The sequence below is a fragment of the Herbiconiux liangxiaofengii genome (assembly GCF_041927335.1).
Classification (GTDB): domain Bacteria; phylum Actinomycetota; class Actinomycetes; order Actinomycetales; family Microbacteriaceae; genus Herbiconiux; species Herbiconiux liangxiaofengii.
Genome location: NZ_JBHFHD010000009.1, coordinates 1 through 228,826, shown reverse-complemented (window position 1 = coordinate 228,826; position 228,826 = coordinate 1). Strand labels below are relative to the sequence as shown.

General features: G+C 70.0%; 206 protein-coding genes, 8 tRNA genes and 1 other RNA gene (1 of these 215 cut by a window edge). 67 read left to right on the top strand and 148 right to left on the bottom strand.

Annotated elements, in window-relative coordinates:
- The 15 genes from ACEXOR_RS09920 to ACEXOR_RS09850 all read right to left on the bottom strand — a co-directional run.
- Positions 1-1,390, bottom strand: the 5' portion of a protein-coding gene (locus ACEXOR_RS09920) for a RelA/SpoT family protein (protein ID WP_374849453.1). The gene continues 869 nt to the left of window position 1, outside the view; the window shows 1,390 of its 2,259 coding nt (coding positions 1-1,390); its start codon is at positions 1,388-1,390; its stop codon lies off the left edge, out of view.
- 100 nt (positions 1,391-1,490) lie between these two features.
- Positions 1,491-2,504 (bottom strand): protein translocase subunit SecF, encoded by a 1,014-nt coding sequence (secF, locus tag ACEXOR_RS09915; RefSeq protein ID WP_374849451.1) that lies wholly within the window; start codon positions 2,502-2,504, stop codon positions 1,491-1,493.
- A complete protein-coding gene (gene secD, locus ACEXOR_RS09910; RefSeq protein WP_374849450.1) occupies positions 2,504-4,231 on the bottom strand; it encodes a protein translocase subunit SecD in 1,728 nt (575 codons plus the stop codon). The genes secF and secD overlap by 1 nt, the downstream gene beginning before the upstream one ends.
- Before the next feature lie 70 nt (positions 4,232-4,301).
- The gene (gene yajC / locus ACEXOR_RS09905) at positions 4,302-4,697 is read right to left on the bottom strand and encodes a preprotein translocase subunit YajC (RefSeq protein WP_374849448.1); all 396 of its coding nucleotides are present in this window, start codon (positions 4,695-4,697) and stop codon (positions 4,302-4,304) included.
- A 116-nt stretch (positions 4,698-4,813) separates the two neighbouring features.
- A complete protein-coding gene (gene ruvB / locus ACEXOR_RS09900) occupies positions 4,814-5,851 on the bottom strand; it encodes a Holliday junction branch migration DNA helicase RuvB (protein ID WP_374849447.1) in 1,038 nt (345 codons plus the stop codon).
- Positions 5,848-6,474, bottom strand: a complete 627-nt coding sequence (gene ruvA / locus ACEXOR_RS09895; RefSeq protein ID WP_374849446.1) for a Holliday junction branch migration protein RuvA — start codon at positions 6,472-6,474, stop codon at positions 5,848-5,850. The genes ruvB and ruvA overlap by 4 nt, the downstream gene beginning before the upstream one ends.
- Positions 6,474-7,100, bottom strand: coding sequence for a crossover junction endodeoxyribonuclease RuvC (gene ruvC / locus ACEXOR_RS09890; RefSeq protein WP_374849444.1), 627 nt, complete (start codon positions 7,098-7,100; stop codon positions 6,474-6,476). Before ruvC ends, ruvA begins: the two co-directional genes overlap by 1 nt.
- An 18-nt stretch (positions 7,101-7,118) precedes the next feature.
- On the bottom strand, positions 7,119-7,877 hold the full coding sequence (locus ACEXOR_RS09885; RefSeq protein WP_374849443.1) for a YebC/PmpR family DNA-binding transcriptional regulator: 759 nt from the start codon (positions 7,875-7,877) through the stop codon (positions 7,119-7,121).
- A gap of 48 nt (positions 7,878-7,925) precedes the next feature.
- Positions 7,926-8,519 carry an HIT family protein gene (locus ACEXOR_RS09880; protein WP_374849442.1) on the bottom strand — a complete coding sequence of 198 codons (594 nt, stop codon included), beginning with the start codon at positions 8,517-8,519 and terminating at the stop codon, positions 7,926-7,928.
- Positions 8,519-10,498: a threonine--tRNA ligase gene (thrS, locus tag ACEXOR_RS09875; protein WP_374849441.1), complete on the bottom strand. Its 1,980-nt coding sequence runs from the start codon at positions 10,496-10,498 to the stop codon at positions 8,519-8,521. Before thrS ends, ACEXOR_RS09880 begins: the two co-directional genes overlap by 1 nt.
- 60 nt (positions 10,499-10,558) lie before the next feature.
- Positions 10,559-10,924: a PGPGW domain-containing protein gene (locus ACEXOR_RS09870; RefSeq protein ID WP_374849440.1), complete on the bottom strand. Its 366-nt coding sequence runs from the start codon at positions 10,922-10,924 to the stop codon at positions 10,559-10,561.
- Positions 10,925-10,971: 47 nt separating this feature from the next.
- Entirely contained in the window at positions 10,972-11,541 is a 570-nt protein-coding gene (locus ACEXOR_RS09865; protein ID WP_374849439.1) for an alpha/beta fold hydrolase, read from the bottom strand.
- 72 nt (positions 11,542-11,613) lie between these two features.
- Positions 11,614-11,685: transfer RNA gene (locus tag ACEXOR_RS09860), tRNA-Val, on the bottom strand.
- A gap of 29 nt (positions 11,686-11,714) precedes the next feature.
- Positions 11,715-11,788 (bottom strand) — tRNA-Cys (locus ACEXOR_RS09855).
- A gap of 57 nt (positions 11,789-11,845) precedes the next feature.
- Positions 11,846-11,917, bottom strand: a tRNA-Gly gene (locus ACEXOR_RS09850).
- A gap of 141 nt (positions 11,918-12,058) precedes the next feature.
- Here ACEXOR_RS09850 and ACEXOR_RS09845 point away from each other — a divergent pair.
- Positions 12,059-12,134: transfer RNA gene (locus tag ACEXOR_RS09845), tRNA-Val, on the top strand.
- 56 nt (positions 12,135-12,190) lie between these two features.
- Positions 12,191-12,955, top strand: coding sequence for an EI24 domain-containing protein (locus tag ACEXOR_RS09840; protein ID WP_374849438.1), 765 nt, complete (start codon positions 12,191-12,193; stop codon positions 12,953-12,955).
- Positions 12,956-13,040: 85 nt separating this feature from the next.
- On the opposite strand, the gene ACEXOR_RS09835 is transcribed toward ACEXOR_RS09840, so the two are convergent.
- Both ACEXOR_RS09835 and zapE read right to left on the bottom strand, forming a co-directional pair.
- Positions 13,041-14,282 (bottom strand): ammonium transporter, encoded by a 1,242-nt coding sequence (locus ACEXOR_RS09835; protein WP_374849437.1) that lies wholly within the window; start codon positions 14,280-14,282, stop codon positions 13,041-13,043.
- A gap of 202 nt (positions 14,283-14,484) precedes the next feature.
- Positions 14,485-15,519, bottom strand: coding sequence for a cell division protein ZapE (gene zapE / locus ACEXOR_RS09830; RefSeq protein WP_374849436.1), 1,035 nt, complete (start codon positions 15,517-15,519; stop codon positions 14,485-14,487).
- 106 nt (positions 15,520-15,625) lie between these two features.
- On the opposite strand from zapE, the gene ACEXOR_RS09825 reads away from it, so the two are divergent.
- Together ACEXOR_RS09825 and ACEXOR_RS09820 are read left to right on the top strand one after the other, a co-directional pair.
- Positions 15,626-16,525, top strand: coding sequence for a sulfurtransferase (locus tag ACEXOR_RS09825; protein WP_374849435.1), 900 nt, complete (start codon positions 15,626-15,628; stop codon positions 16,523-16,525).
- 42 nt (positions 16,526-16,567) lie between these two features.
- On the top strand, positions 16,568-17,005 hold the full coding sequence (locus tag ACEXOR_RS09820) for a SufE family protein (protein ID WP_374849433.1): 438 nt from the start codon (positions 16,568-16,570) through the stop codon (positions 17,003-17,005).
- A gap of 51 nt (positions 17,006-17,056) precedes the next feature.
- Here the strand turns inward: ACEXOR_RS09820 and ACEXOR_RS09815 are convergent, their stop codons facing one another.
- Positions 17,057-18,238, bottom strand: a complete 1,182-nt coding sequence (locus ACEXOR_RS09815) for an alpha/beta hydrolase family protein (RefSeq protein ID WP_374849432.1) — start codon at positions 18,236-18,238, stop codon at positions 17,057-17,059.
- Between the two features lie 123 nt (positions 18,239-18,361).
- Between ACEXOR_RS09815 and ACEXOR_RS09810 the strand changes: the two genes are divergently transcribed.
- The 6 genes from ACEXOR_RS09810 to ACEXOR_RS09785 all read left to right on the top strand — a co-directional run bounded on the left by ACEXOR_RS09810 (position 18,362) and on the right by ACEXOR_RS09785 (position 24,799).
- Positions 18,362-18,958, top strand: a complete 597-nt coding sequence (locus ACEXOR_RS09810; RefSeq protein ID WP_374849431.1) for a DUF3000 domain-containing protein — start codon at positions 18,362-18,364, stop codon at positions 18,956-18,958.
- A 61-nt stretch (positions 18,959-19,019) separates the two neighbouring features.
- Positions 19,020-20,222, top strand: coding sequence for a ribonuclease D (locus ACEXOR_RS09805; protein WP_374849613.1), 1,203 nt, complete (start codon positions 19,020-19,022; stop codon positions 20,220-20,222).
- Between the two features lie 72 nt (positions 20,223-20,294).
- Complete coding sequence (locus ACEXOR_RS09800; RefSeq protein ID WP_374849430.1) at positions 20,295-21,506, top strand: thiolase family protein; 1,212 nt, start codon at positions 20,295-20,297, stop codon at positions 21,504-21,506.
- A complete protein-coding gene (locus ACEXOR_RS09795) occupies positions 21,503-23,650 on the top strand; it encodes a 3-hydroxyacyl-CoA dehydrogenase NAD-binding domain-containing protein (protein ID WP_374849428.1) in 2,148 nt (715 codons plus the stop codon). Before ACEXOR_RS09800 ends, ACEXOR_RS09795 begins: the two co-directional genes overlap by 4 nt.
- Positions 23,651-23,784: 134 nt before the next feature.
- Complete coding sequence (locus ACEXOR_RS09790; RefSeq protein WP_374849427.1) at positions 23,785-24,111, top strand: hypothetical protein; 327 nt, start codon at positions 23,785-23,787, stop codon at positions 24,109-24,111.
- Between the two features lie 154 nt (positions 24,112-24,265).
- The gene (locus ACEXOR_RS09785) at positions 24,266-24,799 is read left to right on the top strand and encodes a dihydrofolate reductase family protein (protein WP_374849426.1); all 534 of its coding nucleotides are present in this window, start codon (positions 24,266-24,268) and stop codon (positions 24,797-24,799) included.
- Positions 24,800-24,820: 21 nt separating this feature from the next.
- On the opposite strand, the gene dxs is transcribed toward ACEXOR_RS09785, so the two are convergent.
- The 6 genes from dxs to dut form a co-directional block, all read right to left on the bottom strand.
- Positions 24,821-26,812 carry a 1-deoxy-D-xylulose-5-phosphate synthase gene (gene dxs, locus ACEXOR_RS09780; RefSeq protein WP_374849424.1) on the bottom strand — a complete coding sequence of 664 codons (1,992 nt, stop codon included), beginning with the start codon at positions 26,810-26,812 and terminating at the stop codon, positions 24,821-24,823.
- A gap of 101 nt (positions 26,813-26,913) precedes the next feature.
- Complete coding sequence (gene acnA / locus ACEXOR_RS09775; protein WP_374849422.1) at positions 26,914-29,730, bottom strand: aconitate hydratase AcnA; 2,817 nt, start codon at positions 29,728-29,730, stop codon at positions 26,914-26,916.
- Positions 29,731-29,883: 153 nt separating this feature from the next.
- The gene (locus ACEXOR_RS09770; protein WP_374849421.1) at positions 29,884-32,286 is read right to left on the bottom strand and encodes an HAD-IC family P-type ATPase; all 2,403 of its coding nucleotides are present in this window, start codon (positions 32,284-32,286) and stop codon (positions 29,884-29,886) included.
- A complete protein-coding gene (locus ACEXOR_RS09765; RefSeq protein ID WP_374849419.1) occupies positions 32,286-33,008 on the bottom strand; it encodes a DUF3159 domain-containing protein in 723 nt (240 codons plus the stop codon). Before ACEXOR_RS09765 ends, ACEXOR_RS09770 begins: the two co-directional genes overlap by 1 nt.
- Positions 33,009-33,015: 7 nt before the next feature.
- Positions 33,016-33,693, bottom strand: a complete 678-nt coding sequence (locus tag ACEXOR_RS09760) for a DUF3710 domain-containing protein (RefSeq protein WP_374849418.1) — start codon at positions 33,691-33,693, stop codon at positions 33,016-33,018.
- Complete coding sequence (dut, locus tag ACEXOR_RS09755; protein ID WP_374849416.1) at positions 33,690-34,148, bottom strand: dUTP diphosphatase; 459 nt, start codon at positions 34,146-34,148, stop codon at positions 33,690-33,692. The genes ACEXOR_RS09760 and dut overlap by 4 nt, the downstream gene beginning before the upstream one ends.
- Positions 34,149-34,215: 67 nt before the next feature.
- Here dut and ACEXOR_RS09750 point away from each other — a divergent pair, with 67 nt between their 5' ends.
- A complete protein-coding gene (locus tag ACEXOR_RS09750; protein WP_374849415.1) occupies positions 34,216-34,662 on the top strand; it encodes a DUF3093 domain-containing protein in 447 nt (148 codons plus the stop codon).
- Positions 34,663-34,683: 21 nt separating this feature from the next.
- Here ACEXOR_RS09750 and ACEXOR_RS09745 read toward each other — a convergent pair whose 3' ends face one another.
- Positions 34,684-34,977 (bottom strand): DUF4193 domain-containing protein, encoded by a 294-nt coding sequence (locus ACEXOR_RS09745; RefSeq protein ID WP_066038695.1) that lies wholly within the window; start codon positions 34,975-34,977, stop codon positions 34,684-34,686.
- A 201-nt stretch (positions 34,978-35,178) separates the two neighbouring features.
- On the opposite strand from ACEXOR_RS09745, the gene sepH reads away from it, so the two are divergent.
- Positions 35,179-36,378, top strand: coding sequence for a septation protein SepH (gene sepH / locus ACEXOR_RS09740; RefSeq protein WP_374849413.1), 1,200 nt, complete (start codon positions 35,179-35,181; stop codon positions 36,376-36,378).
- Between the two features lie 69 nt (positions 36,379-36,447).
- On the opposite strand, the gene ACEXOR_RS09735 is transcribed toward sepH, so the two are convergent.
- Positions 36,448-37,605 (bottom strand): alkaline phosphatase family protein, encoded by a 1,158-nt coding sequence (locus tag ACEXOR_RS09735; protein ID WP_374849412.1) that lies wholly within the window; start codon positions 37,603-37,605, stop codon positions 36,448-36,450.
- A 77-nt stretch (positions 37,606-37,682) separates the two neighbouring features.
- Here ACEXOR_RS09735 and ACEXOR_RS09730 point away from each other — a divergent pair, with 77 nt between their 5' ends.
- Complete coding sequence (locus ACEXOR_RS09730; RefSeq protein ID WP_374849411.1) at positions 37,683-40,163, top strand: DNA gyrase/topoisomerase IV subunit A; 2,481 nt, start codon at positions 37,683-37,685, stop codon at positions 40,161-40,163.
- 15 nt (positions 40,164-40,178) lie between these two features.
- On the opposite strand, the gene ACEXOR_RS09725 is transcribed toward ACEXOR_RS09730, so the two are convergent.
- Positions 40,179-40,406: a DUF7455 domain-containing protein gene (locus ACEXOR_RS09725; protein ID WP_374849409.1), complete on the bottom strand. Its 228-nt coding sequence runs from the start codon at positions 40,404-40,406 to the stop codon at positions 40,179-40,181.
- 222 nt (positions 40,407-40,628) lie between these two features.
- Between ACEXOR_RS09725 and ACEXOR_RS09720 the strand changes: the two genes are divergently transcribed.
- Entirely contained in the window at positions 40,629-42,716 is a 2,088-nt protein-coding gene (locus ACEXOR_RS09720; RefSeq protein ID WP_374849408.1) for a DNA gyrase/topoisomerase IV subunit B, read from the top strand.
- Between the two features lie 74 nt (positions 42,717-42,790).
- Here ACEXOR_RS09720 and ACEXOR_RS09715 read toward each other — a convergent pair whose 3' ends face one another.
- From ACEXOR_RS09715 to ACEXOR_RS09695, 5 genes are all read right to left on the bottom strand, one after another.
- A complete protein-coding gene (locus tag ACEXOR_RS09715) occupies positions 42,791-43,555 on the bottom strand; it encodes a type 1 glutamine amidotransferase (RefSeq protein WP_374849407.1) in 765 nt (254 codons plus the stop codon).
- 2 nt (positions 43,556-43,557) lie between these two features.
- Positions 43,558-44,895 (bottom strand): MurT ligase domain-containing protein, encoded by a 1,338-nt coding sequence (locus ACEXOR_RS09710; protein ID WP_374849406.1) that lies wholly within the window; start codon positions 44,893-44,895, stop codon positions 43,558-43,560.
- Between the two features lie 4 nt (positions 44,896-44,899).
- A complete protein-coding gene (locus ACEXOR_RS09705; protein ID WP_374849404.1) occupies positions 44,900-46,201 on the bottom strand; it encodes an RNA polymerase sigma factor in 1,302 nt (433 codons plus the stop codon).
- Between the two features lie 199 nt (positions 46,202-46,400).
- Positions 46,401-47,732, bottom strand: coding sequence for an MFS transporter (locus ACEXOR_RS09700; protein WP_374849403.1), 1,332 nt, complete (start codon positions 47,730-47,732; stop codon positions 46,401-46,403).
- Positions 47,733-47,797: 65 nt separating this feature from the next.
- A complete protein-coding gene (locus ACEXOR_RS09695) occupies positions 47,798-48,730 on the bottom strand; it encodes a proteasome assembly chaperone family protein (RefSeq protein WP_374849402.1) in 933 nt (310 codons plus the stop codon).
- 104 nt (positions 48,731-48,834) lie between these two features.
- On the opposite strand from ACEXOR_RS09695, the gene ACEXOR_RS09690 reads away from it, so the two are divergent.
- The 3 genes from ACEXOR_RS09690 to sucB all read left to right on the top strand — a co-directional run bounded on the left by ACEXOR_RS09690 (position 48,835) and on the right by sucB (position 53,430).
- Positions 48,835-50,355 carry a leucyl aminopeptidase gene (locus tag ACEXOR_RS09690; RefSeq protein WP_374849401.1) on the top strand — a complete coding sequence of 507 codons (1,521 nt, stop codon included), beginning with the start codon at positions 48,835-48,837 and terminating at the stop codon, positions 50,353-50,355.
- Positions 50,356-50,446: 91 nt separating this feature from the next.
- On the top strand, positions 50,447-51,820 hold the full coding sequence (gene lpdA / locus ACEXOR_RS09685; protein WP_374849399.1) for a dihydrolipoyl dehydrogenase: 1,374 nt from the start codon (positions 50,447-50,449) through the stop codon (positions 51,818-51,820).
- A gap of 110 nt (positions 51,821-51,930) precedes the next feature.
- The gene (sucB, locus tag ACEXOR_RS09680) at positions 51,931-53,430 is read left to right on the top strand and encodes a 2-oxoglutarate dehydrogenase, E2 component, dihydrolipoamide succinyltransferase (protein ID WP_374849397.1); all 1,500 of its coding nucleotides are present in this window, start codon (positions 51,931-51,933) and stop codon (positions 53,428-53,430) included.
- Between the two features lie 51 nt (positions 53,431-53,481).
- Here the strand turns inward: sucB and ACEXOR_RS09675 are convergent, their stop codons facing one another.
- Complete coding sequence (locus ACEXOR_RS09675; RefSeq protein ID WP_374849396.1) at positions 53,482-54,882, bottom strand: serine/threonine-protein kinase; 1,401 nt, start codon at positions 54,880-54,882, stop codon at positions 53,482-53,484.
- Positions 54,883-55,029: 147 nt separating this feature from the next.
- Here ACEXOR_RS09675 and ACEXOR_RS09670 point away from each other — a divergent pair, with 147 nt between their 5' ends.
- Positions 55,030-55,743: a DUF4191 domain-containing protein gene (locus ACEXOR_RS09670; protein WP_374849395.1), complete on the top strand. Its 714-nt coding sequence runs from the start codon at positions 55,030-55,032 to the stop codon at positions 55,741-55,743.
- A gap of 82 nt (positions 55,744-55,825) precedes the next feature.
- Here ACEXOR_RS09670 and ACEXOR_RS09665 read toward each other — a convergent pair whose 3' ends face one another.
- Positions 55,826-56,242, bottom strand: a complete 417-nt coding sequence (locus tag ACEXOR_RS09665) for an RDD family protein (RefSeq protein WP_374849394.1) — start codon at positions 56,240-56,242, stop codon at positions 55,826-55,828.
- Positions 56,243-56,412: 170 nt separating this feature from the next.
- On the opposite strand from ACEXOR_RS09665, the gene glnA reads away from it, so the two are divergent.
- Positions 56,413-57,837 carry a type I glutamate--ammonia ligase gene (glnA, locus tag ACEXOR_RS09660; RefSeq protein ID WP_374849393.1) on the top strand — a complete coding sequence of 475 codons (1,425 nt, stop codon included), beginning with the start codon at positions 56,413-56,415 and terminating at the stop codon, positions 57,835-57,837.
- A gap of 135 nt (positions 57,838-57,972) precedes the next feature.
- Here glnA and ACEXOR_RS09655 read toward each other — a convergent pair whose 3' ends face one another.
- The 4 genes from ACEXOR_RS09655 to ACEXOR_RS09640 form a co-directional block, all read right to left on the bottom strand.
- A complete protein-coding gene (locus tag ACEXOR_RS09655; protein WP_374849391.1) occupies positions 57,973-59,898 on the bottom strand; it encodes a cell wall-binding repeat-containing protein in 1,926 nt (641 codons plus the stop codon).
- 144 nt (positions 59,899-60,042) lie between these two features.
- On the bottom strand, positions 60,043-60,315 hold the full coding sequence (locus tag ACEXOR_RS09650) for a hypothetical protein (RefSeq protein WP_374849390.1): 273 nt from the start codon (positions 60,313-60,315) through the stop codon (positions 60,043-60,045).
- Between the two features lie 69 nt (positions 60,316-60,384).
- Entirely contained in the window at positions 60,385-63,372 is a 2,988-nt protein-coding gene (locus tag ACEXOR_RS09645; protein ID WP_374849388.1) for a bifunctional [glutamine synthetase] adenylyltransferase/[glutamine synthetase]-adenylyl-L-tyrosine phosphorylase, read from the bottom strand.
- Between the two features lie 67 nt (positions 63,373-63,439).
- Positions 63,440-64,777, bottom strand: coding sequence for a glutamine synthetase family protein (locus ACEXOR_RS09640; RefSeq protein ID WP_374849386.1), 1,338 nt, complete (start codon positions 64,775-64,777; stop codon positions 63,440-63,442).
- A 56-nt stretch (positions 64,778-64,833) separates the two neighbouring features.
- Here ACEXOR_RS09640 and ACEXOR_RS09635 point away from each other — a divergent pair, with 56 nt between their 5' ends.
- The gene (locus ACEXOR_RS09635) at positions 64,834-66,570 is read left to right on the top strand and encodes an NAD+ synthase (protein WP_374849385.1); all 1,737 of its coding nucleotides are present in this window, start codon (positions 64,834-64,836) and stop codon (positions 66,568-66,570) included.
- A gap of 13 nt (positions 66,571-66,583) precedes the next feature.
- Here the strand turns inward: ACEXOR_RS09635 and ACEXOR_RS09630 are convergent, their stop codons facing one another.
- Positions 66,584-68,515 (bottom strand): alpha/beta hydrolase, encoded by a 1,932-nt coding sequence (locus ACEXOR_RS09630; RefSeq protein ID WP_374849384.1) that lies wholly within the window; start codon positions 68,513-68,515, stop codon positions 66,584-66,586.
- 88 nt (positions 68,516-68,603) lie between these two features.
- Between ACEXOR_RS09630 and panB the strand changes: the two genes are divergently transcribed.
- The 4 genes from panB (at position 68,604) to rnpB (ending at position 70,867) form a co-directional block, all read left to right on the top strand.
- A complete protein-coding gene (gene panB / locus ACEXOR_RS09625) occupies positions 68,604-69,437 on the top strand; it encodes a 3-methyl-2-oxobutanoate hydroxymethyltransferase (RefSeq protein WP_374849383.1) in 834 nt (277 codons plus the stop codon).
- Positions 69,438-69,510: 73 nt separating this feature from the next.
- Positions 69,511-69,699, top strand: coding sequence for an SPOR domain-containing protein (locus ACEXOR_RS09620; RefSeq protein WP_374849381.1), 189 nt, complete (start codon positions 69,511-69,513; stop codon positions 69,697-69,699).
- On the top strand, positions 69,696-70,475 hold the full coding sequence (gene ppgK, locus ACEXOR_RS09615) for a polyphosphate--glucose phosphotransferase (protein ID WP_374849380.1): 780 nt from the start codon (positions 69,696-69,698) through the stop codon (positions 70,473-70,475). Before ACEXOR_RS09620 ends, ppgK begins: the two co-directional genes overlap by 4 nt.
- A gap of 26 nt (positions 70,476-70,501) precedes the next feature.
- Positions 70,502-70,867, top strand: an RNA gene (rnpB, locus tag ACEXOR_RS09610) — RNase P RNA component class A.
- 11 nt (positions 70,868-70,878) lie between these two features.
- Here the strand turns inward: rnpB and ACEXOR_RS09605 are convergent.
- From ACEXOR_RS09605 to ACEXOR_RS09585, 5 genes are all read right to left on the bottom strand, one after another.
- Entirely contained in the window at positions 70,879-71,613 is a 735-nt protein-coding gene (locus ACEXOR_RS09605) for a zinc ribbon domain-containing protein (protein ID WP_374849379.1), read from the bottom strand.
- A 46-nt stretch (positions 71,614-71,659) separates the two neighbouring features.
- Positions 71,660-72,478 (bottom strand): Nif3-like dinuclear metal center hexameric protein, encoded by an 819-nt coding sequence (locus tag ACEXOR_RS09600; RefSeq protein ID WP_374849377.1) that lies wholly within the window; start codon positions 72,476-72,478, stop codon positions 71,660-71,662.
- A 9-nt stretch (positions 72,479-72,487) separates the two neighbouring features.
- On the bottom strand, positions 72,488-73,336 hold the full coding sequence (locus ACEXOR_RS09595; protein ID WP_374849376.1) for an SDR family NAD(P)-dependent oxidoreductase: 849 nt from the start codon (positions 73,334-73,336) through the stop codon (positions 72,488-72,490).
- Positions 73,337-73,398: 62 nt separating this feature from the next.
- Positions 73,399-74,115, bottom strand: coding sequence for an alpha/beta fold hydrolase (locus ACEXOR_RS09590; protein WP_374849375.1), 717 nt, complete (start codon positions 74,113-74,115; stop codon positions 73,399-73,401).
- Between the two features lie 74 nt (positions 74,116-74,189).
- On the bottom strand, positions 74,190-74,702 hold the full coding sequence (locus ACEXOR_RS09585; protein WP_374849374.1) for a MaoC family dehydratase: 513 nt from the start codon (positions 74,700-74,702) through the stop codon (positions 74,190-74,192).
- A gap of 196 nt (positions 74,703-74,898) precedes the next feature.
- On the opposite strand from ACEXOR_RS09585, the gene ACEXOR_RS09580 reads away from it, so the two are divergent.
- Both ACEXOR_RS09580 and ACEXOR_RS09575 read left to right on the top strand, forming a co-directional pair.
- Entirely contained in the window at positions 74,899-75,801 is a 903-nt protein-coding gene (locus ACEXOR_RS09580) for a helix-turn-helix domain-containing protein (RefSeq protein WP_374849373.1), read from the top strand.
- On the top strand, positions 75,798-76,325 hold the full coding sequence (locus ACEXOR_RS09575; protein ID WP_374849372.1) for a hypothetical protein: 528 nt from the start codon (positions 75,798-75,800) through the stop codon (positions 76,323-76,325). Before ACEXOR_RS09580 ends, ACEXOR_RS09575 begins: the two co-directional genes overlap by 4 nt.
- A 31-nt stretch (positions 76,326-76,356) precedes the next feature.
- Here ACEXOR_RS09575 and ACEXOR_RS09570 read toward each other — a convergent pair whose 3' ends face one another.
- From ACEXOR_RS09570 to ACEXOR_RS09550, 5 genes are all read right to left on the bottom strand, one after another.
- On the bottom strand, positions 76,357-77,646 hold the full coding sequence (locus ACEXOR_RS09570; RefSeq protein ID WP_374849371.1) for an HNH endonuclease signature motif containing protein: 1,290 nt from the start codon (positions 77,644-77,646) through the stop codon (positions 76,357-76,359).
- Positions 77,647-77,941: 295 nt separating this feature from the next.
- Positions 77,942-78,017 (bottom strand) — tRNA-Val (locus ACEXOR_RS09565).
- Between the two features lie 88 nt (positions 78,018-78,105).
- Positions 78,106-79,002 (bottom strand): hypothetical protein, encoded by an 897-nt coding sequence (locus ACEXOR_RS09560; protein WP_374849370.1) that lies wholly within the window; start codon positions 79,000-79,002, stop codon positions 78,106-78,108.
- Positions 78,999-79,631 carry a SatD family protein gene (locus tag ACEXOR_RS09555; protein WP_374849369.1) on the bottom strand — a complete coding sequence of 211 codons (633 nt, stop codon included), beginning with the start codon at positions 79,629-79,631 and terminating at the stop codon, positions 78,999-79,001. Before ACEXOR_RS09555 ends, ACEXOR_RS09560 begins: the two co-directional genes overlap by 4 nt.
- Positions 79,632-79,680: 49 nt before the next feature.
- On the bottom strand, positions 79,681-80,154 hold the full coding sequence (locus tag ACEXOR_RS09550) for a peroxiredoxin (RefSeq protein ID WP_374849368.1): 474 nt from the start codon (positions 80,152-80,154) through the stop codon (positions 79,681-79,683).
- Positions 80,155-80,374: 220 nt separating this feature from the next.
- Here ACEXOR_RS09550 and aceE point away from each other — a divergent pair, with 220 nt between their 5' ends.
- The 6 genes from aceE (at position 80,375) to ACEXOR_RS09520 (ending at position 88,170) form a co-directional block, all read left to right on the top strand.
- Positions 80,375-83,101 (top strand): pyruvate dehydrogenase (acetyl-transferring), homodimeric type, encoded by a 2,727-nt coding sequence (aceE, locus tag ACEXOR_RS09545; protein WP_374849367.1) that lies wholly within the window; start codon positions 80,375-80,377, stop codon positions 83,099-83,101.
- A 61-nt stretch (positions 83,102-83,162) separates the two neighbouring features.
- Complete coding sequence (locus ACEXOR_RS09540; protein ID WP_374849366.1) at positions 83,163-84,404, top strand: PucR family transcriptional regulator; 1,242 nt, start codon at positions 83,163-83,165, stop codon at positions 84,402-84,404.
- A gap of 114 nt (positions 84,405-84,518) precedes the next feature.
- Positions 84,519-85,439: an ACP S-malonyltransferase gene (locus tag ACEXOR_RS09535; protein WP_374849365.1), complete on the top strand. Its 921-nt coding sequence runs from the start codon at positions 84,519-84,521 to the stop codon at positions 85,437-85,439.
- A 37-nt stretch (positions 85,440-85,476) separates the two neighbouring features.
- Positions 85,477-86,481, top strand: coding sequence for a beta-ketoacyl-ACP synthase III (locus ACEXOR_RS09530; RefSeq protein WP_374849364.1), 1,005 nt, complete (start codon positions 85,477-85,479; stop codon positions 86,479-86,481).
- A 92-nt stretch (positions 86,482-86,573) separates the two neighbouring features.
- On the top strand, positions 86,574-86,822 hold the full coding sequence (locus ACEXOR_RS09525; protein WP_066038612.1) for an acyl carrier protein: 249 nt from the start codon (positions 86,574-86,576) through the stop codon (positions 86,820-86,822).
- A 109-nt stretch (positions 86,823-86,931) separates the two neighbouring features.
- On the top strand, positions 86,932-88,170 hold the full coding sequence (locus tag ACEXOR_RS09520) for a beta-ketoacyl-[acyl-carrier-protein] synthase family protein (protein WP_374849363.1): 1,239 nt from the start codon (positions 86,932-86,934) through the stop codon (positions 88,168-88,170).
- A 38-nt stretch (positions 88,171-88,208) separates the two neighbouring features.
- Here the strand turns inward: ACEXOR_RS09520 and ACEXOR_RS09515 are convergent, their stop codons facing one another.
- Positions 88,209-88,715 carry a DUF3145 domain-containing protein gene (locus ACEXOR_RS09515; RefSeq protein ID WP_374849362.1) on the bottom strand — a complete coding sequence of 169 codons (507 nt, stop codon included), beginning with the start codon at positions 88,713-88,715 and terminating at the stop codon, positions 88,209-88,211.
- 246 nt (positions 88,716-88,961) lie between these two features.
- Between ACEXOR_RS09515 and ACEXOR_RS09510 the strand changes: the two genes are divergently transcribed.
- Positions 88,962-89,522: a PadR family transcriptional regulator gene (locus tag ACEXOR_RS09510; RefSeq protein ID WP_374849361.1), complete on the top strand. Its 561-nt coding sequence runs from the start codon at positions 88,962-88,964 to the stop codon at positions 89,520-89,522.
- Here the strand turns inward: ACEXOR_RS09510 and ACEXOR_RS09505 are convergent.
- From ACEXOR_RS09505 to ACEXOR_RS09480, 6 genes are all read right to left on the bottom strand, one after another.
- A complete protein-coding gene (locus ACEXOR_RS09505; RefSeq protein ID WP_374849360.1) occupies positions 89,463-91,907 on the bottom strand; it encodes a transglutaminase TgpA family protein in 2,445 nt (814 codons plus the stop codon). The genes ACEXOR_RS09510 and ACEXOR_RS09505 overlap by 60 nt on opposite strands.
- Entirely contained in the window at positions 91,904-93,217 is a 1,314-nt protein-coding gene (locus tag ACEXOR_RS09500) for a DUF58 domain-containing protein (protein ID WP_374849359.1), read from the bottom strand. Before ACEXOR_RS09500 ends, ACEXOR_RS09505 begins: the two co-directional genes overlap by 4 nt.
- 19 nt (positions 93,218-93,236) lie before the next feature.
- Positions 93,237-94,256, bottom strand: a complete 1,020-nt coding sequence (locus tag ACEXOR_RS09495; RefSeq protein ID WP_374849612.1) for an AAA family ATPase — start codon at positions 94,254-94,256, stop codon at positions 93,237-93,239.
- Between the two features lie 153 nt (positions 94,257-94,409).
- Positions 94,410-94,483, bottom strand: a tRNA-Ile gene (locus ACEXOR_RS09490).
- Positions 94,484-94,547: 64 nt separating this feature from the next.
- Positions 94,548-95,843 carry a glycosyltransferase gene (locus ACEXOR_RS09485; RefSeq protein WP_374849358.1) on the bottom strand — a complete coding sequence of 432 codons (1,296 nt, stop codon included), beginning with the start codon at positions 95,841-95,843 and terminating at the stop codon, positions 94,548-94,550.
- A gap of 62 nt (positions 95,844-95,905) precedes the next feature.
- A complete protein-coding gene (locus ACEXOR_RS09480) occupies positions 95,906-96,820 on the bottom strand; it encodes a DMT family transporter (protein WP_374849357.1) in 915 nt (304 codons plus the stop codon).
- 42 nt (positions 96,821-96,862) lie between these two features.
- Here ACEXOR_RS09480 and def point away from each other — a divergent pair, with 42 nt between their 5' ends.
- The gene (def, locus tag ACEXOR_RS09475) at positions 96,863-97,444 is read left to right on the top strand and encodes a peptide deformylase (RefSeq protein ID WP_374849356.1); all 582 of its coding nucleotides are present in this window, start codon (positions 96,863-96,865) and stop codon (positions 97,442-97,444) included.
- Between the two features lie 42 nt (positions 97,445-97,486).
- On the opposite strand, the gene ACEXOR_RS09470 is transcribed toward def, so the two are convergent.
- Together ACEXOR_RS09470 and ACEXOR_RS09465 are read right to left on the bottom strand one after the other, a co-directional pair.
- Positions 97,487-97,792, bottom strand: a complete 306-nt coding sequence (locus ACEXOR_RS09470; RefSeq protein WP_374849355.1) for an AzlD domain-containing protein — start codon at positions 97,790-97,792, stop codon at positions 97,487-97,489.
- Positions 97,789-98,496 (bottom strand): AzlC family ABC transporter permease, encoded by a 708-nt coding sequence (locus ACEXOR_RS09465; RefSeq protein WP_374849354.1) that lies wholly within the window; start codon positions 98,494-98,496, stop codon positions 97,789-97,791. The genes ACEXOR_RS09470 and ACEXOR_RS09465 overlap by 4 nt, the downstream gene beginning before the upstream one ends.
- 118 nt (positions 98,497-98,614) lie before the next feature.
- Here ACEXOR_RS09465 and ACEXOR_RS09460 point away from each other — a divergent pair, with 118 nt between their 5' ends.
- Positions 98,615-98,869 carry a hypothetical protein gene (locus ACEXOR_RS09460; protein ID WP_374849352.1) on the top strand — a complete coding sequence of 85 codons (255 nt, stop codon included), beginning with the start codon at positions 98,615-98,617 and terminating at the stop codon, positions 98,867-98,869.
- A gap of 104 nt (positions 98,870-98,973) precedes the next feature.
- On the opposite strand, the gene ACEXOR_RS09455 is transcribed toward ACEXOR_RS09460, so the two are convergent.
- The 6 genes from ACEXOR_RS09455 to dusB all read right to left on the bottom strand — a co-directional run bounded on the left by ACEXOR_RS09455 (position 98,974) and on the right by dusB (position 105,667).
- A tRNA-Asn gene (locus tag ACEXOR_RS09455) sits at positions 98,974-99,046 on the bottom strand.
- Between the two features lie 65 nt (positions 99,047-99,111).
- A complete protein-coding gene (locus ACEXOR_RS09450; protein ID WP_374849351.1) occupies positions 99,112-100,116 on the bottom strand; it encodes a D-isomer specific 2-hydroxyacid dehydrogenase family protein in 1,005 nt (334 codons plus the stop codon).
- Positions 100,113-101,054: an ATP-binding cassette domain-containing protein gene (locus tag ACEXOR_RS09445; protein ID WP_374849350.1), complete on the bottom strand. Its 942-nt coding sequence runs from the start codon at positions 101,052-101,054 to the stop codon at positions 100,113-100,115. The genes ACEXOR_RS09450 and ACEXOR_RS09445 overlap by 4 nt, the downstream gene beginning before the upstream one ends.
- A gap of 64 nt (positions 101,055-101,118) precedes the next feature.
- Positions 101,119-103,125 carry a DNA primase gene (gene dnaG / locus ACEXOR_RS09440; protein ID WP_374849349.1) on the bottom strand — a complete coding sequence of 669 codons (2,007 nt, stop codon included), beginning with the start codon at positions 103,123-103,125 and terminating at the stop codon, positions 101,119-101,121.
- Between the two features lie 21 nt (positions 103,126-103,146).
- Complete coding sequence (locus ACEXOR_RS09435; protein WP_374849348.1) at positions 103,147-104,490, bottom strand: deoxyguanosinetriphosphate triphosphohydrolase; 1,344 nt, start codon at positions 104,488-104,490, stop codon at positions 103,147-103,149.
- Entirely contained in the window at positions 104,483-105,667 is a 1,185-nt protein-coding gene (gene dusB, locus ACEXOR_RS09430; protein ID WP_374849347.1) for a tRNA dihydrouridine synthase DusB, read from the bottom strand. The genes ACEXOR_RS09435 and dusB overlap by 8 nt, the downstream gene beginning before the upstream one ends.
- Positions 105,668-105,746: 79 nt before the next feature.
- Here dusB and ACEXOR_RS09425 point away from each other — a divergent pair, with 79 nt between their 5' ends.
- Positions 105,747-106,238 carry an aminoacyl-tRNA deacylase gene (locus ACEXOR_RS09425; RefSeq protein ID WP_374849346.1) on the top strand — a complete coding sequence of 164 codons (492 nt, stop codon included), beginning with the start codon at positions 105,747-105,749 and terminating at the stop codon, positions 106,236-106,238.
- Between the two features lie 29 nt (positions 106,239-106,267).
- Here the strand turns inward: ACEXOR_RS09425 and ACEXOR_RS09420 are convergent, their stop codons facing one another.
- The 5 genes from ACEXOR_RS09420 to leuA all read right to left on the bottom strand — a co-directional run bounded on the left by ACEXOR_RS09420 (position 106,268) and on the right by leuA (position 110,521).
- Complete coding sequence (locus tag ACEXOR_RS09420; protein ID WP_374849345.1) at positions 106,268-106,390, bottom strand: hypothetical protein; 123 nt, start codon at positions 106,388-106,390, stop codon at positions 106,268-106,270.
- Positions 106,387-107,058 (bottom strand): DsbA family oxidoreductase, encoded by a 672-nt coding sequence (locus ACEXOR_RS09415; protein ID WP_374849344.1) that lies wholly within the window; start codon positions 107,056-107,058, stop codon positions 106,387-106,389. Before ACEXOR_RS09415 ends, ACEXOR_RS09420 begins: the two co-directional genes overlap by 4 nt.
- A 28-nt stretch (positions 107,059-107,086) precedes the next feature.
- The gene (locus ACEXOR_RS09410; protein WP_374849343.1) at positions 107,087-107,911 is read right to left on the bottom strand and encodes an isoprenyl transferase; all 825 of its coding nucleotides are present in this window, start codon (positions 107,909-107,911) and stop codon (positions 107,087-107,089) included.
- Positions 107,908-108,657 (bottom strand): DNA repair protein RecO, encoded by a 750-nt coding sequence (recO, locus tag ACEXOR_RS09405; protein ID WP_374849341.1) that lies wholly within the window; start codon positions 108,655-108,657, stop codon positions 107,908-107,910. The genes ACEXOR_RS09410 and recO overlap by 4 nt, the downstream gene beginning before the upstream one ends.
- A gap of 103 nt (positions 108,658-108,760) precedes the next feature.
- Positions 108,761-110,521 carry a 2-isopropylmalate synthase gene (leuA, locus tag ACEXOR_RS09400; protein ID WP_374849340.1) on the bottom strand — a complete coding sequence of 587 codons (1,761 nt, stop codon included), beginning with the start codon at positions 110,519-110,521 and terminating at the stop codon, positions 108,761-108,763.
- Positions 110,522-110,749: 228 nt separating this feature from the next.
- Between leuA and ACEXOR_RS09395 the strand changes: the two genes are divergently transcribed.
- From ACEXOR_RS09395 to ACEXOR_RS09385, 3 genes are read left to right on the top strand one after another with little or no spacing between them, the layout of a single operon-like run.
- Positions 110,750-111,157, top strand: coding sequence for a TlpA family protein disulfide reductase (locus ACEXOR_RS09395; protein WP_374849338.1), 408 nt, complete (start codon positions 110,750-110,752; stop codon positions 111,155-111,157).
- Entirely contained in the window at positions 111,154-111,627 is a 474-nt protein-coding gene (locus ACEXOR_RS09390) for a DUF4395 domain-containing protein (protein WP_374849336.1), read from the top strand. The genes ACEXOR_RS09395 and ACEXOR_RS09390 overlap by 4 nt, the downstream gene beginning before the upstream one ends.
- A 24-nt stretch (positions 111,628-111,651) precedes the next feature.
- Entirely contained in the window at positions 111,652-112,542 is an 891-nt protein-coding gene (locus ACEXOR_RS09385) for a TIGR01777 family oxidoreductase (RefSeq protein WP_374849335.1), read from the top strand.
- Between the two features lie 34 nt (positions 112,543-112,576).
- Here ACEXOR_RS09385 and ACEXOR_RS09380 read toward each other — a convergent pair whose 3' ends face one another.
- The 9 genes from ACEXOR_RS09380 to ACEXOR_RS09340 form a co-directional block, all read right to left on the bottom strand.
- A complete protein-coding gene (locus ACEXOR_RS09380; protein WP_374849333.1) occupies positions 112,577-113,029 on the bottom strand; it encodes a hypothetical protein in 453 nt (150 codons plus the stop codon).
- On the bottom strand, positions 113,026-113,871 hold the full coding sequence (gene dapB, locus ACEXOR_RS09375; protein WP_374849332.1) for a 4-hydroxy-tetrahydrodipicolinate reductase: 846 nt from the start codon (positions 113,869-113,871) through the stop codon (positions 113,026-113,028). Before dapB ends, ACEXOR_RS09380 begins: the two co-directional genes overlap by 4 nt.
- Before the next feature lie 104 nt (positions 113,872-113,975).
- Positions 113,976-114,578, bottom strand: a complete 603-nt coding sequence (locus tag ACEXOR_RS09370; RefSeq protein ID WP_374849330.1) for a histidine phosphatase family protein — start codon at positions 114,576-114,578, stop codon at positions 113,976-113,978.
- Positions 114,578-115,936 (bottom strand): M16 family metallopeptidase, encoded by a 1,359-nt coding sequence (locus ACEXOR_RS09365; RefSeq protein WP_374849329.1) that lies wholly within the window; start codon positions 115,934-115,936, stop codon positions 114,578-114,580. Before ACEXOR_RS09365 ends, ACEXOR_RS09370 begins: the two co-directional genes overlap by 1 nt.
- A gap of 121 nt (positions 115,937-116,057) precedes the next feature.
- Positions 116,058-118,328: a polyribonucleotide nucleotidyltransferase gene (locus ACEXOR_RS09360; RefSeq protein WP_374849328.1), complete on the bottom strand. Its 2,271-nt coding sequence runs from the start codon at positions 118,326-118,328 to the stop codon at positions 116,058-116,060.
- 300 nt (positions 118,329-118,628) lie between these two features.
- Positions 118,629-119,207 carry a hypothetical protein gene (locus ACEXOR_RS09355; protein ID WP_374849327.1) on the bottom strand — a complete coding sequence of 193 codons (579 nt, stop codon included), beginning with the start codon at positions 119,205-119,207 and terminating at the stop codon, positions 118,629-118,631.
- 4 nt (positions 119,208-119,211) lie between these two features.
- On the bottom strand, positions 119,212-119,967 hold the full coding sequence (locus ACEXOR_RS09350; RefSeq protein ID WP_374849326.1) for a methyltransferase domain-containing protein: 756 nt from the start codon (positions 119,965-119,967) through the stop codon (positions 119,212-119,214).
- On the bottom strand, positions 119,967-121,094 hold the full coding sequence (locus ACEXOR_RS09345; RefSeq protein WP_374849325.1) for a type III polyketide synthase: 1,128 nt from the start codon (positions 121,092-121,094) through the stop codon (positions 119,967-119,969). The genes ACEXOR_RS09350 and ACEXOR_RS09345 overlap by 1 nt, the downstream gene beginning before the upstream one ends.
- Positions 121,095-121,146: 52 nt before the next feature.
- Positions 121,147-121,779: an FMN reductase gene (locus ACEXOR_RS09340; protein ID WP_374849324.1), complete on the bottom strand. Its 633-nt coding sequence runs from the start codon at positions 121,777-121,779 to the stop codon at positions 121,147-121,149.
- Positions 121,780-121,880: 101 nt separating this feature from the next.
- Between ACEXOR_RS09340 and ACEXOR_RS09335 the strand changes: the two genes are divergently transcribed.
- Positions 121,881-122,240 (top strand): hypothetical protein, encoded by a 360-nt coding sequence (locus ACEXOR_RS09335; RefSeq protein ID WP_374849323.1) that lies wholly within the window; start codon positions 121,881-121,883, stop codon positions 122,238-122,240.
- Positions 122,241-122,292: 52 nt separating this feature from the next.
- Here the strand turns inward: ACEXOR_RS09335 and rpsO are convergent, their stop codons facing one another.
- Positions 122,293-122,562, bottom strand: coding sequence for a 30S ribosomal protein S15 (gene rpsO / locus ACEXOR_RS09330; protein ID WP_290801048.1), 270 nt, complete (start codon positions 122,560-122,562; stop codon positions 122,293-122,295).
- A gap of 196 nt (positions 122,563-122,758) precedes the next feature.
- On the opposite strand from rpsO, the gene ACEXOR_RS09325 reads away from it, so the two are divergent.
- Together ACEXOR_RS09325 and ACEXOR_RS09320 are read left to right on the top strand one after the other, a co-directional pair.
- A complete protein-coding gene (locus ACEXOR_RS09325) occupies positions 122,759-123,817 on the top strand; it encodes an isopenicillin N synthase family dioxygenase (protein ID WP_374849322.1) in 1,059 nt (352 codons plus the stop codon).
- Positions 123,814-125,166, top strand: a complete 1,353-nt coding sequence (locus ACEXOR_RS09320; RefSeq protein ID WP_374849320.1) for an MFS transporter — start codon at positions 123,814-123,816, stop codon at positions 125,164-125,166. Before ACEXOR_RS09325 ends, ACEXOR_RS09320 begins: the two co-directional genes overlap by 4 nt.
- Positions 125,167-125,202: 36 nt before the next feature.
- On the opposite strand, the gene ACEXOR_RS09315 is transcribed toward ACEXOR_RS09320, so the two are convergent.
- The 6 genes from ACEXOR_RS09315 to ACEXOR_RS09290 all read right to left on the bottom strand — a co-directional run bounded on the left by ACEXOR_RS09315 (position 125,203) and on the right by ACEXOR_RS09290 (position 133,733).
- A complete protein-coding gene (locus tag ACEXOR_RS09315; protein ID WP_374849319.1) occupies positions 125,203-127,440 on the bottom strand; it encodes a HelD family protein in 2,238 nt (745 codons plus the stop codon).
- Positions 127,441-127,527: 87 nt separating this feature from the next.
- Entirely contained in the window at positions 127,528-127,902 is a 375-nt protein-coding gene (locus ACEXOR_RS09310) for an FKBP-type peptidyl-prolyl cis-trans isomerase (protein ID WP_374849317.1), read from the bottom strand.
- Between the two features lie 90 nt (positions 127,903-127,992).
- Positions 127,993-129,264, bottom strand: a complete 1,272-nt coding sequence (locus ACEXOR_RS09305) for a PrsW family intramembrane metalloprotease (RefSeq protein WP_374849316.1) — start codon at positions 129,262-129,264, stop codon at positions 127,993-127,995.
- Between the two features lie 77 nt (positions 129,265-129,341).
- Positions 129,342-130,781, bottom strand: a complete 1,440-nt coding sequence (locus ACEXOR_RS09300) for an FAD-binding oxidoreductase (RefSeq protein WP_374849315.1) — start codon at positions 130,779-130,781, stop codon at positions 129,342-129,344.
- Complete coding sequence (locus ACEXOR_RS09295) at positions 130,778-132,256, bottom strand: aspartate ammonia-lyase (RefSeq protein ID WP_374849314.1); 1,479 nt, start codon at positions 132,254-132,256, stop codon at positions 130,778-130,780. The genes ACEXOR_RS09300 and ACEXOR_RS09295 overlap by 4 nt, the downstream gene beginning before the upstream one ends.
- 73 nt (positions 132,257-132,329) lie before the next feature.
- Positions 132,330-133,733 (bottom strand): aldehyde dehydrogenase family protein, encoded by a 1,404-nt coding sequence (locus tag ACEXOR_RS09290; RefSeq protein ID WP_374849313.1) that lies wholly within the window; start codon positions 133,731-133,733, stop codon positions 132,330-132,332.
- 166 nt (positions 133,734-133,899) lie between these two features.
- Here ACEXOR_RS09290 and ACEXOR_RS09285 point away from each other — a divergent pair, with 166 nt between their 5' ends.
- Positions 133,900-136,014, top strand: coding sequence for a S9 family peptidase (locus ACEXOR_RS09285; protein WP_374849312.1), 2,115 nt, complete (start codon positions 133,900-133,902; stop codon positions 136,012-136,014).
- An 11-nt stretch (positions 136,015-136,025) separates the two neighbouring features.
- On the opposite strand, the gene ACEXOR_RS09280 is transcribed toward ACEXOR_RS09285, so the two are convergent.
- Together ACEXOR_RS09280 and ACEXOR_RS09275 are read right to left on the bottom strand one after the other, a co-directional pair.
- A complete protein-coding gene (locus ACEXOR_RS09280) occupies positions 136,026-138,140 on the bottom strand; it encodes a DEAD/DEAH box helicase (protein WP_374849311.1) in 2,115 nt (704 codons plus the stop codon).
- A 102-nt stretch (positions 138,141-138,242) separates the two neighbouring features.
- Positions 138,243-138,581: a DUF6804 family protein gene (locus ACEXOR_RS09275; RefSeq protein WP_374849310.1), complete on the bottom strand. Its 339-nt coding sequence runs from the start codon at positions 138,579-138,581 to the stop codon at positions 138,243-138,245.
- 39 nt (positions 138,582-138,620) lie between these two features.
- Here ACEXOR_RS09275 and ACEXOR_RS09270 point away from each other — a divergent pair, with 39 nt between their 5' ends.
- Genes ACEXOR_RS09270 through ACEXOR_RS09255 form a run of 4 tightly spaced genes read left to right on the top strand, consistent with a single transcriptional unit; the run spans position 138,621 to position 142,387 of the window.
- The gene (locus ACEXOR_RS09270; RefSeq protein WP_374849308.1) at positions 138,621-139,019 is read left to right on the top strand and encodes a hypothetical protein; all 399 of its coding nucleotides are present in this window, start codon (positions 138,621-138,623) and stop codon (positions 139,017-139,019) included.
- Positions 139,019-139,978: a pseudouridine-5'-phosphate glycosidase gene (locus ACEXOR_RS09265; protein ID WP_374849307.1), complete on the top strand. Its 960-nt coding sequence runs from the start codon at positions 139,019-139,021 to the stop codon at positions 139,976-139,978. The genes ACEXOR_RS09270 and ACEXOR_RS09265 overlap by 1 nt, the downstream gene beginning before the upstream one ends.
- A 5-nt stretch (positions 139,979-139,983) precedes the next feature.
- On the top strand, positions 139,984-141,048 hold the full coding sequence (locus ACEXOR_RS09260) for a carbohydrate kinase family protein (RefSeq protein WP_374849306.1): 1,065 nt from the start codon (positions 139,984-139,986) through the stop codon (positions 141,046-141,048).
- Between the two features lie 7 nt (positions 141,049-141,055).
- Positions 141,056-142,387, top strand: coding sequence for a M20/M25/M40 family metallo-hydrolase (locus tag ACEXOR_RS09255; protein WP_374849305.1), 1,332 nt, complete (start codon positions 141,056-141,058; stop codon positions 142,385-142,387).
- A gap of 6 nt (positions 142,388-142,393) precedes the next feature.
- Here ACEXOR_RS09255 and ACEXOR_RS09250 read toward each other — a convergent pair whose 3' ends face one another.
- The 11 genes from ACEXOR_RS09250 to ACEXOR_RS09200 form a co-directional block, all read right to left on the bottom strand.
- A complete protein-coding gene (locus tag ACEXOR_RS09250; protein ID WP_374849304.1) occupies positions 142,394-142,972 on the bottom strand; it encodes a GDSL-type esterase/lipase family protein in 579 nt (192 codons plus the stop codon).
- A 30-nt stretch (positions 142,973-143,002) separates the two neighbouring features.
- Positions 143,003-144,481 carry an SDR family oxidoreductase gene (locus ACEXOR_RS09245; RefSeq protein ID WP_374849303.1) on the bottom strand — a complete coding sequence of 493 codons (1,479 nt, stop codon included), beginning with the start codon at positions 144,479-144,481 and terminating at the stop codon, positions 143,003-143,005.
- 88 nt (positions 144,482-144,569) lie between these two features.
- A complete protein-coding gene (locus tag ACEXOR_RS09240) occupies positions 144,570-145,433 on the bottom strand; it encodes an aldehyde dehydrogenase family protein (protein WP_374849302.1) in 864 nt (287 codons plus the stop codon).
- Positions 145,430-146,872 (bottom strand): aldehyde dehydrogenase family protein, encoded by a 1,443-nt coding sequence (locus ACEXOR_RS09235; RefSeq protein ID WP_374849301.1) that lies wholly within the window; start codon positions 146,870-146,872, stop codon positions 145,430-145,432. Before ACEXOR_RS09235 ends, ACEXOR_RS09240 begins: the two co-directional genes overlap by 4 nt.
- 8 nt (positions 146,873-146,880) lie before the next feature.
- Positions 146,881-147,903, bottom strand: coding sequence for a deoxyribose-phosphate aldolase (deoC, locus tag ACEXOR_RS09230; RefSeq protein ID WP_374849300.1), 1,023 nt, complete (start codon positions 147,901-147,903; stop codon positions 146,881-146,883).
- A 61-nt stretch (positions 147,904-147,964) separates the two neighbouring features.
- Positions 147,965-149,260 (bottom strand): MFS transporter, encoded by a 1,296-nt coding sequence (locus ACEXOR_RS09225; protein ID WP_374849298.1) that lies wholly within the window; start codon positions 149,258-149,260, stop codon positions 147,965-147,967.
- Positions 149,261-149,264: 4 nt separating this feature from the next.
- Positions 149,265-150,203 carry a bifunctional riboflavin kinase/FAD synthetase gene (locus ACEXOR_RS09220; protein ID WP_374849297.1) on the bottom strand — a complete coding sequence of 313 codons (939 nt, stop codon included), beginning with the start codon at positions 150,201-150,203 and terminating at the stop codon, positions 149,265-149,267.
- The gene (locus ACEXOR_RS09215) at positions 150,200-150,613 is read right to left on the bottom strand and encodes a hypothetical protein (protein ID WP_374849296.1); all 414 of its coding nucleotides are present in this window, start codon (positions 150,611-150,613) and stop codon (positions 150,200-150,202) included. Before ACEXOR_RS09215 ends, ACEXOR_RS09220 begins: the two co-directional genes overlap by 4 nt.
- Positions 150,614-150,638: 25 nt before the next feature.
- Entirely contained in the window at positions 150,639-151,007 is a 369-nt protein-coding gene (locus tag ACEXOR_RS09210) for a hypothetical protein (RefSeq protein WP_374849295.1), read from the bottom strand.
- Positions 151,004-151,963 carry a tRNA pseudouridine(55) synthase TruB gene (gene truB, locus ACEXOR_RS09205; protein ID WP_374849294.1) on the bottom strand — a complete coding sequence of 320 codons (960 nt, stop codon included), beginning with the start codon at positions 151,961-151,963 and terminating at the stop codon, positions 151,004-151,006. The genes ACEXOR_RS09210 and truB overlap by 4 nt, the downstream gene beginning before the upstream one ends.
- A gap of 83 nt (positions 151,964-152,046) precedes the next feature.
- The gene (locus ACEXOR_RS09200) at positions 152,047-152,661 is read right to left on the bottom strand and encodes a nucleoside/nucleotide kinase family protein (protein ID WP_374849293.1); all 615 of its coding nucleotides are present in this window, start codon (positions 152,659-152,661) and stop codon (positions 152,047-152,049) included.
- A 78-nt stretch (positions 152,662-152,739) separates the two neighbouring features.
- On the opposite strand from ACEXOR_RS09200, the gene ACEXOR_RS09195 reads away from it, so the two are divergent.
- Positions 152,740-153,618: an iron-sulfur binding domain-containing protein gene (locus ACEXOR_RS09195; protein ID WP_374849291.1), complete on the top strand. Its 879-nt coding sequence runs from the start codon at positions 152,740-152,742 to the stop codon at positions 153,616-153,618.
- Between the two features lie 98 nt (positions 153,619-153,716).
- Here ACEXOR_RS09195 and ACEXOR_RS09190 read toward each other — a convergent pair whose 3' ends face one another.
- From ACEXOR_RS09190 to ACEXOR_RS09165, 6 genes are all read right to left on the bottom strand, one after another.
- Positions 153,717-154,292, bottom strand: a complete 576-nt coding sequence (locus ACEXOR_RS09190; RefSeq protein WP_374849290.1) for an NADPH-dependent F420 reductase — start codon at positions 154,290-154,292, stop codon at positions 153,717-153,719.
- Positions 154,293-154,414: 122 nt separating this feature from the next.
- Positions 154,415-155,020 carry a response regulator transcription factor gene (locus ACEXOR_RS09185; protein WP_374849289.1) on the bottom strand — a complete coding sequence of 202 codons (606 nt, stop codon included), beginning with the start codon at positions 155,018-155,020 and terminating at the stop codon, positions 154,415-154,417.
- On the bottom strand, positions 155,017-156,231 hold the full coding sequence (locus ACEXOR_RS09180; RefSeq protein WP_374849288.1) for a sensor histidine kinase: 1,215 nt from the start codon (positions 156,229-156,231) through the stop codon (positions 155,017-155,019). Before ACEXOR_RS09180 ends, ACEXOR_RS09185 begins: the two co-directional genes overlap by 4 nt.
- Positions 156,232-156,293: 62 nt before the next feature.
- Positions 156,294-157,118, bottom strand: a complete 825-nt coding sequence (locus ACEXOR_RS09175; protein ID WP_374849287.1) for an ABC transporter permease — start codon at positions 157,116-157,118, stop codon at positions 156,294-156,296.
- A complete protein-coding gene (locus tag ACEXOR_RS09170; protein ID WP_374849286.1) occupies positions 157,115-158,017 on the bottom strand; it encodes an ABC transporter ATP-binding protein in 903 nt (300 codons plus the stop codon). Before ACEXOR_RS09170 ends, ACEXOR_RS09175 begins: the two co-directional genes overlap by 4 nt.
- Before the next feature lie 82 nt (positions 158,018-158,099).
- On the bottom strand, positions 158,100-159,785 hold the full coding sequence (locus ACEXOR_RS09165) for a 2-isopropylmalate synthase (RefSeq protein WP_374849611.1): 1,686 nt from the start codon (positions 159,783-159,785) through the stop codon (positions 158,100-158,102).
- A 138-nt stretch (positions 159,786-159,923) separates the two neighbouring features.
- Here ACEXOR_RS09165 and ACEXOR_RS09160 point away from each other — a divergent pair, with 138 nt between their 5' ends.
- A complete protein-coding gene (locus tag ACEXOR_RS09160) occupies positions 159,924-160,610 on the top strand; it encodes a FadR/GntR family transcriptional regulator (protein ID WP_374849285.1) in 687 nt (228 codons plus the stop codon).
- An 11-nt stretch (positions 160,611-160,621) separates the two neighbouring features.
- Here the strand turns inward: ACEXOR_RS09160 and ACEXOR_RS09155 are convergent, their stop codons facing one another.
- From ACEXOR_RS09155 to ACEXOR_RS09125, 7 genes are all read right to left on the bottom strand, one after another.
- Positions 160,622-162,865 (bottom strand): transglutaminase domain-containing protein, encoded by a 2,244-nt coding sequence (locus ACEXOR_RS09155; protein ID WP_374849284.1) that lies wholly within the window; start codon positions 162,863-162,865, stop codon positions 160,622-160,624.
- Positions 162,866-162,930: 65 nt separating this feature from the next.
- Positions 162,931-164,058 (bottom strand): NAD(P)-binding domain-containing protein, encoded by a 1,128-nt coding sequence (locus ACEXOR_RS09150; RefSeq protein ID WP_374849283.1) that lies wholly within the window; start codon positions 164,056-164,058, stop codon positions 162,931-162,933.
- 37 nt (positions 164,059-164,095) lie between these two features.
- Positions 164,096-164,539, bottom strand: coding sequence for a 30S ribosome-binding factor RbfA (gene rbfA / locus ACEXOR_RS09145; RefSeq protein ID WP_374849282.1), 444 nt, complete (start codon positions 164,537-164,539; stop codon positions 164,096-164,098).
- 96 nt (positions 164,540-164,635) lie between these two features.
- Positions 164,636-167,497, bottom strand: coding sequence for a translation initiation factor IF-2 (gene infB, locus ACEXOR_RS09140; RefSeq protein WP_374849281.1), 2,862 nt, complete (start codon positions 167,495-167,497; stop codon positions 164,636-164,638).
- A gap of 82 nt (positions 167,498-167,579) precedes the next feature.
- Positions 167,580-167,870 carry a YlxR family protein gene (locus ACEXOR_RS09135; RefSeq protein WP_374849279.1) on the bottom strand — a complete coding sequence of 97 codons (291 nt, stop codon included), beginning with the start codon at positions 167,868-167,870 and terminating at the stop codon, positions 167,580-167,582.
- A 52-nt stretch (positions 167,871-167,922) separates the two neighbouring features.
- Positions 167,923-168,921 carry a transcription termination factor NusA gene (gene nusA / locus ACEXOR_RS09130; protein WP_374849278.1) on the bottom strand — a complete coding sequence of 333 codons (999 nt, stop codon included), beginning with the start codon at positions 168,919-168,921 and terminating at the stop codon, positions 167,923-167,925.
- 59 nt (positions 168,922-168,980) lie between these two features.
- Positions 168,981-170,744 carry a proline--tRNA ligase gene (locus ACEXOR_RS09125; RefSeq protein WP_374849277.1) on the bottom strand — a complete coding sequence of 588 codons (1,764 nt, stop codon included), beginning with the start codon at positions 170,742-170,744 and terminating at the stop codon, positions 168,981-168,983.
- 172 nt (positions 170,745-170,916) lie between these two features.
- Between ACEXOR_RS09125 and ACEXOR_RS09120 the strand changes: the two genes are divergently transcribed.
- Positions 170,917-171,435 carry a methylated-DNA--[protein]-cysteine S-methyltransferase gene (locus ACEXOR_RS09120; protein WP_374849276.1) on the top strand — a complete coding sequence of 173 codons (519 nt, stop codon included), beginning with the start codon at positions 170,917-170,919 and terminating at the stop codon, positions 171,433-171,435.
- Positions 171,436-171,472: 37 nt separating this feature from the next.
- Here the strand turns inward: ACEXOR_RS09120 and ACEXOR_RS09115 are convergent, their stop codons facing one another.
- From ACEXOR_RS09115 to ACEXOR_RS09005, 23 genes are all read right to left on the bottom strand, one after another.
- Positions 171,473-172,222 (bottom strand): YaaA family protein, encoded by a 750-nt coding sequence (locus ACEXOR_RS09115; RefSeq protein WP_374849275.1) that lies wholly within the window; start codon positions 172,220-172,222, stop codon positions 171,473-171,475.
- A gap of 88 nt (positions 172,223-172,310) precedes the next feature.
- A complete protein-coding gene (locus ACEXOR_RS09110; RefSeq protein WP_374849274.1) occupies positions 172,311-172,577 on the bottom strand; it encodes a F0F1 ATP synthase subunit epsilon in 267 nt (88 codons plus the stop codon).
- 2 nt (positions 172,578-172,579) lie between these two features.
- Entirely contained in the window at positions 172,580-174,043 is a 1,464-nt protein-coding gene (gene atpD / locus ACEXOR_RS09105) for a F0F1 ATP synthase subunit beta (RefSeq protein WP_374849272.1), read from the bottom strand.
- 42 nt (positions 174,044-174,085) lie between these two features.
- Positions 174,086-174,988: a F0F1 ATP synthase subunit gamma gene (locus ACEXOR_RS09100; protein WP_374849271.1), complete on the bottom strand. Its 903-nt coding sequence runs from the start codon at positions 174,986-174,988 to the stop codon at positions 174,086-174,088.
- Between the two features lie 2 nt (positions 174,989-174,990).
- A complete protein-coding gene (atpA, locus tag ACEXOR_RS09095; protein ID WP_374849269.1) occupies positions 174,991-176,628 on the bottom strand; it encodes a F0F1 ATP synthase subunit alpha in 1,638 nt (545 codons plus the stop codon).
- Positions 176,629-176,679: 51 nt separating this feature from the next.
- Positions 176,680-177,477 carry a F0F1 ATP synthase subunit delta gene (locus tag ACEXOR_RS09090; RefSeq protein WP_374849268.1) on the bottom strand — a complete coding sequence of 266 codons (798 nt, stop codon included), beginning with the start codon at positions 177,475-177,477 and terminating at the stop codon, positions 176,680-176,682.
- 4 nt (positions 177,478-177,481) lie between these two features.
- A complete protein-coding gene (locus ACEXOR_RS09085; protein WP_374849266.1) occupies positions 177,482-178,027 on the bottom strand; it encodes a F0F1 ATP synthase subunit B in 546 nt (181 codons plus the stop codon).
- Positions 178,028-178,058: 31 nt separating this feature from the next.
- Entirely contained in the window at positions 178,059-178,247 is a 189-nt protein-coding gene (atpE, locus tag ACEXOR_RS09080) for an ATP synthase F0 subunit C (RefSeq protein ID WP_173181709.1), read from the bottom strand.
- A gap of 94 nt (positions 178,248-178,341) precedes the next feature.
- Positions 178,342-179,133, bottom strand: coding sequence for a F0F1 ATP synthase subunit A (gene atpB / locus ACEXOR_RS09075; protein ID WP_374849265.1), 792 nt, complete (start codon positions 179,131-179,133; stop codon positions 178,342-178,344).
- A 229-nt stretch (positions 179,134-179,362) separates the two neighbouring features.
- Positions 179,363-179,839 carry a Cg1360 family ATP-synthase-associated protein gene (locus tag ACEXOR_RS09070; RefSeq protein WP_374849264.1) on the bottom strand — a complete coding sequence of 159 codons (477 nt, stop codon included), beginning with the start codon at positions 179,837-179,839 and terminating at the stop codon, positions 179,363-179,365.
- Positions 179,836-181,035 (bottom strand): MraY family glycosyltransferase, encoded by a 1,200-nt coding sequence (locus tag ACEXOR_RS09065; protein WP_374849263.1) that lies wholly within the window; start codon positions 181,033-181,035, stop codon positions 179,836-179,838. Before ACEXOR_RS09065 ends, ACEXOR_RS09070 begins: the two co-directional genes overlap by 4 nt.
- A 1-nt stretch (position 181,036) precedes the next feature.
- Positions 181,037-181,699, bottom strand: a complete 663-nt coding sequence (locus ACEXOR_RS09060; protein WP_374849262.1) for an L-threonylcarbamoyladenylate synthase — start codon at positions 181,697-181,699, stop codon at positions 181,037-181,039.
- Positions 181,700-181,747: 48 nt separating this feature from the next.
- Positions 181,748-181,939 carry a PLDc N-terminal domain-containing protein gene (locus tag ACEXOR_RS09055; RefSeq protein ID WP_374849261.1) on the bottom strand — a complete coding sequence of 64 codons (192 nt, stop codon included), beginning with the start codon at positions 181,937-181,939 and terminating at the stop codon, positions 181,748-181,750.
- Between the two features lie 20 nt (positions 181,940-181,959).
- A complete protein-coding gene (prmC, locus tag ACEXOR_RS09050; protein ID WP_374849610.1) occupies positions 181,960-182,838 on the bottom strand; it encodes a peptide chain release factor N(5)-glutamine methyltransferase in 879 nt (292 codons plus the stop codon).
- Positions 182,839-182,863: 25 nt separating this feature from the next.
- Positions 182,864-183,943: a peptide chain release factor 1 gene (gene prfA, locus ACEXOR_RS09045; protein ID WP_374849260.1), complete on the bottom strand. Its 1,080-nt coding sequence runs from the start codon at positions 183,941-183,943 to the stop codon at positions 182,864-182,866.
- Entirely contained in the window at positions 183,943-186,279 is a 2,337-nt protein-coding gene (rho, locus tag ACEXOR_RS09040; protein ID WP_374849259.1) for a transcription termination factor Rho, read from the bottom strand. The genes prfA and rho overlap by 1 nt, the downstream gene beginning before the upstream one ends.
- Positions 186,280-186,476: 197 nt before the next feature.
- Positions 186,477-187,430 carry a homoserine kinase gene (gene thrB / locus ACEXOR_RS09035; protein ID WP_374849258.1) on the bottom strand — a complete coding sequence of 318 codons (954 nt, stop codon included), beginning with the start codon at positions 187,428-187,430 and terminating at the stop codon, positions 186,477-186,479.
- Positions 187,427-188,548 (bottom strand): threonine synthase, encoded by a 1,122-nt coding sequence (thrC, locus tag ACEXOR_RS09030; RefSeq protein ID WP_374849257.1) that lies wholly within the window; start codon positions 188,546-188,548, stop codon positions 187,427-187,429. The genes thrB and thrC overlap by 4 nt, the downstream gene beginning before the upstream one ends.
- Entirely contained in the window at positions 188,548-189,885 is a 1,338-nt protein-coding gene (locus ACEXOR_RS09025; protein ID WP_374849256.1) for a homoserine dehydrogenase, read from the bottom strand. The genes thrC and ACEXOR_RS09025 overlap by 1 nt, the downstream gene beginning before the upstream one ends.
- Complete coding sequence (gene lysA / locus ACEXOR_RS09020) at positions 189,882-191,315, bottom strand: diaminopimelate decarboxylase (RefSeq protein ID WP_374849255.1); 1,434 nt, start codon at positions 191,313-191,315, stop codon at positions 189,882-189,884. The genes ACEXOR_RS09025 and lysA overlap by 4 nt, the downstream gene beginning before the upstream one ends.
- A 199-nt stretch (positions 191,316-191,514) precedes the next feature.
- Positions 191,515-192,282: an LmeA family phospholipid-binding protein gene (locus ACEXOR_RS09015; RefSeq protein ID WP_374849254.1), complete on the bottom strand. Its 768-nt coding sequence runs from the start codon at positions 192,280-192,282 to the stop codon at positions 191,515-191,517.
- A gap of 36 nt (positions 192,283-192,318) precedes the next feature.
- Positions 192,319-193,974 carry an arginine--tRNA ligase gene (gene argS / locus ACEXOR_RS09010; protein ID WP_374849253.1) on the bottom strand — a complete coding sequence of 552 codons (1,656 nt, stop codon included), beginning with the start codon at positions 193,972-193,974 and terminating at the stop codon, positions 192,319-192,321.
- Between the two features lie 69 nt (positions 193,975-194,043).
- On the bottom strand, positions 194,044-194,838 hold the full coding sequence (locus ACEXOR_RS09005; protein WP_374849252.1) for a transglutaminase-like domain-containing protein: 795 nt from the start codon (positions 194,836-194,838) through the stop codon (positions 194,044-194,046).
- A gap of 76 nt (positions 194,839-194,914) precedes the next feature.
- On the opposite strand from ACEXOR_RS09005, the gene ACEXOR_RS09000 reads away from it, so the two are divergent.
- A tRNA-Arg gene (locus ACEXOR_RS09000) sits at positions 194,915-194,987 on the top strand.
- Between the two features lie 229 nt (positions 194,988-195,216).
- Positions 195,217-195,417 carry a hypothetical protein gene (locus ACEXOR_RS08995; RefSeq protein WP_374849251.1) on the top strand — a complete coding sequence of 67 codons (201 nt, stop codon included), beginning with the start codon at positions 195,217-195,219 and terminating at the stop codon, positions 195,415-195,417.
- Between the two features lie 18 nt (positions 195,418-195,435).
- Here the strand turns inward: ACEXOR_RS08995 and ACEXOR_RS08990 are convergent, their stop codons facing one another.
- Together ACEXOR_RS08990 and ACEXOR_RS08985 are read right to left on the bottom strand one after the other, a co-directional pair.
- On the bottom strand, positions 195,436-196,755 hold the full coding sequence (locus tag ACEXOR_RS08990) for a C40 family peptidase (protein WP_374849250.1): 1,320 nt from the start codon (positions 196,753-196,755) through the stop codon (positions 195,436-195,438).
- 199 nt (positions 196,756-196,954) lie between these two features.
- Positions 196,955-197,704 carry a gamma-glutamyl-gamma-aminobutyrate hydrolase family protein gene (locus ACEXOR_RS08985; protein ID WP_374849249.1) on the bottom strand — a complete coding sequence of 250 codons (750 nt, stop codon included), beginning with the start codon at positions 197,702-197,704 and terminating at the stop codon, positions 196,955-196,957.
- 159 nt (positions 197,705-197,863) lie between these two features.
- Here ACEXOR_RS08985 and ACEXOR_RS08980 point away from each other — a divergent pair, with 159 nt between their 5' ends.
- The 5 genes from ACEXOR_RS08980 to ACEXOR_RS08960 all read left to right on the top strand — a co-directional run bounded on the left by ACEXOR_RS08980 (position 197,864) and on the right by ACEXOR_RS08960 (position 203,611).
- A complete protein-coding gene (locus tag ACEXOR_RS08980) occupies positions 197,864-199,960 on the top strand; it encodes a TPM domain-containing protein (protein WP_374849248.1) in 2,097 nt (698 codons plus the stop codon).
- Positions 199,961-200,036: 76 nt separating this feature from the next.
- Positions 200,037-200,783 (top strand): PspA/IM30 family protein, encoded by a 747-nt coding sequence (locus ACEXOR_RS08975; RefSeq protein WP_374849247.1) that lies wholly within the window; start codon positions 200,037-200,039, stop codon positions 200,781-200,783.
- 14 nt (positions 200,784-200,797) lie between these two features.
- Complete coding sequence (locus ACEXOR_RS08970; RefSeq protein ID WP_374849246.1) at positions 200,798-201,637, top strand: arginase family protein; 840 nt, start codon at positions 200,798-200,800, stop codon at positions 201,635-201,637.
- A gap of 91 nt (positions 201,638-201,728) precedes the next feature.
- Positions 201,729-203,174, top strand: a complete 1,446-nt coding sequence (locus ACEXOR_RS08965) for a dihydrolipoyl dehydrogenase family protein (protein ID WP_374849245.1) — start codon at positions 201,729-201,731, stop codon at positions 203,172-203,174.
- Complete coding sequence (locus ACEXOR_RS08960; RefSeq protein WP_374849244.1) at positions 203,171-203,611, top strand: Fe-S oxidoreductase; 441 nt, start codon at positions 203,171-203,173, stop codon at positions 203,609-203,611. Before ACEXOR_RS08965 ends, ACEXOR_RS08960 begins: the two co-directional genes overlap by 4 nt.
- Here the strand turns inward: ACEXOR_RS08960 and ACEXOR_RS08955 are convergent.
- The 6 genes from ACEXOR_RS08955 to ACEXOR_RS08930 form a co-directional block, all read right to left on the bottom strand.
- Complete coding sequence (locus ACEXOR_RS08955) at positions 203,608-203,994, bottom strand: SIP domain-containing protein (protein WP_374849243.1); 387 nt, start codon at positions 203,992-203,994, stop codon at positions 203,608-203,610. The two genes, ACEXOR_RS08960 and ACEXOR_RS08955, sit on opposite strands and share 4 nt — an antisense overlap.
- 91 nt (positions 203,995-204,085) lie before the next feature.
- Positions 204,086-205,513, bottom strand: coding sequence for an amidase (locus ACEXOR_RS08950; protein WP_374849242.1), 1,428 nt, complete (start codon positions 205,511-205,513; stop codon positions 204,086-204,088).
- Between the two features lie 4 nt (positions 205,514-205,517).
- Complete coding sequence (locus tag ACEXOR_RS08945) at positions 205,518-206,108, bottom strand: GNAT family N-acetyltransferase (protein ID WP_374849241.1); 591 nt, start codon at positions 206,106-206,108, stop codon at positions 205,518-205,520.
- A gap of 24 nt (positions 206,109-206,132) precedes the next feature.
- The gene (locus ACEXOR_RS08940) at positions 206,133-206,846 is read right to left on the bottom strand and encodes a uracil-DNA glycosylase (RefSeq protein ID WP_374849240.1); all 714 of its coding nucleotides are present in this window, start codon (positions 206,844-206,846) and stop codon (positions 206,133-206,135) included.
- A complete protein-coding gene (locus ACEXOR_RS08935) occupies positions 206,843-207,574 on the bottom strand; it encodes a type 1 glutamine amidotransferase family protein (protein ID WP_374849239.1) in 732 nt (243 codons plus the stop codon). The genes ACEXOR_RS08940 and ACEXOR_RS08935 overlap by 4 nt, the downstream gene beginning before the upstream one ends.
- Complete coding sequence (locus ACEXOR_RS08930) at positions 207,571-208,125, bottom strand: phosphoribosyltransferase (protein ID WP_374849238.1); 555 nt, start codon at positions 208,123-208,125, stop codon at positions 207,571-207,573. The genes ACEXOR_RS08935 and ACEXOR_RS08930 overlap by 4 nt, the downstream gene beginning before the upstream one ends.
- A 57-nt stretch (positions 208,126-208,182) precedes the next feature.
- Between ACEXOR_RS08930 and ACEXOR_RS08925 the strand changes: the two genes are divergently transcribed.
- On the top strand, positions 208,183-209,664 hold the full coding sequence (locus ACEXOR_RS08925) for an MFS transporter (protein WP_374849237.1): 1,482 nt from the start codon (positions 208,183-208,185) through the stop codon (positions 209,662-209,664).
- Here the strand turns inward: ACEXOR_RS08925 and ACEXOR_RS08920 are convergent.
- Positions 209,654-210,424 carry an SDR family oxidoreductase gene (locus ACEXOR_RS08920; protein WP_374849235.1) on the bottom strand — a complete coding sequence of 257 codons (771 nt, stop codon included), beginning with the start codon at positions 210,422-210,424 and terminating at the stop codon, positions 209,654-209,656. The genes ACEXOR_RS08925 and ACEXOR_RS08920 overlap by 11 nt on opposite strands.
- Before the next feature lie 65 nt (positions 210,425-210,489).
- On the opposite strand from ACEXOR_RS08920, the gene ACEXOR_RS08915 reads away from it, so the two are divergent.
- The 6 genes from ACEXOR_RS08915 to ACEXOR_RS08890 all read left to right on the top strand — a co-directional run bounded on the left by ACEXOR_RS08915 (position 210,490) and on the right by ACEXOR_RS08890 (position 217,617).
- Complete coding sequence (locus tag ACEXOR_RS08915; protein WP_374849234.1) at positions 210,490-211,560, top strand: acyltransferase family protein; 1,071 nt, start codon at positions 210,490-210,492, stop codon at positions 211,558-211,560.
- A 69-nt stretch (positions 211,561-211,629) separates the two neighbouring features.
- Entirely contained in the window at positions 211,630-212,955 is a 1,326-nt protein-coding gene (locus ACEXOR_RS08910; protein ID WP_374849233.1) for a bifunctional o-acetylhomoserine/o-acetylserine sulfhydrylase, read from the top strand.
- Positions 212,956-212,993: 38 nt separating this feature from the next.
- Positions 212,994-214,211, top strand: a complete 1,218-nt coding sequence (gene metX, locus ACEXOR_RS08905; RefSeq protein ID WP_374849232.1) for a homoserine O-acetyltransferase MetX — start codon at positions 212,994-212,996, stop codon at positions 214,209-214,211.
- Between the two features lie 193 nt (positions 214,212-214,404).
- Positions 214,405-215,568 (top strand): sensor histidine kinase, encoded by a 1,164-nt coding sequence (locus ACEXOR_RS08900; protein WP_374849231.1) that lies wholly within the window; start codon positions 214,405-214,407, stop codon positions 215,566-215,568.
- Positions 215,565-216,887 carry a hypothetical protein gene (locus tag ACEXOR_RS08895; RefSeq protein ID WP_374849230.1) on the top strand — a complete coding sequence of 441 codons (1,323 nt, stop codon included), beginning with the start codon at positions 215,565-215,567 and terminating at the stop codon, positions 216,885-216,887. Before ACEXOR_RS08900 ends, ACEXOR_RS08895 begins: the two co-directional genes overlap by 4 nt.
- A gap of 22 nt (positions 216,888-216,909) precedes the next feature.
- On the top strand, positions 216,910-217,617 hold the full coding sequence (locus ACEXOR_RS08890) for a response regulator (RefSeq protein ID WP_374849229.1): 708 nt from the start codon (positions 216,910-216,912) through the stop codon (positions 217,615-217,617).
- Positions 217,618-217,635: 18 nt separating this feature from the next.
- Here the strand turns inward: ACEXOR_RS08890 and ACEXOR_RS08885 are convergent, their stop codons facing one another.
- Entirely contained in the window at positions 217,636-217,965 is a 330-nt protein-coding gene (locus ACEXOR_RS08885; RefSeq protein ID WP_374849228.1) for a thiamine-binding protein, read from the bottom strand.
- Complete coding sequence (locus ACEXOR_RS08880; RefSeq protein ID WP_374849227.1) at positions 217,913-219,208, bottom strand: glycosyltransferase 87 family protein; 1,296 nt, start codon at positions 219,206-219,208, stop codon at positions 217,913-217,915. The genes ACEXOR_RS08885 and ACEXOR_RS08880 overlap by 53 nt, the downstream gene beginning before the upstream one ends.
- A gap of 112 nt (positions 219,209-219,320) precedes the next feature.
- Between ACEXOR_RS08880 and ACEXOR_RS08875 the strand changes: the two genes are divergently transcribed.
- On the top strand, positions 219,321-220,010 hold the full coding sequence (locus tag ACEXOR_RS08875) for a YceI family protein (RefSeq protein ID WP_374849226.1): 690 nt from the start codon (positions 219,321-219,323) through the stop codon (positions 220,008-220,010).
- A 30-nt stretch (positions 220,011-220,040) separates the two neighbouring features.
- On the opposite strand, the gene ACEXOR_RS08870 is transcribed toward ACEXOR_RS08875, so the two are convergent.
- Entirely contained in the window at positions 220,041-220,934 is an 894-nt protein-coding gene (locus tag ACEXOR_RS08870; RefSeq protein WP_374849225.1) for an ADP-dependent NAD(P)H-hydrate dehydratase, read from the bottom strand.
- A gap of 160 nt (positions 220,935-221,094) precedes the next feature.
- Here ACEXOR_RS08870 and ACEXOR_RS08865 point away from each other — a divergent pair, with 160 nt between their 5' ends.
- A complete protein-coding gene (locus ACEXOR_RS08865; protein WP_374849224.1) occupies positions 221,095-222,201 on the top strand; it encodes an NADH:flavin oxidoreductase/NADH oxidase in 1,107 nt (368 codons plus the stop codon).
- A gap of 13 nt (positions 222,202-222,214) precedes the next feature.
- On the opposite strand, the gene ACEXOR_RS08860 is transcribed toward ACEXOR_RS08865, so the two are convergent.
- On the bottom strand, positions 222,215-223,255 hold the full coding sequence (locus ACEXOR_RS08860; protein WP_374849223.1) for a hemolysin family protein: 1,041 nt from the start codon (positions 223,253-223,255) through the stop codon (positions 222,215-222,217).
- Positions 223,248-224,615 carry a hemolysin family protein gene (locus tag ACEXOR_RS08855; RefSeq protein ID WP_374849222.1) on the bottom strand — a complete coding sequence of 456 codons (1,368 nt, stop codon included), beginning with the start codon at positions 224,613-224,615 and terminating at the stop codon, positions 223,248-223,250. The genes ACEXOR_RS08860 and ACEXOR_RS08855 overlap by 8 nt, the downstream gene beginning before the upstream one ends.
- A 200-nt stretch (positions 224,616-224,815) precedes the next feature.
- On the opposite strand from ACEXOR_RS08855, the gene ACEXOR_RS08850 reads away from it, so the two are divergent.
- Positions 224,816-228,667 carry a multifunctional oxoglutarate decarboxylase/oxoglutarate dehydrogenase thiamine pyrophosphate-binding subunit/dihydrolipoyllysine-residue succinyltransferase subunit gene (locus ACEXOR_RS08850; RefSeq protein ID WP_374849221.1) on the top strand — a complete coding sequence of 1,284 codons (3,852 nt, stop codon included), beginning with the start codon at positions 224,816-224,818 and terminating at the stop codon, positions 228,665-228,667.
- Positions 228,668-228,826 lie beyond the last annotated feature (159 nt).

The following is a 228,826-nucleotide window of genomic DNA, read 5'->3' as shown; positions in this document are numbered from 1 at the left end:
CCAGCGGCACGAGTCGCCCGTTGACCTTGGCTCCCATGGTGCGATGCCCCACCTCGGTGTGCACGGCGTAGGCGAAGTCGACCGGGGTCGCCCCAGCCGGAAGGCCGATCACCTTGCCCTTCGGGGTGAAGACGTACACCTCCTTCGCACCGATCTCGAACCGCAGGGAATCGAGGAACTCCCCCGGATCGACCGTCTCGGCCTGCCAGTCGGAGATGCGGGCGAGCCACGCCATGTCGGTGTCGGGCATCCCCGCCGGAGCCGTCTGCGACGACTTGCTGCCGTTCACGCGCTCCTTGTACTTCCAGTGCGCGGCCACACCGTACTCAGCACGCTGATGCATCTCGTTCGTGCGGATCTGGATCTCGACCGGGCGCCCGCCCGGGCCGATCACCGTCGTATGCAGCGACTGATAGAGGTTGAACTTCGGGGTCGCGATGTAGTCCTTGAAGCGGCCGGGGATCGGATTCCAGCGGGCGTGGATCGACCCGAGCACGGCGTAGCAGTCGCGCACCGTGTTCACCAGCACCCGGATGCCCACCAGGTCGTAGATCTCGTCGAACTCGCGGCCGCGCACGATCATCTTCTGATAGATCGAGTAGTACTGCTTCGGGCGGCCAACCACCTTGCCGCGGATACGGCCGGTCTTGAGGTCGTCGCCCACCGCGTCGATCACCTGCTGCACGTACTCCTCGCGCTGCGGGGTGCGCTGGCGAACCAGATTCTCGATCTCCACGTAGAGCTTGGGGTACAGCACGGCGAACGAGAGGTCTTCGAGCTCCCACTTGATCGACTGGATGCCGAGCCGGTGCGCGAGCGGCGCGTAGATCTCCAGCGTCTCCTTGGCCTTCCGTGCGGCCGACTCGGCCGGCACGAAGCCCCAGGTGCGCGCGTTGTGAAGCCGGTCGCTGAGCTTGATGATGAGCACCCGGATGTCGCGCGACATCGCCACGATCATCTTGCGCACCGTCTCGGCCTGTGCGCTGTCGCCGTACTTCACCTTGTCGAGCTTGGTGACGCCGTCGACCAGCATCGCCACCTCGTCACCGAAGTCGTGCCGCAGCATGTCCAGCGAGTAGTCGGTGTCCTCCACCGTGTCGTGCAGCAGCGCGGCCGCCACCGCCTTCGATCCGAGCCCGAGCTCGGCGAGGATCTGGGCCACGGCGATCGGATGCGTGATGTACGGCTCGCCGCTCCGGCGCTTCTGGCCGTCATGGGCGCGTTCCGCCGTCGCGTACGCACGCTCCAGGATGGTGAGGTCGGCTTTGGGGTGGTTGGCCCGCACCGTGCGCAGGAGCTCGTCGACCGCGCCGGCGGGCTGAGCCCGCGAGAACAGCCGGGGCACCAGGCGGCGCAGCGCTGCGGTCGAGGTGGTGCTCGTCTCGGTCATGTCAGGCCTCCACCTCGATTATCCCTCAGCGCGCGGGGCCCGACGCACGCTCGCCCCCGGCGCGATTGCGCCGAGGGCGAGCAGACGAACTGAGAAGCGATCAGGCGGAAGCCTCCGTGGTCACCGCGTTCTTCGCGGAGCGCTCCCGATCGGCCGCCACGCGGGCGTCGTACTTGCGGATCTTCGCCTCGTTGCTGCGGAACTGCACGTACAGCGGAGCCGCCACGAAGATCGTCGAGTACGTACCCACGATGATGCCGATCAGCAGAGCCAGCGAGATGTCGCGCAGCGTCGAGGCGCCGAGCACGAACGAACCGATCACGAGGATCGAGGCCACCGGCAGGGCCGCGACGATCGAGGTGTTGATCGATCGCACCAGCGTCTGGTTGATGGCCAGGTTCACCAGGTCGGGGAAGGACTGCGTGCCCCGCTCCCCCATCTGCGCCGTGTTCTCACGGATCTTGTCGAACACCACCACCGTGTCGTAGAGCGAGTAGCCCAGGATCGTCAGGAAGCCGATCACCGCCGCGGGGGTGATCTCGAGGCCGGTGAGCCCGTAGACGCCGGCCGTGATCACGAGGTCGTGCAGCAGTGCGATCAGGGCGGCGGCCGCCATCTTCCAGGTGCGGAAGTAGATGGCCATGAACACCGCCACCAGCACGAGGAAGATCACCAGCCCGCGTACCGCCTGGGTGGTGATGTCAGCCCCCCAGGTGGCGCCGATGAACGACGTGGTCACGTCTTCGGTGGGCACACCGAAGGCGGTGGCGAGAGCCTCCTGCACCTGGGCGCTCTGCGACTTGTCGAGCTCGTCGGTCTGCACGCGCACCGAATCCTGACCGAGGGTGCTCACCCGCGGGTTGGAACCGGCGACGGTGTCGTTCACCGTGTCGCTGGCGAGGTTCTGGTCGAGCGTCTCCACCTGCGAGACGGTGAACTCGGAACCGCCGCGGAACTCGATTCCGAACTCGAAGCCGCCACGCAGCCAAGGGCCCACCAGGGCGATCAGCACGAGGATCGCGGAGACCACGTACCAGACCCGGCGGCGGCCGACGAAGTCGATCGAGCGCTTGCCCGAGTAGAGGTCGTTTCCGAATTGGGAGAAGCTGGCCATCAGGAGTTCTTCCCCTCGTCGGACGGGCGTTTCGAGTCGGTTGACTTAGGCGCGGCGGTGCCGGCGAGCTCGGCGGCCTTTCGCTCGGCGATGGTCTGCCGTTTCACGGCCTCACGGCTCGAGGAGTTCTTCTTCGACGCGGGCACCGACGCCGACGGCGCCCGGAACTGCGCCCGGCCGCGGTACACGGCACCGAGGGCGCGCGGGTCAAGACCCGAGAGCTTGTGGCCGTCGCGGAAGAAGGGCAGCTCGGCCAGCAGGGTCATCAACGGGTGCGTGAACAGCATCACCACGACGATGTCGACGATGGTCGTGAGCCCCAGGGTGAACGCGAAGCCGCGCACGTTGCCGACCGCGAGGATGTACAGCACCGCCGCGGCCAGGAAGTTCACCGCGTCGGAGGCCGTGATCGTGCGGATGGCCCGCTTCCAGCCGGCCTGCACCGAGGAGTTCAGGGCTCGACCGTCGCGCAGCTCGTCACGTATTCGTTCGAAGTACACGATGAAGGAGTCGGCGGTGATACCGATGGCCACGATCAGTCCCGCCACGCCGGCGAGCGAGAGACGGAAGTCGATGCGCCACGACATCAACGTGACGAGCAGGTAGGTCAGCGCTGCGGCCACCACCAGCGAGGCGATGGTGACGGTGCCGAGCAGCCGGTACTGCAGCAGCGAGTAGATGACCACCAGGATGAGCCCGATGGCGCCGGCGATCAGCCCCGAGAGCAGCTGCGTCGACCCGAGTGTGGCCGAGATGGCCTCGGACGACTGCGTGGTGAAACCGATCGGCAGAGCGCCGAACTTGAGCTGGTCGGCCAGGGCCTGTGCCGAGTCCTGGGTGAAGGAGCCCGAGATCTGAGCCTTGCCGTCGGTGAAGGCGCCTCCCGTGGTGGGGGCGGTGATCACCTTCCCGTCGAGCACGATCGCGAACTGGTTCTGCACTCCGGTCAGCCCGAAGAGGCGGGTCGTGACATCGGCGAACTTCTGCGTTCCGGCGTCGTTGAACGAGATGTCGACCACCCACTGGCCGGTAGACGCCCCCTGCTGCGTGGTCGCCACGCCCGCGGAGGCGTCGGCGATGTCGGCGCCCTCGATCTCCACCGGGCCGAGCAGGTACTTCACCCCGTTGTCGTCACAGGTCACGAGAGGCTGGTCGGCGGGTGCCTGGCCCGCGTCTTCCGCCGCGTCGGAGCTGCAGTCGAAACTGTCGTACTGCGCCTGCAGCGCCGGGGTCACGTAGGCCAGGTCGCTGCCGTTGGTCGGCGTCGCCGTCGGTGTGGTCGACAGGCTCGGATCGGGGCTGGCGCTCGGCGAGGTGGAGGCCGACGGCGAGGACACGCCGGCCAGCAGCACGGCGCGGAAGTCGAGCTTGGCCGACGCCTCGATGCGGTTCAGCGTCGCCTCGTCCGGCTGGCCGGGGATCGACACGATGACGTTCTGGCCACCCTGCGTCGTCACCTCGGCCTCGGAGACGCCGCTCGCGTCGACGCGCTGCCGGATGATCGACACCGCCTGGTCGAGCTGTTCGGCCGAGACGTCCTGGCCCGACTCCAGCTTCGGAGTCAGGATGATCTGGGTGCCGCCCTCGAGGTCGAGGGCCAGCTTGGGGGTCCACGTCGCCGTGCTCCAGAGCACGCCTCCGGCGATCGTTCCGATCAGGACTGCGAAGATCACTCCGAGCCAGATCAGCGTTTTCCACGCCTTCTTGACGGCGGTCGATTGTGCCACCTGTGTACTCAGCTTTCTATGCCGCTCGAGCGCCGGGGCGTCGAGCGTGAGTCAGAGAACGGACGAGTTGTTACTCGTCGCCCTTCTTGTCGGTCTTGTCCGCGGAGTCGGGGGCATCCGTGTCGAGGGGTCGGACGGTGGAAGCGGCGGTCGAGTCGTCGAGACGCTCGCCGAACTCGGGGTCGCCGGTCTTCACGGCGAGCTCGTCGTCGGTGGCCGTGAGGGGCGAGGGGGTCACGACGCGCGTGACGGTCTGGCGGTGCACCTTGAGCACCGTGCCCGGAGTGGTCTCCAGCAGGACCTGGTTCTCTTCGTCGTCCATCTCGAGGATGGTGCCGAAGAGACCGAAGTTCGTCATCACCTCGGCGCCGACGGCGACCTTGCTCTGCAGGTCCTGGGTCTCGCGCTGGCGCTTGCGGCTGTTGCGGAACATGAAGATCACCAGAACGGCCAGAACGACCAGCATGACGATTGTCAACGCATCGAATTGCATGAAAAGGGGGGCCTTCCGGAGGTGGAGCGTGTGGGGGTTGTGCTGCGGGCAGCCCTTATCTTATAGAGGCGCACCTGGAGACTCGTTGATTATAGGTCATCCCCGAAAAGGGCATCCGAATCGCGGGCGAGGCCGAAGTGCGCCCAGCCCGCCTTGGTGGCCACGCGCCCGCGCGGGGTGCGCGAGATGAGGCCGATGCGCACGAGGAAGGGCTCGACCACGGCTTCGATGGTCTCCGCCTCCTCGCCCACCGACACGGCGAGCGTATTCAGGCCCACCGGGCCGCCGTCGAAGCGCTTCAGGATGATGCTCATCACCGCGCGGTCGAGCCGGTCGAGGCCGAGTTCGTCGACGTCGTAGAGCTCCAGCGCCGCCCGCACCGCCGACAGGGTCGCGTCGGTGCGCGCCACCAGGGCGAAGTCGCGCACCCGGCGCAGCAGCCGGTTCGCGATCCTGGGCGTTCCTCGCGAACGGGAGGCGATCTCGCGCAGCGACTCCTCGTCGATCTCGACGCCGAGGAGCGCGGCCGCCCGGTGCAGCACGCGCACCAGCTCCTCGGTCTCGTAGAACTCCAAGTGGGCGGTGAAACCGAACCGGTCGCGCAGCGGGTTCGGCAGGAGCCCGGCTCGGGTGGTCGCGCCCACCAGCGTGAACGGGGCGAGGTCCAGCGGAATGGACGTAGCGCCCGCGCCCTTGCCCACCATGATGTCGATGCGGAAGTCCTCCATCGCGAGGTACAGCATCTCCTCGGCCGAGCGGGCCATGCGGTGGATCTCGTCGATGAACAGCACCTCACCCGGTACGAGCGACGACAGCACCGCGGCCAGGTCGCCGGCGTGCTGGATGGCGGGGCCACTGGTCATCCGCAGCGGCCGGCTGCTCTCGTGCGCCACGATCATGGCCAGCGTGGTCTTACCGAGCCCGGGCGGGCCCGCCAGCAGGATGTGGTCGGGCGTGCGCGACTGGATGGCGGCTGCGTCCAACAACAGCTGCAGCTGGCCGCGCACCTTCCGCTGCCCCACGAACTCGTCGAGCGACTTCGGCCGGAGCGCGCCCTCGAACGCGATCTCGGCCTCGGACTCGATCTGCGGGTTCACCACGTCGTCGCCCTCGAACGCGGGCGTCACCGTGGTCCCCCGGTGCTCTTGGCCGGGCCGAGCACGGCCAGGGCCAGGCGCAGCAGGGTCTGCACGTTACCGGCGTCGGCCGCCGTGGCCTGCTCGAGCACCTCGTCGAGCGCGGCAGCGGCGCTGCGTTCGGGGTAGCCGAGGCCCACCAGAGCCCGCTCGACGTTGCCGCGGATCACGGGCGACGCAGCGGCGGCGTCCTCCACCGGCACATCGGCCGGGCGCAGGGCCAGCTTCCCGGCGAGCGACACCACGATGAGCTTGGCCGTCTTCGGGCCGATGCCCGACACCTTGCGGAACACGGCGTCGTCCTCCCGGGCGACCGCACCCGCGACATCCGACGGCGTCAACTCGGCGAGCACCCCGAGCGCCGACTTGGGCCCAACCCCGGTCACGCCCACCAGGGCCGAGAAGATCTCCAGCGAGTCCTGATCGGGGAAACCGAACAGCGACAGGCTGTCCTCCCGCACGATCAGGGTGGTGAGGAGGGTCACCTCGGAGCCGGTTCGAAGCGAGAGGGCATGGCGCGGCGTGACGCTCACGGAGAATCCCACGCCGTTCACGTCGACGACGACGGTGCCGCCCGAGAGGGAGAGCACGGTGCCGCGCAAGGCTGAGATCATCAGACCAGCCTACGGGCGGCCACCCTCGACCTCGTGCCTTGCTCGGCGGCGCGCCACGCCTGCTGCGCCGGGGTGAGCCCCGAACCTCCGGCAGCGGCTCCGGATGCGCCAGCGCCGCCCGCAACCGCGGCCCCGCGGAGCGGCAGCCGCCAGGCGTGGCAGATCGCGAGGGCCAGCGCATCCGCCGCATCGGCGGGCTTGGGCACCTCGGCCAGCCGGAGCACCTTCGCCACCATCGCGCCGACCTGCTTCTTGTCGGCCTGGCCGTACCCGGTGATGGCGGCCTTGACCTCGGAGGGCGTGTGCAGCCCCACCGGCAACGAACGGCGGGCCGCGGCGAGCAGAGCGATACCGGCCACCTGAGCGGTGCCCATCACCGTGCGCACGTTGTGCTGCGCGAAGACGCGCTCCACCGCGAGGCTGTGCGGGCGGTGCTCGTCGAGCACGGCGTCGATGCCGGCGGCGACCGCCATCAGCCTCAGCTCGAGCGGCATGTCAGGCGGCGTCTGCACCACCGAGACGTGCACGAGGGTGGCCGTGCGTGTCGGCGACACGTCGACGACACCGATCCCGCACCGGGTGAGACCGGGGTCGATTCCGAGCACCCGCAGGTGGCTGGCGCTCATCCTGCGGCCTCGGCCGGCTCAGTCGTTCTCGAGTTCGGCCTGGACCTCGGCCGAGATGTCGAGGTTGGTGTAGACGTTCTGCACGTCGTCGGAGTCTTCGAGGGCGTCGATGAGCCGGAACACCTTGCGGGCCGTCTCGGCGTCTGCCTCGACCTGGAGGCTCGCCACGAACTCCACGTCGGCGGAGTCGTAGTCGATCCCCGCCTCCTGCAGGGCCGTGCGCGCGGCGACCATCTGCGACGGCTCGGTGAGCACCTCGAACGTCTCGCCGCGGTCGGTGACCTCTTCGGCTCCGGCGTCGAGCACGGCCATCAGCACGTCGTCTTCGGTGACGCCGTCGGCGTGACCGACGGTGATGACGCCGCGGCGGGCGAAGTTGTAGGCGACGCTGCCCGGGTCGGCCATCGTTCCGCCGTTGCGGGTCATCGCGGTGCGCACATCAGCGGCCGCGCGGTTCTTGTTGTCGGTGAGGCACTCCACCAGCAAGGCGATGCCGTTCGGGCCGTAGGCCTCGTACATGATCGTCTGGTAGTCGACCGAGTCACCGGTGAGACCGGCACCGCGCTTGATGGCGCGGTCGATGTTGTCGTTGGGAACCGAGGTCTTCTTGGCCTTCTGCACCGCGTCGACGAGGGTCGGGTTGCCGGCCATGTCGGCGCCGCCCATCTTCGCGGCGACCTCGATGTTCTTGATCAGCTTGGCGAACGACTTTGCACGGCGCGAGTCGATGATCGCCTTCTTGTGCTTGGTCGTGGCCCATTTAGAGTGTCCGGACACGGCAGTTCTCCTTCAGCAAGTCAGATTCGATTGTACGCGAGGCGGCCGTCAGCGGCCGGAAGGCCAGGCCGCGGCGATCTCGGCTCGCACGTCGCCGAGCAGCTGCGGCAGCGCTTTGGTGCGCGCGATGATCGGGAAGAAGTTCGCGTCCGACATCCAGCGCGGCACGATGTGCTGGTGCAGATGGCCTGCCACGCCCGCGCCGGCCACCCGGCCCTGGTTCATGCCGATGTTGAAGCCGTCGCAGTGCGAGACCTCGGTGAGCACGCGCATCGCCGTCTGGGTGAGGCTCGCGATCTCCGCCACCTCTTCCTCGGTGGCGAGGTCGTAGGTGGCCACGTGGCGGTACGGGCATACCAGCAGATGGCCCGAGTTGTACGGGAAGAGGTTCAGCAGCACATAGGCATGCGTGCCCCGCGCCACGATCAGGCCCTCCTCGTCGGAGAGGGAGGGCGCCCGGCAGAAGGGGCACTCGTCGATGTGCGGCTGTTCCCCACCCTGGATGTACACCATGCGGTGCGGCGTCCAGAGGCGCTGGAACGAGTCGGGGATGCCCGCGAACTCATCGGAGCCCTGAACCAGCACCTCGGGCGACTCCGACGACGTCGACGCGTCGCCGGAGCCGTCCCGGGCATCCGTCATCAGAGCTGGCCCGCGGTGGTCACCTGGCTGTGCGCCGCCACCGCCGCCACGATGCGGTCGATCGCCTCGTCGACGGCCACGCCGTTCTCCTGCGAGCCGTCGCGGAAGCGGAAGCTCACCGAACCGCCCGCCACGTCGTCGCCGCCCGCGATCAGCAGCACCGGCACTTTGTCTTTGGTGTGGGTGCGGATCTTCTTCTGCATGCGCTCGGCCGAGTCGTCGAGCTGCACCCGGATGCCGCGCTTCTTCAACCGCCGGAGCACCTCGCCCAGGTAGTCGGCGTGGTCGTCGGCGATCGGGATGCCCACCACCTGGACCGGCGCGAGCCACACCGGGAACGCCCCCGCGTAGTGCTCGAGCAGGATGGCGAAGAACCGCTCGATCGAGCCCAGCAGGGCACGGTGGATCATCACCGGCTGCTGGCGCGTGCCATCCGGAGCGGTGTATTCGAGTTCGAACAGCTCGGGCTGGTTGAAGTCGAGCTGGATGGTGGAGAGCTGCCACGTGCGGCCGATGGCGTCGCGCGCTTGCACGGAGATCTTGGGGCCGTAGAACGCCGCTCCCCCGGGATCGGGCACGAGCTCGAGGCCGGAGGCGAGCGCGACGTCGCGCAGCGTCTCGGTGGCGGTCTCCCACATCTCGTCGGTGCCCACCGACTTCTCGGGGTCGCGGGTGGACAGCTCGAGGTAGAAGTCGTCGAGACCGTAGCCACGGAGCACGTCGAGCATGAAGTCGATCTGCCGGGTGAGCTCCTCGCGCACCTCGCCGGGCGCCACGTAGATGTGGGCGTCATCCTGGGTCAGGCCGCGCACCCGGGTGAGGCCGGAGAGGGTGCCGCTCTTCTCGTAGCGGTACACGGTGCCGAACTCGGCCAGCCGCAACGGCAGCTCGCGGTAGCTGCGGCCGCGCGAGCGGAAGACGAGGTTGTGCATCGGGCAGTTCATGGGCTTGAGGTAGTAGTCCTGGCCCTGGCGGGTGATGTTGCCCTCGGCGTCCTGCTCCTCGTCGAGGTGCATGGCCGGGAACATGCCGTCTTTGTACCAGTGCAGGTGCTGGCTGGTCTCGAACAGGTGCGCCTTGGTGATGTGAGGCGTGTTCACCAGCTCGTAGTCGTTCGCGATCAGCTGCTGGCGCAGGTAGTTCTCGATCTCCGACCGGATGATGCCGCCCTTGGGGTGGAAGACCGCGAGGCCCGACCCGATCTCGTCGGGGAAGGAGAACAGGTCGAGCTCGGCGCCGAGCTTGCGGTGATCGCGCTTGGCGGCCTCCTCGATGCGGCTCTGGTAGGCGCGCAGCTCGTCCTTCGAGGGCCAGGCGGTGCCGTAGACGCGCTGGAGCTGCTTGTTCTTCTCCGAGCCGCGCCAGTAGGCGGCGGCGAGGCGGGTGAGCGCGAAGCCGTTGCCGATCAGGCGGGTGCTCGGCAGGTGCGGGCCGCGGCAGAGGTCTTTCCAGACCGTCTCGCCGGTCTTGGGGTCGACGTTGTCGTAGATGGTGAGTTCGGCGCCACCGACCTCGACCGACTCGTTGTCGGAGTTCAGCTCGGCGTCGCCGGCACTGCCGCCTTTCAGACCGATCAGCTCGAGCTTGTAGGGCTCGTCGGCCAGCTCGGCGCGGGCCTCGTCTTCGGTGACCACGCGGCGCACGAAGCGCTGGCCGGCGCGCACGATGCGCTCCATGCCCTTCTCGATGGCCTTGAGGTCGTCCGGGGTGAAGGGCTCTTCGACGTCGAAGTCGTAGTAGAAGCCGTCGGTCACGGGCGGGCCGATGCCGAGCTTCGCCTTCGGGTTGATGGCCTGCACGGCCTGCGCGGCCACGTGGGCCGCCGAGTGGCGCAGGATGGCCAGGCCGTCGGGGCTGTCGATGGTGACCGGCTCGACCGTGTCGTCGTCGGTCACGGTCGTGGCCAGGTCTTTCAGCTCTCCGTTGACGCGCATGGCCACGACGGCCCTGTCGGTGAAGAGTTCGAATCCTGTGGCCACGCGGTACCGCTCCCTAGCTCGTGCTGCTGAACAGAACGATCCTACCGGCGCGAGAACCCGTCACCGGGGCGAGGCGGCGGCATCCTTCTTCGCCCTGCGGGCGGCGCGCACGTCTTTGGCCTTGGCATAGCCCTTCTTCACGGCGGCGTTGGCTTTCGTGCTGGCCTTCTTCGCGCCCTCGAACTCGGTGCCGAGCAGGGCCAGCCCGCCGACGGCCACGAGCGCACCCGGCCCAGGCAGCGGGATCATCACGATGCCGAGCGCCACGGTGCCTCCACCGACGATGCCCACACCGGTGCGGTACACCCGGTCGACGCGGGGGTCACGGCGGATGACGGCGCGAGCCTTGCCGGCCGCGGCCCGGACCGGGCCCGTCGAGCCACGAGAAGAGGTCGAGCCGGATGCGGCGGTCGATTCAGCGTCCATCCCCAGACGCTAGAGCACGGTGCTGGGAGAACCGGGGTGCCGGGAGCTCAGTCCCAGTCGAGGTAGTCCTCGATGGCCCAGGAGGTGGCGCCCACGTGGGTCGCGGGGAAGCGGTGGCCGCCGCCCTCGATCGGCACCACGCTCACGAGGCCGGGTGCGGCGAGCCGCAGAGCCTCGCCGTTGGCCGGCGGCGTCACGTCGTCGGCGTCACCCTGGACGACGAGCACGGGGATGCCGTCGGCCGGTGCCGGCAGGTCGTCGCCGGCCTCGACTCCGAACAGCAGCACACCGTCGACGTGGTCGTGGCGGCGGTGCGCGATGTGGCGGGCGACGGAACCTCCGAAACCGTGACCGCCGACCCAGGCGGCGGGGAGCTCGAGGTGGTCGAGCAGGTCTTCGACGTCCTGAGCGGCATCGAGCACAGACAGCGCGGAGCCGTCGGTCCGATGTCCGACGAGGACGATCCGGAAGTCCTCCTCGACCAGGGAGTGCGCCAGCGGAGCCAGGTAGTCGACGCTCTCGCCTTGTTCGGTCACGATCACGACGGCCGGGCCGGCGCCCTCGTCGGTGAACGGGATCGATCGGCCCTCGGCCTCGAAGATCTGGACGTCGGCCATGGCGGTGATCCTTTCGGGGTCTGTACCGGCTTGCAGAACCAGAAAAACCCCTGGGCGACCAGGGGTTTCGAGTGGGCGATACTGGGATCGAACCAGTGACCTCTTCCGTGTCAGGGAAGCGCGCTACCGCTGCGCCAATCGCCCAGTGGAGTCGGAACTCCGCGGTGTTCGAGTGGAGGTGGCGACGGGATTTGAACCCGTGTGGACGGCTTTGCAGGCCGCTGCCTCGCCTCTCGGCCACGCCACCCAGTTCGTGCATTGCGATGAACCAAGGCGGTTCCCCACAATTGAGTAACTTCACTCGAGCGGATGACGAGATTCGAACTCGCGACCCTCACCTTGGCAAGGTGATGCGCTACCACTGCGCCACATCCGCATTTCGTTCAGCATTGCTGCGAACGGATTAGACACTAGCCGACTCTTTCGACGATTGCCAAATCGTCACCGGAACAGCGTGTCGGCACCCTCGGTGTTCACGAGCACCCCTCCGCATCCGCTACTATCGATAAGTCCACACGGGCGATTGGCGCAGTTGGTAGCGCGCTTCCTTCACACGGAAGAGGTCATCGGTTCGAGTCCGGTATCGCCCACCAGAACACCCAGCACCACCAGAACACCTGAAGTCCGCCGGTCGTCATACGATCTGGGCATGATCAGCTCCTTCTTCTCCGGCGTCGGCCTCCTCGGTCGCGGCTTCGGCACCTGGGTGCGCCGCCCCGGCCTGATGCTGCTCGGCGCCCTGCCGGCCTTCATCGTCGGCCTCGTCTACGCCACCGGCATCGTGCTGCTGATCGTGTACTCCCCCGCCATCGCCGACTGGGCCACCCCCTTCGCCGACCGCTGGGACGAGCCCTGGCGCGACATCGCCCGCGCAGCCGCCTCCGTGGCCCTGGTGGGCCTCGGCGTGCTCGCGGTGGTCTTCACCTACACCGCCATCACGCTGGCGGTCGGAGATCCGTTCTACGAGCGCATCTGGCGCAGCACCGAAGAGCGTCTCGGCGATGCCCCCGGAGAGCCGCCTGGAGGCTTCTGGGCGCAGCTGGGACGCGGCGTGGTCACCGCACTGCGGCTGCTCGCCCTCACCCTCGCCATCGGCCTGCTGCTGTTCGTGGTGGGGCTCATTCCCCTGGTCGGCCAGGTGGCGGCCCCGGTGCTCGGCGCCCTGTTCGGCGGCTGGGTGCTCGCGCTCGAGCTCACCGGCTTCGCGTTCGAGGCCCGCGGCATCCCTCTGCGAGAACGGCGACGGATGCTCGGTGCGAACCGCGCACAGACGCTGGGCTTCGGTGTCGCCACCTACCTGCTGTTCCTCCTCCCGCTCGGCGCCGTGGTGGCCATGCCCGCGGCGGTGGCCGGAGCCACGCACCTGGCCCGCGCCGCGACCGGCCCGCGGCCTCAACCCCAGCGCCAGGCGTGACCGCAGCCGCCGGCGTGACCGCGCGACGACGCAGAAGCGGGGCGCCACCCGGAGAGGTGACGCCCCGCGACGGGGATGCTGTCGATCAGACGGTTTCGAGCACGTAGCCCTCTTCGCCGTGCACGGTGGTGTCCACGCCGGCGACCTCGTCCTCGTTGTTGATCCGGAAGCCCATGGTCTTCTGGATGATCCAGCCGATGATGAACGCCATCACGAAGGAGTAGATGGCCACGACCGCGGCGGCAGCGAACTGCTTCCACAGCTGCTCGGGCGAGCCGCCCCCGGTGAACCAGCCGATGCCGGCGCCGAAGAGGCCGATGTAGAGCGTTCCGATGAAGCCGCCGACGAGGTGGATGCCCACGACGTCGAGCGAGTCGTCGAAGCCGAGCTTGAACTTCAGCTCGATGGCCAGGGCGCAGACGGCTCCGGCGATGACGCCGAGGAGGATCGCCCAGCCGGGGGTCAGGATGTTACAGGCCGGGGTGATGGCGACGAGACCCGCGACGGCACCGGAGGCGGCACCGATCGAGGTGGGCTTGCCGTCCTTGATCTTCTCCACGATCAGCCAGCCGATGATGGCGGCGGCGGGAGCGGCGAGGGTGTTGATCCACGCGATGGCGGCGACGCCGTCGACGGCGGCCTCGGAACCTGCGTTGAAGCCGAACCAGCCGAACCACAGCAGCGACGCACCCAGCAGGGTCAGCGGCACGTTGTGGGGCTTCTGGATGCCCTTCTGGAAGCCGACACGCTTGCCCAGAACCAGGGCGAGGGCGAGAGCTGCCGCACCGGCGTTGATGTGCACCGCGGTGCCACCGGCGAAGTCGTTGACGCCCCAGACCGGAGCCCAGCCCTCAGCGAGGTTGAAGACCATGAACGCGACGGGGAAGTAGACGACGGTCACCCACACGCCGGCGAAGACCATCCACGCGCCGAACTTGGCCCGGTCGGCGATCGCGCCCGAGATCAGGGCGACGGTGATGATGGCGAACGTGGCCTGGAAGCCGGCGAAGGCGAGGCCTGCGAGGTCGGGGTTCATGGCGCCGGTCTCGTCGACGCCGATCAGGGTGCCGAGTCCGATCGAGCCGTCGAACGGGTTTCCGAGGATGCCCGGGATGAGCGGGGTGCCGAAGGCCATGCCGTAGCCGTAGACGACCCACAGCACGCCGACGAGGCCCATCGCGCCGAAGCTCATCATCATCATCGAGATGACGGACTTCGCCTTGACCATGCCGCCGTAGAAGAACGCGACACCGGGAGTCATGAGCAGCACGAGTGCTGCTGCAACGAGCAACCACAGCGAGTTCAGGTTGCTGGTTACTTCTTCCATATGAATGGTTACCTCTCTATAACGTGCTGGGCGGGTACAACTGGAACTGCTGTGATGCCGACGGCGAGCACGACTCCGCGGGCGCAATTGCAGGCAAGGGAAGTCTGTCGACCGCAGGTTTCGCCCGCAGACGTAGTTTGTGTACGTCGTGTTACACGGGCACGCCGAATGTTAAGACTGTGTTTCGGCGGGCCGGAAAGCGTCAGAGAGTGGCGGACGCGATGAGCCGCGAGGTGGCGCGCAGGTACTTCTTGCGGTATCCGCCGTCGAGCATGTCGCCCGCGAACACCTCGTCGAGCGGGGTGCCCGAGGCGAGGATGCGGATCTGGGCGTCGTAGACCCGGTCGACGAAGGCCACCAGTCGCAGCGCATCCGTCTGGTTCAGAAGCGGCACGACGCCCTGCAGCCCGATCGCGTCGATGCCCTCGATCAGCTTGATGTAACGCGAGGGGTGGATGCTGCCGAGATGCTCGACGAGGTCGGTGAACGAATCGAGGGTGATCGGCTCCCCCGCGGCGGCGCGGCGCTCCACGGCCTCGAGCAGGGCGTCGTCGCTGGTGAAGGCGACCGCGTGCCCCTCGAGGTCGCGGCGACGGTAGTCGAGCCCGTCGATGCGCACGATCTCGAAACGGTCGGCGATGGCCTGGATCTCGCGCAGGAAGTCCGCGGCGGCGAACCGGCCCTCGCCGAGCGCGTTCGGCGGGGTGTTCGAGGTGGCCGCGAGCCGGGTTCCCCCCGCGGCGAGCTCGCCGAGGAACCTCGTCATCAGCATGGTGTCGCCCGGGTCGTCGAGCTCGAACTCGTCGATGGCGATGAACTTCGAGCCGCGGAAGAGCTTCACGGCCTCGGCGTAGCCGAGGGCGCCGATCAGCGCCGTGTACTCGATGAACGTGCCGAAGTACTTGGGCCCGGGAGCCGCGTGCCAGAGGGCGGCGAGCAGGTGGGTCTTGCCCACGCCGAAGCCGCCGTCGAGGTAGATGCCGGGCTTCACATCGGCTGTCTTCTTCGACCGGCCGAAGAACCCGCCGCCCTTGACCGGCTTCCAGCCGTCCGCGAAAGCGGTGATCCGCCCGAGTGCCTCGCTCTGCGACGGGTAGTCGGGGTCGGGACGGTAGCTCTCGAACGAGGCGGTGTCGAACTGGCGCGGCGGCACCAGGGTGGCGGCGAGTTCGACGGCCGACATGGAGGGGGTGCGCTCGGTGAGGCGCGGGGCGACCGCCTGCCGCTCGTTCGTCATTCGCTGGCGTCCTGTGTGTCGAAGTTTGACCCGGCGGGTACGGCGGGCAGTCGGGAAGACATAGATTCGTCTGGGGGTTGTACCTACCCTAACTGGAGGTTGTGAAATGACAGTCGAGACCGATCCCGCCGAGAAGTTCGCCGGCTACGCCCACCCCGAACGACTCGTGTCGACCGAGTGGCTCGAGGCCCATCTCGGCGAACCCGGACTCGTGGTGGTGGAGTCGGACGAGGACGTGCTGCTCTACGAGACCGGCCACATCCCCGGCGCCGTGAAGATCGACTGGCACACCGACCTGAACGACCCGGTGCTGCGCGACTACATCGACGGCGAGCAGTTCGCCGCCCTCGTGGGCGGCAAGGGCATCTCCCGCGACAGCACCGTGGTGATCTACGGCGACAAGAACAACTGGTGGGCGGCGTACGCGCTGTGGGTCTTCTCCCTGTTCGGGCACGACGACGTGCGTCTGCTCGACGGCGGGCGCGACAAGTGGCTCGCCGAGGGGCGCCCGGTCACCACCGAGCGCACGATTCCGGATGCGGCCGACTACCCGGTCGTCGAGCGCCGCGACGCCGAGATCCGCGCCTTCAAAGACGACGTGCTCGCCCACCTCGGCCACCCGCTGATCGACGTGCGCTCTCCCGAGGAGTACAGCGGGGAGCGCACGACCGCCCCCGCCTACCCGGAAGAGGGAGCCCTGCGGGCCGGGCACATCCCCAGCGCGGCCAACGTGCCGTGGGCGAAGGCCGCGGCCGACGACGGCACCTTCAAGCCCGTCGTGGAGCTCGACGCCATCTACCGCGACGGTGCCGGCCTCGCCGAAGGCGAGCCGGTGATCGCCTACTGTCGCATCGGCGAGCGGTCGAGCCACACCTGGTTCGTGCTGACGCACCTGCTCGGTTTCGAGAACGTGCGCAACTACGACGGATCGTGGACCGAGTGGGGCAGCACCGTGCGGGTGCCGATCGTGAAGGGCTCGGAACCCGGCGAGGTGCCGGCGCGCTGAGTGCCGGACGACCGGGCCTCGGCCTGGCGCATAATTGGACGGATGACCGACTCCACGCTTCCCACCACGCTCGCCGAGATCCGAGACGACTTCCTGGCCCTCGAGCAGCGCGACCGGCTCGAGCTGCTGCTGGAGTTCGCGAACGAGCTTCCCGAACTCCCTGAGCGATACAGCGAGCATCCGGATCTGCTCGAGCGGGTGGAGGAGTGCCAGTCGCCGGTGTTCATCTTCGTGGAGGTCGACGGCGGTGTCGTGCACCTCTACGCCACCGCTCCCCGGGAGGCTCCCACCACCCGGGGGTTCGCCTCGATCCTGGTGCAGGGCATCGACGGGTTGTCGGTCGACGAGGTGCTGGGTGTCCCCGACGACTTCCCGAACACGATCGGACTGACCGAAGCGGTGTCACCGCTTCGCATCCGGGGCATGACCGCGATGCTCGGGCGCACCAAGCGGCAGCTGCGGGAGCGGATCGGCGCCTGACGCCGGGCGTTTCACGGTCGGCGTTCGACGGTGGGCCGCCGGATCTCCCCGTCAGAGCCCGTTGGCGGTGAGCCACCCCGAGACGGCCCGGTTCCACTTCACCCGGTCGTAGTTCCACAGCTTGGTGTGGCGGGCGATCGAGAACGGCACGAAGGTGACCAGATCGGGCCGCGCCTCGGCCAGGCGGTGCGAGGCGCCGGAGGGCACGTAGCCGTCGTCGTCGCTGTGCATGATCAGCAGGGGCACGTCGACCTCGTCGGAGCGCTTGACGAAATCGAGCCGGTCGAGATCGAGGGGCTGCTGCTGGCCGGTGACGACGCGGCCGGGGGCGTGCGTGATGGTGGCGAAGGCGGCGTCGCCCAGGATCTCGGGCACCCCGCGGGCCCGGCCGTGGTAGCGCAGGATCTCGCGCCAGTCGACCGCGGGCGAATCGAGCGCGATGGCCCGGATGCGATCGCGGTGCACCGCCCGGCCCATGGCCTGCAGCGCGATGGCGCCGCCCATCGACCAGCCCATGAGCACCACGTCCTCGGCCCCGTGCTCGACCGCCCAGGTGATCGCGGCATCGAGGTCCTGCCACTCGGTGTCGCCGAGGGCGTAGCGGCCGTCGGCCGAGCGGGGTGCCTCGCCGTCGTTGCGGTAGGAGATGTGCAGCACGTGGTAGCCGTGCTCGTGGAACACCGGCAGCGCGCGGATCGTCTCGCCGCGCCGCACCCCGCGGCCGTGCACCTGGATGACCCACTTCGTCGACGTGACCTCGGCGGCCGGGATGTACCAGGCGGGCGCCGGCCCCACCGTGGTCGACACCTCCACCTCCTCCACCGGAACGCCGAGCTCGCGGGGGTGGATGTAGTACCAGCCGCTGATCCGGCCGCGACGGGCCGCGTCGAGGTCGCCGTAGTCCACGGCCAGCACCGAGCGCCGCACGACGCCGTCGGACACCGACAGCACCTCCCCCACCCGCGCGTGGCCCGTGTCGCCGGAGAAACGCAGGCTGTACAGCCCCGGGAGGATGGAGTCGGGCGTGACCTCCAGCGACACCACCCGGGCCACCGGGTCGTAGTGCACGATGCGCACGTCGTCGACCGGCAGGGACGGCGTCACGATGGCACGCGAGGTGACGGCGGCGACGACCGCGCCGGCAGCCGCCGTGAGGCTGGCGAGCGAGCCGGCCGCGATCGCGACGATCGCCCAGGCAGGAACCCGCGGGGGCCGGGAGGGATTCGGACTCACGGAGAACTCCCTTCGAACACGGCGCGGCCGCCTCGGACGGTGCGCCGGGGCCGGCGTGCGGCCTTCGAGCGGCATCCGGCGTGCCTCCGCCTGGCAGAACGTAAAGAACTCTAGTCTGCAGACGTGCCCGATTCCCCCTTCAGCCCGGACGTTCCGGCAGCGTTCAGCGCAGCATTGGATTCGCTCCGCCGGGCCGACACCCGCGACGAACTCGTCGTGCACGAGATACCGGCCCCGGCGAACCTGGCCCCGAACGCGATCGCGCTGGCGGCAGACGTGACTCCGGCCAGGCACGACGCCGACTCCGAGCTCGGTACCGGTCGGTTCATCCTGCTGCACGACGAGGAGCGGCCCGAGGCCTGGGGCGGCGAGTTCCGGGTGGTCTGCTTCGCTCAGGCGCCCCTCGAGACGGAGATCGGGCTCGACCCGTTCCTCGCCGACGTGGCCTGGTCGTGGCTCGTCGACGCGCTCGACGCGCGGGGCGCCAACTACGTCAACGCCTCAGGCACCGCCACCAAGATCATCTCGACCGGATTCGGCGAGTTGCAGAGCCAGGGTGACGGGGCGCAGATCGAACTGCGCGCATCCTGGACCCCCACCGACCACGACCTGCAGGCCCATGTCGAGGGCTGGGGCGAGCTGCTGTGCATGCTCGCCGGGCTGCCGCCCGTGGCCGACGGCGTGACCATGCTGCAGACCCGACGGGCGCGACGTGACTGACGGCCCCACCGTGAACAGCGGCCCCGCGCCGGACAAGGGCCGTGACCTCCAGGTCGCTCCCATCGAGACCCCGGTGCGCACCGTCATCGCCACCGTGGACGAGTTCCACGACGCGGTGGAGGCGCTCGCCCAGGGCGAGGGGCCGGTGGCCGTCGACGCCGAGCGCGCCAGCGGATTCCGCTACTCCCAGCGCGCGTACCTCATCCAGCTCTACCGGCGCGGGTCGGGCACCTTCCTGATCGACCCGCCGGCCATCGAGGAGTTCGCTCCCCTGCAGTCGGTGATCGGCGACGTGGAGTGGGTGCTGCACGCTGCGAGCCAAGACCTGCCGTGCCTGCGCGAGGTGGGCCTGGAACCGAGAACCGTGTTCGACACGGAGCTCGCCGCCCGGCTGCTCGGCATCCCGCGGGTGGGCCTTGGCACGGTCGTGGAGCAGTTGCTCGGCATCCATCTGGCGAAGGAGCACTCGGCGGCGGACTGGTCGACCCGCCCGCTGCCCGCATCCTGGCTGGAGTACGCGGCGCTCGACGTGGAGCTGCTGATCGACCTGCGCGACTCGATGGCGGTGCTGCTGAAGGAGCAGGGCAAGCTCGAGATCGCCGCCCAGGAGTTCGCGGCCGTGGTGGCCAAGGAGGACAAGCCACCGCTGGCGGAGCCGTGGCGCCGCCTCACCGGCATCTCGGCGCTGCGCCCCGACCGTCACCTCGCCGCCGCCCGGGAACTGTGGCTCGCCCGCGACGAGCTCGCCCGCGCCACCGACACGGCACCCGGCCGGCTGGTGCCCGACGCCTCGCTGATGGTGGCCGCCCGCGCGCTGCCCACGTCGCGTCGCGAACTCGCGGGGCTCAAGCAGTTCTCGGGTCGGGCCAGCCGCAGCGAGATCGACCGCTGGTGGGCTGCGATCGAGCGCGCCCTGACGACGGATGAGCTGCCGGTGCAACGGCGGGCCACCGACACCCTGCCGCCTCCGCGCAGCTGGTCGGACAAGAACCCCGACGCGGATGCGCGCCTGAAGACCGCGCGCGCCGCCCTCACCGCGCTCTCGGCCGAGCACGCCATCCCGCTGGAGAACCTCCTCACCCCCGAGTTCCTGCGCCGGGTCTCCTGGAACCCGCCTGAGCCGCTCACCCTGGAGAGCCTCTCCGACGCGCTCGCCGAGCTCGGTGCGCGGCCCTGGCAGATTGACCTGACTGCACAGCCGATCCTGGAAGCCTTTGTCGAACCCCACCAAACGGCCGAGACGGGCCAGATCGCCGATTCGTAGAAAGAATCAAACGATGCCGGGCCCACAGGCGCCCCCTCTACGATCGAAGTCGATCCAATCTCAGGAGGCATTGTGGCCGAAAGATCCGAAGTCGTTTTCGTCGATGGAATGCGCACCCCGTTCGGGCGTGCGGGCGAGAAGGGCATGTACTGGCAGACCCGCGCTGACGACCTCGCGGTCAAAGCGATCACGGGAGTGCTGGAGCGCAATCCGCAGCTTCCGAAAGACCTCATCGACGACGTGGCCATCGCGGCCACCACCCAGCAGGGCGACCAGGGGCTCACGCTCGGCCGCACCACCGCCATCCTGGCCGGCCTGCCGCTGTCGGTTCCCGGCTACGCCATCGACCGCATGTGCGCGGGAGCGATGACGAGCGTCACCACCGTGGCCGGAGCCATCGCCTTCGGCGCCTACGACTTCGCCATCGCCGGTGGGGTCGAGCACATGGGCCGGCACCCGATGGGCTTCAACGCCGACCCGAACCCGCGCTTCCTCGCGGAGCGTCTGGTGAGCGGCGAGGCCCTCAACATGGGCAACACCGCCGAGCGCATCCACGACCGCTTCCCGCAGCTCACCAAGGAGCGCTCCGACCGCTACGCCATGCGCAGCCAGGAGAAGGTGGCCGCCGCCTATGCCGCGGGCAAGATCCAGCCCGACCTCGTACCGGTCGCCATCCGGAGCGGTGAGGGCTGGGGGCTCGCCACGCGCGACGAGGCGCCCCGCCCCGAGACCACCATGGAGGGCCTCGCCGCTCTCCGAACCCCCTTCCGGCCGCACGGCCGTGTGACCGCGGGCAACTCCTCGGGGCTGAACGACGGCGCGACCGCCTCGCTCATCGCGAGCGAGACCGCGGCCCGCGAGCTCGGGCTGCCGGTGCGGATGCGCCTGGTGTCGTTCGCCTTCGCCGGCGTCGAACCCGAGATCATGGGCATCGGGCCGGTTCCCTCGACCGAGAAGGCGCTGCGGAAGGCCGGCCTGTCGATCGACGACATCGGCCTGTTCGAACTGAACGAGGCCTTCGCCGTTCAGGTGCTGTCGTTCCTGGACCACTTCGGGGTCGACGACGACGACCCGCGCGTGAACGAGTACGGGGGCGCCATCGCGCTCGGACACCCGCTGGCCTCGTCGGGCGTGCGCCTGATGATCCAGCTCGCCCGCCAGTTCGAGGAGCACCCCGAGGTGCGCTACGGCCTCACCGCCATGTGCGTGGGCCTCGGCCAGGGCGGCACCGTCATCTGGGAGAACCCGAACTGGAACAAGAAGGCGAAGAAGGCAGCACGATGACCGACTACTCCACCATCGACTTCTCCGACCTCGAGGCCTTCTCGGCCGACGAGGTGGTCACCCACTCCTACGTGCGCGACGTGCCTCTGAAGAGCGGCAAGACGCTCGCGCTGATCACGCTCGACAACGGACGCGACCACACCCGGCCCAACACGCTCGGCCCCGTCGGTCTGCTGGAGTACCTGCACACGCTGCAGGGCCTCAAGACGCGTGCGGCGGCCAAGGAGATCGACGCCGTCGCGGTGACGGGCAAACCGTACATCCTCGCCGCGGGGGCCGACCTGAGCAAGGTCGGCGACATCCCGAGCAAGGATGCCGCGCGCAAGATGGCCCAGCTCGGCCACTACGCGTTCGGCGAGATGAAGAAGATCGGCGTGCCCACGTTCGCATTCGTGAACGGTCTGGCGCTCGGCGGCGGCGTGGAGGTGGCGCTGGCCGCCGACTACCGCACCATCGACTCCTCGACGCCGGCGCTCGCACTGCCCGAGGTGTTCCTGGGCATCATCCCCGGGTGGGGCGGGGCGTACATCCTGCCCAACCTCATCGGCATCGAGAACGCGCTCAAGGTGATCATCGAGAACCCGCTGAAGAACAACCGCACCCTCAAGGGCCAGGAAGCCTTCGACCTCGGCATCGCCGACGCCATCTTCGGCCCCGGCAACTACCTCGAGGACTCGCTGAACTGGGCCGACGGTGTCATCACCGGTGCCGTGAAGGTGAAGCGGGCCAACGAGCCCGGCAAGGTCGAGCGGCTGGTGAAGTGGGATGCGGCGGTCGGCATCGCGCGCAAGATGCTCGAGTCGCGCATCGGCACCGTCGCGAAGTCTCCCTACAAGGCACTCGACCTGCTGAAGGCCGCCAAGTCGGGCACGCCGGAGGAGGGCTTCGAGCGGGAGGACGAGGCGCTCGCCGAACTCATCGCCGGAGACCAGTTCCGCGCCAGCATCTACGCCTTCAACCTCGTGCAGAAGCGGGCCAAGAAGCCGGCCGGCGCGCCCGACAAGGCGCTCGCCAAGCCGGTGACGAAGGTCGGCATCATCGGCGCCGGCCTGATGGCCTCCCAGTTCGCGCTGCTGTTCGTGCGCCGGCTGCAGGTGCCCGTGGTCATCACCGACCTCGATCAGGCACGGGTCGACAAGGGCCTGGAGTACATCCGGGGCGAGATCGCCGCCCTGCTGTCGAAGGGCCGCATCTCGGGTGACGAGTCGAACCGGCTCAACGCCCTCGTCTCGGGCACCACCGACAAGGCGGAGTTCAGCGACGCCGACTGGGTGATCGAGGCGGTGTTCGAAGAGCTCGGCGTGAAGCAGGACGTGTTCGCGGAGATCGAGAAGCACGTCTCCGAGACGGCCGTGCTCGCCACGAACACGTCGTCGCTCTCGGTGGAGCAGATCGGGGCGAAGCTCGCGCATCCGGAGCGTCTCGTGGGCTTCCACTTCTTCAACCCGGTGGCCGTGATGCCGCTGATCGAGGTCGTGAACGCCCCGGCCACCGACGAGGTGACCCTGGCGACCGCCATGGCCACGGCGGCGAAGCTCAAGAAGACGGCCGTGATCACCCGCGACACCCCCGGATTCGTGGTGAACCGCATCCTGGCGAAGGTGCTCGGCGAAGCCATGCACGCGGTCGACACCGGTACCTCGTTCGAGGTGATGAACCGCGCGCTCGACCGCTTCGGACTGCCCATGACGCCGTTCGAGCTGCTCGAGCTCGTGGGGCTCAAGGTGGGAGCACACGTGCTCGATACCCACCATGCCGCGTTCCCCGACCGGTTCTTCGAGAGTGCGAACCTGCACCGCCTGGCCGAGCACGGGAAGATCTTCGACCGCGACGACAAGGGCAAGATCAAGGGCTTCGACAAGACGGCCGTGAAGATCGTCACCCCCGCGAAGGGCTCCCCCGTCGAGCCGATGACGGAGGACGAGATCGCCCGACGCGTCGAGGACGGCCTGGCCGACGAGGTGCACCGGATGCTCGAGGACGACGTCGTGCACGCCGCCGAGGACATCGACCTGTGCCTCATCCTGGGCGCCGGCTACCCCTTCCAGATGGGCGGCCTCACGCCGTACCTCGACCGCGTCGGAGCCTCGGAGCGCGTGTTCGGCGACACCTTCCACCACCCCCGCATCGAGGGCGTCGCCTAGCCCCTGCGGAGTCGATCGAACGTGGCACGGACCGCGGCCCTCACGGGCCCGGTTCGCGCCACGTTCGTCGTTGTCAGCAGATGTGCGCAGCGCACCGACAGGCTTGATGATGTTACCTCACGTATTATGGGTCGATGTCGGTCATCGACTTCGCGTTGCGGGCCGTGCCCGACATCGTTCCCTGGCCCACCGAGTCATCCAATCTGCTGGACGAAGATACCGGCCAGCCTGTCCAGTACCAGGTCGCCCGGCTCTGGGAGGACCTGGTCGAGCTCGTGGGCAGACTGAAAGGCGCGCCGACGGCCTGCCACGTGGATACCGCGTATCTCGTCCGTGGCCCCGCCATCACTGTGACACCCACGGCAGCACACGAACTGACGATCTCGACGACCTCGTCCGGGTGTACGAAGACCACGGCGGTGAGCTCGACGGAGTTCACCCGCATCATCGCCGCCTTCTGACGTGGCAGCGCGTTCCGGGCGTGCAGATCGATGCGCGCGCAGCCGCGGATCACCAAGTGGCACGCAGAAGGTGGTCTGCAGCGATACTCGCGTCGCTGCAGTGAACGACCCCGCGGCATCCTGGGCTGTCGGTGGCCGTCGCTAACTTCGAGGCATGACCAAGACGCAGTACTATGTGGCCGCCTCGCTCGACGGATTCATCGCCGACCGGCACGGGGGTCTCGACTGGCTGCTGCAGTTCGGGTTCGAAGAGTTCCAGGGCGACTACGACGCGTTCCTCGCCGAGGTCGGCGTCGTGGTGATGGGGTCGAGCACCTACGAGTTCGTCCTGAACGAGGGTGGTGCGTGGGGATTCCCCGACCAGGTCGCGTGGGTTCTCAGCTCACGGCGGCTGCCGGTCGCCGAGGGAGGCGACGTGCGATTCGCGCGAGGTGATGTGACGGCTCTGCATCGCGAGTGGGCGGCCGCGGCCTCGGGGCGCAACATCTGGGTGGTCGGCGGCGGCTCGGTGGCGGCCCAGGTGGCCTACGCGGGGCTGCTCGACGAGATCCTGCTCACCACCGTGCCCGTCGTTCTCGGCGCGGGTACTCCCCTGCTTCCGCTGTCGGCCGCATCCGGGGTGCTGCGGCTCGACAGCACCCACGCGCATCCGAGTGGAGCGATCACCTCTGGCTACACGCTGCGCTGACCGTGGCCGAGCGCGGCATGCTCAGCGCGAGGCGGGGTGGAGGGGCGTCGACCCGGTGTCGGTGACCGGGCCGTCGGAGGTGGGGCCGCTCGAAGCCGGACGGGAGTCGACCGGGCGGGCGATCGGGATCTTGTTGCCGCGCACCTGGGCCACGAGGTCGTCGGCGATCTGCGGCGCCGTGAGGCCCACGCGCTCGAGGATCTCGTCGCGGGTCGCGTGCTCGAGGAACTCGTCGGGCAGGCCGAGCTCGGTAACCGCGGTGTCGACGCCGGCCTCGCGCAGGTCCTGCCGGATGCGCGTTCCGATGCCGCCCACGCGCACGCCGTCTTCGATGCTCACCACGATGCGGTGCGCATCCGAGAGCTCGATCACGCTCCACGGCACGGGCACCACCCAGCGCGGGTCGACCACGGTGCAGCCGATGCCCTGCTCGGCCAGCAGGGCGGCCACGTCGAGCGCGAGGGTGGCCATGGTGCCCACCGCCACGATCAGGACGTCCTTCGACGAGTCCTCCCGCAGCACGTCGACACCGTCGCCCGTGCGACGGAGCGCGGGGATCTCGGCCCCCACGGAGCCCTTCGGGAAACGGATGACCGTCGGCGCGTCCGTCACCCGCACCGCCTCGGCGAGTTCCTCACGCAGACGCTCGGCATCACGCGGGGCGGCGATGTGGATGCGGGGAACGACCTGCAGGATCGCGAGGTCCCACATCCCGTGGTGGCTGGCACCATCCGGGCCGGTGACCCCGGCGCGGTCGAGCACGAAGGTGACGCCGGCCTCGTGCAGCCCGACATCCATCAGGATCTGATCGAACGCCCGGTTCACGAAGGTGGCGTACAGCGCCACGACCGGGTGCAACCCGCCGAATGCCATACCTGCGGCGGAGGTGACGGCGTGCTGCTCGGCGATCCCCACGTCGAACACCCGGGTGGGGAAGCGCTCGGCGAAACGGTGCAGCCCCGTGGGTCGCAGCATGGCGGCGGTGATGCCCACGATCGAGGGATCGCGCTCGGCCTGGACGACCACCTCGTCGGCGAACACGCTCGTCCACGACGGCGCCCCCGACCCCGAGGAGATCGGCTCCCCCGTCTCCGGGTCGATCTGGCCGACGGCGTGGAACTGGTCGGCGACATCGGCCAGGGCCGGCTCGTAGCCACGCCCCTTCTCGGTGATGGCGTGCACGATCACCGGTGCCGCGTAGTCTTTCGCCTGCCGGAGCGCCTCCTCCATCGCCTTGAGGTCGTGGCCGTCGACGGGGCCCACGTACTTGATGTCGAGGTTGGCGTAGAGGGCGGCGTTGTTGGTCATGCGGCTGAGGAAGCCGTGCAGCCCGCCCCGCACCCCGCGGTAGATGGCGCGGCCCACTGCACCCCCGAAGCGGTCGAAGGCCTGGCGACTGGTCTGGTGCAGCTGGCGGTACTTGGTGGCCGTGCGCACCCCGTTGAGGTAACGGGCCATGCCGCCGATGGTGGGCGCGTAGGAGCGGCCGTTGTCGTTGACCACGATCACCAGGTTGCGCGAGTTGTCGTCGCTGATGTTGTTCAGCGCCTCCCACGTCATTCCTCCGGTGAGGGCGCCGTCGCCCACCACAGCCACGACATGCCGATCGGTCTGGCCGGTCATCTCGAAGGCCCGGGAGATGCCGTCGGCCCAGGAGAGCGAGCTGGAGGCGTGCGAGGACTCCACGACGTCGTGCGGGCTCTCGGAGCGCTGCGGGTAGCCGGCGAGGCCACCCTTCTGGCGCAGGCGCGAGAAGTCCTGTCGACCGGTGAGCATCTTGTGCACGTACGACTGGTGCCCGGTGTCGAACACCACCGCGTCGCGCGGCGAGTCGAACACGCGGTGGATGGCGATCGTGGTCTCGACCACGCCGAGGTTCGGGCCCAGATGCCCGCCCGTCTTCGACACCTCCGCCACGAGGAAGAGGCGGATCTCCGCCGCCAAGGCTTCGAGCTCCTCCGGAGTCAAGCGGTCGAGGTCACGCGGACCCCGGATCTGTTCGAGCAGGCTCATACCTCCACCTTCCCACTCCCGGCTGAAATCGCAGTCTACGCCGCACGACGAACGAAGCGGCGGAGAGCAGATCCGCTCCCCACCGCTTCGGACGACACGGCTCAGACCAGGCTGCGCAGCACGTACTGCAGGATGCCGCCGTTGCGGTAGTAGTCGGCCTCACCGGGCGTGTCGATGCGCACCACGGCATCGAACTCGACGGTCTCCTTGCCGGGAGCCGACGACTCGCTCGGAGCCGCGGTGACCCGCACCGTCTTCGGGGTGACGCCCTCGTTCAGCTTCTCGATGCCCTCAATGGTCACCACCTCGGTGCCGTCGAGACCGAGCGACGCCCAGCTCTCCCCCGCGGGGAACTGCAGCGGAACCACGCCCATCCCGATCAGGTTCGACCGGTGGATGCGCTCGAAGCTCTCCACGATCACGGCCTTCACGCCGAGCAGCGACGTGCCCTTGGCCGCCCAGTCGCGCGACGAGCCGGAGCCGTACTCCTTGCCGCCGAAGATCACGAGCGGAGTGCCCGCGGCCTGGTAGTTCTGCGACGCGTCGTAGATGAACGACTGCGGGCCGCCCTCCTGGGTGAAGTCGCGGGTGTAGCCGCCCTCCACGCCGTCCAGCAGCTGGTTCTTCAGGCGGATGTTCGCGAACGTGCCGCGGATCATCACCTCGTGGTTGCCGCGGCGCGAGCCGTAGGAGTTGTAGTCCTTGCGGTCGACACCGTGCTCGTCGAGGTAGCGGCCCGCGGGGCTGTCGGCCTTGATGTTGCCGGCCGGGCTGATGTGGTCGGTGGTGACCGAGTCGCCGAGCTTGGCCAGCACACGGGCGCCGCGGATGTCGGTGACCGGCGTGGTCTCGATGGTCATGCCGTCGAAGTACGGGGGCTTCCGCACGTAGGTCGACTCGGCATCCCACTCGAAGGTGGGGCCGGTCGGCGTCGGCAGCGAACGCCAGCGCTCATCGCCCTCGAACACGCTCGCGTACTCGTGGGTGAACATCTCGGTGTCGATCGACGAGTCGATCGTGGCCTGCACCTCGGCCGCGTCGGGCCAGATGTCGCGCAGGAACACGTCGTTGCCCTCGGAGTCCTGACCGAGCGCGTCGACCTCGAAGTCGAAGTTCATCGACCCGGCCAGCGCGTACGCGATGACCAGCGGCGGCGACGCCAGGTAGTTCATCTTCACGTCGGGCGAGATGCGGCCCTCGAAGTTGCGGTTGCCCGAGAGCACGGCGGTGACGGCGAGGTCGTTGTCGTTGATGGCGGCGCTCACCTCGTCGATCAGCGGACCGGTGTTGCCGATGCACACCGTGCATCCGTAGCCCACCGTGTAGAAGCCGAGGGCCTCGAGGTCGTCGGTGAGACCGGCCTTGGCGTAGTAGTCGGTCACCACCTTCGAGCCCGGAGCGAGCGTGGTCTTCACCCACGGCTTCGACTTCAGGCCCAGCTTGTTGGCGTTGCGGGCCAGCAGACCGGCCGCGAGCATCACGCTCGGGTTCGACGTGTTGGTGCAGGAGGTGATGGCGGCCACAGCCACGGCTCCGTGGTCGAGCAGGTAGTTGTCACCGGATGCGGTGGTCACCGCGGTGGGCTTGGAGAGATCGCCGGGCGCGTGGCTCACGTGGGAGTGCGAGACCTCGTGCGCGGTGTCCTCGTCCTGCGGGGTGAAGCCGATCGGGTCGGAGGCCGGGAAGGTATCCTCCACCGCGGCGTCGACGCGCGAGAGGTCCTGGGTGGCGTAGTCGGCCAGGTCGCGCACGAAGGTGCTCTTGGCGACCGACAGCTCCACCCGGTCCTGCGGACGCTTCGGGCCCGAGATCGAGGGCACCACGGTGCTGAGGTCGAGCTCGAGGTACTCGCTGAAGGTGGGCTCGACCGAGGGGTCGTGCCAGAGCTTCTGCAGCTTCGAGTAGGCCTCGACGAGCGCGATCTGCTCCTCGCTGCGGCCGGTGAGCCGCAGGTAGTCGAGCGTGACGTCGTCGATGGGGAACATGGCGGCGGTGGAGCCGAACTCGGGGCTCATGTTGCCGATGGTGGCGCGGTTCGCGAGCGGCACCTGGCCGACGCCCTCGCCGTAGAACTCCACGAACTTGCCCACGACCCCGTGCTTGCGCACCATCTCGGTGATGGTGAGCACCACGTCGGTGGCGGTGACGCCGGCGGGGATGGAGCCCGAGAGCTTGAAGCCCACCACCTTCGGGATGAGCATGGAGACCGGCTGGCCGAGCATGGCCGCCTCGGCCTCGATGCCGCCCACGCCCCAGCCCAGCACGCCCAGGCCGTTGACCATCGTGGTGTGCGAGTCGGTGCCGACACAGGTGTCGGGGTAGGCGCGGAGGACTCCGCCCACCTCTCGGGTGTACGTGATGCGCGCCAGGTACTCGATGTTCACCTGGTGCACGATGCCGGTTCCGGGCGGCACGACCTTGAAGTCGTCGAAGGCCGTCTGACCCCAGCGCAGGAACTGGTACCGCTCGCCGTTGCGCTCGTACTCGATCTCGACGTTGCGCTCGAGGGCGTTCTCGGAGCCGAAGAGGTCGGCGATGACCGAGTGGTCGATGACCAGCTCGGCGGGAGCCAGCGGGTTGATCTTCGACGGGTCTCCGCCGAGGCTGCTGACGGCCTCGCGCATGGTGGCGAGGTCGACGATGCAGGGCACGCCGGTGAAGTCCTGCATCACCACGCGCGAGGGCGTGAACTGGATCTCGGTGTCGGGCTCCGCCGTGGGAACCCAGCCGCCGAGGGCGTTGATGTGCTCCGCCGTGATGTTCGCACCGTCTTCGGTGCGGAGGAGGTTCTCCAGCAGCACCTTGAGGCTGAACGGGAGCTTCTCGTGGCCCGGCACCTGGTCGATGCGGAACACCTCGTAGGAGGTGTCACCGACCTTCAGGGTGTCTTTCGAACCGAAACTGTTGACTGCCGACACGTCGACCTCACCTTCGCTGACTCACGCACAATCTTCGTGCCCGAGAGGGGTGCTGGCTAGCAAGGGGAACCTAACCGCAGCAGGCCCCGGATGCTCGTTCACACCTGATTGATTTATCTTGACGTCAAGATAAATATAGCACCCCGGGCGGCGTCATTCCCGGTCGGACACGAGGCCCTTGGAGCGCGCGAACCGGTACCAGAGCTCGATGCCCAGTGCGCCGGCGGCCCCGACCCCCACGGCGACACCGAGGCCCGGCAGCCCCGGCACCTCGAGGGCGAAGAAGTCGCGGGCGAGCGGCACCACGAACGCCAGCGCGAAGGCGAGCGTCACCGAGCCGATCAGCACCAACCGGGCCCGGGAGAACGGGCGGGCCAGCACGCTCAGCACCCAGAGCGACACGATGAACAGCGTCACGGTCACGAGACTGCGCGCCTCAGCGAGCGGCAGCCAGTCGCTGAGCCAGGCGAACGAGGCCACCACGGCCGCCGAGGCGATGAGTCCCGCCGGCACGGAGAAGCTCAGGATGCGCCTGAGCACCCCCGGCCGGTAGCGCCGGCGGTTCGGCGCCAGCGCGAGGAAGAACGACGGGATGCCGATGGCCAGCGTCGACACCAGCGTCATCTGCCGGGGCAGGAACGGGAAGCGCCAGAGCAGCACCGCCACCACGAGGGCGAGCACGATGCCGTACACCGTCTTGGTGAGGAAGAGGTTCGACACCCGCTCCACGTTCGCGATCACCCGGCGCGCGTAGTCGAGCACGGTCGGCAGCCGGTCGAACCGGCCCTCCAGCAGCACGATGCGGGAGACCGCTCGGGTGGCGGGGGTGGCGTTGCCCATGGCGATGCCCAGATCGGCGTCCTTCACCGCCATGGCGTCGTTCACCCCGTCACCCGTCATGGCCACCGTGTGACCCTCGGCCTGCAGCTGATGCACCACCCGACGCTTCTGCTCCGGTGCCACCCTGCCGAACACCCGCGTGGTCGCCAGGGCCGAGGCGAGCTGCTCGTCGGCCACCAGGGTCGTCGCGTCGAGGGCCTCGCCCGGCAGGCCGAGCTCGCCCGCGATCGCCCCCACGGTCACGGGGTTGTCGCCCGAGAGCACCACTACGCGCACACCCTGCTCGTCGAAGTAATCCAGGGTGGGGCGGGCATCCGCGCGCACCGACTCGTGGAACACCGCGATGGCGGCCGGCTGGAATCCCGGCCCGGGAGTGGCGCGATCGGAGTAGTCGCCGGCCAGGCCGTCACCACGACCGAGGGCGAGTGCCCGGCGACCACCGGAGGCGATCTCCTGAGCAGACGCAAGCGCATCCGGAAACCCGTCGAGCAGGCGTTCGGGCGCGCCGAGCAGCCAGGTCTCTGGCCCCGCGCCGCGGTCGAGCGTCACGGCGCTGAAGGCGCGGCGGGAGTTGAAGGGCAGCCGCTCGAGCACCGCGCTGCCGTCGTCGGCGAAGTGCGTGCGCAGGGCGAGGGCCGTCTGGTTCGCGGCCACGTCGTGGGCGATCAGGCCGAGCACGGTGTCGATCTCGCCGTCGCCGATGGGCGGCGCTCCAGCGGCCGGCTCGATGCTCACCAGGCGCTCGAAGCCGATCTCCCCGGTGGTGAGGGTGCCGGTCTTGTCGAGGCAGAGCACGTCGACCCGCGCCAGCACCTCCACGGCAGCGAGCTCCTGCACAAGCACCTTCTGCCGGCCGAGCTGGATGACGGCCACCCCGAAGGCGAGGCTGGTGAGCAGCACCAGACCCTCCGGGATCATGCCCACCACGGCCGCCACGGTGTCGATACCGGCCTGCCGGTAGTCCTCGAGGGTGGTGCCGTCGCCGCTGTAGGCGATGACGCGCCCGATCACCACCACGGCGATCACCGGCAGCAACAGCCAGGTGAGGTACACCAGGATGCGCGTGGTGGCGGCCCGCAGCTCGGAGTACACCACCGAGTGCCGCTTGATCTCACGCGTGAGCGTGTTGGCGTAGGAATCGGCCCCCACCGCGGTGACGGTGGCGTCGGCCGTGCCGGAGACCACGAGCGACCCGGAGAGCACCGGGTCGCCCTCGTGCTTGGCCACGGGCTCCGACTCCCCTGTGAGCATCGACTCGTCGACCAGCAGGTCGCTCGCGCTGCCCAGGGTGGCGTCGGCCGTGATCTGGTCGCCGGGGCGCAGCAGCATCAGGTCGTCGAGCACGATCTGCTCGGGCCGGATCACCACGACCTCGCCGGAGCGCCGCACCGCCGTCTCGGGGGCCGACAGCAGCGCCAGCTTCTCGAGACTCCGTTTGGCGCGCAGCTCCTGAACGATGCCGATCAGCGAGTTCACCACCACGATGCCGAAGAACAGCCCGTCGCCGAGGTCGCCGAGCAGCAGCACGGCCACGAAGCACACGGTGAGGATGCCGTTGAAGAACGTGAGCACGTTCTCCCTCAGGATGCTGCCCACCGAACGCGACAGCGAGGAGTCCTGCACGTTCACCTGGCCGCGGGCGACGCGCTCGGCGACCTCCTCGGCGCTCAGTCCCGACGCGACCCCCCGCGTCGTCGGCTCCCCCGGCGCCGCCACTAGGGCACGGTCGGTTCTGCGGCAGGAGCCTCGCCGGCGGGCTTGGCGTAGGCCGCCCGGACGAGCAGCCAGGTCACCCAGAGCAGGCCCGCGTACAACGGAACGCCCATGATGAGCTTTACCGAACCGAGCCAGGTGGTCTCGCCCGCGAAGTAGAGGGGCAGCTCGAACAGCAAGCGGGCGGCGAACAGCCCCACCCAGCACCAGGTGGCCACCAGCACCACCCGGCCCTTGGCCGGGTCGGTGCGGTAGCCGGCAGGGTCGTTCGCGAGCAGGCCGACGATCACGCCGATGAGGGGCCTCCGCACGATCAGCGACACCAGCAGCACCACGAGACACACGCTGTTGATCAGGATGCCCACCAGGAAGTTGTCCTCAGCCCGCCCGGTGAACAGGGCCAGCGCCGCCGAGATCCCCACGCCGAGCAGGCCCGCGATGGCGGGCATCGGTGCGCTCCGGCTCACCAGCCGGACGATCACGAACAGCACCGACACGGCCACCGGCGCCACCACGGCGAGCACCAGGTCTTTGGTGAAGGTGTAGAGCACCAGGAAGGCCAGCCCGGGCAGGATCGACTCGATCAGACCGCGCACGCCGCCGATGGCGCGCAACAGCGACGACCCGGACGGCGTCTCACCGGGCTTCACCTGGCCGATCCCCGCGTTGCGGGCGGCCTGCGCGAAGGCCTCGTGGAAGGTGGGCGGCCGCTCGTCGTTCGTCATCGGCGGTTCAGCCGGCGGCGGGGGCGGCCCCGCCCGAGGCCGCGGTCTTCGGGATGCTGAGCGGGATGAGGTCGCGCGGCGGCATCGGCTGGTTGCCCCGCACCACGACGACGCTGCGGAACAGTTCCTCGATCGCCGCCTTCGCGGTGGCGTTCTGCACCGCCTCGCCGGCGATCACACCGCGCAGCAGCCAGCGCGGACCGTCGACCCCGATGAACCGGGCGATCCGCATTCCCTGCGTGCCGTCGGGCGCCGTGGCCGGCACCCCGGCGACGAGCTCGGGCCCGAACGGGCCGACCTGCGCCGTGCTCTTGCCGCCCTGCTTGAGGATCTGGTCTTCGATCTGCTCGCGGATCTCGTGCCAGAGCCCGGTGGATCGCGGAGCGGCGAACGCCTGCACCTGCAGGGTCGATCCGGCGTAGTCGAGGCCCACCGCGACGACGCGGTTGGTGCCCTCCTCCACCTCGAGGCGGAGGTGCAGGCCCTCGCGCGGCAGGATCTTGAGCCCGCCCAGGTCGACGTAGGGGCGGGCGGGGTTCGCTTCGGCGGCGTCGAAGGGGCCCTCGGTGGCCCGATCGACCGGGCCGGACTTGGCGTCGCGGTCGACCACCTCGGCCGCGTCGTCGGCCGTGGTCTCCAGCTCGCCGTCGGTCTGGTCTTCTGGCACGAGTTCGTTGTCGGTCATGACTGGTTTCCGTTCGTGGGCGACGAGTATCCGGTCGATCCGAAGCCGCCCTGGCCCCGATCGCTCCCGGGGAGCGTCTCGACGGGCACGAACACGGCTCGAGTCACCGGCATCACGATCAGTTGCGCGATTCTGTCGCCGACGGCGATATCGTACGGCACTGCGCTGTCGGTGTTCAGAAGCGCCACCTTGATCTCGCCGCGGTAGCCCGCATCCACGGTTCCGGGTGAATTGACGATGGTGATGCCGTGCTTGGCCGCGAGGCCCGACCGCGGCACCACGAAGGCCGCGAAGCCGTCGGGCAGTGCGATCGACACCCCGGTGCCCACCAGGCGGCGCTCACCCGGAGCCAGCGTGAACGCCTCGGCGGAATGGAGGTCGGCCCCGGCGTCGCCCGGGTGCGCGTACTCGGGAGGCCGTTCGGCGGTGATCAGGATCTCGACGGTGGAAGTCACGAGTCGAGGCTAGGGCATGGGGGGCGCCGTGTCGGAGCGGCCGGGCAAAGAATGATCGAATAGGAGCATGTCGCTCTATCGGGAACGCCTCACCCCGTCGCCCTGGGTCTTCGTGGTCACGGCGCTCGTCATCCCCGCCAGCATCCTCGTGTTCGCACCGATCACCGCGGTGCCGGGCATCCTCGTGGGAATCCTGGTGGGCGTAGTGCTCTACGCCGGCGTGCTGGGGGTGCTCTTCGCCACGTCACCCGTGATCGAGGTGTCCGGCGGGCGCCTGCGGGTCGGCCGGGCCACGATCGACCTCGATCTTCTCAGCGGATGCACGGCTCACGAGGGCGACGACGCCACGGCCGAGCGCGGTCCGCGGCTGGATGCCAGGGCCTACCTCTGCATCCGTGGCTGGGTGGGGCCGGTGGTTAAAATGCGAATCGCCGATCCGCTGGATCCGACACCGTACTGGCTGGTGTCGACCCGGCGTCCCGGCGATCTCATCGATGCGGTGACGGTGCGCTGAGCGCGTCGCGTCGAGGGCCTCTTAGGAGGCGCACTCCACGCAGATCGCGCCCAGCTTCTCCTCGTGATCGATCTGCGAGCGGTGCTTCACCAGGAAGCAGCTCACGCAGGTGAACTCGTCGGCCTGCGGAGGCAGGACGACGACATCCAGATCGAGGTCGGAGAGGTCTGCGCCCGGCAGCTCGAAGCCACCAGGATTGTCGGCGTCATCGACATCTACGACGCCGGACATCTTGTCCGGAACTCGCTCCTTCAGCGCTTCGATCGAGTCGGAATCGTCGTCGGTCTTGCGCGGTGCGTCGTAATCAGTCGCCATGCCCATCCACTTCTTGAATACAGCCGTTTAACCAAATCGGCGGCGTTAGTTTGCATCATTGATGCTCGAATAGCAAACCGTCGAGTGAGCAGTGAATACTCACGCCGCCATCAACTTCCGGCGCGCCCGGAACATTCCCCGGTCCAGGGCTTTGGCCGTGGCATCCTGTCAGCGAACAGTGACCTCTGGAGGCCTTTCGTTATGCAGGATCTGACGGTAATCGGAGTCGAGAACGGGGCGTTGATCGTCTCGAGCGACGGCGGCGAGCGTTTCCGCATCGTCATCGACGACGTGCTGCAATCCCGGCTGCGGCAGAGCATCGCGTCCGCCCAGAGCGGAAAGAAGGTCTCGCCGCGCGAGATCCAGACCCACATCCGGGCGGGCCTGTCGGCCATCGAGGTCGCCGAGCTCACCGGCGCCGACGTCGAGTACGTGGAGCGCTTCGAGGGCCCCGTGCTCGCCGAACGCCAGTTCATGGTCGAGCAGGCGCTGCGCGTACCCGTGCAGCCCACCTCCCCCGCCGACCCGCTCGGCGAGGAGCCGCTCACCACGTTCGGCGACGCCCTGCAGGAGCGTCTGGACGGCCTCGACGCCCGCGACGTGCGCTGGGCCAGCTGGAAGGACGAGTCGGGCTGGATCGTGAAGCTCACCTTCACCTCCCGCGAGATCGAGCACGACGCCCGCTGGCAGTTCGACCCCAAGCGCCATGTGCTCACTCCTTTGAACAACGAGGCCACCACCCTCTCCCGCCACGGCGAACTCACCGAGGGCCTCATCCCGAGGCTCCGCGCCGTGTCGGCCACCGGCGAGAGCGACCGCTTCGACAGCGGCGCCTTCGCGACGATCGACCCCGCCACCGATACCACCGAGACGACGGATGCGGGCGAGTCATCGACTCCCCCGGCCGCGCCCGAGACGCCGACCACGGTGGTCGGCGCGAGCCGCCTGCTCCGCGACCCGTCGCGTGACGCCTCCGGCCGCGCGGACAACCGGCCCTTCGACGCCTTCGCGGTCAAGCGATCCGACGACTCGGAGTCGGGCGATCACAACCAGACGGCCGACCTGCTGGAGGCCCTCCGGCGACGCCGGGGCGAACGCGAGGCGGCGGCCTTCGAGCCGCAGGCGACCGAGGAGCACCCCGTCTTCGGCGGACCGCGCCCGATCAGCACCGAGCCGGCGTCGATCGAGCCGTTCGGACTGGAGAGCCCCGACACCCCTCTCGAGGGCCTGGACGCCGAGTTCGGCGGTGCGGCGGGCTCCCGCGACGGCCACGGCTCGGGGAGCCAAGGCTCCGGCGGTCACGGTTCCGGCAGCAGCGCGAAGACGAAGCGTCAGCGCGCGGCGATGCCGAGCTGGGACGAGATCGTGTTCGGCGCCCGCAGCGACGACGACCCGGCCTGACGTTCGAACGGCCCGACCGGTGCGGCCGGAACACCGGAACAGCCCCACTGAGACCCGGCGACCGCCGGCTCAGCGGGCGTAGGCCCCGGCTCTGAGCAGCGGCACCATCGTCTCCTCGTCGGTGATCGAGCCGTGCTGGCCGATCATCGACTGCCCGGTCGTGTCGCCGTCACGGCCGTCGTAGTACGCGACCCGCTTGCGGGCGGCCACGAGCACGTCGCCGATGCGCGGCAGCACCACGGGGTCGACCTCGGCCCCGAACCAGCCGGCTTCCACCGCCTCGTCGCGCGTGGCTATCCAGGCCCGTGAGCCCTCAGCGGCCCGCCAGGCCTCCGCGAGGCGATCGGCGGCCGCCGGGCCGCCCGCCGTGAGTCCGGGCTCCAGGTACAGCTGCAGGCAGCGCGGATCGCCTCCGACATGGGCGACACCGTCGACGAGGTCGGGGACTCCACCGAAGATCACGTGGTCGGCCGCCGGTACGTCGATCACCCCGTGGTCGGCGGTGAGCAGCATCCCTTCGCCGGGTCGGAGGCCCGCCACGAACCCGGCGTACGCCGCATCCAGCGTCTCGAGGGTCGCGAGCCAGCGATCGGACTCCCAGCCGCGCGCGTGGGCCAGTTGATCGAGTTCGGGTACGTACAGGTACACCAGCCGGGAACCGCCCTGGTCGAACAGGCGCCGTGCCGCGTCGAAGCGATCGTCGATCGTCGCCCCGGTCACGTACTCGGCCCCCCGGAGGATGGCCTGGGTGAGGCCGGAGTCGCTGTACTTGGCGGGCCCGACGACGTTGGACGGGATGCCGCCTCGCCGGAGCTTCTCGAACACGGTGTCGCGCCGCTGCCACACCGTGGGCGGCATCAGGTCCGACCAGCCCGAGAGCTGGTTCACCACGCCGCCGGCCGCCGGTACGAGCGCCGTGTAGCCGACGATCCCGTGTTGACCGGGCCGGCTGCCGGTGGTGAGGGAGGTGAGAGCGGCCGCGGTCGTGGTGGGAAAGCCGCTCACGATGCTCGACCGCTTGGTGAGCGTGGCGACCAGCGCACGGGCGTGACCGGCCCGGGCCCGGAGCGACGAGGTGCCCAGCCCGTCGACCAGCACGACGAGAACCCGGGAGGCCGGCGGCAGATCGAGGCGGTTCGGGCGGCCGGAGAGCGACTCGGCGCAACTGGGCAACACGTCGGCCAGCGTCAGCTCCGAGGCCGCACGCGTCGGTAGCATGGTCACCATTCGGCCAATTCTGGCACACGACCCCGCTCGCACCCTCGCACCAGGGCACCCCGCGCAGCACCTCGAGAAACCACTCAATGACAGCAGCGAAGAACGATCCCACCGACACGGGCGTAGAGAAGATCCTCGACGTCGACGTCTCGACGGAGATGCAGGACTCGTTCCTGGAGTACGCGTACTCCGTCATCTACTCCCGCGCCCTGCCGGATGCGCGCGACGGCCTGAAGCCCGTGCAGCGCCGCATCCTGTACATGATGAGCGACATGGGCCTGCGCCCCGACCGCGGCCATGTGAAGAGCGCCCGCGTGGTGGGCGAGGTGATGGGCAAGCTGCACCCGCACGGCGACACCGCCATCTACGACGCGCTGGTGCGGCTCGCCCAGTCGTGGACGATGCGCGTTCCGCTCATCGACGGTCACGGCAACTTCGGCTCGCTCGACGACGGGCCCGCCGCCTCCCGGTACACCGAGGCCCGGCTCGACTCGTCGGCCATGGCCATGGTGGAGGGCCTCGACGAAGACGTCGTCGACTTCGTGCCGAACTACGACAATCAGCTCACCCAGCCCGATGTACTGCCCTCGGCCATCCCGAATCTGCTCGTCAACGGAACCACCGGCATCGCCGTGGGCATGGCCACCAACATGGCCCCGCACAACCTGATCGAAGTGGTGGCCGGCGCGCGGTACCTGCTCGAGCATCCCGAGGCGACGCTGGACGAACTGATGTCGTTCATCCCCGGGCCCGATCTGCCGGGCGGGGGCACCATCGTGGGGCTCGCCGGCATCCGGGACGCCTACGAGACGGGGCGCGGCGCCTTCAAGACCAGGGCCAAGGTCTCGGTCGAGAACCTCACGGCGCGCAAGGTGGGCCTCGTGGTCACCGAGCTGCCGTACCTGGTGGGGCCCGAGAAGGTGATCGCCAAGATCAAAGACGGCGTGACCGCCAAGAAGATCCAGGGCATCAGCGACGTCACCGACCTCACCGACCGCACGCACGGCCTGCGCCTCGTGATCGGCATCAAGACCGGCTTCGACCCCGAGGCGGTGCTGGAGCAGCTCTACAAGCTCACGCCGCTGGAAGACGGCTTCAACATCAACAACGTGGCGCTGGTCGACGGTGGGCCGCTGACCCTCGGCCTCCGCGACCTGCTGATCGTCTACATCAACCACCGCATCGACGTGGTGACCAGGCGCACCCGGTTCCGCCTCGACCGCCGGCGCGAGCGCCTGCATCTGGTCGAGGGCCTCCTGATCGCCATCCTCGACATCGACGAGGTCATCCAGGTCATCCGCACCAGCGACGACGGAGAGGAGGCACGGGGCCGCCTGATCGAGGTGTTCGAGCTCAGCCTGCTGCAGGCCGAGTACATCCTCGAGCTGCGGCTGCGCCGCCTCACCAAGTTCTCACGCATCGAGCTCGAGGCCGAACGCGACCGGCTGCGCCAGGAGATCGCCGAGCTCGAAGCGCTGCTGGCCGACCCGGCCCTCATCCGCCGGGCCGTGTCCACCGAGCTCGACGAGGTGGCCGAGAAGTTCGGCACCCCGCGCCGCACCCTCCTCACCGAGGCCCGGCCCCAGGCCGCCGGCAGCGGCCGCCGGGCCCAGCCCGTGCTCGAGGTGGCCGACGCACCCTGCGTGGTCTACCTCAGCACCACCGGCCGCGTGCTGCGGGTCGACCGCGACGAGAGCGTCGAGGGCGATGGCCCCGCCGTGTCGCCGCCCGCCGTGGCTCAGCGCCGCAGCAAGCACGACGCCATCCGCAGCGAGGTCGAGACCACGCGCCGCTCCGAGGTGGGGGCGATCACCGACACCGGCCGCCTGATCCGGATGCCTGTGCTCGACCTCCCCTCGGTGCCGGTCAGCTCCGTGCAGCTCGGTGCAGGCGTGCGGGTGAACGACTACCTCGGCATCGACGCCAAGCGGGAGAGGATCGTAGGCCTGGTGTCGCTCACCTCCGCGGTGCCGATCGCCCTCGGCACCGCCCAGGGCGTCGTCAAGCGCGTGACCGCGGGCGGCTACCCCGCCAAACCCGACTTCGAGGTCATCGCGCTCAAGCCCGGCGACCGGGTGGTGGGCATCGCCCAGCACTCCGAGGACGACGAGCTCGTCTTCATCACCTCGGATGCGCAGCTGCTGCGCTTCTTCCAGGCGAGCGTGCGGCCGCAGGGAGTCTCCGCCGGCGGCATGGCGGGCATCAACCTCGGTTCAGGGGCCAGTGTGATCTGGTTCGGCTCGGTGCCCGACACGGGCGACGCCGTGGTCGTCACGATCGCCGGCAGCACCGGAACGCTCGCGGGCACCGATCCCGGCACGGGCAAGGTGTCGGACTTCGCCGAGTTCCCGCCCAAGGGCCGGGCCACCGGCGGAGTGCGCGCCCACCGCTTCCTGAAGGGCAAAGACGTGCTCACTGTGGCCTGGGCCGGGCCGGCGCCTGCGCTCGCCGTGGCGAACGACGGCGCCGCCCGGACCCTCCCCGAGGTCGGGGCCCGACGCGATGCGTCGGGAGTGGGTCTGGGCGGCGTCGTGGGATCGATCGGATCGGCACGCTCAGCCGGCTAGCGGCCGGCCGGGCGGCTACTCGGAGAGCAGCTTCGCCGACTCGTCGTGCCATCCGGTCGCGACCTGGGAGAGCTTCTCCTGGTACTTGCGGCCGTGGTGGGCGCAGAAGAGCAGCTCACCGCCCGACGGCATGTCGACTCGGATGTAGGCCTGGGCGCCACAGCTGTCACAACGGTCGGCCGTCGTGAGCTGGTACGCGTTCTCGAGATCGGAAACAGCGCCGGTGTCTGCAACTGACTGCATCTTCTGCTCCTTCTAACGGCTCGAACGTTCTCTGGGTGGTGTTGCAATCAAAGCACTGTTCCGGGAGGTGACGACGCGAATCGGGTGTGTTTCGCTGTGCGCGTACGGCGAATGGACAGGCTGTCCCGAGGCCGGGTGTGGCGCGGCGGCGGGCCCGGTGCGAGCCGTTAGCCTTGAAAAAGGAGCCGTTCGACTGCTCCGCCCGAACGCGAAGGAGAACCGGTGGCCGCACCGTCCGACTACTCAGCCCGGCACCTGTCGGTGCTCGAAGGACTCGAGGCCGTTCGCAAACGCCCCGGAATGTACATCGGCTCCACCGACTCGCGCGGGCTCATGCACTGCCTCTGGGAGATCATCGACAACGCGGTCGACGAGGCGCTCGGAGGGCACGGCACGTCGATCGACATCGTGTTGCGTGCCGACGGCAGCGTCGAGGTGCGCGACACGGCCCGCGGCATCCCGGTCGACATCGAGCCCAAGACAGGGCTGAGCGGTGTCGAGGTGGTGTTCACGAAGCTGCACGCCGGCGGCAAGTTCGGCTCGGGGTCGTATGCGGCATCCGGCGGTCTGCACGGCGTGGGGGCGTCGGTGGTGAACGCCCTCTCTGAGCGCCTCGACGTGGAGGTCGACCGCGACGGCAAGACCTGGGCGATGTCGTTCCACCGGGGCGAGCCCGGCATCTTCGACGACCGCGGCGGTGAGCCGAGCCCGGATGCGCCGTTCACGCCGTTCGAGAAGCAGAGCGAACTGCGCGTGGTGGGCAAGGTGAAGAAGGGCGTCACCGGCACCCGGGTGCGCTACTGGGCCGACCGGCAGATCTTCACGAAGGGCGCCGAGTTCCAGACCGACGACCTCGTGGTGCGGGCCCGGCAGACCGCGTTCCTCGTTCCCGGCCTCGGCATCGAGATCGACGACGAGCGCGGCGAGGAACCCCGCCGCGAGTCGTTCCGCTTCGACGGGGGCATCTCCGAGTTCGTGGAGCACCTCGCCGCCGATGCCCCGGTCACGGAGACCTGGCGCATCCAGGGCACCGGCGGCTTCACCGAGACCGTGCCGGTGCTGTCGGAATCGGGTGCCATGCTGCCCACCGAGCTCCGGCGCGAGGTCGAGGTGGACCTCGCCCTGCGCTGGGGAATCGGCTATGACACCGAGTTCCGCAGCTTCGTGAACATCATCTCCACGCCGAAGGGCGGCACGCACCAGGCCGGCTTCGAGACCGGGCTGCTGAAGTTCCTGCGGCAGACGGTGGAGGCGAACGCCCGCCGGCTCAAGGTGGGCAACGACAAGCTCGAGAAGGACGACGTGCTCGCCGGCCTCACCGCCGTGCTCACCGTGCGGCTGCCCGAGCCGCAGTTCGAGGGCCAGACCAAGGAAGTGCTCGGCACCCCGGCCGTGCGCGCCATCGTGTCGCAGGTCGTGACGAAGGGTCTCGCCGAACGCTTCTCGTCGACCAAGCGCGACGACAAGACACAGGCTTCGCTCGTGCTCGACAAGGTCGTGGCCGAGATGAAGTCGCGCATCTCGGCCCGCGCCCACAAGGAGACCCAGCGCCGCAAGAACGCGCTGGAGTCCTCAACCCTGCCCGCGAAACTGGTCGACTGCCGGTCATCGGACGTCACCAACAGCGAGCTCTTCATCGTGGAGGGCGATTCGGCGCTCGGCACCGCGAAACTCGCGCGCAACAGCGAGTTCCAGGCGCTGCTGCCCATCCGCGGAAAGATCCTGAACGTGCAGAAGGCGTCCATCGCCGACATGCTCTCCAACGCGGAGTGCGCGTCGATCATCCAGGTGATCGGTGCTGGTTCAGGCCGCTCGTTCGACCTGCCGGCGGCCCGCTACGGCAAGATCATCCTGATGAGCGACGCCGACGTCGACGGCGCGCACATCCGCACGCTGCTGCTCACCCTGTTCTTCCGCTACATGCGACCGCTGATCGAAGACGGCCGGGTCTACGCGGCCGTTCCCCCGCTGCACCGCGTCGTGGCGATCAACCCCGGTTCCAAACCGAACGAGACCATCTACACCTACTCCGAGGCCGAGCTGAACGGCGTGCTGGCGCAGTTGAAGAAGTCGAACCGCCGCTACCAAGACCCGATCCAGCGCTACAAGGGCCTCGGCGAGATGGATGCCGACCAGCTGGCGTCGACCACGATGGACAAGCGGTACCGCACCCTGCGGCGGGTGAACGTCTCCGACGCCGCGGCCGCCGAGCGGATGTTCGAACTGCTGATGGGCGACGAGGTGCCGCCGCGCAAGGAGTTCATCATCCAGGGCTCCGACCGCCTCTCACGCGACCGCATCGACGTCTGACCTCTCGTCGAGTTGCGTCGAATCGCCCCTTTAGGCTCCGCCAGAGGGCGATTCGGCGCAACTCGACGAGTGCTCTACTCGCTGAGCGGGCCCGCGGCGATCGTGGCACGCGCGTTGCGGGCGCGCTCGTCGATGAGGCGAAGCGACTCCGGTGTGGGATCGGTGTAGTCCAGGCCCCGGCGAAGGCGCGCGGTGTCGAGCAGCGAGTCGGCGAGGGCCGGGTTGTTGGCGAGCACCGGGCCGTGCATGTGGGTGCCGAGCAGGTTGTCCTCCCAGAACCCCTCCTCGCCCGGTGTCTCGGTGTTGCCACGGCCGTACACCACGCGACCCAGAGTGCCGTGCGGGCCGACGTCGACGAACGAGCCGCGGTTCTCGAACCCCACGACGGGGCCGATGCGCGGCGACTCCAGCACGAAGTCGCCCACCACGCGTGTGCCGCCGTGCCGGGTGGCCACGGGGAACACGCCGGCGCCCTCGAGCACCTCCCCCGACTCGAGCGCGATGGTCTGCCCGAGCAGCTGGAAGCCGGCGCCCACGGCCAGGAAGGGCCGGCCGTCGTCGGCCAACGCCTGAAGCCGCTCGGCGATCGCGAGAACGAGCGGATGCGCGAGCAGCTGCGCCGAGACCGGCCCGCTGCCGATGAACACCAGATCCGCATCCTCGAACCGGCCCACCACCGCGCTGTCGACGTCGCCGTCGTAGGTGACGACCTCCACCGGCAGCCCTCTCGCCTCGGCCCTCAGCCGCAGGATCTCCACGTTGCCGCTCTCGCCGTTCAGGCCGAGCAGGCGCGGGAACAGGTGCAGGATGCGAAGTCGCGCGCTGGGCGCTGCCGCCACGTTCACGCCGCTCCCCCGCCCTCGAGCTCTTTGAAGCCCAGGATCTTGCGGATGCCCATCATCTGTTCGTAGTTCAGGATCATCACCTTGTGTCCGCTGGCGGGCTTGGGCAGGGCGAGGAACGCCTTGAGAGCGGCCCGCACGTCGAGATCGACCGATCCCACGGGAATGCCGAGGTACCCGAAGCGCACGGCGAACTGCCACGCCTTCGATCCGGTGATGCCGTCGACGTGGTCGAGGGCCGAGAAGTCGATGTCGTAGATCCACGACGGGTCGGGCGTACCCTCGTCGACGGCGAGGAACACCTGCTCCGGCGCGGCCTCGAGCGAGTCGAGGTTCAGCTGCAGGCTCGCCGGGTTCTTCATCATGATGATCTCGATCTGCTCCCCGTCGACCACGAGCAGCTCGCCCCGGCCGTACACGGTGGCCAGCGAGTCCAGCGCCTGGCTCACGAGCTCGGGGCGGAAGCGGTCGCCCAGCACGCTCAACGCCGTCGCCGTGGCTCCGGCCGCATCGAGCGCGTAGTGCAGGCCGCGCGACGGGAGCTTGACCTCGATCTCGGTGCGCACCGCATCGGCGGCTCCGGCATCCGGAGCGGTGTTCGAGCGGGTCACGTCGATGGCCAGCGTGGCGCGGTTGCCCGTGAGGGAGATCACCTCGACCGCGGCGGGACGCGAACCGGGCAGTGCCGCCGCGTCACCGAAGCGATCGGCGGAGGCCACCCCGTGACTGGCGGGTTCGACCAGGGCCGGGATGCCGCCGAAGAACGACACGGCTCGGCCTGGGTTCGCGGGAATGCGGGTGTCGAGATCGACCAGGAAGTTGTCCTCCCGGTTGAGGATGAGCCCCTCGGTGGAGGCGGCCGCGACCCGGCCGAGCATCGCGGCGACGCGGTCGGGCTCGTGGTAGCGGTTGAGCTGGTCGATCTGGATGTTCAGCAGCAGAACCGTCTTGGGCTTGAGCAGCTCGGCCAACCGGGTGCCGTAGCCCTCGTCGACCTCGAGGATCGCGATGTCGGCGTCGAGCTTTCCGTTCGCCGTCACCTCCGAGAGCAACGCCGAGGCGATGCCCTGGGGAAGGTTGCCGCCCGACGGGTTCGTGAACACCTTCAGGCCGTGCGCCCGGATGATGGCCGCCAGCATGTTCGTGGTGGTCGACTTGCCGTTCGAGCCCGAGACCGCCACGACACCGTCGGGGATCGATGCGATGGTGCGCTCGAGGAAGTCGGGATCGATGCGCAGCGCGATGTTGCCCGGGATGGCGGAACCGCCGCCGCGCAGGCGCGCGGCGACCCGGACGGCGCGGCCGACGAGAACGGCCGCCGTCGTTCGGAGGGTCACCGGTTTACTCGAGGTAGTCGCGGAGCGACTGCGATCGCGACGGGTGGCGCAGCTTCGCCATCGTCTTCGACTCGATCTGGCGGATGCGCTCGCGCGTGACGCCGAAGGTGTCGCCGATCTGGTCGAGGGTCTTCGGCATGCCGTCGCCGAGTCCGAAGCGCATCCGGATGACGCCGGCCTCGCGCTCGGAGAGCGAGTCGAGCAGCGACTCCAGCTGCTTCTGCAGCATCGTGAAGCCCACGGCGTCGGCCGGGACGACCGCTTCGGTGTCTTCGATCAGGTCGCCGAACTCGCTGTCGCCGTCTTCACCGAGGGGCGTGTGCAGCGAGATGGGCTCGCGACCGTACTTCTGCACCTCGACGACCTTCTCGGGCGTCATGTCGAGCTCGCGGCTGAGCTCCTCGGGCGTGGGTTCGCGACCCAGATCCTGCAGCATCTGGCGCTGCACGCGGGCCAGCTTGTTGATGACCTCCACCATGTGAACCGGGATGCGGATGGTGCGCGCCTGGTCGGCCATCGCACGCGTGATCGCCTGACGGATCCACCAGGTGGCGTAGGTGGAGAACTTGAAGCCCTTGGTGTAGTCGAACTTCTCGACCGCACGGATGAGGCCGAGGTTGCCCTCCTGGATCAGGTCGAGGAACTGCATCCCGCGACCCGTGTACCGCTTCGCGAGCGAGACCACGAGGCGCAGGTTCGCGCCGAGCAGGTGGCTCTTGGCACGCTGGCCGTCTTTCGCCACCCACTGCAGCTCGCGCTTGAGCTGCGGGGTCATGTTCTCGGTGTTCGCCAGCTTGTCTTCGGCGAACAGGCCCGCCTCGATGCGCATGGCGAGCTCGACCTCTTCGGCCGCGTTCAGGAGCGCGACCTTGCCGATCTGCTTAAGGTAGTCCTTCACCGGGTCGGCGGTGGCGCCCGTGATGGTGGAGGAGTAGACCGGCACCTCGTCCTCGTCGTCGACGAGGGAGAGCACGAGGGCACCTGTGGGCAGCGCCTCTTCGGCGGCAGCGGGCTTGGCCGTCTTGTCGTCGTCGCCCTCGGCCGTCTCGGTGTCGTCGTCGACGACCACCACCTCGGTCTCGTCGACCTCCTCGACCTCGGCCTCGTCGTCGGGCCCGGCCTCCTCGGCCTGGTCGTCGTCGGAGGCCTTGGCCTTCGTGGCGCGCTTGGGAGCTGCCTTGGCAGCGGTCTTCGGCTTGGCGGCGGCCTTCTTGGCGGCGGGCCGCTTGGCCGCGGTGGCGACCTTCTTCTCCTCGTCGGGCGTCGTCGCCTTCTCGAGGGTGTCTGCGGACTTCGGGGTGGCCATTAGTTCACCTTTCACGCCACACGGAGGGCCGATCGAGCTCGTGGCTCCCGGCAAGAGGCCACCGTGTGAAGATGTTTTTGGACATTACTAAGACCCATGTCAAGTGCCGGTAGTTCGCAGCCGTGAGGGGCGCTGCGACCGTGCACAGGAACGGGTCTTCATTATCAAGTATTGCACGGAAACGGAAGACCGATCACCGTCACGCCCCCCGGCGGGGCCCGGCTCGGCGCTTCCACGCTCGGTACAGTGCAACCCAGATGGGGCCCACGGATATTCCCTCGTCCTCCTCGAGCTTCTGCCTCGTGCGGCGCCGTGCGCGCAGCAGCATCACCACCCCGAAACCGATGATCGGGTACTGCACCGCGAACGCCAGCCGGAAGGCGTCGAGGTCGTAGAGCGTCGGGCTCCAGCCCGCGTCGAACTGCGCATCCAGGATGACGCCGATCACGAACATGGTGACGAAGCTGGCCGTGAACCCGCCCACGTTGACGATGCCGTTCGCCGAACCCAGCGACCGGATCGGGTTGAACGACCGGGCGAAGTCGAACCCGATCAGGGAGCCCGGCCCGCCCACCCCCATCGTGATCACGAGCAGCACGATCAGCCAGAACGGTGGGATGCCGGGCCAGAGCAGCACGGCCGCCCACACTGTTGCGAGCGCGGCGGTGATGCCCAGCACGAGATTCGACCGCCGCAGCGGGAAGCGGGCGGTGAGGATGCCGAGGATCGGCCCCGCCACGAGTCCGGTGAGCACGATCACCACCAGGAGCACGGAGGCCGTCGACTCGGCGATCCCCATCGCCGACACCATGAAGGGGAAGCCCCAGAACAGGGAGAACACCGTGCCGGAGGACTGCGTGACGTAGTGCGACCAGAAGCCCAGCTGGGTGCCCGGCCGGCGGAGGGTCTGGCCGAGGCCGCGCACCGCATCCGGAATCGAGGCGGCCTTCGGCTGCTCGGGCACGCCGCCGGGCCGGTCTGCCAGGAACGCGACCCCCAGCACGAAGGCCGCGAACGAGAGCGAGGCCGCCGCGACGAAGGCGGGCGTCCAGCCCTGCTCGTGCAGGATCCACGCGAACGGGAGCGCCGAGAGGATCTGGCCGATGGCGCCGACGTTGCCCGTCCACTGCGACAGCAGCGGCACGCTCCGGCCCTGGAACCAGGAGTTGATCAGCCGGATCAACGAGATGAACACGGCCGCATCTCCCGCTCCCACCAGGATGCGGCCGGCGATGGCGATGCCGATGTTCGGGGCGAACGCGAGCACCAGTTGGCCGGCGACCATCACGGCCGACCCTGTGGTGATGAGCAGTTTCGGGCCCACCCGGTCGATCAGCAGACCGATGGGGATCTGCAGGCCCGCGTACACGATCAGCTGCACCACCGCGAGGCCCGAGAGCAGCGCCGCCGTGGTGTCGAAGCGGTCGGCCGCGGAGACGCCGGCGACCCCGAGGGTGGAGCGTTGCAGCACCGCCGCCATGTAGGCGAACACGCCGACCCCGAACACGATCCAGGAGCGACGGGAGTTCACCGGCTCAAATGTACTCGCCCGCTGGGCGGAGCCCGTCTCCTCGCCCGGTCGGCGCTACCGCCCGGTCAGCGCGCGTCGCCACCGGGGAAGTCGTCGCCCTGCCGGTTGCCGGCCAGGAACCGCTCCAGCTCGTCGGCGATCTCGTCGGCCGAGGGCAGCTCACCGTCGATGTCGGTGAGCGGAGAGCGCACGCTCGTGCCCTCCATATAGGTGTCGTGACGCTGCTCCAGCGTGGCCACCAGGCGCGCCAGCTCGGTGTTCGATTCGACCTGCTCGTCGATCTTGGCGCTGAACACGCGACCCTCCTCGCGGAGCCGGTCGGTGGGGAAGATGAGGCTCGTCGCCGCGCTCACGCTCTCGACCGCCACGAGCGCCGCTGTGGGGTACTCGGTGTCGGCCAGGTAGTGGGGCACGAGCAGCACGAAGCCGGCCACCGGATGGCCCAGCTCGCCGAGTCGGTACTCCACGAGATGCAGGGCGTTCGCCGGGGCCTGGGTGGTGGGCTTCCACACCGAGAGGGCCTCGATCAGCTCGGCCCGGTTGCCGCTCACGGTCACGCGCACCGGACGGGTGTGGGGCACGGGCATCGGGATGGCGTGCACCCAGGTGGTGGTGCTGACGGCGAAACGCCCCACCAGCTCGATCACCGCCGCGGTGAACCGCTCCCACTGGAAGTCGGGCTCGAAGCCGTTCAGGAAGAGGAAGCGCTGGCCCAGCTCATCCGTCATCAGGTAGAGGCGCAGCGTCTGCGGCTGGAAGTCGCTCACGTGGTCTTGGTCGAACGTGATGATGGGCCGGCGGGCGCGGTAGTCGAGCAGGATGTCGGGGTCGAACTCCGCCACGATCGTGGAGTCGAGGGTGTCGAGCAGGTACTCGCCGAACTGAGAGACAGCTCCGCCCGCATCGGTGAAGCCGGTGAGGGCGGCCACGAGCTGCAGCCCGTCGGGCACGAGGCCCGGATCGGCCACGACGTCATAGAGACCGCTCGGATTTTCCATGTTCCAACTCTAAAGGCCGAGGGTGGCCGAGCTCCGGCGGGGGTCGCATGCCGAGAGCGAACACCGATCGGGAATAGGTCATCCGGCGCGGATAGCATGGCGTGATGACTTCGGCATCGCTCTCGCTCCGCTCCCCCGACCAGACCCTCACCGACGACGAACTGCTCGTCGTGGCCGCCTCGAAGACCGGGGAGGAGATCTCGGTGCGCGGTTCGCTCGGCGCCTCGTTCGGCACCGATTTCGAAGCCGCCGTCGAGGCCTGGCTCGAGGCCGTGGCGTTCGCCGGCAAGAAGGACGAGTTCGTGCGGTTGCCCGCTCCGGCCGGAGCATCGGCCAAAGCCGTGGCCGTGGTGGGACTCGGAACCGCGGAGCCGGATGTCGCCGCGCTGCGCTACGCCGCCGGGGTCGCCGGACGGCGGGCGACCGGCACCGGCCGGGTGGTGATCGACTTCGGCGTCGAGACCGCCGCGCAGCTCGAGGCGGTGCTCGAGGGTGCCGGCCTCGGCTCCTACGACTACACCGACTACCGGGGTGCGGGCACCACGACGGTGGAGCCCGTCGGTCTCCGCGAGCTCGCAGTGGTGTTCGGGTCGCTCACCGGCGACGAGTCGGAGACGGCCCTGGAGCGGGCCCGCGCATCCGTCGACGCCGTCAATCTCGTGCGCGATCTCGTGAACGTGCCGGCACTGGACCTCTACCCCTCGGTGTACGCCGACCGCGTGCACGAGCTCGTGGAGGGCCTGCCGGTGGAGGTCGCCGTGTGGGACGAGGAGCAGCTCGTGGCCCAGGGCTTCGGCGGCATCGCCGGCGTCGGCCAGGGCTCGACCCGGCCGCCCCGCCTGGTGAAGGTCTCGTACCACCCGTCGGCCGCATCCAAGCACCTCGCCCTCGTGGGCAAGGGCATCACTTTCGACACCGGCGGACTCTCGCTGAAGCCCCCGGTGTCGATGATCGGCATGAAGTACGACATGGCCGGCTCGGCCACGGTGCTCGCCGCCGTGATCGCCGCCGCCCGCCTGCAGCTCCCCGTGCGCCTCACCGCCTGGCTCTGCCTCGCCGAGAACATGCCCTCGGGCGTTGCCATCCGGCCCGGTGACGTGCTCACCATTCGCGGCGGCCGCACCGTGGAGGTGCTGAACACCGATGCCGAGGGCCGGCTCGTGATGGCCGACGGACTCGTGGCGGCGAGCGAGGAGAAGCCCGACGCCATCATCGACGTGGCCACCCTGACGGGCGCGGCCGTGGTGGCCCTCGGCAACCGCTACACGGCTGCCATGGGCGACGAGAAGCTGGTGGACCAGGTGCTGATCGCCGCGGACGCCGCCGGCGAACCGGTGTGGCCGATGCCGCTGCCGGAGGAGATGCGCTCGATGCTGGCCTCCGACATCGCCGACATCGCGAACGTGAAACCGGGCAACACGGCGGGCGGGATGCTCGTGGCCGGTGCGTTCCTGAAGGACTTCGTGGGCACCGACGAGGCCGGCGAGACGATCCCGTGGGCGCACCTGGACATCGCCGGCCCTGCCCAGAACAAGGACGGCGGCTACGGATTCACCGTCAAGGGCCCCACCGGCGTCACGGTGCGCACGCTGTTGCGCCTTGCCGAGGCGTTCTCCCGCGCGTAGTAAGGTCGTAAGGGCGAAAAAAACATCGCCCTTCTTCCACGTCCGCCCATCTGAACGGGCCTGGAACACGATGCACGAGGGAGTTGCTTAGGTGTCGGAACAGAATTTTGACATTGTCGTTCTCGGCGGAGGCAGCGGCGGCTACGCGGCCGCGCTGCGTGCCAGCCAGCTGGGCTTCACGGTCGCGATGATCGAGAAGGACAAGGTCGGCGGTACCTGCCTGCACCGCGGCTGCATCCCCACCAAGGCGCTGCTGCACTCGGCCGAGGTCGCCGACGTCTCGCGTGAATCCGCGAAGTACGGCGTGAACACCACCTTCGGCGGCATCGACATCGCCGCGGTCACCGCCTACCGCGAGGGCATCGTCTCCTCGAAGTACAAGGGCCTCGAGGGCCTGGTCAAGGCCCGCGGCATCACCACCATCGCCGGCGAGGGCCGCCTCACCTCCCCCACCACCGTGCAGGTGGGCGACCAGACCATCACCGGCTCGAAGATCGTGCTGGCCACCGGGTCGTACTCGCGCACCCTCCCCGGCCTCGAGATCGGCGGCCGGGTGATCACCTCGGAGCACGCCCTCGCGCTCGACTTCATCCCGAACAAGGTCGTCATCCTGGGCGGCGGCGTCATCGGCGTCGAGTTCGCGAGTGTCTGGAAGTCGTTCGGCGTCGATGTCACGATCATCGAAGCACTCCCCCACCTGGTTCCCAACGAAGACGAGGCCATCTCGAAGCAGTTCGAGCGGGCCTTCCGCAAGCGCGGCATCGCGTTCAACCTCGGCACCCGGTTCTCGGGAGTCACGCAGAACGACGACGGCGTGGTCGTCACGCTCGAAGACGGCAAGACCTTCGAGGCCGACCTGATGCTCGTCGCCGTGGGCCGTGGCCCCGCGACGGCCGGACTGGGCTTCGAGGAAGTCGGCATCACCGTCGACCGCGGCTTCGTCATCACCGACCACCGACTGCAAACGAACGTGCCCGGCGTCTACGCCGTGGGCGACATCGTTCCAGGCCTGCAGCTCGCGCACCGCGGGTTCCAGCAGGGCATCTTCGTGGCCGAGGAGATCGCGGGCCTGAACCCGCAGGTGGTCGAGGATGTCAACATCCCCAAGGTCACCTACTCCGACCCCGAGGTCGCGTCGGTGGGCCTCACCGAGTCCAAGGCCAAAGAGAAGTACGGCGACGACAAGATCTCGTCGTACGACTACAACCTGGCGGGCAACGGCAAGAGCCATATCATCGGCACCAGCGGCTCGGTCAAGGTCGTGCGCGTCGTCGACGGCCCCGTGATCGGCATCCACATGATCGGAGCGCGAGTCGGCGAACTGATCGGCGAAGGACAGCTGATCGTGAACTGGGAGGCCTACCCCGAAGACGTGGCCTCGCTCGTGCACGCCCACCCCACCCAGAACGAAGCCCTCGGCGAGGCGCATCTCGCACTGGCCGGAAAGCCTTTGCACGCCATCTGATCTCAGGCCCGCGGATGCCTCGGCTCTGCGGGCCCGACCTCAGGGGCCGTGCCCCATACCACCTGGCCTACTAGGCTGAATACGAACGGTTCCATAAGGAGACAAAGGTCATGAGCGAATCCGTCAACCTTCCCGCACTCGGTGAGAGTGTCACCGAAGGAACGGTCACCCGGTGGCTCAAGAACGTCGGCGATCGTGTCGAGGTCGACGAGCCCCTTCTCGAGGTGTCGACCGACAAGGTCGACACCGAGATCCCCTCGCCCGTCGCGGGGGTGATCGAAGAGATCCTCGTGCAGGAGGACGAGACCGTCGAGGTGGGCACCGCGCTGGTGCGCATCGGCGATGGGTCCGGCGCGGGAGAGTCCGCTCCGGCCGAGCCGGCACCTGCCGCGGCTGAGCCCGCTCCCGCCGAGCCGGCACCCGCCGCCCCTGCGGAGGAGAAGCCCGAAGAGGTCGTCGTGTCGTCGGTCGACAGCCCGGCACCCGCCGAGCAGCCCGCCGCCTCGGAGCCCGCTCCCGTTCAGGAGGCGCCCGCGCCTGCTGCCGCTCCTGCCCCGGTCGCGGCCGTGCCGGCTCCCGTCGCCGCCGCCCCGGCCCCCGTCGCCGCTGCTCCGGCCGCTGCTGCTCCGGCCGCGGCCGCTCCGGCTCCTGCCGCCCCGGCTGCCGACTCCGCTCCCGCCGCGTCGGGCCCCAACGCCGGCTACGTGACGCCTCTCGTGCGCAAGCTCGCCCACGACCAGGGCATCGACCTCTCGACCGTGACCGGTTCGGGAGTGGGCGGCCGCATCCGCAAGGAAGACGTGCTCGCCGCCGCCGAGGCCGCCAAGGCTCCGGCCGCACCGGCTCCGTCGGCCACGCCCGCAGCGTCCAAGCGCGTTCCGCTGGAGACGTCGCCGCTCCGCGGCACCACCCAGCCCATGTCGCGACTGCGCAAGGTCGTCGCGGAGCGCGCGGTGGCCTCGATGCAGGCTTCGGCCCAGCTCACCACGGTGGTCGAGGTCGACGTCACCAAGGTCGCCGCCTTCCGCGACTCGGTGAAGGCGTCGTTCCTGGAGAAGACCGGCCAGAAGCTGTCCTTCCTCCCGTTCTTCGCCCTCGCGGCGACCGAGGCCCTCAAGGCCTACCCGGTCATCAACGCGACGGTCGACGGCGACAGCATCGTCTACCCCGATCACGAGAGCATCAGCATCGCGGTCGACACCGAGCGCGGGCTGCTCACGCCGGTCGTGAAGAACGCCGGTGATCTCGACATCGCCGGCTTCGCCGCCCAGATCGCCGACCTCGCTGCGCGCACGCGCGACAACAAGCTCAAGCCCGACGAGCTCGCCGGTGGCACCTTCACTCTCACCAACACGGGTTCGCGCGGTGCGCTGTTCGACACCCCGCTGGTGTTCCTGCCGCAGGTGGCCATCCTGGGCACCGGCGCGGTCGTGAAGAAGCCCGCCATCGTGAAGGTCGACGGCGCCGACGCGATCGCCGTACGCTCCATGGTGTACCTGGCGCTCAGCTACGACCACCGCATCGTCGACGGCGCGGACGCAGCCCGGTTCCTGACCGCGGTCAAGAGCCGCCTCGAAGACGGCGACTTCCAGGCCGAGCTCGGCATCTGACCCTCGCGGGTCGGGCGGTCGCGGGTGCAGCTCCGGTCGGACGTCTTCTGATCAGTCGCTGACCTCGTACGAACGAAGTCTCCAGCCGGTCTCGCTCCTCACGACGAGGAGCGAGACCGGCTTCGTCGTTCCCGGGGTGTCTGCCTCGACGGCGCCCGTGAGCAGCACCATGCCACCGAACTGCTGCGCGACGGTCAGACCGACGACCTCGTGCCCGAGTGGATCAGGCGGCCCGTTCTCCCGCGCGAGCTCCTGGTCGGCGAGATAGGCGGGCGAGTTCCACTGATCCGCTCCGCCGAGACACTCTCCCCCGCCGCCCGCCACACAGCGCCAGCGCGCGTCGAGCAGCGCCGCCACCGCCGCCGGCACATCCTGCGGATCGGCCGGCGGCGGCGGCCCGTCGGCCGGCGGCGGAGCAGGCGTCGGGGCGGACGAGTCCGACGCGGTGACCCCGGGGGTGCCGACAGCGGTTCCGGCACCGCCGGAAGACGACGGTGTCGCGTCGTTCATCGTGCCGGTCGGGGAAGTCGCCCCTTCAAGCCCACGCGCTCCACTCGGTGCCGACGCGGTGGGCGGGCTGGGCAGCAGCACCGCGGCCACGACGACACCGAGCACGATCGCGCTCGCAGCGCCGACCGCGACACGGCGGTGGCTTCCCCTCAAGACGTGCTGCCGTCGATGCCGCAGCAACCGCCGTACCGCCCGCCAGCTCTCGTGGAGGGCCGACACCGCGGGTTCCAGAGTCTCGATGAAGTGCACCTCCGCCGCGGCGGCGGGTTCCCTCTCCTGCCACGCCCACGGATCATCGGCCTGCCCCGCCATGTCTCCAGGCGCCGGATGAGCGGGGCCCGCGCGGGTCAGCGCCAGGAGCACCCGGAGATCGTGGGCTCGGGCCCGCTCGAAGACCACCCGGTGCGGTTCGGGAGGTTTCGTGCCGGCGCCACCGTCGGGGAGGTCGGGCGGGGTGTCCAGCATCACCGCGTGACCGAATGAGATGAGCACGGGTGCGCCTGACGAATCGATGAGGATCGACTCCCGCGAGAGCGCGCCGTGAGCGATGCCCATCGCGTGCAGCGACGTGATCAGGGCCACCAGCGCCGGCACGCACGGTGGAGGCCACTCGCGCGGCGGCCGGCCCTCGCAGAGCGTCATGACCGTGACCGGGTCGTCATGCACGGTGCGCAGGCACGCCACCAGAGACGGCATCGCGGCGACGGGGTGACGAGCGAGCACCTCGCACTCGGCCCGGCAGGCGGCCCGCGCATCCGGGAACCACACTTTCACGATGACCGGATGCCCGGGTTTCGCTGTGGCGACCGCTCGGAAGACGTTGGCCCGCGGGCCGACCGACACCAACTCGGTCAGCACGTAGCCGGGCACCAGTGCCGACAGGCCGCGCGGCGGCGCAGGCCCCGCAGTGGACCCAGGCACGGTCGATGAGGTAACGGTCATGCGACGAGTGTGCGCGCGCGAACGGCCCGCCGGGCGAGCTGGAGCAGAACAGTGCACGGATCCAGCCCGGAACCGCCTGTGCAGGAGCAGTCACGCCCTCCGAGAACGTGGCGACGCGATCGGGCGCCAGCACGTATCCTTGGAGTCATGGCACGCAACACCGAGAAAGCACCCAAGAAGCCCAAAGAACCGGGCCGTCTGAAGCAGATGTGGCAGGTCTTCAAGATGACCCGCCGCTACGACGACAAAGCGGTGCTCATCATGGCGGTCGGCTTCGCCGTGCCCGTCCTCCTCGGAGTGGTGGCCGCGCTGGTGCTGTCGGCCGGCAACGTGTTCGGCATCGTCATGTGGATCCTGGCGGGCGTTCTCGCCGGCCTGCTCGCCGCCCTCATCATCCTCGGTCGTCGCGCCGAACGTGCCGCCTACAAGCAGATCGAGGGCCAGCCCGGTGCCGTGGGTGCCGTGCTCCGCAGCTCCCTCCGCCGCAGCTGGACGGGCAGCGAGATGCCGGTGGCCGTCAACGGCAAGACCCAGGATGCGATCTACCGTGCCGTGGGCCGCGGCGGCGTCGTGCTGATCGGCGAGGGTTCACGCTCCCGCACCACCAAGATGCTCGAAGACGAGCGTCGCAAGATCCTGCGCATCCTGCCGAACGTCCCGGTCACCTTCGTGTCGGTCGGCCCCGACCCCGACGCGGTGCCGCTGCACCGCATTCCCCGCACGCTCGCACGCATCAAGCCCACGCTCACCAAGCCCGAGGTGCTCGCCGTGTCGAACCGGCTCACCTCGCTGTCGTCCTCCCCCCTGCCGATCCCGAAGGGCATCGACCCGATGCGGATGCGCCCGCAGCGAGGCCGCTGACTTCTTCGCCGAGTCGCGCAGGCGCACCCGCGAAGCACAAGAAGGGCCCCGTCACATCTGTGACGGGGCCCTTCTCATCCGTTCACCGCTTGATGAGCATCGTGCCGGAGAACACGTCGTGCAGGCCCCGCTGATCGGAGTCCCAGATGACGGCAGGAATGACGAGCACCAGCAGCACCGTGCGCAGGATGGGCCGCCACCAGCCTGCCCAGCCCCCGTCGAGCCGCACGAGCCGCAGGCCCAGCAGCAGGTGCCCGATTCCTCCGCCGAGGAGGATCAGGAGCACGATCTGCTCGACCATGAAGATGACGAGGCTGGCCCAGTCGCTGTAGAGGAAGAACGCGTAGTAGATCACATAGCAGAAGGCGAAATCGATCAGCAGCGCGGCGATGCGGCGGCCCGGCCGGGCCATCGACCCGTGCCCCTCGCGTCGGAGGCCGAGGCGCTCCCCCGGCCAATCACTGGGCGCGGCCCCACCGGGCGCGGGTGCTGAACTCATCACCGACCAAGCCTAAGCGCTGGCCGGTCGGCGGATGCTCGGGGCGGATTCCAAGAACCCGTAACATGCCGGAAACAATGGCGACACAGTCGGGCAACGGCCTGCCCCTATCCTGACGAGTGGCTGCATCTGCAGCTTTTTCTGTACCAAGCCATTTGGAGATCTCTCACATGTTCAGTGATTCTTCCGAGGTGCTCAAGTTCATCAAGGACACGGATGTCAAGTTCCTCGACATCCGCTTCACGGACCTTCCCGGGGTCCAGCAGCACTTCAACATCCCCGCCTCCACCGTCGACGAGGAATTCTTCGCGGTCGGTCAGCTCTTCGATGGCTCGTCGATCCGCGGCTTCGCGTCGATCCACGAGTCGGACATGCAGCTCATCCCTGATGTCTCCACGGCTTACGTCGACCCCTTCCGGGCCGAGCGGACCCTCATCATCGTCTTCGACATCTACAACCCGCGGAACGGCGAGATCTACTCGCGCGACCCGCGTCAGGTGGCCAAGAAGGCCGAGAAGTACCTCGCGTCGACCGGCATCGCCGACACCGCGTTCTTCGCCCCCGAGGCCGAGTTCTACATCTTCGACGACGTGCGCTACGAGGTCTCGCAGAACAAGAGCTTCTACGCCGTCGACTCCTCCGAGGCCGCCTGGAACACGGGCCGCGAGGAAGAGGGCGGAAACCTCGCCAACAAGACGCCCTACAAGGGCGGCTACTTCCCCGTCTCGCCGGTCGACCAGCACGCCGACCTGCGCGACGACATCTCGCTGAAGCTGATCGACGCCGGTCTCATCCTCGAGCGCGCCCACCACGAAGTGGGCACCGCCGGTCAGGGCGAGATCAACTACCGCTTCGACACCATGGTGCACGCGGCCGACGACATCCTGAAGTTCAAGTACATCGTGAAGAACACGGCGAACCTCTGGGGCAAGACGGCCACGTTCATGCCCAAGCCCCTCTTCGGCGACAACGGATCGGGTATGCACACCCACCAGTCGCTGTGGAACGGCAGCGAGCCGCTCTTCTACGACGAGGCCGGCTACGGCGGACTCAGCGACCTCGCCCGCTGGTACATCGGCGGTCTGCTGAAGCACGCTCCGGCTGTGCTCGCGTTCACCAACCCCACGGTGAACTCGTACCACCGCCTGGTGCCCGGCTTCGAGGCCCCCGTGAACCTGGTCTACTCGGCCGGTAACCGCTCGGCGTCGATCCGCATCCCGATCACGGGCACGAACCCCAAGGCCAAGCGCATCGAGTTCCGCGCGCCGGATGCCTCGGGCAACCCGTACCTCGCGTTCGCCGCGCAGCTGATGGCGGGCCTGGACGGCATCCAGAACCGCATCGAGCCGCACGAGCCCGTCGACAAGGACCTGTACGAGCTTCCTCCCGAGGAGGCCAAGAACATCCCCCAGGTTCCCGCGACGCTCGACGCGGCGCTCGACGCGCTCGAGGCCGACCACGAGTTCCTCACGAAGGGCAACGTGTTCACCCCCGACCTGATCGAGACCTGGATCACGTACAAGCGTGAGAACGAGATCAAGCCGATCGCGCAGCGCCCGCACCCGTTCGAGTTCGAGCTCTACTACGGCGTGTGATCTGAGCCGTTGACGACGAGAAGGGCCGCATCCCCAGGGGTGCGGCCCATCTTCATGCCTTCGGTCGACGACACCGGTGTGGGTCGCACACGAGGCGGGCGGCCCTTCAGGGGTGACGCCCATCCGACCGCTGGGTCAGCCGCACTGGCGCAGGGTCGCGACGGCGTCGGTGAGGGATGCCGGGCCGCCGATCAGCGTGACCTTGGTGACGCCCCAGCGCTGGAGCGCGTCGAGAGTGGATGCCGGCACGCAGTCTCCGCGCACGACGAGGAGCGGCGCGGAGTGCGTGGCCGCGAGTACCCCGCCGGCCAGGGCGTCGGGGAAGTTGCTGCCCGTCGCCACGTAGACCTCGCTCGACGACTCGAAGTAGCGGGTGTTGATGGCGGTCGAGGCCTCGAATCGGTCGGCTCCGCCCAGTCGGATGACGTGATCCGACCCGAGCACCGACTTCAGCTGGGCCTCGATGGCCGGGGACACCGAATTCGGTCCGCCGGTGATGGTGACGTCGGTGACTCCGAGCGACGAGAGCAGCTGCAGGGTCGGCGCATCGATCGAGGCATTGCCGCCCGGCACCAGGAGCACCGGCGCATCCTGTCCCGCGGCCGCGCTCGTGGCGCTCAGCGCATCGGGGAAGTTGGCGCCGGTGGCGATGAACGCGGTGGTCGCCTCGGTGAACTGGCCGGCGACGATGTTCCGGGATGCCTCGTACCGGTCGGCCCCACCCTGACGGATGACGGTCGGCGCCAGAGTCTGCAGCTCGGTGAACACCGCGGGCGAGACCGAGTTCGGCCCGCCGACCACCACGATCTTCGAGGGTGCCAACGACGTGATCTCGGTCTTCACGCTCGCCGGGAGCGCGCCCGGGCTGGTGAGGAGCAGCGGGCCGCCGGCCGAAGCCGCTGCCGCACCCGCACCGAGCGCATCCGGGTAGTTCAGACCGGTGGCCACGTAGACCACCGGGGCGCCGTTCGGGAAGGCCTCTTTCGCGATCTCGACCGAGTTCGAGAACCGGTCGGGCGCGGAGATGCGCTCCGTGGTGGCGACGGTGAGCGGGTCGTTCAGCAGCAGGTAGCTGATGACCTTCGCTCCGGCCCAGATGCGATAGGAACCAGGAGCGGTGGCCGCGGGCAGCTTCACCTGGCCCGACACCGAACCGCTCGCGTCGGCCTTCAGGGTGGCGAGCTTCACGGCCGGAGCACTGTCGGAGTGCAGCGCGACGACGACGGTCTCCCCCGCGACGAAGCCACCGGCAGCGATCGACACGGTGCCGCCCGCCACCGCGGCGCCCGGCGCCGACAGCGCCAGGTTCGGCTCACCGCTGATGGGCTCACCGCCGTCGGAGGCGAGGAGGTAGCGGTCGATCATTCCCGACACCACCACGTTCAGCTCGTCGGTGCTGGTCCAGCCGGCCGGAAGCGTGAGCTCGGCGGTGACGGCTCCCTCGCCGTCGGCCACGACCTCGACCGGGGTCGCCGACGCGGCGGCGAGATCGCCGCCACCGGTGCCGTAGAACCTCGTCGAGTTCACGATCGAGACAGTCGCCCCCTCGCCGGGGTGGAACCCGAGCGCGTTGACCCGCACCGCCGCGCCGCCCGTGACAGCGCCCTTCGTGTACCAGGTCCAGGCCGTCGAGGCATGGTACGTCGAGGCGGGCTCGGTGGAGCTGACGGTGAGCGGCAGGGAGAACGTGCTGCTCGCACCCCCGCCGTCGGCCGAGCAGGTGACCTCGAGGCGGCCCCGGTCGGCACCGGAGGTTCCTATGGGCAGAGGTGCATCCGCAGCATCACGGAAGACGAATGCGCGCTCCAGCCAGAAACTCTCGCCGAACGCCTGACTGGCGAGCGGGGTCGAGCCCGTGGAGCCGACGAACACGGCCGACGTCACCCGGTCGCAGCCGCTGTCTCCCACGAAGGCAACCCACGCGCGCCCGCCCGGCTCGACTCGAGGCGTGGTGAGATACACGCCGTCGGGCACGGGCGCCGTGGAGGGGTCCGCGTTCGCCGGCGCTGCCGCGACGAATCCGGTGGCGGCCGCGAGCATCGCGGCCAGAATCACCGTCATCGACTTCTTCGCCCGCGTCGTCGCACCGAACATCGTTCCCCCGTCATGCCCCACCGCACGGCGAGTCCCGCTCACCAATATTTCAGACCCGCTCGCTCCCGGGCATCCCCCAGTCAGGGGTCACGAGGCGCTACGCGACGAGTTCTACCGGATCGACGACCGCAGCGGCACCGAGAGCAGCTCGTACTCGAGCTCGGTCTCGAACCGCTGCCGACGCCGGAGGGCCGTCAGCCGGCGGTCGATCCCCGCACCGACCAGGGCAGCGCCCACCACGACACCCGCCATGGGGCCCGACGGCGTGGTGGTGAGCAACCACAGCCCGCCCATCGACGCCACCGCTCCCGCGGACAGGAGCACGGTGCCGGCACGGTGCAGACGCTGGATGCCGAGCAGTCGCTCGGTCGGAGTGGTGATCACTCCTTCAACGCTACGCCCGACCGCCGACGGTGGCTCGCCCCCGGACAAGAAAGGCCCGGGAGAGCCTCATCACGTGCCGTAGAACAACCGCTCGAACACGGTCCGCGCCCGCCTCGTGACGCCGAGGTAGTCCTCCTCGAGCTGCGAGGCCGAGCCTGGCGGATACTCCAGAAGCCGCGCCACGCCCTCGAGCGACCGCCGGTCGGAGGGCAGCACGTCGGAGGTCTTGTTGGTCCACAGCGTCATCGCCGAACGGGCGCGGGAGGCGAAGAGCCAGGCCTCCCGGAGCTTCCGGGCGTCGTCGTGGTTGATCAGCCCCGCCTTCTCCTCGGCCGCCAGCGCCCGGAGCGTCGACGTCGTGCGCAGCGACGGGATCGGCGACGCGTTCTGCAACTGCAGCAGCTGCACGTACCACTCGACGTCGCTCAACGACCCGCGGCCGAGCTTGAGGTGCCGGGCCGGGTCGGCACCCTGCGGCAGCCGCTCCTTCTCCACCCTGGCCTTGATGCGCTTCACCTCGCGCGCCTCGGTCTCCGACAGCGACGCCGGGTAGCGCACCGTGTCGGCGAGGGCGTGGAAGTCCTCGATCAGGTTCCGGTCGCCCGCCACGCCGTTGGCCCTCAGCAGGGCCTGCGCCTCCCAGGTCAGCGACCAGCGTTCGTAATAGGACGTGTACGAGGTGAACGACCGCACGGCCGGGCCGTTCTTGCCCTCCGGCCGCAGGTCGATGTCGAGGTCCAACGGCAGGCGCGCATCCTCGGTGAGCCGAACCAGCTCGTTCACGATGAACTGCGCCACCGACTGCCCCGTCGCCTGATCGACCCGAACCGGGCGGAACACGTACAGCACGTCGGCATCCGAGCCGAAACCGAGCTCGCCGCCGCCGTAGCGCCCCATGCCGATGATCGCGAACTCGATGCCGTCACCCGATGCCGGCGCCGCCGACTGACGGATGACGGCGAGGGTTCCCTCCAGCATCACCGTCGTGATCACGGTGAGCCCCGTGCCGAGCTCCTCGACCGTGCACATGCCGAGGATGGACGAGATGGCCAGGCGCAGCACCTCGCGACGCCGAGCCGTGCGCAGGGCCATCGCCGCGGCATCCGGAGTGTCATGGCGCGCCACGATCGAGCGCATCTCGTCTTCGAGCACCGCCCGCGGGCGAGGTCGGAGCTCCTCGTCGTTCTCGAGCCAGGCGGCCGCCTCGGGGATGCGCTCGAGCAGCTCGCCGACGAACCGCGAGCCCGAGAGCACCTGCGTGAGCCGTGCCGCGGCGCCCGACGAGTCCCGGAGCATGCGGAGGAACCAGTAGGTCTCCCCCAGCGTGTCCGAGAGCCGACGGAACGCGAGCAGCCCGTAGTCGGGGTCGGCCCCGTTGGCGAACCACTGCAGCATCACCGGCAGCAGCGTGCGCTGGATCTGCGCCCGGCGGGACACGCCCGATGTCATCGCCCGGATGTGGCCGAGCGCTCCACCCGGGTTGAGGAAGCCGATCGCCGCCAGCCGCGCCTCGGCCTGGGCGCTGGTGAGCGCCTGCTCGTCGGGCGAGAGCGCCGCCACCGCGGCGAGCAGCGGCCGGTAGAACAGCCGCTCGTGCAGGCTGCGCACCCGCACCTTGATGGCCGTCCACCGGATGACGAGCTCGTCGGCGCTGCCGGCGAGCCCGCTGCCCCTGGCCAGCACGCGCTGCTCCGTCTCCTCGCGCGGCATCAGGTGCGTGCGGCTGAGCTGGCGCAGCTGGAGCCGGTGCTCGAGCAGGCGCAGGATGCGGTAGTCCTGGCCGAACTCCACCGCCTCCACCCGGCCGATGTAGCCGGCGTCGGCGAGGGCCTCGAGGGCGGGCAGCGTACCGCGCTGACGAACCGACTCGTCGGACTGGCCGTGCACGAGCTGCAGCAGCTGCACGGTGAACTCGATGTCACGCAGGCCCCCCGGCCCGAGCTTCAGCTGGTACTCCACGTCGTCGCCTTTGATGTGCTCGGTCACCCGCTCGCGCATCCGCTGAACCGACTCCACGAAGTTCTCGCGCGACGCGCTCGCCCACACCTTCGGCGCCACGAGTCGGGTGTAATCCCCACCCAGCTCGAGGTCGCCGGCGAGCGGACGGGCCTTCAGCAGGGCCTGGAACTCCCAGTTCTTGGCCCAGCGATCGTAGTAGGCGGCGTGCGACTCGAGCGAACGCACCAACGCCCCCGCCTTGCCCTCCGGCCGCAGGTTGGGGTCGACCTCCCAGAGGCCGGGTTCGAGACCGGATTCGCCGATGCCGCGCATGGTCACCATGGCCAGGCGGGTCGCGATCTCGATCGCGCTCGATGTGGCGAGCGACCCCGACCCCTCCGCCACGAAGATCACGTCGACGTCGCTGACGTAGTTGAGCTCCCCGGCTCCTGCCTTGCCCATGCCGATGATGGCCAGGCGGGTGGCCCTCACGTCGTCGGCGGGGAAATGCCAGAGCCCGTTGCCCTTGTTGCTGATCTGCGTGCGCGCCACGGCCAGGGCGGCTTCGAGCGCTCCCGCGGCCAGATCGGCCAGCGCGGCCCCCACGTCGGGCAGGCCGGCCACCGGGTTGCGCTGCTCGAGGTCGTAGGCGGTGACGAGTGCGAGCAGCACCCGGTAACGCACCCGCAGGGCCGTCCAGGCGTCTTCGCCGACGATGGCCGAGAACCCGTCGACGGCTCCCACCGACGCGAGCAGTTCGCGGCGGGCGGTCTCGGCATCCGGGAGCCGGATCTCCGGGGTTCCGAGCGCCGCCAGCTCATGCGAGTGCCGCGTGAAGAACTCCGTGAGCCCCGCCGACGCCCCGAACACCCGGATGACGCGGGTGCGCAGGAGCTCGTCGGCGAAGGAGGTGCGCAGCACGTCGGGCGACCGCTGGCCGAGCCGCAGCACGCCCTCGAGCGCCTGGTCGGGATCGGCCGCCGTCTGGAACGACGGGAGCAGCTCCTCCACCGGCACCCCGGTGCTCTCGGCCAGGGCGCGCAACTCGTCGGCCGCCCAGCTCAGGCGGGCGAAGCCCACCCGCGCGAGATCGGTGAGAGCGGTCTTCGAACGGGGCATGGAGTGCAACTCGGATCGTCAGCGGCGAGAAGTCGGGGCGGCCCGGCCGCTCGGGCCGGGCCCTCGATCAGAGGATCTCGAGGTTCGACTTCAGCTCGTACGGGGTGACCTGGGCGCGGTAGGCCTTCCACTCCTGGCGCTTGTTCAACAGCACGTAGTTGAACACCTGCTCGCCGAGGGTCTCGGCCACGAGCTCGGAGTCCTCCATGAGGCTGATCGCGCGGTCGAGCGAGGCCGGCAGCGCGTCGTACCCCAGCGCACGACGCTCGGCGTCGGTGAGGCTCCACACGTTGTCCTCCGCCTCGGGCGGCAGCTCGTAGTTCTCCTCGATGCCCTTGAGGCCGGCGGCCAGCAGCAGCGAGTACGACAGGTAGGGGTTCGCTGCCGAGTCGATGGCGCGGTACTCGATGCGCGACGACTGGCCCTTGTTGGGCTTGTACAGCGGAACCCGCACGAGCGCCGACCGGTTGTTGTGGCCCCAGCAGACGAAGCTGGGAGCCTCGTCGCCGCCCCAGAGCCGCTTGTAGGAGTTCACGAACTGGTTCGTGACCGCCGTGATCTCGGGAGCATGCCTGAGCAGACCGGCGATGAAGTTGCGGCCGATCTTCGACAGCTGGTACTCGGCACCCTGCTCGTAGAACGCGTTCGAGTCACCCTCGAACAGCGACAGGTGAGTGTGCATGCCCGATCCCGGATGCCCGCTGAGCGGCTTCGGCATGAACGTCGCGTAGACGCCCTGCTCGATCGCCACCTCTTTGATGACGGTGCGGAAGGTCATGATGTTGTCCGCGGTGGTCAGCGCATCCGCGTACCGCAGGTCGATCTCGTTCTGACCGGGGCCGGCCTCGTGGTGGCTGAACTCCACCGAGATGCCGAGGTCTTCGAGCATGCGCACCGAGCGGCGACGGAAATCGTGCGCCGTGCCACCGGGCACGTTGTCGAAGTACCCGGCCGAGTCGACCGGTTCGGGGCCGTCGGGCCCGTACTGCGACGACTTCAGCAGATAGAACTCGATCTCCGGATGCGTGTAGAACGTGAACCCGCGATCGGCCGCCTTCGCGAGGGTGCGCTTCAGGACGTTGCGCGGATCGGCGACCGCGGGCTGACCGTCGGGCGTCGTGATGTCGCAGAACATGCGGGCGGTGGGGTCGATCTCACCCCGCCACGGAAGGATCTGGAAGGTGGTGGGGTCGGGATGCGCGAGCACGTCGGCCTCGAACGACCGGGTCAGGCCCTCGATGGCAGAACCGTCGAAACCGAGCCCCTCGGCGAACGCGCCCTCCACCTCGGCGGGCGCGATGGCGACGGATTTCAGGGTGCCCACGACGTCTGTGAACCAGAGCCGAACGAACTTGATGCCCCGCTCCTCGATCGTACGAAGAACGAAGTCCCGCTGCTTATCCATCTGGCGAACAGACCCTCTCTCCGGCACAGTCCCATGCCCCTATTAGGCTAGTGGCTATGCCGAGACTTCGCTTAGCGCTGGCCCAGACCAACCCCGTTCTGGGAGATCTCGAGGGCAACTCCCGAGAGATCGTGCGGGTGGCGAGAGAGGCGGCGGCGGCCGGTGCCGACCTGGTCGCGTTCGGCGAGATGGCCATCTCCGGCTACCCGATCGAAGACCTCGCGATGCGGCCGAGTTTCCTCGGCGCGGCTCACGAACGCGTGCGGCACCTCGCCAAAGAGCTTGAGGCCGCGGGTCTCGGCGACCTGCCCGTGATCGTCGGCCACCCCGACGGCCCGTTCGAGCCCCGCCTCCTCGGCACGAGCAACGCCCCCACCGCCATCGCGCAGAACGCCGCGAGCGTGCTGCAGGGCGGCCGAGTGGTGGCCCGGTACGCGAAGCACCACCTCCCCAACTACTCCGTGTTCGACGAGTACCGCATCTTCATCCCGGGTGACGAGCTGCTCGTCATCCGCATGAAGGGCGTCGATGTGGCGCTGCTCATCTGCGAAGACCTCTGGCGCGACGGTGGCCCGGTGAGCCGGGTGCTGCACGCGGATGCGGGGCTCCTCGTGGTGATCAACGGCTCGCCCTACGAGCGCGACAAAGACGAGGTTCGGCTGCCGCTGGTCACTCGTCGGGCCACCGAGACCGACACCATCGTGGCCTACGTGAACCTGGTGGGCGGCCAGGACGACCTGGTCTTCGACGGCGACAGCGTGGTGGTCGACCGGGACGGCGCCATCCTGGCCCGCGCCCCGCAGTTCCGCGAGCACCTGCTGGTGGTCGACCTGGAGCCCGAGGCCGCCACGCACGCCCAGCTGCCCGACGACGTGCGTCGAATCGAGCTCTCCCCCGGCACCGATGAGGCCGAGAAGCGGCCCATCCCCGCCGACATCGCCGAGCTGCCCGACGACCGTGAGCAGATCTGGAACGCGCTGGCGCTCTCCTTGAGGGACTACGTGGAGAAGAACCGGTTCCCCTCGGTCATCCTGGGGCTCTCGGGCGGCATCGATTCAGCCGTCTGCGCGGCCATCGCCGCCGACGCCATCGGCGCCGACCGCGTGTTCGGTGTGTCGATGCCCTCGCGTTACTCCTCCGACCACTCCCGCTCAGACGCCGACGACCTCGCCGAACGCATCGGGCTGCACTTCCGCACCGAGGCGATCGCCGACCTGGTCATCCCGTTCGAGACCCAGCTCGGCCTCACGGATGTCGCCGCCGAGAACCTGCAGGCCCGTGCGCGGGGCGTCATCCTGATGGGCCTGTCGAACCAGGAAGGCCACCTGGTGCTCACCACCGGCAACAAGAGCGAGTTGGCGGTGGGGTACTCCACCATCTACGGCGACTCGGTTGGCGGGTTCGGGCCTCTGAAAGACGTGCCGAAGATGCTCGTCTGGGAACTGGCGCGCTGGCGCAACGCCTTCGCCGAGAGTCGCGGCGAGACCCCGCCGATTCCCGAGAACTCCATCTCGAAGCCGCCGTCGGCGGAGCTTCGACCCGATCAGACCGATCAGGACTCGCTGCCCGACTACGACGTGCTCGATGCCATCCTCGAGGCCTACATCAACGGCGGCCTGAGCATCGATGACATCGTGGCGCTGGGCTTCGAGCACGCCACCGTGGCGCGCATCACCCAACTCGTCGACCGCGCCGAGTGGAAGCGCCGGCAGAGCGCCATCGGCCCGAAGATCTCGCGCACGGCGTTCGGTCGCGACCGCCGGCTGCCGATCACGTACCGACCGAGCCTCTAGCCCGTCGCCGGGCTCAGCTCGGCAGCACCGCGACCCAGACGTACCAGACGATCATCGCCAGCCACACGAGGGTGGCGGCGGCGGCGAGCGTCGACGTCGCCCGCCCGCCGAGGCGCCAGACCGGGATGATGGCAAGGAACCCCACGCCGAGCAGAATGCCCAGCCACGGCGTGATCGACGGCACACCCAGCAGGGTGAACGCCGGATTCGTGGCCAGGGCCGAACTCACGGTCACCCACACGGAGGCGAGGAAGGCGACCCCCGTCACCGGCGCGATCCCGCTGGCGATGAGGAGCGCGAGCGGCTCGCGGCGGATGCCCTGCACGAGCACGGCGATGAGCCAGCCCAGCAGCCACAATCCGGCGAACCCGGCGAAGATGAGCGGGATGGTGAGTGGGAACCACTCACGCAGCTCGACCGCCGTCACCACCGAGTCGAACCTCGTGGTGGGATGCACCTCGTCACCCGGGATGGCGGGGTACTCGGCGGCGAGGTCGGTGCAGGTGGTCTCGACGGGCGTGCCGGGGGCAGCCAGCCAGGTCGCGAGCTGATCCATGCCGCACGGATCAGCGGTGACGCCGGCGCGTCCGGCACCCTGCAGCGTCACCACCTGGCTGTTCGGGAACGACACGGTTCCGCTCTGAACCACCGGCAGGGGCACCAGCGAGTCGGTGTCGCTGCCGAAGATCAGCGCGGGCTGGCCGAGCGGGGTCACGGTTCGCGTCTCGGGTGAGGCCGGGGGCAGCCCCGCGGCGGCACAGACCTGATCGGTCGCGGTGAAATAGGTGAGCACCGGCAGTGGTGTCGGCTCGGCGCCCGAACCCTCGGCGGCCGGGGTCGTGGGGTCGGGCGACCAGAAGGGCTGCTCGTCGCGGCACGCCTCGAGCCAGTACTGGCCGAGGCTGGTCTCCGACATCTGCTGCAGCACCGGATCGATGAAGGGGCTGAGTGCGTCGGTGTCGCCGTCGGCGAGCCGCTCCAGCAGGTAGGGCACCGCCGAGGCGGTGGCCGGGTCGTACAGCGCCTGCTGCACGAGGGTCACCACGTCGGAGCCCGTGAGGGAGTAATAGCGCTGTCGGCCCGTGAACGGGTTGGTCAGCAGGCCGTGCACGGGGTCGTCGCTGAACACGGCCGCGGCCTCGGTGAGCTTCGCGTTGAGGTCGGTGTACCGCCCGTCGCTGTGCGAGGCCACGGCGTCGAGCGAGGCGGTGACCGCGGCGTACGCGTCGCCCTTGATGTCGCGGTCGATCGGCGAGAAGCCGTTCAGCACCACAGCGTCGACCCCGGGCTGATCGACGGCCGCGACGGTCTGCATCACCTTGGCCGACCAGGTGTCGCCGAGCAGCGTCCACGTCGGGTAGGCCAGCACGTTGCGCAGGTCGACGACGTCGGCGGCCGTGTCGGCCTTCGTGTACGCCGCGGGGTTGCCTCCGGCATCGGTGAACGCCTTCAGGCACTCCTTGAGCTTCGCGCTCACATCCACCATCTCGCCGGCGGGTGAGGTGTCCTCGGTGAACGTGTCGATGAACGCCGACGACGCCGCCGGGCAGTCCAGGGATGCGCTGGAGTCGACACTGCCGCGCTGGGTCAGCGAGATCACGTCGCGCGTCGAGCCGATCCGCGGATCGGCCGCCAGGGCCTCGGCGAGCTCGGTGGAGCTGCGGCCGGGCCCGCCCGCCATGGTGACCACGGGCGTGCCGGTTGCCGGCTGGGTGGACGCGGGGATGACCACGTACGGCAGATCGATCGTGCGGCTCTGCTCGGCGCCGCGTGTCTCGGGAACCTGGAGGGTGCCGCACACTGCCCGGTCGGGCAGCCCGTCCTCGCAGCTGCGCTCGGCGAGGGTGGCGGCGTTCGCGGGGGTAGCCCCCGCGAGAAGACCGGAGGTGAGGAGAGCGGCGATGATCGCTCCCGCCGCGATCGGCACACTGATTCGACGGCCCACGTCTCCCTCTCGACCAGGTACAAAATCACGCATTCGGGTTACGTGACCCTCAACCTAACGCATGGGTGCCCCGAACTAGACTGATGACATGCCAGAGCAGACGACGCCGTCAGACAGGCCCGTGTCGAAGCGGGTGCGCACCCGTCACTTCCAGAACGCGAAGGACTCGGGCATCCGCATCACCGGTCTCACCAGCTACGACATGCTCTCGGCGCAGATCTTCGACGAGGCGGGCATCGACTTCCTCCTCGTGGGCGACTCGGCCGGCAACAACGTGCTCGGCTACGACACCACCGTCCCGGTGACGGTCGACGAACTCATCCCGTTGGCGCGGGGCGTGGCGGGTGCCGTCACCCGTGCGTTCGTGGTGGCCGACATGCCGTTCGGCTCCTATGAGAACAGCGCCGAAGAGGCCCTGCACACCGCGGTGCGGTTCATGAAGGAGTCCCGGGCGCACGCCGTGAAGCTGGAGGGCGGAGTGCGCAGCGCAGACAAGATCCGCCGCATCGTCGACGCCGGCATCCCCGTGATGGCGCACATCGGCTTCACCCCGCAGAGCGAGCACCAGCTGGGCGGGCACATCATCCAGGGGCGAGGCGAGGGCGAGGCGGCCCTCATCGCCGACGCGCTCGCCGTCGAGGAGGCCGGAGCCTTCGCAGTGGTGCTCGAGATGGTTCCGGCCGAGGCGGCTCGCCACGTGACCGAGCGGCTGCGCATCCCCACCATCGGGGTGGGCGCCGGGCCGCACGTCGACGGCCAGCTCCTCGTGTGGACCGATTTCGCCGGGTTCTCGACCGGGCGCATCCCGAAGTTCGTCAAGCAGTACGCGGATCTCCGCGGCGCGCTGACGGATGCCGTCACCGCGTTCCGCGGCGACGTGGCCGAGGGCAGCTACCCTGGGCCCGAGCACAGCTACGACTAGCGCCCCCACATCTCGACCGACCACACCCCCACGACGGCCGTACACAACCGGCCCCACACCACGGAGGACATCGATGAGCGACGACCCGTCGACGCAGTACTGGTACAACATGAAGACCGGCGAGGTCGAGAAGGGCTACGTCTCGTCGGTGGTCGACCGCGTGGGGCCGTTCGCCACCCACGAAGAGGCCGAGCACGCGCTCGAGACCCTGCGGGCGAACAGCGCCAAGTGGGCCGAAGACGACGCGAACGACAACCGGTGACGGCCAACACTCCCGACACCGTCGCCGTCGGCATCGACATCGGCGGCACGGGCATCAAGGGCGCCATCGTGAACGTCACGACCGGTGAGCTGCTCACGGATCGCAAGAAGCTCGCAACCCCCGAGGGCGGCAAGCCCGACGACATCGCCAAGACCGTCACCGATCTGATGGAGTCTCTCGGCGACATCCCGGCCACCGCGAATGTGGGCATCTGCTTCCCGGCGGTCGTGCGGCACGGGGTGACCATGTCGGCGGCGAACGTGTCGAAGAAGTGGATCGGCTTCGAGGCCGAGAAGCTCTTCGAATCGACCCTCGGGCGCGACATCACGTTCGTGAACGACGCGGATGCGGCCGGTTTCGCCGAGGTGCGCTACGGCGCAGCCAAGGGCAAGTCGGGACTGATCATCCTCACCACCCTCGGCACGGGCATCGGCACGGCGCTCATCTACAACGGCGTGCTCACCCCCAATGCCGAGCTCGGTCACCTCGAGATCGGCGGCGTCGACTACGAGACGAAGGCCGCCTACTCCGCCAAGGAGCGCGAAGACCTCAGCTGGAAGAAGTGGGCCGAGCGCCTGCAGGTGTACTACGACCGCCTCGAGGCGCTCTTCTCACCCGACCTGTTCATCGTGGGCGGCGGTGTGTCGAAGCATCACGAGGAGTTCCTGCCCCTGCTCTCGCTCGACACCCCCATCGTGCCGGCGACCCTGCGGAACAACGCGGGCATCCTGGGTGCGGCGTGCCTGTCGACGATGAAGACGACCTTCCTCGAGTAGCGGGTGAACTAGACTTCCTCAGGTGAATGGGCCGGCAGACGGTCGCGTCGTCGGGCTCCGGCCCGGCGCCGAGGAACGTCCGGGCTCCACAGAGCAGGGCGGTGGGTAACACCCACCCGGGGCAACCCGCGAGACAGTGCCACAGAGAACAGACCGCCACGGGCTCCGGCCCGCGGTAAGGGTGAAACGGTGGTGTAAGAGACCACCAGAGGCTGCGGTGACGCAGTCGGCTCGGTAAACCTCGCCCGGAGCAAGGTCAGACAGGAAGCGTTGAGGCTGCTCGCGGAGCTTCCGGGTAGACCGCTCGAGGGCTGCGGTGACGCAGCTCCTAGATAGATGGCCGTCAGGGAGCGTGCTCCCTACAGAACCCGGCGTATCGCCGGCCCATTCACCCACCGGATCGTTACAGCCCAGACTCCTCGGTGCGCACCAGGATGCAGGTGCTCTCGGGGTCGAGCACGACGTCGTCCTCCGCGGCGGCCCGGATGACGGCGAGGTCGGTGCCGGTGAGTTCGACGTTGCTGCCCAGCGACACGCGGCGCTGCAGCAGGGCCGCACCGACGCCGTAGCGGGCGCGCAGCTTGTCGTAGAGCGCGAGCAGTTCGGGCACGATCCCGTCGGCGATGGCCGAGCGCTCCGAGACGGCGATCTCGAGCTGCGTGGTGATGCGCTGCTTCTGCTCGTCGCGCGAGGCGGCCAGCAGTCGCTCCTCGGTGGCGATGTCGTCGCGGCGGGCCGTGATGGCGGCGAGCCGGTGCTCGATCTCCTCGACGCGCTCCATCACCTCGAGCTCGGTGTCTTCGAGCGTGAGCCGGCGCACCCGGAGCGATTCGAGCTCGCGTTCCAGGCCCTGGATGTCTTTCGTGGAGGCGGTCGCCTGCAGGCGCTCGTTGTCGCGCTTCTCGCGGGCGGCCACCGTGTGGATGTCGCCCTCGACCCGCGCGATCTCGGTCTTCGCGTCGTCGAGCTCGCCCATGACGCCGGCGTACTCCTTGCGAGCGGCGGCGGAGTCGCGCTGCAACTCGGCGAGCCGCGCCTCCTGCGGCAGCGTGCGCAGCGAGTGCTGCAGCTGGGCCACCCGGTCGTCGGCGGCCTTGAGGTCGAGGAGCTTGCGCTGTTCGGGTGCCGGAGCCTTCATCGGGAGTCCTTCATGATCGGTCGGAGGGGAACGGCGGTGGCAGCGATCACTGCGTCACCACGAATTCCCACGGGTCTGTGCGGAGTTCGCTCACAGCGAACTCGACGCCGGGAAGAGCGTCGGAGAGCTGGGCGGCGGCCGTCTCGAGCCAGAGCCACTCGCTGGCCCAGTGCGAGACGTCGACGAGGGCCGGGCCCTGGCCGAGCAACGACTGCTCGCGCGATTCCGAAGCGGGGTGGTGCCGCAGATCGGAGGTGATGTAGACGTCGGATGCCCGCACGAGCGGGTTCGCGAGCAGCGAGTCACCCGCGCCGCCGCAGAGGGACACGGTCGACACCTGCTGGTCGTACTCCCCCGCGACCCGAATGCCCGAGGCCGTGGCCGGCAGGATCTCACCGAGCGCCAGGGCCAGTCGGCCCAGGGTGGTGGGTTCGGGAAGCCGTCCCACCCGGCCGAGCCCCGTGCCCTCGCGGACGCCGGGCTCGAGGGGCCGAAGGTCGACGAGGCCGAGTTTCGCGGCGATCACCGCCGAGGTGCCGTCGTCGACGATGTCGGCGTTCGTGTGCGCGGCGATCAAGGCGCATCGGGCGCGGATGAGCCGCGCGAGCAGCCCACCCTTGTACCCGGTCTCGGCCACCGAGGTCACGCCGCGCAGGAGCAGCGGGTGGTGCACGAGCAGGGCGTCGGATGCGGAGTCGATCGCCTCGTCGACGGTCACACCCACCGCATCGACCGCGAGCAGCACTCGGGAGATCTCATCCTGCGGTGCACCGCTGATCACGCCGGGAGCATCCCAGCCCTCGGCGAACTCCGTGGGCCACAGCCGCTCGACGGCGGCGTTCAGATCGGCAAGCGTTGTCGGCACCCCACCAGACTACTGGGCGGGTAGCCCGGTCATCTCGGCCGACCGCCGCCAGAGCTCGGCGGCGAGTGCAGCGTCATCCGCCTGGCCTGCGGTGCGGCCGCCCGCGCGGAGGCCGTCGAAGTACGTTCCGTTGGGTGCCGGCACCGGCCCGCCCGAGGCGAGCGCGAACAGCGGCGCCGCTCCGGCGTCGGGCGTGGTGCCCCAGCGCCCGCCGGTGAGGGCGGTACCGAGCCGGATCAGAGCGGATCCGGAACCGAACGAGGTGACGACGGCGCCCGGATGCACGCTGAACGACCCGATACCGTGGTCGCCCTCGCGCCGTGCGAGTTCGCGCGCGGTCAGCACCACGGCGAGCTTGGCCGTGCCGTAGGCCCGCCAGCCACCGAGCCACGGGCGCCGGCGCCCCTCGAGGTCGTCGAGCCGGATGCGCCCCCAACGGTTCGCCGCGCTCGCCGTCGCCACCACGGTCGCCACCCCGTTCTGCGTCGCAGCGGCCCGGAGTGACGGAGTCAGCAGACGCATCAGCAGGTACGGCGCGAGCTGGTTGACCTGGAACGACAGGTCGTGCCCGTCGACTGTGGTGCCGCGACGGGAGACCAACCCGCCCGCGTTCGAGAGCAGCACGTCGATCGTCGGGTGGTTCACGCTCAGGGTCTCCGCGAGCTCGCGCACCTCGTCGAGCCGCGCGAAGTCGGCCACGTACGGCTCGCCGCCGATGCGCCGAGCGACATCCTCGGTACGCCGGATGTCGCGGCCGACCGCCACGACGTGGTCGCCCTGCTCGGCGAGGGATGCCGCGACGACGGCTCCGATGCCGGAACTGGCGCCGGTCACGACCACGACTCGCTGGTCACCCATGCCGTCAGCCTGCCACGGAGTGCGAGGGGGCCGCCGCCGCGGCCCCCTCATCCGTCGCCGGGTCAGCCGAGTTCGTCGATGGCGTCGGTGATGAACCGGGCGACCTCGGCCGGGTTGGTCTGCATCACCAGGTGCGGCGCGTCGAGCTCGACGACCTTGCGGGCGCCGGCGCGCTTGTAACCGAAGCGCTCGACATCGGGGTTGATGGTGTGATCGGCGCTGGAGACGATGCCCCAGGAGGGCTTGGTCTTCCAGGCCGCCACGGGCGCCGTCTCCGAGAACGCGACGGCCGCGAGCGGACGCTGCCCTACCGCCAGCACCCGGGCGGTGTCGCTCGGGACGCCGGCGGCGAAGACCTCTTCGAAGGCATCGATCTTGACCGAGACATCCGTTCCCGGGTCGGCGCCCTCGATGGGGTACGGCGAGTACACGAGGTTGGCGGCGAGCAGCGAGTCGGGGAACCCGCCCTGCAGCTGGCCGAGGCTCTCGCCCTCATCCAGCGCATATCCCGACACGTAGACGAGGCCGATCACGTTCGACGCGACACCGGCGACGGTGATGACCGCACCACCGTAGGAGTGACCGGCGAGGATGACCGGCCCGTCGATCTGCTCGACGAACGATTTGATGTACGCGGAATCCCCGATGAGGCTGCGGTTGAACACCGGCGGCACGTGCACGGTGTAGCCACGGTTCAGCAGTTCGAGGGTGACGGGCGCCCAGCTGGCGGCGTCGGCGAAGGCGCCGTGGACGAGCACGATGGTGGGTTGGGTCGACATGATGGTCTTCTTTCGGGGGTTGGGCACGCGATGTGCGGGGCGGGAACTATCGGTCGATGACGGTCTGGAGTCGGTCAGGAATCAGTGGGCGTCCGGCGAAGCAGATAGGTGTGCTCGCCCTCGAGCACGATCTCGGAGCGCTGGTTGTGCACCGTCGCCGAGGCGGTGACGATGCCGTTCGGGCCATCCGTCGTGAGCGCGGTGATCTGCAGCTGCGAGTAGAGGGTGTCGCCGGCGTGGACTTCGCCGAGGAACGACGCGGAGAGCCCCGTGAAGGCGATGAACACCTCGCCGATCACATGGGGGAACAACGTGGCGCCCGGGGCAGTGAAGGCGAGCACCTGCAGGCCGTGCACCACGGGGGCGCTGTGGCCGTGCGCCTTGGCCCACACGGCGTCGTAATGCACGGGGTGGTTGTCGGCCGACACCGCCTGGAAGGCCGACGCGTGGGCGTCGGTGAGGGTGCGGCTCGGCGCCCGGAACACCTCGCCCACCTCGAGCTGCTCGAAGGTGCGGGGCGGCACGATCGCGAAGTCGAGCGGATCGAAGGCGGGTGGTGCGGATGCGGCGGTCGGGTCAGTGGACATGGCGGGTTCCTCTCGGCGGGAGTCAGTACCGGTGACGATCAGTACTGTGCGGCACACGGAGCCCCCAGCGGCGCCGATTGCGCGCCATTGGCGCAACGCTGCAGAAATGGCCGATTTGTCGACAAAGCGAGGAAGAGCCCCCACGTGCGCGACCTAATCTGGAACGACCGATCCAGAACGATAGAGGAGGCGTCGGGTGCTGCTCCCCTCGAACCCCCGATGCGTGCTCGTGCAGATGAACGCGACGACGCTCGAGGATGCCCCGGCCTATCGCCGCATGTCCCGCCACGACTTCGGTGGTCTCGCGATGGCGCGCATCGCCTCGGTTCCGCAGTCCGTCACCGCGGTGCTCGACGACGTGCCGGCGGACGCCGCGGAGAGCGCGCAGGTGCAGTTCGTGCACTCCGGCCGCCTCATCCTCGACCAGGGCGACCGCCAGACCGCCGTGGGCGCCGGCTCGCTCGTGGTCTACGACGTGAGCCGGCCGTTCGAGTTCGTCTATCCCGAGGAGTTCAGAACCACGATCCTGCAACTGCCGATCGCCGCGATCGGAGCGACGGCCGGTGTGCTGAACTCGCTGTCAGCACGCGCGATCTCACCGCACTCGGTCTACTCGCCCGCGCTGTCCGACCTGCTCAGAACAGCGGATGCGCACCACGACGAGCTGACACCGGCCGGCCGGCGAGCGGTGTCGCGTTCGATCGTGGAACTCGTCCGGCTTCTGGCGGCCGAGCAGGCGGGCGCTCTCGGAGCGAACGACACCGGCCGGATCGGTCTGGCGCGCGAAGCCGAAGCGGCAGTGATGGCACGCATCTCCGATCCTGGGCTGAGCGCTGCTGTGGTCGCGGCCGAGCTGCATGTCTCGGTGCGCACCCTGCACGCGGCGTTCGAGGACCGGCGAGAGACGCTCGGCCAGCTGATCCGACGCCTCCGCCTTGACCGCGCCCGCGCTCTGCTCACCTCGACGGAGCTGCCGGTGCAGGGCGTGGCCGAGAGGGTCGGCTACCTGGACGCCACCCATTTCATCCGCTCGTTCAAGGCTGCCGAGGGCGCGACTCCTTCGCAGTGGCGGCGGAGGCAGTACGGGCGCGCGACGTGACGGTGTCGGCACCCGCGCGCGCCACGTCGCCTACGCTCTCGCTCTCGCTCGACGGCAACCTGCTCGTCCTTTCCGGCGCGAGTTCGCCTGATCTCGCAGTCGATGTTCCCGAACTCGCCGCCCTCACCGCCGCTGAGCGTCGGGTGCTGAGCGCGCGATCGGTTCCGACGACCACCGGTCTGGGCGCCGTCATCACCCCCCTGCTGCGACATCTGGCCCAGATCGGCCCGAGTCGCGACGACCTCCCCGAGCGGCGACGGATGGCGCAGGTTCTGAGAGGCCTGCTGTCGGCGCTCGCCGCCGAGCGGGTAGAGGGCGGAGTCGACGGCGTCCCAGCGACGAACAGCGACCGGGTGGCGGTGCTCGCCATGCAGATCGTCTACGAGCGGCTCGACGACCCCCGGCTGACGAGTTCAGAGATCGCATCGGTACTCGGCGTCTCGGTGCGCACCGTGCAGACCGCCTTCCGCGCGTCCGGTACCTCGGTGAGGGACGTCATCGCCACACTTCGCTCCGAGCGGTGACTCCTGCCACGGGGCGCTCCCAGATGTCCGTCTAGAACGGCGGATGCTCTGGGAGCGGTCGCGCGGGTCTCGGGATGCGCGCGGGTGGGTGTTCGGGTGGCGTGGTGGTGTGTCGGGCGCCCGAGGGCGACGTCCAGTGCAACGCGCGGCCCTCCCCGCCGGTGACTTGCCAGTCGGTTTGGTGTTTCAACGTGTGATGCCTTCGACACAGTGCGGCGAGGTTGTCCAAACTGGTGTGACCACCGTTGGCCCAATCGACGGTGTGATCCAGATCGCACCGGGCGGCGTCTCGGGTGCAACCGGGGAACCGGCAGGTCTGGTCATCCATGATCACCGCCGCACGAAGGTCGGCCGGGACTTTGTAGCGTTCTCGGCCGACCGTGAGTCGTGTGCCGGTGGCCGGGTCGGTCAGGATCCGCAGAACCGACGGCGCCCCCGCGACCAGACGGCGGGCCGTGTCGGTGTCGATCGGCCCATACCCCGCCAACTCCCCCGCCTCAACGCCGTGACCCAGCAGCGTCATCACGGGAACGGTGACGGCGATGTTCGCCGTGATCCCCCGGGCTCGGGTGGCGGTGTCGCCATCCCGGTCCAGAAGCAGATCGGTGAGACAGTCGGCGCGGAGCTGCGCGTGAGTGCGGGCTTCGTCGGGTGCCCGCAACCCGCGGGCGAGCTGGTCAAGGGTGTCATCGATCGCGAGTGCTGACACGGCGGGCAGGTGACACACCAGCGTGGCCATCCCGTCGAGTTCCTTCTCCACCCACACGCCCCGCTCGTCCCGGGCCTCGCGGTGGCGGGCATCGATCGAGTCCGGGTGCATCCGCTCCCGAACGTTCCGGGCATGCGTGGACAGTTGTGTGGGGGTCTGCGACTCCGCGTTCACGAGTGCGATCGTTTCGAACTCGGCGCGGACCTTCTCGGGGAGGGTTCGGGCCTGCCGCACCACCGCCTGCGCATGCCGGTAGGTGATGTCACCCCGCCCCAACGCTTCGAGGGTGGCGGGGAGGAAGTCGCACAGCATCTCCGCGTCATCGATCCGCTGCCCGGCAGTGCGTTCCGGAATGCGCAGCGTGGTTGCGACCTCCGCGACCAACGACCGACGCGCATGCTGCAACGACCCACCCGGCAGCCCGGCGACCCAGTTCGCCTTCCGCGCTGCCGCCGCCAACCGAACCACCGCCCGCCCGTCCAACATCGCCTGCTCACGTTGGATCACCGCCACCTCGTCCGCATCCACCCCGATGCCGCGCAGCATCGACTCCCGAGTCCCACCAGTGGTGGGATCGGACGAAGCGGCGGTGAAAGCAACAGACTGTTTCATGAGCGTGCCTCAATTATATCGCGGCAGCACCCGAGAATCAATCAAAACACCAGATCAGACATCGATTCTCCGTCTTTCCCGCGCTACCACAACCGACCGACATCCACCCGACCCAGCCACGGTCATCGAGGGCAAGCGCGAAGCGCGCGGCAGCACCCCACACCCGGAACACAAAGCTCCCGAGACCCGACCGGGACTGCCGCGCGCGCCGCGCTTGCCCGAGATGGATATGGTTGCGTTCCAGAGATCCGCGCAGCCTGACGAGACAGCCTCGATGGCCTTCGAGATGCAGAAATGGTGGGCCCTACCGGGCTCGAACCGATGACATCCACGGTGTAAACGTGGCGCTCTACCAACTGAGCTAAAGGCCCCTGCGCTGACGCGGGTGCAGACAGCTTATCGGGGAGGGAAGGTGGGTGTCGCACGAGACATAAGACAGAGGCTTATCTTCGTTTAATATTAGTGCTGTGCTGATATCCAGAGCGTGCCCGCGGCCAGCAAGGCCAGCGCCCAGCTGACAAGGCTGCCCACGAGGAAGTACTCGGCCTTGGAGCCACGTGCCCGGTCGTTCGAGATCTCCGGGAAACGCACGATGCCCTTCGCCGCGAGGAGCCCAGCCACGATCGGCAGCGCACCGGCGAGCGACAGCGCCACGATCAGCAGGCGCTCCAGCGGGCCGATCAGCCGTCCACCGCGGAGATCCTGCACAGCTGGAGGGTCCGCCGACGCGGCGCCATCCCGCACCACGACGCGCGTGCGCGAACCGAGCAGTCCTGTGGTCTCCACCTCGACACGGCCGTCGCCGTCGCCCGCGGCCACGATGTCGACCATCGCATCCTGAGGCTCGATGGCCGGCCGCAGGGCAGCGCGCACCACGATGTTCGCACTCTCGACCAAGAACAGGGCCAGCCCGACAGCGAGCATCACCGTCTCGACCGGTAGTGCGGCGAGCGGGCGAACCGGCGCCTGGGCGAGCCCGTCGACCAGGTAGCCGTGCAGGCCCCCGCCGACCGGGTTCCAGAAGAACGACGCCCCGATCACGAGAATCACCACGACGGCCGGCAGGATGCGCAGCCGAGGATGACGCGACGGCGTCACAGCCGGCGAGCCCGGCGGCCGGGCCCCCGCATCCCTCGCCGTGGTCACCAACCAGCCGACGGCCAGCACCAGCAGCAACCCGAGCCAGGCAACCGGCACTCCGAGCCCCGTCGCGGCCAGCACGCTCACAAGGGCCCACCCCGCACCTACCACCGCGAACACCCCGAGAGCAGCAGCTCGCGAGGAATGCGGCGCCAGAGCGGCGCGGGCGATGTCGGCGCTCCCGATGAGCACGAGCAGCAGGCCGGCGACGATCACAGTGCGGCCCTCAACGACTGCGTGGCCGTCAGCACGCTCACCGCCCCCGAGCGCCGGAGCGACTGCGACACCGCGCCCTGGGAGATGCCTTCCTCCGCCGCGAGTTCGCTCTGCAGCCGGCCCGACAGAGCGCCGAGGGTGAGACGACGCGCCCGCGCACTCATCGCGGTCACCAGATGATCGCGGGTGAGCAGGTAGGCATTCACCACAGCCGCGAGCGATGCGTCGTCACCGACGAACCACCCCCGGAGACTCGGGGTGCGGGTGTCTTCGCGAAGGTGGGCCTCCTCGATGGCTTCGCGCGCCCGCCACCAGGCCGAGCCGTCCTGTACCGGGCCGAGCACGCCGCGGCCCACCTCGCGCACCTCACCCCACCCGATTCCGAATCGGCAGTCGATGCCTTCCGGCAGGGCCAGGCGCGCGGCGAGCGTGGCCTCCAGCGCGATCCCGACCGAGGGATACACCGCCTGGAACTCGTCTCCCACGGTAGCCACGAAGGGCGAACCGGCGCCGAGGTACTCGTCGACGCCCGCGAAGGCCGTCAGGATGGCCGCTTGCGTGTGCCGCCGGTCGTCGAGGGCCTTCGAGCCGACGATGTCGACGATCACAGCGGCGTGCTGGAGATCCATTACATCAGTCTAGCGCTTATAACCGTTCGATATAAGCCCCAGGCTCATATCAGACGGCGACAGGCAGAAGCTCTTCCAGGGCGGCGCGGTAAGCCCCGATCGAGCGCGCCTCGCCGGGAGCGGTGATGAACGAAGCTCGGATGATGCGGTTCGTGTCGATCAGGAAGGTCGCACGGTTCGCGAAGCCCTTCTCATCCAGAAACACGCCGTAATCCTTCGCCACGTCACCGTGCGGCCAGAAGTCGGCCACGAGCGTGAAGTCGTACCCCTCCTTCTCGGCCCAGGCCCGGAGCGTCGCCTTCGAGTCGACCGAGATGCCGATGAGCTCGACGTTCGCGTCTTTGAACAGCGCGAGATTGTCTTCGAGGGTGCAGAGCTCACTCGTGCAGACGCCCGAGAAGGCAAGCGGGAAGAACACCAGCGCCACCGGCTTCTTGCCCTGGAACTGGCTGAGGCGGATGCGCTCCCCGTACTGGTTGGGGAGGTCGAAATCGGGAGCGAGGGTGTCGTTCTCCAAAGCCATGATCGGCTGCCTTTCCGATGCCGGGAGTCTCTCGGCAAACGCGCACACGATTCTAGACCCGTTCGGGGGATATCCCAAGCACTGTGCGCTCGGCGAACAGAAACGAACGGAGCGGTTTCACCGGTTTAACTCAGTAGGCTTGCTCCTGGCGTTCCGACCCCCATCCTGGCAAGGGCGCCCGACGAAAACAGATCTGTAAACAACAGAAGAGAGGTCGCCGGTGACTGTCAACGACCAGGACCCGTACTCCTCGGGGCACATCGACTCCGATCCCGACGAGACCGCTGAGTGGAACGAATCGCTCGACGCCCTCGTGCAGGCCCGCGGCCACGGCCGGGCACGAGACATCATGCTCAGCCTGCTCAAGCGCTCCAAAGAGCTCCACCTCGGTGTTCCGATGGTTCCGACGACGGACTACATCAACACCATCGCCTCCGAGAACGAGCCGGAGTTCCCCGGCGACGAGGCGCTCGAGCGCAAGTACCGCGCCTGGATCCGCTGGAACGCGGCCATGACGGTGCACCGCGCCCAGCGCCCCGGCATCGCGGTGGGCGGCCACATCTCCACCTACGCCTCCAGTGCAGCGCTGTACGAGGTGGGCTTCAACCACTTCTTCCGCGGCCAGGACCACCCGGGCGGCGGCGACCAGATCTTCATCCAGGGCCACGCCTCCCCCGGCACCTACGCCCGCGCCTACCTCGAGGGCCGGCTCGACGAGAACCAGCTCGACGGGTTCCGTCAGGAGAAGTCGCACGCCGGTGGCGGCCTGAGCTCCTACCCGCACCCGCGGCTGATGCCCGAGTTCTGGCAGTTCCCCACCGTGTCGATGGGCCTCGGCCCGATCAACGCGATCTACCAGGCCCAGCTCAACAAATACATCACCAACCGCGGCATCAAGGATGCGTCGGACCAGCAGGTCTGGGCCTTCCTCGGCGACGGCGAGATGGACGAGGTGGAGAGCCGCGGCCAGCTGCAGGTCGCCGCCAACGACGGCCTCGACAACCTCAACTTCGTGATCAACTGCAACCTGCAGCGTCTCGACGGCCCGGTGCGCGGCAACGGCAAGATCATCCAGGAGCTCGAGAGCTTCTTCCGCGGTGCCGGCTGGAACGTCATCAAGGTGATCTGGGGCCGCGAGTGGGACGACCTGCTCGCCCGCGACACCGAGGGCGCCCTGCTGAACCTCATGAACACGGTTCCGGATGGCGACTTCCAGACGTACAAGGCCGAGTCCGGCGCGTACGTGCGCGAGAACTTCTTCGGCCGCGACCCGCGCGCCCTGAAGCTCATCGAGGGTTACTCCGACGACCAGGTCTGGAACCTCAAGCGCGGCGGCCATGACTACCGCAAGGTGTACGCCGCCTTCAAGGCCGCCAGCGAGCACAAGGGCCAGCCCACCGTCATCCTGGCGCACACGATCAAGGGCTACGGCCTCGGGCCGTCGTTCGAGGGCCGCAACGCGACCCACCAGATGAAGAAGATGACGCTGGACAACCTCAAGATGTTCCGCGACGAGATGCACATCCCCATCTCCGACGCGCAGCTCGAGGAGAACCCGTACCTGCCGCCGTACTACAAGCCGGGCGAGGACGACGAGGCCATCCAGTACCTGCACGAGCGCCGACGCGCGCTCGGCGGCTACGTGCCCGAGCGTCGAACCAAGCACACCGCCATCACGCTGCCCGACGACTCCAGCTACCAGACCCTGAAGAAGGGCTCCGGCACCCAGGAGATCGCCACGACGATGGCCTTCGTGCGACTGCTGAAAGACCTGACCCGCTCGAAGGACTTCGGCAACCGCGTGGTGCCGATCATCCCCGACGAGGCTCGCACGTTCGGCATGGACGCGTTCTTCCCGTCGAACAAGATCTACAACCCCAAGGGCCAGACCTACACCTCCGTCGACCGGGAGCTCCTCCTGGCCTACAAGGAGAGCCCTCAGGGCCAGATCATCCACGTGGGCATCAACGAGGCGGGCGCCGCTGCGGCGTTCACCGCGGTGGGCACGAGCTACTCCACCCACGGTGAGCCGCTCATCCCGATCTACGTGTTCTACTCGATGTTCGGCTTCCAGCGCACGGGCGACGCGATGTGGGCGGCGGGCGACCAGATGGCACGCGGCTTCATCATCGGAGCCACCGCCGGCCGCACCACCCTCACGGGTGAGGGCCTGCAGCACGCCGACGGCCACTCGCTGCTCCTCGCCTCCACGAACCCCGCGGTGGTGAGCTACGACCCGGCGTACGGCTACGAGCTGAACCACATCGTGCGGTCCGGTCTCGAGCGCATGTACGGCGGCGAGCACGACGACCCGAACGTCATGTATTACCTGACGGTCTACAACGAGCCGCACGTGCAGCCGGCCGAGCCCGAGGGTCTCGACGTCGACGGCGTGGTGCGCGGCATCTACCGCCTGAAGTCGGGCTCGATCGAAGGCCCCAAGGCCCAGATCCTCTCGTCGGGTGTGGCGGTTCCGTGGGCCCTCGAGGCGCAGGAGCTGCTCGCGAACGACTGGGGCGTCTCGGCTGACGTCTGGTCGGTCACGTCGTGGACGGAGTTGCGCCGCGACGGCCTCAAGGCCGAGGAGCACAACTTCCTGCACCCCAACGAGGAGCGGCGGAAGGCCTACGTCACCGAGAAGCTGCAGGAGGCGCCCGGTCCGTTCGTGGCCGTCACCGACTACATGCACGCGGTGCCCGACCAGATCCGCCAGTTCGTGCCCGGAGAGTTCGCCACCCTCGGTGCCGACGACTTCGGTTTCTCGGACACCCGTCCGGCAGCGCGCCGGTTCTTCAAGATCGACGGCCCCTCGGTGGTGGTGCGCGTGCTCGAGCAGCTCGCCGCCCGCGGCGAGGTCGACCAGAACGCCCCCTCCTGGGCCATCGAGAAGTACCGTCTCTACGACGTCACGGCCGGCACCTCCGGCTCGGCAGGCGGCGAGAGCTGACGCGGCGACGCATGAGTGAACGATCGATCGCGGTCGAGGGCGCTGTGGCCCCGGGAGTGCGATGACCAGGCCCAAGGCGCAGACCTTGGCATGGTTGCGCACCATCTCGGGCGAGCTCTCGACCGCGACGATCAAGAAGCTCGACGCCACGCTGCCCTGGTACGGCGACATGCCGCCGGGGCGGCGTTCGGCCGTGGGTCTGGTGGCCCAGCAGGGAATCAAGTCGTTCATCCAGTGGTACGACGACCCGTCGACCACCACCTGGATCGCCGCCGACGTGTTCGGCTCCGCTCCCCGTGAGCTGCTCCGATCGGTGAGCCTGCAGCAGACGCTGCAGCTCATCCGTGTGGTGGTTGAGGTCGTCGAGGAGCGGGTTCGCGGAACCGACGCCTCCCTGCGCGAGGCCATCCTGCTCTACTCGCGCGAGATCGCGTTCGCCGCCGCTGACGTGTACGCCCGGGCTGCCGAAGCCCGCGGCCTCTGGGACGCCCGACTCGAAGCCCTCGTGGTCGACAGCATCCTGAGCGGCGAGTACGACGACGAGCTGCCCTCCCGCATCGCGGCCCTCGGCTGGCACGGGCACGGTGAGGTGAGCGTGCTGGTGGGCACCACTCCGCGCCAGCTCGACGTCGACCAGCTGCGGCGCACGGCCAGGCATCTCAACGCCGATCTGCTGATCGGTGTGCAGGGCGGCCGCCTGGTGCTCGTGATCGGGCGGGCGCAGCCGGCGAACCTGGGGCCCCTCGACACGACTCCGGATGTCTCGGCCGCCGGGTCGGCCGAGGAGACGTCGGCCGCTGCCGCTGCACCCGCGCTGTCGTTCCTCGACATCGCCACCCAGCTCGAACCCGGGTTCGGACCGGGATACCTCGTACTCGGTCACGAGGTGCCCAGCCTCGTCGACGCTTCCCGCAGCGCCAAGGCGGCCCTGGCCGGCTTCGCGGTGGCCAAGGCCTGGCGGAACGCTCCTCGCCCGATGCTCGCCGACGATCTGCTGCCCGAGCGTGCGCTGGCCGGAGACCCGCTGGCCCGCTCGACCCTGGTCAACCGCGTCTACCGCCCTCTGCAGGACCAGTCGCCCGAGCTGATGACGACGCTCTGGTGCTACCTCGACAACGGCCGCTCGCTCGAGGCGACCGCGCGCGAGCTGTTCGTTCACCCGAACACCGTGCGCTACCGCCTCAAGCGGGTCACCCAGGTGATCGGTTGGGACGCGACGGGAGCCAGGGAGGCGCTGATCCTGCAGTCAGCGCTCATCCTCGGGTCGATGAACGACCACGACTCGCCGGGGCACCGTCGTTGACGCGCCGCGGGTCTCGCTAGGGTCGTCTTCGCTGTATGTGTTCGACAATGAATGGCGGAGAGCGTTGGCTTCGGTCGACACGGCCTCCGACCGAACTCCTGGGAGACTGAACCAATGATCGTCGTCGTATGTCCCGGCCAGGGGTCGCAGACCCCCGGTTTCCTCGACCCGTGGATCGCCGAGTCCTCGTTCCGCAGCACGCTCGCCGAGCTGGGCGAAGCCGCCGGCAGCGACCTGGTGGCCCACGGCACGGTGAGTGACGCCGACACCATCCGCGACACCGCGGTGGCCCAGCCCCTCATCGTGGCGGCCGGCATCCTCACCCTCCGCGCCCTCTTCGCCGACGGGCGGCGTGAGCGCGTCGGCGGCATCGCCGGCCACTCGGTGGGCGAGATCACGGCGGCCGCGGGTGCCGGCATCCTCTCCGACGTCGATGCCATGCGCTTCGTGGGTGAGCGCGGCCGCGCCATGGCCGATGCCGCGGCTCTCACCTCCACCGGAATGAGCGCCGTCGTGGGCGGCGACCAGACCGAGCTGCTCGCCCTCTTCGACGAGGTGGGCGCGCTGCCGGCGAACTACAACGGCGGCGGTCAGATCGTGGTGGCGGGTACTCCGGATGCGCTGGCCGCTCTCGCGGAGCGCGCCCCGCGCGGCGTGCGCGTCATCCCGCTGCAGGTGGCCGGCGCCTTCCACACCCGGTACATGGCCCCCGCGGTCGAACGGCTCGCGGCCGTGGCCGCCACCCTCGAGCCCGCCGACCCCACCCTCCCCATCTGGACCAACCGCGACGGCTCCGCCGTCACCAGCGGCAGCCGGTTCGTCGAACTCCTCGTCGGCCAGGTGTCGTCGCCCGTGCGCTGGGACCTCTGCATGGAGTCCTTCGCCGCCGCGGGCGTCACCGGCCTCATCGAGGTGGCACCGGCGGGCGCCCTGACCGGACTCGCCAAGCGCGGGCTCAAGGGCGTGCCGGCCGTCGCCGTCAAGACCCCAGACGACCTCCCGCAGGCCATCGAACTCATCGACCAGGCCGCCTGAGCGACCCCCTCTCCACAGAAGGCAGCACAGAACCCGCATGACCACCCCCAGCCTGAAGCAGTCCACCGGCCCGCAGTTCACCCGCATCTACGCCATCGGCGCCGCCCGCGGTGACCTCACGGTGCCCAACGACGACCTGGTCGGCCCGATCGACTCCTCCGACGAGTGGATCCGCCAGCGCACCGGCATCATCGAGCGCAAGCGCGCCTCGCACGACGTTCTCGCGGTCGACCTCGCGCAGAGCGCCGCCCTCGAGGCCATCGAGGGCGCGGGGATCGTGCCCTCGCAGATCGGCGCCATCCTCGTGTCGACCATCTCGAACCCTGTCATCACCCCCTCGCTCGCCACCCAGGTGGCCGAGCGCATCGGCGCACCGCTGGCCGCCGCGTACGACATCAGCGCGGCCTGCGCGGGCTATGCCTACGGCGTCGGCCAGGCCGACTCGCTCATCCGGGCAGGCCTCGCCGAGTACGTGCTGGTGATCGGCGCCGAGAAGCTCTCGGAGTTCGTCGACCCCACCGACCGCTCCATCTCGTTCCTGCTGGGCGACGGCGCGGGAGCGGCCGTGATCGGCCCGAGCGACGCCGTGGGCATCGGCCCCACCATCTGGGGTTCCGACGCCACGAAGCGCGACGAGATCTACATGACCGGAACCAACATCGGCTTCCGCGACCAGGAGTCGGAGTGGCCGACCCTCCGCCAGAACGGCCAGGCGGTCTTCCGCTGGGCGGTCTGGGAGATGGTGAAGGTGGCGAACCAGGCCATCGAAGCCGCCGGAATCACGGCCGACGACCTGGCGGCATTCATCCCGCACCAGGCCAACATGCGCATCATCGACGAGTTCGCCAAGCAGCTGAAGCTGCCGGAGACCGTCGCCATCGGGCGTGACATCGCGACCACCGGCAACACGTCGGCCGCCTCGATCCCGCTCGCCACCCACCGGCTGCTCACCGAGCATCCCGAGCTCTCGGGCGGCCTCGCCCTGCAGATCGGCTTCGGCGCCGGCCTGGTGTACGGGGCCCAGGTCGTGGTGCTGCCGTAACGGTTGTCCACCCCCGTCGTCGTGCACGGCCGCGCGCTCGACGCCCGACTACACTGAATCTCGGTCAAACCCCACCCTCAAGGAGAAGAACAATGGCATTGTCCACCGAAGAAGTACTGGCCGGCCTGGCCGAGCTCATCAACGACGAGACCGGCATCGCGACCGACACTGTGGAGCTGGACAAGTCCTTCACCGACGACCTCGACATCGACTCCATCTCGATGATGACCATCGTCGTGAACGCCGAAGAGAAGTTCGACGTGAAGATCCCCGACGAAGAGGTCAAGAACCTCAAGACCGTCGGCGACGCCGTCACCTTCATCGTCGCCGCACAGGGCTGAGCCCACTCACGCACCCCGGCCGGCAGGATCGCGGCCTCTCGCCCCATCCTGCCGGCCGCCTTGCGCCACCCCGGCGCGCCTGGACTGACCACCCACAGAAAGTTTCACCATGAGCACGAAGAAGATCGTCGTCACCGGTATCGGCACGACCTCCCCGCTCGGCGGCACCGCGGCCGAGAGCTGGAAGAACCTCCTCGCCGGCCAGTCGGGCGCCACCACCCTCGAGCAGGAGTGGGTCGCCAAGAACGAACTGCCGGTGACCTTCGCCGCTCAGGCCCGCGTGCCCGCCGCCGAGGTGCTGGAGCGGATCGAGACGAAGCGGCTCGACCCGTCGAGCCAGTTCGCCCTCATCGCCGCGCGTGAGGCGTGGGCGGATGCCGGCTCCCCCGAGGTCGTCCCGGAGCGCTTCGGCGTCGACTGGGCCACCGGCATCGGCGGCGTGTGGACGCTGCTGGATGCGTGGGACACCCTGCGCGAGAAGGGGCCGCGACGGGTTCTGCCCATGACCGTGCCGATGCTCATGCCGAACGGCCCGGCAGCGGCCATCGAGATGTCGCTCGGCGCCCGGGCCGGCGCCCGCACGGTCGTCTCGGCCTGTGCCTCCAGCACCGAGTCGGTCGTCAACGCCTACGACCACCTGCAGGCCGGCTTCGCCGACATCATCATCGCCGGCGGCTCGGAGGCGGCCATCCACCCGCTGCCGATCGCGGCGTTCGCCTCGATGCAGGCGCTCTCCAAGCGCAACGACGACCCGGCGTCGGCATCGCGCCCCTACGACCTCACCCGCGACGGCTTCGTGCTCGGCGAGGGCGGTGCAGCCCTGGTGCTCGAGACCGAGGAGCACGCCCTGGCCCGCGGCGCGAAGATCTACGCCGAGGTGCTCGGCGGCGCCGTCACGAGCGACGCGTACCACATCACCGCCCCCGACCCCGACGGGTCGGCGGCGGCGCGAGCGATGATCGCGGCCGTGGAGAACGCCGGCTTCTCGCTCGATGACGTGGCCCACATCAACGCTCACGCCACCTCCACCCCGGTGGGCGACATCGCGGAGTACAAGGCACTCCGGCACGTGTTCGGCGATCGTCTCGACGGTATCCCCGTGTCGGCCACCAAGGCGTCGACCGGTCACCTCCTCGGCGGTGCCGGCGGCATCGAGGCCATCTTCACGGTGCTGGCCCTGCACGAGCGCACGGCTCCCCCCACCATCAACCTCAGCGAGCAGGACCCTGACATCCCGCTCGACGTCGTGCGCACCCCACGGGAGCTGCCGACCGGAGACCTTCTGGCCATCAGCAACTCGTTCGGCTTCGGTGGCCACAACGCCGTCGTGGCCTTCAAGACGGCCTGATCAGGCCGCTGCTCCTTCGGCTGACCAGCCGATCCGGTTCAGCCGAAGGAGCGGTGCAGCCAGACCACGGGCGACATGTCGCTGGCGTAGCGGAAGGGCTCGAGCTCGTCGTCCCAGGCCTGGCCGAGGGCGAGGCGCAGCTCGCGGTGGAGTTCCAGGGCGTTGGTGCCCGCCGTCTCCATGGCGTCGCGGATGCGGTCCTCCGGGATGACCGTGTTGCCGGCGCTGTCGACCTGGGCGTAGAAGATTCCGAGGTCGGGCGTGTGCATCCAGCGGCCGCCGTCGGTGCCCTCGCTCGCGTCCTCGGTGACCTCGTAGCGGAGGTGCTCCCAGCCTCGGAGAGCCGAGGCGATGGCGGCGCCGGTGCCAGGCGCACCCTCCCAGTAGAAGTCGGCCCGCTGGGAGCCGCGCAGCACGGGCTGCTCGATCCAGTCGAAGTTCACTGCACGACCGATGGCGCGACCTGCGGCCCACTCGACGTGGGGGCAGAGCGCGCGGGGCGCGGAGTGGACATAGACCACTCCGCGAGCAACGATTGCCGCCATAATCTTCTCCATTCGTGAGGTACGTCTTCCCCAACGACCTGTGAACGGATGAATGCGGCGGTGCTGTGCAGTTATGCTGCCATTCTGCCAGTGCGAACGGGCGAATCACAACCGTGTCATCCGCGGGTCGCCCATCCGGTGGCCGAACCGCGACCTAGACTCGCTGACATCGACTCCGAGTACGTTCGCTCTGAGTACATCCGCTCCGAGTACCGTTCGCTCCGAGTACCGTTCGCGAGGAGGGCCATGTCGATCCGGTCGGGCATCCTCGCGGTGCTCAGCGTCACGGAGGCCTACGGGCTGCAGTTGCACGGCGAGCTCGAGGAGCGCACCGACCGGGTGGGCCGGGTCAACGTGGGCCAGATCTACTCCACGCTCGATCGGCTCGTGAGCGCGGGCCTGGTGCGGATGTCGGGCGCCACCGACGACGGCCTGCCGCTCTACGGCCTCACCGACGACGGCACGGCCGCCGCGGAGGCCTGGCTCCGCCAGCCGTCGCTCGACGTGGCCGACCCGTGGGGCGACATGACCTTCAAGGTGCTGCTCGCCACCAGCCTCGGGCACCCCGGGGTCGTCGACCTCATCGACGGCTACTCCGCCGAGTGGCGCGAGATGTCGGCCGCGGCGACGGCCACGCAGCCGCCTCGGCCGGCGGGTCTTGCGCAGCGCCGCCTCGCGCAGGCCGCCCTCGAGTGGCTCGACGATCTGCGGGCGCTGCCCGGCGGGCCGGTATCGCTCGCGCGGCCGCTACGGAACGAGCGTCCCCGTCGTGGACGTCGACCGGCGACGGCGCCGGCGCACCAGTGACACCGGAAGCAGACGGGCCAGGGTGCGTTCGCGGGTCTCTGCCCGCGCATCCAGCCCACTGATCACCGCCTCGAGGTCGCCCGCGATACGGCGTCGGGTCTCGTCTCCGGCGCTGCCGGGGGGCGCATACTGCTCGAACTCGACGACGAGCCTCAGCCGCTCGATCGCATCGGCCGGCACCATGTTCTCCGCGGTCAGTCGGCGCTCGACATCGGACATCGTGTCTCCCGCCGATCGTTGCAGGCGGTGGTCGTCGAGCGTGTCCTCGAGTTCGAGCCAGGCCAGGGTGCCGGGCAGGGGGTCGGTTGCCAGTCGACGGATGCGTCGCCGTCGAACGAATCGGCGGGCCAGGAACGGCGCCAGCACCACGACGGCCGCCACCACCAGGATGCCGGCGAAGATCGACCAACCGCGCACCTGCGCGAGGACCTGCTGCTCGGCCGACGCCGACGCACCCACATCACCGCGTTCCGGCCCGGCCGAGTTCGTGGCCGTCGACGTGGAGCTCGGAGCGGGGGCGGCGCTGCCGGTCGCGCTCTGCTGGGCGTAGTCGGGCAGGCTGTAGTCGGGCGGCGTGATGTTGAGGCCGGGGGTGGGCTCGAACGGCAGCCATCCGATGCCCTCGAAGTAGAGCTCCGGCCAGGCGTGCAGCTGGTCGGTGTACACCTCGTACACGGGCTCGCCGTCGGCGGTGCTGTCGGCCGTCTGCCCGGGGGCGTACCCCACGGCGATGCGCGACGGGATGCCCAGGGTGCGCGCCATCACCGCCATCGCCGCGGAGAAGTGCACGCAGTAGCCCTCCTTCTGGTCGAGGAAGGCGGCGATCATATCGGCGTTGCTGCCGTCATACCCGTCGGATGCGGGCGCCGAGAGCGAATACCGGAACTCGCCCGAGCGGAAGTACTCCTGCAGCGAGACCGCCCGGTCGTAATTCGTGACCGCTCCGGCCGTGACGGTGGCGGCCAGCTCGGCGATCACCGGCGGCAGGCCGGCGGGCAGCCCGAGGTATCCCGAGAGCGAGTCGGGCACGGTCTCTCCCGCCGCCGCAAGTTGCTCCGCCGTGGGTGCCACCGCGAGGCTCGTGGCCGTGTAGTTGATGCCCTGCGTGTCGCTCTGCAGGTCGGTGACGGTGAAGGTCTCCGGGGTGAGCAGCCAGTCGCCCGGCAGGTCGTCGACCTGCTGCGTGGGGTAGGGCAGCGGCAGCCAGTCGCTGCGCAGACCCGCGATCGACACCGAGGTGGTGACGTCGGTGACGGGGACGTCGGCCGCCAGGCCCGGCGGGGGCCCGAAGGCACCGCCGTCGTAGCCGTCGCCCTCGTACGGGCTCTCGGGCTGCCACTCCCCCTGCGTGAAGTCGCTGAGGTTCACCATCTTGAGGTAGAGGCCGTCCTCAGAGGTGGTCGTGTAGGTGAGCGAGAGCACCGGGTCGCTCCGGCGCAGGTCGCGGCCGAGCTGGATGGTCGGATCGACGCCGGTGGCGTACACCGAGGCGAACGGCGAACGGTCGGCCTGATCGGTGAGATCTCGGGCGGTGAGCCCGGGCGTCACGGTGGGCAGCACCACCAGGGCGGCGACCGCGGCAGCGGCGATCCCCACGGCCAGGCCGGGGTTGCGTCCGCCGGCGGTGGGGCGGATGCTCCCGAGCCCCGCAGATCGTCGGTCACCGCGCGAGACCCCGATCCGTGATCCCGTCCAGAGCACCAGCAGGAAGGCGACGGCCGTCAAGGCGTACACCGTCACCTGGGGTTCGTCGCGCCGCACCAGCGGGGTGATCGAGAGAACGGCGAGCGGACCGACCCCGCTGAGGGCCGGCACCCGGAGGCCGGTGGCGAGCTCGTCGCTCACCAGCGCGATCAGACCGATCGACATCACCAGCAGCTGCGTGATCTCGGGCACCGCCAACGCCGGCACCTCCTGCACCGCGATCGACTCGCGGGCCACCGCGAGATCGCCCGCGATGTCGTTCACCGTGTCGAGGGTGGGCAGCACGAGCCAGGTCGAGTCGGGGGCGTAGAGCAGCACCACGAGCGCGAGCCAGAGCAGTGCGGCGAGTGCGATCACCACGACTTCTGGCAGGCCGCGCGAGCGCAGCAGCGCCGAGAATGTGAGCAGTACGGCCACCATGGCCGCGGTCGCCACCCACCAGCCGAGCCCCTGCAGGAGGGGTGCGAGGCCGAACAGGGCGATCACGATGGTGAGGCCCACAGCCGCCGTGGTCTTCCACGAGCCCGAACGCTCCCGACGACGTGCCGCGGCCGCTGCGTTCCGGCTGCGGGGCGGGCTCGACGGTGATCCGGGGGCGGACGTGGGGCCTCGCCGGCGGCCTCGAGGGTCGTCGGGGAAGCCGGGGTCGGGTGCGGCCGGGGGTCTCAGCGTGGTGCTCATGCGAGCCCCCTCGCTTCCCCGAGGGAGTGCCAGACGGCCGGGAGATGATCGTCGGGCCCGCAGGGCACGACCGTCCACCCCGACGACCGCAGCTCGGCTGCGACGGGCGAGGCGACGGCTGCGGCGGCCGCATCCGGATGCCGACGGCCGCGTGCAGCCCGGCCGGTGCTCGGGGCATCGTCTCCGTCGGACACGACGAAGGCGACCGCGTGCGACGACATCGAGGCGAGGCCCCGGATGCGATCGGCCGCCCCCGGCTCGTCGGAGACGAGGGCGAACAGGGGTGGTGCATCCGGCGAGGTGAGCGCCGCGTCGTCGACCACCTGACGGAACTCGTCGGCGTCGTGCACCGCGTCGGGGCCGGTTCGGGCCAGCGCCCGCATCGCCCGCGCGGCTCCGAACGGGGCCACCAGCACCTCGTCGTCGCCGCCGGCCACATGGCCCACGAGACGCACGCCATAGCCCTCGTTCATGAGGTGCACCGCCACCGAGGCCATCGTGCTGACGGCCCATTCGAAACCGGGGCCGGTGGCGAAGGAGTGGGCGTCGAGCACGATCACCGCATCCTGATCGTTGCGCTGGTCGTCTTGGCGCACCATCAGTTCGCCGTGCTTGGCGGTGGCCGGCCAGTGCACGCGGCGGATGGAGTCGCCCGGCAGGTACTTGCGGGCGATGACGTCCTGTTCACCGGCGCCGACGAGCCGGCGCGACACCTGCTCGGCCCCGTCGCCGGTCGACAGGCGCAGATCGATGCGCGCCAGCTCGTAGACGGTGGGGGTGATCAGCACCGTGTCGGTGCCGCCGAAGCCGAGCCGGCGGGTGGCGCAGCCGAACGGGTCGGTGACGGTGAGCTCGAGCGGGCCGATCGGATGCTCACCGCGGAACCGCGTGTCGAGCCGGTAGTCGAGCCGCACCGGTACGGGTTCGTCGAGGGTCGACGACGAGTAGCGATCGAGAGACGGAAAGGGTGCCGGCGGAGCCGGTTCGAGCGGCGCTGCGGTGCGCTCGCGCCAGACGGCGGCCGGGGTGCGCAGGCCGCCCCAGTTGCGGAGGAACATCGTCGCCGTCACCACGTCGCCCACGGTGCCCGACTCCGGCGTGAACGTGCGGCGCACGGTGAGTGCCACGCGGCGGAGGGCAACCCACGCGAGTGCGAGCAGCGGCACGGCGAGGAGGAAGCAGGCGAGGTAGGCGAGCTCCTGCCGGCGGAGCACCTGGGTGAGCACGAAAGCCGCGACGGCCGCGACCACGAGGCCCCAGCCTCGAACGGTGAGGCGGGGCAGTGAACGTTCCGGGCGCGGTGCGGCCATCGGAGCTCGGCGGCCTGCCTCAGGCCGGCCGTGACCGGTTCAGCGGAACCGGGGTGGAGGAGACGATGGCGCGCAGAGCCGTGGCGATGGCCTCGGTGCCGCCGCCGCGGGTGTCGCTCGCCGCGCGGCGGGTGGCCACGATGCGGTGCGCGAGGATGGGGACGACGAGTTCGTTCACGTCGTCGGGCACCACGAACTCGCGGCCACGGAGAGCGGCCAGCACCTTGGCGGCACGCACCAGGTGCAGGGTGCCGCGGGGGCTCGCTCCGAGGCGGAACTCGGGATGCGTGCGGGTGGCCTGAACGATCGAGACGACGTACGACTCCACAGCGCGGCTGACGTAGATGGCCCGGGCCGTGTCGATCAGTTCGGCCAGCTGGCGCTTGTCGACCACGGCGGAGAGCTGCTCGAGCGGGCTCGACGACTCGCGGTGGTGCAGCATCGAGAGCTCGGCGGCGGCATCGGGATAGCCCATCGAGATGCGCGCCATGAACCGGTCGCGCTGGGCCTCGGGCAGGGCGTAGGTGCCCTCCATCTCGATGGGGTTCTGGGTGGCCACCACGATGAACGGGGGTTCGAGCTTGTGCGTGGTGCCGTCGACCGAGACCTGCGTCTCCTCCATGCACTCCAGCAGCGCGGACTGGGTCTTGGGCGAGGCGCGGTTGATCTCGTCGGCGATGACGATGTTGGCGAACACGGCGCCGGGCTTGAACTCGAAGGCGTGGTCGACCTGGTTGTAGATGGACACGCCCGTCACATCGGAGGGCAGCAGGTCGGGAGTGAACTGGATGCGGCTCACCGAGCATCCGACGCTCCGGGCGAGCGCCTTGGCCAGGGTGGTCTTGCCCACGCCCGGCACGTCCTCGACGAGCAGGTGGCCCTCGGCGATCAACACGATCAGGGCGAGGGTGGCCGCTTCGGTCTTGCCGTCGATCACCCGCTCGAGGTTGTCGAGGATGGCGCCCGTGTGGTGGCCGAACTCGGCGAGGGTGAGAGGGGCTCCGGGCGCGGCGGCGGTGCCGGCGGGAGCCGTGGTCATGGCTTCGGAACTCACCGCCGGGCCTCCGGGGAGACGGCCGTCAGTGGTCGGGCGGGGCTCAACACGCGCATGACCCCACGATAAGCGCACCGGCTGACAATTACGACCGTCTCATAGCGGGTGCATAGAGAGCGCACGGGATCGGCCTGCTCGTAGGGCGGACGGGACTTGAACCCGTGACCGACGGATTATGAGTCCGCTGCTCTAACCAGCTGAGCTACCGCCCCGGACACCGCCGCGCGGGCGCGGCGTGACCGAGACAACGATACCCGGTCGGGCCGGGCTGCCCGCTCAGGCCTCGGTGGCCGGTTCGCGGCTGTTCTGCTCGCGAGCGGGGTGCTCGCGGGGTGCCGGCGGAAGCGCCTCCGGCACCGGCTCGCCGCGGTAGAGGTGCTCGAAGATGGTGAGCGTGCGATTGATGTCGTGCGCCGCCACGATGGAGAGCGACTCGCGCTTGAAGCGATCGAGCTCCTCCTGCGGCATCCGGAGCACCTTCTCGAGGCGGTCGGCCAGCTGCTCGGCGCTGCCGGGCTCGAAGAGGTAGCCATTCTCACCGTCGTGCACCAGGTGCGGCAGCGCCATCGCGTCGGCCGCGACCACGGGCAGACCGCTCGCCATGGCCTCCATCGTGGCGATGCTCTGCAGCTCCGCGATCGAAGGCATCGCGAACACCGTGGCGCGCGTGTAGAGGCGCTGCTTCTCCTCCTCGGTGACGTACCCGGTGAAGGTGACGCGGTCGCCGATGCCGAGCTGCTGGGCCATCGACTGCAGGTTCTTGAGCTGGTCGCCGCCGCCCACCACGTCGAGCTTGACGTCGAGGTCGGCCGGAAGCAGCTTGATCGCCTCGAGGAGCACGTCGAGGTGCTTCTCCCCCGTCACCCGGCCCACGAAGATGACGCGATTCTCGGTGCGCGGGGTGAAGTCGGGCACGAAGAGGTCGGCGTCGATGCCGCAGGAGATGGCGTACACGTCGCGCAGCCCGGTCTCCTTCTCGAAGTAGTCGGCGGCGCGCCGGGTGGGCGCGGTGACGGCGTCGGCTCGGATGAACGACCGTCGGGCGGCGGCCCAGGCGAGCCCGATGGCCCAGTTCTGCAGGCCCTTCGGGATGCCGGTGAAGGCGAGCATGTTCTCGGGCATGAAGTGGTTGGTGCCCACGATGCGGATGCCGCGCTTCTGCGCCTCGGTCGAGAGCCCGCGGCCCACGATGATGTGCGACTGGAAGTGCACCACGTCGGGCTTCACCTCGTCGATGATGCGAGCGCTGTTCTGGCGGATGCGCCACGGCAGGGCGAAGCGCAGCCAGTCGTGCGGGTACCAGCGCCAGCTGTACAGCCGGTGCGCGGTGATGATGTGGCCGTCGTAGATCTCTTTCCAGGTGCCGTTGCGGCGACCGGCCGAGGGCGCGACCACGTGCACGTCATGACCGCGGGATGCGAGGCCCGAGGCGAGGTGCTCGGAGAAACGGGCTGAACCGTTCACGTCGGGCGAGAAGGTGTCGGCGCCGATCAGGATGCGCAGCGGCCGGTCGGTCGTGCCGGGAGCCGGCTGGCCGGTCGGTTCGGTCGCCGGAGCTGAGGAGTCTGTCAAACCGTCGTCTTCCTGAAGTGTGAGCCGGGGTGCCCGAGCTCGTGGGATGTGAAGAATTTACCCTAGTGCTGGGTCTGAGGGTGGTATCGGGCGAGCCCGAACACACCGAGGATGGCGACCAGACCGGCCGCGAGGAACGCGAAGATCGCCCAGAGCGGCGCCTGCGATGCTTCGCCGAGCACCAGGATGCCGATGCCCACCGCCACGAGCGGATCGATCACGGTGAGGCCCGCGATCACGAGGTCGGGCGGGCCGGAGGAGTAGGCGTTCTGCACGAAGTAGCCGCCGAGTGCGGCCGCCGCGAGGAGGCCCGCGATGGCGAGCACGGTGAGCCACTCGAAGTCGGCCTGCAGGATGCGGCTGATCACCACCTTCGCGAGGGTGGCGACGAAACCGTAGAGCACCCCGGCGCCCACGATGTAGGCGATGGCCTTGAACCGCCGCCGCAGGAAGGCGAAGCCGACCGCGAACAGCGCCAGCACCACGGCGAGGATGATCAGGATGACGATGAGTTCGCGGGTGCGCACCGGCTTGTCCACCGCGGTGAAGGCGGCGACCAGCACGAACAGCCCGACGCCCCCCACACAGAGCATGATCGAGATGACCGAGCTCCGGTTGAGCTTCACCCGGCTCACCCGGGAGTTCAGGATCGCCGTGATCACGAGCGCGACGGCCCCGAGGGGCTGCACCACGATGATGGGCGAGAAGCCGAGGCTGGTGAGCTGGAAGACGATGGCGAGACCCAGCATCAGAGTGCCGAGCACCCACGACGGCCGGCCGAGCAGCGCCATCATCTGGCGCACGTTCAGGCCTTTGTCGGCCTGGTTGGTGTTCGCCTCGACCTTGGTGACCCCGCGATGCTGGAACTGCGCACCGAGGCTGAGGAACACCGCACCGACGAGGGCGATCGGGATGCCGATGAACTGCTTCGGGTCGAGGCCGATCGGCTCGGTCAGCTGAAGCATGTCGAGAGGCACCTGACGACAGTACCCCGCAGGGCCCCTGGATAGGCTTAGCGAATGGCTCTTCTTCCGATTCTGATCTCCGGCGACCCGGTTCTGCACACCCCCGCCGCTCCGGTGACCGTCGTCGACGACGAGCTGCGCATCCTGGTGTCGGACATGTTCGAGACCATGGACGCCGCGCCGGGCGTGGGCCTCGCGGGGCCGCAGGTGGGGGTGCCGCTGCGCCTGTTCGTGTTCGGCTGGACCGACGACGAGACCGACGACGGCGAGCCCGTGGAGTACCGGGGCGTGGCCATCAACCCCGAGCTGTTCATCACTCCCCCCTCGGTGGAACCGGCCGACCCCGACACCGAGTCGGAGGGCTGCCTGTCGTTCCCGGGCGAGCGCTTCCCGCTCGTGCGCGGGGAGAGTGCCATCCTGCGCGCCACCGACCTCGAGGGCCGGCGCTACGAGATCGAGGCCTCGGGCTGGCTCGCACGCATCTTCCAGCACGAGTACGACCACCTCGACGGTCTGCTCTACGTCGACCGCATCGACCCCGTGTACGCCAAGGTGGCCCGCAAGATCGAGCGCAAGAAGGGCTGGGGCGTGCCCGGAAACGCCTGGGTGCCCGGGGTCGACAGCGTCGAGGCCTGAACGAGGGACCGTCGCGCCGCTACGGTGACTCCGGCCCCGCGGTCAGGTGAGCATCCGGATGCCGGCGGCCACGACCGCCGCCGCGATCACGACCACCACGAACGGCACCCGTAGCGCGAACAGCACGGCCGCCACGAGCACCGCGGGCACCCGCGCATCCACCTGCACGGCCTGGCCGGCGCCGAGGGTCTGCACGGCGATCAGCGCAGCCAACAGCGCCACGGTCATCAACTCGGCGGTTCGGGCGACCGTCGGATGCTCGAACATGCGGGCCGGGATGAGGTAGCCGGCGGCCTTCAGCGCCAGGCAGATCACCGAGGCGAGGATGACCACGTTCCAGGCGCTCATGCCGGGCCCGCCTTCGCGGGGCGGGCGAAGAGGTTGAAGCCGCCCACCACCACGGCGACTCCGGCGGCCACGAGGACCGGCAGCCCCGGCACGAGCACGGGGGTCAACACGGCAGCGACCACGGCGGCGGCCACGGCGACCGCCCGGGTCTGCAGCGCCTTGAGCCGGGGCCAGAGCAGCCCGAGGAACGCGGCTGCCGCGGCCGCGTCGAGTCCGTAGGCGCTCACGTCGCCCATCAGGTCGCCGATCAGGGCGCCGATGAGGGTGGTGAGGTTCCAGCCGAGGTAGATGACGACACCGGTGACCCAGAAACCCATCCGCTGGGCGGCCGGGGTGCGCTGCGCCGTCGAGACGGCGACGGACTCGTCGATGGTGAGGTGCGCGGCCGCGGTGCGCTTCCAGAAGCCGGGGCCGACCACGGGCGACATCCGGACGGAGTAGAACACGTTGCGGGTGCCGAGGAGGGCGGCGCTCGTGATCGCCGACGGGCCGGCCGCGAGCCCGCCCGAGGCCAGCACGCCGATCAGGGCGAACTGCGAGCCGCCGGTGAACATGACGAGGCTGAGGAAGCAGGTCTGCCAGAGGTCGAGCCCGGACAGCGTGGCGAGCGCACCGAAGGAGACGCCGTAGACGGCGGTGGCGAGGCCCACGGCGAGCGAGGCTCTGACGGCCGCGCGCTCCTCCGGGGTGCGGCGCGAGGTCATTCTCCGACTATGCCAGATCGCCGACCATGCCAGATCGCTGCAAATCCCTGTTCGCCGTCGGAGGCCGGGCGTAGTGTGCGAACGACGCACTGGATTCGGCGGGAACGGACGATCGACGATGATTGAACATGAATACGGGCGCGTGATCCACCACGGCGGACGCACGTTCTTCGCCACCGAGACGATGGGCGAGATCTTCGCCGCTGCCGCCTCCGACGTGGTCTCGCGCGGTGACACCGAGCTGGTGCCGCTGCTGCATCGCGGCGGGGTGGATCTGCTCCTGGTGGGCCCGGGCATCCCCCTGGCGGTCACCACCATCGACGTGGGCCGACCCACCGTGGTGGCCGAGCCCCACACCCGCGAGGCGGGCTGAGATCTCACCTGCCCGGCCGGACACCCGACCCTTCTGGAGAGCGTCCGCCGCAGGCGGAGCCAGAAAATAAGAAAGACCCCGCGGGTGGAGCCGCGAGGCCTTCGCTCCCCGACTTGGACTCGAACCAAGAACCTGCCGGTTAACAGCCGGCTGCTCTGCCAATTGAGCTATCGAGGATTATCGCTGCCTGAACAGCGATCAATACGATACCACCTCTTTCGCGGGGTATCGGACACCGTCGGTCAGTACCCGGCCTCCGGGTCGACGAGCCCGGCGAACTCACCGGTCTGAAGGAACGCGTGCACGTTGTGACGGATGCGCGCGGCGAGCAGCGGGGCGATCATCTCGGGCGTGTCCGCCGAGTGCGGGGTGACGATGGCGTTGTCGAGGCTGTACAGCGGGTGCCCGTCGGGCAGCGGTTCGGGATCGGTGACGTCGACTCCAGCCCCGGCGATCGACCCCGACGTGAGTGCGTCGACGAGGGCGTCGGTGTCGACGAGTCCGCCCCGGGCGATGTTCACGAGGTAGGCCGTGTCGGGCATGAGGTCGAGTTCGGCCCGGCCGATCAGCTTGTCGGTGCCCGCCGTGAAAGCCGCAGCCACGATCACCAGATCGGCATCCGGGAGCACCTCGTGCAGCTCGTCGCCGGTCACGGTGCGTTCGGCGCCCGGCACGGGAACCGCCGAACGACGCACGACGGTGACATGCACGCCGAAGGGTTCCAGCAGACGCAGCAGTTCGAGGCCGATGCCGCCCGCCCCGATCAGCACCACGTTGAGGCCGTAGAGCGACGAGCCGATCTTCGGCCCCCAGCTGGTGGCCCGGATGCGCGTGGGCAGTTCGCGCAGCAGCGCCAGCGCGAGCGTGAGGGCGTGCTCGGCCACGGGCTGGGCGTAGGCTCCCTTGGCGCTGGTCCAGACGAGCCCGGGGCGGGCGTGGGCCCGCAGCGAGTCGGCGAAGGCGTCGACACCCGCCCAGGGCAGTTGCACCCAGCCGATCGACGGATGCGCGGAGAGCACCTCGTCGAACTCCTCTGGGCGGTCGTGCGCGAGCCACACCACGGCCCGGGTCTCGTCGCTGAGGGGCGCGACGGTGCCGCCGGCGCTCTGGACGGCCTCGACGAACGCGTCGGTGGCCTCGGGAAGCACGGCGATCGGGCCGGGCTCGGGGCGCTGATCGGCGGGCAGGGCGTCGGTGGCGACGGCCAGCACCTCGCGGTGGCGGCCGTCGAAGCTGCGGGGGGTCATCGGGGTTCTCCAGGAGGGGTGGTCGCCGACTCGGCGGGGTTCTCGGCTTCGGGGTCGTCGGTGTAGGTGTCGTCGGTGTCGTCGTAATCGGGGTCGTCGCCCGGCACGTCGTCGCCCTCGGCCCCGTCACCCTGGGCGCCCAGCTCCTCGGCCAGGCGGGCCACGTAGGGGTGCCGCGGGTCGGCGAGCACCTCGTCGATCGGGCCGAGCCCCACCACCATGCCCTCGTGGATGACGGCCACCCGGTCGGCGCTGTGGCGCAGCGTGTCGAGGTCGTGGCTCACGATCAGGGCGCTGGCACCGCGGGAGCGCTGCAGTCCGGCGATCACGTCGATCACCGCGCTGCGCACCGAGACGTCGACGCCCGCGGTCGGTTCGTCGGCGATCAGCAGCACAGGGTCGAGGATGAGCCCGCGCGCCACCGCGACCCGCTGGCGCTGGCCGCTGGAGAGCTCGTGCGGGAGCTTCATCATCGAGCCCACCGGGAGCAGCAGCGCATCCACCAGGGTCGCGGCACGCAGCCCGGCCTCCTTGCGGCTGAAGCGCTTGTCGCGCAGCAGCAGGGGCTCGGCCACCAACTCGGCCACCGTCATGTTCGAGGTGAGCTTCGAGCCGGCATCCTGGGCCACGTAGCCGACCCCGAGGGTGAGCTTGCCGAGCCGGCCGCGACGGATGCCGCGCAGCTCGAAACCCAGCACCTCGAGGCTGCCGCCCACGATGCGGGGCGACGCCTCCTTCGAGGCCCGGAGGGCCGCCTGGCCGGAGGCGACCTGCGCGAGTGTGGACTTGCCGGAGCCGCTCGACCCGACCAGACCCACGATCTCGCCCGGCCGCACCGCCAGCGTGAAGCCCTTCACGGCGGTGAACGCCGAGCTCACACTGTGCGCGGGGTACTCGATCGTCACATCGGAAGCGGAGAGCACATTACGTTCGACCATCGGCATGAGCCTAAGCGCTCCTCGTCGTCTCGGCCGGAAGGCACGGCGACCACGCAGAAGCCGGTCACTCCTCCACGAAGGCCCGCCGCTCGGCCTCGAGCTGCACCAGCTGCACCTGGATCTCGCGGTACACGGCCGGCTCGGCCACCGCATCCGTTCGCTGAAGCCGGGAGACCACCTCGTCTTTGCGGCGCCGGAGGTCGCGTTCGACGAGGGCTCGCGTGATGCCCCGCAGGTAGTTCTCGGGGGCCCGTTCGGGGCGTTCGGGCAGCGGGGCGACGGCCAGCTGCTCGACCAGGGAGCGGTACTCCGGCGGCACGTCGGCCTGAACGGTCTGCACGAAGTCGGCCTTCTCGAACGCGTCGACGTTGCGGCCGATCGAGTCGCGCACCGCGGCCAGTGCCGCGTTGGAGAAGCCGCAGCCGGATGCGCGGGCGAGCAGGTCGCGCCCGATCACCGTCGGCGACTGCAGCATGGCCATCAGCGCGTCGCGCTCGGTGCGGCCGGCCGTGGTGGAGGGCAGGTCGCGAAGCGTGACCGACGCCCGCTCGACCGGAGCCGCATCGAGTACCGTCACCGAGGCCACCCCCGGGTCGGCCGCCGGGTTACGGGGGGCGTTCCCCGGAGGGGTTCCGTACCCGCCGCTACGCTCGCGGCCGTCGCCCGGCGCCGCGATGGCCGACCCCTGACCGGCACGGCCCGCCGAGCCACCCGGCGACCCCGAGCCCGCCCCTCCGGCAGCGGAACCGCCGCTGCGCACGGCACGTTCGACGGCCTGACGCACCACGTCGAGGTCGGTGCCGAGCATCTTGGCGAGCTGCCTCGTGTAGGCGGGCCGCAGGGCCGAGTCGCGGATGTCGGCGACGATCGGAGCGGCATCACGCAGGGCGGCCACCCGGCCCTCCACCGTCTCGAGGTCGTAGGCCGAGAGCTTCTGGCGGATGACGAACTCGAACATGGGCTTCTTGCCCTTGATGAGCCGGCGCACCGCGTCGTCACCCTTGGCCAGCCGCAGATCGCACGGATCGAGGCCGTCGGGCGCCACCGCCACGTACGTCTGCGCGGCGAAGCGCTGCTCCTCGCTGAACGCGCGGAGCGCGGCCTTCTGGCCCGCAGCGTCGGGGTCGAACGTGAAGATCACCTCGCCGAGGCCCGCCGAGTCGTCGGAGAGCACCCGGCGCATGATCTTGATGTGATCGACGCCGAAGGAGGTTCCGCACGTGGCCACGGCCGTCGTGACGCCGGCGAGGTGAGCGGCCATCACGTCGGTGTAGCCCTCCACCACCACCACCTGGCGGCTGCGGGCGATGTCGCGCTTGGCCAGGTCGAGCCCATAGAGCACCTGAGCCTTGTGGTACACGATCGTCTCGGGGGTGTTGAGATACTTCGGGCCCTTGTCGTCGTCGAAGAGGCGACGCGCGCCGAAGCCCACGGTCTGACCGGTCTGATCGCGGATGGGCCAGATGAGCCGCCCGCGGAACCGGTCGTAGGTGCCGCGATCGCCCTGACTGAGCAGCCCCGCCGCGGTGAGCTCCTGCTCGGTGAAGCCCCGGCCGCGGAGGTGCTTGCCCAGGTTGTCCCACCCCTGCGGGGCGTAGCCCACTCCGAAGCGCGCTGCCGCCGCGGCGTCGAAGCCGCGCTGGCCGAGGAACGCGCGGCCGGCCTCGGCGCCGGGGGTGGTGAGCTGCTCGGTGAAGTACTCCCGGGCCGCCTCGTTCGCGGCGAGCAAGCGGGCACGGTTGCCCTGGTCGGCGGCGGCTCCCCCGTCTTCGTAGTGCAGCTGGAAGCCGATCTTGGCGGCGAGCCGCTCGACGGCCTCGGAGAAGGTGACGTGGTCCATCTTCTGCAGGAAGGTGAACACGTCGCCGCCCTCACCGCAGCCGAAGCAGTGGTAGTAGCCCACCTGGGGCCGCACATGGAAACTCGGCGACCGCTCGTCGTGGAAAGGGCACAGCCCCTTCATCGACCCCACCCCGGCGCTCTTCAGCGTGACGTAGTCGCCCACCACATCGGCGATGTTGATGCGCGAACGCACCTCGTCGATGTCGTTGCGGCGAATCAGTCCTGCCATGAAACCGCGCCTGCCATTCTTCTAGAGTACGACGCGACGGGCGCCCTCTGTCGCGAGCAACTGCTCACCCGGGAGGCCGCCTTCGCCACCCGGGGTGCAGAGCCGCTGATACCAGGCCAGTGCGGTCTGGTCGGTGAGGCTGGCCACCTGATCGACCACCACGCGGCGTGCCGCCCGCTCGTCGGCCGCCTCGCGCCAGTCGGCTGCGAAGGCCGGGTCGAGCGACTGGCCGTCGGACTCCCAGAGCCGGTCGGCCAGCTCGCCGAGCAGGCTCCGCTGCTGCTGGTACAGCGGCTGACGCGCGTCGTTCGACATCACGAACACCGACACGATGCCCTTCAGCGTGGCGATCTCGGCGGCCACCCAGTCGGGTACCACCACGTCGGCCCCGTAGCGCGTGATGCTGGGCGTGGGGAACGACTCCCGGGTCGCCCGGGTGGCCGCACCCGCGAAGCGCCCGATCAGCTGGCTGGTGAGGTTCTTCAGCTTCGCGTGGGCGCGGCGCGAGTCGTCCCACTCCGACAGCCACACCTGCAGCGAGTCGAGCCGGTCGAAGGCCTCGGTGAGCTCGTCGAGCGTGAACCCGCCGCCGGCGCGGGCATGGATGCTGCGCACCAGGTCGGCGTGGTCGACGCGCGCCCCGAGCACCCGCACGTCGATGTAGCCGTTCAGCACGGCGTCTTCGAAGTCGTGCACCGAGTAGGCGATGTCGTCGGAGAGGTCCATCACCTGGGCCTCGACGCAGAGGGTGCGCTCAGGAGCGCCCTGGCGGAACCACTCGAACACCGGGGCGTCGTCGTCGTAGACGCCGTACTTGAGCCGGCCGCTCGGGTCGGCCACCGGGGTCTGGGCCGTCCACGGGTATTTGCAGCTGGCATCGAGGCTCGCCCGGGTGAGGTTGAGACCGTAGCCGTGACCGGCGTCGTCGAACACCTTCGCCTCGAGCCGGCTGAGGATGCGCAGGCTCTGGGCGTTGCCCTCGAACCCGCCGATGCTCTCCGCCCACTGGTTGAGCGCCTTCTCGCCGTTGTGCCCGAACGGCGGATGCCCGAGGTCGTGCGCGAGACAGGCCGAGTCCACGACATCCGGATCGAGGTCGAGGCTCGAGGCGAGCTCGCGGCCCACCTGGGCCACCTCGAGCGAGTGGGTGAGCCGGTTGCGGGCGAAGTCGGCCACCACCGTCGGGCTCAGCACCTGGGTCTTCGCGGCCAGCCGGCGCAGCGACGAGGAGTGCAGGATGCGCGCCCGGTCGCGCTGGAAGTCGCTGCGCCGGGTGTAGTGCTCCTCGGGCAGCAGGCGCTCGGCATCGCGGTCGGAATAGCCCTTCGTGGGGGCGAAGGTCTCCAGGTCGAGGGCGTCAGCCACCGCTGTGTTCCAGTTCTGCCGCGGCGAGGTCGGCCCGGCCGGCGTTCTCGAGCGAACGCGACTCCAGCCAGCGATCGGGCAGCGAGGGCCGCTTGGGGCTGCCGGCACGCCCGCGCGGGCCCTCGGCGTCGACTCCGGGGTAGGGCATCGACCAGTCGAGCTCGGCCAGGATCTCATCCATCTGCTCGAGGTTCTGAACCGTGCTGAGCGCCGCCCGCACCTCGTGGCCGGCGGGGTAGCCCTTCAGGTACCAGGCCACGTGCTTCCGGATGTCGCGGCAGGCGCGCCCTTCGTCGCCGAAGAACTCCACCAGCAGCTCGGCGTGCCGGCGAAGCGTCTGCGCCACCTGACCGAGCGACGGGGCCGCACGGAGCACGGCGGCCTCCTCGGCGGTGAGTTCGCCCGACCGCACGCGGAAGGCGGCGGCGAGGTCGCCGAACAACCACGGCCGCCCGAGGCAGCCTCGGCCGACCACCACGCCGTCGCAGCCCGTCTCGTCGACCATTCGGATGGCATCTTCACCCGACCAGATGTCTCCGTTGCCGAGCACCGGGATGGAGGTGATGGTTTCTTTCAGGGTGGCGATCGCCGACCAGTCGGCGTGGCCGCTGTAGAAGTCGGCCGCCGTGCGGGCGTGCAGCGCGATGGCCGCGGCCCCGGCTCCCTCGGCGGCGCGAGCGGCCTCGAGGTAGGTGAGGTGATCGGTGTCGATGCCCTTGCGCATCTTGACGGTGACCGGCACGTCTCCGGCCGCCTCGACCACCTGCTCGACGATCTCGCGGAAGAGATCGATCTTCCAGGGCAGGGCCGCTCCCCCGCCCTTGCGGGTGACCTTGGGCACCGGGCAGCCGAAGTTCATGTCGATGTGGTCGGTGCGGTCTTCTTCGACCAGGATTCGCGCGGCCGCGGCCATGGTGGCCGGATCGACGCCGTAGAGCTGGATGGAACGCGGGGTCTCGGTGGGGTGGTGCGTGATGAGACGCATGGTGGCCTCGTTGCGCTCGACCAGCGCGCGGCTCGTGATCATCTCGCTCACGTACAGCCCGGCACCGAACTCGCGGCACAGGCGCCGGAACGCCGTGTTGGTGATACCCGCCATGGGCGCGAGCACGACCGGCACATCGAGCTCGATCGGCCCGATCGCGAGTCGGTCAGGGGCAAGGGTTGAAGTGGACATCGGTTCGATTCTTCCAGACGGATGCGCGGGCGGGGTCGCGCACGGGAATCCTGGGGACGGATCCGGAGTTGAGCGCACTGTGAACAACTCTCCTGGCACCGACCGCGTGCTCGAGCACGCCGCGCGACTCGGACTCGACGTCGAGGTGGTGGAACGCCCCGAAGCCGGATCCCTCGGCGAGGCCGCCACCCTCCTCGGGCTCGAACCGGCCGACATCATGAAGAGCCTCGTGGTGAAGCGGCACGACGGCGGTTTCCTCTTCGCCCTCGTGCCGGGCGACCGCCAGATCAGCTGGCCGAAGCTCCGGGCGCTGGTGGGGGTGAACAAGCTCTCGATGCCCCACCAGGACGTCGCCCTCGAGGCCACCGGCTACGAGCGCGGCACCATCACGCCGCTCGGCAGCACGACGGCGTGGCCGGTGTATCTGGATTCCTCGTTCGTGGGCCGGCGCGTGGGCATGGGCGCGGGAGCCCACGGTCACAGCGCCTTCGTCGACGCCGACGCTCTGGCCGCAGCCCTCGACGCCACCGTCGCCGACATCAGCGACCCCCTGCCGGACCGCACGGCCTGACAGCCGGCGCCCGCCCGAGGGAGCACCGGCTAGAACGAGCAGCTGTCGCCCTCGCAGGTGACTCCGGCCGGGGCGAGCAACGTCAGCGGCATCACGGTCGGAGCAGGGGGCGTCTCGACGGCCGGGGCCTCGGCACCGGCATCCGGAGTCATGACCCCACCTCGGTGCGCTCGCCGGCCACCTGGGCCAGCACCTGCGCGAAGGTCGCCGGGTCCTGCGCGCCCGAGACACCGTACTTTCCGTCGATCACGAAGAACGGAACTCCCTGGATGCCGAGCTCCTGCGCCTGACGCTGGTCGGCCCGCACGTCGTCTAGGTATTCGTCGGCATCGAGTGAGCGCACCACGTCGTCGCGGTCGAGACCGATCTCCGCGGCCAGGTCGGCCAGATCGGCCACTCGGCCCACGTGCCGGCCCTCGACGAAGTACGCCTTCAGCAGGCGCTCCTTGGCCTGGAGCTGGAGGCCGTGCGCCTTCGCGTAGTGGATGAGCTGGTGCGCCTTGACGGTGTTGGTGTGCTTGAGCGCCTCGTAGTCGTAGTCGAGGCCCACCTCGGAGGCGATGCCCGTCACGCGGTCGAGCATCGGGCCCACCTGCTCGCGCGGGATGTGCTTGTGGCCGGCGAGGAAGTCGGTCTCACTGCCGTCGAAGTCGACGGGGGTGTCGGGAGCGAGTTCGAACGAGTGGTACTCGATCTCCACGGGCGCGGCGCCCTCGGTCGAGGAGTACTCGTCGATGCCGAACTCGAGCTTGCGCTTGCCGATGTAGCACCACGGGCAGGCGATGTCGGACCAGATGTCGATCTTGATGGCGTCAGTCACACCGAGGTGAACGCCGAAGCGGCCCGACTCATTCCGCCGAGTCGGAATCCTCTGCGGTCGGTGCGTCGACCGCCCCGCCGAAACGCCGGTTTCGCCCCGCGTAGTGCTCGATCGCCTGCCACAGGTCGACCCGGGTGAAGTCGGGCCAGAGCCGGTCGAGGAACACCATCTCGGCGTACGCGGACTGCCAGGGCAGGAAGTTCGAGGTGCGCTGCTCCCCCGAACTCCGCACGAACAGGTCGACGTCGGGCAGGTCGGGCACGTAGAGGTGGCGCTGGATGAGCTTCTCCGACACGGCGGAGGGGCGGATGCGGCCGGCCGCGACGTCGTCGGCGATGGCACGCACCGCATCCGTGATCTCGTTGCGGCCCCCGTAGTTCACACACATCGTGAGGGTGAGGGTGGAGTTGTGGGCGGTGAGCCGCTCGGCGAACTGCAGTTCTTTGATCACGCTCGCCCACAGCCTCGGCCGTCGGCCGGCCCAGCGGATGCGCACACCCCACTCGTTCAGCTGGTCGCGCCGGCGGTGCAGCACGTCGCGGTTGAAGCCCATCAGGAAGCGCACCTCGTCGGGCGAGCGCTTCCAGTTCTCGGTCGAGAACGCGTAGACACTGAGGTGCTGCACGCCGATCTGCACCGCGCCCGCCACCACGTCGAGCAAGGAGGCCTCGCCGGCACGATGCCCCTCCACCCGGGTGAGGCCGCGCTGGTTCGCCCAGCGTCCGTTGCCGTCCATCACGATGGCGACGTGCTTCGGCACGGCCGAGACGGGGATGGCCGGCGGCTGAAGTCCCGTCCAGTCGAGGGGGCGGAACGGCTCGGCCTTGGGCGAGGTGAACGGAACGGGACTCAAATCGACTGCGCCTTCTTCTCCTGCGACCGTTCGACATGCTCCAGCGAGCGGAGGCCGCGCTCCAGGTGCCACTGGGTGTACGCCGCCACGATACCGCTCGCGCGCGAGCGGACCCGCTCCTCCGCGGCGTCGGCCGTCGACCAGTCGCCCGTGAGCAGGGCGGCCAGGAGCTCCAGGGTGCTCGGGTCGAGCCGCGGGGTGCCGGGGGGCGCGACGTGCTCGGCCACCACACCGCCGAGTTGCACCACGAAGGCCGAGTGCGGGCCGGCCTCGCCCGTCACGGCGCAGTCGTAGAAACTCGGGGCCCAGCCGGCCATCGACAGGGCCCGCAGCAGATACGAGTCGAGGGTGGCCGTGGGGCCGTGCTCGCCGCGGGCGAGCGAACGCAGGGCGCCCACCAGCAGCAGGTACTGCTGCAGCGAGGGCTCCGTCTCGGTGAGCTTGTCGGCCGTCTCGACCATGGCGCTGGCGGCCGTGTAGCTGGCGTAGTCGGCCGTGATCTCGGCCCCGTACGAGCCGATCGTCACAGCCTGCGTGATGGTGTCGAGGGTGCGGCCCTCGTAGAACTGCACGTCGGCCACCATGAAGGGCTCCAGCCGGGCACCGAACTTCGAGGCCGTGCGCCGCACACCGCGGGCCACGGCGCGCACCTTGCCGTGATGCCGTGTCAGCAGCGTGACGATGCGGTCGGCCTCACCCAGCTTGTGGGTGCGGAGCACCACGGCGTCATCACGGTAAACGGGCACACCCCAGTATCCCCTGCCGGCCCGTGCCTCCGCCGAGTTGCGCCGAATCGCCCCCTCGCGCGTCGCGAAGGGGCGATTCGGCGAAACTCGACGAGCCGGCGGGTCAGCTCAGGACGAGTTCGCGGTCGGCGTCGCGCACCCGGATGGCGCGGTTCACCGCGGACACCACGGCCTTCAGCGACGCCGTCGAGATGTCGCCGTCGATGCCCACGCCCCAGAGGCGGTTGCCGTCGACCTGCAGCTCCACGTAGGCGGCGGCCTGCGCGTCGCCCGAGGCGCTCAGCGTGTGCTCCACGTAGTCGTAGAGCTTGATGTCGACGCCCTGCTCGCTCATCACGTTCAGGAACGCCGCGATCGGGCCGTTGCCGGTGGCCGAGGTCTCGATCACCTCGTCGCCCACGCGCAGTCGCACGTCCAGCGCCACCGAGCCGTCGAGGTCGCTCGCCGTGCGCGTGCGGTGCAGCTCGAACCGGCCCCACTTGTCTTCGGCCGCGGTCGAGGGCAGGTACTCGTCGTTGAAGATCGACCAGATCTGGTCGCTCGTCACCTCGCCGCCCTCCGCATCCGTCTTCGCCTGCACGACGCCCGAGAACTCGATCTGCAGCTTGCGCGGCAGATCCAGCGCGTGGTCGGTCTTCAGCAGGTAGGCCACGCCACCCTTGCCCGACTGCGAGTTCACCCGGATGACCGCCTCGTACGATCGGCCCAGGTCTTTCGGGTCGACCGGCAGGTAGGGAACGGCCCAGAGCAGCTCGTCGACGGGCTTGCCCTGCACGGCGGCGTCGGCGGCCATGGCCTCGAAGCCCTTCTTGATCGCATCCTGGTGCGACCCGCTGAACGCGGTGTACACCAGGTCGCCTGCCCAGGGGCTCCGCTCGTGCACCTTCAGCTGGTTGCAGTACTCGGCGGTGCGGCGCACCTCGTCGAGGTCGCTGAAGTCGATCTGCGGGTCGATGCCCTGCGTGAACAGGTTGATGCCGAGCGCCACCAGGTCGACGTTGCCGGTGCGTTCCCCGTTTCCGAACAGGCACCCCTCGATGCGGTCGGCGCCGGCCAGGTAGCCGAGCTCGGCGGCCGCCACGGCGGTGCCCCGGTCGTTGTGCGGGTGCAGCGAGATGATCACGTTCTCGCGGTTCCGGATGTGGCGGCCCATCCACTCGATCGAGTCGGCGTAGATGTTCGGCGTGGCCATCTCGACGGTGGAGGGCAGGTTGACGATGACCTTGCGCTCGGGCGTGGGCTCGAACACCTCGAGCACCTGATTCACGATGTCGACCGCGAACTCGAGCTCGGTGCCGGTGTAGCTCTCCGGTGAGTACTCGTAGTAGACGTCCACCTCGGGGATGGTCTTCTCGGCCTCGCGGCACAACCGCGCACCCTCGAGCGCGATGTCGATGATGCCCTGCCTGTCGGTGCGGAACACCACGTCGCGCTGCAGGATGCTCGTGGAGTTGTAGAGGTGCACGATCGCCTGCTTGGCACCGGCGATCGACTCGTAGGTGCGCCGGATCAGGTGCTCGCGCGCCTGGGTGAGCACCTGGATGGTCACGTCATCCGGAATCGCGCCCTCCTCGATGAGGGAGCGCACGAAGTCGAAGTCGGTCTGCGAGGCGCTCGGGAAGCCGACCTCGATCTCCTTGTAGCCCATGCGCACCAGCAGGTCGAACATGATGCGCTTGCGCTCGGGGCTCATCGGGTCGATGAGAGCCTGGTTGCCGTCGCGCAGGTCGACGGCGCACCAGCGGGGCGCCTGGGTGATGTGCTTCGCGGGCCAGGTGCGGTCGGGCAGGTCGACGGCGATCTGCTCGTGATAGGGCCGGTACTTGTGGATCGGCATGGCCGAAGCGGCCTGATTGTTCTTCATAGTGCGTTCCTTCGTCGAAAAGTGGTGGTCAGCCAACGCGAACTCCGCGACGAGGGAGGCCTGGAACTAGGACTCGTCGCGGCAGCTAAGAAGGAGCAGACCGAACAGCACGAAGTCAGGTTAGCACGCAGCCCCAGCGGCTCACCGCCCCGTTCGACGGCCGCCGACGACGTCATAAACGTCACAGTCCGGATGCGCGGCCCCGGCCCGGCCTACTCTGCGACCACTATGAATCCCCTCCTGGCCATCGCCGTGCTGTTGTCACTCGTCGCGGCGACCACCCTCGTCGGCCTGCTCTGGCGGTCGCGGCAGGGCGCCGCTCGTGCCGTGGCGACCCGCCCGGCGGCGCTCGACCTCGCCTCGCCGGGCGCCCGTGCCACCCTGGTGCAGTTCTCCACCGAGTTCTGCTCCGGATGCCCCGGCACCCGCCGGGTGCTGCAGGAGCTGGCGTCGCGTCTGGACGGCGTCGCCCACCTCGACGTCGACGTGACCCACCGGGCCGACCTCGTGCGCCGGTTCTCCATCCTGCAGACCCCCACCACTCTCATCCTCGATCGCGACGGAATCGTGCGCACCCGCATCGGCGGGGTCGTGCGCCGCGGCGTGATCGAACGGCGACTGGAGGAGCTCGCATGATCGACCCCCGTTCTCCCCGATTCGGTGCCGCGATCACGGCGGTGCTCCTGGCCGTGGTGGTGGTGCTCGGGCTCAGCGCACCGGCGGGGTCGCGCGACCTCGTCGCGCGGGTCACCGATCCCGCGACCGTGCTGCTCGGTGCGATCAGCCTGCTGTTCCTCTGGGGTGCGGTCGCCGGGGTGCGGCGGCATCCTTATGGCCTGCTGTTCAAGGCGGTCGTGCGGCCCCGCCTCGGACCGCCCGCCGAGCTCGAGGACCCGAAGCCCCCGACCTTCGCGCAGGGAGTCGGTTTCGCGGTGACCGGCGCGGGGCTGCTGCTCGCCCTGGCCGGGGTGCCGTTCGCCGTACCGGTCGCGGCAGCACTCGCCTTCGTGGCGGCGTTCCTGAACGCCGTGTTCGGCTACTGCCTCGGTTGCCAGCTGTACCTGGCGATCGTCCGGCTGCGCCCCAGCAGGCCGGAGGTAGGGTGAAACCACCGACAGGGAGGGTCATCCATGGCTTCACGCACCGTGCTCATCGCCGGCGGCTCGGGCTTCATCGGCACCGAGCTCGCCCGCCAGCTGCGCGCTGACGGCCACACGGCGCTCATCCTCGTGCGCCGGCCGGCCAGAACCACCACCGAACGGGCGTGGGACCCGGAGGCGCGCTGGATCCCCTCGGCCGTGATCGAGGGCGTCGACGCGGTGGTCAACCTCTCGGGCGCCTCGATCTCCCGCCTGCCCTGGACGCTGCAGTACAAGCGCGAGATCCTGCAGTCGCGCGTACTCGCCACCAGCACGCTGAGCGACGCCATCCTGCGTGCCGACAACCCGCCCGAGGTGTTCCTGTCCGGTTCGGCGGTCGGTTTCTACGGAGACCGGCCGGGCGAGGTGCTCACCGAGACCTCGCCGCTGGGCACCGGGTTCCTCGCGAAGGTGACGGATGCCTGGGAGCGCGCCGCAGCCCCTGCCGCCGCCCGCACCCGGGTGGTCACCGCCCGCACCGGCCTCGTGGTGGGCAAGGGCGGCGGCGCATTGAAGCCCCTCAACCTGCTGGCCAAGCTCGGACTCGCCGGCCCCATCGGCAGCGGCGAGCAGATCTGGCCCTGGATCAGCCTGCACGACGAGGCGGCCGCGCTGCGCCACCTGCTGTTCTCCGAGCTCGACGGGCCCGTGAACCTCGCCGGCCCCCAGCCGGCCACGGCCGCCGAGGTGGTGCGCACGCTTGCCGAAGACCTGCACCGGCCCTACTGGCTGCCGGTGCCGGCCTGGGCGCTGAAGACCGCCCTGGCCGACGCCGGGCGCGATCTGCTGCTCGCCGATCAGCACGTCTCCAGCCAGAAGCTGCTGTTCGACGGCTTCGTCTTCCGCGACCAGAACGTCGACGAGGCGCTCTCGCACCTCTGATCGGTGCCCCTGAGCACGCGCGATGTCGCGTTGCTCAGGCGGCGCGCCGCTCCGTGCCCTCGAGACGGATGGCGGTGCGCAGGGCGCCCCGCGCCCGACGTCGATCGCCCGAGGCGTCGTACGCCAGGCCCAGCCTGAACCACGCCTGCCAGCTCGACTCGTCGTGCTCGACGTCGTCGCGGTAACGACCGAACTCCGCGTCGGCCGCCTCGCGCTCCGGCCGGCCACTGGCCCGCCGGGGCAGCTCGTCGACCGGCAGCCCGCCCTCGCGCTCGAGCCGCTCGACGAGCTGCTGGGTGCGCACCCCGAACCACAGTTCGCGGGCGAGCGCCCAGGCTCCCACCAGCGGCAGAACCACGAGAGTCACGCCGATGGCGATGGCGATCGGCTCGCCGGTGAGCACGAACATCACGGCCCGCTGACCCACCAGCACGAGGTAGACGGCCAGGATGACCGCCATCACGATCGCGGCAACGCGGCCTTTCACGGGGTGACGCTCGTCGCCGTGGCAGCCTGCCCCGAGACGTTCTCGGGCGCATCCGGCGTGCTGCCCGGCGCCATGCGCGCCGACGGGTCGGCGGCGAGCGGCCCGCCCGGCAGACCGAGGTCGATCAGGTTCTCGAGCCCCACGGTCACACCGCGGGCCTCGGCCGCCGCTCGCAGCGCCACCAGGATGCCCGAGTAGTAGGAGCTCGGGGCGATCGTCTCGTGGGTGATGGTGAGCACCTCACCGGTGCCGCCGAAGATCACGTCCTGCTTGGCCACCACGCCGGCGAGCCGGAGACTGTGCACCGGGATGCTCGCCACCTGCTGACCGCGGGCCCGCTGATCGGTGTGCGGAGCCGACACGGGACCGCGCTCGGCCCGGGCCGCCGTCATGAGCTCGGCGGTGCGCACCGCCGTGCCCGAGGGCGAGTCGACCTTGCGGGCGGCGTGCGCCTCGACGATCTCGATCGAGTCGTAGAAGCGGGCGGCCATGGTGGAGAACGCCGTCGCCAGCACGGAGCCCACCGAGAAGTTCGGCACCACGACCACGCCGTTCTGCGGATCCTCGCCCAGCAGCCGCTTCAAGCCCTGGATGCGCTCCGCCGACCAGCCGGAGGTGCCCACCAGCACGTTACGGCCGTTGGTGAGGGCGAACTCCACCACCTTCTGGCTCACGCCGGGCACGGTGACGTCGACCACCAGGTCGGCCACCAGCATCTCCTCGAGCTCACTCGTGGAGCCGAGACCGGCCACCAGGTCGAACTCGGGATGCTCGGTGATGAGGCCCGCGATGAGGCGGCCCATCTTGCCTGATGCGCCGACGACGGCGACCTTCGTAGTCATGTTCCCAATCTACCCGGCGGTCGCATCCGGCCGGCCGCTCGCGGGCCCGGCCCGGCCCGGGTCCGGCTCGGACGGGCCCGGCTCCGCCAGGCTCGGCCCGGACGTCAGTACGGCTGAGGGTCGTTCATGCCGGTGCGCAGTTCCACCGGCAGGTGACCGAGATCGTTGAAGGCCACGAGCTCCGGCAGGCGACCGGTCTTCCAGCGCAGGATGGTGAGACCGGCGTGCGCCTGGTTCAGCCCGGCCCACCGCCACTCGGGCGCATCCATCGCCTCGCGCACGAACCAGGCGATCACGAAGTTGTGCGTGATCAGGAGGTCGTGCGAGGAGTCGCGCGACGGGGTCAGGAACTCGGCCACCGCATCCGCCATCTGGGCCCGGCCGGCCTCGACCTCGTCGTCGGTGACGGAGTTGAAGAACGGTTCGAAGGTGTGCGGCATCTGCGGGGAGTACCCCGTGGGCACGCAGTCGAACAGCAGCGCGCTCGGCTGCGGGTCGAGGGCGGGGAGGTGCTCCGACATGATGGCGGCGGTCTGCTCGGCCCGCTGCAGCGGCGAGTGCCGCACCGAGTCGAACGGAACGCCGCCCAACCGGTCGGCGATCAGCCGCGCCTGGCGCTGCCCGCGGGGTGAGAGCGGGCCGTCGGCCACGCCGTGCTCGGCGTCGAGCTGTTCGCCGTGGCGCACGAGGTAGAGGGTGTGCCCCATCAGACGCCCGCCTTCGCGGCGAACGCGCTCTCGTCGATCGGCCCGACGGCCGCGATGCTCACGGGGCCCTCCAGCAGCGACCCGGCCAGGCGCTGCACGTCGTCGGCGGTGACCTCGGAGAGCCGCCGCACGCTCTCGTCGAGGTCGACGAACTCGCCGAGGGTGAGCTCGGAGCGGCCGAGGCGCGACATGCGGGTGTCGCTGTCCTCCAGTGCGAGCGCGGCCGAACCCGAGAGCTGGCCGAAGGCGCGGGAGAGCTCGTCGGCCGTGATGCCGTCGTCGGCGAGGCGTCGCAGCTCGCTCAGCATGAGTTCGGTCACCGCTCCCTCGCGGCCGGGGGTGCAGCCGGCGTACATCGAGAAGACCCCGGCGTCGGAGTAGCTCGGCGCGTAGGAGTAGACCGAGTAGGCCAGTCCCCGGCGCTCACGCACCTCCTGGAACAGGCGGGAGGACATTCCGCCGCCGAACACCGAGTTCAGCACCGCCATGGTCGTGCGGCGCCCGTCGGTGGCGACGATGCCGGGCAGACCGATCATCACGCTGGCCTGCTCGGTGGGCTTGGTCACCACGCTGAACGGCCGGCCGGAGCCGAGCGCCGCCGGCGTGGTGGCGCGGCGGGGTCGGGGGGCTGCCGGGGTGCTGAGATCCCACGCCGCGGCGAGGGTCCCGGTGACGGCGGCCACGATCGTGTCGTGGTCGACCGCTCCGGCGGCGGAGACCACGAGGTCGTTCGGCCGGTAGGCACCCAGGTAGTGCTCCCACACGGCGTCGCGGGTGACGGCTCTGATGGCCTCCGGGGTGCCGCCCACGGGGCGGCCGAGCGGATGCGCGCCGAGCACGGCTTCGAACAGTCGCTCCCCCGCCACGTCGGCCGGGTCGTCCTCGGCCATCGCCAGCTCTTCGAGGATGACGCCGCGCTCGGTCTCGAACTCGTCGCGGTCGAGCACCGAGGAGGTGACCATGTCGGAGAGCACCGAGACCGCCATCGGCAGGTCGACGTCGCGCACCTTCGCGTAGTAGCAGGTGTACTCCTTGCCCGTCAGCGCGTTGTGCTCGCCCCCGACCGAGTCGAAGGCGATCGCGATGTCGAGGGCGGAGCGCGTGGGCGTGCCCTTGAACAGCAGGTGCTCGAGGAAGTGCGTGGAGCCGTACCGCGACGGGGTGGAGCCCTCGGCGCCGAGCTCGTCGCGCGAACCGGCGGAGACCCAGTAGCCGATCGTGGCGGAGCGCGAACCCGGTATGTGCTCGGTGAGGATGCGCACTCCGCTGGGGAGGATCGTTCGCCGCACCAGCCCTTCGGCGGCGGTGCCGATGGAGAGTTCCGGAAGGTCGAGCGGGAGCGGGACGGCGTTGTTCATCTCCGCCAGCCTATCCCGGCCCCACCTGCGCGACGCCTGAAACCGGCAGATGCTCACCCGGGGCGGGAACGACGGATGCCCGCCCCACCGAAGTGGGACGGGCATCCGTGGATCAGACCGATCAGGCCTCGACAGGAACCTCGACGGGCTCGCCGTCGGCGGTCTCGGAGACCACAGGGGCCAGCGAGAGCTTGCCGCGGTCGTCGATCTTGGTGATCTGCACCAGGATCTTCTGGCCGATGCCGAGCACGTCTTCGACGTTCTCGACACGCTTGCCGCCGGCGAGCTTGCGCACCTCGGAGATGTGCAGCAGGCCGTCCTTGCCCGGGAGCAGCGAGACGAACGCACCGAAGGTGGCGATCTTCACGACGGTGCCGAGGAACTGCTCACCGACCTCGGGGTTCTGCGGGTTCGCGATGGCGTTGACCTGCTGGCGGGCGGCCTCGGCCGAGGGGCCGTCGACGGCGCCGATGTACACGGTGCCGTCTTCCTCGATCGAGATGTCGGCGCCGGTCTCGTCCTGGATGGCGTTGATCGTCTTGCCCTTCGGGCCGATCAGCTCACCGATCTTGTCGACGGGGATCTGAACCGAGATCACGCGGGGCGCGGTCGGGGCCAGCTCGTCGGGCTCGTCGATGGCTGCGTTCAGCACGGAGAGGATCGCGTCGCGCGCGGCCTTCGCCTGCTTCAGCGCACCGTCGAGCACGCTCGAGGGGATGCCGTCGAGCTTGGTGTCGAGCTGGATCGCGGTGACGAACTCGCTCGTGCCGGCGACCTTGAAGTCCATGTCGCCCAGCGCGTCTTCGGCACCGAGGATGTCGGTGAGGGCCGCGTAGCGGGTCTCACCGTCGACCGTGTCGGAGACGAGGCCCATCGCGATGCCGGCGACCGGGGCGCGCAGCGGCACACCGGCGTTCAGCAGCGACAGGGTCGACGCGCAGACGGAGCCCATCGACGTGGAGCCGTTGGACGACAGCGCCTCGGACACCTGACGGATGGCGTAGGGGAACTCCTCGCGGCTCGGCAGCACCGGCACGAGTGCGCGCTCGGCCAGGAAGCCGTGCCCGATCTCGCGACGCTTCGGCGAACCCACGCGACCGGTCTCACCGGTGGAGTAGGGCGGGAAGTTGTAGTGGTGCAGGTAGCGCTTGTGCGTCACCGGCGAGAGCGAGTCGATCTGCTGCTCCATCTTGAGCATGTTCAGCGTGGTGACGCCCAGGATCTGGGTCTCGCCGCGCTGGAAGATCGCCGAGCCGTGCACGCGCGGGATGACCGCGACCTCGGCGTCGAGCGGACGGATGTCGGCCAGGCCACGACCGTCGATGCGCACGCCGTCGCGGAGGATACGGCCGCGGACGACCACCTTCGTGACCGACTTGTACGCCGCGGAGACCATCGGCAGCACGTCGGCACCGAGCTCGCCGGCCTCGACCTTCGCCTGCACGGCCGCCTTGACGCGATCCTTGAGCGCGTCGTCGGCGTTCTGGCGCTCGACCTTGTCGGCGATCTGGTACACGCTGACGAGCTCGTCGTAGGAGAGCTCGGCCACCACGTCGTACGCCTGCTGGCTGTACGGCAGGAAGATCGGGTACTCCTGGATGGCCTTGGCGGCCTGGTCGGCGAGCGACTTCTGCGCCTGCACGAGCTGCTTGATGAAGGGCTTGGCGGCCTCGAGGCCCTCGGCCACGACCGACTCGTTCGGCTTGACGGCGCCGCCCTTGATCAGGTTCCAGCTGTTCTCGGTGGCCTCGGCCTCGACCATCATGATGGCGACGTCCGACGAGCCGTCGGCGTTCTCGACCACGCGGCCGGCGACGACCAGGTCGAACACCGCATCCTGCAGCTGCGAGTACTTGGGGAACACGATCCACTGGTCGGGCTCGGTGCCGTAGCCGGGCATGAGCGCGAGGCGCACGCCGCCGATCGGACCGGAGAACGGCACGCCGGAGATCTGGCTCGAGGCGGAGGCCGCGTTGATGGCCAGCGAGTCGTAGAACTCGTCGGGAGCGATGCTCAGCACGGTGATGACGACCTGCACCTCGTTGCGGAGGCCCGTGATGAACGACGGGCGCAGCGGCCGGTCGATCAGACGGCAGACCAGGATGGCCTCGGTCGACGGACGGCCTTCACGGCGGAAGAACGAGCCGGGGATCTTGCCGGCGGCGTAGCTGCGCTCTTCGACGTCGATCGTCAGCGGGAAGAAGTCGAAGTTGTCTTTGGGGTGCTTGCCGATGCTCGTGGCGCTCAGCAGCATGGTGTCTTCGTCGAGGTACGCGGCGACGGCTCCCTGAGCCTGCTGCGCGAGGCGGCCGGTCTCGAAGCGGACGGTGCGGGTGCCGTACTTGCCGTTGTCGAGAACGGCTTCGGCGAATTTGATCTCAGGACCTTCCAAGAGGTCTGTCTCCTTTGTTTAGCGTCGCAGCCCCGTGTGGGCAGCGACTCCTCGCGTCGGAGCAGGATTGTGCGACAGGGCGGAACGCCCCGGACAAAGTCGAAGGGAGACGCGGTGGGTTTCACCACCTGCTGGCCACCAGTAGAAGAACTCCGGATTCGATCGAGCCGGAACACCACCACCGAGGACCAGCTGCCTGTCAGCCTGCTCTCGACGCTTCCATGCTATCAGGCGAAGCTGAACGAGCCGAGGATGACTCGCCCGCGGTTCTCGGGGACCGCGGGCCCCCGCGCATCCGCTCTACAGCTGGAGGTCGACGGTGAACGGCCGCGCCCGGCCCACCACCGTCACGGTCACTTCGGCGACCTGACCCGCGGGCAGCTGCTTCAGCAGGGCGTCCACCTGGGCGTCGAGGTCGTGCGGCACGAAACCGGCCCGGTGCACTCCCCCGCGGTCGTCGACCAGGTCGACGGCCACCCGCAGCTCTCGGCCGAGCCAGCGGCTGGCATCCGGGGTCAGCACGGCACGCACCTCGCGCGAAAGCGCCACCGCGGCCTCGATGGACGTCTGCCGGCGCTCGCTCTCGACCACGCGCACGCGGGTCGGCTCGTCGCGCAGCCCGGGGAACGGCACCACCTGGTCGCCGCCGAGGTCGTGCCGGGAGTTCTCGCTGTCACGCCCGGTACGCCGCAGCAGCGGCACGATCAGTGCCAGAGCGGCCGCGATCGCCACCGCGAGCAACAGCACGCTCACGATCGGCCCCGCCACCGGCCACTCGGGCCGCGCCACCAGGCTCGCGGCCATGGCGGCCACCAGCACCACGGCGAACAGCAGCGCCTCCCAGCGCCAGAACGGCTTGAAGCGGCGCGTGGGGTTCATGCCCCTATTCTGCCGGGCCGGCCGCCTCGGGCTTCGCGGCGTAGCTCAGCAGCGTGCGGTAGGGCGACTGCGATTCCACGACCCAGCCCCGCCGGGCCACCACCGCGAGCTCGGGGGCGGTGTAGCTGCGCCGGATGGACGTGAGCCCGTCCTCGCGAAGGAACGAGTTGCGGAAGAACGGCAGCGGAAGCGCGGTGAGCAGCCAGTAGGCGGCGTAGGCACCTCGGCTCCGGCGGATGTCGCTGTGCACCGCGAGCCCACGGGTGAGCAGTTCGCAGTCGATCAGCAGGTCGTCGAGCTCCCCGGCGGTGAGGTGGTGCAGCACGTGGTTGGAGATCACGAAGTCCCAGCGCTGCGCGACGTCGACGAACTGGCTGCTGGTGGCCTGCGCGAAGCGCACCCCGTCGGGGTTCGGCGCCCCGAGGGCCGCGGCGATCGCCCGCGCATCCGGATCGATGCCCACCACGTCCAGGAGCAGGCCGTCGCGCTTGGCCCAGCGCGCGATCGCCCGGGCGATGTCGCCGCCGCCACAGCCCACGTCGAGCAGGGTCGACGGCTCGGTCGCCGAGAGCAGCGGGCGGATGCGTTCGCGATAGGTGCCCCGCCATCCGGCCACCAGCCGGTTCATCAGACCGAACTGACGGTACGTGTTGGCCAGCAGTACGGGGTCGCAGTCGGGATCGTCCATCATCTCCCGGGCGTCGACGGCGCGCTTGCGCAGGGGCTTGGCCCCCGGTGGCGTGCGAGCGACCCTGGCCATCAGCGCGCTCCCGGGGCCCTCAGGGTGAACCGGCCCGTCTCCACGGTCAGGCCGGGCCCGAAGGCCATCGCACACACGCTCTCGGGCTCCGGGGAGGCCGCCCGGTCGAGGATTTCTCTCAGCACGAACAGCACAGTAGCGCTCGACATGTTGCCGACGTCGCGCAACACCGATCGCGACGGCGCGAGTTGCTCCGCCGAGAGACCGAGGGCCTCCTCAACGCGGTCCAGGATGCTGCGTCCGCCCGGGTGCACCGCCCAGTGCACGACGTCGGGCGGCGGCGTGCCGTCGAGCAGCGGCTCGAGGGCGGCGACGATGGTTCGCCCGATGATCTTCGGCACGTAGCTCGAGAGCACCATGTCGAAGCCGTGGTCGCCGATGGTCCAGGCCATGTCGGCCTCGCCGTCGGGGATCACGGTGCTCGCGAAGGCGTCGAGGTCGAGCACGGGGAGAGCGGATGGCCCGAGCTCGCGCCCCGTGACGACGGCGGCGGCCGCCCCGTCGGCGAACACCGACGACGCCACGATCTGGTCGGGCTCGTTCGAGGAGCGCACGTGCAGGGTGCAGAGTTCGACGCACACGACCAGCACGACCGCATCCGGATCGGCGTCGCAGAACGCCTTCGCCATCCGCAGCGCGGGGAAGGCGGCGTAGCAGCCCATGAAACCGACGTGGTAGCGCTGCACCGAGGCCGGGAGACCGAGCTCGCGCTGCAGCACGTAGTCGGGGCCGGGCGCGAAGAAGCCGGTGCACGAGGCCGTCACCACGTGGGTGACGTCGTTCGCGGTGATGTCGGGCGCCAGCGCGTCGAGGGCCGCCCTCGCGGCCTGCACGGCGAGGGCCGGAGCGTGCTCGATGTAGAGGTCGTTGCGCTCGCCCGTGGTGGGGGCCGCGAAGACGCCGGTGACGGGATCGACGAAGCGGGCGGTGGTGGCCCGCCCGTCGGCGGCCAGCTCGTCGAGCACGGTGTGCCGGGTCTGGATGCCGGAGGCGTCGAACGACGTGGCGACGAGCCGGCGGCCGAGCCTCGTCAGCTCGGGTTGAGCGGCGAACAGGTCGCGCACGTCGGACTGCGCGAGAGCGGTCGGGGGCAGGGCCGTCTTGATGGTTCTGATGCTCGCGGCCATGACCTCATACAAGCACGATCCCGGCAGCCTCGCGTCGGGGTTCAGCGCTCGGTCAGCGGGCGGGGAAAAGACCGGAGGGATCGAACGAGTCGTCGAGCGCGAACGGGTCGACGACCTCGGCCGAGCGGGTGGACACGGCCACCTGGGCGGCGAGCTCGCGGGCCGCGCGGTGGATGCGGTCGGGCAGCGACGCGGTTCCGGTGACGTCGGCTCCGCCGCCCCAGTCCTCGCTGGCCGCGAAGACGCTCGTGGGCAGCACCACGGCGCGCAGGTAGCTGAACAGCGGCCGCAGCGCGTGGTCGAGGGCGAGCGAGTGCCGGGAGGTGCCGCCGGTGGCCGCGATCAGCACGGGCAGACCGGTGAGGGCGGTGTGGTCGATCACGTCGAAGAACGACTTGAACAGCCCGCTGTAGCTGGCCGTGAAGATGGGCGACACGGCGATCAGCCCGTCGGCACGCGACACGGCGTCGATGGCCTTCTGCAGCTTCGGGCTCGCGAACCCGGCGAGCAGGTTGTTCGTGATGTCCTGGGCGAGGTCGCGCAGCTCGATCACCTCGAGCTCGACGGATGCGTCGCGCTCGGTCAGGTCGGCCATCGTCGCCTCGGCGAGTCGGTCGGCGAGCAGGCGGGTCGAGGAGGGCTGGCTGAGTCCGGCGCTGACGACGACGAGCTTCTTCGTGGACATGAGGTGCGACCTTTCGAGATCTTCATGCGTATGCATCTACATCCGTCCCAACCGCGCACCACGCATCCGTATTCCCGGGCCCGGGCGTCTAGTATCCGGATATGAGGAACGATCATGTCCGCGGCGCCGATGAAGTGGAGTCGCCACTGGAGTGCCTGCATCGCACGGTGCATGAGGAGGTCTTCTCCGAGGAGGTCTTCGACGAGCACTTGATGCGATGGATTCGATCAGGCGTCGACCGGCTCTCGGCATACCGCGAGCTCCACGAACTGAGCTGCAGCAGATCCGTGACCCCCGAGGCGTCCGACTACCTCTCCGAGGTTCTGACGACCATCACGGGTGATTGTGACGACGAGTGCATCCTGAGGTTCTCAGAAGACGGCCACGGCACGGAGATTCTCGTCACCACGGCGCGGAGCGGTGCCTGGCGCATGCGAAACGGGCCGCCACCCAAGAGGTGACGGCCCGTTCGAAGAAGGTCGTATCAGCGCGAGCTGAGGACGATCGCGACAGCTATCGACGCAGGCCCAGGCGCTCGATGAGCGATCGGTAGCGGTCGATGTCGATGTCCTGCAGGTAGCCGAGCAGACGGCGACGCTGGCCCACGAGCAGCAGCAGACCACGACGCGAGTGGTGGTCGTGCTTGTGCTCCTTGAGGTGCTCGGTGAGATCCTTGATGCGACGGGTCATCATTGCGACCTGCACTTCGGGGGATCCGGTGTCACCGGGGTGGGTAGCGTACTCGTCGATGATCGCCTTCTTGACGTCTGCTTCGAGTGCCATAGATGGGATCCCCTTTCTCTCGTTGCGCGGTGCCGATCAGCCGGATGCTGTGGCTCTCTTTGTCCGCGGCCGTTCACACGGCAACCTGACGAGACTACCAGAAACACGGCCGTAACAATTCGTGCGCCGGTTCGACTCCGGATCGGGAACACACGATAGTGGTTGTGCGTTGACTCACCGCGGAACGGATGAACTCATGACTATCGACACCCTCAGCACGGCCACCCTCCCCGTGCTCGACCTCAGCCGGCTGAACGGCGACGACGCGGATGCCGAGGCGTTCCGCCTCGAGCTGCGCGAGGCCACCCACGACTACGGCTTCTTCTACCTCGTCGGGCACGGCGTGCCGCACGAGCTGATCGAGCGCGTGATGACCACGGCCCGGCGCTTCTTCGACCTGCCCGAGCAGGACAAGCTGGCCATCGAGAACCTCAACAGCCCGCACTTCCGCGGCTACACCCGCGTCGGCGGCGAACTCACCCAGGGCAAAGTGGACTGGCGCGAGCAGATCGACATCGGTGTGGAGCGCGAGCCCGTGCCCGCCACGGCCGAGACGCCGGACTACATGCGCCTCGACGGCCCGAACCAGTGGCCGACGGCCCTGCCGGAGCTGCAGGACGTGGTGGCCGAGTGGTACGAGGAGCTCAACCGCGTGAGCCTCACACTGCTGCGCGCCTGGGCCGTGTCGCTCGGCGCCGCCGAGGACGTGTTCGACGCCGCGTTCGCCGAACGCCCCTCCACCCTGATCAAGATCGTGCGCTACCCCGGCAAGAGCGACCCCGAGCCCAAGCAGGGCGTCGGGGCCCACAAGGACAGCGGCGTGCTCACCCTGCTGCTCGTCGAGCCCGGCAAGGGCGGCCTCCAGGTGGAGAAGGACGGCGAGTGGATCGACGCCCCGCCGATCGACGACGCCTTCGTGGTGAACATCGGCGAGCTGCTCGAGGTGGCCACCAACGGCTACCTCAAGGCCACGGTGCACCGCGTGATCTCGCCCCGCATCGGCGACGACCGCATCTCCATCCCGTTCTTCTACTCCCCCGCGCTCGACGCCACCATCCCGGTGCTGCCGCTGCCCGAGGAGCTGGTGGCCGAGGCCAAGGGCATCACGGTCGACCCGCGCAACCCCATCTTCACCACCTACGGCGAGAACGCCCTGAAGAGCCGCCTCCGCGCCCACCCCGACGTGGCGGCCAAGCACCACGCCGACCTCGTGGAGAAGAACGCGGCCGCAGCCGCGCAGAACACCCAGGAGTGAGCACCACTCCACCACGACGCGAGAACGGCGACGGAACGGCTGAGGAGGCCGCCCGTCGCCGTTCGGCGTTCGTCGACCTCACCCCGCTGAAGGCGAGCCCGGCCTTCGCCCGGCTCTGGGGCGGTCAGGCCATCTCCGGCATCGGCAGCCAGATGACCATCGTGGCCGTGGGCCTGGACGTCTACCGCCTCACCGGGTCGACCCTCGCGGTGGCCGGCGTCGCGCTGTTCGCGCTGGTGCCGATGATCGTGGCCGGACTCTACGGCGGCATGCTCGCCGACGCGTTCGACCGCCGCCGGGTGGCCCTGCTGGCCGCCGTCATCGCCTGGGTGTCGACCGCGCTGCTGGCGGTGCTCGCCTGGACCGGGGCCGACAGCGTGGGCGCGCTCTACGCACTCGCCACGGTGAACGCGGTCTCGGCCACCGTGGTGCAGACCACCCGATCGGCCATCTACCCCCGCATCCTGCCGCGAGAGCTGCTCCCGGCCGCGGCCGCGCTGAACGGCATCACCACCGGGGTGATGGTCACCCTCGGCCCGGCACTGGCCGGGGTGCTGGTGGCGACCGTCGGCTTCGGCTGGACATATTCGATCGACGTGGTGCTGTTCGTCGCCGCATTCCTCGGCATCGCGAGCCTGCCGCGCATCCTGCCCGAGGGCGAGGTTCACCGGCCGGGGTTGGAATCGCTCCGGTACGGGTTCGCGTTCCTGAAGAAGGCCCCGAACATCCGGGCCTCGTTCCTGATCGACATCGCCGCCATGACGTTCGGCCAGCCCCGTGTGCTCTTTCCGGCCGTCGGCGTGCTCGTGCTCGGCGGTGGCCCGGTGACGGTCGGAGTACTGACCGCCGCCTTCGCGGTGGGGTCGATGCTCGCGAGCGTGTTCTCCGGCCGGCTCGGCCAGGTGCGCTGGCAGGGCCGGGCGATCGCCCGCGCGGTGCAGTCGTACGGCGTGTTCACGGCGCTGTTCGGGGTGGTGCTGCTCGTCGCATCCGTGTCGGGGATGACGGTCGGGCCGGAGATCGACCAGGCGAACGTGCCGGCCCTGGTGCTCGCGTCTCTGGCCCTCACCGGAGCCGGAGTGAGCGACGAGATCAGCGCCATCTTCCGGTCGACGATGTTGCAGACCGCGGTACCCGACAACATGCGCGGGCGGCTGCAGGGCGTGTTCACCGTGGTGGTCACGGGCGGGCCGCGGGTGGGTGACCTCTACGTGGGGGCGCTCTCGGTGGTGGCGGCGCTGTGGTTCCCGCCACTGCTCGGCGGTGTGGTGATCGTGGTGGCGGCGGCCCTGATCGTACGGTTCGTGCGCAGCTTCCGCGACTACGACGCGCTCGACCCGCAGCCCTGAGCCCTGAGCCCTCTGCCCTGAGCCTCGAGGCGGCGGTCAGAGCCCCCGGGGAGCCGGCTCGCCGGGGGCGAGCACGAGGGTGAGGCGCTGCGTCGAGCGGGTCATCGCCACGTAGAGGGCGGATGCACCCCGGGTGTTCTCGGCCACGACCGCCGCCGGCGAGGCCACCACCACGGAGTCGAACTCGAGCCCCTTGGCCTCGGCGGGCGAGAGCAGCGCGATCGGGCGCGACAGTCCGCGCACCCCGACTCCGACGTCGTCGCCGAAGGCGGTGGCGAGCTGCGCCGACAGGTCGGGCAGCCGCGAGGCGGGGGCGATCACCGCGGTGGTTCCGCCGGCGCCCGCCATCTCGGCCACACGGGCGGCGACGGCGTCGCCGAACGCGGCATCCGTCGCCGTGCTGACGGCGTCGACCGGCCAGGGCGTCGTGCGCACCGACCGCGACCGGGTGACCTGCAGGCCGCTGGCCTCGGCCACGCGCTCGGCGGCGTCGACGATCTGCGAGGGGGTGCGGTAGTTGACGGTGAGCTCCTCCAGGCGCCAGGCGTCGCCCACGAGGGGCGAGAGGGTGGATTCCCAACTGGTGGAGGAGGCGGCGGAGCTGGCCTGCGCCACGTCGCCCACGATGGTGAACGAGCGAAGCGGCGACTTACGCAGCAGCACCCGCCACTGCATGGGCGAGAGCTCCTGCGCCTCGTCGACCACGATGTGCCCGTAGGTCCAGCTGCGGTCGGAGGCGGCGCGCTCGGCGGTGGTGAGGCTCGCCCCCTGCTCGGCGAACCCGGCCACCACCGACTCGGCGCTCACCATGCCCTCGACGTCCATGTTGCTGATGGCGGTTCGCGCGTTCTCGAGGTCGCGCTTGCGCTGCTGCTTCTCGGCTCGCTTGGCCGCGGCGTCACCGGCGTCGTACTCGCCGAGCAGCTCGGCCGCCTCGTCGAGGAGCGGCACGTCGGAGACCGTGAAGACAGATCCGCGCTCGCGCCGCAGCAGCTCGCGCTTGGCCTTGGACCAGTGCGAAGTGAGGGAAGCCAGCCACTGCGGACGGGCGTAGAGGTCTTCGAGGAGCTTCTCGGGGGTCAGCGGGATCCAGGCGGTGTTGAGCGCCACGCGCACGTCGTAGGCGGTGCGCACGTCTTCGCGGAGGTACGCGAGGTCGGCGTCGTCGACGGTGGAGCCGCGACGGCGGAGCTGCTCGGCGAGCTGCTTCGTGAGCTGACCGAGCATCGACTTGACGAAGCCCACGCGGCCCTCGTTGTAGGGCTTGCCCGACTCGCGCGCCTTCGCGATGGCGTCGGCGATGGCCGCGGGCTGCAGCACGAGGGTCTCGCCGTTGATCTCGAGGGTCTGCGGTTCGGCCGGAACCCGCTGGCGCGACCGCACGGCACGCTTGAGCAGCGCGGCCATCTCGGCCGAGCCCTTCAGCGCGGCGACCGCCGGAGCGTCTTCGACGGTGGCCTCGAGGCCCGGGTACAGACCGCCGAGGCTCGACAGCACGACACCCGTCTCGCCGAGGCTCGGCAGCACGGCGTTGATGTACTGCAGGAACGCCCGGCTCGGCCCGACCACGAGCACGCCGCTGGAGCCCAGCCGCTCGCGGTGCGTGTAGAGCAGGTAGGCGGCGCGGTGCAGCGCCACGGCGGTCTTGCCGGTGCCGGGGCCGCCCTGCACCACGAGCACGCCCTGCAGGTCTGAACGGATGACGCGGTCTTGTTCGGCCTGGATCGTCGAGACGATGTCGTGCATACGACCGGTGCGCTGCGCCGAGAGGGCGGCCAGCAGGGCGCCCTCGCCCTGCAGCTGGGTGCCCTCCTCGTCGAGCAGGGTGGAGTCGAAGACCTCGTCCTCGATGCGCACCACCTCGCGGCCCCGGGTGGTGAGGTGACGCCGGGCGCGGGCGCCGAGCGGGGTGGCGGCGGTGGCCTGGTAGAAGGCCCTGGCCTGCGGGGCGCGCCAGTCGAGCAGCAGCGGCTCGAGGTTCTCGTCGCGCAGGCCCAGGCGGCCGATGTAGCGCAGGGCCGAGCCGCCGTCGTCGGGGTCGAGCAGCTCGAGGCGACCGAAGGCGAGCCGCTCGCCCACCTCGCGCAGCTGGGCGATGCGGTCTTCGTAGGCGCGGGCGAAGGCGTCGCGCTCGGAGCGGGACTGGTGGTTCCCGCCCACGCTCTCGCGTCGCACCACGGCGAGCTCGCGCTCCGCCTCGGCGCGCAGGTCGTCGAGCCGGGCGTACAGCCCCGCCACGTAGTCGCGCTCTCGCGCCAACTCCTCGTTAACCACAGAACCTCCCCGAACCGGCAAGCAATTCTACTTGTCCGATGCAGGGAGGTTGCCGTACAACCGTCGAACGCCCGGTTGCGGTTCCCGCTAGGGAACCGAAATCAAATCAATCACGAAGATGAGGGTCTTGCCGGCCAGGAAGTGCCCCGATCCGGCGGGGCCGTAGGCCAGGTGCGGCGGGATGGTGAGCTTGCGGCGCCCGCCCTCCTTCATGCCGGGGATGCCCTCCTGCCAGCCGGCGATGAGGCCGTTCAGCGGGAAGCTGATGGTCTCGCCGCGGCCCCAGGAGGAGTCGAACTCGTCTCCGGTGTCGTACTCGACGCCGAGGTAGTGCACCTCGACGGTGGCGCCGGGGGTCGCCTCCTTGCCGGTGCCCTCGACGATGTCGACGATCTCGAGGGTGGTGGGGGCCGGGCCCTCGGGGAAGTCGATCTCGGGCTTGGTGCCAAGTGAATCTGTCATGACTCCATCCAAGCCCACCCGGATGGGCATGGCAAAGCGAGCGGCCGGCAGAGAGCAGCCGGTAGAGAGCAGCCGGCAGAGAGCAGCCGGTCAGGTGACCGTCCGCCCACCCGCCGCCGTGGCCAGGGCCAGCCGATCGGCCAGCAGTGCCTCGAGCAGTTCGGCCTCGTCGTGCCGGGGAGTCTGGGTGGAGCGGCCGCTCAGCATGCGCTGTCGCACGAAGGCGAGCCGCGTGGCATCCCTCGTGAACGCCCGCATCGCGGGTTCACCGTTGCCAGGCAGGGTACGCGCCCATCGTCTCGCGTACCGGCGACCCGCCCCGGTCGAGAGCATCTCGACCTCGGCGGGCGAGAACCAGCCGGCCTCGGCGTACTCGGTGAGCCGGGCGGTGGTGAGTCGCCGCTCGGCCCGGCGCAGCAGCACCACGAACACGATCGCGAGCACGAACAGCGGCACCTGCACCGCGAAATAGACGAGGAAGAACCCGTCGAGCCCCTGCACGATGAAGGTCGATCCGTTCCACAGCGCGTGCAGGCCCACCGCCAGCAGCAGCCCGAGCACGAACACCCCCACCGCGGCCAGCCGATTGCGCCGTCGCACCGCGAAGCCGAGCGCCACACCGGTGCAGGCCGTGAACATCACGTGGGCGAACGGCGACATGATGCCGCGCAGCACGAACGTGAACCCGAGGCCCACACCACCGGATTCGATCAGTGCCTGCCCGAAGTAGAGGATGTTCTCGGTGAAGGCGAACCCGGCGGCCACGGTGGCGCCGTAGACGAGCCCGTCGACCGGGCCGTCGAACTGCCGGTGGAAGATCAGCAGCAGAATCAGGATGCCGGCGGCCTTCGCCCCCTCCTCCACGAACGGCGCCTGGATGACCGCACCCCACAGATCGCTCGTGGTGGCCGTTCCGTTGCTCGCCGCGGCCACAGCCACCTGAACCCCGAAATCGACGATCAGCGCGATGGCGACGGATGCCGCGGCGCCCCACAGGAAGGCGAACCACAGCGCGGGCCTCGGCTCCGGCTCCCACCGGTCGATGAGGGTCACCGCCGTGATCACCGCCGACAGCGGGATGAGTGCGAGCACCGCGCAGACGACGACCGTCACAGGCCCGAGACCGAGCACCAGGTAGCCGATCACGGCGAGGAACACGAAGGCCAGCACGATGATGCCCACGATCAGCAGCACGAGCGAAGCGGTCGAGCCGGCCCGCGAGCGGGGCCCGCCCCCACCCACCATGGGCAGCGGCGGCACCGCGGCACCGGCGGGCACCTCGCCGGGCATCGACTCGGGGGCCTGCACCGGTGCCGCCGACCACTGGGCGGGCCGGCCCTGCCGGGGTTCGAAGAGTGTCACGAGCAATCCTCACGCTGGTCGGGCTCCCAGCGTAGCGCGAGCGGAGGACGCCTCGCGCTCCGACGGAACCACGGGGCTCAGTACACCTTGCCCGGGTTCATGATGCCCAGCGGGTCGAACACGGCCTTGAGGCGCCGCTGCAGCGCCAGCTCCTCCGAGCCGAGCTCCCCCTCGAGCCAGCGCTTCTTCAGCACGCCCACGCCGTGCTCGCCGGTGAGCGTTCCGCCGAGCCGGCGGGCCGCGGCGAACAGCTCGTCGGCGGCCTGCCAGACGATCTCGGGTGCTCCGCCCACCACCGCGCCGCCCGCCGACTCCACCAGTGCGGGCGGCACCACGAAGTTCGGGTGCAGGTTTCCGTCGCCGGCGTGGGCGACCGTGGGAATCGGGATGTCGTAGGCCGCCGAGATGCGCTCGATCTCGGCGAACATCGCCGGCAGCGCCGAGCGCGGCACACAGACGTCTTCGATCAGCACCTCGCCGAGCGCCTCGAGCGCGGGGTGGATGCTGCGCCGGAAGGCGAGCAGCTCCTCACCCGCCACCTCGTCGTCGGAGAGATCGACCGTCGAGGCCCCGCCGGCGCGCAGCACCTCGGCGATCGCGTCGCCCTCGTCGGCCGCTCCGGCCCCGTCGGTCCGGGCGAGCACGAAGGCGGCGCCCGCCCCGCGGGAGGGCAGGCCGAGGTAGGTGGTGACGGCGGCCACCGCCGCCGCATCCATCAGTTCCATCACCGCGGGCCGCAGTCGCGCGGCGGTGACGGCGGCGCAGGCTGCGGCGGCGCTCGTCACGTCGGCAAAGAACGCGGCGACGGTGACGACAGGCCCCGGCGGAACCGGACGGATGCGCACGGTCGCACCCACGATCACGCCGAGCGTGCCCTCCGAGCCGGTGAACAGGGCCGTGAGGTCGTAGCCGGTGACGCCCTTCACCGTGCGCCGGCCCGTCGAGAGCAGGCTCCCGTCGGCCAGCACCACGTCGAGACCGAGCACCGCCTCGCGGGTGACGCCGTACTTGGCGCACATCAGGCCGCCGGCGTTGGTGGCGATGTTGCCGCCGATGGTCGAGATGGCCTTCGACGCCGGATCGGGCGAGAAGGCGTAGCCGTGGGGCGCGAGCGCGTCGCCGAGCGCCTGGTTGATCACCCCGGGCTCCACCACCGCGAGTTCGTCGTCGAGGGCGATCTCGCGGATCCGGTCCATCCCGGCCACGCCGAGCACGATCGCTCCCGGGGAGGCCGTCGCTCCCCCGGCGAGCCCCGTCCCGGCCCCGCGGGGAACCACGGGGATCCGGTACTCCGACGCCAGGCGCAGCACCGCCTGCACCTCAGCCACGCTGCGGGCGTCGACGAAGGCCAGGGCCCCGCCCTCCGACCACCAGCCCGACTTGTCGGTGCGGAGCGCGTCGAGCACGCCGGTCTCGACGCTCAGCCGGTCTCCGAGCAGCTCGCCGAGGCGCTCGAGAACGGATGCCCGCCCGGCTCCGTCTGGCGAAGCGGTTCCCCGGGCATCCGTCGCCGTCACCGGCCGCCTCGGTCGATGGCGCTCACGATGGCCGCCTCATCCGCGTCGATCACGTCGATGGCCGCCGTGATGGCCTCGATGCCCGACAGCCGCGCCGGCGAGATGAGCTTCATCACGCGCTCGCGGCTCATCAGGTCGGCCTCCACCACGAGGTCGGCGATGTTGCGGTGGGTGAGCAGCGCCGTCTTCGCCAGGGCCGACGCGGCGGTGTAGCCGATGTAGGGGGTGAGGGCCGTGACGACGCCCACCGAGGTCGACACCATGGTGTCGAGCCGGTCGAGATTGGCGGTGATGCCGTCGACGCAATTGATGCGGAGGGTGCGCCAACCCTGCGTCATCCAGGCCAGGCTCTGCAGCAGCGAGTGGGCGATCACCGGCTCGAACGCGTTCAGCTGCAGCTGCCCGCCCTCGGCCGCCATGGTGATGGTGACGTCGGCGCCGGCCACCGAGAAGGCCACCTGGTTCACCACCTCGGGGATGACCGGGTTGACCTTGCCGGGCATGATGCTGGAGCCCGCCTGACGCGCCGGGAGGTTGATCTCGCCGAGACCGGCCTGGGGGCCGCTGGAGAGCAGCCGGAGGTCGTTGCAGATCTTCGAGAGCTTGATGGCCGAGCGCTTGAGCACGCCCGACAGCGTCATGAACACGCCCGCATCGCTCGTGGCCTCCACCAGGTCGGCGGCGGTGACGTGCTCGAAGCCGGTGAGGTCGCGCAGATGACGGCACACGGTGGCCGCGTAGTTCGGGTCGGCGGTGATGCCGGTGCCGATCGCGGTGGCGCCGAGGTTGATCTCCCAGAGCAACGGCATGGTGTGCTTCAGGCGCTCGAGGTCTTCGGTGAGGGTGGTGGCGAAACCGTGGAACTCCTGGCCGAGCGTCATGGGCACGGCATCCTGCAGCTGGGTGCGACCCACCTTCAGCACGTGGGCGAACTCGACGCCCTTCGCCGAGAACGCGTCGCGCAGCTGCTCGTGCTCCACCAGCAGTCGCTGCAGCGAGAACACCATCGCGAGCTTCACGGCCGTGGGGTACACGTCGTTGGTGCTCTGGCTGCGGTTCACGTCGTCGAGCGGGTGCAGGATGTCGTACGAGCCGAGCGGGTGCCCCCCGGCGGCGAGCGCCACGTTCGCGATCACCTCGTTGGCGTTCATGTTGGTGGAGGTGCCGGCTCCGCCCTGGATGACGCCCACCACGAACTGGTCGTGGAACTCACCCGCCCGGATGCGCTCGCAGGCCGCCTCGATGGCCGCCGCCTTCTCGGGGTCGAGCACGCCGATCTCGGCGTTGGCCCTGGCAGCCGCCTGCTTCACGATGGCGAGGGCGTTCACGAGGTCGGGGTAGACCGAGATCGGGCGCCGGCTGATCGGGAAGTTCTCGAGGGCGCGCGCGGTGTGGACTCCCCAGTAGGCGTCGCGCGGGATCTCCACGCTCCCCAGGCTGTCGGTCTCGGTGCGGGTGGGAGGAGTGGTGGTCACGGGGTGGGCTCCATTGCTCGAATCGTGTCGTGTCGCTTGTGGCTGGACGGCATCGACTCTACTCCGGGGCCGCTCAGCTCAACCTCTTCAGCAGCCCCCGGATGAAGCCGTCCTTCCGGGCCGTGAACGGCGGGTACACCAGCTTCAGGGTGTCGGGCGCGAGCGGCTTGGCGAGCACCGCTTTCTCGTGACTGAACGTCTCGATGCTGCGGCGTCCGTGGTACGAGCCCATGCCGCTCTCGCCCACGCCGCCGAAGGGCAGCCCGGCCACGGTGAGGTGGGCCACGGGAACGCCGAAGCCGACGGCACCCGAGGAGGTCTCGGTGAGGATGCGCTTCGCGGCCGACTTCGAGGAGGTGAACGCGTAGAGCGCAAGCGGCTTCTCACCGGCCCGGATGAACGCGATGGCGTCGTCGAGACCGCTCACGGTGACCACGGGCAGGATGGGGCCGAAGATCTCCTGCTGCATCACCGGGGAGTCGCGTGGCACATCGGCCAGCACCGTGGGGGCGAGGTAGCGGGTGCGGTCGTCGCTCCGGCCGCCGACGACGACTCGGCCGCTGCCCAGGAGGCCCTTGAGCCGGCCGTACTGCTTGTCGTTGACGATGCGGCCGTAGCTCGAGCTCGACCGCGGGTCGCCGTCGTAGAGCTCGGCGATGGCATCGACGAGGTGCGGCGTGAGGGCGGCCGCCACCTCCGGCGTGGCCAGCAGGTAGTCGGGAGCCACGCAGGTCTGCCCGGCGTTCATGAACTTGCCCCACGCGATCCGCCGGGCTGCCGCCGCGAGGTCGACCGTGTCGTCGAGGTACACGGGAGACTTGCCGCCGAGTTCGAGGGTGACCGGGGTGAGGTGCTTCGCGGCGGCGGTCATCACGATGCGGCCGACCGTGCCGTTGCCGGTGTAGAAGATGTGGTCGAAGCGCTCCTCGAGGAGCCCCGTGGTCACGTCGACTCCGCCCTCGACCACCGCCACGGCGCGATCGTCGAGGTACTGCGGCACCAGACGGGCGACCAGGGCCGACGTGGCCGGGGCGAGCTCGCTGGGCTTCATCAGCACGGCGTTGCCGGCCGCGAGGGCGCCCACCACCGGAGCCAGCAGCAGCTGCACGGGGTAGTTCCAGGGAGCGATCACGAGCACCACCCCGAGCGGCTCGAGCATCGTCGAGGCGCTGGCCGGGGCGAGGCCCAGCGGCACGCCCACCCGCCGGGGCCGCAGCCATCGTCGCAGGTGCGCCAGCGTGTGGTCGATCTCGGCGGTCACCACGTTGAGCTCGGTGAGAACCGCCTCGGTGGGGTTCTTGCCCAGGTCGAGGAAGAGTGCGTCTTCGAGCTCGGCCGAGTTCTCCACGATCAGCCGCTTGAGCGCGCGCAGCTGGTCGGTGCGCCAGGCGAGCGAGCGCGTGATCCCCGAATCGAAGCCCGAACGCAGCACGGGAACGACGGGGGTGAGCGGTGCGATGCGATGCTCCGGGGTCATGGAGTCATCGTAGGCGCGGCTCAGCCGTGCAGGAAGGGCACGATCAGCGAGATGCCGGACAGCACCGCCGCGAGGGCGTCGGCGACGTCGGGGACCGGCACCCCGCACCCAGCACCCAGCACCCCGCACCCCGCACCCCGCACCCCGGCGGCCTACGCTGGATGCCATGGCATCGCTTCCTCCCCGCGCCCCGAAGGTCCCGTTCGAACGAGTGCACCACGGCGACGTGGTGGCCGACCCCTACGAGTGGCTGCGCGACAAGGACTCCCCCGAGGTGATCGCGTACCTCGAGGCCGAGAACGCCCACACCGAGCAGTCGCTGGCCCACCTGCAGGGCCTGCGCGAGACCCTCTTCGAGGAGATCAAGGGCCGCACCCAGGAGACCGACCTCTCGGTGCCGGTTCGCGACGGCGGCCACTGGTACTACACCCGCACGGCCGAGGGCTCACAGTACGGGGTGCACTGCCGGGCGCCCATCGCCGGGCGCGACGACTGGACGCCACCGGCCATCCAGCCGGGCATCCCCGTGGAGGGCGAGCAGGTGGTGCTCGACGACAACGTCGAGGCCGAGGGGCACGACTTCTACTCGCTGGGCTCGTTCGACGTGTCGCCCGACGGCCGGCTGCTCGCCTACGCGGTCGACACCGTGGGCGACGAGCGGTACACCTTGCGCATCCGCGACCTCGACAGCGGCGAGAACCTGCCCGACGAGGTGGTCGACACCTTCCCGGGGGCCGTCTTCTCCGGCGACGGCTCGACCGTCTACTACCCCACCGTCGACGACGCCTGGCGCCCCGACACCATCTGGCAGCATCGCGTGGGCGGCGGCACCGACGACACCGTCGTCTTCACCGAACCGGATGAGCGCTACTGGGTGGGTGTGGGCCTCACCCGCAGCCGCCGTTACGTCGAGATCGAGATCGGCTCCAAGATCACCAGCGAGGTGCTGCTGCTGGACACCCTCGAGCCCGAGGCGGGCTTCCGGGTGGTGTGGCCCCGGCGCGAGGGCGTGGAGTACTCGGTGGAGCACGCGGTGGTGGGCGGCCACGACCTGCTGCTGGTGCTGCACAACGACGGCGCACTGAATTTCGAGCTGGTGGCGGTCGACCCCGCGCATCCGCTCGACCGCGCCTCGTGGCAGACCGTGGTGGCGCACGACGAGGCCGTGCGCCTGGAGGACGTCGACGCGTTCGCCGGCCACCTCACCCTCGACTACCGGCGAGACGGCCTCACCCGCATCGGCCTGCTGCCGCTGACACCGGATACGACAGGACTGCAGGACGCACCGTTCACCGAGCTGCAGTTCGACGAGCCGTTGTTCTCGGTGGGCACGTCGGGCAACCCCGAGTGGGAGCAGCCCACCATCCGCTTCGGCTACACCTCGTTCGTGACGCCCTCCTCGGTGTTCGACCACGACATCCACACCGGCACCTCGACCCTGCTGAAGCAGCAGGTCGTACGCGGCGGCTACGACGCCTCGCTCTACGAGCAGCGTCGCGAGTGGGCGACCGCCGCCGACGGCACCCGGGTGCCCATCTCGCTCGTCGCCCGCCGCGGCGTGCTCGACGCCGACGGGCCGGCCCCGCTGGTGCTCTACGGCTACGGCTCCTACGAGGCGTCGATCGACCCCGCGTTCTCGGTGCCGCGCCTGTCGCTGCTGGATCGCGGTGCGGCCTTCGCCATCGCCCACGTGCGCGGCGGTGGCGAGCTCGGCCGGCACTGGTACGAGGACGGCAAGACGCTCACCAAGAAGAACACCTTCACCGACTTCGTCAGCGCGGCCGAGCGGGTGATCGAGCTGGGCTTCACCGAGCCGGCCCGCCTGGTGGCGCAGGGCGGCAGCGCGGGCGGGCTGCTGATGGGGGCCGTGGCGAACCTCGCACCGCACCTGTTCGCCGGCATCCTGGCGCAGGTGCCGTTCGTCGACGCCCTCACGTCGATCCTCGACCCGTCGTTGCCGCTCACGGTGATCGAGTGGGACGAGTGGGGCGACCCGCTGCACGACGCCGAGGTGTACGCCTACATGAAGTCGTACTCGCCGTACGAGAACGTGACCGCGCAGCAGTACCCGCGCATCCTGGCCGTCACCTCGCTGAACGACACCCGGGTGCTCTACGTGGAGCCCGCGAAGTGGACGGCGCGCCTGCGCGACGTCGACGCCCCCGTGCTGCTGAAGACCGAGATGTCGGCGGGCCACGGCGGTGTCTCAGGCCGCTACGAGCGCTGGCGCGAGGTCTCGTACGAGTACGCCTGGACCCTCGACGTGCTGGGCCTGGCCTAGACCCGGGCGGGTCAGCCCTCGAGGGCGCTGCGGAGCAGTGAGACCAGGGCGTCGAGCTGCACGCTGTCGGTGGAGCCGAGCGCCACGTCGGAGCCGTCGAGCGCGCGGGCCGCGAGGCCCTGCTTGGAGTCGATCAGCTCGGCGATGCGCGTGTCGATGGTCTGAGCGGCCACGATGCGCCAGGCGGTGACGGGCTCGGCCTGGCCGATCCGGTGCACGCGGTCGATGGCCTGGGTCTGCTCGGCCGCCGTCCACGACAGCTCGGCGAGCACCACGTTCGACGCGGCCTGCAGGTTGAGCCCGACGCCCGCGGCCGTGAGCGAACAGACCGCCACCGCCACCTCGGGGTCGTTGTTGAAGGCGTCGATCTCGCGCTGGCGCAGGGTGGCCGACTGGTCGCCGCGGATGGATACCGTCTTGAGCTCTCGCTTGGCGAACAGCTCCTCGGCGGCGTTCATCACGTCGATGTGCTTGGCGAAGAACACCACCTTGCCCACCGAGCGGGCGAGCTGCGCCGTGTAGTCGGCGGCGAGGCCGGCCTTCGCGGTACCGATGCGGCGCACCATGGTGAACACGTTCAGGCCGTCTTCGTTCGACGAGGTGTCCTCGAGCTCCTGGCGCGCCACGAGGCGCATCAGGTCGTCGTCGGGCAGGTCGTCGACCTCGTCGCCGCGGGCGTTCGCCCTGGCGGCCACGAGCCGGCGGTAACGGGTGACCAGGCGGGCCCCGAGCTCGCGCTCGGCCTCGCGGATCGACCGGCCGAAGTCGTCGTCGAGCTCCACGGGCAGGTCGACGATGCGCTTGGCGGGCAGGTCGGCGGCCACGTCGATCTTGCGCCGGCGCACGATGCCCATGTCGACCACGGCCTCGCGGGCCTCGGCGAAGAAGCCGGTGTCGGCCGGGGTGAGCCCGATCTCCTCGAGGCGCTCCATCAGCTCGGGGCCCGGCTTGTCGCCGTCGATCCAGCCGAGGAACTTCCAGATGGCCCGGAAGTCGTCGACGTCGTTGATCAGCGGCGTACCGGTGAGCGCCATCATCAGCGGGTTGCCGCCGGGGGCGGTGTGCCGGATGCGGTCGGCCAGCGCCAGCACGTTGCGCGAGCGCAGCGACGACATGTTCTTGATGAAATGCGCCTCGTCGACCACCATGCCGCGGAAGCCCATGCCGCCGAGCCAGGAGAGGTGGCGGTCGAGCACCTCGTAGTTCACCACCACCACATCGGCGAAGGCGTCGAGGTTCTCACCGTCGCCGTGCACCACGGTGGCGCGCCGGTGCGGCGTCCAGAGCTCGACCTCGCGGGCCCAGTTCATCTTCACCACGTTCGGCACCACGGCCAGCAGCGGGTAGGCGTCGGCGACGGATGCGGCCAGCAGCGACTGGGCCGTCTTTCCGAGGCCGGGCTCATCCGCCAGCAGGAAGGTGCGGTGACCTGCCTGCACGCTCTGCAGGAACCGGGACTGGTGCACCATCAGCTCGTGGCCGGGGGGCGAGAGCCGGTCGATGGTGGGCGCCTCGGGCAGCTCCATGCTCGCGGCGGTGCCGCCGGCGCCGTACTCGAAGGCGCGGTAGAGCGGGCCGAGCAGCTCCCAGTTGGTGAGCCGACCGACGCCGTGGGGCTTGGCGGGCGTGAGGTCGGGCGCCATGAAGGGGTTGGCGAGCTGACGCGACTTCACCGAGGTCGGCACCACCTGCCGCTCGGCGAGCTCGGGCGGAACCACGGTCGCGGTCTGCGCGGGAGCCTCCGGCTCGTCGTCCGGCACGTCGTAGCCGGCGTCTTCGAGGTACTCCCGGCGGAGCTTGCGGGCCGCCGGAGACAGCGCGGCGTCGTTCTCCAGCAGCGCGATGAGGGAGGTGTCGCGGGCCGCGGTGCGGGCGAGGATGGACGCGATGCCGTCGAGGCGCTTAAGCTGCTCGGCGCGATCGGCGTCGCTCAGGGAGGCGTCGGTCTTGATGCCCGCGCGCTCCTCACGCATGAGCAGCGCCACCACGAGGAACTTCGTGCGGTTGGCGGGGGCGACCTTGCCGCGCTGGGCGGCGGCTTCGACCTCACGCACCTTGCGGGCGAGGATCGGGATCAGACCGGTGTTGTCTGCGGTGCGCGTACGGCGATTGCCGGACCTTGACAAGTGTTCTCCTACGGAGTGAGGCGGGATGCACGGGGCCTGGGCGGTCGAGCAAGGCGAGGTGAGTCGCGGTCGGCGCGAAGAGCGGGAATCCCCGTGGCGCAGCTAGTCTACGCGATGCACCTTGATCAGGAGGCCACTCGCCACGAACACCACGGCCCCCGCCACGTGGGCGATCTGCCACCCCACCAGCGGCAGGTCGATCGGCAGCACCGGGTTCCAGAGCACGGCGATCGCGGCCAGCGGCGGCACCCACCACCACTGCTTGCCCTGCACCGCGAACACGGTCATGATCAGCGCCAGAATGGCCACCACGAACCGGGCCACCGTGAACCAGCCGTCGTCCTCGACCACGGCCAGGAAGGCCACGAGAGCGATCGCTCCGAGGATGCCGGGGGCGAGTGCGGGCCGGGTGAACGAGGGGGTGCTCTGTCGCGCGCTCATGTCTCGCCAATCCTACGCGGCGCTCGGTAGTGTGAAGCCATGTCATTCTCGCCGGGTGCTCCCACCCCTCCTTTCGCCGGCCCGGAAGGGCTGTGGACCGCTGATCCCGAGGAGCTCGCCGCACGGTTGTTCGTCACCGTGTTCGCGGGCCAGGGCGCTGTTCCGCTGCCGCAGAAAGACGTGTCGGAGGTGTACGCCACCCTCGCCTCGCTCGGCGGCTACTCCCTGCCCGACGTGCGCTCCGGCAACACCCAGCCCCTCGGCCTCACCGTGCAGCTCGCGCAGGAGGCGATCCTCATCTGGGAGCGCGCCACCGTCGCCACCCGCCTGAGCGCGGGTGCCGGCCCGGTGTCGCACACCGTCACCATGCTGCGGTTCGGCCCCGGCATCCTGAACGCCGCCGACCCGGTGGCCGCACTGAAAGCGCGACTGCACTGATGGCGCGACAGAGCACGGGGGCCGTCCGGGTCTCCGATGAGGTGTCCGACGCCCTCGACGCGGGCCGGCCGGTGGTGGCGCTGGAGTCGACGATCATCTCGCACGGCCTCCCCCGCCCGCGCAATCTCGAGGCGGCCCAGGAGTTCGAGGCCATCCTGCGCGACGCCGGGGTGACCCCGGCCACCATCGCGGTGCTCGACGGCGTCCCCCGTATCGGGCTCGACACCGAGGGGGTGCGCCGCATCGCCGAGGAGGAGATGACCAAGGCGAGCGTGCGCGACCTCCCGATCCTCTCGGCCAAGCGCGCCAGCGGTGCCACCACCGTCGCGGCCACCGCCTACCTCGCCGGGCGCGCCGGTGTGCGGGTGTTCGCCACTGGAGGCCTCGGCGGCGTGCACCGCGGCGCCTCCTCGACCTTCGACGAGTCGGCCGACCTCTCCTCGCTCGCCCTCTCGGGGGTCACCGTGGTGTCGGCGGGCGTGAAGTCGGTGCTCGACATCCCGGCCACGCTCGAGCGCCTCGAGACCTTGAGCGTGCCGGTGGTGGGCTACCGCACCACCGACTTCCCGAGCTTCTGGTTGCGCGGATCGGGTTACACCATCGACTGGCAGGTCGACGACGCCGCCGAGATCGCGCGCGTGATGCGGGGCCAGGACGAGCTCGGTCACGGCCAGGGCATCGTGGTGGCGAACCCGCTGCCCACCGATCAGCAGTGGGATCCCGAGGAGCACGACCGCGTGCTCGCCACCGCGTTCGCCGCCGCCGAGACGGCCGGGGTGTCGGGCAAGGCGGTCACGCCGTTCCTGCTCGGGTACATCGTCGAGGCGTCGGAGGGCCGCAGCCTCGAAGTGAACCTCGACATCGCGCGCAACAACGTGCGGCTGGCGGGCGAGATCGCGACGGCGTGGAGCGCCCTGTCGGCCGAGCAGGCCGACTCCGACGCCACCGCCGGTCACTGACGCGGATGATCGTTCCGACGGTGCTCGCCTTCGGTGACGTGATCGACGACATCATCGTCACCCCGAGCGGCGAGGTGCGGCCCGACACCGACACCACGGCCACCATCGAGCGCCGCGCCGGCGGATCGGCCGCGAACGCCGCCGCCTGGTTCGGCCGCCTCGGGGCGCGCACCGATTTCTTCGGCCGCGTGGGCACCGTCGACGTCGTCCGGCACACGGAGGAGCTCGAGCAGGCCGGCGTGCGGGCGCACCTCGCCGGTGACGACGAGCGGCCCACCGGCACGATCGTGGTGGTGCTGCAGGCCGACCGCACGCGCACGATGCTCACCGAGCGCGGCGCGAACGCGCTGACCGGCCCGGCCGACGTCGATCGCGCCCTGCTGGTACCGGGCGCCCATCTGCACCTCACCGGGTACTCGCTGTTCAACGACGTGCCCGGCTCCGAGCGGCTGAGCGCGGTGCGGGCCTGCGCCGAACTCATCGCCGAGGCGAGGGATGCGGGGCTGTCGGTCTCGGTGAACCCCGGGTCGGCCGGCTTCATCGCCGATCACGGCGCCCAGACCGTGCTCGACGCCGCCCACGGCGCGACCGTGCTGCTGCCGAACCTCGACGAGGGCCGCGCCCTGACCGGGCTGATCGACCCGGACGAGGTGGCGGTCGCGCTGCTCGAGCACGCCGAGGTGGTGGCCCTCACGATGGGCCGCGCCGGGGTTCTCGCCGCCGCCCGGGGCGCCGACGCACCCGTGCTCGTGCGCGTGCCGGCCCTGCTCGTCGACCCCGTCGACACCACGGGTGCCGGCGACGCCTTCAGCGCCGGGTTCGTGAACTCGATGCTGACAACGGGCACCTCGGGGGCGTCGGGCACACCGGCGCGCCCCTTCGCGTCGGGCACCGTCGACGCGGCCCGGCTGGACGCCGCCGGCCGCGCGGGAGTGCGGTGCGCCGCCGTCGCCATCCAGCAGCTCGGTGCCCGCCCGCCGCACGATCTGGCCGGGCGTCTTGCCGATCCGGCCGATCCAGCCGATCCAGGCGATCCGGCCGATCCGGCTGATCCGGCCGGCCGGCCCTAGGAGCCCTGTGCCCACCGACGACGTCGCCCTCGAGCACCTCCGCGAGCTCATCCGCATCCCCACCATGTCGGTGGAGCCGGAGCTCCGCGACGAGGCCGCCTTCGACGCGTTCCGCGAGGCCCTCGCCCGGCTCTACCCGTTGGTGCACTCAGAGCTCGAGCTCGAGCTGGTGCTCGGCCGCACCTTCCTCTTCCGGTGGCCGGGCAGCGAGCCGGGGCGCGCATCCGTTCTGCTGGCGCACTACGACGTGGTCGTGGCCTCCGACGAGGGCTGGACGCACCCGCCGTTCGCCGCCGAGATCACCGGGCAGGGCACCGACCGCGTGATCTGGGGCCGCGGCACGCTCGACGACAAGGGATCGGTGGTGGCCCTGCTCGAGGCGGCCGAGCGCGCCCTGGCCGAGGGCATCGCCCCCCGGCACGACGTGTACCTGCTCTTCGGGCACGACGAGGAGACGGCGGGCACCGGTGCCGCCGAGGCCGCCCGGCTGCTGCACGGGCGCGGGGTCGAGATCGGGCTGGTGCTCGACGAGGGCGGAGCCGTGGTGAGCGGCATGTTCCCCACGGTGCAGGCGCCGATCGCCGTCGTGGGGGTCACCGAGAAGGGCACCACCAACTTCACGCTCACGGTGGAGCAGGCGGGCGGGCACGCCTCCACTCCCCCGCCCGACACGGCCACGAACCGCCTCGCCCGGGCCATCGCGCGCCTGGGCCGGCATCCGTTCCCCGCGTCGCTGAACCCGGTGACGGCGCGCATGATCGAGACCATCGGTGAGCACGCCGAGAACCCGCTGCGCTTCGTGTTCGGGCACCTGCGGCTGTTCCGGCCGCTGATCGTGCCCGTGTTCGCGCGCCTCGGCGTCGAGACGGCCGCGATGGTGCGCACCACGATGGCGGTCACCCAGCTGTCGGGCTCGCTCGCGCCGAATGCGCTGGCCGAACGGGCGCAGGCCGTGGTTAACGTGCGCATCGCCGTGGGGTCCTCGGTGGCGGCGGCGCAACGGCACCTCGAGCGGGCCATCGCCGACCCGCTGGTGCGGGTGGAGACCGAGATGGCGAACGAGCCGGCACCGGTGTCGCGCATGGAAGGGCCCGACTGGGACCTCGTGGCCGAGAGCATCCGGGCGGCCTACCCCGGAGTCGTCGTGACGCCCTATGTGCAGACCGGCGCCACCGACGCCCGCTCGTTCTCGCCCTACAGCCGGTCGGTCTACCGGTTCAGCCCGTTCGAGATGTCGGCCGCCGAGCTGGCCACGCTGCACGCCAAAGACGAGCGGATGCACGTGCACACGTGGTTCACGGGCATCCGCTTCTTCGAGCGCCTGTTCTCGCGGCTCTGAGGCGCCCTAGGCGTTGTTGTTGAGTTCCGGCAGGCGGATGGGACGGCTCGCCGGGGGCAGGCCGTGCACCCGCTCGAGCGCCGGTTCGAGCTCGGAGAGCCACGCCTTGTAGCCCTCCTCGTTGAGGTGCAGCCGGTCTTCGGTGTAGGCCGGGTTCAACTCGCCACCGTCGACGGCCATCACGGGCCAGAGGTCGAGGTAGTGCGCCCGCACGGTGGCGGCGAACTGCCAGACGTGACGGTTGATCTCCTTCACGAACTCGGCGTACTCGGCCCCGCGGGGCAGCACCGACTGCACGAGGATGATGGCGTCGGGCAGCGCGGCCCGCAGGTTCACCAGGATGGTCTCGATGCCGCGGACGACCTGCTCGATTCCGCGCCGGTTGGCGATGTCGTTGGTGCCGATGAGCAGCACGATGGTGTCGGGGTCTTCGACGGCCACCTCGTCGAGGCGCTCCGTGAGCCCCTCGATGGTGTCTCCGCCCACGCCGAGGTTCACCGCCTCGAACTCCGGGAACCACTCCTGCCAGCGGCCCCCTTCGATGAGACTGTCTCCCACGAACACGGTCTTGGGTTGTCCGGTCATCCGCACCTCCAGGTGAAGTAGGTCTTCATTTTAGCCGCGGGCCGCAAGCAGGGCCGTCTGGGTGATCCGATTGGCCATCCCGTTGAAGATCACCCCGTGGAACGGGAGGATGGCGAACCAGTACAACCGGCCGCCGAGCCCGCGCGGGAAGAACACGGCGCGCTGGTCGTAGATCGACCCGCCGTCGTCGGTGGGGGTCGCCCGCATCTCGAGCCAGGCGCCGCCGGGCACCTTCATCTCGGCGCGCAGCCGCAGGAACGTTCCGCGATCGATCTGCTCCACCCGCCAGAAGTCGAGCGCGTCTCCGGTGTGCAGGCTGGTCTGGCTGCGCCGGCCCCGCCGGAGGCCCACGCCGCCCACGACCTTGTCCATCCAGCCGCGCACCGCCCAGGCCAGCGGGAAGGAGTACCAGCCGTTCTCGCCGCCGATCCCCTCGATCACCCGCCAGAGCTCGTCGGCCGGAGCCGGCGTGCGGCGCTGCTTCACGTCGAGGTACACGGTGTGCCCGGCCCACTCGGGGTCGCTCGGCAGCGGGTCGCTCACCGCACCCGGCACGAACGCGTCCTGCCAGCTGGTCTCCACCTCGCCCGACTTCATCTTGCCCAGCGCGAGCCGCACGGCCCGGCGGTACGGCGTGAGGCCGCCCTCGGGGTCGGGGATGTAGCTCCGGATGTCGTGCTCGTGGGTGACGCAGTCGAACTGCAGCGACGCGATGATCGGGATGGCCAGGGAACGCGGGATGGGCGTGACGAGGTTCACCCACTGCGACGCGAGCCACGGTGTGAGCACGGGCAGCGCCGCGATGGGCCGCTGCGCGAGCCCGGCCTCGAGAGCGTAGCCGTTCATCATCTGGCCGTAGCGCAGCACGTCGGGCCCGCCGATGTCGAAGGTGCGGTTCACCTCGGGCGGCAGATCGGCGGCCTTGAGCAGGTAGTAGAGCACGTCGCGCACGGCGATCGGCTGGATGAAGTTGCGCACCCACTTCGGCGCCGGCATGTACGGCAGCACGTCGGTGAGGTGCCGGATCATCTCGAACGACGTCGACCCCGAACCGATCACCACTCCGGCCTGCAGTGCAGCGGTCGGTACACCGGAGCGGAGCAGGATGCGCCCGACGGCCACGCGCGAGCTCAGGTGCGGCGAGAGCTCCCCCTGCTCCGGATGCAGCCCGCCCAGGTACACCACGCGGGAGACGCCGGCGGCCGCCACCGCCTGGGCCACGTTCTCGGCCGACTGCTTCTCGACCTCTTCGAAGTGCGCACTGCCGCCCATCGAGTGCACGAGGTAGTAGAACACGTCGACGCCCTCGACGGCCGCCCGGATCGACTCCGCGTCGCCGAGGTCGCCCTCGACCACCTGCACCGACTCGGCCCAGGGAACGTCGCGCAGCTTGTCAGGCGAGCGCACCAGCACGCGCACGTCGAAGCCCGCATCCAGCAGACGCGGAACCAGGCGTCCGCCGATGTATCCGGTGGCGCCCGTGACGAGGGCGAGTCGAGGTGAGTTCACTCTTCCAAGCTAATCCGCTTCCGTCGAGTTGCGCCAAAATGCCCCCTCCCGCACAGGGAAGGGGCATTTCGGCGCAACTGGGCGAGGGTCAGAGCAGGGCTTTGGTGTGCCAGACCGTCTTGGTCTCGGTGAAGGCCGAGATGCGCGCGAGGCTCGGGGAGGCCGCGTCGGCACCCTCTTCGGGCGGGAGCACGCGCTTGAGCGTCTCGGCCGCCGCGATCTCGAGGTCGATCCATTCCAGCCCCGACGCGCCCACCAGGTCGAGCGCGTTCACGTCGGCGTGGCTCGCGAGCCAGGGGGCGAGCTCGGCCGGGGAGCCGGTGAGCACGTTCACCACGCCCTTCGGCAGATCGCTCGTGGCGAGCACCTCGCCGAGGGTGATGGCCGACAACGGATGCGCTTCGCTCGCCACCACGACCACCGTGTTGCCCGTCACCAGGGCCGGCGCGATGGCGCTCACGAGACCGACCAGCGCCGAGTCCTGCGGGGCGATCACGGCCACGACGCCCGTGGGCTCCGGCACCGAGATGTTGAAGTACGGGCCGGCGACCGGATTGGCGTTGCCGGCGACCTGGGCGAACTTGTCGGTCCATCCCGCGTACCAGACCCAGCGGTCGATGGCCGCGTCGACCTGATCGCGGGCGGCCGACGCCGACACGCCCTGCTGCCGCACGATCTCGTCCTCGAACTGCGCACGGCGGCCCTCGAGCACCTCGGCCACGCGGTACAGCACCTGCCCGCGGTTGTAGGCCGTGGCACCCGACCAGCCACTCACCGCGGCACGGGCGGCCACGACCGCGTCGCGGGCATCCTTTCGCGACGCCTGGGCGGCATTGGCCAGGAAGGCGCCCTTCGCGTCGGTGACCTCGTAGACGCGGCCCGACTCGCTGCGCGGGAAGGCCCCGTTGACGTAGAGCTTGTAGGTCTTGGGAACGGAGACGTGCGCGCTCATGCGACGGAACCTTTCAGGTAGGCGGCCAGACCGTGCCGGCCGCCCTCGCGACCGTAGCCCGACTCCTTGTAGCCGCCGAAGGGGCTGGCGGGGTCGAAACGGTTGAAGGTGTTGGCCCAGATGACGCCGGCGCGCAGCTTGTCGGCCACGGCCAGGATGCGACTGCCCTTCTCGCTCCAGATGCCGGCCGACAGGCCGTAGGGCGTGTTGTTGGCCTTGGCGATGGCCTCGGCGGGAGTGCGGAAGGTGAGCACCGAGAGCACCGGGCCGAAGATCTCCTCGCGCGCGATGCGGTGCGAGGTCGACACGTTCGTGAAGATCGTGGGGGCGAACCAGAACCCGTTCTCGGGCAGCACGCAGTCGGGGCTCCAGCGCTCGGCGCCCTCGGCCTCGCCGATCTCCGACAGCTCGCGGATGCGGGCGAGCTGCTCGGCGCTGTTGATGGCGCCGACATCCGTGTTCTTGTCCAGCGGGTCGCCCACGCGCAGGGTCGACAGCCGCGACTTCAGGCGATCGACGACCTCGTCGTGGATGTTCTCCTGCACGAGCAGTCGCGAGCCGGCGCAGCACACGTGGCCCTGGTTGAAGAAGATGCCGTTGACGATGCCCTCGATGGCCTGGTCGATGGGGGCGTCGTCGAACACGATGTTCGCGGCCTTGCCACCGAGCTCGAGGGTGAGCTTCTTGCCGGTGCCCGCGGTGGAGCGGGCGATCTCGCGGCCCACGGCGGTGGAGCCGGTGAAGGCCACCTTGTTCACCTCGGGGTGGTTCACCAGCGCGCGGCCGGTCTCCCCCGCGCCCGTGACGATGTTCACCACACCGGCGGGCAGGTCGGCCTGCTGCAGGATCTCGGCGAACAGCAGCGCGGTGAGCGGCGTGGTCTCGGCCGGCTTCAGCACCACGGTGTTGCCGGCGGCGAGAGCCGGCGCGATCTTCCAGGCGAGCATCAGCAACGGGAAGTTCCACGGGATGACCTGTGCGGCCACGCCGAGCGAGCGCGGGTTGGCGCCGAGGCCGGCGTAGTCGAGCTTGTCGGCCCAGCCGGCGTAGTAGAAGAACCACGCGGCCACGAGCGGCACGTCGACGTCGCGGCTCTCCTTGATGGGCTTGCCGTTGTCCAGCGACTCGGCCACGGCGAGCTCTCGGGCCCGCTCCTGCACGAGCCGGGCGATGCGGAAGAGGTACTTGCCGCGGTCGCGGCCCGACATCCGCGACCACGTCTTGTCGTAGGCCTTGCGAGCCGCAGCGACGGCGCGGTCGACGTCGGCCTCGGTGCCGTTCGCGATGCGGGCGATCGGCTTCTCGGTGGCCGGTGAGATGGTGAGGAACGACTCGCCGGCGGCGGGCGTGAACTCGCCGTCGATGAACAGGCCGTACTCGGACTTGAGGTCGAGGAGGGCGGTCGACTCGGGAGCCGGCGCGTATTCGAGGAATGACATGTGTGGTCCTAGTCGATCGTGACGTAGTCGGCGCCGGAGTAGTGCCCCGAGGCGAGCTTCTGCCGCTGCAGCAGCACGTCGTTGAGGAGGCTCGAGGCCCCGAAGCGGAACAGGTGCGGCTGGAGCCACTCCTCGCCCACCGTCTCGGCGACGGTGACGAGGTACTTGATGGCGTCTTTCGACGAACGGATGCCGCCGGCCGGCTTCACGCCGATCTTCTCGCCGGTGAGGCCGTGCCAGTCGCGCACCGCCTCGAGCATCAGCAGCGTCACGGGGAGGGTGGCCGCCGGGGCCACCTTTCCGGTGGAGGTCTTGATGAAGTCGCCGCCGGCGAGGATCGCGAGCCAGGACGCCCGGCGCACGTTGTCGTAGGTGTTCAGCTCACCGGTCTCGAGGATCACCTTGAGGTGGGCGAACGACCCGTCGTCGCGGCGGCAGGCCTCCTTCACGGCCACGATCTGGTCGAAGACCTCGCCGTAGCGGCCGGAGAGGAAGGCACCGCGGTCGATCACCATGTCGATCTCGTCGGCTCCCGCGCTCACGGCGTCGGCGGTGTCGGCCAGCTTCACGGCCAGCGAGGCGCGGCCCGAGGGGAACGCGGTGGCGACGGCGGCCACGTTGATCAGCCCGTCACCCGGTTCGGTGACCCGGCCGGCCGCGTGCGCGGCGCCGAGGGCCTCGACCGCGAACGGAACCATGTCGCCGTAGACGCACACGGCCGCCACCCGGGGGGTCGAGGGGTCGCCCGCATCCGGAACCAGCGCCTTCGCCACGAGGGAGCGCACCTTGCCGGGCGTGTCGGCGCCCTCGAGCGTGGTCAGGTCGATGAGCTCGATGATGCGGTCGAGGGCCCAGGCCTTCGACGTGGTCTTGATCGAGCGGGTGCCGAGGGAGGCCGCCCGCTGCTCCAGGCCCACGGCGTCGACGCCGGGCAGGCCTTCGAGGTACCGCTTGAGGGTCGTCTCGGTGACGTCGTCGCCGAGCACCTCCACAGCGCGTTGCGCGGGGCTGACCGCTTTTTCTATCGTCACGACGTTCCGTCACTTCCTGGTCGTTCGTGCATGCCGGCACCTGAGGGTGTCGGCGCATCCGTCAATTCTGCCACTCGTCCTCGAGCATGCGCGGCCGGGCCACCACGATACCGCTCACCGTGAGCGCCAGGGCGGTGCCGATGAGCACCACAAGCGGCACCGTCCACCCGCCCGTGGCATCGTGCAGCACACCGACCACGAGCGGCCCGAGCGCACCGATGCCGTAGCCGAACGACTGCACGAACGAGCTCAGCGCCACCGACCCGGCGTGGGTGCGGGTTCGGAGATTGATCAGCGCCAGCGACAGGGGGAACAGCAGCGGCCCGAGGCCCACGAACGCCACCCAGAGCCACACCGGACCGCTCGGCAGCAGCAGGAGCCCGCCGTAGCCGAGCAGGTAGAAGACCACTCCCGCGCCGATCAGCGGGCCCACGTTGCGCAGCCTCGCGGCGAGCACCGGCACGATGAGTGCGGCGGGCAGACCCATCACCGAGAACAGCGACAGCAGCGCGCCCGACTGCGCGTCGGTGACGCCCGCCAGGTCGACCAGCAGGCTCGGCAGCCAGGCGAACATCGCGTAGGCGTTCACCGAGGTGAGGGCGAACACGAGCATCAGCGACCAGGCGATGGGCGAGCGGAACAGGCGGCGCACGGTGGCCGGCCGTGCGTCGCCGGGAGAGCCCTCGGCGCCCGGCGAGCCCTCGGTGCCGGGAGTGCCGGGCGCGGGTCGGTCGCCCGGCGCGCCGTGCGGGGCACCCGCCCGTCGCGTCGCCACGAGCAGCGCCGACAGCGGCAGCAGCGCGAGAACCGCGAACACCGCCCACAGCCCCACCGACACCCGCCAGCCCGACGCCTCGGCGAGCTGCACCGCCACGAGCGGCGGGAGCGTGGCTCCGATGGCCATCACCGTGGCGTAGAGGCCGGTGAGCAGCCCGATGCGGTCGGGGAAGTACTTCTTCACCAGCGGCGGCAGCAGCACGTTGGCCACGCCCATGCCGGCGAACGTGAGCGCGCTCGTGAGTACGAGCATCGGGTACGACGACGAGGCCGCGCGCAGCAGGTGGCCGAGCAGGATGGCGACGAGCGAGAACACCATCACCCGTTCCACGCCGAAGCGCCGGTGCAGGGCCGGCGCGAACAGGCCGACCACGGCGAAGCTCACCGGCGGCAGGGTGCCGAGAAGGCCGATGCCCACGGCGCCGAGAGCGATGTCGTCGCCGATCCGGTCGAAGATGGGCGACAGCGCGGCCACCGCGGTGCGGAGGTTCAGGGCCACGAGCACAACGGCCAGGAGCGCGAGCCCGCGGCCGTGCCAGAGCGGCCGCGGCCGGCCGGCGGCAGACGGAGCCGATGTCACGGCGTCAGGACGCGTCGCTCAGGATGCGGCGGGCGGTGGCCACGTCGTCGTCCATCTGCGCGATCAACGGGTCGATACCGGTGAACTTCACCTGACCCCGGATGCGCGCCACGAACGACACGTCCACCACGTGATCGTAGAGGTCGAGCTCCTCGTCGATCACGTAGGCCTCGACCTGCTTCTGCGGCACGCCGGCGAAGGTGGGGTTGTTGCCCACCGAGATGGCGGCGGGATAGCGGCGGCCCGCATCCGTCAGCCAGCCCGCGTACACGCCGTCGGCCGGGATGAGTCCCTCCGAGCGGGGCGAGAGGTTGGCCGTGGGGTAGCCGAGCTCGCGGCCGCGCTTGGCGCCGTGCACCACCATGCCTCGCACGCTCGGGGCGCGGCCGAGCAGTTCGGCCGCCCGATCGACGTCGCCGGCGGCCAGCAGCTCGCGGATCCACGTCGAGGAGACCTTGCGCTCCTCGGCCGGGCGCACGTCGGGGATGAGGTCGACGTCGAAGCCGAACTCCGCGCCGAGCTCGCGCAGGGTGTCGATGTCGCCGCTGCCCTTCGCCCCGAACCGGAAGTCCTCCCCCACCATCACCACGGCGGTGCTGCAGATGCCCGCGAGCACGGTCTCCACGAACTCCCGCGGGGTCATCGAGGCCAGCGCGGCGTCGAACGGCAGGAAGATGGTGACGTCGACGCCGGTCTCGGCGAGCAGTTCGAGCCGCTGGTCGTTGCCGAGCAGGGCGTCGGGCCGCAGCGCCGGGTCGAGCTGGGCGAGCGGATGGCGGTCGAAGGTGATCACCACGCTGGTGAGGGCGCGCCGCTCGGCCACCTCGATCAGCTCCTGGATCACCGCGCGGTGGCCGGCGTGCACCCCGTCGAACTTGCCGATCGTGACGGCGGCCGGCCCGAACGGGCGGGGCACCTCGTCGAGCGAGTAGTACGCCTTCATCGGGTGCGTCGCAGCCAGAGCATGCCGAGCACGGGCAGCACCAGCGGTATGAAGAGGTAGCCCATGCCGAACCACGACCACACCGAGGCCTTCGCGAAGAGCTCGGGCAGGAACAGGCTCAGGGTGCCGACGGTGACGACGCCCACCAGCTCGAAGGTGATGGTGATCCACGCCACCCGGTACCAGACCCGGCCGGGGGCGATGAGAGCCACGGTGGCGACGATGTAGACCACCGCGGCGATGGCCGACAGCGTGTAGGCGAACGGCGCCTGGTCGAACTTGCCCACGACCTCCACGAACGAGCGTCCGGTGGCCGCGAGGGCCAGGATGCCGTACACGACGATGAGAACCCGGCCGATCCCCCGGGCCCGGGTTCGCGGAGCGGGGGTTTCGAGAGTGTCGTGAGCCATGGCTCTAGAAGTTTATGGCACCCGCTCAGGTTCCCTGCACGAACCAGATCACGTTCATGCGGTACACCATCACGGCCACCGCGAGGCACACGGCACCGAGGATCACGGTGCTCCAGCGACTGCGCTCCACCAGGGCCCAGAAGCCGCCCGCCACCGGCAGCAGCACCGCCGACACGAGGTACACCCAGAACTCCAGCGGGTCACCGCTCGGCGTGTTGCCGAACGCCGGCGAGGCGACGGCCACCACGAGCTGCACGATCAGCAGCAGCTCCACCAGCGCCGTCGCGCCCATGGTGAGGTCGGAGGGCTTCCGGCCGGCGAGACCGAGCACCACGCTCAGCGCTCCGGCGAGCACGGCGACGACCACCTGCACGATGGTGAACCATTCGATCATCGGGCGGCGTCCTCGTACTCGTCGGGCGGAAAATTCACGATGCTCTTGGCCTTCGAACCCTGGCGCTCCAAGAGCCCCACCAGGCGGCCCTCGGCGGTGACGGCGGCGACGGGACCCTCCGGCAGCTCGTCGGCCACCCGGATGCGCTGCCCGTGACCGAGGGCGGCTGCGTCCGCCGCGTCGACGTCGAGCACGGGGAACAGCGCCCGCGCCACCTCGGCGGCCGGCAGCAACCGCAGCAGTTCGCCGGCCTCGGCGCGGGCGTCGAGATCGACGAGGGTGGCGGCATCCGTCACCCGGAACGGGCCCACCCGGGTGCGTCGCAGGCTCGTGAGGTGCCCGCCCACGCCGAGGGCCGCCCCGAGATCGCGGGCGATGGCGCGGATGTAGGTGCCAGAGGAGCACACCACCCGCACGTCGACGTCGAGCACCGGATTCCCGCCCTCGTCGAGCGCCGACCGGGCCTCACCGAGAACCTCGAGCTCGGAGATGGTGACGGTGCGGCTCTTCAGCACCACGTCCTCCCCGGCCCGCACCCGCGCATAGGCGCGCCGGCCGTCGACCTTGATGGCGCTGACAGAGCTCGGCACCTGCTCGACGGTGCCGCGCTGGGGCTCAAGCGCCGCATCGACGGCCGCCGTGTCGAGGCCCTCGAGCGCGCCCGGTTCGGCTCGCTCCAGGATCTCGCCCTCGACGTCGTCGGTGGTGGTGGCGGCGCCGAGCCGGATGGTGGCGAGGTACTCCTTGTCGAGGCCCACCACGTAGGTGAGCAGTCGCGTTGAGCTGTTGACGCCGAGGATCAGGAGGCCGGTGGCCATCGGGTCGAGAGTGCCCGCGTGGCCCACCTTGCGGGTGCCGGCGAGGCGGCGGGTGCGCGCCACCACGTCATGACTGGTGAATCCGCCCGGCTTGTCGATCAGCACGATGCCGCTGGCCGTCGAGGAGGGGGGTTTCACGCCTGCCACCGTAACAGGCCGGGGGCGCGACGGCTGGCCCCAGGGTTCGCCCGCTCGCCGGCGGGCGGGTCACCGCTCACGGCTCAGCAGCTGTCGGCGAAGGTGCGCCGCGGGCGCTCCGGGTTCGCCACGGACACGATGGCGCTCGCTCCGAAACGCGGCCCGGCCTCGGCCTGATAGAGCGCGTCGGCCCCGCGCACCTGCTCGCTGAGTCCGGCGGCCGATCCTTCGAGGTAGGCGGTGAAGGTGAACGATCCGCGCAGCCCGGGTCGCTGCAGGAACGGCCCGTCGACGATCAGCACGGCGTCGGCCGGGGCGGTCACCCAGCGCGACTCGGCGGGCACGTCCCGCGCGGCATCGAAGGCGGTGATCTGGAACCCCGTGCTCCCCGCGAGCCGATACGGCTCGATCAGCACGCGCTTGAGCGTGTCGAGGTCGTAGCGATCGAGGTAGTAGCCGTCGGCCGACTCCGCGCCGAGTCGCGTGCGCACCGAGCGCGGGTTCTGGAAGTCGTCGAGCGAGGCGCGCACCGCCTCCACGCCGACCCGCTCGAAGGCGGCGGCGAGCTCGTCGGCCACGGCTCTCGTGTGCTCCACCCCGTCGATCGCCACGATCACGCGCCCCCGCGGGTAGTTGTGCCGGATCTCGTTCGTCAGCGCATCGGCGAACGCGCTGGCCGGGGTGGGGGAATCAACCATGCTCCGAGCCTACGCTCGCGGGGGCGGCGGAGGTCGGGGCGGGCCGTCGCATCCGGAGCCGCGTTTTAGAGTGGGGAGATGCCCGACACCGCCGCCTTCTCGAGCGCGGTCGTGGACTGGTTCGAGCAGAACGCCCGCGATCTGCCCTGGCGGCGACCGGGTTTCACCGCCTGGGGCACGCTGGTGAGCGAGTTCATGCTGCAGCAGACGCCGGTGGTGCGGGTGATCCCGCGGCTCGAGGAGTGGCTGACGCGCTGGCCGACCCCGGCTGATCTCGCGGCGTCGCCCGCGGGCGACGCGGTGCGCGCCTGGCAGTCGCTCGGCTACCCGCGGCGGGCACTGAACCTGCACGCCTGCGCGGTGGCGATCACCGAGCGGTTCGGCGGCGAGGTGCCGCGGGATGTCGCCTCCCTGCTGTCGCTGCCGGGCGTCGGCGACTACACGGCGCGCGCGGTGGCGGTGTTCGCGTTCGGCGACCGTCACCCGGTGGTCGACACGAACATCCGCCGGGTGATCGCCCGGGCGATCGAGGGTGCACCGGATGCGGCGGCTCCGAACGCGAAACGCGACCTGCCCGCGATGACGGCCCTGCTCCCCGGCCCCGATGCCGATGCGGCCCGCTTCAACGCGGGCATGATGGAGCTCGGCGCGCTGGTCTGCACGGCGCGCTCCCCCCGCTGCGACGCCTGTCCGGTGGCCGGCCTCTGCGCCTGGCGCGCGGCCGGCTACCCGGCGACGGAGGTGGCGCGCCGGCCGGTGCAGAAGAGGTACGAGGGCTCCGACCGGCAGGCCCGCGGCATCGTGCTCGGCGTGCTCCGGGCCTCGCCCGACCCGGTGGAGCACGCGGCTCTGCGCTCGGCGCTGCCGGACGCGGCACGGCTCGGCCGGGCCCTCACGGGGCTGCTGGCCGACGGGCTGGTGGTGGCGCAGGCCGACGACGTGTACGCGCTGCCCTGACCGGGGCGAAGCCGGCCCGCCGGGCAGGCAGCGGCCCGCCGGGCACGCCGGAGGGCGGCCACCGGGGTGACCGCCCTCCGCCCGAGGGGAGAAGCCGCTCAGCGCACCACGGCGAACCCGGCGTTCCAGCCCACCTTCTCGCCCACGGCGAGGGTGAGCTGCAGGAAGCCGATGGCCTCGAGTTCACGCGCGCGACTGAGCGCTCCGGCATCGACGGCGGCGAGGCCACCGGCGGTGATCGCGTCGATCAGGGCGGCCTTCGCGTCGGCGTCGTCACCGGCCACGAGCACCGTGGTGGGCACGCCGCCCAGTTCCCGGCTCGTCAGCGTGGCGGCGAACGTCGTGTTGAAGGCCTTGAGCACGCGGCTGCCGGTGAGCTTCGCCTGGATCTCGGCGGCAGCCGATCCGTCGGCCGGCACGACGAGGGAGTCGAAGGTGGAGAAGTCGAGGGGGTTGGTGATGTCGACCACCGTCTTGCCCTCAAGCTGGTCGCCGTAGGCGGCGATGATGCCGTCGACCTCGGGATACGGAACGGCGAGCACCACGATGTCGCCGTCGACGGTCGCCCCGGTGTCGGCGCGGGTGATGTAGCCGACGGTGCTGCCGCCGGCGGTCAGCACTCCCCCGATGGCCTCGCCCATGGAGCCCTTGCCGAAGATTGTGATCTCTGCCATTTCGATTCCTCTTTCCGATGCGTCCGCAGGTCCGGTAGCGGGCCGGCTATTAGTTGTTGCAACAACTAAAGGCGGAAATGATTCCCGAGACGGCGAAATCTCTCCGCGGATGCGGTGACCGGCTAGAGCCAGCCGTTCTGCTCGGCGATGCGGGCCGCATCCGCCCGGTTGCGCGCACCGGTCTTGCCGATCACGGCCGACAGGTGATTGCGCACCGTGCCCTCCGACAGGTGCAGGATGCGCGCCAGGTCGGCGATCGAGCCGCCCGTGCGAGCGGCCGCGAGCACGTCGGTCTCCCGCTCGGTAAGCGGCGAATCACCCTGGGCGAGCGACTCCGCGGCGAGTGACGGGTCGACGACCCGGAACCCGTTCGCCACCCGCCGCACGGCGTCGGCCAACTGGGCCGACGGGGTGTCCTTCACCACGAAGCCCGACGCTCCGGCCTGCATGGCCCGCACGAGGTAGCCGGGCCGGCCGAAGGTGGTCACGATCAGCACCCGGCAGCCGGGAACCGCCTCGCGCAGCTCGGCCGCCGCGGCGATGCCGTCGATTCCGGGCATCTCGATGTCGAGCAGGGCCACCTCGGCGCCGGAGGCGGTGGCCGCCGCCACGACCTCGTCTCCACGCCCGACCTCCGCCACCACCTCGATGTCGGACTCCAGCGAGAGCAGCGCGGAGAGGGCGCCGCGCACGAGCGCCTGGTCGTCGGCGATCAGCAGCCTGATCACGACCGCGCCCCCACCCGGCCCGCGGGGAGCGTCACGGCGAGGCTGAATCCCCCGAGCTCGCTGGAGCCCACGCGCAGCGATCCGCCGGCCAGCTCCACCCGCTCGCGGAGCCCGCGGAGCCCGGTGGAGGACGACGTTCCCGCTCCGTTCGCCGCCGCCGGGCCGGCTCCGTCGTCGTCGATCACCACGGAACGCGCCGTCAGACGGATCCGGCAGCGCGCCGCGCCGGCGTGCCGCACGACGTTCGTGACACCCTCCCGGATCACCCACCCCACGAGCTCCCGGTGCGCCGCCGGCACATCGTCGGTCGACGACGGCAGGTCGGCCTCGACGCCCGCCGCCTCGAGGGCCCCGCGGGCCGCCACGAGTTCGCCGCTCGCGGTGGTGCCGCGCACCCCCGACACGGTGGCCCGCACGTCGGCGAGAGCGCCGCGCGCCAGCGCCTCGACGTCCTCGATCTCCGAGCGGGCACGCTCGGGATCGACATCCATCAGTCGCACGGCCAGCTCGGACTTGACGGTGATGACCGTGAGCGAGTGGCCGAGGATGTCGTGGATGTCGCGCGCCACCCGCCCGCGCTCGCGCTCGGCGGTCACCGCCTCCAGCTCGGCCTGGGTGGCCCGGAGCTCGTTGACGACCGCGATCGTGCGGGCGAACGCCGACATCATCAGCGAGATCGACAGGATGATGACGGGCTGCACGAGCAGAGCATCCGACCAGGGCTGGGTGAGCGCGCGCACGGCCAGCGCCACGACGGAGAGGGTGCCGATCATCACGAGGGTGCTCGTCCACCGGAACACGCAGATGCCCACGATCACACCCGCATACGTCCAGAGCCCCACGACCTCCGGGCCGAGCCACGGCACGAACACGAGACTGAGGGCGAGCACCGCCCCGCACACGACGAGCCGGCCGCGGGTGCTGAACGTCCACGCGACGGGCGCAGCCGCGAGGAAGCACAGGCTGAACACCACCACCAGCGCGATGCCCACGGTCGCCTCGACCGGCGAGCCGGCCGCCCCGGGTGCCCGCAGGATGTTCGGGATGACCGAGAACACCCAGAACAGCGAGAACGTCGCCCCGAGATACCAGCTGAGGGCGCGCCGCGAGGTCAGCGCCGTGGGAAGGGTCGTGGTGGGGTCGGGACCCGCACTCGCCGACCGGATCGGCCAGCCCGGCCCGAAACGGCGCGGCTCCTCGATCTTCGTCACGCGCCCACCTTAGATGCTGCGGGCGAGGGTGCACCGACACCGACCACCCGGCCGTGCCATCCTCACACCCGCTTCGTGTCGCGTCTGAAGAACACCACGGTGCCGACGAGGAACACCCCGAACCACACCACGGTGTTCACCAGGGCGGCGAGGTCGAAACCGTCGCCGGTGAGCGGGGCGCGAGCCAGCTCGCTGATGCCGTAGACGGGGGTGAACGCCGCGATCGTCTGCATGAAGTCGGGCATGCTGCTCACCGGGTAGAAGAGCCCGCCGATGAAGGCGAGCAGCACGATGGCGAAGCTGGTGACCTGCGCGGCGTTCTCGCCGGGCACGAGATAGCCCACCATCAGGCCGAGGGTCGTGAACACCGCGCTGGCGAGCAACCAGCCCACGAGGCCGGTCGAGATCCACTGCACGGCCGAGAGCTCGACTCCGCTCAGAGCGCCCACGACGTAAGTGGCCACCACGGCCACGAGCCCGAGCAGCATGCCCGCGATCATCTTGATCAGCACGTTCACCAACGGGTTGAGCGGAGTGAGCCGCAACTGCCGGCTCCAGCCCTGGGCCCGCTCCACGGCGACGGATGCGCCGGTCTGCGTCGCCGACATCATCGCGCCGTACATCGCCATCGACACCATGATGAACGCGGCCACCGACGGCCCGCCGTCGGCGATCGCGGTGCCGGTGAGCGGGGTGTCGCGCAGCGGGTAGCCGATGATGAGGAACATCGTCACCGGGAAGATCAGGGTGAAGATGAGGGTGCGCCGGTTGCGGAGCTTGCGGGCCAACTCGATGCGCAGGTAGGTGAGGGTGAAGCCGCCGAGCGGCGGAACCCGGCGTTCGAGCTGCACGCGATCGAGCGCGCTCGGGGTCGTCATGGCGGTCATGCGGATGCTCCTTCCGAGGTGAGGGCGAGGAAGACGCTCTCGAGGTTCTGGGCGGTGATCTCGACGTCGCGCGCATCCGTGCGGGTGAGCAGGTATCGGGCGAGGGAGTCGGAATCGGCGGTGTGCAGGGTCACGCGGTCGCCCTGCACGGCCGCGTCGTCGACGAGGGGCAGAGCGGCGAGGGCTGCGAGGTCGGCACCGGGCAGGGTCGCCTGCACGATCCGCCCCGAGACGAGGTTCTTGATCTCGGCGGTGGCGCCGTCGGCCACGATCCTTCCGCGGCTCATCAGCACGATGCGGTCGGCGTACTCGTCGGCCTCGTCGAGGTAGTGGGTGGCGAACAGCACGGTACGGCCGCGATCGGCGTCGGCGCGGATGGAGCTCCAGAACGCCCGGCGGCCCTCGACGTCCATGCCCGTCGTCGGCTCGTCGAGGATCAGCAGCCCCGGGTCGGAGAGCAGGGCCATCGCGAACCGCAGGCGCTGCTGCTGGCCGCCGGAGCACAGGCCCACCCGGCGGGAGGCGATCTCGGTGATGCCGGCGCGTTCGAGCACCTCGGCCACGGGGCGGGTGTCGGCGAACAGGCTCGCGGTGAGGTCGAGCGTCTCGCGCACGGTGAGGTCTTTCAGCAGCCCGCCGCTCTGCAGCACGGCCGAGACCAGACCGCGCGAGATGGCGGTGCGCGGCGCGAGTCCGAAGATCTGCACCTCGCCGCTGTCGGGGGTGCTCAGGCCGAGCACCATGTCGATGGTGCTGGTCTTGCCGGCGCCGTTGGGCCCGAGGAAGGCGACGATCTCACCGGGTTGAACGACGAGGTCGACCCCGGTGACGGCGTGCACGCCGCCGAAGCTCTTCGTGAGCGCGGCGGCTCGAATGGCGGGAACGGGTGAGGAGTTCATACCCCCACTCTGGCGACCCGGCCCTCCGGATGCGCCTGAAGACTGTCACCCCCGGCCCATGACATCCGTCACCCGTCATCCGTCAGGACGACGCGCGACTCCGCGATGCGGCGCACACCACGGCGAGCACGGTCGCCTCGAGCACCGAGCGGTGCCGTCCCGCGGCCCAGCGCGTCTCGGCACCACTCCGGTACTCGAGCAGGGTGAGCGCCTCGCTGTCATTGCCGGCGGACAGTGCCGTCTGGTGCAGCGAGATGATCTCCACCACGATTCCGTGCTCGCCGAGCAGCAGCGTGGCCGCCTCCACCGGTCCGACGCCGTCGAAGGCGGCCGAGCGCTCCACGCCGTCGATTCCGAGCCGGACGGCCGTGCGGGTCGCACCGTGCTGGGTGGCCACGTCGAGTTCCCGCAGGTCGACGCTCGCCGCCGCAGGCACCAGATAGCTGCGCTCGAAGATGCCCCAGAGCTCCGCGGAACCCAGTTCGAGACCGGTTTCGTCGGCCTCCCGCTGCACGCGGCGGGAGAAGTCGATCTGAAGCCGTCTGGGCATCTCGATGCCGTGGTCGCGTTCGAGCAGGTAGGCCATGCCGCCCTTGCCCGATTGCGAGTTCACACGGATGACCGCCTCATAGCTGCGGCCGAGATCGCCCGGGTCGATGGGCAGGTAGGGAACCCGCCACGGCAGCTCACCGGCGGGGATCCCGGTGGCCTCGGCGCGCGCGCGGTGCTCGGCGAGACCTTTCTTGATCGCATCCTGGTGCGTGCCGGAGAACGCCGTGTGCACGAGGTCGCCGACATAGGGATGACGCGGATGGATCTCGATGCGGTTGCTGTGCTCGACGACGCGCCGGACGTGGTCGATGTCGGAGAAGTCGATCATGGGGTCGATTCCCTGCGCGTGCAGGTTCAGCGCCAGCGTGGCGATGTCGACGTTGCCGGTGCGCTCCCCGTTGCCGAAGATGCAGCCCTCCACCCGCTGGGCGCCGGCGAGCACGGCGAGTTCCGCGCAGGCGATCCCGGTGCCCCGGTCGTTGTGCGGGTGCACCGAGAGGATCACCGAATCACGTCGATCCAGGGTGCGGTGCATGTACTCGATCTGGTCGGCGTACACGTTCGGCGTCGCCGCCTCGACGGTCGCCGGCAGGTTCAGGATGACCGGGCGATCGGGGGTGGCCTCCCAGAGCGCGGTGATCGCGTCGCAGAGTTCGACGGCGTAGTCGGGCTCGGTGAGGTTGAACACCTCGGGAGAGAACTCGAACCGCACGGTGTCGAGGCCACCGGCCGACTCGAGCAGGTCGCGCCCTCCCTCGAGGATGAGGTCGCGCAGTGCGGCCCGATCCCTGCCCAGCACAACCTCGCGCCAGACCGGGGCGGTGGCCGTGTACATGTGGATGACGACGGGATTGCGGATGCCCCGGATCGACTCGACCGTGCGTTCGATCAAGTCGCGGCGCGCGGGCGTGAACACCACGATCGTGACGTCGTCGGGAGCGATGTCGCTCTCTGCGATCAGGCGTACGAAGTCGTAGTCCGTCTGCGACGCCGAGGGGTAGCCCACCTCGATCTCCTTGTAGCCCATCGTCACCATGAGTTCGAAGAACGTGCGTTTCCGACTCGGGTCCATGGGCTCGGCGAGTGCTTGGTTGCCGTCGCGGAGATCGACCGGCACCCAGAGCGGAGCCTCGGACAGGCGGCGCGACGGCCACTCCCGGTGCATCAGCGGAACGTCGACCCGGGAGAACACGTCGACATAGCGCTCCGACGGCATCGGCGAGTGACGTTGACGATTCCAGAACGGGTTCTGGCTCGGTACCGTGTCGGCAGGACGGGACAGCTGAAGGCGGGAGGAGATCACGCGGCCACGGTAGCACAACTCCTCAGACAAGCTGAGGAGTAAGCTGGGATCATGAGTCGCGTGCATCGAGAGTCCCTGTCCGAACAGGCCGCCCGACTCCTGCTCGATCGAATCCAGGCGGGCGAGTGGGAGGTGGGGCAGAAGCTGCCGGGGGAGACCACGCTGGCGCCGCAGCTCGGAGTCGGGCGTTCCACGGTGCGTGAGGCGATCCGTCAGCTGGCCGGGCAGGGGGTGCTCACCAGTCGTCAGGGTGCCGGCGTCTTCGTCGACGCTCTCCTGCCGGTCGACGACTGGGACTCGCTCGTGACCCGCGCGGCCATCGCCTCGATCCTCGAGGCGCGCACGGCGATCGAGTGCGAAGCGGCCTCGCTGGCCGCCGAGCGTCGAACGGAACCCGATCTGGTGGCCATTCGCGCTGCACTGTCGCGGCGGGGCTCCGAGCGCATCGCGATCGGCATCCGGGTCGACACCGACACCGCCTTCCATCGGAGCATCGTCGTGGCCAGCCGCAACGAGGTGCTGCTCGAGCTCTTCGACGCCTTCGCCGGCCGGAGCCGTGACGCGATGGTTCAGATGCTCGAGCTCAGCCGGCAACCCGGCACCGACGACGACCAGCGCGTGCACGCCGAGATCGTCGAGGCGATCACGGCGCGCGACGCCGACGCCGCGTTCGCGCTCAGCCGCGCTCACCTCCACGCTCTGGGTGATGCCGTCGCCGCATCGACGTCACCGCGCTGATACCGGTGCCCCTACGGGGTGGCGTAGGCGGGGATCGACGAGTCGATCATCCAGTACGGCCCCTCCACCCGTTCCGCGTCACCGGTGAAGCCCGAGTCGGGGATCATGAGGTATGTCGCGGGGTCGCCGCCACCGTCGTTCCAGGTGGTGTCGACGGCGAGCCAGGATCCGTCGATCAGCGACTTGTTCCACGCGTGGGCTCCCCCTGAGAGCACGTCTCCCGACACCACCACGGTCTGCACACCGGCAGCGTTGGCCAGGGCGTTGAACGCATACGCGTAGCTGGCGCAGACCCCGGTGCCCTTCAGAAGGGTCCCGGTCGCGTTCCAGGCCGACTCGTAGCCGAGCGGAGTGGTCGACGGATCGGCCTGCAGCGCCGCGAACGCCGCATCGTCGTAGGTGGCATTGCCGACCAGCCAGTCGTTGAGGGCCGTGACCTTCTGCGCCGCGGTCATGTCCTCGGTGGTGACCGCCCCCACCACCTCGTCGATCCGCTGCTTCAGACTCGCCTGAAGCGTCTTCACCTCTTCGGTGGGGATGGCGTAGGTGATCAGGAGGGTCTTGCCGCCGTCGCGGAGGCCCACGTAGTTGACGTTCATCACGTAGGGGTTCTGGTACTCCGCCTCGTAGGCGGCGTCGTACGGGTCGGGCGCGCCGGGCACGTCGACGAAGGCGGAGATGTCGATCGACGTCGTCTGGGCGATCATGTGCTGAGCGATGTACTTCGTGAGCTCGGTGCTGCCGTAGACCGGGTAGTCGGTGGGCGGAGCCTCCGACAGCGGCTCGGATTCGGCGTCCGCGGGGGGTTCGTAGGCCGAGAACCGCGGCATCCCGGTGGGAGGCGCCGCCGCCTCGGCCGCCGCATTGAACTGTGCGATCGCTCCTGCCAGGTCGGGGGTCGAGCGCTTGGTGATCGGCACCCACTCCCCCAGCAGAGTGCCCCGGCCGCGGAGCGGCACGACCCAGCGGTCGTCGTACTCGACCGTTCCCACCGGATCGATGTACGCGACCGTGGTGCGCGTGCGGCCGTCGATCGACGTGAACGGCAGCACGGTCTGAACGTTCTCGATGCCCTCGATGTACCCGCTCGCACCCCACTTCTTCAGGTCACGAGAGGCATTGAACGCCACCTCGTACGGCAGCGCTCCCGACGTCTGCGCCAGGTCGTAGGGCTTGTAAGGCGAGTAGTGGCTGCCGTCGGTGGCGATGACGCCGATGTCGAACGACTGCTTCGTGTTCTCGTCGTACACCTCGTCGGGGTCCTCGCTCGGCCAGTCCTCCGACCCGACCCGGTAATCGAATGCCTTCAGATTGACGTTCTGCTCGTCCACCCAGGGTGTCGTTTCCACGACGTCCCTGACCTCGGTGGAGCTCGACCACTGCGTGCCCTCGACCTCGGCCACGAGGCTCTCCCCGCCGCCTTCGATGGTGGAGTCCGACGACACGATGATCAGGTACTCGGTCGCGCCCTCGATGGGTGTCCACGACATGTTCACCGTGCCGTCGCCGCCCGGGTCGCTGAACGTGACGTCCGGGGCGGCGAGTTCCGAGGTCACCGTGAACCGGGTGACGAGCGGCTTGGCCCGCTCGGTCCCGTCCTTCTCGATCCGGTTGACGAGGTAGTACTCCTCGTGGAGCCCCCAGTCCGACACCTTGTAGTCGCCGTAACTCTCGTCCTGCTCGTCCATGATCGGCAGTCCGTCGTCGGGGGCGTTCCCACCGAAAGCCACCCCGAGCTCATCGCCCGACACCGTGACGTCGTCTCCGGGTTCGGACTGGAAGGCGAAGAAATCCGCGGGCTTGGTGAGGGCCGAGTCGTAGTAGACCTGCAACGCCCAGTCGCCCGGGATGTCTCCGTCGGCCACCGTGAGCCCGGAGGCCTCCGCGTGGGCGGCATTGACCGCATCCAGGTCGTAGTCGACGTCGAAGCGGAATTCGTGGTCGCGTTCGAGGCCGAGCATCTCATCGGTGTAGTCGTAGATCGTCGACCGGTCGGTGTACACGGCGGCCTGCGGGCCCGAGACCGCGGGCACCACCACGAACGCCGCGACCAGGGCGAGCACGGCGACGACGGCGACACCACCCGTCACGAGCCCGATCACCAGTCCGCGGCGCCGCTTCGGCCGGGCGGCCGGCAACGGAGCGCCGGGATACACGTGCTCGGTCCACTGCGCGCCGTCCCAGTACCGCTGGCGCTGCGAATCCCACGGATCGGGGTACCAGCCTGCGATCGTTCCCCCTGCAGAATCCGACACCGAGAATCCCCTCCCCCTGAAACCCGACCGCACGCGCGCCCCGAATGCGACGTGCCGGCCTCTCGTTAGATCCTGCCCGGTACCGACGCCGATTCCAAATGCCGCAACCGGCGCGCGACACCGGCCACGGCGTCCCGCCCGGCCCGGTTCGCCCCCACGGTCGACTGCGACGGCCCGTACCCGATCAGATGGATGCGCGGGTCGACAGCGACCTCGGTTCCGTGCAGAGCGATGCCCCCGAGCCCGTTCCGCAGCCCCGACGGATCGAGATGGCCGATCGCCGGGCGGAAGCCCGTCGCCCACAGGATGGTGTCGACGGAGGTGAACGTACCGTCCGCCTCGCGCACCCCGTGGGGCTCGATGGCGGTGAACATCGGCCGCCGTTCCAGAGCGCCTCGATCACGCGCGGCGACGGCGTACGGGCTCCAGATGAGTCCGGTGTACGAGACCACGCTCCGCCCCGGCCGGCCGGCCTCGGCGTCGGCCGTCACCCGGGCGATGGTGTCGCGACCCGTCGTCTCGGGCTGGAACTCGCCCTCGATGAACACCGGCTCGCGCCGCGTGTACCAGATGGTCGTGGCCACCCGCGAGATCTCCTCGAGCTGCTGCACCGCCGAGATCCCGCCGCCCACCACGGCCACGCGATGCCCACGGAACTCCTCGAGGTCCCTGTAGTCCTTGGTGTGCAGCTGCCGGCCGAGGAACGTGTCCTGACCGGGGTACGACGGATGCACGGGGTTCGTCCACGTGCCCGTCGCGTTGATCACGAACCGGGCGCGCCAGCGACCGGCATCCGTGTCGACCAGCAGAACACCCTCGGGGTCGCCGTCGGCCGGCCACACCGAGGAGACGTGCACGGGGCGCAGGAGGGGGAACCCGTGCTCGCGTTCGTAGGCGGCGAAGTAGCGCGGAACCGCGACCCGGCTCGGCTCATCCGGATCGGGTGCGGGCTGCGGAGCCCCCGGGAGGTCGAAGATGCCGTTCACGGTCGCCATGTGCAGCGACTCCCAGCGGTGCTGCCAGGCTCCCCCGGGTGCGTCGTCGGCGTCGAGCACCACGTAGCTGAACGCCCCGGATGCGCCGGGCTCGAGCGCGCTCACGAACCCGCGGCGCTGCAGGTGGTAGGCGGCCGACAGCCCGGCCTGCCCGGCTCCGATCACGACGACCGTCGCGAAGCTCTCGGTCTCGGTCATGCCCTCGACAACGCCCGGCTGCCGCCGGATGTTCCGACTACCCCGCGCTCTCGTCGTCGATCACCCGCGGCTTCACGTAGGGGTCTTCGTCGCCCGCGTAGGTGGCCGACTTGGCCAGCCCTTCTACGGCCGCGTCGCGCGACTTCGCCTCGGCGAGCAGGTCTTCGAGCACCTTCGCGTTCTCGGGCAGTGCATCCGCGATGAACTCGAGCGACGGGGTGAGCCGAGCCGTGATGTTGCGGCCCACCTCGGAACGCAGCATCCCGGTCGCCGACTTCAGAGCAGCCGCGGAGTCCTCGCGCTCCTTCTCGTCGCCGTACACGGTGTAGAACACCGAGGCGTGCTGGAGGTCGCCGGTGACCCGGACGTCGGTGATGGTCACGAAACCGAGACGGGGGTCGCGGATGCCCTTCTCCAGGCGCTTCGCCACGATCACCTTGATGCGGTCCGCCATCTTGGCGGCACGTGCGGGATCAGCCATGAGCCATCCTGCCTTTCTGTAGATACGGGAGAAGGAGTGGTGCGACGATACCGCCGCACCACTCCTCCATCAGCTCACGCCAGTTCTAGCAGAACGCTAGACGCGCGGCTTCTCCTTCATTTCGATCGTCTCGATCTCGTCGCCGATCTGGATGTCGTTGAACTTGCCGAGACCGATACCGGCCTCGAAGTCCGTACGCACCTCGGTGACGTCGTCCTTGAAGCGACGCAGCGACTCGATCGCCAGGTTGTCGCCCACGACGACACCCTCGCGGATGACCCGGGCCTTGGCGTTGCGCGTGATCGTTCCCGATCGCACGATGACACCCGCGATGTTGCCGAACTTGGAGGAACGGAACACCTCGCGGATCTCGGCCACACCCGACTGCACCTCTTCGAACTCGGGCTTGAGCATGCCCTTGAGCGAGGACTCGATGTCGTCCAGCGCGTTGTAGATGACCGAGTAGAAGCGGATGTCCACGCCTTCTCGGGCAGCACGCTCGCGCGCCTTCGTGTCGGGTCGCACGTTGAACCCGATGATGATCGCGTTGTCGACCGTCGCGAGGTTGACGTCGGACTCGGTGACCGCACCCACACCGCGGTGGATGATGCGCAGCTGCACGCTGTCGTCGACCTCGATCTTGAGCAGCGACTCCTCGAGTGCCTCGACGGCACCGGAGACGTCACCCTTGATGATGAGGTTGAGCGCTTCGACCTTGCCCTCTTCGAGTGCACGGGTGAAGTCCTCGAGCGAGATGCGCTTGCGGGCCTTGGCCAGCGAGGCGTTGCGCTCGGCGGCTTCACGCTTCTCAGCGATCTGACGGGCCGTGCGGTCCTCCTCGGTGACGAGGAAGGTGTCACCGGCGCGGGGCACGGTCGACAGACCCTGCACCTGGACCGGCCGCGACGGGGTCGCCTCGGTGACCGTCTCGCCGTTCTCGTCGACCATGGCACGAACACGCCCGTAAGCCGTTCCGGCCACGATCGCGTCTCCGACGCGCAGCGTTCCCGACTGGATGAGCACGGTCGCAACCGCACCACGGCCCTTGTCGAGCTTGGCCTCGATGGCCACACCGCGAGCATCCTTGTTGGGGTTCGCCCGCAGGTCGAGCCCGGCGTCGGCGGTGAGGAGCACGGCGTCGAGCAGGTCCTGGATGCCGATGTCGTTGCGCGCCGACACGTCGACGAACATCACGTCTCCGCCGTACTCCTCGGCCACGAGGCCGAATTCGGTGAGCTGCTGACGCACCTTCGCCGGGTTGGCGTCGGCCTTGTCGATCTTGTTCACCGCGACCACGATCGGCACGTTGGCCGCCTGGGCGTGGTTCAAGGCCTCGATCGTCTGCGGCATGATGCCGTCGTCGGCCGCGACCACCAGGATGGCGATGTCGGTCACCTGCGCACCACGAGCACGCATGGCGGTGAACGCCTCGTGACCCGGGGTGTCGATGAAGGTGATCGGCCGCTCGCGGCCCTCGTGCTCGGTGACGACCTGGTAGGCACCGATGTGCTGGGTGATGCCACCCGCCTCACCGGCGACCACGTTCGCGTTCCGGATCGCGTCCAGGAGGCGCGTCTTACCGTGGTCGACGTGACCCATGACGGTGACGACCGGGGGACGGATCTCCAGGTCTTCGTCGGTCTCGTCTTCCAGCTCCTGGTCGAGGTCGATGTCGAAGCCCTCGAGCAGCTCGCGGTCCTCCTCCTCGGGGGAGACGACCATGATCTTGTAGCCGAGCTCTTCGCCGAGCACCTGGAAGGTGGCCTCGTCGAGCGACTCGGTCGCCGTCGCCATCTCACCGAGGTGGAACAGCACGGTCACCAGGTTGCCGGGGCTCGCGTCGATCTTGTCGGCGAAGTCGGTGATAGAGGCACCGCGGCGCAGTCGCACCACGGTGTTGCCGTCGCCGCGGGGAACACTCACGCCACCCAGCGACGGAGCCTCGCGCAGCTCGAACTCTGCCCTCTTCGTGCGCTTGGACTTGCGTGCCTTGCTCTTGCCGCCACCGCGACCGAACGCACCGGCGGTTCCACCGCCGGGGCCTCGGCCTCGGCCACCGGCACCCGGACGCGGCGCGAAGCCACCGGCGCCAGGGGCACCACCGGGACGGAAGCCGGGCGAACCCGGAGCCGGACGGGCGCCGCCACCCTGTGCGGCACCCGGGCGGAAGCCCGCACCGGTGCCGGGGCGCTGGAAGCCCGTGGGGCGCGGAGCACCCGGACGGGGCGAGCCAGGACGCGGGGCGCTGGGGCGGGGAGCACCGGGACGCGGGATGGCGCCGCCGGCGCCTCCACCCGCACCGGTACGGCCCATGCCCTGCTGGCTGGCGAACGGGTTGTTACCGGGGCGCGGAGCACCGGGGCGCTGCATGCCCTGCTGGCTCGCGAACGGGTTGTTGCCCGGACGCGGGATGCCGGGACGCGGGCCACCCGGACGCGGTGCGGCCGAGTCGGCCGAGCCGGAACCGGCGGCCGGAGCCGACGGAGCGGCAGGCGCCGCGGACGAGGGGGCCGCCGGTGCGCTCTCGGCCGGAGCCGACGGAGCGGAAGCCGCAGGAGCGGCCTCGGCAGGCGCAGCGGGGGCCGGAGCCTTCGGGGCGGGACCGCCAGGACGAGCACCCGACGGGGCCGGAGTCTCGGCAGCCGGAGCGGCTTCGGCCGGGGCGGCGGGAGCCGGAGCACGACCGGCCGACGGGCCGGGGGTACCGGGCCGGGCACCGGGGCGCGGGCCCGACGACGACTTCGCGGGGGCACCGGTGCTCGGAGCGGCGGCGGAGGCGCCGTCGGCCGAGGCACCGGCCTTGATCAGTGCCTCTTTGAGGCGGCGAGCCACGGGGGGCTCGATGCTCGACGAGGGGCCTTTGACGAACTGGCCCATCTCTTTGAGCGTTGCAAGGGCGACCTTGCTGTCGACGCCGAGTTCGGCGGCGACTTCATGTACACGTGGTTTTGCAGCCACAATTCTCCTGTCTGAGGGCCCACCCCAGACAGGGCAGACCGCTAATAGCGGACGGGACTCATTTCGAGTCGCTCATCAGTTGTCACTCATGGTTCACGGTGCCAATCAGCCTGTTCTCTAGAGGTGTCGTGTCGAGTGAGCCCTCGACGCGGAGCGCACGCCCGAAAGCGCGTCGCGTGACCGCGAGGTGGAAGCAATCGATCGAAGGATGCAACCAGGCGCCCCGCCCGGGAAGAGAAGCCGTCTCATCGACGACCAGATCTCGACCCGCAGAGTCGGTGTTCTGATGAACACGTTCCTGGGCGACGACCCTCAGCAAAGAGGATCGAGTGGCGCGCGCGCGGCATCCGACGCACGTTCTAACGGGTTCCATGGTACTCCATATTCCCCGAGCGCCGGTCGACGGCACCCGGGGACGGCGCCGATCAGTCTTCGTCGAGGATGCTGTCGGGCTGGATGTCGATCTTCGCGCCCGTGAGCTTCGCGGCGAGTCGGGCATTCTGGCCCTCCTTGCCGATGGCCAGCGACAGCTGGTAGTCGGGCACCAGGGCTCGGACGGCCTTGGTGGCCGAATCGATCACGAAGGCACTCGACACCTTGGCCGGCGACAGCGCGCTGGCCACGAAGGTCGGCAGGTCTTCGGAGTAGTCGACGATGTCGATCTTCTCGTTGCCGAGCTCCGACGTCACCGCGCGCACACGCTGACCGAGCTCGCCGATGCAGGCGCCCTTGGCGTTCACGCCGGGCTCCGTGGCGCGCACGGCGATCTTGGTGCGGTGCCCGGCCTCACGGGCCAGCGACACGATCTCCACCACGCCCGACGCGATCTCGGGCACCTCGAGCGCGAAGAGCTTGCGCACGAGCGACGGGTGGGTGCGTGACACGGTGATCTGCGGGCCCTTGGGCCCCTTGGCCACGCTCGTGACGTACACGCGGATGCGCGAGCCGTGCGCGTAGACCTCGCCGGGAACCTGCTCCTCGGGGGGCATGATCGCCTCGATGGTGCCCAGGTCGACGTGGATCATCTTCGGGTTCGGGCCCTGCTGGATGACGCCGGCGACGATGTCGCCCTCGCGCCCCTTGAACTCGCCGAGCACCTTGTCGTCGCCGATGTCACGCAGACGCTGGTTGATGACCTGCTTCGCCGCGAAGGCCGCGATGCGACCGAAGTCGCTGGGGCTCTCCTCGGCTTCGCCGATCATCACGCCGTCTTCGTCGTACTCCGGCGCGAAGATGCCGATGTGACCGGTCTTGCGGTCGAGGTGCACGCGCGCCGAGCCGGTGCCGTCCTCGTTGACCGCCGGGCGGTCGGTGTGCTTGAGGAATGCGGTCAGGATGGCCTGCTCGATGATTCCCACGAGCTCCTCGAAGGGGATCTCTCGTTCACGCTCCAAGAGGCGTAAGACGCTGAGGTCGATGTCCACTTCCGGCCTCCTCTGTTCAGATCTACGATGCCGATGTCTCCGGCAGTCAAACCGAAAGACTACCCGAAGCTCGCCGCCACGGCATCCAGGGCGACCTGGGTGCGCTCGCCCGAGGCGCGATCCCACAGCTCCACGACGCCCTCGGCGACCCCTCGGCCCACGATCACGATGTGCGGAACGCCGATCAGCTCGGCATCGCCGAACTTCACTCCCGGGCTCACCTTGGGCCGGTCGTCGAACAGCACGTCCTGCCCGGCCGCCTCCAGATCGGCCACCACGGCCTCGGCCGCCTGGTAGATCTCGGGGTCGCGACCGGTGGCGATCACATGCACGTCGAAGGGGGCGACGGCCTCGGGCCAGATCAGACCACGGTCGTCGTTGTTGAGCTCGGCGATGATCGCCAGGATGCGGGTGACCCCGATGCCGTACGACCCCATCGTCACCGTCACGAGTTTGCCGTTCTCGTCCAGCACCTTCAGGCCCAGGGCCTCGGCGTACTTGCGGCCGAGCTGGAAGACGTGGCCGATCTCCATGCCGCGCGCCAGCTCCACCGGGCCCGAGCCGTCGGGAGCGGGGTCGCCCGGCAGCACCTCGGCCACCTCCACGGTGCCGTCGGCCGTGAAGTCACGCCCGGCCACCAGGCCGAACACGTGCTTGCCGTGCACGTTGGCCCCGGTGATCCAGCCGGAACCGTCGACCACGCGCGGGTCGACCAGATACCGGATGCCGGTGCTCGACGTCTCGCCGAGCACCGCGCCCTCGGGCGAGTACGGCCCGATGTAGCCCTTCACGAGCCCGGGGTGCCTGGCGAAGTCGGCCTCGTTCGCGGGCTCCACCTCGGCCGGGGCGAAGGCCACCTCGGCGCGCTTGAGATCGACCTCGCGGTCGCCGGGGAGGCCCACCACCACGACCTCGCGGCTGCCGTCCAGACCCACGAGAGCGAGCACCACGTTCTTCAGGGTGTCGGCTGCGGTCCACGACCGGCCGTCGGGCCGGGGGTGCGCGGAGTTGGCCGCATCCACGAGCGTCTGGATGGTGGGGGTGTCGGGGGTGTCGTGCACGTCGGCAGGGGTGAGCCCCTCGTACGACCGCGACTCGGGAACGAGGGTGGTGAACGCCTCGACGTTCGCGGCGTACCCGCCGGCCGAGCGCACGAACGTGTCCTCGCCCACCGGGGTGGGGTGCAGGAACTCCTCGCTCTTGGAGCCGCCCATCGCCCCGGCGTCGGCCTTCACGATCACGTACTCGAGCCCGAGCCGGGTGAAGATGCGCTCATAGGCGTCGCGCTGCGACTGGTAGCTCGCGTCGAGCCCCGCATCCGTGTAGTCGAAGGAGTACGCGTCTTTCATCGTGAACTCGCGACCGCGCAGGAGGCCGGCCCGCGGACGGGCCTCGTCGCGGTACTTGTCCTGGATCTGGTAGATCGACAGGGGCAGGTCTTTGTAGCTGGAGTAGAGGTCTTTCACCAGCAGGGTGAACACCTCTTCATGGGTGGGTGCGAGCACGAACCCGGCGTCTTTGCGGTCGGAGAGCCGGAACATGCCGGGCCCGTACTCCTGGTACCGGCCGGTCACCTCGTAGGGCTCCTTGGGCAGCAGCGCCGGGAAGTGCACCTCGAACGCCCCCGCGGCCGCCATCTCCTCGCGGATGATGGCCTCGATCTTCGCCTTCACGCGGAGCCCGAGCGGCAGCCACGCGAAGATGCCCGGTGCCTGCCTGCGGATGTAGCCGGCGCGCACGAGCAGCACATGGCTGGTCACCTCGGCGTCGGAGGGGTCTTCGCGGAGGGTGCGCAGGAAGTAGTTCGAGAGACGAGTAGCCACCCACCGAGTCTAGCCAGCACGATCAGTCCGGCCAGCACGATCGGTCCGGCCAGCACGATCGGGCGGCTCCGAACGGGCCTCTGGTCCTGCACAGCCGGCCGGATGAGCGAAGTTCTCCACAGATGGCCCGGCACGCGCCGCGGCATCGGACCGCAGAACCTACCGTCGCGGAATGGACACTCTGATTCAGCTCCGTTCGGCGTCGCCCTACCTGCAGCGCTGCGACACCCCGATCGGGCGGGTGGAGGTGGTGAGCGACGGAGAAGCGGTGACGGCGGTGGCCATCGAACAGCGGGGGCTGCTCCCCCACGACGGTCTGGCTTTCGACTCCAACACGGTGGCCGACGAGGCCGTCGCGCAACTGCTCGACTACTTCTCGGGGTCGCGGCGGCGCTTCTCGGTGCCCATCGCCCACCGCGGCACCCCGTTCCAGGTGCGCGTGTGGCAGGAGCTGGCCGCCCTCGGCTGGGGCGAGGTGACGAGCTACGGCACCATCGCCCGAGCGGTGGGCAAGCCCGGGTCGGGGCGGGCGGTCGGCGGCGCCGTGTCGCTCAACCCCACTCCCCTGCTGGTGGGGTGCCATCGCGTTCTCTCGGCCTCCGGCCACATCACCGGCTGGAGCTGGGGCGCGGGAGCCATCACCAAAGGGTGGCTGCTCGCCCATGAGTCGATCCCCTACGCGAGCGGATGAGCGGGCACCGCCACCCGCCGACAGTGTGCCGGGTCGTTCAGACCTCGAGCACCAGTTCACCCGCATCCGACAGCGAGAGTCGCCGGCCCGACGTCTCGCACCAGGAGATCAGCTCGTGCACGTCGGCGAAGTCGACGCCGTTCTGCACCACGGCGCGGACGAACTCGCCCTTGCCCTTCTTGTTGAAGTGGTTGAGGGCCCGCTTCACCCCGTCGGGTCCCGCACTCACCACGCGCACGAAGTACGACGACGGATGGCCCGCGGGAACCGGTCCGAGGTGCACATACGCCTCCGACCTCAGATCGAGCACCAGTTCGCCGCGGTGGGCCTCGAGCGCGGCCGACAGCGGGCCGGCCCAGGTGGCCTTGAGCGAGCCACCGTCCAGGCGCGAGTCGTGCGAGAGCCGGTAGGCCGGCAGCGGGTCGAGCGCGCCCACCAGCCCGAACAGGGCCGAGTGGATGCGCACGTGCCGGCCGGCGAAGTCGCGCGCCGGCGCGTCGAGCGTCGCCGCATCCAGGGCCTCGTAGAGCACGCCGGTGTACCGGTCGATGGCGGGCATGGTGGGTGAGGTCGCCAGGGCACGATTGCGCTCGATCTCGAAGGCCAGCTTCGGCCCGAGCTTCAGGCGCTTCATCGCCTCGTCGCGGTTGCGGGAGAGCTGTCGCACGCCCCTCACGACGGCACGCCGCGTGGCGGTGAGCTCGGGGTGCGCGAGGGCGCCGAGGTCGAGCGCGCCGCCGTCGCCGCCGTCGCGTTTGGTCTCGGAGGGAGGAAGCAGGAGGAGCACGACGGCCTTCCGGAAACGGCGAAGACCGCCGCCTCGCTCGTGAGGAGCGGTGCGGCGGTCTTCGACCTGAGTTGTCAGATCAGCGTGATTACTTGATCAGCTCGGCGTCGCGAGCCACGATCGTGACGGTGTCGTTCTCGACCGAGAGGAACCCGTCGTCGGCGCGCGCCACCAGGCGCTCACCGCTCGTGGCATTCACCCGAACCTCACCGGCGGCGAGGATGGCGAGCAGCGGCTCGTGACCGGCCAGGATGCCGATCTCGCCCTCGACCGTCTTGGCGACCACCATCGAGGCCTCGCCGGCCCAGATCTGCTTGTCGGCCGAGACGACGCTGACGTTGAGAGGAGCAGCCATGATCAGCCGTTCTCCTTCTGGATCTGAGCCCACTTCTCTTCGACGTCGGTGATCGGGCCGACGTTGAAGAACGCCTGCTCGGCCACGTGGTCGAACTCACCCTTGGTGATCGCGTCGAACGACTCGATCGTGTCTTTCAGCGGAACCGTCGAACCCTCGACACCGGTGAACTTCTTCGCCATGTAGGTGTTCTGCGAGAGGAACTGCTGGATGCGGCGGGCCCGCGACACGGTGATCTTGTCTTCCTCGGAGAGTTCGTCGACACCGAGGATGGCGATGATCTCCTGCAGTTCCTTGTTCTTCTGGAGGATCTGCTTCACGTTCGTCGCCACGCGGTAGTGGTCGGCGCCCAAGTAGCGGGGGTCCATGATGCGGCTGGTCGAGGTGAGCGGGTCGATGGCCGGGTAGAGCCCCTTCGACGCGATCTCACGCGACAGCTCGGTGGTCGCGTCGAGGTGCGCGAACGTGGTGGCCGGGGCCGGGTCGGTGTAGTCGTCGGCCGGCACGTAGATCGCCTGCAGCGAGGTGATCGAGTGGCCACGCGTCGACGTGATGCGCTCCTGGAGCACGCCCATCTCGTCGGCCAGGTTGGGCTGGTAGCCCACCGCCGACGGCATGCGGCCGAGCAGGGTGGAGACCTCGGAACCCGCCTGCGTGAAGCGGAAGATGTTGTCGATGAACAGCAGCACGTCCTGGTTCTGCACATCGCGGAAGTACTCCGCCATGGTCAGGGCTGACAGGGCCACACGAAGACGCGTTCCCGGCGGCTCGTCCATCTGGCCGAAGACGAGGGCGGTCTTGTCGAACACGCCCGCCTCCTCCATCTCGTGGATGAGGTCGTTGCCCTCACGGGTGCGCTCACCCACACCGGCGAACACCGACACTCCACCGTGGTCCTGCGCGACGCGCTGGATCATCTCCTGGATGAGCACCGTCTTGCCCACGCCGGCGCCACCGAACAGACCGATCTTTCCACCCAGCACGTACGGGGTGAGAAGGTCGATCGACTTGATGCCGGTCTCGAACAGCTGGGTCTTGGACTCGAGCTGGTCGAACGCCGGGGGCTTGCGGTGGATGGGCCACCGCTCGGTGATCTCGATCGTCTCGCCCGGGGCTGCGTTGAGCACCTCGCCGATGACGTTGAACACCTTGCCCTTGGTGACGTCGCCCACGGGAACCGAGATGGCGGCACCGGTGTCGCGCACGATCTGGCCGCGGACCAGGCCGTCGGTCGGGTTCAGGGCGATGGCGCGCACCAGGTCGTCACCGAGGTGCTGAGCGACCTCGAGGGTGATCTCGTTGGTGTGCTCACCCAGGGTGATGCTGGTCTTCAGTGCGTTGTAGACCTCGGGGATCGAGTCGTGCGGGAACTCGATGTCGACCACCGGGCCCGTGACGCGCGCAACACGGCCGACGCCCTGGGGCGCCTCCTCAGCCTGGACTGGCGCGATAGCGGTGTCAGTCATTGTGCTTTCTCTTTTCTTCGATGACTACTGGGTCGTCGATGACTACTTGGCGGAGGCCAGTGCGTCGGCCCCACCCACGATCTCGGAAATCTGCTGGGTGATCTCGGACTGACGGGCGTTGTTGGCCAGTCGGGTGTAGTCGCGGATCAGGTTGTCGGCGTTGTCGCTGGCCGACTTCATGGCCTTCTGACGTGCGGCGTGCTCGGCCGCGGCCGACTGCAGCATCGCGTTGAAGATGCGGCTCTCGACGTAGATCGGGAGCAGCGCGTCCAGCACGGTGGCGGCATCGGGTTCGAACTCGTACAGCGGGTACACCTCGCCGGTCGGCTCGGCGGGGGCCTCCCCCTCGACGATCTCGAGCGGGAGCAGGCGCACCACCTCGGGAACCTGGGAGACCATGCTCACGAAGCGGTTGTACACGAGGTGGATCTCGTCCACGCCGCCCTCTGCGTCGTCGAGGTTGTAGGCCGCGACGACCGCATCGGCGATCTCCTTGGCCGTCTCGAACTGCGGCTGGTCGGTTCCGCCGGTCCACGCCTTGGCCGCGGTGCGCTTGCGGAAGCTGAAGTAGCCCACCGCCTTGCGACCCACGAGGTAGTAGACGACGTTCTTGCCCTCGCTCCGGAGCAGCTCGGCGAGCTGCTCCGCCTCCTTCAGGATGGACGAGGAGAACGCACCCGCGAGACCGCGGTCGGAGGTGAAGATGACAATCGCCGCCGTGTCGAGCTTCTCGCGCTCGCTCGTGAGCGGGTGCTCCACGTTCGAGTAGGTCGCGACCGCCGAGACCGCACGCGTGATGGCTCGCGAGTACGGAGCCGAGGCGGCCACGCGCTGCTGCGCCTTCTGGATGCGCGAGGCGGAGATCAACTCCATCGCCCTCGTGATCTTCTTGGTCGTCTGGGCCGACTTGATCCTCGACCGGTAGACCCGAAGTTGAGCGCCCATGCTTAGCGGCGACCCTTCACGATCTTCTCCTGGCCGACGTCGCCCTTGTCGGTGGCGTCGAACTGCTCGCGGCCCACCGAGGCGAGCGGCTTGCCCTCACCCGTCTGGAACTCGAGCTTGAAGTCGTCGACGGCCTTCTCGAGGGCGGCCACCGTGTCGTCGCTCAGCACGTTCGTGTCGCGGAGCGTGGTGAGCACGTCGGTGGTGCGACCGAGGTAGTCGAGCAGCTCGGCCTCGAAGCGCAGGATGTCTTCGACCGGAACCTCGTCGAGCTTGCCGTTGGTGCCGGCCCAGATCGAGACGACCTGCTGCTCGACGGGGAACGGCGAGTACTGAGGCTGCTTGAGCAGCTCGGTGAGGCGGGCGCCTCGGGCGAGCTGACGGCGCGACGCCGCATCCAGGTCGGAGGCGAACATCGCGAAGGCCTCGAGCGAGCGGTACTGGGCGAGCTCCAGCTTGAGCGTGCCGGACACCTTCTTGATCGACTTGACCTGAGCGTCACCGCCGACTCGCGAGACCGAGATGCCCACGTCGACCGCCGGGCGCTGGTTGGCGTTGAAGAGGTCGGACTGCAGGAAGATCTGGCCGTCGGTGATCGAGATCACGTTGGTGGGGATGTACGCCGAGACGTCGTTCGCCTTGGTCTCGATGATGGGCAGACCCGTCATCGAACCGGCACCGAGCTCGTCGGACAGCTTGGCGCAACGCTCGAGCAGACGCGAGTGCAGGTAGAACACGTCGCCGGGGTACGCCTCGCGTCCCGGCGGACGACGCAGCAGCAGCGACACGGCGCGGTAGGCCTCGGCCTGCTTCGACAGGTCGTCGAAGATGATCAGCACGTGCTTGCCGCCGTACATCCAGTGCTGGCCGATGGCCGAGCCGGTGTAGGGGGCGAGGTACTTGAAGCCCGCGGGGTCGGAGGCCGGCGACGCCACGATGGTGGTGTACTCCATCGCTCCGGCGTCTTCGAGCGCGCCCTTCACCGAGGCGATGGTCGAACCCTTCTGGCCGATGGCGACGTAGATGCAGCGAACCTGCTTGTTCGTGTCGCCGGACTCCCAGTTGGCCTTCTGGTTGATGATCGTGTCGATCGCGATGGCCGTCTTACCGGTCTGGCGGTCGCCGATGATCAGCTGACGCTGGCCGCGGCCGATCGGGATCATGGCGTCGATGGCCTTGATACCGGTCTGCATCGGCTCATGCACGCTCTTGCGGGCCATGACGCCTGGCGCCTGCAGCTCGAGCTCGCGACGACCCTCGGAGGCGATCTCGCCCAGGCCGTCGATCGGGTTGCCCAGCGGGTCGACGACGCGACCGAGGTAGGCGTCGCCAACCGGCACGGAGAGCACCTCTCCGGTGCGGGTGACTTCCTGGCCCTCTTCGATGCCGGTGAACTCACCGAGCACGATGACGCCGATCTCGTTCTCGTCGAGGTTCTGGGCGAGGCCCAGGGTGCCGTCGGAGAAGCGGATCAGCTCGTTGGCCATGACTCCCGGGAGGCCCTCGACGTGTGCGATGCCGTCGGCGGCGTCGATGACGTGGCCGACCTCGGTCGTGGCGGCCTTGCCGGGCTCGTAGGCGGCGACGAAGTCTTTGAGAGCGTCGCGGATCTCATCGGGGCGGATCGTAAGTTCAGCCATCGTTTTCCCTTTTCTGATGGGGTATGCCCCCAAGCGTGTTCCTGGGCCCGCTTAGCCAGCGAGCTGAAGTCTCAATTCGTTGATGCGCGTCGACACGCTGCCGTCGATGACGTCGTCACCGATCTGCACGCGCACGCCGCCCACCACCGTGGGATCGATCACCTGGTTGACCTGCACCGGGCGGCCGTAGCTGCCGGTGAGGGTGCGCTCGAGCCGGGCGATGCGGTCGGCGCTGAGCGGAGAGGCCACCGTGACGGTGGCGACCCGTGAACCCGACTGGTCGGCCACGATCGTCGACGCGTAGCGGATGAGCTCGCCGATGCGGCGACCTCGGGGCTGCGTCACGAGCTGACGGGCGATGGCCACGGTCTCGGCCGAGGCGCGACCGCCGAGCAGACGCTCCACGAGGGCGCGCTTCTGGTCGGTGGAGCCGAGCTTGGAGCCGAGGGCCAACTCGAGCGAGGCGTTGCTCGTCACGGCCCGGCCGAACTCGAACAGCTCGGCGTCGATCGAGGCCTGCGGTGCGGCCGAGGAGGCCACGGCACGGATGCCGAGCTCCTCAATGCCTGCCAGCAGGTCTTTCTTCGACGACCAGCGGCTCGAGGCCACCGTGTCGAGCAGGTCGACCGTGGTGGCCGAGTAGCCCGCGCCGAACAGGCGGCGCACGAGCGCCGACTTGGCCGACGGGTCGACTCCCGGGTCGGAGAGGGCCCCGAGCAGGTGTGACGAATCACCGATGATCCGACCAGCGGCGAAGAGCTCTTCTCCCGTGGCCAGATCGACCGAGCCGGCCACGCCCGCGAGGCGGGCGTTGGCCGTGCTCAGTGCTTCTCTGGTCGCGCTACCCATGGTGCTACTTCTTTCCCGAGGTGTCGGCCTCGAGGTCGGCGAGGAAGCGGTCGACCAGGGCCGTCGCCTTCGCGTCGTCGGAGAGCGACTCGCCCACGACGCCCGAGGCGAGGTCGATGGCGAGCGAACCGACTTCGGAGCGCAGCGACACGAGGGCGGCCTGACGGTCGGCCTCGATCGCGACCTGCGCGTTCGCCTTGACGCGCTCGGCGTCGGTCTGGGCCTGAGCCTGGATCTCCGAGCCGATGCGCTGGGCGTCGACTCGGGCCTGCTCACGGATCTTCGCGGCCTCGGCACGGGCCTCGGCCAGCTGAGCGGTGTATAGCTGCAGAGCAGCCTCCGCCTCGCGCTGAGCCTCGTCGGCCTTCTCCATGTTGCCCTCGATGGCGGCGGACCGCTCGTCGAGGAGCTTCTTCATACGGGGAAGGACGAGCCTCCAGAAGAAGAAGAGGATGACGACGAAGCATACGAACGACCACAGGATGTCGTATGGCGCCGGGATCAGTGGATTGGTGCCCTCTTCGCCAGCAGCCAGAACGGCATTCAGCATTCCAGCCTCCTTATCGATCGAAGATGGGTTGTTAGGAGGTGAAGATGAAGTAGGTCGCGATACCGATGAACGCGAGCGCCTCGGTGAACGCGATACCGATGTACATCAGCACCTGGAGGCGGCCGGCGAGCTCGGGCTGGCGGGCGACGCCTTCGATGGTCTTGCCGACCACGATGCCCACGCCGATGGCGGGGCCGATTGCGGCGAGGCCGTAACCCATGGTCGCGACGTTGCCGGTGACCTCAGCGAGGATCGATACATCTGCCACGTTGTGTTCCCTTTCGTGATGGTGGTTCAGGCGGACGCCTGGACCGCTAGTGTTCCTCAGCCAGCGCGAGCTGGATGTAGACAGTGGTGAGAAGTGCGAAGACGTAGGCCTGCAGCACGGCGACGAGAACCTCGAAGAGCGTGAAGACGAAACCGAACGCCAGGGTGCCGACGCCGAACAGCGCGAAGAAGCCGCTGGTCTGGCTGGCGGTGAAGAAGAAGAACTGCGTGGCTGCGAAGAAGAGCACCAGCAGCAGGTGACCGACGACCATGTTCATCAGGAGTCGCAGGGTGAGCGTGATGGGCCGCAGCACGAAGGTCGAGACCAGCTCGATCGGCGTCACGATGATGTAGAGCACCTTGGGCACCCCGGGCGGGAACAGCGCGTTCTTGAAGAACGCACCCGGGTGCTTCTTGATGCCGGCGTACATGAACGCGAGCCAGGCGACGACCGCGAGCACCAGGGGCACACCGATCACCGACGTACCGGCGATGTTGAGCCCGGGGATGATGCCGGTGATGTTCATGAACAGCACCATGAAGAAGATGGTGGTGATCAGCGGCAGGAAGCGACGGCCGTCCTTCTTGCCGAGGAGGTCTTCCGCGATGTTGACGCGGGCGAAGTCCAGGCCCATCTCGACGATGGACTGGAAGCGACCGGGCACCACCTTCATGCGGCGCGTGCCGAGCCAGAAGATCAGGACGATCGCCAGCACCGCGAGGAAGCGGATGAGGACGATGCGGTTCATCTCGAACGGCGTGCCGGCGAAGAAGATCGCGTCGGGGAAGAACTCTTCGATGGACGGACCGTGGAAACCGCCGTCATCGGAGGTTGCCATGGGGGCTAGCAGGTGCACAGCGTTAGCTATCAGCGCTATCTCCTGTTCGGGGCGTGGAACTTTTCATAGTTCTCGCGACGACGAGCGGGTGGGAGGTGCTGTCTCCGAAAGCGAAAGCCAAACTGGTCACCGTGATGCGGAACCCATTGTGCGGAAGCCATTGTCGGACAGCGGAACGAACTTGTCTACCCTATCAATACTTAGGGCATCCTGACGAATCGTGCGGGCCTCACTGCTGCCCGGGAAGGCGCACGTCGGAGGCGTACGGCATGCGGCTCCTGGCCACCACCACCACATCCACCACGAGGGTTCCGATCACGGCCACCACGATGCTCAGGAAGAGCACCACGTCGTTGGTGAAGTCGGCTCCGCGCAGCAGCACCACCAGCACGATGAACAGCGCGAACTTGATGATCCACGAGCCCAGCACGATCACGAAGAACAGCGTCGTGTAGATCGGCGACGCCGTGTAGCGGTTGGCCACCAGGATGCTCCCGGCCGTGATCCCGGCGAACACCAGCACCATCACCGTGCCGATGAGGGCGCTGATCGCGCCGGTCCAGCCGTCGACGAGGTAGCCGACCACTCCCCCGACCACCGCGATCACCAGGGCGAGCACCGCATCCCATTTCAGGATGGTGGAGAACACCCCCGTCGAGGCCGGGGTGGGGTAGTTGCCGCGCGGAGCGGGCTCGTTGACGGTCACAGGGTCTCCTTGATGTCGTCGGCGGCCGCGTCCAGCGGGTCGTCGCCGGCTATGGCTCGGGCTTCGTAGGTGCCCGCGTCGGCGGACTGGGCGGCGATCTCGCGGCGCTTGGCGCGACCGAGCGGCGACAGGGTCACCACGGTGCACACCACGACGCCCACGCCGATGAAGACGAAGGCCGGCCAGTACGGGTCGAGCACGAAGAACAACAGGCAGCCGACCGAGATCACCGTCGTCCAGCCGTAGAAGATGAGCACGGCGTGCAGGTGGGTGTGACCCATGTCGAGCAGGCGGTGGTGCAGGTGCTTGCGGTCGGCGCTGAACGGGCTCTTGCCCGCCCGGAGCCGCCGGATGACCGCGAGGCTGAAGTCCAGCAGCGGGATCACCAGGATGGCGAACGGCAGCAGGATGGGGATGAACGCGGGCAGCAGCTCCGAACGCCCGAGCTGGGCCGGATCGACCTGGCCGGTGACGGCGATGGCGCTGGTGGCCATCAGGAGCCCCACGAGCAGGGCGCCGGCGTCGCCCATGAACAGTTTCGCCGGATGGAAGTTCAGCGGCAGGAAGCCCGCGCAGGCGCCGATCAGCACCGCCGTGATGAGCGAGGCGAGGTTGAAGTAGTCGGTGGGCGAGGTGTCCTGCGCGAGCAGGTAGCTGTAGATGAAGAACACGCCGTTGGCGATCAGCGCCACGCCGGCCACCAGGCCGTCCAGGCCGTCGATGAAGTTGATGGCGTTCATCACCAGCACCACCGCGAGGATGGTGATGATCAGCGACATGGTCGACGAGCCGATGGTGCGGCCGCCGATCGGCAGCGACAGGATCTGCACGCCCTGCCAGGCGAGCAGGCCCGCCGCGAGGATCTGCCCGGCGAGCTTGGTGAGCCAGTCGAGATCCCAGATGTCGTCGGCCACGCCGATCAGAACGATGATCAGGGCGGCGCCGAGGATGGCCCAGACCTTGCCCGGCTCGGCGAACACCAGCCGGAACCAGCTGATCTGCGAGGCCACCGCGATGGCCACGATCACGCCGAGGAACATGGCGATGCCGCCGAGCCGGGGCGTCGGCCGGGTGTGCACGTCGCGCTCACGGATCTTCGGATAGAGCCGGAAACGGTGGCTCAGCTTGTAGATCACCCAGGTCAGGCCGAAGGTGACCACCATCGAGACGAGGGCGACGAGGAGGTAGAACCGCACGTCAGCTGCCGGGCTCGGCCGTCAGGAGGTCGCCGACGACCTCGCGGAGCCGCTCGTCGGACACGGCCCCACGACGCACCACGGTGATCGAGCCGTCGGGCCGCGTAGCGTCGACGATGGTGGAGGCCACGGCGTCGAGCCGATCTCCCCCGTCGAGGTACACCGACACGCTCGAGCCGAGCATCTCCTCGGCGGCGGCGGCCGTGGTGGCCGCGGCGACCCCGGTGAGGTTGGCGCTGGAGACGGCCAGCGGGCCCGTGTCGGCGAGGAGGGCGAGCGCGATCGGGTCGTCGGGCATCCGGAGCGCCACGGTGCCGCCGGTGTCGCCGAGGTCCCACGCGAGCGACGGGGTCGCCCGCAGGATGATGGTGAGCCCACCGGGCCAGAACGCGTCGACCAGGTCGCGCGCCGACTGCGGGATGCCGGTGGCGAGCGCGTCGAGCGTGGGCGAGCCGGGGATCAGCACCGGGGGCGGCGACTGCCGCGTGCGGCCCTTCGCGTCGAGCAGGCGCTGCACCGCACGGGGCTGGAAGGCGTCGGCGGCGACGCCGTAGACCGTGTCGGTGGGGATGACGACGAGCTCGCCGCGGCCGATCGCCGAACGGGCCAGCCGCATGCCGGTGAGGAGCTCCGCGGGCACGGAGCAGTCGTGAATGGAAGACATCTCACCCCATGATAGCCGGGCCGCCGTGGCGGCTCCGGGACGACCCGCTCAGCGCTTGGGAACGCGCCCGCGGCCGAAGATCAGCCACAGGATGGAGCCCAGGATCGACAGGAAGAACGCCACGAGGATCCAGACGAACTTGCCCAGGCCGCTGTGGTTGGGGTTGCGCACGATCGACACCACCGTGACGATGAAGACGATCAGACCGATGAGGCCGAAACTGAAGCTGACGGGTTCCATACCGGAATCCTAGCGAGAGGTCAGCGGATGGCGGTGGTCGCCCGGTCGCGGCCGGTGAGATCGCGGTGCGTGGCCACGGCGCGCCAGCCGTCGGCCTCGAGCAGGGCGCGCATCGACGGGCCCTGCAGGTCGCCGTGCTCGATCACCAGGCTGCCACCGGTTCGCAGCAGCCGCCGTGCGGTGGCCGAGACCGCGCGCACCACGTCGAGGCCGTCCTCTCCCCCGTAGAGCGCGTGCTCGGGGTCGTGCAGGCGCACCTCGGGGTCGCGGGGAATCGCGCCGAGTGGGATGTAGGGCGGGTTGGAGGCCACCACGTCGACCGTGCCGTCGAGCTCCGGCAGCGCGTCGGCGAGGTCGATGAAGGCCACCCGGGCGTTCTCGGCGCCCACCGAGCGGAAGTTCTGCTTCGCCCAGATGAAGGCCGCCGTGGAGTTCTCCACCGCCACCACCTCGGCGTGCGGCACCTCCGTGGCCAGGGCCAGGGCGATGGCACCGCTCCCGGTGCCCAGGTCGACGGCCAGCGGATGCGCGCCGTCGGCGGGCACCACGGCGCGCAGTGCGTCGATCGCGAGCCCCGCGACGAACTCCGTCTCGGGCCGCGGCACGAACACCCCGGGGCCCACGGCCAGCTCGAGCGAGCGGAACCAGGCGACTCCGGTGATGTGCTGCAGCGGCTCGCGCGCAGCGCGGCGCTCGACCGCCTCGGTGATGGCGACGGTCTCTTCGGCGCCGAGCGGCGCATCCGTCACCACCAGCGACTGCACCCGGCCGCGCGAGGCGCCGAGCACGTGGCCGATGAGCAGCTCGGCGTCGATCTCGGCGTCGAGGACGCCGCTGGCCGCCAGGATGGCCGTGGAGCGCTCGAAGAGCGATCGCACGGTCACCTGCGGCGCGGTCATGGTGTCGGCGAGACTCACGGCCGGGTCACTCGTCGGAGCCGATGGCGGCGAGGCGGGCCTCCTCGTCGGCCGCGATGGCCGACTGGATGATGGGCTCGAGTGCGCCGTCCATCACCTGGTCGAGGTTGTAGGCCTTGTAGCCGGTGCGGTGGTCCGCGATGCGGTTCTCGGGGTAGTTGTAGGTGCGGATGCGCTCGGAGCGGTCGACCGAGCGGATCTGGCTCTTGCGCGCGGCACTCGCCTCCGCATCGAGCTCCTCCTGCTGCTTGGCCAGGATGCGCGCGCGCAGCACGCGCATGCCGGCCTCACGGTTCTGCAGCTGGCTCTTCTCGTTCTGCATCGACACCACGATGCCCGTGGGCAGGTGGGTGATGCGCACGGCGGAGTCGGTGGTGTTCACCGACTGACCGCCGGGGCCAGAGGAGCGGAACACGTCGATCTTGAGGTCGTTGGGGCTGATCTCGACCTCTTCGGGCTCGTCGACCTCGGGGAAGACGAGAACACCGGCGGCGGAGGTGTGGATGCGGCCCTGCGACTCGGTGGCCGGCACGCGCTGGACGCGGTGCACGCCGCCCTCGTACTTCAGGTGCGCCCAGACGCCCTCGGCGGGGTCGGTCGACTTGCCCTTGACGGCGACCTGCACGTCTTTGTAGCCGCCGAGATCGCTCTCGGTGCGCTCGAGGAGCTCGGTCTTCCAGCCCTTGGACTCGGCGTAGTGCAGGTACATGCGCAGCAGGTCGGCGACGAAGAGCATGCTCTCGGCGCCGCCCTCGCCGCCCTTGATCTCCATGATCACGTCGCGGGCGTCATCCGGGTCGCGCGGGATGAGCAGTCGCCGGAGCTTCTCCTCGTTCTCGGCGAGCACGGCCTCCAGGCTCGGGATCTCCTCGGCGAACGCCTCGTCCTCCGCGGCCAGCTCGCGGGCGGCCTCGAGGTCTTCGACGTTCTTCGCCCAGGCGGCGTGCGCGGCCACGATGCGGCTGAGCTCGGCGTAGCGGCGGTTGACGCGCTTGGAGCGCGCCGGATCGCTGTGGAGCTCCGGATCGGAGAGCTGCTGCTGCAGGTCGTCGTGTTCGGCCTGCAGCGCAGCGACTGACTCGAACATCACTCGCCCTTGTGGCCGTACCCGTTGTGCGAGGAGCCGTTGTGTCCGGTGCTGTGGCCCTGGGCGGGAGCCGGCATCGACTTCTGCACCTGCATCAGGAACTCCACGTTCGAGGAGGTCTCCTTCAGCCGGCCGAGCACGATCTCCAGCGCCTGCTGCTGGTCGACACCGGCGAGGGCGCGACGCAGCTTCCAGGTGATCTTGGTCTCGTCGGCGCCCATCAGCAGCTCCTCGCGGCGGGTGCTCGACGCGTTCACGTCGACCGCGGGGAAGATGCGCTTGTCGGCGAGCTGGCGCGAGAGGCGGAGCTCGGAGTTGCCGGTGCCCTTGAACTCCTCGAAGATCACCTCGTCCATCTTCGAGCCGGTCTCCACCAGCGCGGTGGCGAGGATCGTGAGCGATCCGCCGTTCTCGATGTTGCGCGCGGCTCCGAAGAAGCGCTTCGGCGGGTACAGCGCCGAGGCGTCGACACCGCCAGAGAGGATGCGGCCCGAGGCCGGCGACGCGAGGTTGTACGCGCGGCCGAGGCGGGTGATCGAGTCCAGCAGCACCACCACGTCGTGACCGAGCTCCACCAGGCGCTTGGCGCGCTCGATGGCGAGCTCGGCGACGGTGGTGTGGTCTTCGGCGGGGCGGTCGAAGGTCGAGGCGATGACCTCGCCCTTGACCGTGCGCTGCATGTCGGTGACCTCTTCGGGCCGCTCGTCGACCAGCACCACCATGAGGTGCACCTCGGGGTTGTTGGTCGAGATCGCGTTGGCGATCTGCTGCAGCACGATGGTCTTGCCGGCCTTGGGGGGCGCGACGATGAGGCCGCGCTGGCCCTTGCCGATGGGGGCGACCAGGTCGATGATGCGCTGGGTCAGCTTGCCGGGCTCGGTCTCCAGGCGCAGGCGCTCCTGCGGGTAGAGCGGGGTGAGCTTGCCGAACTCCACGCGGTTCTGCGCCTCGTCGACGGGCAGGCCGTTGATCGACTCGATGCGCACGATGGCGTTGTACTTCTGGCGGCCGTTGGAGTCGCCCTCCCGCGGCTGGCGGATGGAGCCGACGACGGCGTCACCCTTGCGCAGGTTGTACTTCTTCACCTGGCCGAGCGAGACGTAGACGTCGCTGTTGCCCGGCAGGTAGCCGCTGGTGCGCACGAAGGCGTAGTTGTCGAGGATGTCGAGGATGCCGGCCACCGGGATGAGCACGTCGTCCTCGGAGATCTCGGGCTCGATCTCGTCGCCACCGGTCTGGCCGCGGCGCTTGCGGTCGCGGTAGCGGTTGCGGGCGCCCCGGTCGCTGCGGTCGCCCAGCTCGTCGGCGCGACGGTCGTCGGCCTCCTGCTGCTTGCGGTCGGCGGCCTGCTGACGCTCGTTGCGGTCGTTCTGCGCGGCGCGGTCGTTCTGGTTGCTGCGCTCGTTCTGCGCAGCCCGGTCGTTCTGGTTGCGATCGTTCTGCGCGCGGTCGTTCTGCGCGTTGCGGTCGTTCTGGTTGCCGTCGTTCTGGCCGCGACCGTTCTGCGCGCCATTGTTCTGGCCGTTGTTGTTCTGGCCGTTGCCGTTCTGCGCGCCATTGTTCTGGCTGTTGTTGTTCTGGCCGTTGCCGTTCTGCGCGCCGTTGCTCTGGCCGTCGGTGTTCTCGGCGCCGTTGTTGCCTCCGCGGTTGCGGCGGTTGCGGCCGCGGCCTCGGCCCTCACGGGGAGCCTGCTCCGACTGCTCGCCCTCGCTGCGGGGCTCGTCGCCCTGCTCGGTGCGGGTCTCCGGCGTCGCGTCGACGGGGAGGATCGGCGCCTCGGGCGTCTCGTGATTGGCGTGGCCGCCGGCGGGAACCCGCTCGGTGCTGGCCCGCTCGGCGGTGACGCGCTCGGTGCTCACCCGGCGCGAGCGGCGCTTGGGAGACACGGGGCCTTCCGGCAGCTCGATCTCGTCGAGCTGGGTGGGAGCGCTGTCGGCCACGGGAGCCTGGCGGAGCAACTCGTCGGGAACGATGGGCAGGTCGGCGGCGGCGTCGCCGGCGACTCCCCGGTCGGCGGCGGCCGCAGCCGGCGCCTGCTCGGCGGGAGCCGGCTCGGCAGCGGGAGCCTGCCCGGCCGAGGCCGGTTCGGCCGGGGCCTGCTCGATCGGGGCCTGCCGGACGGCCGGAGCCGCCTCGGCGGGGGCCTCGACCGGCAGGTCGAGCACGGCGGCGGTGGCGGCGGGCAGCTCGGCGCCCTCCCGCACCCGCCGGATGGCCTCGATGAGGTCGCCCTTGCGGAGCTTCGAGGCACCGGCCATGCCGAGGCCGGCCGCGATGGCCTGCAGCTCGGAGACCTTGAGCGTTGACAGCTCGGGAGTGGTGTTGACGTCAGTCACGGAGTTCGTGGTCCTTCCCCTGCGGCGCGAGAGGCCAGGCAGAGAACTGTCCGCAGAAGGGGGACGCATCAACCAGCGAGACTCGACTGCGAAGCAGTGCGACTCAACACGGGCCGGATACGTCTCTGCACGCGGCAGCAAATGATTGGGAGAATTGCACCGGGACGGGATTCAGAAGCCCAACAAGAAACTGAGCGTCAGTTCTGTTCCTCCGGGTGCGTCACCACTGTAGCACCTTTGAAGTCCACGGCCAGGACGAGCGATTGCCAGGGTGTCGCGGCCTTCTCCGCGACCAGTTCCGCGGCGGCGAGACGCTGCCCGGGGTCGCTGCAGAGCACCAGGATGCTCGGCCCGGCTCCCGAGACGACGGCCGGGAAGCCCTCGGCCCGGAGTGCCTGGATGAGCCGATCGGTCTCGGGCATCGCGCTCGCCCGGTAGCTCTGGTGCAGCTTGTCCTCCGTTGCAGCGAGCAGCAGCTCGGGGCTCTGGATGAGCGCCGCGATCAGCAGCGTCGACCGGGAGACGTTGAAGATGGCGTCGGCGTGCGGCACCGACTCCGGCTGGAGGCTCCTGGCCAGGGCGGTCGACATCGTCTCGTGCGGCACGAGCACCAGCGGCGAGACCCCGCGGTGCACGATGAGCTTCTTGTGCTGCGGACCCTCGGGGGTGACCCAGGCGATGGTGAGACCGCCGAACAGGGCGGGGGCCACGTTGTCGGGGTGGCCCTCGAGCTCGGTGGCGAGGGCGAGCAGCTTCGCGGCGTCGATCTCGACGGTTCCCTCGAGCAGGCCCTTCGCGGCCATGATGCCCGAGACGATCGCCGCACCCGAGGAGCCGAGCCCCCGCCCGTGCGGGATGACGTTGTGCGCCTCGAGGTGGAGGTTCGGCAGCGCGAGCCCGAAGGCCGCGAACGTGTGCGCGATCGCCCGCACCACGAGGTTCGACTCGTCCGTCGGCACCTCGCCGGCGCCCACACCGTGCACGTCGACGTACACGCCCGTCTCGGGGCGCACGGTGACGGTCAGCTCGTCGTAGAGGGCGAGCGCGAGGCCGAGCGTGTCGAAACCGGGGCCGAGGTTCGCCGTGGTGGCCGGAACGCGCACGGTGGCGCGGCGGCCCACCGGGGGCAGCTCGGGCGCGATCGCGGTCACTGGGCGGCCTTGACGAGCCCGAGCACCCCGGCCACCTCGGCGGCGTCGACGGGCACCACGGTGGGCTTCACCTCTCCGCCGTCGGCGGTGCGGAGCGCCCACTGCGGGTCTTTCAGGCCGTGACCGGTGACGGTGATCACGACGGTGGCGCCGGCGGGGATGACGCCCGCCTCCGAGCGCTCCAGCAGACCGGCCACACCGATCGCGGAGGCGGGCTCCACGAACACGCCCACCTCGGCCGAGAGCAGCCGGTGCGCCGTGAGGATGTCGTCGTCGGAGATGGCGCCGAAGTAGCCGTCGGTGGCCTCGCGGGCGGCGATCGCGAGCTCCCACGACGCCGGGTTGCCGATGCGGATGGCACTGGCGATGGTGTCGGGGTGCTTGACGATCTCGCCCAGCACGATCGGCGCGCTGCCGGCGGCCTGGAACCCGAACATCCGCGGCAGCCTGGTGGTGACGCCGCGCTCGAGCTCCTCGGTGTAGCCGCGGGAGTAGGCGGTGTAGTTGCCCGCGTTGCCCACCGGCAGCAGGTGGAAGTCGGGCGCATCCTGCAGCACCTCGACCACCTCGTAGGCCGCCGTCTTCTGGCCGGCGATGCGGTCGGGGTTGACCGAGTTCACCAGGTGCACGGGGTAGTTCGCCGAGAGGTCGCGCGCGAGGTCGAGGCAGTCGTCGAAGTTGCCCTGCACCTGGATGAGCTGGGCGTTGTGGGCGATGGCCTGGCTGAGCTTGCCGAGCGCGATCTTGCCCTCGGGCACGAGCACGGCGGCGGTGATGCCGGCGTGCGTGGCGTAGGCGGCCGCCGAGGCCGAGGTGTTGCCGGTCGAGGCGCAGATGACGGCCTTGGCGCCGTGCTCGACGGCCTTGGAGATGGCCATGGTCATGCCGCGGTCTTTGAAGGAGCCCGTGGGGTTCATGCCCTCGTACTTGATGTACACCTTCGCGCCGGTGCGAGCGGACAGGGCCGGGGCCGGGATGAGCGGCGTGCCGCCCTCGCCGAGCGTGACCACGGGGGTCGCCTCGGTGATGCCGAGCCGGTCGGCGTACTCGTGGAGAACTCCGCGCCACTGCCGTGACTCGATACCGCGGGACGGGATGCGGGGGGTGCTGTCGGCCACTAGGGCGTGTCTCCTTCAACTCGTAGCACTGACTCGACCCGAACGACGGCGTCGTGGGCCGAGACAGCGGCCACGGTGGCAGCCAGGGCGGCCTCGGTGGCTTCGTGCGTGATGATCACAAGGGTAGCGGTGAGCGGCTGATCGCCCGACCGGCCCGCCGCGGCACTGGCCACGGTCTGCTGCAACGCCTCGACCGAGACGCCGTGCTCGCTGAACAGGCCGGCGATCTGGGCCAGCACACCCGGCTTGTCGGTGACGACGAGGGTGAGCTGGTAGCGCGTGGTGACCGAGCCGATGCCGAACACGGGCAGGTTCGCGTGCACCGACTCCCCCACGCCCGGGCCGCCGGCCACGTGGCGGCGCGCGGCCGACACCAGGTCGCCGAGCACCGCCGAGGCGGTCTCGGTTCCGCCGGCGCCGGCCCCGTAGAACATCAGGTCGCCGGCGGCCTCCGCCTGCACGAACACGGCGTTCTTGGCGTCGTGCACGGCGGCGAGCGGATGACGCCGGCTGATCAACGCGGGATGCACACGGGCGACGACGCCCTCCACCCCGGTCTCGGGGTCGGTCAGCCGCTCGCAGATGGCGAGCAGCTTCACCACGAATCCGGCCTTCTCGGCCGCGACCACCTGCGCGGCGGTGACCGTCGTCATGCCTTCGCGGTGCACGGACTCCACCGGAACGGCGGTGTGGAAGGCGAGGCTGGCGAGGATGGCCGCCTTCTGGGCCGCGTCGTAGCCCTCCACGTCGGCGGTGGGGTCGGCTTCGGCGTAGCCGAGCTCGGTGGCCACGGCCAGGGCGTTCTCGAAGCTGTCGCCCTGCACGTCCATCCGGTCGAGGATGAAGTTGGTGGTGCCGTTCACGATGCCCATCACGCGGCGCACCCGGTCGCCCGCGAGCGAGTCGCGCAGCGGCCTGATGATCGGGATGGCGCCGCCCGCCGCCGCCTCGTAGTAGAGCTGCGCGCCCACCTGCTCCGCCGCCGCGAACAGCTCGGGGCCGTGCGTGGCCAGCAGGGCCTTGTTGCCCGTCACCACGTCGGCGCCGGAGTTAATGGCGGCGAGGATGTACTCGCGGGCCGGCTCGATGCCGCCCATCAACTCGATCACGACGTCGGCCGACTGGATGAGGGTGTGGGCGTCGGTGGTGAGGAGCTCCCGCGGGATGTCGACATCCCGCTTCGCATCGACGTCGCGCACGGCCACGCCCACGAGCTCGAGCCCGGCGCCCACCCGCGCGGCCAGCTCGTCGCCGTGCTCGAGCAGCAGCCGGGCCACCTGTGATCCGACGGAACCGGCGCCGAGGAGCGCGATGCGGAGGTTGCGGTATTCGATCATCGGGCGTCTCCGGAGTAGGCGGCGTCGCGCGCCAGCAGGTCGTGCTCGGTCTCGCGACGGACGAGCAGGCGGGCCTCGCCGTCGGCCACGGCCACCATGGCCGGGCGCGTGAGGTAGTTGTAGTTGCTCGAGAGCGAGAAGCAGTAGGCGCCCGTGGCCGGAACGGCCACCAGGTCTCCTGGCCGCACGTCGCCGGGCAGGTAGTCGGCGTTCACCACGATGTCGCCGCTCTCGCAGTGCTTGCCGGCGACGCGGACGAGGGCGGGGTCCGCATCCGTCGACCGGCTCGCGATGCGCACCGAGTAGTCGGCGCCGTAGAGGGCCGTGCGCGCGTTGTCGCTCATGCCGCCGTCGACGCTCACGTAGCGGCGCACCACCTCGTCGGCGCCCGAGCCGCCGGTGCCCGGCTCGTCGGGAACCGTGACCAGCACGTCTTTGATCGTGCCCACCTCGTAGAGGGTGGCTCCGGCCGGGCCCACGACCGAGCGGCCGGGCTCGAAGGCCAGGGCGGGCACCGGGATGCCCAGGCGCGCGCACTCCCGGGCCACCGAGCCCACGATGGCCGCCGCGAGCTCGGCCACGGGGGTGGGGTCGTCGGCCGAGGTGTAGGCGATGCCGAAGCCGCCGCCGAGGTTGAGGCCGGGCACCTCTCCCTGCGCCAGCAGCTGGGCGTGCACCTCGAGCAGCCGGGCCGCCGACTCGGCGAACCCGTCGGAGCCGAAGATCTGCGAGCCGATGTGGCAGTGCAGGCCGAGGAAGCGCAGGGAGTCGTGCGAGCGGATGGCGGCGGTGTACTCGGCGGCCTGGTCGAGCCGCACGCCGAACTTCTGGTCTTCGTGGGCGGTGGCCAGGAAGTCGTGGGTGTGCGCGTGCACGCCGCTGTTCACGCGCAGGCGCACCGGCTGCACGCGGTCGTGCCGGGCGGCGGCCTCGGCCACGCGCTCGATCTCGATCGCGCTGTCGATCACGATCACACCGATGCCGGCCGCGACGGCCCGGTCGATCTCGGCCACCGACTTGTTGTTGCCGTGCAGGCCCAGCCGGCCGGCGTCGACGCCCGCCGCGAGGGCCACCGCGAGCTCACCGCCGGAGCACACGTCGATCCAGAGGCCCTCCTCGGCCATCCAGCGCGCCACCTCGATGGTGAGCAGCGCCTTCGCCGCGTAGTACACGGTGGCGGTGCTGCCGGCCGCGGCGGCCTCGGCGGAGAAGGCGTCGCGGATGCCGCGGGCGCGGGAACGGGCATCCGCTTCGTCGACGACGTAGAGCGGGGTGCCGAAACGGCCGGCGAGTGCCGAGGCGGGGATGCCGGCGAACTCGATCTCGCCCGAGGCTGCCCGGCGCGCGTTCTGCGACCAGACAGCCGGGTCGAGGGCGTTGGCATCGGCCGGGAGGCCCAGCCACGCGGGGGCGATGGGGCTGACGGTCATGGGTGGATCCCTTTGTGCTGGAGGATCGACTGCCGCGGCCGGATGGCCCGGCGTCGGTCGTGGCGGCTGCCGCGGAGCGGGACAGGGGGCGAGCGGACCTGGCTTGGTCCCTGAAGCCGTCGGCGGGGCATGCACACCCGCACGTGCACACGATCCTAGCGGGTGGCGGCGTCGGGCCGCGCGGGCCGGTGCGCGCCGGCTACGGGCAGGTGCCGAGCGTGCGGAGGCTGTCCTCGCCCACCACGAAGTCGCTCGCGGTGAGCACCACCGTGGCCTGCTGCGGTGCGACGTCGAACGACTGCACCGAGACACCCTGCGGGAGGTACTGCGCGACGCACACCGTGATGGGATCGCTCGCCACACCCTGCAGGGCTCCACCGAGGTCGAGGGTGCTGCCGCCCTGGGTGAGCTCGGCGCCCTGGGGCTGGATGACCACGTCGGTGCCGGAGGCCGTCACCTCACCGGTGACGCGGTAGCCGATCGGCACCCCGAACAGTTCCAGGCTGCCCTCGTACGACACGTCGCCGTCGCCGAGCGCGAGGGTCGCGTCGCCGGGCAGCGTGATCACGGAGTCGACCGCGTCCTGGTCGAGCGTCACCTGGGCCCGGATGTCGCCCACCGGCTTCGTGAGATCGGTGGGCACCCCGGTCGCCACCACGTGCGCCGCGATCGGCACTCCCTGCACCGTCAGCGACGGCGCGTCGAGGGTGACCTCGTCGAGCGACCCGCCGAGCACCTGGGCGAGGAACGAGAAACCACCGATCGACACCGCGACGTCGCCCTCGACGTTGTCGGGCAGCTGCTGCTCGATCTGCGACTCCGCCTGGCCCTGGGCGTAGGCGCGGAGCGCCACGTCGGCCACCACCACCAGCACCGCGAGCACCACCACGATGCCGACGAGCCACCACACCCAGCGCCGCCGCCGCGGCTCGGCAGCGGGCACGGTGTCGTAAGCCTGGGTGCTCATGCCCCCATCCTGCCCGGTCCCGCCCGCCACCGGGAGCTACATGCGGTCGGGGGCCGAGACGCCGAGCAGGTCGAGGCCGTTGCGGATGACCTGGCCGGTGGCGTCGTTCAGCCACAGCCGGGTTCCGTGCACCGGCGCGATCGCCTCGTCGCCGAACGGCAGCACGCGGCAGGCGTCGTACCAGCGGTGATAGTACCCGGCCAGCTCTTCGAGGTAGCGGGCCACGCGGTGCGGCTCGCGGAGCTCGGCCGCGTGGGCGACCACCCGCGGGAACTCCTGCAGCGCGCCGAGCAGCGCCGTCTCGGTGGGGTGCACGAGCAGCCCCGGCTCGAAGTCGGCGCGGGTCACGCCGGCCTCGGCCGCGTTGCGCGCCACCGAGCGGGTGCGGGCGTGGGCGTACTGCACGTAGAAGACGGGGTTGTCGTTGGTGCGTGAACGCAGCTTCTCGCCCTCGAGCGAGAGCGGCGAGTCGGCCGGGTAGCGCCCCAGCCAGTAGCGCAGCGCATCGGCACCGAGCCAGGCGAGCAGGTCGTCGAGCTCGATGATGTTGCCGGCACGCTTGGACAGCTTCGCGCCGTTGAGGTTCACCAGCTGACCGATCAGCACCGTGAGCGTGTCGGGGTCGTCGCCGGCCGCGGCGGCGAGGGCCTTCAGGCGCCCCACGTAGCCGTGGTGGTCGGCTCCCAGCAGGTAGATCTTCTCCCCGAAACCGCGATCCTTCTTGCTGAGGTAGTAGGCCGCATCGGCCGCGAAGTACGTCACCACGCCGTTGCCCCGGGTGAGCACGCGGTCTTTGTCGTCGCCGAAGTCGGTGGTGCGCACCCACACGGCGTCGTCGGCCTCGAAGACGTGGCCCTCGGCGCGCAGCCGCGCCTCGGCGTCGTCGATGGCGGTGAGGCCGGAAGCGGCATCCGGGGCATGCAGCGTGCGCTCGGAGAAGAACACGTCGAAGTGCACGTGGAAGTTCTCCAGCGACTGCTTGATCTCGGCGAGCTGGTACTCGTAGGCGAGGTCGCGGGCAAGGCCCAGCGCCTCGTCCTCCGGCTTGGCGAGCAGGTCGGGCACGGCCTCGAGCACGCGCTGGGCCAGGGTCTGGATGTAGGCGCCCGGGTAGCCCTTCTCGGGCGTGGGCTCGCCCTTCGCGGCGGCCAGCACCGAGAGGCCGAAGGTGTCCATCTGGCTGCCGGCGTCGTTGATGTAGTACTCGGTGGTGACCTCGGCCCCGGATGCGCGGAGCACCCGCGCGATCGAGTCGCCGAGAGCGGCCCACCGGGTGTGCCCGATGTGCAGCGGGCCGGTGGGGTTGGCCGAGACGAACTCCATGTTGATCACGTGCCCGGCGAGCACCTCGTTACGGCCGAACGCCTCGCCGGCGTCGACGATGGAGCGGGCGATCTCACCGGCCGCCGCGGTGTCCAACGTGATGTTGATGAAGCCGGGGCCGGCCACGTCGACGCTCGAGACGCCGTCGATGCGCTGGATCAGCGGAGCCAACTCCAACGCGAAGTCGCGCGGGTTGGTGCCGAGACGCTTCGCGAGCTTCATCGCGATGTTCGAAGCCCAGTCGCCGTGATCGCGGTTGCGGGGGCGCTCGAGCGCGGCATCCGACTCGGTGATCGACACGTCGGGCACGGCGGCGAGACGGTCGCTCACGATGGCGAAGAGAGCGGCGGCGAGGGCTTCAGGAGTCACGGCGAACGATTCTACGCCCGCGCCGCCCGACGCCCCGCCAGAGGCCGGGCCCGGCGCCCGGCAGCGGGATCAGCCGAGCTGCACGAGCCGGTCGATGTCGTCGTTCGGCAGCACGTCGACCACGGCGCCCACCTCGAGGCGATCCAGGCGCAGGAAGCCCCCGTGGTTGGTGAGGAAGGCGGTGTCGGAGGCGTCGCGACCGGTCGCGATACGCAGCAGCGAGTCGCGCGGCGCCAGAGTGGTGGCGTCGACCACCTGCCAGGCGTCGTCGACGTAGGCCTCGGCCACCGCGTGGAAATCCATCGGCGAGAGCCCGGGCGCATAGACCGACACCAGGCGGGCCGGGACGTCGAGCGCGCGCAGCAGGGCGATCACGAGGTGCGCGTAATCGCGGCAGACGCCCTGACGCAGCAGCAGCGTCTGCACGGCCCCGTCGGTGGGCGCGCTGGAACCCGGCACGTAGCGGAGCTCGGCGCCCACCCAGGAACTCACCGCCGCGAGCAGGTCACGACCCTCCAGGCCCCGGAACTCCCCCTGCGCCGTGGGCAGCAGGGTGTCGCTCTCGCAGTAGCGACTCGGCCGCAGGTACCGGATGAGGTCGACGGTCTCGACCGGCGCCGGCACCGACCGGCCCTCGACCACGGCCTCGTAGCGGGCCGAGAAACTGCCGGCCGACACGTCGAACACGTGCAGGCGCGTGCCGTGCTGATCCAGCACGGTCTCGAAGTCGACCGGGGCGCCGTCGAGACGGTACTCGACCGACTCGCTCACGAGCGACGCGCCCTCGGCGGCGGCGATGGAGAACACGACGGTGGTGGGCCGGTCGATGGTGGAATCGATGGCCGCGAAGACGGAACGCTGCATGGTCTGATCCTCACACGACGAAGTGATGGTGCGAACGCCGTCGTCGCAGCCTGCTAACCTTGTTGACGCACCCCGGGCCCCCATAGCTCAGGGGATAGAGCGTCTGCCTCCGGAGCAGAAGGCCGTAGGTTCAAATCCTACTGGGGGCACTGGCAATTTTTTTCGTTGCGCCGCCGCCTCTGCGGCGCAACCGCCGTTGCGTTCTAGGGCAACCGCCCTTTCAGGGGGCCACCTGGGCTTTGTGTTCTAGGGTCGCCGCCCTTCAAAGGGGCCATCCGCGCTGTGCATTCGGGGGCCGCCCGCGCTTGCGTTCGTGGGGCGGGGTATCCCCCGAAGGTGGTGGTGTCGGGGGCGAGGGGCGAGCGGTACTGTTCGGGCATGGATGCCGTCGAGACGTACCGACGCCGCAACATGTGGCACAACCGGATGCGCGGCGAAGCGACCGATCTGTCGAGTCACGTCGTGCGCAGCCAGGCCATCGCCGAGGGCCGCCTCTGGGCCCGCACGCGCGGGCTCGAGCACGTGGTGCTCGCCTCCGACGGCAGCGTCGAGTCGGTCACCCCGGCGCCGACGAGCTGATCACGCCGGCACCGACGATCAGACCAGGCGCACGAAGTAGTAGCTGCCCCAGAGCCCGGTGGCGTGGGTGACGTAGCGTCCCCAGTCGGGCGAGTGGATGACACCGCCCTGGCCGTCGTAGATGCCGATGTGCGCACCCGGCCACACCACCAGGTCGCCGGCCTGCGCATCCTGGGCGGAGACCCGCACCCCCATCGCCGCCTGACGGCTCACCAGACGGGGCAGCGAGATACCGAACTGCCCGTACACATACTGCGTGAGGCCGTCGCAGCCGAAGGAGTCGTTGGGGTCGGCGCCGTAGCCATAGGGCACCACGCCCACGAACTGCTCGGCGTACGCCACCACGGCGTCACCGCTGTACGACTGGGCCGGCGGGCTGACCGCGATGCCGCCGCCTGACGACCCTCCGCCAGACGACTCTCCGCTGTCTGACGACGAACCGCCGTCGGAGCCCGAATCGCCCGAACCGGAATCGTCCGACGACCCCGAGCCCGCGGCCGCAGCCGCATCGCGGGCAGCCTGCTCCGCGGCGGCCGCGGCAGCAGCGGCCTGCTCGGCGGCGACGCGGCGCTCGGTCTCGACCCGCACGCCCTCGTTGTACTGGGCCTCGGTCATGTCACTGTTCTGCTGCAGCGCCGCGAGCTGCACCTCGAGCGAGGACTGATGGCTCTCCTGCTCGAGCAGCGCACCCTGCACGGTCTTCTGCGCATCGACCGCCGACGACAGCGAGGCCTGAGCGGCCTCGGCGAGCTTCGCGAGCTCGCTCTGGGCGACCTCGGCCTGACCGGCCAGCGAGGTGGCGGTGTTCTGGTCCTGCTTCGCCGCGGCGAACACGTGCTGCGAGGTCTCGGAGAGCTTCGACATCGCGCCCAGCTGGTAGAGCAGGTCGTCGCTGCCCGCGCCGGCGACGGCCAGCTGCGAGGTGAGGTCGTTGCCGGCGCTCCGCGCGAACTGGGCGGCGAGAGCGGCCGCCCGCTTCTTCGACTGCTCGGCCGATGCCGCGGCCTGCTCGGCCTGGGCCTTCAGGGCGTCGGCCTTCTGCGTGCCGTCGGCCAGTGCCTCCTGGGCGGTGCGGTCGGCGGCCCACGCCTGGTCGGCCACCGCGGTCGCCGCATCGACGTCGGCCTGCAACCCGGCGATCAGGCCCTGCAGGGTGGAGATCTGGCTCTCGGTGGCGCTCTGGCTCGCCCGGGCGGCGACGACGTCGTCCCACGAGGGGTAGTCGGTGGCGGCCGCCGGCGAGGTGACCATCAGCGTGGTGGCCAGGGCGACGGCGGTCGCGAGCGCCGTGGCAGCGGACAGCCGTCGGCGGCGGACGGGTGACGGAGCGTGCGGCATGAAAGGCCCTCTGATGGTCGGGATGCGGGCTCCTGGATCACTCCAGTCACATACGCAACATCAATAACATCCATCACATTAGCAACACGCCGCAGAATGTGACAGCGGGATGTGCGGCAGCGGCCTTATAGTCGCGCCCTCCAGCAGCAGCCGGCCGGCCGGGCACAGCCGGAGTCCCGGCCCGCAGAACCAGGAGCGCTCAGGCGGCGACGGCGAGGGCCGGGGCCGTGACCGCGCCCAGCAGAGCCGCGAACTGGCCGCGAACGGCCCCCGGATCCTCCGGGTGCCACTGCACGCCGAGGATGGGCGCCGAGCGGTGCGCCACGGCTTCGATCAGCCCGTCGACCGCGGTGGCCGCGACCGCCAGCCCCTCGCCCAATCGGTCGACGGCCTGGTGGTGGGCGCTCTGCGTGGCGATCACGGAACCGAGGTCTCCGATCAGCCGATCGGCCACGGCGGTGCCGCCCACGAGCGCGACGTCGTGCGTCGACATGACCCGCTCGATCGGCTCGCCGTCACGGCGGTGCGCCGAACCCTCGCCGAGATCCTGCACGAGCGTGCCGCCGAGGGCGACGTTCACGATCTGGTGGCCGCGGCAGATGCCCAGGAGCGGGGTTCCCCGCCCGAGGGAGCGCTGCACCAGGGCGATCTGCGCGTCGTCGGCACGCTCCACGTGGCGGCCCTCGGCGCGGTAGCCGCGAGAGGCCCCGTAGTACTCGGGCGCGATGTCCTCCCCGCCGAGGATGACGACCGCCTCGGCACCGTCGGTGCGGGCCAGGGTCGACGCCACAGCCTGGTCTCCGGCGGCCACCAGGTCGACCTGCCAGCCTGCCGCCAGCGAGGCCTCGACCGCCCGGGCCGTGAGCAGCCGCGAGTACGCGTGGTACTCCGGTGCGTGCGGTCGCTCGGTCGTCACGACGACGACGCTGAGGCGGGGGGCGGAGACCATGTCGTCCATCCTGACGAGCCCGCACCGCCCTCGCATCCGCCGCCGTCATCCGGCGCAACATTCGCGGCCGCCCCCGCACTCCCGCGAGGCTGCCGCAAATCCCTCGGAGCCCGCACGGATTCGTGGCGCGCGCGGTGCGCCCCTCCTAGACTTCAGGCAATGAGACCTCCGCACCGAGCCAGCTCCCCGGCCCTCCGGCATCGACGCCCGGCCGTCATCGCCGCGCTGTTCGCCCTCACGGCGGCTCTCGTGGGCCTGCCGGCGACCGCCGCGCTTGCCGGAGACCCGGTGTCGCTCGACGGCCGCTACGTGGTCGACGACGCCGGCGTGCTCGGCAGCTCGGCCGCCGAGGTGCAGCAGGCGGTCGACACCCTCGCCACGGAGCAGGGCGTGAACCTCTTCGTCGTCTACACCGACCGGTTCGAGAATCCCAGCGACCGGCAGCAGTGGGCCAGCGAGACCGCCGAGCTGAACCAGCTGGGCACCAACGACGTGCTGCTGGCCGTGGCGGTCGACGATCGGCTCTACCAGCTCTCGGTGGCGTCGGGCTTCTCGCTGAGCGACGGTCAGCTGTCCACGATCGAGACCGACGACATCGTGCCCAGTCTGCGCTCGAGCGACTGGGCGGGCGCGGCGGTCGGAGCCGCCGAGGGCATCGCGCGCGAACTCGACGGCGGATCGGCGGGCGGGAGCTCGTCGGGCGACAACGCCGCGAGCGGGCTGGGCGGACTGGTCTGGGTGGTGGCGGTCGTGATCATCGTGATCGTGGGGGCGCTCGTGATCGCCGTGATCATCCGTCGCCGTCGCCGCCTCGACGCGAGCGAGACCGCGCAGGTGGAGGCCAGCGGCCCCAGCCAGAAGGAGCTCGACCAGAAGGTGGGCGCCGTTCTCGTGGAGCTCGACGACGCGGTCACGTCCAGCACCGAGGAGCTCGGGTTCGCCGTGGCGCAGTTCGGAGATGCCGCTGCCCCCTTCCAGACCGCGCTGGCTGAGGTGAAGAGCGAGCTCTCCCGCGCCTTCACGATCAAGCAGAAGCTCGACGACGCCGTTCCCGACACCGACGAGCAGCGCCGGGCCTGGTCGCTGGAGATCATCGAGATCTGCGAGAAGGCCGACGCGCGGCTCGACGCCGAGGCGGAAGCGTTCGACGCCCTCCGCGACGTGGAGCGCGACCCGGCTCCCGCACTGGCCGAGGCCCGGAAGGAGCTCGCCGACTCCGAGACCGCTCCGGCCGAGGTTCGGGAGCGCCTCACTGCCCTCGCCGCGTCGTACGACGCCCCGGCCCTCACCACGGTGGCCGGCAGCGCCGAGCAGATCGAGAAGCTCCGGGCCTTCGCCGAGGCCGAGCTCTCCGAGGCCGAGGCTGCCATCACGGCGTCGCGCACCGGCGAGGCGGCCGTGCACATCCGGGCTGCCCGCCAGGCCTCGGCCCAGGTTCGCACCATCGGGCTGGCCGTGGTCACGCTCGAGAAGGATCTCGGCGAGGCCACCGCGGGGCTGGCTGCCGCAGTGGCCGACGCCGAGGCCGACCTCGCCGCCGCCGCCCAGCTGGAAACCCAGTCGCCCGGCACCGGAATCGCGGGCCTGTCGGCCGCACTCACCGTGGAACTCCAGCGGGCCCGCTCGATCGGGGCCCGCGATCCGCTGAACGCGCGACTGGCCCTGGAACGAGCCGACACGCCACTGGACGACGCCCTCGCTGCCGTCAGATCGGAGCAGCAGCGCCTCGAACGGCTCGCCGCCCAACGCGACCGCGCCATCGCGACCGCCGAGAGCGAGGTGGCCTCGACCCAGCGCTTCCTCGACACCCGTCGTGGCGCGGTGGGGGCGGATGCACGCACCCGGCTCTCCGAGGCTCAGCGTCATCTCGACCAGGCGCACGCCCTCGCGGTGAGCGACGCGGAGGGGGCGCTCCGCGAAGCCACCAGCGCCACGGAGCTCGCCGCGCGCGCCTCCGCGTCGGCGCGGCAGGACGTGTCGTGGGCCCAGTCGGACGAGAGCAGCTGGGGCAGCAGCAGCGGTTCGGGCCGGTACTCCAGCGACGACAGCTTCTCGGGAGGTCTTCTGGGCGGCATCATCGGCGGCATGGGCGGGGGCGGGGGCGGGGGCGGCGGATCGTCATACCGCGGCGGGTTCGGCGGCTCGTCACGGGGCGGCGGAGGAAGCTTCGGGGGCGGTTTCGGCGGCGGCGGCCGACGATCCAGCGGCGGCAGCTTCGGCGGCGGGGGCCGGCGTGGCGGCGGCGGGCGCTTCTGACCGTCACGACATCCGACACGGACCAACGAGACTCAGCACCACCAGACACCCACAGGCAGCACAAGAAGGAGACACGATGGCAAAGCAGTCGATTTTCGGTCGCATCGCGCAGCTCGCGAAGGCGAACATCAACAACCTGATCGACCAGGCCGAAGACCCGCAGCTGATGATCGATCAGCTCGTGCGCGACTACACCTCGAACATCGCCGACGCCGAGAGCGCCATCGCGCAGACCATCGGCAACCTGCGCCTGCTCGAGGACGACCACCGCGAAGACGTGGCCGCGGCCTCCGACTGGGGTCGCAAGGCGCTGGCGGCGAGCCAGAAGGCCGATCAGTTCCGCTCGGCCGGCAACGCGGCCGACGCCGACAAGTTCGACGCGCTGGCCAAGGTTGCCCTCACCCGTCAGCTGCAGTCGGAGAACGAGGCGAAGGATGCGGAGCCCTCGATCGCCAGCCAGACCGAGTCGGTCGAGAAGCTCAAGGCGGGCCTGACGGCCATGAAGGAGAAGCTCGGTCAGCTCAAGACCAAGCGCGACAACCTCGTGGCCCGAGCCAAGACCGCCGAGGCCCAGAGCCAGGTGCAGGCCGCCCTGAAGAACATCGACGTGCTCGACCCCACCTCCGACCTCGGCCGTTTCGAGGAGAAGATCCGCCGCGAAGAGGCGCGGGTGCGCGGCCAGGAGGAGCTCAACGCCTCCAGTGTCGACGCCCAGTTCGAGAGCCTCGACGACCTCGGTGAACTCACCGAGGTCGAGGCGCGGCTGGCCGCTCTGAAGGCGGGCTCCGGCTCCGGCGCTCCCGCCGTCACGAGCGGCGAGTAGGTTCGGCCATCCCGATGAGTGCGACCTTCGTGGTCGTCCCGGCGTGGCAGGGCTCCGGCTCGAGCCGTGCGATGCGGCTGATCGACGGGGCGGAGGCGGTGCGGGGAGACCTGCCCGCCGCCGCCACCCGAGTGGTCGAGGTACCCGCCGGCGCCGGCGATTCGCTCGACACCGGGGTGCATCGCTTCACCTCGGTGCTCACCGTGGCCGAAGCCACCGAGGCCGTGCTGGCCGACGTCACCGGCATCCCGGTGATCATCGGCGGCGATTGCGGAGTGGACTTCGCCGGGGTCAGGCACGCCGCGTCGCGCCCCGGCCGGGCCGCCGGGGCGCGCCTCGGGGTGGTCTGGTTCGACGCCCACGCCGACCTGAACACAACGGAGACGTCGCCGTCGGGCGCCTTCCACGGCATGGTGCTGCGCGCGCTCCTCGGCGGCGGGCCCTCCGAGCTCGCCCGTGAGGCGGCGCTCGACCCCACGCAGCTGGTGCTCGCGGGCACCCGCTCGCTGGACGACGCCGAGGCCGACTACATCGCCGAGGCCGGCATCCGGATGCTCGACCCGGCCGGTCTCGACGACCCGACGGCGCTGGTGGCAGCCCTCCGCGACTCCGGGGTCACCGAGGTGTATCTGCACGTCGACCTCGACGTGCTCGATCCGAGCGAGATCACCGGGGTCGCGTTCCCCGAGCCGTTCGGCGTGTCGGTGCCCACCCTCGTGGCGGCCATCCGCGCGGTTCGGGAGGCGTTCCCCCTCGTGGGTGCCGGCATCACCGAGTTCGCCCCCGCCAGTCCGGATGCCGCGGTCGACGACCTGCCCGCCATCCTGCGCATCGTCTCGGCCCTCGTGCGCTGACCCGGGCCGCCCGCCGGCCCGACCTCCCCCAGCCCGCAGCACGACCACCCCGCACTTCGACCACCCCGCACTTCGAGCACCAGGAGCAGCAATGACCAAGGAATACGACCTCATCGTCATCGGAGCCGGTGCGGTGGGCGAGAACGTGGCCGACCGCGCCGTGCAGGGCGGCCTCTCGGTGGCCCTCGTCGAGGCCGAGCTGGTGGGCGGCGAGTGCTCCTACTGGGCGTGCATGCCATCGAAGGCACTGCTGCGCGCCGGCGAGGTGGTGCGCGCCGCGCAGGCGGTCGGTGGGGCGAAGCAGGCCGTGACGGGAGCGATCGACGCAGCAGCGGTGCTGCAGCGGCGCAACTCCTTCACCAGCGACTGGAACGACAGCGGCCAGGTGCAGTGGGTGTCGGGAGCCGGCATCGACCTCGTGCGCGGTCACGCCGTGTTCACGGGAGTGAAGGAGCTCGTGGTGCGCTCGGTCGACGGCGACGCCACCCCGCTGCGCGCCCGTCACGCGGTGGCCGTCGCGACCGGCTCCGTCGCGCTGCTGCCCGACATCCCGGGTCTGGCCGACGTGAAGCCATGGACGAGCCGCGAAGCCACCAGCGCCCAGAGCATCCCACCGCGCCTGGCCATCGTCGGCGGCGGGGTGGTGGCGGCCGAGATGGCCACCGCCTACGCCTCGCTCGGCTCCGCCGTGACCCTGCTGGTGCGCGGCTCGCTGCTGGCGGGCCAGGAGCCGTTCGCCGGCGAACTGGTGTCGGATGCGCTGAAGGAGCTCGGCGTCGACATCCGGCTGGGCGGCTCGCCCGAGCGGGTGGAGCGCGGCGTCGACGGCCTGGTGCGCACCACCCTCGGCGACGGCGACGTGATCGAGTCGGAGGAGATCCTGGTGGCCACCGGGCGCCTGCCCCGCACGGGAGACCTCGGCCTCGAGGCGATCGGCCTCACGCCCGACGAGTGGCTCGACACCGACGACACCCTGCTGGTGCTCGGCTCCGACGGCACCCCGCTGGACGGGGAGTGGCTCTACGCGGTCGGCGACGTGAACCACCGCGTGCTGCTGACCCACCAGGGCAAGTACCAGGCCAGGGCGGCCGGCGACGTGATCGTGGCGCGAGCCACGGGCGCCCAGCTGCACACCGAGGCCTGGGGGCGCCATGTGGCCACCGCCGACCACGAAGCGGTTCCGCAGGTGACCTTCACCGACCCGGCCGTGGCCTCCGTGGGACTCACCGCGGCCGCCGCCGAGAAGGCGGGCTACCGCATCACGGCCGTCGACTACGAGATCGGCAGCGTGGCGGGGGCGAGCGTGCACACCGACGGGTACACCGGCACCGCCCGCATGGTGGTCGACGAAGACAGGCAGGTGGTGCTCGGGGTCACCTTCGTGGGGCCCGACGTGCAGGAGCTGCTGCACTCCGCCACCGTGGCCGTGGTGGGCCAGGTTCCCCTGTCGAGGCTGTGGCACGCGGTGCCCTCCTACCCCACCATCAGCGAGGTGTGGTTGCGCCTGCTCGAGACCTACGGTCGGCAGAGCGCATGAGCGACGTGAGAACCGGCGCGAACCGCGCAGAGCGAACCAGCCGCCTCGAGCGGCTGCGCAGCACCCTTTACTACCCGCCGCTGGCCCGCGCCGGCTACCTCTACGCCACCTCGGTGGCCCTGGTGGCCGGCACCCTGCTCAGCACGGGCCGGGTGCGCCGCGTCGACGGGCTGTTCGTGTGCACGGGCCTGCCGAGCTGGGCCTTCAAGCGCGGCGGCACCTGCGTGGGCGGGGTGTACCTCACGCGCGACAACGACGCCGCGCACGTGCTGCGGCACGAGGCGGTGCACCGGCAGCAGTGGAAGCAGTACGGGATGATGTTCCCGCTGCTCTACGCGCTGGCCGGACGCGATCCGCTGCACAACCACTTCGAGATCGAGGCGGGCCTGGAAGACGGCAACTACCTGCCGCGACGGCGGGCCGAGTCGGAGGACTAGACCGTGATGCGGTCGCTCGGCACGTCGCGGCCGAGCCACAGGCACAGGTCGTCGCCGTCGAGGGCGACGTCGCCGGTGGACATCTCGCCCACCCAGGCGTGCACGGCGCGACCCACAGCCTGACCGGGGGCGCACGACAGGCCGGAGCCCATCTCGCCGGTTCGCGCATCCCGGACCAGCCACGTGACCGTGACCCGCTCGGGCGTGCTGATGGGATCGACCATCGCGGCCGACGGCACCTCGACGAACACCTGACCGGCGGCCCGCTCACCGAGCGAGGCGACCAGGGCCCGGATCTCGCCGAGATCGGCTTCGGTGCCGGCGATGAGCACGCGGCCCGTCGCTCGGGAGACGGTGCTGGGTTCGGAGGCGATCACATACATTTGGCTTCAGTATAGGCATGCCTTACTTAGGATTGCCACACCTCACAGCGCACCTCCCAGGTGCATCCCACGCCGTGCCGGGTGCGGCCTCTCACCACTGCGGCGGATGCACCCGTTCCCAGTGCAGGCGCCGCTCGAGCTGCCGCCCGAGCGCGAGCAGCGTGGCCTCTCCCCCGGGTCGGCCGATCAGCTGGGCCCCCATCGGCAGCCCCTCGGCCGTGCGGTGCACCGGCAGCGTGATGGCAGGCAGCCCCGCGACGTTCACGAACGACGTGTACGGCGTGTAGAGCACCTGCTGTGCGAAGTTCTTCTCGCCGTCGTCGCGGTCGTACCAGCCGACGGGCCGCGGGGTGAGTGCCATCGCGGGCGTGAGCACGGCATCGAAACGGTCGAACTGCCGGATGACCGAGCGTTCGAAGCGCGAGAGGGTCGCCAGCGCGGCCACGAGTTGATGGGCGGGCAGGGCGCGTCCGCGGGCCCGGAGCCAACGGGTGAGCGGTTCGAGCAGCGGCTCCGTGGTGTCGTCGACGGGGAGGGTGGAGGCGCCGGCCTGCCAGATGGTGCGGAAGGCGGGGCCGTACTCCGGCGCCGGCTCGAGATCGAACTCCTCGATGCCGTGACCGAGGGCGGCCAGGGCGTCGCGGGCGACAGCCAGCGCATCCGTCGCCCCTGGGTCGAGCTCGATGTCGTACTGGTGCTGCCAGGGCGTGCTCGTGGTGACACCGATCTGGAAACGGCCCTCGGCCCGCACGGCGGCGCCCAGGAAGAGCCCGTCGTCGTAGGCCGGCGGCCGCAGCGTGTGGGTGTGCCGGATGCGGTCGCCCCGGCGCGCGATCATGCCGTCCAGCAGCAGGGCGGCGTCGACCACCGTGCGCGCGATCGGGCCCGCCACCGGCAGCCCGGCCAGCGCATCCTGCCCCGAGCCGCCCGGTACGAGACCGCGGGAGGGCTTCAACCCCACCAGCCCGCAGGCGGCGGCGGGGATGCGGATGGAGCCGCCGCCATCGGAGCCGGGCGCGAACGGCAGCAGGCCGGCCGCCACCGCCACCGCCGCGCCGCCGCTGCTGCCGCCCGCGCCGAGCGAGACGTCATAGGGGTTTCTCGCCGGCGGTGCGACGAGGCTCTCGGTGTAGCTCGGCAGCCCGAACTCGGGCGCGGAGGTCTTGCCGAGGCTCACGGTTCCGGCGGCGTCGAGCTGCGTCACCAGGTCGTCGGACTCCTCGGGCACGAACTGCTCGAACGCCCGCGACCCGAACGTGGTGCGCACACCGGCCCGGCGCACCAGGTCTTTGTCGCCGATCGCGAGGCCCCAGAGCAGGGCCGTCCGGTCGGCTGACGCCTCGAGGGCGCGCGCCCGCTCCCGCGCGGCGTCAGCCGTCACCGTGGTGAAGGCTCCGAGTTCGGGGTTCAGCCGCTCGATGCGCGCGAGGTAGTGCTCGACCGCCTCGAGCACGCCCAGCTCGCCGCGCTGCAGCAGCCGGTACTGCTGCAGGGCCCCGAGCTCGTGGATCTCGGTCATCCCGCTACTTCAACGACTTCTGCAGCAGCACGGTGCCGAGCCAGTGGCCGAACTTGAAGCCCACGCGGCCCAGCCGGCCGACCTCCTTGAAGCCGAAGCGCTCGTGCAGCGCGATCGAGGCCTCGGCGCCCTGGTCGGCGATCACCGCGAGCATCTCCTTGATGCCGGCCTTCTTCGACCGCTCGATCAGTTCACCGAGCAGCACCGTGCCGAGGCCCTTGCCGGTGGCGGCGGGCCCGAGGTAGATCGAGTCCTCCACCGTGCGGCGGTAGGCGGCCTTCTGCTTCCAGGCCGACACGTAGGCGAAACCGAGCAGGGTGCCGGTGGGCGAGACCGCCACGATGAAGGGGTAGTTCTGCTTCTGGGTCCAGGCGAACTTGTGCCGCCACTCCTTCAGCGTCATGGCGTCTTCGTCGAAGGTCACCACCGTGTTGGCCACGTAGTGGTTGTAGATCTCGCGGATGTAGGGCAGATCGGTCTCCACCGCATCCCGCAGCTCGTACACGAACGGCACCTCGAGCGGCGGCTTCTCGGCGGTGGCCGGCCGCAGTGCGCGAGGGAGCGTGCGGCGCGGCTGGTACTCCTCTTCCAACATGGGCTTCAGCCTACCCAGCGGGCGTCAGCGCACGGTCCAGTCGACGGGTTCTGCGCCCTGCTCCTCGAGCAGCGCGTTCACCCGGCTGAACGGCTTCGAGCCGAAGAACCCGCGCGACGCCGAGAGCGGGCTCGGATGCGCGGAGGTGACGACCGGCACGCCCGACAGGAGCGGCGCGAGACCGGCCGCATCCCGGCCCCAGAGCAGCGCCACGAGCGGCGTGCCGCGCGCGGCGAGCGAGCGGATGGCGTGCTCGGTGACCTGCTCCCACCCCTTCTTGCGATGCGAGCCGGGCTCGCCGGGCCTCACGGTGAGCACGCGGTTGAGCAGCAGGATGCCGCTCCCGGTCCAGGAGGTGAGGTCGCCGTGGGCGGCGGGCTCAAGGCCCAGGTCGTCGCGCAGCTCGCGGTAGATGTTGGCGAGGCTGCGCGGCAGCGGGCGCACGTGGCGCTCCACGGCGAAGGACAGGCCGATCGGATGGCCGGGAGTGGGATACGGATCCTGGCCCACGATGAGCACACGCACGTCGGCGAAGGGCTCGCGGAAGGCCCTCAGAACGTTCTCGCCCGCGGGCAGGTACGGCCGGCCGACGGCCGTCTCGGCCCTCAGGAAGTCGCCGAGCCGGGCGATGTCGCCGGCCACCGGCTGCAGAGCCTCGGCCCAGCCCGCATCGAGCCGGCCCTCGGCGGCCAGATCGGTCAGGGAGCGGGCGGGCTTCGGGCCGTCGGGCGGGGTCACGCCGCGTCGGCGCCGGCCGTGGAGACCCGCACGCTGCCGGAGTCGGGGGTGACCTTCCACACGCTGCCGCGGCCGACGACCCGCAGGGGGCCCTCCCCCACGATGAGGGCGGTGTGCTCGTCGATGGCCACCCCGCCGTCGACGAGTCCGGCCTCCGTGGCGGCGATCAGTCGCGACACCGAACCCCACTGGGCGGCGTGCACGTCGACCGCGAGGTCGATCAGGCCCAGGCCGTCGACCACGGTGAGCTGCTCGAGGTCTTCGGAGGCCTCTTCGGTGCCGATCTCGACGGCGCCGATCTTCCAGCCACCCACGATCGCGCGCTCGGCCACGATGGCGGCGCCGGCCGAGAAGCCGAGATAGGGCACGCCGGAGGCCACCAGGCGTCGCAGCTCCACGAAGGCGGGAGCGAGCGACTCGCGATAGGCCGGGGTGAGGCCGCCCCACACCACCACCCCGTCGACCTCGGCGAAGGCCGTCGGAGCGATCGGCGCGTTCTCGGGGGCGAGCACGGCGACGGGCTCGATCTTGCCCAGGTGCTCGAAGGCGGTGACGAGCTCGGCGTACTTCTCGGGGGCGTCGCCGTCGCGCACCAGCACGATGGCCAGGCGCGCACCCTCGATCTTGCCGGCCGCCTCGGCGTGCGCGGCGATCTCGTCGAAGAACGGCCGGTAGACCGCCCCGTCGTCGTCGATCGGCCAGCCGCCGCCGACCAGGTGCACGCTCACGCTTCGGTCGACCGCTCGACGCCCACGGGCGGGTGGGCCGACCAGGGGAAGACGATCCACCGGTCGGTGGTCTTCCAGTGGAAGTCGGGCGCGATCACCGAGCGCGGCTTCAGGTAGAGCGTGGCCGATCGCACCGTGATGTCGACCTTCTCGAGCAGCTCGACGACGAGTGCGAGGGTGCGGCCGGAGTCGGCCACGTCATCCACCAGCAGCACGTTCTTGCCGATCAGCGGCTCGTTGTCGAGCAGGGGCGGCAGGATGATGGGCTCGGCGAGGGTCTCCTCGACGTCGGAGTAGAACTCCACGTTCAGACTGCCGCAGGTCTTCACGCCGAGCGCGTAGGCCAGGGCCCCGCCCGGGATGAGGCCGCCGCGGGCGATGGCGATCACGAAGTCGGGCTCGAAACCGCTGGCGACGATGTCGCGGGCGAGCGACCGGGAGGCGTCGCCGAACTCAAGCCAGCCGAGCACCTCGCGCTCGGGCGGAGCCTCAGCCACCGGCGCCTCAGCCCCGTCGTCGATGGTGGAAATGTCGTCAGCGCCCGGATTCATGCAGGCAACGCTACCGGAATCCCCGCGCGCGCCCGAGCCGGCCGATAGCATCCGTTCATGACAGCGGCCGTCTCGCCCTCGCCTTCCTCCGCCCGCAGCGTGATGGGTGTCTCCGCCGCCCTGATCGGCTTCCTCTTCGCGGTCGAGCTCACCAGCGGTGTGCTGCAGGGATACTACGTACCGCTCATCCCCGACCTGGTCGAGCACCTCGGCATCCGCGACGCCGACTTCAACTGGTTCGAAGCGGCCCAGCTGCTGCTCTCGGCCATCGTGGTGCCCGTTCTGGCCAAGCTCGGCGACATGGCCGGCCACAAGCGGATGCTGCTGATCGCCACGGTGGTCACGGCGGCGGCGAGCTGGTGGCTGGCCTTCGCCGGCGACTTCACGAGCTTTCTGCTCGCCTGGGCGCTGCAGGGCTTCTACGTGGTGTGGCTGCCGCTCGAGGTGGCCCTGATCTTCGACCGGGGGCGGCGCACCGGCCGCGCGGCCTCGCAGACCAGGCGGGCGGCGGGCCTGCTCGTGGTGGCGCTGGAGACCGGCGCGATCGTGGGCGCCCTCGCCGGCGGACTGGTGTTCACGGCGCTCGGCGGCAGCGTGGCGCTCACCCTGATGATCCCGGCGATCGCCGTGACGCTGGTGTTCTTCGTCATCCTGTTCGGCGTACCGGAGTCGACCCCGCAGCCCGGGCGCACGCTCGACATCCTGGGCTTCACGCTGCTCACGCTGGGGCTGCTGCTGATCACGAGCGGCCTCACCTTCCTGCGCCTGAACGGCCCAGGCACCTGGTGGGTGTGGGCGCTGATCGCCGTGGGAGTGCTGTCGTTCATCCCGTTCGGGCGCTACGAGCTGCGGCAGGCCGATCCGGCCATCGATCTCAGGGTGCTGCGGCAGCCGAGCATGTGGCCGGTGCAACTCACGGCCGGGCTCGTGGGCATCAGCCTGCTCGGGGCCCAGGCGCCGCTCAGCACCTTCGCCGGCACCGACCCGGTGAACGGCTACGGACTGGGGCTCGGCGCGACCAGCCGCTCGATCCTGATCGGGGCGTACCTGCTGTCGATGATCGTGGGCGCCCTGCTGTTCCCGCTCGCGTCGCGCCGGCTGAGTCCGCGCACGGCCCTCATTGGGGCCACCTTCCTGGTGGCCGCCGGATACGCCCTCTTCCTGCCCTTCCACCAGGAGACCTGGCAGGTGTTCGTGAACATGTGCATCGCGGGCATCGGCTCGGGTGCGCTCGTGGGCGCGATGCCCGCCGCCGCGGCCGCCGCCGCACCGATCGGGCAGACGGGCATCGCGGCCGCCCTCACGAACACCACCAAGACCATCGGCGGATCGTTCGCCTCGGCGGTGTTCGCGGTGGTGCTCTTCCACGGGGCGTCGACCGCCGTCACGGCCACCGCCTCGAGCCTCAGCGGCTACCTGATCGTGTGGTCGATCTGCGCCGGCGGGGCGCTCGTGGCGGCGGTGCTGCTGTTCTTCGTACCGAAGCCCGCGTTCGCCGACACCGTCGAGCTCGCGCCGGCCCCCACTCCTACTCCTTGACCCGGAGCTCTCCGCGGGCGATCTTATACACCGACGACTGGGCCACCGGCTTCACGATCACGAGGTCGAGGCTCACGTGCGCCGGCATCTCCAGCATCATCGCGATGGTAGCGGCGACGTCGTCGGCGCTCAGCGGGTCGGCCACGTTCGCGTAGACCGAGTCGGCCCGATCCTGGTCGCCGCGGAAGCGGTTGAGCGAGAACTCCTCGGTCTTCACCATCCCCGGCGCCACCTCGAGCACCCGGATCGGCTCGCCGCTGAGCTCGAGCCGCAGCACGTCGGCCATCGAGTGCACGGCGAACTTCGCCGCGTTGTATCCCCCGCCGCCCTCGTAGGAGAAGTGCGCCGCGGTCGAGGAGACGATCAGGATGTCGGCCGAGCCGCCCGGCTCGACCGAGGCGCGCAGCAACGGCAGCAGAGCTGCGGTGACCCGCTGAACGGCGAGCACGTTGATCTCGTACATCCAGCGCCAGTCGTCGGCGTCGCTGTGCTCGACGCTGTCGAGCCCCATGGCACCGCCGGCGTTGTTGACGAGGGTGCTGACGCCGCCGGAGCCGGCGAGGTAGTCGCGCAGGGCGTCGACCTCGGCGGGTACCGTGAGGTCGGCGGCGAAGAATTCGCACCCGGTCTCCTCGGCGAGCTCCCGCAGCCGGTCCTCGCGGCGGGCCACGCCCACCACGTCCCAGCCGTGCTGCCGCAGACGACGTACCGTCGCCGCCCCGATGCCCGAACTCGCCCCAGTGACTACCGCGCGCTTCATCAGCGAACCTCTCCGGCCGGGACCTCCCCGGTCCCTTCCGTAGCTACAAAGGTAGTGTGCTGAAGGTGACCGTTCCTGCCACCCCCGTCGCCGTGGGCCCCCGCTCCAAGCGCGTTCCGCTCTGGGACAACGCGCGGTTCGTGGCGATCACGCTCGTGGTGATCGGCCATGCCGTGCTCAAACTGATCGCCGAGTCCGACACCGCCTACGGGGTCTACCTCTTCATCTACGCCTTCCATGTGCCGGTGTTCGTGGCCGTGGCGGGCTACTTCGCGAAATCGGATGCGCCGGGCCAGAAGCAGCTGCGCCGCGTCATCACCGACCTCGTGCTGCCGTACCTGATCTTCGAGACCGCCTGGTCGGTCATCCACTCGGTCGTCGCCGGGTCGATCGAGCTCGACTACGCGGTGCCCTCGTGGACGCTGTGGTTCCTGATCGCGCTGGCCGTCTGGCGGGTGGCCCTGCCCTACCTGGCTCAGCTGCGGCATCCGCTGCTGATCGCGGTGGTGATCTCGGTGGCCTCCGGCTACCTGCCCGAGATCGGCGGGGTGCTGGCGCTGGATCGCACGCTCGCCCTGCTGCCGTTCTTCGTGCTGGGCTGGCGGCTGCGCCAGCTGCCGCTCACCGCGATCTGGCTGCGCGCATCGGCTCGCACGGTGACGCTCGTGCGCGCGGCGGCGGTGGCCGTGTTCGCCGCGCTGGCGGTGGTGATCGCGCTGACGCTGCCGACCCTGCGGGAGATCGCGCTGCGGCGGTTCCTGCTGAACGACGGGGCGTACCCGTCGTTCGGTTACGACCAGTGGTGGGCGGGCGCGGTGCGGCTCGGCGTGATCGCGGTGGCCGGGTTGCTCGTGTTCGCCTTCCTGGTGCTCATGCCGCGCCGGGCCACCTGGTTCTCCCCGCTCGGCCAGGCCACCATGTACGTGTACCTGCTGCACACCTTCGTGCTCTACCCCATCCGGGAGTCGGGGGTGCTGAGCGGGCCGCAGAACGACCTGCTGCTGGTGGGGATGATCGCGCTGAGCGTCGTGCTCACCGTGCTGCTCGCCAGCCGGCCCGTGCGCCGGGTGTTCCGGCCCCTCGTGGAGCCGCGGGCGCGCTGGTTGTTCGTTACGCCGCGCGTCGGGCGTGATTGAGCCCCTCCGCCGCCTGCCCGTACTCTGCTGAGAACCGACCGCCCCGCTTTCGACCTCGAGGAAGACGTCATGACCGACAACGCTGCGAACTGGAAGTTCGAGACCAAGCAGATCCACACCGGCGCTCAGCCCGACCCCACCACGAACGCGCGGGCCACGCCGATCTACCAGACCACGTCGTACGTGTTCGACAGCGCCGACCACGCGCAGAACCTGTTCGCCCTGGCGGAGTTCGGCAACATCTACACGCGCATCCAGAACCCCACGCAGAACGTGGTGGAGGAGCGGGTCGCGGCTCTCGAAGGCGGGACGGCAGCGCTGCTGGTGGCCTCGGGGCAGGCCGCCGAGACCTTCGCGGTGCTGAACATCGCCCAGGCGGGCGACCACATCGTGTCGTCGTCGTCGATCTACGGCGGCACCTACAACCTCTTCAAGTACACGCTCGCGAAGCTCGGCATCGAGACCACCTTCGTCGAGGACCAGGACGACGCCGAGGAGTGGCGCCGGGCCGTGCGGCCGAACACGAAGCTGTTCTTCGCCGAGACCATCGGCAACCCGAAGATCAACATCCTCGACATCGCACTCGTGGCCGAGGTGGCGCACGAGGCGGGTGTGCCGCTGATCGTCGACAACACCATCGCCACGCCGTACCTCATCCGCCCCCTCGAGCACGGCGCCGACATCGTGGTGCACTCGGCCACCAAGTTCCTCGGCGGGCACGGCACGGTGATCGGCGGCATCATCGTCGACGGCGGAAAATTCGCCTGGTCGAAGAACGTCGAGAAGTTCCCGGGGCTCACCGAACCCGACCCGTCGTACCACGGGGCGAGCTACACGGGCGTGCTGGGCGACGGCATCGCCTACATCATCAAGGCCCGGGTGCAGCTGCTGCGCGACCTGGGCGCCTCGATCGCCCCGGCGAGCGCGTGGCAGCTCATCCAGGGCATCGAGACGCTGTCGCTGCGCATCGAGCGGCACGTGCAGAACGCGCAGGAGATCGCCGAGTGGCTCGACGCCCACGACGACGTGGCGACCGTGTACTACGCCGGTCTGCCGTCGAGCCCGTGGTACGCCGCCGCCAACCGGTACGCCCCCAAGGGCGTCGGGGCCGTGCTGTCGTTCGAGCTGAAGGGCGGGGTGGATGCGGGGCGCACCTTCGTGGAGAGCCTGTCTCTGTTCAGTCACCTCGCGAACATCGGCGACGTGCGCTCGCTGGTCATCCACCCCGCGTCGACGACGCACTCGCAGCTCACCCCCGAGCAGCAGCTCACCACCGGAGTCACCCCCGGTCTGGTTCGCCTCTCGGTGGGCCTGGAGAACATCGTCGACCTCAAGGCCGATCTCGAGTCGGGTCTGGCGGCCGCCCGCGCCGTCGTGCGCGCGAACGCCGTTTAGCCGCCGCGCCGCCACCGCGGCGGCGCAGAAAGACGAACATGGATTGGCAGACCAACGAGGACACCGTGCCCAGCGGGTTCATCACCGATGCCCAGATCCGCTCCGTGCTCGGCAAACCGCCGGCGTCGGGGGCGTGGCGGGCGGGCGACCCGGTGGGCCGGAGGTCGTTCGCCTCGGTGGGCGGGTTCTCGTTCGAGAGCGGCGAGACTCTGCCGGGGGTGCAGCTCGCCTACGAGACCTACGGCACGCTCTCCCCCGCCCGCGACAATGCGGTGCTGGTGCTGCACGCCCTCACCGGTGACAGCAACCTGAACCGCCCGGCCGGCCCCGGCCATCCCACCGACGGCTGGTGGCCGGGCCTCGTGGGCCCCGGCCTGCCGATCGACACCGACCGCTGGTTCGTGGTGGCCCCGAACATGCTCGGCGGCTGCCAGGGCTCCACCGGCCCATCGTCGATGGCGCCCGACGGCGCCGAGTGGGCGGCGCGTTTCCCGTTCACCACCATCGCCGATCAGGTGCGCGCCCAGCATGCCCTCCTCGCCGAGCTCGGCATCGATCGCTGGTTCGCGGTGGTGGGCGGCTCGATGGGCGGCATGCAGGTGCTCGAGTGGGCGGTGCAGTTCCCGGATGCGGTGGACCGGATCGCCGTGATCGCCGCTCCCGCCTTCAGCTCCGCAGACCAGATCGGCCTCAACTCGGTGCAGATCGAGGCGATCCGCGCCGATCCGGCCTTCGCGCACGGCGACTACTACGACGCCCCCGACGGCGAGGGGCCGCACCAGGGGCTGGCGCTCGCCCGCCGGATGGCTCTGCTGAACTATCGCAGCCCGAGCGAGCTGAACGACCGGTTCCGCCGCAGCTGGCAGAGCGGGCTGAACCCTCTGGGCGGCGGGGGCCGGTTCGCGGTGGAGTCGTACCTCGATTTCCACGGCAACAAGTTCACCCGGCGGTTCGACGCGAACACCTACATCACCCTCGTCGAGGCGATGAACTCGCACGACCTCGGCCGCGGACGCCGCAGTGTCGAAGCGGCGCTCGAGTCGGTTGCGGCCACGGCGCTCGTGGTGGGCATCGACAGTGACCGGCTCTTCCCGGTCGACGACCAGCGGCTGATCGCCCGGCACCTGCCGAACGCCCTGGACGGCGACGAACCGGTGGTCATCTCGTCGCCGTTCGGTCACGACGGGTTCTTGATCGAGTTCGATGTCGTCGGCCGCGAGATCGCCCGGCTCTTCGACGCCCCGCGTCGAGACTGACCAGCGCAGAAAAGACGGGTGGGGAACCGCGACTGCGCGACTCCCCACCCAATTCCCCCCGGAACTGGTACCTACTTTAGCGACAGTTGTCGACGTACCCAGCCCCAGTTCGGGGGATAGCGCTGACATCGCCGGAACGACAGTCGCGCCGAGCCCCTCCCGACGGTCTGGACGCCGGCTGTATCATGCACTCGTGCCCAGGACCGACCGTGAACGGCGAAAGCTCCTCACGCGATCGGCGCGGGATCTCGGCCTCATCTTCACCGGGGCCACCGCCGTGTGCGTGGTGGTTCCGAACCTCGGCCGGCTCGAGGATTTCGTGCCGGCGCTCACGCTGCTGGCCCTCACCGCTGTGGCGTTCGTGCTGGTGGGTTCTGCGCGGTCGCTGCTCTGGCCCGCCGTGACCTACACCCTGGCGACGGCGGTGCTCGCGAGCTTCCTGCTGCCCGAGACGCGCTTCGGCGACGCGCCCACCACCGGCGCGGTCACGTTCTTCGCCTCGACCGCGGTGCCCTCTCTCATCCTCACGGTCGCCACCACCCGGCGGTTGCTCTGGGTGGTCATCCCGGCGTACCTCCCGGTGCTGGTGCTCGCGACCATGGCCACCTGGCAGAGCGGCCGGGCGGCCTTCGTGATCATGTCGATGGTGGTGGGCTGGGTGGCGCTCTACGTCACCGCCACCTGGCTCTCCGCGAGCCTCCGGCGCGCCTTCGGCGGCATGGCCCGGCTCGGGCAGGCGCACGCCGTCGAGCGTCAGGCGAGCGAGCTGGAGGCCCAGCGGCGGCACAGTGCCCGACTGATGCACGACACCGTGCTGGCCACCCTCACGCTGCTCGCGCACTCGGGCATCGGCGCCCAGCCCGCCGACCTGCGCCACCAGGCGGGTGAAGACGCCCGGCTGCTGCGCCAGCTGCGGCTCGGCGGAACCCCGATGCCACGTGCCTCGGGCGGCTACACGCTCGAACCGGTGGAGACGAGCGACCTCGGCCACACCCTCGAGTCGGTGAAGCAGCGCTTCGGCCGGGCGGGGCTTCAGGTCGCCTGGCACGGCAGCGGTCAGATCCTGCTGCCGTCCCACGTGCTCGACTCGTTCCTGCTCGCGCTGTCGGAGTGCCTCGAGAACGTCAGGCGGCACGCCCAGGTGGGCACCGCTGACGTCACCATCTCCGAGGACGACACGTCGGTGCGGGCCATGGTGACGGATGCGGGCGTGGGCTTCGATCTCGACTCCGTCGACGTGGGCCGGCTGGGCCTGGCCGAATCGGTCAGGGCCCGCATCACCGACGTGGGCGGCAAGGTGCGGCTGTTCTCCTCCCCCGGTTCGGGAACCACGGTGGTGCTGGAAGTGCCGAAGTGACCGATCCGACTCCCCCGCCGGCGGCCCGCCCCGCCAACCCGACGCCGGTCAACTGGACACCGGGAGCAGGTACGCGCAGCCGCATCCGCACCGCCGACGACGACGGAGCGCTCACCCGCCTCGTGCGCGCCCGCCGGCTCGGCCCCGGCGCCGCCGACGCCGTGCGGCAGGACATCGCCCGCGACCCCCGCCTGGGTATCGGCTACCTGGGGGTGGGGGCCGTGATCGTCGGAGCGATGCTGATCTGCCGCGGTCTGTTCTCCCTCGCCTGGACCTGGAACCTCAACGACCTGCTGCCCCTCACCGTCACGGCGTGGTTCGTGGTGATGGCCGCGTTCGCGTCGACTGTGCTGATCGCATTGCGCACCCGGGGCACCCTGCCCCTCTGGGCCTGGACCGGTCTGCTGGTCGCGGATGCCCTGGCGCTCACGCTCGACCACGTGGCCGTGCTGAGCAGCGCCGACACCGACTACTTCACCGTCTCGGTGGGAGTCGGTGCCACCCTCGCGGCGTGCGCCACCTTCCGGCCGCTGGCGAACGTGCTGGTGGCTGCCATCACCCTCACCGCGCTCGAGGTGGTGGTGCTGGCCGCCCAGGCCTTCACCGACCCCGCGGCCACGGCCAACGGGGTGCAGCAGACCGCCCTCTCGGTGGGCCCGGTGTTCGCCGCCCTGCTGGTGGTGCACTCCTTCAGCAACCTCGTGCAGCGCGAACTCGACCGCACCATCGCCGAGAGCACCATCGGAGCGCCGCGCTACGGTCTCGGGCTCGTGGCCTCGACCGAGCTGACCCGGCTCGATCTGGCTGCGGAACGGCTGCTGCAGGAGGTGGCGTCAGGTCGCACCCCCCTGCCGCTGGACCGCGCCCAGACCGCCACGGCCGCCGGGCTCGCGAACGACCTGAGGCGACTGCTCGTGGCGGGCCGCCGCGAGACCTGGCTGCACCACGCGATCGCCGAGTCGGAATACCTCTCCACGGCCGTGCACCTGTCCGACCCCGACGGGCTGGCCGGTTATCTCGAACCGGCGCAGCGCGAGGGTCTGCTCTCGGCCGTGTGGCTGATCGTCGACGAGTCGGGCCGGTACACGCCCACCATCGACGTGAAGATCAGCCGCCCCGGTTCGCTCGGCACAGCCGACCCGCTCGATAGGATGGTGCTCCCGACGACCCTGTCGATCGGCGGCATACCACGCCGTCGCATCGATCCGGGTGTCTGGTCGGCACTGTCCCGAGTCGGCCAGTACACGGTGGAGACCCGTTCGGGTCGTCTCCGGGTCGGAGTCGACGCCCACGTTGTCGTGCCGGATGCCTCGCGGTGATCCGGCCGGAAGGAGACCTGTGGTGACGACCACCCGAGAGCCGATCCGCCTGGCCATCGTCGACGACCACCGGATGCTGCTCGGCGCCCTCACCGAGTGGATCCGGGGCGCGGCCGACGACATCACCATGGTGGCCGCGGTGACCACCTGGCCCGACCTCCTCACGCATCCGGAGTTCCCGGTCGACGTGGTGCTGCTGGACCTCGACCTCAAGGACAACCTGCCGGTGTCGGTGAAGCTGCGCGCCCTGAAGTCGGCCGGTGTGAAGACCGTGCTGATGAGCACGTACTCCGAACCCGTGGTGGTGCGCGAGGCGATCGCCGCCGGAGCGCTCGGCTATCTCGTCAAGAGCGAGGAGGCCGGCATGATCGTGGAGGCCATCCGCGCCGCCTTCGTGGGCGACAGCTTCATCTCCACCGAGCTCGACCTCGCCCTCGCGGCCGACGACCTCGAGTCCTCCCCCCGCCTCTCGGCGCAGGAGCGGCGCGTGATGGCGCTCTACGGCGGCGGCGAGCCGGTGAAACAGGTCGCGAAAGCGCTCGCCATCTCCGAGGAGACGGCGAAGTCGTACCTCAAACGCATCCGTGAGAAGTACCGCCTGGTGGGCATCGACGTGGGCACCAAGGTGGCGCTGCGCAAGCGTGCCATCCAAGACGGCCTGCTGCCGCGCGACGAGTACCTCGGCAACCAGACGGCCGAGACGTTCGAAGACGACGTGCTGCCGAGCTGAGCCTTCGGGAGAAGGCGATCAGTCGCCCGCGCGGCGCTCCAGCGCGGCTTCGAGCCGCTCGACCTTGCCGCTGAGCTCTCCGGTGTGCCCGGGCCGGATGTCGGCCTTCAGCACCAGGGAGACGCGCGAGCCGTAGGCTCCCACAGCCTCGGTGGCGCGCCGGATGACGTCGAACACCTCGTCCCACTCGCCCTCGATGGTGGTGAACATCGAGTCGGTCGAGTTCGGAAGACCGGATGCGCGCACCACCGCGACCGCTGCGGCCACCGCGTCGTGCACGCTGGCCGAGTCGCCCTCACCCGCGGGCGAGGCCCCGCCCGACGGTGCCACGGAAAACGCCACCAGCATGATGCCCCATCTCTGTCGAACGCTTTCTACTCTGCCACAGCATCACCACGGCGATCACGAGCATCACGACGCTCAGCAGGTTGCGCAGCGACAGCACGGTGAGCATCACCGGGTCGAGCCCGAGGATGGAGTCGTAGGCGATCGGGTAGATGATCTGGGTGAGCCCGGCCATCACGAACGCGAGCACCGCCGGCCAGAAGAACCGCCGGCCCTGCGTGACGATGCCCAGGATGACGGGGGCCGACAGCCACACCATGAACTGCGGCGAGCCGACCTTGTTGAACACGATCAGAGCCATCACCAGGGCCAGTGCGAGCGCCGGCAGCACGTGGGTGGCCGGGGTGCCCGAGCGCACCACCAGGAGGGCCAGTACCAGCACGGCCGCGACCGCCACCACGAGCAGCGGGGTCATCAGCAGGGCCGCCGCGTCACTGCCGGGGCCGGTGACCTGGAAGGTGAGGATCTGCTGGTCGTAGTACACCTGCGACCCGCCGCCGAAGAACGCCGACCAGAGCCACACGACCGACACGGGGGCCTCGATCTGCATGCCGCGACCGGTCTGCTCCGACACGAAGCTGAAGGCGTTGCCCCCGGCGCCGAGCGCGAGGGCGGCGGCCAGCACGGCCACCAGGGTGACGGCCGCGGCGACGGCGACGCGCATCCGTCGACGTACCGAGATGACGACGGCGGCGATCATGGCCGCGGGCCACACCTTCACCCAGGTGGCCAGGGCGAGCAGCACACCGGCGAGGGCTGGCCGGTCGCGCACCACCAGGAGCCCCGCGATCACCAGGTCGACCGTGATGATGTCGATGCGGCCGAGCGCCACCGACCCCAGGAGGAAGAGGAAGATCAGCCACCACCAGGCCGCCGCGAGACGCAGCAGCTCGCCGGTCTCCAGCGGTCGGCCGGCCCGCCGGGTGCGGGCGGTGAGGTAGGCGAAGATCGAGGCGTCGGCCACCGTGACCACCAGCATCCAGCCGATGCCGTAGTTGTCGGGACCGAGCACGCCGGCGGCCAGCATCGGCACGATGGCCACGATCGGGTACACCCACGGGCCGTCGATGCCGAGGCGGTAGCCCTCCTGGAACTGCTCCACCCACCCCTTGTAGACGTTCGTGACGTCGCCGAAGGGCTGGTTGGGGTGGGTGAGTCCCACGTAACCGAGCCAGACATGGAGGGCGACGAAGGCGGCCCACAGCACGAGAGGCGAGGCCGCGAGGCGTCGGAGGCGAATCAGCACGTGCGTCATCCTAGGGCGTGTCGTCGGAGTGGAGCCTGCGCACCGGTCGTTCTCAGCCGTCAACCACCTTCGCTTGATTGACTACGACAGATCCCTGAGACCGAGAGTCACTGTGAACAGAACCTCCAAGACCGCCGTCGCCCTTGTGGCGTCGGCCGCGGCCGTGGGCGCCATCGCGCTCGTGGCGGTGCCGATCCTCGCGCGCAGCATGACGCTCGACACCGCGGCCACCGTGCAGGCCGTGATGCCGACGGTGTTCGGCAGTCCGGTCGACGAGGCCGACGGCGGGGCGGAGAGCACCTCTTTCTTCATCGACGGCTCGTCGTCGATCGGCTACCGGATGGACGAGAGCTCGGGCGACGAACTGGTTCTCGCCCGCACCTCCGACATCTCCGGCGTGATCGCCCGCACGGGCGAGACCATCACCACGGCCGAGTTCATGGTCGACCTGGCCACGCTCTCGGTCGACGGCGGCCCGCGCGACGCGGTGCTCGGCGCCCTGATCGCCGCGACCGGCGGCAACTCCACCGCCTCGTTCGTGCTGAGCCAGCCCGTCGATCTGCCCGAGGCCGGCAGCGGGCCGATGGCCACGTCCATCACCGGCACGCTGACGGTGCGCGGCATCAGCCGGCCCGTCACGGCGGACGCCGTGATCGACTTCGACGGCGACGAGGGCACTCTCACCGGCAGCATCCCGGTGGTGCTCACCGACTACGGGTTCCCGCCCGAGGCATTGGCCGCGGTCGGCGCCGACGACACCGCCCACATCGACATCGATCTGGTGGCCGAAGCCGCCCGCTGACCCGCGGGTCGGCGGCATCCGGAACCGGGCTCAGCCTGCCGTTCCGCTGACCAGTCGCGCCACCACGCGGGGCACGGCCTCGGCGATGTCGAGCGCCGCGATGGGGCCGTGGTCGGATGCCCGTTGCGCCGCCCAGGCGTGCACGAACGCCCCCGTCGCGGCGAGGGCGACCAGCCGATCGGGGTCGGCGAGCACCTCGCCCGCGTGGGTGGCGACGATCGCGCCCACGATTCCGCCGAGCACGTCGCCCGAGCCGGCGGTGGCGGCCCAGCTGGAGGGGGCCTCGACCCGGGCCGCGGTGCGCTCCCGGCCTGGCCGCTCGGGGGCGCACACGTGGGTGGTGCGTCCCTTGAGCAGCACCACCTGACCCGTGGCGTCGGCGGCGCGGGCGGCCCAGTGCTCCGGGTCGGCCTCGACGGTGGCGCGGTCGACGTCGACGCCCGACCGCGTCAGCAGGGTGACCAGCTCGCCGGCGTGCGGGGTGAGCACCGCCGGGCCGGTGAGACGCTCCACCAGGTCGAGGGCGCCGGCATCCACGACCACGGGCACGCCGTCACCGATCGCCCGCTGGAGGGCACGGGTGGTGTCGGCATCCCGGTCGCCGGTGCTCATGCCCGAGCCGATCAGCCAGGCCTGCACCCGCCCGGCGGCGGTGACCACCTCGGGCCGCGCCCGCAGCACGAGGTCGCTCGCGCGGGCCGGCCCGAGGTAGCGCACCATGCCGAGGCCGGTGCGCACGGCCGCGTCGACGCCCAGCACGGCGGCGCCCGGGTACTCGTCGGAGCCCGTGACGATGCCGAGCACGCCGCGGCTGTACTTGTCGTCGTGGGCGCCGGGAACCGCGATGCACTCCGAGGCGGCGAGCTCGTTCCAGGCGCGCCAGTGCACCGGTGGGATCGCGGGGTTAGAGTCGTGGTCGGCCATGATTCCACGATAGGACTCCGGCCCCCGGCCCGCCGCGTCGAGGAGCGACACCCGCTCGTTCAGCCCGGGCCCGCGCGCCGACGCGCATCCGTCACCCGCCGTTCGAGAGGTCGCCGTGCCCCAGCCCGCATCGTCAGAACCCGCATCGCCTGAGTCGGCTGTGCCCCAGCGCGCCGTGCCCCAGCCCGCACTGTTCCAGCCCTATGTCGCCCGCTCCGTCACGGTGCGCAACCGCGTGTGGGTGGCGCCGATGTGCCAGTACTCGGCCGACGACCGCGACGGCATGCCGAACGACTGGCACCTCATGCACCTCGGCCAGTTCGCCGCGGGCGGGGCGGGCCTCGTGATGACCGAGGCCACGGCCGTCACCCCCGAGGGCCGCATCTCGCCGGAGGATCTCGGCCTCTGGAACGACGCGCAACGCGACGCCTTCGCCCGGATCACCTCGTTCATCCGCTCGCAGGGGGCCGTACCCGCCATCCAGCTCGCGCACGCCGGGCGCAAGGCCTCCACCTTCCGCCCCTGGGATCCCCGCCGTGGCTCGGTGCCGATCGACGAGGGCGGCTGGCCCACCGTCGGCCCGTCGGCCGTGGCGTTCGGCGACTACGCCGAGCCGCGGGCGCTCGGCACCGACGAGCTGCCGGCCGTGGTCGCCGCCTTCGCCGACGCCGCCCGCCGCGCCCTGCAGGCCGGCTTCGAGGTGCTCGAGGTGCACGCCGCGCACGGCTACCTGCTGCACCAGTTCCTCTCTCCGCTGTCGAACACGAGAACGGATGCCTACGGCGGCTCCCTGGAGAACCGCGCCCGCCTGGTGCTCGAGGTGGTGCGCGCCGTGCGAGGCGCCGTGGGCGACGACCTGCCCGTGTTCGTGCGGTTCTCGGCCACCGACTGGGCCGAGGGCGGCTGGACCGTGGAGGAGACCGCGATCGTGTCGGGCTGGGTGGCCGACGCGGGCGGCGACCTCGTCGACGTCTCCAGCGGCGGCAACGTGCTGCATCAGAGCATCCCGGTCGGCCCGCTCTATCAGGTGCCGCTCGCCGAGCAGGTCACGCATGACTCGGGCGTGCCGGTGTCGGCCGTGGGCCTGATCACCACCCCGCAGCAGGCCGAAGACGTCGTCGCCTCCGGGCGGGCCGACGCGGTGATGCTCGCGCGCGAGCTGCTGCGCGACCCGCACTTCGCCCTGCGGGCGGCCCACGAACTGGGCGCGGAGATCGACTACTGGCCGGCGCAGTACGTGCGGGCGCGTCTCGAGCCCGGGGCCTGACGCCCCGGTCTCCCTACGCCTGACGCCTCGTGGCGTCGTGCACTTCGCCCACGAGCTCCTCGATGATGTCCTCGAGGAAGAGCACACCGGTGGTGAGCCCCGACTCGGTGAACGACCGGGCGAGGTGCGCCCCCGACTTCCGCATGGTGGCGAGGGCGTCTTCGAGCTCGGTCTTCTCGAACAGCGACGGCAGCTGGCGCACGCGCTTCGTGGGGATGGGGTCGTCGAACTCGTCGTCGTCGAGGTCGATCACGTCTTTCAGGTGCACGTAGCCGGCCGGCATCCCCTCGTCGTCCAGCAGCACGTAGCGCGAGAAGCCGTACTTCGCTACGGCGCGCTCCACGTCGGCGGGGGTGGCCCCGGCCGGGAGGCTCACCAGCGAATCGAGCGGAACGGCCACGTCGGCGACCGTCTTGGCCGTGAACTCGAACGCCGCCGTGAGGGTGCCCGCGGTGTCGGAGAGCACTCCCTCCTTCTGCGACTGCGTCACGATGGTCGAGACCTCGTCGAGCGTGAACGCGCTGGCGGCCTCGCTCTTGGGTTCGACGCGGAACAGCCGCAGCACGCCGTTGGCCGTGGCGTTGAGAGCCACGATCGCGAAGCGAAACACGCGGGCGATGGCCACCAGCGGGGTGGCCAGCAGCAGCACGGCCCGGTCGGGCACCGAGAACGAGATGTTCTTGGGCACCATCTCGCCGAGCACCACGTGCAGGAACGACACCAGCAGCAGCGTGATGACGAACGCCACCGCGCCGCTGGCCTCCTCGGGCAGCCCCACCAGGTGCAGCGGCCCTTCCAGCAGGTGATGGATGGCGGGCTCAGACACGTTCAGGATGAGCAGCGAGCACACCGTGATTCCGAGCTGGGTGGTGGCCAGCATGAGCGTGGCGTGCTCCATGGCCCAGAGAGCCGTCTTGGCGCTCGCTTTGCCCTGCTCGGCGAGCGGTTCGATCTGCGACCGGCGCGCCGAGATCACCGCGAACTCGGCTGCCACGAAGAAGGCGTTGCCGGCCAGCAGCACCACGAGCCACACGATCCCCAGCCAGTCAGCCACGGTTCGCCCCCTCGTTCGAGGCGCCGGGCGCGGTCGCGGGGTGGGCGGGCGCCGTCGCGGCGTCGTCGGGCGACGGCACGAAACGGATGCGGTCGATCCGCCGGCCGTCGAGTCTCTCCACCCGCAGCACCCCGTCGTCCGTCGCCACGGTGTCCCCCACCTCGGGGAGCCGGCCGAGCGCGCTCATCATGAAACCGGCCACCGTCTCGTAAGGTCCGTCCTCCGGCACCACGATGCCTGCCTGATCGGCCAGCTCGTCGGGTCGAAGCATGCCGGGGAAGGTGGTGCCCGTGCGGGTCTCCACCACACCGGCACGCGAGCGGTCGTGCTCGTCGACGAGCTCGCCCACGAGTTCCTCGACGAGGTCCTCGAGCGTCACCACCCCGGCGGTTCCGCCGTACTCGTCGATCACCACGGCCATCTGGTAGCCGCGACCGCGCAGCTCGCCGAGCAGCAGGTCGAGGGTCATCGTCTCGGGCACACGCAGCGTGTCGGTCATGATCGCCACCGCCGGCACCTCGCTCCGCCGGTCGCGCGGGATCGACACCGCCTGCTTCACGTGCACGAGCCCCACGATGTCGTCGATGTCGTCGTCGACCACCGGAAAACGGGAGTGCCCGGTCGTGCGGGCGAGCTCGAGCACGGCGGAGGCCGACTCGTCGCGGCGCACACTCACGATCCGCGGTCGCGGGGTCATCACCTCGGAGGCGTCGTGCGAGGAGAACAGGAGGGTGCGGTTCAGCAGCGTGGCCGTGTCGAGATCGAGGCTGCCCTGCAGTGCCGACCGGCGCACGAGCGAGGAGAGCTCCTCCGCGGTGCGGGCCCCGGAGAGCTCTTCCTTCGGCTCGATGCCGATCAGGCGCAGCAGCCCGTTGGCACTGTTGTTCAGCAGCGCGACGGCGGGCCGGAACACCATCGTGAAGGCCAGCTGGAACGGCACCACGATGCGGGCGGTCTTCAGCGGCAGGGCGAGCGCGAAGTTCTTCGGCACGAGCTCGCCCACGATCATCGACAGCAGGGTGGCGAACACGATGCCGACGGTCGCGCTGATGGCGGGCACGACCTGCTCCGGTATGCCCACCCCGGTGAGCGGGTCACGGAGCAGCGACGAGATGGCCGGCTCCATCGTGTACCCCGTGAGCAGCGTCGTGAGGGTGATGCCCAACTGCGCGCTGGAGAGATGCGTCGAGGTGTGCTTCAGCGCCGTGATCGCGGGCTGCAAGCCCTTCTCGCCCCGGGCCGACCGGGCCTCGAGGTCGGAGCGATCGAGGTTCACCAACGAGAACTCGCTCGCGACGAAGAAGCCCGTCCCGATCGTGAGCAGAAGGCCCACACCCAGCATGATCCATTCGAAAACCATTGTCTGTGCGACTCTACCGGGGCTGCCGTCCGTTCGGGTCACCCCGGGGGCTGTCGGGGGGCCGAACGGTGGTCAGTCGTCAGCCGACCCGCAGCCGGAAAGGATTAGGCTGGAGACAGCACGTGTCCGCGCGTGAACACGCAGCGAAGCAGACACCGGCACGTGCCACGACGAGGCAAACGGGAAGTGGGCGATCGGCTTTGGCTAGCCAATTGACGGGTACGAATACCGACGAGGGCGCATCCGGAGAATTCGGAGCGAACGAATGGCTCGTGGACGAGCTGTACGAGCAGTACCTCGCCGACAAGAATTCGGTCGACAAGTCCTGGTGGCCGGTGCTGGAGAGCTACCGCTCGAACCAGCAGTCCGGCGGCACCGCCGCGGCGCCGGCGGCGTCGGCGTCGGCCGCCTCGAAGTCGGCCGATGAGGCGCCGGCCGACGGCAGCCCTGCCGAGTCGGCCCCGGTGGAGGGCAGTTCCCCCACCACGGTCACCACGAACACCCCGCCCGCGCAGAGCGAGTCGCAGCAGATCGCCGAGGCGTCGGGCTCGCGGCCGGTGAGCCAGCCGGTGGCCAAGACCACCAGCATCGAGGCCAAGCCGCAGCCCATCCCGGCCGAGGCGCCCTCCGCCCGGCCCTCCACCGCAGAGCAGGCGGCGAAGGATGCCGCGGAAGACGCCGACAAGGACGTCGTCGCCCCGCTCCGCGGCATGGCCAAGTCGCTCGCCACCAACATGGACGCGAGCCTCACCGTCCCCACGGCCACCAGCGTGCGCTCGATCCCGGCGAAGCTGCTGATCGACAACCGCATCGTCATCAACAACCACCTGCGGCGCTCGCGCGGCGGCAAGGTGTCGTTCACGCACCTCATCGGCTGGGCCCTCGTGCAGGCGCTCAAGGAATTCCCGAGCCAGAACGTCTACTACGACGAGGTCGACGGCAAGCCCTCGGTGGTCGCCCCCGCCCACGTGGGCCTCGGCATCGCCATCGACATCCCCAAGCCCGACGGGTCGCGGGCACTGCTCGTCCCCGGCATCAAGCGGGCCGACACCATGTCGTTCAACGAGTTCCTGGCCGCCTACGAAGACCTCGTGCGCCGGGCCCGCGGCAACAAGCTCACGGCCACCGACTTCCAGGGCACCACCATCTCGCTCACCAACCCGGGCGGAATCGGCACGGTGCACTCCGTGCCCCGGCTGATGAAGGGGCAGGGCGCCATCATCGGCGCCGGTGCGCTGGAGTACCCGGCGGAGTTCCAGGGCGCGTCGCCCCGGGTGCTCTCCGACCTCGGCATCGGCAAGATCATCACGCTCACGAGCACCTACGACCACCGCGTCATCCAGGGTGCCGGGTCGGGCGAGTTCCTGAAGAAGGTGCACGAACTGCTCCTGGGCGAGCGCGGCTTCTACGAGAACATCTTCGCCGAGCTGCGCATCCCCTACGAGCCCATCCGCTGGGCCTCCGACATCTCGGTCGACGAGGCGAGCGCCATCGACAAGACGGCGCGCGTGCAGGAGCTCATCAACGCCTTCCGCGTGCGCGGCCACCTGATGGCCGACATCGACCCGCTGGAATACCGTCAGCGCTCGCACCCCGACCTCGACATCGCCACCCACGGCCTCACCTTCTGGGATCTCGACCGCGAGTTCGTCACCGGTGAGTTCGGGATGACGCGGCAGGCGTACCTCCGCGACATCCTGGGCGTGCTGCGCGACTCCTACTGCCGCAAGATCGGCATCGAGTACATGCACATCCAGGATCCCGCCGAGCGGCGCTGGATCCAGGAGAAGATCGAGCGGCCCTATGCCAAGCCCGGCCACGACGAGCAGATGCGCATCCTGGAGAAGCTCAACGAGGCCGAGGCCTTCGAGACCTTCCTGCAGACGAAGTACGTGGGCCAGAAGCGCTTCTCGCTGGAGGGTGGCGAATCGACGATCGCCCTGCTGGACGCGATCATCCAGGGCGCGGCCGAAGAGGGCCTCGACGAGGTGGCCATCGGCATGGCGCACCGAGGACGCCTGAACGTGCTGACGAACATCGCCGGCAAGACCTACGGCCAGATCTTCCGCGAGTTCGAGGGCACCCAGGACCCGCGCACCGTGCAGGGCTCGGGCGACGTGAAGTACCACCTCGGCACCGAGGGCACCTTCACCGCGTCCGACGGCAAGGAGATCCCGGTCTACCTCGCTGCGAACCCCTCCCACCTCGAGGCCGCCGACGGCGTGCTCGAGGGCGTCGTCCGGGCCAAGCAGGACCGCAAGCCCATCGGCACCTTCTCCACGCTGCCCATCCTGATCCACGGCGACGCCGCCCTCGCGGGCCAGGGCGTCGTGGTGGAGACGCTGCAGATGTCGCAGCTGCGCGGCTACCGCACCGGCGGCACCATCCACCTCAACATCAACAACCAGGTCGGCTTCACCACCCCGCCGAGCGAATCGCGCAGCTCGGTCTACTCCACCGACGTGGCGAAGACCATCCAGGCGCCGATCTTCCATGTGAACGGCGACGACCCCGAGTCGGTGGTGCGGGTGGCGCAGCTGGCGTTCGAGTTCCGCCAGAAGTTCCACCGCGACGTGTTCATCGACCTGATCTGCTACCGCCGCCGCGGGCACAACGAGGGCGACGACCCCTCGATGACCCAGCCGCTGATGTACAACCTGATCGAGGCCAAGCGCTCGGTGCGCAAGCTCTACACCGAGGCCCTCCTCGGCCGCGGCGACATCACCGAGGAGGAGTACGAAGAGGTCCACCGCGACTTCCAGGACCGACTCGAGCGCGCCTTCGCCGAGACCCACGCCGCGCAGACGGCGTCGATCCCGATCATCACCGACGACACGCAGGCGGTGGCCGACCTCGAACGCCCCGAGGCCCAGCGCGACGACAGCACCACGAAGCCGTTCGACACCGCCGTGGCGGAGTCGACCATCCATCTCATCGGCGACGCCTTCGACAACAAGCCCTCGGGCTTCACTGTGCACCCGAAGCTGCAGCAGCTGCTGAACAAGCGGGTCGACATGAGCCGGAACGGCGGCATCGACTGGGCCTTCGGCGAACTGCTGGCCCTCGGATCGCTGCTGACCGAGGGCACTCCCGTGCGCCTCGCCGGCCAGGATGCGCGCCGCGGCACGTTCGTGCAGCGTCACGCGGTGCTGCACGACCGCGAGAACGGTCAGGAATGGCTGCCGCTGGCGAACCTCTCGGAGAAGCAGGCCCGGTTCTGGATCTACGACTCCCTGCTCAGCGAGTATGCGGCCATGGGCTTCGAGTACGGCTACTCGGTCGAGCGCCCCGACGCGCTCGTGCTCTGGGAGGCCCAGTTCGGCGACTTCGCCAACGGCGCCCAGATCATCATCGACGAGTTCATCTCGTCGGCCGAGCAGAAGTGGGGCCAGCGGTCATCGCTCGTGCTGCTGCTGCCGCACGGCTACGAGGGCCAAGGGCCCGACCACTCCTCCGCCCGCATCGAGCGCTACCTGCAGATGTGCGCCGAGGACAACATGACGGTCGCCCGTCCGTCGACCCCAGCGTCGTACTTCCACCTGCTCCGCCGCCAGGCCTACGCCCGGCCGCGGAAGCCGCTGATCGTCTTCACCCCGAAAGCGATGCTGCGACTGCGCGGTGCGACCAGCTCGGTCGACGACCTCACCAGCGGCCGGTTCGAGCCGGTGATCGACGACAGCCGCATCACCGACAAGTCTGCGGTCACCAAGGTGCTGCTGCACTCGGGCAAGATCCACTACGACCTGGCCAACGAGCTGCAGAAAAACCCGAACGACGCGATCGCCCTGGTTCGCCTGGAGCAGTTCTACCCGCTGCCGATCGAGGAGATCACGTCCACGCTCGCCGGCTACCCCGATGCCGATCTGGTGTGGGTGCAGGACGAGCCGCAGAACCAGGGAGCGTGGCCCTTCATCCTGACGGAGCTGGCGAAGCACCTCGAGGGGCGCACCATCTCGGTGGTCTCCCGCCCGTCGGCGGCCTCCCCCGCCGCCGGCAGCGCCAAGCGCCACGCCGTGGAGCAGGCCGAGCTCATCGCCCGCGCCCTGAGCTAGCCCGGCCCTGAGCTTGCCGGCCCTGAGCTAGCTGTACTGCCCAGGGACGTTGGTTGATGTGTGATGTCTTGAAGTGACGAAGACCTCCGGTGGAGGGTTGGAGCTGTCTAGGTTCCATCACCACTGCCGGAGGTCTTCGTGTCTCACCGTAATGCTGCT

Coding starts and splice junctions, on each gene's coding strand:
- secF (WP_374849451.1), bottom strand. CDS start 2,504: ATGGCCAGCTTCTCCCAATTCGGAAACGACCTCTACTCGGGCAAGCGC.
- yajC (WP_374849448.1), bottom strand. CDS start 4,697: ATGCTGGTCGTTCTGGCCGTTCTGGTGATCTTCATGTTCCGCAACAGC.
- ruvA (WP_374849446.1), bottom strand. CDS start 6,474: ATGATCTCAGCCTTGCGCGGCACCGTGCTCTCCCTCTCGGGCGGCACC.
- ruvC (WP_374849444.1), bottom strand. CDS start 7,100: ATGAGCGCCAGCCACCTGCGGGTGCTCGGAATCGACCCCGGTCTCACC.
- ACEXOR_RS09880 (WP_374849442.1), bottom strand. CDS start 8,519: ATGACGGATGCCCGGGACGGCTCCGGCGACGCGTCGACGTCGTCGGAG.
- ACEXOR_RS09870 (WP_374849440.1), bottom strand. CDS start 10,924: ATGGACGCTGAATCGACCGCCGCATCCGGCTCGACCTCTTCTCGTGGC.
- ACEXOR_RS09865 (WP_374849439.1), bottom strand. CDS start 11,541: ATGGCCGACGTCCAGATCTTCGAGGCCGAGGGCCGATCGATCCCGTTC.
- ACEXOR_RS09840 (WP_374849438.1), top strand. CDS start 12,191: ATGATCAGCTCCTTCTTCTCCGGCGTCGGCCTCCTCGGTCGCGGCTTC.
- ACEXOR_RS09835 (WP_374849437.1), bottom strand. CDS start 14,282: ATGGAAGAAGTAACCAGCAACCTGAACTCGCTGTGGTTGCTCGTTGCA.
- zapE (WP_374849436.1), bottom strand. CDS start 15,519: ATGACGAACGAGCGGCAGGCGGTCGCCCCGCGCCTCACCGAGCGCACC.
- ACEXOR_RS09825 (WP_374849435.1), top strand. CDS start 15,626: ATGACAGTCGAGACCGATCCCGCCGAGAAGTTCGCCGGCTACGCCCAC.
- ACEXOR_RS09820 (WP_374849433.1), top strand. CDS start 16,568: ATGACCGACTCCACGCTTCCCACCACGCTCGCCGAGATCCGAGACGAC.
- ACEXOR_RS09795 (WP_374849428.1), top strand. CDS start 21,503: ATGACCGACTACTCCACCATCGACTTCTCCGACCTCGAGGCCTTCTCG.
- ACEXOR_RS09790 (WP_374849427.1), top strand. CDS start 23,785: ATGTCGGTCATCGACTTCGCGTTGCGGGCCGTGCCCGACATCGTTCCC.
- ACEXOR_RS09785 (WP_374849426.1), top strand. CDS start 24,266: ATGACCAAGACGCAGTACTATGTGGCCGCCTCGCTCGACGGATTCATC.
- dxs (WP_374849424.1), bottom strand. CDS start 26,812: ATGAGCCTGCTCGAACAGATCCGGGGTCCGCGTGACCTCGACCGCTTG.
- ACEXOR_RS09765 (WP_374849419.1), bottom strand. CDS start 33,008: ATGACGAACGACGAGCGGCCGCCCACCTTCCACGAGGCCTTCGCGCAG.
- ACEXOR_RS09760 (WP_374849418.1), bottom strand. CDS start 33,693: ATGACCGACAACGAACTCGTGCCAGAAGACCAGACCGACGGCGAGCTG.
- ACEXOR_RS09750 (WP_374849415.1), top strand. CDS start 34,216: ATGTCGCTCTATCGGGAACGCCTCACCCCGTCGCCCTGGGTCTTCGTG.
- ACEXOR_RS09745 (WP_066038695.1), bottom strand. CDS start 34,977: ATGGCGACTGATTACGACGCACCGCGCAAGACCGACGACGATTCCGAC.
- sepH (WP_374849413.1), top strand. CDS start 35,179: ATGCAGGATCTGACGGTAATCGGAGTCGAGAACGGGGCGTTGATCGTC.
- ACEXOR_RS09735 (WP_374849412.1), bottom strand. CDS start 37,605: ATGGTGACCATGCTACCGACGCGTGCGGCCTCGGAGCTGACGCTGGCC.
- ACEXOR_RS09730 (WP_374849411.1), top strand. CDS start 37,683: ATGACAGCAGCGAAGAACGATCCCACCGACACGGGCGTAGAGAAGATC.
- ACEXOR_RS09725 (WP_374849409.1), bottom strand. CDS start 40,406: ATGCAGTCAGTTGCAGACACCGGCGCTGTTTCCGATCTCGAGAACGCG.
- ACEXOR_RS09705 (WP_374849404.1), bottom strand. CDS start 46,201: ATGGCCACCCCGAAGTCCGCAGACACCCTCGAGAAGGCGACGACGCCC.
- ACEXOR_RS09695 (WP_374849402.1), bottom strand. CDS start 48,730: ATGGAAAATCCGAGCGGTCTCTATGACGTCGTGGCCGATCCGGGCCTC.
- ACEXOR_RS09690 (WP_374849401.1), top strand. CDS start 48,835: ATGACTTCGGCATCGCTCTCGCTCCGCTCCCCCGACCAGACCCTCACC.
- sucB (WP_374849397.1), top strand. CDS start 51,931: ATGAGCGAATCCGTCAACCTTCCCGCACTCGGTGAGAGTGTCACCGAA.
- ACEXOR_RS09675 (WP_374849396.1), bottom strand. CDS start 54,882: ATGACCGTTACCTCATCGACCGTGCCTGGGTCCACTGCGGGGCCTGCG.
- ACEXOR_RS09670 (WP_374849395.1), top strand. CDS start 55,030: ATGGCACGCAACACCGAGAAAGCACCCAAGAAGCCCAAAGAACCGGGC.
- ACEXOR_RS09665 (WP_374849394.1), bottom strand. CDS start 56,242: ATGAGTTCAGCACCCGCGCCCGGTGGGGCCGCGCCCAGTGATTGGCCG.
- glnA (WP_374849393.1), top strand. CDS start 56,413: ATGTTCAGTGATTCTTCCGAGGTGCTCAAGTTCATCAAGGACACGGAT.
- ACEXOR_RS09655 (WP_374849391.1), bottom strand. CDS start 59,898: ATGACGGTGATTCTGGCCGCGATGCTCGCGGCCGCCACCGGATTCGTC.
- ACEXOR_RS09645 (WP_374849388.1), bottom strand. CDS start 63,372: ATGCCCCGTTCGAAGACCGCTCTCACCGATCTCGCGCGGGTGGGCTTC.
- ACEXOR_RS09640 (WP_374849386.1), bottom strand. CDS start 64,777: ATGGATAAGCAGCGGGACTTCGTTCTTCGTACGATCGAGGAGCGGGGC.
- ACEXOR_RS09635 (WP_374849385.1), top strand. CDS start 64,834: ATGCCGAGACTTCGCTTAGCGCTGGCCCAGACCAACCCCGTTCTGGGA.
- panB (WP_374849383.1), top strand. CDS start 68,604: ATGCCAGAGCAGACGACGCCGTCAGACAGGCCCGTGTCGAAGCGGGTG.
- ACEXOR_RS09620 (WP_374849381.1), top strand. CDS start 69,511: ATGAGCGACGACCCGTCGACGCAGTACTGGTACAACATGAAGACCGGC.
- ACEXOR_RS09605 (WP_374849379.1), bottom strand. CDS start 71,613: ATGAAGGCTCCGGCACCCGAACAGCGCAAGCTCCTCGACCTCAAGGCC.
- ACEXOR_RS09595 (WP_374849376.1), bottom strand. CDS start 73,336: ATGGGTGACCAGCGAGTCGTGGTCGTGACCGGCGCCAGTTCCGGCATC.
- ACEXOR_RS09590 (WP_374849375.1), bottom strand. CDS start 74,115: ATGTCGACCCAACCCACCATCGTGCTCGTCCACGGCGCCTTCGCCGAC.
- ACEXOR_RS09585 (WP_374849374.1), bottom strand. CDS start 74,702: ATGTCCACTGACCCGACCGCCGCATCCGCACCACCCGCCTTCGATCCG.
- ACEXOR_RS09570 (WP_374849371.1), bottom strand. CDS start 77,646: ATGAAACAGTCTGTTGCTTTCACCGCCGCTTCGTCCGATCCCACCACT.
- ACEXOR_RS09555 (WP_374849369.1), bottom strand. CDS start 79,631: ATGGATCTCCAGCACGCCGCTGTGATCGTCGACATCGTCGGCTCGAAG.
- ACEXOR_RS09550 (WP_374849368.1), bottom strand. CDS start 80,154: ATGGCTTTGGAGAACGACACCCTCGCTCCCGATTTCGACCTCCCCAAC.
- ACEXOR_RS09540 (WP_374849366.1), top strand. CDS start 83,163: ATGACCAGGCCCAAGGCGCAGACCTTGGCATGGTTGCGCACCATCTCG.
- ACEXOR_RS09535 (WP_374849365.1), top strand. CDS start 84,519: ATGATCGTCGTCGTATGTCCCGGCCAGGGGTCGCAGACCCCCGGTTTC.
- ACEXOR_RS09530 (WP_374849364.1), top strand. CDS start 85,477: ATGACCACCCCCAGCCTGAAGCAGTCCACCGGCCCGCAGTTCACCCGC.
- ACEXOR_RS09525 (WP_066038612.1), top strand. CDS start 86,574: ATGGCATTGTCCACCGAAGAAGTACTGGCCGGCCTGGCCGAGCTCATC.
- ACEXOR_RS09520 (WP_374849363.1), top strand. CDS start 86,932: ATGAGCACGAAGAAGATCGTCGTCACCGGTATCGGCACGACCTCCCCG.
- ACEXOR_RS09515 (WP_374849362.1), bottom strand. CDS start 88,715: ATGGCGGCAATCGTTGCTCGCGGAGTGGTCTATGTCCACTCCGCGCCC.
- ACEXOR_RS09510 (WP_374849361.1), top strand. CDS start 88,962: ATGTCGATCCGGTCGGGCATCCTCGCGGTGCTCAGCGTCACGGAGGCC.
- ACEXOR_RS09505 (WP_374849360.1), bottom strand. CDS start 91,907: ATGAGCACCACGCTGAGACCCCCGGCCGCACCCGACCCCGGCTTCCCC.
- ACEXOR_RS09500 (WP_374849359.1), bottom strand. CDS start 93,217: ATGGCCGCACCGCGCCCGGAACGTTCACTGCCCCGCCTCACCGTTCGA.
- ACEXOR_RS09495 (WP_374849612.1), bottom strand. CDS start 94,256: ATGACCACGGCTCCCGCCGGCACCGCCGCCGCGCCCGGAGCCCCTCTC.
- def (WP_374849356.1), top strand. CDS start 96,863: ATGGCTCTTCTTCCGATTCTGATCTCCGGCGACCCGGTTCTGCACACC.
- ACEXOR_RS09470 (WP_374849355.1), bottom strand. CDS start 97,792: ATGAGCGCCTGGAACGTGGTCATCCTCGCCTCGGTGATCTGCCTGGCG.
- ACEXOR_RS09465 (WP_374849354.1), bottom strand. CDS start 98,496: ATGACCTCGCGCCGCACCCCGGAGGAGCGCGCGGCCGTCAGAGCCTCG.
- ACEXOR_RS09460 (WP_374849352.1), top strand. CDS start 98,615: ATGATTGAACATGAATACGGGCGCGTGATCCACCACGGCGGACGCACG.
- ACEXOR_RS09450 (WP_374849351.1), bottom strand. CDS start 100,116: ATGACCCCCCGCAGCTTCGACGGCCGCCACCGCGAGGTGCTGGCCGTC.
- ACEXOR_RS09445 (WP_374849350.1), bottom strand. CDS start 101,054: ATGGTCGAACGTAATGTGCTCTCCGCTTCCGATGTGACGATCGAGTAC.
- dnaG (WP_374849349.1), bottom strand. CDS start 103,125: ATGGCAGGACTGATTCGCCGCAACGACATCGACGAGGTGCGTTCGCGC.
- dusB (WP_374849347.1), bottom strand. CDS start 105,667: ATGTCCACTTCAACCCTTGCCCCTGACCGACTCGCGATCGGGCCGATC.
- ACEXOR_RS09420 (WP_374849345.1), bottom strand. CDS start 106,390: ATGACTCCGGATGCCGGTGCCGAGGCCCCGGCCGTCGAGACGCCCCCT.
- leuA (WP_374849340.1), bottom strand. CDS start 110,521: ATGAAGAACAATCAGGCCGCTTCGGCCATGCCGATCCACAAGTACCGG.
- ACEXOR_RS09395 (WP_374849338.1), top strand. CDS start 110,750: ATGAATCCCCTCCTGGCCATCGCCGTGCTGTTGTCACTCGTCGCGGCG.
- ACEXOR_RS09390 (WP_374849336.1), top strand. CDS start 111,154: ATGATCGACCCCCGTTCTCCCCGATTCGGTGCCGCGATCACGGCGGTG.
- ACEXOR_RS09385 (WP_374849335.1), top strand. CDS start 111,652: ATGGCTTCACGCACCGTGCTCATCGCCGGCGGCTCGGGCTTCATCGGC.
- dapB (WP_374849332.1), bottom strand. CDS start 113,871: ATGACTACGAAGGTCGCCGTCGTCGGCGCATCAGGCAAGATGGGCCGC.
- ACEXOR_RS09370 (WP_374849330.1), bottom strand. CDS start 114,578: ATGGGGCACACCCTCTACCTCGTGCGCCACGGCGAACAGCTCGACGCC.
- ACEXOR_RS09365 (WP_374849329.1), bottom strand. CDS start 115,936: ATGAACAACGCCGTCCCGCTCCCGCTCGACCTTCCGGAACTCTCCATC.
- ACEXOR_RS09355 (WP_374849327.1), bottom strand. CDS start 119,207: ATGAACCCCACGCGCCGCTTCAAGCCGTTCTGGCGCTGGGAGGCGCTG.
- ACEXOR_RS09350 (WP_374849326.1), bottom strand. CDS start 119,967: ATGGCCAGGGTCGCTCGCACGCCACCGGGGGCCAAGCCCCTGCGCAAG.
- ACEXOR_RS09345 (WP_374849325.1), bottom strand. CDS start 121,094: ATGGCCGCGAGCATCAGAACCATCAAGACGGCCCTGCCCCCGACCGCT.
- ACEXOR_RS09340 (WP_374849324.1), bottom strand. CDS start 121,779: ATGTCCACGAAGAAGCTCGTCGTCGTCAGCGCCGGACTCAGCCAGCCC.
- ACEXOR_RS09335 (WP_374849323.1), top strand. CDS start 121,881: ATGAGGAACGATCATGTCCGCGGCGCCGATGAAGTGGAGTCGCCACTG.
- rpsO (WP_290801048.1), bottom strand. CDS start 122,562: ATGGCACTCGAAGCAGACGTCAAGAAGGCGATCATCGACGAGTACGCT.
- ACEXOR_RS09325 (WP_374849322.1), top strand. CDS start 122,759: ATGACTATCGACACCCTCAGCACGGCCACCCTCCCCGTGCTCGACCTC.
- ACEXOR_RS09310 (WP_374849317.1), bottom strand. CDS start 127,902: ATGACAGATTCACTTGGCACCAAGCCCGAGATCGACTTCCCCGAGGGC.
- ACEXOR_RS09290 (WP_374849313.1), bottom strand. CDS start 133,733: ATGACCCCGGAGCATCGCATCGCACCGCTCACCCCCGTCGTTCCCGTG.
- ACEXOR_RS09285 (WP_374849312.1), top strand. CDS start 133,900: ATGGCATCGCTTCCTCCCCGCGCCCCGAAGGTCCCGTTCGAACGAGTG.
- ACEXOR_RS09275 (WP_374849310.1), bottom strand. CDS start 138,581: ATGAGCGCGCGACAGAGCACCCCCTCGTTCACCCGGCCCGCACTCGCC.
- ACEXOR_RS09270 (WP_374849308.1), top strand. CDS start 138,621: ATGTCATTCTCGCCGGGTGCTCCCACCCCTCCTTTCGCCGGCCCGGAA.
- ACEXOR_RS09265 (WP_374849307.1), top strand. CDS start 139,019: ATGGCGCGACAGAGCACGGGGGCCGTCCGGGTCTCCGATGAGGTGTCC.
- ACEXOR_RS09260 (WP_374849306.1), top strand. CDS start 139,984: ATGATCGTTCCGACGGTGCTCGCCTTCGGTGACGTGATCGACGACATC.
- ACEXOR_RS09250 (WP_374849304.1), bottom strand. CDS start 142,972: ATGACCGGACAACCCAAGACCGTGTTCGTGGGAGACAGTCTCATCGAA.
- ACEXOR_RS09240 (WP_374849302.1), bottom strand. CDS start 145,433: ATGAGCGCGCACGTCTCCGTTCCCAAGACCTACAAGCTCTACGTCAAC.
- ACEXOR_RS09235 (WP_374849301.1), bottom strand. CDS start 146,872: ATGTCATTCCTCGAATACGCGCCGGCTCCCGAGTCGACCGCCCTCCTC.
- ACEXOR_RS09220 (WP_374849297.1), bottom strand. CDS start 150,203: ATGAAGGCGTACTACTCGCTCGACGAGGTGCCCCGCCCGTTCGGGCCG.
- ACEXOR_RS09215 (WP_374849296.1), bottom strand. CDS start 150,613: ATGGCTCACGACACTCTCGAAACCCCCGCTCCGCGAACCCGGGCCCGG.
- ACEXOR_RS09210 (WP_374849295.1), bottom strand. CDS start 151,007: ATGATCGAATGGTTCACCATCGTGCAGGTGGTCGTCGCCGTGCTCGCC.
- ACEXOR_RS09200 (WP_374849293.1), bottom strand. CDS start 152,661: ATGGTTGATTCCCCCACCCCGGCCAGCGCGTTCGCCGATGCGCTGACG.
- ACEXOR_RS09195 (WP_374849291.1), top strand. CDS start 152,740: ATGCCCGACACCGCCGCCTTCTCGAGCGCGGTCGTGGACTGGTTCGAG.
- ACEXOR_RS09190 (WP_374849290.1), bottom strand. CDS start 154,292: ATGGCAGAGATCACAATCTTCGGCAAGGGCTCCATGGGCGAGGCCATC.
- ACEXOR_RS09175 (WP_374849287.1), bottom strand. CDS start 157,118: ATGACCGCCATGACGACCCCGAGCGCGCTCGATCGCGTGCAGCTCGAA.
- ACEXOR_RS09170 (WP_374849286.1), bottom strand. CDS start 158,017: ATGAACTCCTCACCCGTTCCCGCCATTCGAGCCGCCGCGCTCACGAAG.
- ACEXOR_RS09165 (WP_374849611.1), bottom strand. CDS start 159,785: ATGCCGTCGGAGCGCTATGTCGACGTGTTCTCCCGGGTCGACGTTCCG.
- ACEXOR_RS09160 (WP_374849285.1), top strand. CDS start 159,924: ATGAGTCGCGTGCATCGAGAGTCCCTGTCCGAACAGGCCGCCCGACTC.
- ACEXOR_RS09150 (WP_374849283.1), bottom strand. CDS start 164,058: ATGACCGAGACCGAGAGCTTCGCGACGGTCGTCGTGATCGGAGCCGGG.
- rbfA (WP_374849282.1), bottom strand. CDS start 164,539: ATGGCTGATCCCGCACGTGCCGCCAAGATGGCGGACCGCATCAAGGTG.
- ACEXOR_RS09135 (WP_374849279.1), bottom strand. CDS start 167,870: ATGGAACCCGTTAGAACGTGCGTCGGATGCCGCGCGCGCGCCACTCGA.
- ACEXOR_RS09120 (WP_374849276.1), top strand. CDS start 170,917: ATGGACACTCTGATTCAGCTCCGTTCGGCGTCGCCCTACCTGCAGCGC.
- ACEXOR_RS09110 (WP_374849274.1), bottom strand. CDS start 172,577: ATGGCTGCTCCTCTCAACGTCAGCGTCGTCTCGGCCGACAAGCAGATC.
- atpD (WP_374849272.1), bottom strand. CDS start 174,043: ATGACTGACACCGCTATCGCGCCAGTCCAGGCTGAGGAGGCGCCCCAG.
- ACEXOR_RS09100 (WP_374849271.1), bottom strand. CDS start 174,988: ATGGGCGCTCAACTTCGGGTCTACCGGTCGAGGATCAAGTCGGCCCAG.
- atpA (WP_374849269.1), bottom strand. CDS start 176,628: ATGGCTGAACTTACGATCCGCCCCGATGAGATCCGCGACGCTCTCAAA.
- ACEXOR_RS09090 (WP_374849268.1), bottom strand. CDS start 177,477: ATGGGTAGCGCGACCAGAGAAGCACTGAGCACGGCCAACGCCCGCCTC.
- ACEXOR_RS09085 (WP_374849266.1), bottom strand. CDS start 178,027: ATGCTGAATGCCGTTCTGGCTGCTGGCGAAGAGGGCACCAATCCACTG.
- atpE (WP_173181709.1), bottom strand. CDS start 178,247: ATGGGTTACGGCCTCGCCGCAATCGGCCCCGCCATCGGCGTGGGCATC.
- atpB (WP_374849265.1), bottom strand. CDS start 179,133: ATGGCAACCTCCGATGACGGCGGTTTCCACGGTCCGTCCATCGAAGAG.
- ACEXOR_RS09060 (WP_374849262.1), bottom strand. CDS start 181,699: ATGTCTTCCATTCACGACTGCTCCGTGCCCGCGGAGCTCCTCACCGGC.
- ACEXOR_RS09055 (WP_374849261.1), bottom strand. CDS start 181,939: ATGGAACCCGTCAGCTTCAGTTTCGGCCTCATCGGTCTGATCGTCTTC.
- prmC (WP_374849610.1), bottom strand. CDS start 182,838: ATGACCGCGCCGCAGGTGACCGTGCGATCGCTCTTCGAGCGCTCCACG.
- prfA (WP_374849260.1), bottom strand. CDS start 183,943: ATGTTCGAGTCAGTCGCTGCGCTGCAGGCCGAACACGACGACCTGCAG.
- ACEXOR_RS09025 (WP_374849256.1), bottom strand. CDS start 189,885: ATGATCGAATACCGCAACCTCCGCATCGCGCTCCTCGGCGCCGGTTCC.
- lysA (WP_374849255.1), bottom strand. CDS start 191,315: ATGACCGTCAGCCCCATCGCCCCCGCGTGGCTGGGCCTCCCGGCCGAT.
- ACEXOR_RS09015 (WP_374849254.1), bottom strand. CDS start 192,282: ATGAGCACCCAGGCTTACGACACCGTGCCCGCTGCCGAGCCGCGGCGG.
- ACEXOR_RS09005 (WP_374849252.1), bottom strand. CDS start 194,838: ATGCAGCGTTCCGTCTTCGCGGCCATCGATTCCACCATCGACCGGCCC.
- ACEXOR_RS08995 (WP_374849251.1), top strand. CDS start 195,217: ATGGATGCCGTCGAGACGTACCGACGCCGCAACATGTGGCACAACCGG.
- ACEXOR_RS08990 (WP_374849250.1), bottom strand. CDS start 196,755: ATGCCGCACGCTCCGTCACCCGTCCGCCGCCGACGGCTGTCCGCTGCC.
- ACEXOR_RS08985 (WP_374849249.1), bottom strand. CDS start 197,704: ATGGTCTCCGCCCCCCGCCTCAGCGTCGTCGTCGTGACGACCGAGCGA.
- ACEXOR_RS08980 (WP_374849248.1), top strand. CDS start 197,864: ATGAGACCTCCGCACCGAGCCAGCTCCCCGGCCCTCCGGCATCGACGC.
- ACEXOR_RS08975 (WP_374849247.1), top strand. CDS start 200,037: ATGGCAAAGCAGTCGATTTTCGGTCGCATCGCGCAGCTCGCGAAGGCG.
- ACEXOR_RS08970 (WP_374849246.1), top strand. CDS start 200,798: ATGAGTGCGACCTTCGTGGTCGTCCCGGCGTGGCAGGGCTCCGGCTCG.
- ACEXOR_RS08965 (WP_374849245.1), top strand. CDS start 201,729: ATGACCAAGGAATACGACCTCATCGTCATCGGAGCCGGTGCGGTGGGC.
- ACEXOR_RS08960 (WP_374849244.1), top strand. CDS start 203,171: ATGAGCGACGTGAGAACCGGCGCGAACCGCGCAGAGCGAACCAGCCGC.
- ACEXOR_RS08955 (WP_374849243.1), bottom strand. CDS start 203,994: ATGTATGTGATCGCCTCCGAACCCAGCACCGTCTCCCGAGCGACGGGC.
- ACEXOR_RS08950 (WP_374849242.1), bottom strand. CDS start 205,513: ATGACCGAGATCCACGAGCTCGGGGCCCTGCAGCAGTACCGGCTGCTG.
- ACEXOR_RS08945 (WP_374849241.1), bottom strand. CDS start 206,108: ATGTTGGAAGAGGAGTACCAGCCGCGCCGCACGCTCCCTCGCGCACTG.
- ACEXOR_RS08930 (WP_374849238.1), bottom strand. CDS start 208,125: ATGAATCCGGGCGCTGACGACATTTCCACCATCGACGACGGGGCTGAG.
- ACEXOR_RS08925 (WP_374849237.1), top strand. CDS start 208,183: ATGACAGCGGCCGTCTCGCCCTCGCCTTCCTCCGCCCGCAGCGTGATG.
- ACEXOR_RS08920 (WP_374849235.1), bottom strand. CDS start 210,424: ATGAAGCGCGCGGTAGTCACTGGGGCGAGTTCGGGCATCGGGGCGGCG.
- ACEXOR_RS08910 (WP_374849233.1), top strand. CDS start 211,630: ATGACCGACAACGCTGCGAACTGGAAGTTCGAGACCAAGCAGATCCAC.
- metX (WP_374849232.1), top strand. CDS start 212,994: ATGGATTGGCAGACCAACGAGGACACCGTGCCCAGCGGGTTCATCACC.
- ACEXOR_RS08885 (WP_374849228.1), bottom strand. CDS start 217,965: ATGCTGGTGGCGTTTTCCGTGGCACCGTCGGGCGGGGCCTCGCCCGCG.
- ACEXOR_RS08870 (WP_374849225.1), bottom strand. CDS start 220,934: ATGGCCGACCACGACTCTAACCCCGCGATCCCACCGGTGCACTGGCGC.
- ACEXOR_RS08855 (WP_374849222.1), bottom strand. CDS start 224,615: ATGGTTTTCGAATGGATCATGCTGGGTGTGGGCCTTCTGCTCACGATC.